Consider the following 184,317-nt stretch of genomic DNA (forward strand, 5'->3'; position numbering starts at 1 on the left):
CACGAGCAGCAATAAGCTTTCCGCACTGTTTGATAATATTAAACAAACTCTTCTTGGAGTGGGTGGCAGCCAAGCGATTAATTACCTAGTTCAAGGTGATGAAGCTTCGTCATCAGGAATTCAGAAAGGGCGAGGTGCTATTTCAACGCCTGAAATCACGAAACTTGATGGTTTCGCTCTGGATGAAATCGAAGAGGTAGGTTCCGATCTAGGAGACGGGCTAAGTGGGAGCGTGACTAACGTTGAAACGCCTGATCTCAGTAGCATGGAAAATGAACTCAACATCGAAGAGTCTTCAGATCAAGCGCAAGCACCTAACCTGATAGTTAATGGCGATTTTGAACAAGGTGACGACGGTTGGGAATCTACTCATGGCGTAGAAGCATCATATTCAAGTAGCGCTTATGGCGTAAGTGGCGAAGGCCATGGCTCACGTGTAACAGAGCTAGATACTTATACTAATACAAGTCTTTCTCAAGATTTAACGGATTTAGCGGAAGGTGAAGTCATTGCGGTTAGCTTTGATTTTGCGAAGCGTGCAGGCATTTCAAGCAATGAAGGCATAGAGGTTCTCTGGAACGGTGATGTTGTATTCTCAACCTCTGGCGATGAAGCAGCTTGGCAACAAAAAACACTTAAGTTGACTGCAAATTCTGGCAGCAACCGAATAGAATTCAAAGGCACAGGCCATAATAATGGGGTGGGCTATGTTTTAGATAATGTGGTGGCGAAATCTGAAACGTCACACCAAGCTAATGCTGTTGCCGACAATGCGGAACAAAATCAAGCTGCAAAAAATGCAATGTCTGACAAAGAACGAGCGGAAGCCGATCGCCAGCGTTTGGAGCAAGAAAAGCAGAAACAACTTGAAGCTGTATCAGGTTCTCAGGCTCAATTAGAATCAACCGATCAAGAAGCATTAGAGAGTAATGGTCAAGCGCAGCGCGACGCTGTGAACGAAGAGTCTGAAGCGGTAACTAAAGATTTAACGGCAATGGCTCAAGGCCTTGATGTACTTGACAACAAAGCTGAGTATACGGGAGTGTCTGGTGATCATTGGCGCGATCGTTTTGCTGGTGGTCTTCTAAAGGATGTACAAACCCAATTAGACAATGCCAAAGATGTGTCTGGCGAGCAGATCGCCGATGCGAAACAGGCTCATAAAGACAACCAAAAGAACGTCAACGATTCGGTGGCTAAATCAGAAGCAGGCGTTGCGAAAGGCGAAGATAATCGTTCTAGTGCAGAGCAAGATATTGCGGACGCTAAAGCCGATGCTGATGCACGTAAAGCAGAAGCGACCACGAAAACCAATGAAGCTAAACAAGCTGAATCGAATGCCAATAATTCAGCTAGAGACGCTGAAGAACGTGGTAATAGTGATGCAAGAAATGCTGAAAATAAAGCAAATCAAGCACAAGCGGACGCGAAAGGTTCTAAGCAAAATGAAAGTGACCGTCCTGATCGTCAAGGTGCCTCTGGCAGCGGCTTATCTAATGAAAGTCACTTTACTCAAAGTGAAGAGACAACCAGTAGCGATGTCGACACGGTAAATCCACAGAGTGCCGACGGTCGATTCAGTGAAGGATTAACCGATCAAGAACAAGAAGCGTTAGACGGTGCGGTACAAGCCGTAAATCGACTACAAATCAATACAGGCATTCGTTCTAAAAATACCGGAAGCTCAGTCACTTCTCTGTTCACTGAGAGCTATGCCGATAGCATTGTGCTGCCAACTACGCACTCTCAGGATGTGGCTCGAAAAGAGATCCGTATTTCAGGGGTGAACTTAGAAGGTTTAAGTGGTGGACAAGGAAATCAAGCAACGGGTCAACATAGTTCAAAAAGTGTTCCTGGGTTTCAAAGCCATTTTTCCTCGACATCAATTGGCATAGAAAACGAACTATCTGGTCTAGTTGTTGTTTTACCTAAGAATTCAGCACAGACATTTGGGTATGTGCATGATTCACAAGGTAACCCATTGTTCATGTTAACCAAAGATATGAATCAAGGCGGTTATAGCAACCCAGCTCGTATTGCGGATATCAATGGGGTGAACAACTGGCAGACGCACACAATTGAATTGGTTACGTATCCTAGTGAAACCAGTGATACGACGGCGATTGAAAGTCGTAAAGAAGCAATGCTTTGGTTAGCGAAAGAGTTTACAGGCCATATCAACCAGTCAAACCACCAAAGCTTATCTCAATTGGTGAGTGATGATGGACACTTTACGCTGGTTATCTCGAATTCGAAGCACCTCATCGCGGCTGGTAACGGCACTGCAATTGAAGCTCAAGGGCAGACAATAGGGATGACCCCTAGTGGACAACAAGCCACGATGGGCATTAGTGCGAAAGAATTTGGTTCAAGTTCTTCATTGGAAGTCAGACTTCTAGAATCGGCACCTTGGTACCAGTCGGGACTTAGAGATGAGTTTTTAGTCAACTCTAATGAGCACAAACTAGATGATCCGACGGCTGCGCAAAACGTGTATGCCTATCTCACATCGGTCTATTCAAAAACTGCAGATCTGGCCCAAGAGTACGGTATCTACATCAATGATTGGGATCCTGCATCGGAGGGTTTCTCTCCAAACGCTCAAGGGTTAACCGATCCGAAAGTAAAAAATGCTTGGGAGATTTTGCCAAGAACTAAGCCTGTCAAAATGCTGGAACTTCTTAGTGCAGATGATTCACGATACGTGAGACAACAAATCATTGGCAAGCTGAAAGGTTCATATTCAGAAAGCCTTGCTAAGAGTGTATTTGAATACTTCCAGTATGGTGGCGAAGTGGCAGGACATGGCATCAACAACGCTACAACAGGAAATGTGCAGCAGCCAGAGCCCGCTATCTTGTTTGAGTTCCGAAGCGTGCCGAACGTGTTAAGTGAATTTGTGCCTAAAACAGAATCCACGGCAAAAGTTGATGTGAAGGCACTCGATCATTTTGATTCTGCAAGCCGTAAAGTCATTATTGCTGAAGTGAACGCTTTGGTTAATGGTAGTGATGATTTCGATACTTGGTATCAGGAGTACCGCGCAAGCAAAGGCCAACCACCAGTTAAAAAGCCTAAATCCAGTGCTTCTGCGAATCACAAAGCCGAATGGTTAATGACGCAGCATGTTGATAAATGGGCAAAAATCACCGCGCCTTATATCGAAAGCAATGAGACGAGCACGTCAATACAAGCGAAGGTTGGTACGGGCGAAGTGCTTAAAGGACTACAGGAAGACTTTAAACGTTATGGCGACGCGCTGAAACCGGATACTAGCGTGCCAGGAAAATCGAAAGACATTCGTATTACCACAGATTTCCTAAATGGTTACAAAAACGACCATGCCAAGGATATCGTTGACGGCTTCCACTCAGACATGAGCATCAAGCAACTGGTGGATCTGTTTGTTAAGGGTAGCTGGAGTGCAGAGCAAAAAGGTGCGCTTGCTTGGGAAATCGAAAGTCGTGCACTGAAAGTGACGTTTCAGAACAAGTCTGAGAAGTACAACCGACTGTTCCGTGAGATTGCCTCTGCTGGAGTGGTGGATGCGAAAGCCACCGAGCAACTTGCACCACAGTTAATGCTGATGAACCTATCGAACGACGGTTTTGGTGGACGTTGTGATCCACTTTCTAAACTTGTTCTGGTCGCAAAGCAGCTAGAAAACGATGGTCAAGCCGGCGTTGCAAGACAACTGCTGGAAAAGATGTACTCTGCGGCGGCGGTGCTGAGTAATCCAACGCTTTACTCAGACAGTGAAAAAGCCAATGCAAGCAAGTTGCTCAGCAGCTTGGCAGCTATCCATGCGAAGAATCCAATGCATGATACGTCGATGAAAGTATGGCAGGAAAAGCTGGAAGGGAAGCAAGCGCTCACTGTAAACGGTGTGGTTGAAAAGATCACCGATGTATCGGCTAACGGTAAACCTGTGTTGTTGGAGCTTAATGCGCCGGGGCATGCGATGGCGGCTTGGGCAAAAGGCTCAGGTGACGACCGTGTTTTCGGCTTCTATGATCCAAATGCTGGCATTGTTGAGTTCTCGTCAGCAGAGAAATTTGGTGCTTACCTAACGCGTTTCTTTGGCAAGTCCGATCTGAACATGGCTCAAAGCTACAAGCTGGGTAAAAACGACGTAGGTGAAACGATCTTCAACCGCGTGGTGGTGATGGATGGCGACACGTTAGCGAGTTATAAGCCGACAATTGGTGATAAGACGACTATGCAGGGAATCCTTGATTTACCTGTGTTTGATGCAACGCTAATCAGTAAACCGGAAGTTAGTGATGTCTTATCAGGCAATGAGAAGCACAAAGAAAACGTAGCGATTGAAAATGATGGTACGCCACCGCGCGACAAAGAGTCTCTTAGCCCGTTAACTCGATTCCTAAACAATGAGTTGTTCGGAACTAAAGATGCTCGTCGTAAGGTTGGTGATATCACCGAAACATTGCTAAGGTTTGCTGTCGAAAAAGGCGAGTCTCAAAAAGTGACTCTGAAAGGTGAAGCTGGTCGTTTGTCAGGATACTTCCATAAGGGGGCTAAAGCATCTGAAGGCGAAGAGAGTGTTGGGAACGGTAAAGTAGTGCTGTTCCTACACGGTTCTGGTTCATCCTCAGAAGAACAAGCGAGCGCAATTCGCAGTCATTATCACAAGCAAAATATTGATATGTTGGCTGTTAACATGCGTGGTTATGGCGAAAGCGACGGTGGGCCGAGTGAAAAAGGTCTCTATCAAGATGCCCGTACTATGTTCAAGTATCTCGTGAATGATAAGGGTATAGACCCAAGTAACATTATTATTCACGGGTACTCTATGGGCGGTCCGATTGCGGCTGATCTCACGCGTTTCGCTGCTCAAAATGGTCAAGCTGTTTCGGGCTTGTTATTGGATAGACCAATGCCGAGCATGACCAAAGCGATCACTGCGCATGAAGTGGCGAATCCGGCAGGAATTGTTGGAGCTTTGTCTAAAGCGGTCAATGGCCAGTTTTCCGTAGAGAAAAACTTGAAAGGTTTACCGAAAGATACGCCGATCATACTGTTAACTGATAATGAAGGTTTAGGCGGTGAAGGTGAGAAGCTTCGTGCCAAGCTAGCGGTATCTGGCTTTAATGTGACCGGTGAGCAAACCTTCTATGGCCACGAGGCGAGTAATCGCTTGATGAGCCAATACGCTGAGCAAATCGTATCTGGTTTGTTTGACGCAGACCGCGTATCAGCGGATGCCAGCGACGTATTAAAAGGCATCAAAAACGACCTTTCTCGCTACGGTGACGCACTAAAACCAGACACAACGGTGCCAGGTAAATCAAAAGACATTCGCACTACCAAAGATTTCTTGAATGGTTACAAAATTGACCATGCGAAAGATATTGTGGAAGGTTTTAGACCTGATATGAATATCAAGCAGTTAGTGGACCTATTGGTCGAAGGTAACTGGAGTGCAGAACAGAAAGGTGCGCTTGCTTGGGAAGTCGAAAGCCGAGGTTTGAAGGCAACGTTCCAAGCTAAATCGGAGAAGCATAATCGCTTATTCCGTGACGTGGCGTCTTCAGGAGTCACTGACGCTAAAGCCAGTGAACAACTTGCTCCTCAATTGTTGTTATTGAATTTATCAAACGATGGATTTGGTGGCCGTTGTGACCCGCTATCTAAGCTGATACTTGTCGCTAAACAGCTAGAAAGCGATGGTCAGGTTGGCGTGGCGAGAAAGCTGTTAGAAAAGATGTATTCAACAGCTGCAGTCTTAAGTAACCCTACGCTCTATTCGGAAACGGAGAGGGCAAACGCCAGTAAGCTAATGGATAGCCTTGCAGCGATCCATACTAAAAACCCAATGCATGATACTTCTATGAAAGTATGGCAAGAGAAGCTTGAGGGTAAGAAAGCTCTAACGGTTACGGGTGTAATTGAAAAGATCACAGACGTTTCAGTTGACAACAAGCCTGTCTTATTAGAGTTAGATGCTCCTGGTCATGCAATGGCTGCTTGGGCAAAAGGTGATGGAGAAAATCGTGTTTACGGTTTCTATGATCCGAATGCAGGTGTTGTAGAGTTTTCATCAAAAGACAAGTTTAGCACTTATTTAACTCGCTTCTTTGGTAAGTCTGATTTGGATATGGCTCAACGTTACAGACTACCAAAAAATGATGTTGGAGAAGCTATTTTCAACCGTGTTGTGGTGATGGACGGCAATACGTTAGCTACTTACAAGCCTACATTAGGTGACAAGACGACATTGCAGGGAATTCTTGATTTACCTGTCTTTGACGCAACACCAATTAAGAAGTCAACAGAAGTAAAAGTAACGGACCTTGAATCGTTAGGAAACAAGACAAAATTAGTCGTTGATTTGTCTACCATTATGACGAAGCAAGAGTTGAAAGATGGCGGTAAAGTCTTTGCTAAACCGATTGGTGCTTCTTATCAAGCCATCTTGGATCAAGTTGAATTAGTGCATAGTTCTATTGGTCGAGATCAGGTGGGGGCGAGTTTTGAACTGAACAAGCAGATCAATAATTATTTGGCCGAACATCCAACCTCTGGACGTAACCTTGCGTTGACGACATTGAAAGAGCAAGTAAACACGGCGCTGTTCAGTGGCAAGATGAAAGTAACCCAAGAGAGCATTGATGCTATTGCACAGACGCGAACTGATTTGGCCGCTCGTATTTATGTTGTTGCTATGGAAGAAGCAAATGGCGAGCATGTTGGCCTAACGGACATGATGGTGCGCTGGGCTAATGAAGACCCATACTTATCGCCAAAACAAGGTTATGCAGGAGAAACTCCGAGTGACTTGGGCTTTGACGCGAAGTATCACATCGAGCTTGGTGAACAGTATTCTGACTTTAAACTATGGTTAGAAAAGTCACAGTCTGCTGACTTGCTTAGCAAAGCTGTTTTGGATGAGGCAACAAAAACCGTTCACCTTGGCTATAGCTATCAGGAGCTGCAGGATTTGACGGGGGTTGAGTCGGTACAAATGGCTTTCTACTTCTTGAAAGAAGCCGCTAAAAAGTCTGACTCAACGACCAGTGATTCCGCTGAAATGATATTGCTGAAAAAATTCGCTGATCAAGGCTATATATCTCAGCTTGAGACAGATCGTATGGATCACATTGAGGGTATATATCGCAGCAGTCATGAGACCGACGTTGACAATTGGGATCGCCGTTATTCTGGTGCTGGTTATGATGAGTTAAGCGACAAGCTTGCGGGTGCGAACGGCGGTGTTGAAGAACAATTGTCAGTACTTCTCAAAGAGCGCAAAGGCCTCTTAATTGGAGAAGTTCATGGAAGCGATGTGAATGGTCTGCGCTTTGTTAATGAACAAATGGACGCGCTCAAAAAGCAAGGTGTGACAGTCATCGGCTTAGAGCATCTTCGTTCCGACCTTGCCCAACCACTGATCGACAACTATTTGTCCACAGGCATCATGTCTAGTGAGTTGAGTGCAATGATCAAAACTAAGCATTTAGATATTACGTTGTTTGAAAACGCCCGAGCTAACGGGATGCGTATTCTTGCTCTAGATGCAAATAGTACAGCGCGGCCTACAGTTCAAGGTACAGAGCATGGCTTGATGTACCGTGCTGGTGCTGCGAACAACGTTGCCGTCGATGCATTGCAAGCTCTTCCTGATGGCAAAAAGTTTGTCGCTATCTACGGGAAAGCGCACTTGCAGTCACATAAAGGCATCGAAAGCTTTGTTCCAGGTATTACCCATCGTTTAGGGTTGCCTGCACTTAAAGTGAGTGCCTCGGATCAGTTTGTCATCGAGCAAGATGATAAGACTTTACGCACTGTCTACGATGATGTGGCGAACAAACCTAAGATTGAATTCCGAGCAAGCTTAAATGGCTCAGATGACACAGTTAAAAACAAAGACGTTAACAGTTGGGAACGCCTCATAGTATCCCCTCAATCTGACGGCGGTGAAACGCGTTTTGACGGTCAAATCATTATCCAAATGGAGAATGATTCTGCGGTTTCCAAAGCTGCTGAAAATCTAGCTGGCAAACATCCAGATAGCACTGTGGTTGTACAGCTTGATTCAGACGGCAATTATCGTGTGATTTACGGTGACCCATCTAAGTTACCTAAAGATAAGTTAGCTGGACAATTACGTTGGCAACTTGTTGGTCATGGTCGAGATGAATCTGAAAACAATAATACTCATCTAAGCGGTTACAGCGCAGATGAGTTAGCCGTGAAACTAGCAGCGTTCAATCAAGCGTTTAGTGAAGCTGAAAATGTCAAGGCTAGCCCTGATCATATTAGTGTAGTCGGTTGTTCGTTAATCAGTGATGACAAACAAAATGGCTTCGGAAGACTTCTTATTCAATCGATGGGTGACAACGATATCCGTAGCGATGTTTCTGTCCGTAGCTCAGAAGTTGCTGTTGACTCGAATGGTCGTAAACATACCCATGACGAAAATGGTCATTGGGTACAAAAAGAGAAAAGCAACAAAGTGACACTTAGCTGGGATGAACAAGGCGAAGTGACCGAAAAACATGAACGTATAAGAAATGGTATCGCAGAAGGAGACATCGATCTTTCTCGCGTAGGTACCAGCGACGTTGATGAGACCGCTCGCGGCGCAATTGCTGAAAACAGTGATGTGTTCAATGCACCAGAAAAACGCAAGAATGATACAGAGTCCTCATCATCTGGTAGCAGTAAGAGCAAGCTCAGTTATTCTGGCAATATCCAAGTTAATGTCGGTGATGGTGAGTTTACTGCAGTTAACTGGGGCACTTCAAACGTTAGCATTAAAGTCGGCACTGGTGGCTTTAAATCTCTCGCTTTTGGTGACAACAACGTGATGGTTCACGTTGGTGACGGGGAAAGTAAACACAGCTTTGATATTGGCGGATATCAAGCTCTAGAAGGCGCACAGATGTTCATCGGTAATCGTAATGTGAGCTTCAATTTGGGGCAAAGCAACGACCTTATTGTGATGATGGATAAATCAATTCCTACGCCTCCTCTGGTTAATCCGTTTGACGGCGCCTCTCGAATCTCTGGTGTGTTAAAAAGCATAGCGAGTTCAGGTGAAGGTCAAGATTGGTTGGCTGCTCAAGAGCAGCAGTGGACATTATCTGGGGCTAAAAAGTTCGTTAAAGATATGTCTGGCTTAGATCAGAGTAGCAGTGTTGATTACACAAGCTTGGTTGACTTAGATTCTCAAAACGAACGCAGTAGCCGCGGCTTGAAAAATGACGCTGAAGCGACGTTAAACAAGCAATACAACCAGTGGTTAGGCGGAAGTGATAACTCTGACTCAAGCAAAATGAGCCGTGCAGATAAGTTCCGACAAGCGAATGAGAAGCTAGCGTTTAACTTTGCTGTTGGTGGCCAAGGCGCTGATATTCAAGTGACGACGGGTAACTGGAACTTTATGTTCGGTGATAATATTCAGTCGATTCTTGATACCAATTTGGGTTCGTTGTTTGGTCTTATGACTCAACAATTTTCCACAACGGGGCAAGCTAAAACAACGTTTACTTACAGCCCCGAGGATCTTCCTCGTCAGTTAAAAAACAAGCTTCTAGGCCAACTTGCCGGTGTAGGTGCAGAGACGACGCTAGGTGATATCTTCGGTGTGGATTACACAGCTGCAGGGCATATTGTGTCTCGTACTGGCGAATCAGTAGATGGTGTCGCAATCCTAAAAGAAATGCTGGAAGTTGTTGGTGAGTTTAGTGGCGATCAATTACAAGCCTTCGTTGACCCAGCTAAGTTGCTAGACAGCCTAGAGTCGGGCATCAATATGGGTGCTGACGGCATTAAGACGTTCGCAGAAACACACGGCTTGAAAGAAAAAGCACCGGAAGAGGAAGAAGATAATTCATCCGTTTCTGTCAATGGCACTAATGTCGCTGGAGCTCAAGATAACGGCGATGCAATAACGGCAGATAGCTCCGCTAAAGAAGATCGTGCATTTGGTTTTAATTCGCTAAATCTACCTAATTTGTTTGCGACTATTTTCAGTGAAAATAAGCAAACAGAAATGAAGTCGCTGGTGGAAAACTTAAAAGAAAACCTGACGGCTGATCTACTGAATATGAAGGAGAAAACATTTGATTTCCTTCGTAATAGCGGTCACTTGCAAGGTGATGGAGACATCAACGTTTCTTTAGGCAATTACAACTTCAACTGGGGTGGTGATGGTAAAGATCTCGGCGCGTACCTAGGAGATAACAATAACTTCTGGGGTGGTCGAGGTGATGATGTCTACTATGCGACAGGAACATCTAATATCTTTACCGGCGGTGAAGGCAATGATATGGGTGTGCTAATGGGACGTGAAAATATGATGTTCGGTGGCGAAGGCAATGATACAGCCGTCGTTGCTGGACGAATCAATCACGTGTTCTTGGGCGCGGGTGATGATGAGTCGTTTGTCTTTGGTGAAGGCGGCGAAATTGACACTGGAACTGGCCGTGATTATGTCGTCACATCTGGTAACTATAACCGTGTTGATACAGGCGGCGACCAAGACTACTCAGTTACGATTGGTAATAATAACCAAGTTGAGTTGGGGGCTGGTAATGACTTCGCCAATGTCTTTGGCAATTACAACCGTATCAATGCTAGTGGCGGCAATGATGTTGTTAAGTTAATGGGTTATAACGCGGTGCTCAACGGTGGCGAAGGTGATGATCACCTAATTGCTGCTGCGCTTTCTAAGTTCAGCCAGCTCAATGGTGGCGAAGGAAGTGACGTGATGGTACTTGGTGGATTCCAAAATACCTTCAAGGGCGGCACTGGCGTAGATAGCTTTGTTGTAAGTGGTGACGTCATTGACAACCTCGTTGAAGACATTCGCAGCGAAGACAACATTGTTTTCAATGGGATTGACTGGCAGAAATTGTGGTTAGAACGCAGTGGCTATGATCTTAAATTGTCGATACTGCGCGATCCTGAAAGTGATACTGACCAAGCCAAGTTTGAACACATTGGTTCTGTTACTTTCAATGATTACTTCAATGGTAACCGTGCGCAAGTTGTTGTGGCGATGGGAGATCAAGGCACATCCCAAGATCATACTGTGTTGTCCAATAATGCGGTTGATGCATTAGTTCAAGCTATGAGCGCTTTTGAGCCTCAGGCTGGTGATAATGGCTTTATCGATAACCTTGATAGTAAATCTCGCGTTGCGATTACAACAGCATGGTCCGATGTATCTAAAGGGAACAGTGTTATTTCGTAGCAAATAACCTCTACTTTAGTTAAATAATATGAGCCGTCTTCTTTTGAAGACGGCTTTATTAATTCAGCACACTTACTTTTCCTTTCGCTACCAATTGATCTCGAACCGAGTCGTATGCCCAGTTGAACGCAATCGCGTAAAGTACGAAGAAAATAACTAGGCCGATGTCCATGATCAGTACGGTTAGGAAATCGAGTTGTAGAACCCACATCAAGACAGGTAGAGTCACTGTCATTAAGCCAAGCTCAAAACCTAATCCGTGCAGAACACGTGTTTTCTTGGTTCTTTTGCTTCGGTCAGCTCCGTAAATTTTGTCGTAGCCATAGTTGTAAACGTAGTTCCAAGCCATCGCTATCAATGATATTGCGAGCGCTAAGCCTGCCATTTCACCTGCGCCGTTTCCTGTAATATAGGTTGCAAGCCCTGCCATCAAAACCAAAGCAACCAATTCAAATAGCACCATGTGCAACATGCGTTCTTTATGTGACATTTTTCTAACTCTCTTTACGATTAAATAGCCGCCGATGGGCTAATGACTTGGCTAGATAATATCTACTTAGGTGATAATATAAAGATATTTAGTATCACATATAGTGATAGTAAGTTTTGGGAGACACCGAATGTACAACATTGAACAACTGAAAATGTTTGTGTATGCCGTTGAATTAGGTTCATTTTCTGCCAGTGCTCGTCATTTGGGTAAGGTGCAGTCGGCGGTGAGCCAAGGCATCAGTAATCTTGAAATAGATTTTAATGTTGAGCTTTTTGATCGTTCGACTCGAAAGCCTTCATTAACCAAAGCGGGCGAGCAGTTATTTAAACAGGTGAAAGCGATCGTGCTGCAGGTTGAAGATCTGAATGTGACGGTTAGTGCGATGGGTAGCGGTGAAGAGGGGCTCATCAAAATTGCTTTAGATGATTCATTACTGGTTCCGAACTTATCTAAGATCCTTAGTCAGTTCAGTCAACAATTCCCTGCTACTGAAGTTGAACTGGTTGCGTGTACCACAACAGAGGTCAATCCGTTAATTATCGAAGAGAGGTCCGACATTGGATTGATGTTTACCAACTTGGCTTTTGATGTCGGTTCTGAGCCATGCTTTATCGGTCACTTACCGTTTATTGCTGTGTGCCATCCAAGTCATGCGCTCGCAAAAACAGGTGTGGCGAAACTCACTGACTTACTCCCGCATCGTCAGTTAATGTTGAGAGGAGACAAAGGCAAGGTGATGGACCAGTTTCCACTGATTGCCGGTAAGGTATGGTGGTCAAACAGCTTTATTGTGATCAAAGAGATGGTACTCGGCAGCGATATTGGCTGGGCCTACTTACCTAGGCACCTTGTCGAAGAGGAGCTGAATAAGCAGCGTTTAGTGGAGATTAATGTCTCATTCGATCACAAAACATGGTCGCCGCCCGTTGATCTTGTTCTGTCTAAAACACGCTCTAAAGGCCCTGCGTTACTTTGGCTTGAACAAGCTTTGAAAGGCTTATTAGACGAAACGTAAACTGGATGAGACTTAAATTGGATCAAACTGAATAAAGAAAAGGCTCACCGTTTAACGTGTGAGCCTTTCTGTTTGACGTGATGCTGCTTTTTATCAGCTCTAGATGTAGACGCTAGACGCTAGGTTTAACCGTCTGACCGTTGTAGTACTTGTCTTTCATCTTAAGCGCCACGTTCACTAGGTAAATCAACACAGGTACTTCAATCAGTGGACCGATAACACCGGCAAACGCTTGGTCTGAGTTGATACCGAATACTGAGATAGCAACGGCAATCGCTAGCTCGAAGTTGTTACCTGTCGCTGTGAATGCAATTGATGCGTTCTTGTCGTATTCAATACCCATCTTCTTACCAATGAAGAAGCTGATGAAGAACATCGCTGTGAAGTAGATAGTCAGTGGAACAGCAATCAACAATACGTCCATTGGCAGTTCTACAATCATCTCGCCTTTTAGGCTGAACATCAGAACGATAGTCGCCAGTAGTGCAATCAGTGTGATTGGAGAGATGCGTGGAATAAACACATCGTTGTACCACTGCTCGCCTTTCATCGACACAAGGATCTTACGGCTTAGGAAGCCCGCTAAGAATGGGATACCTAGGTAAATAAGTACACTGTGTGCAATGTCGATCATCGAGATATCAACCAACATGCCTTCGTAACCAAATACTGGCGGAAGAACGCTGATGAACAACCACGCCATAAAGCTGTAGCTCACCACTTGGAACGCACTGTTTAGAGCAACTAATGCCGCACCGTATTCTTTGTTACCGCCGCCGATGTCGTTCCAAACCAGAACCATCGCCACACAGCGAGCAAGACCAATCAGAATGACACCGACCATGTAACCTGGGTGGTCGCCTAAGAATGTTAGCGCCAACACAAACATCAGAATTGGGCCAACAAGCCAGTTCATGATCAGAGACAGCTTGATCGCTTTCTTATCTTTTACCACGGTGCCTAGCAGGTTGTAGTTAACCTTAGCCAGAGGTGGGTACATCATTAAGATAAGGCCAATCGCAAGTGGAATGTTGGTGGTACCAACCGACATAGATTCGTTCCACTGTTCGATCTGTGGGAATAGGGTACCAAGCAATACACCAAGGCCCATGGCAATAAAAATCCACAGTGTTAAGTAGCGATCTAGAAAACCTAACTTTGGTTTCATGATAATCTCTCTTTTGTTGATATCGTTAATCGTCGAAAAACGATATTTAAAGGCAAAAAATACGCTTAGTTTATTGTGTTCGACAAACTAAGCGTGGTTAATCTATTTCAAAATGGTGTCGATTAGCGTCTCAAATTGCTGAATATTATCTCGATTAATGCGGTAGCACATCTTCGGTGGTATCGATTCAGCAGTGATGAACCCAGAGGTTTTCAAGATTCTTAGGTGCTCTGATACTGTCGATTGCGCTAAACCTAATTCGCTAACCAAGTCACTGTTCAAACAGCCGCCCGATTTTTCTAGCGTTGAAAGGATACTCAATATACGAACTCTTGCCGGGTGAGCGAGCGCTTTCGCTAGAGTTGCCATTTGCTTTTCAGCTTCGGCATCACCATGTCCGATTGGCAGAGCACAGCCACCAGTTGTAGAGCAAGTTTCGTTCATATTGATGTTTCGCTTTCCATAATCGTTAAATGACGATTAATAGTAAGCCCATTTTATATAAGGGTCAATGTGATCTTTCAATTTGCTTCTAAATTGGATGTCAAAATCCATATTTATCATTGAAATTCAATAGACTAAGACTTGGATGAACCAAACCAGTATAACGGCCACTTTTGTTGTGAATAGCTGTTATTCAATAGCGTACTGATACCAACCAAAGCGATGCTGCCTACTAATACGGGAGTGAATAAGAACGTCCAATCCACATGTGCGGTACCTGCCAAAGCTATCACAATCGGATTAGCGCCAGCGGGTGGGTGAACCGCTCGACAGTATTGCATTAGCATGATGGATGAGCCGACAGCGATTGCCATGGCCAAATAAGAATCCCCAAAGCCATATAACACGACTAAACCCACTGCAGCCGAAATAAAGTGACCCGCGATGACGTTTCTAGGTTGAGCTAACGGCGATGTAGGTACAGCAAATAGAAGCACGCAAGTGGCGCCAAATGGAGCCATTAGCCACGCAACCCCAGAACTTTCTGCTAATAAGCACAAGATTAAGATACCCAGCGTACCGCCAATAAAACCTCTAATCAGTTGGCTTATGCTTGCTTTCGGAGGAAGAGCTCCACCACCAGATAGTTTACCGATCATAATCATTTCCTCTTGTTATCTCTTTTTATTGCAAGTGTACAGGTCTGTACTGTTTGATTTGAATGATACAGATCTGTACACTTCTTGCAACGAGAAAGTGAGCTCAGCTATTTCAGAGCGATTTTAAGGTTGATTAACGATGAGTAAAAAAGATCTGATTTTGGATGTAGCGGAGTCGCTATTTAATCAGTATGGCTATACCGCTGTTGGGGTAGATATGATTCGTGATGAGGCGGCGGTTTCCAAAACCTCCATGTACCGCCATTTTGGATCGAAGACCAAGCTGATTGAAGCCGTGTTGGAAAGGCGTCACCAGCGTTTCGAGTCGAGTTTAGAAGCGGCGCTATCATCAACTTCTGGGATACAAAAACAACTCGATGCGCTGTTAGATTGGCATCTTGCGTGGTTTGAACAACCTGACTTCAAAGGCTGCATGTTCATGCACGCCTTGGCGGAATTCAAAGAGTCCGAAGATGACATTGCGATGCTCTCGCGACAGCACAAGGCTTGGCTCAAGAGTACTATTTACAAAGTAGTCAGTGGTGGCGAAGAGGTAGACGTTGCAATATTAGAATTACGCAGTGAATCAGTCATGACCTTCATTGAAGGACTTATCGTGAGAAGTGAGTTTGGTGAGTTAGACGCGAGTGTGCATTCAAATAAAGAAGCTTGTCGAAAAGCACTGTATGCATTGGCAGCTTTAGACTTAACTTAGAATTAACTGATGAGGGTAGGTTGTGCCTACCCTCGCTGCACCGTTTCAGCAGCGTCGTGTTGGGTAATCAACTTCATTAAAGTGACTGATAGTTCTTGATGTAATCAAGTGTACGATCAGCGTATGCATGTGAACCCAACATCTCAGACAAACCACGAAGTGTCTTGTAAGGTTGAGATACCGCAACCATATTAATTAACCAAGATGGAATAGACCCTCCTGGGTCACTCAATACTTGATAAGAAATATGAGTTGTATTGTTGTTCAGGGGTGTGAGAACCCATCGTGATTCTAAATGAGCCACTCTGACCACACTTTTATCTTCATTTGGAAGGTAATTAGGCCTACCGTTTTGGTTAATTATGACGATTAATGTGTCGGGATCTTGCTCGATAAAGTTCTCGACAATGGCTTCGCGATCCGAGACGGGCCAAGGCGCTTTTGTATAAGTTTTAGTGACAGTGTGTACTTCACTAAAGTGGTCTATCTCTTCCATTTCATCAATGTTCTCTACCCATTGAGTGCCTACTGAAGTATCAGTAAACAAAGCGATGATTGAAGTAAGATTGGCTTTGATATCAGCTTCTGCACGAAACTCCTTAAAGTCGTTACCTTCAATTTTTCGATTGTAGACTTCGATGCCTTGCTTATTACGTACGAGCTTCCACTCATTGCCATCCAACGCTAACACTGAAAAAGACGTCGCAACCATAATGAAAGTTAGAATCTTACTGATCACGACAGTGCTCGTCCTTTCCAAGAGATTGTATTGTTCTTTGATAAGCGATAACTGTTGAGAATCAACAAGCTTTGCAACGAAATCCCCAAAGGCACGGTTAGCGCATAACGAGCTGGTATAAAGAGCTCTTTGACCAAAATAAGATAAGTGACAATGGAAGCGAACAACATCAGAGCATTGATCGCTAAGGAATAGGTGTTGAATGATGAAGGGTCGCCGATGAAATAGTGAGTTGATACAAGCAGCATCACCGGGGCAGCCCATGCAATGATATTCGTTTTGATGAATGCACCAAGTACTTGGAATCTTGATTGGCAATTTACAATAAGATTTATGTTTTTGGAGAAACCCGCCCAAATCGAACCAAAGTCGGAATACATATGAGTACTCATGAGTTCGTCCGCAAAAGCCCAAAATGCTTTTAAACCGCATATCTTCATGAGCTTTGCAAAAGCGATGTCTTCGGATATCTCGCTGGCTACCGCAGTATGTCCACCTACCGCATCGTATGACTTTCGTGTAAACAACATGGCTTGGCCGTTAGCAATGGCGTCTGCTTTTGACTTGTCGTTTGCGTTCTTGAAGTTCATGTAAGACGCGATTGAAAGAAATATGCCGGGTAAGGTGATTTTCTCAACGGTTGATGTGAATGCTTGCCTAGGGTTGAACGACAGCAAATCCGTTTTGTGTCTTGAGGCGAAATGGATAACGCTCTGTAGCATCAAGGGTTCAGACTTTGTATCAGCATCGATGAAATACAAATACTCACCCGTTGCCTGCTGTGAGCCCACCATGCAAGCGTTGCTTTTCCCTAGCCAATTGGGTGGTAACTTCCTTCCCGATATGCAGCGAACGTTAACACTCGATGCGTCGATTAGCGTATCAACAATAGCCCTTGTCGAATCAGTAGAAAAATCATCAACCACGATGATTTCAAACCTGTCTTTTGGGTAGTTTTGCTTCATTAGCGAACTGAGGCTGGTCTCAATATTATCTTCTTCATTTCTCGCAGGGATAATAATGGACACGGTTGGCCACTTGGTTCGGTTCAACGAAATTTTAGGCGTAATGTGAACGCGATGGCGCGCTAAATTGGCAAGTGTGATTAAAAACTTGATGGTAACGATGCAAAACAAAGTCGAAGTGATAGCTAGAATCATGATTACAGTGGTCAACAAATAAAGTGATAGAGATCTAAGGAGCGTATAGCCTGGAGGGGTTTCGTTCACCTCTGGTATGTAGGACTCAATCATTCAAAGTGACATTTCGGTTAGCTCAGTTTTGCGTTTGAATCACATTTGAAGCGATTTATTAGAGCTCAGAAATAAGCATTGCATTCACTGGCTACTCTAGCGATATAATCGAACGTAGAACCGTTACGAAAGATAACAAAAAATCATAATTTACACTTTAATTTTTACTAATAGGTAAGCCCTGAAATGCCACAACAGAACATCAAATTTATCGCTGCTGATATGGACGGCACTCTGCTTAATGAACACGGAAAGTTAGACCCAGAATTTTTCAACCTTTACGAGCGCTTAGAAGCTCAAGACATTATTTTTGCTGCGGCATCGGGTCGTCAGTACTACAGCTTGATGGAAACCTTTGCCCCGCTAAAAGATCGCATGATGTTCGTTGCTGAAAACGGCACATTGGTGATGCATAAAGGCCAAGAGCTTTACAGCTGCTTACTTGATACTGATGCCATCAAAGAGATCATTAAAGAAGCTCGCGCGATTGAAGGTGCTCATGTGGTGCTATGTGGTAAGAAGTCTGCATACATCGAAACCAAAGATGAGCGTGCTCTAGCGGAGATCTCTAAGTACTACCACCGCCGTGAGCAAGTAGAAGATTTACTGGCGGTAGAAGACGATTTCATCAAGGTGGCTATCTGCCACTTCGACGGTTCACAAGAGAAAGTGAACCCAACTATTGATGCCAAATTCGGTGAGAACTACCAAGTGGTTGTGAGTGCGAAAATTTGGCTAGATGTGATGAACGCTGAAGCGTCAAAAGGTGCGGCGATTAAACATCTACAAAACACATTAGGTTTCACTTACGAGCAGACCATGAGTTTTGGTGATTATCTAAATGACTTGGAAATGCTTAAAGAGAGCTACCACTCTTACGCTATGGAAAATGCACATCCAAAGCTGAAAGAGATTGCTCGTTTTGGCGCGCCAAGTAACGTTGATGCCGGTGTGTTCCAAGTGCTAGAGAAGCTGCTAGCGCAACGCTCTTAAGCTCCAACAGATTTTTATTAAAGCCAACTCGTGAACATGAGTTGGCTTTTTTGTTGGCTACAGATCCAGTTAGTTAAATTTGAACGATTGTTCAGGTTGTTGTAGTCTGAAGATAAATTGGATGCCTGCTTATACAGCGGACATGCCTTATCAATGATCATTTGGAATGACGATGAGCAAGAAACTTCAACTTGATATTATTTCTGACGTGATGTGCCCTTGGTGCGTGGTCGGCTACAAAAACCTAGAGCAAGCCGTTTCAGAGCTTGGCTTAGAACAACAGATTGAACTTGAATGGCAGCCGTTTGAGCTTAACCCTGATATGCCGGAAGAGGGCGAAAACCTGCGTGACCATATCATGAGAAAATACGGTTCTAGCGCAGAAGAGAGTCAACGTTCACGTGAACAGCTTGCGGCTCGTGGCAAAGCGGTTGGTTTCGATTTTAACTTCTATGACAACATGAGAATGGTGAATTCACGCCACCTGCATGTGCTACTGGATTTTGCACTAGCGCACGGTAAACAGACTGAGTTAAAGCTACGCTTCTTTGCTGCTCACTTCACAGAGCAGAAAGACCTGTCTGATCTTGAGGTCATCGCGCAAGAACTTGAAGCGGTTGGGCTAAACTCAACGAAGGCACTGAAGCGCCTAAAGAACATCGATAACTTGAAGCAAATTGAAGCGCAAGAGTTTGAATGGCAACGCATGGGAATCTCAGCGGTTCCTACCGTGGTATTCAACCGAAAGAGTGCAGTCACTGGTGCGCAGACGGTCGAAACGTACAAGCAAATTCTTCAAGAACTTATTGCTGAATCATAAGCCGATTATTGGTATCAATTAGAGTCTGAATTACATGGAATCACTGTCACTCGCTCAAGCGCAAAAACTGGTATTGCTTTCGCAAAAGCTGCCGCCTAAGAAGTTACCACCTAAAAAGCAACGCAATGGGGGCACTTTGGCGAACACGCTGTTTGCGATTGAAAACCTTGGATATGTGCAAATTGATACCATCTCTGTGATTCAGCGAGCTCACCATCATACGCTGTGGAATCGTAATCAAGACTACAAGCTTGATCATCTGGATAAGCTGTTAGAGCGTCGAGAAGTGTTTGAGTATTGGTCGCACGCTGCCGCTTTTCTACCTATGCGTGATTACCGTTTCAGCTTGCATCGAAAGAATGGGTTTGCGAGCGGTAAGCTTAAGCATTGGTATAAAAAGGATGATGCACTGATGGCGCATGTTCTCAAACGCATTGAGAGCGAAGGGCCATTAATGGCGAAAGACTTTGAAGGGGATAGACCAAACCCTGGCGGATGGGGTGGCAAACCTGCCAAGCAGGCGCTAGAGATTTTGTTTATGCAAGGTGACTTAATGGTGCCGAGCCGAGTGAACTTCCATAAGGTGTATGACCTAACCGAGCGAGTTTTGCCGAGTGGCATTGATACCTCAGAACCAACGGAACAAGAGTACATCGAGCATCTAATTACGCGTTATTTAGAAGCTAATGGTGTGGGAATAGCGTCGGAAATGAGCTATCTACTCAAGAACACGAAACCACTGATTCAGAAAACACTCCAGCATATGCTTGAAGACAAACAAGTGTTGAAAGTGGATATTCAAGGCTCGGATTATTATGTGTTGCCGGATGCTTTTGAACTGTTGAATCAACCTCTTTCTAGAACCAAGTTAAAGATACTGTCTCCGTTTGATAACCTGTTGATTCAACGAAAGCGAATGCAATCACTGTTTAATTTTGATTATCTTCTTGAGTGCTATGTGCCAGAAGCCAAGCGTCAGTTTGGTTATTTTAGCTTACCGATTCTCTGGCAAGGTGAGCTGGTGGCACGAATGGATTGCAAGGTCGACAGGAAGAGTGGTTTGCTCAATATCCGTAACTTGGTTGTGGAAGAGCGAATTAAAAACCATGAGTCGTTGGTTCATGCTTTATGCGATGAACTAAAACACTTCATGGTGTTCAACCAATGTGATGAGATGATCGTCCATAACACCACGCCTTCTGATCTTGGCAAGTGCTTGATGAGCCATTGGCAAACAGTCTAGCGGTTTTGTTGTTAAAAAAACTCTTCGTTACTTAGAAGCCTCTTTGCTAATTCGTCAGCGCTTAGTTACTCAGAAAGAGTGGCTAACAAGAATTCGACAAAGGTTCGGTTCTTCAACGACAGTTGCTTGGTTTTGTAGAGCAAGTGAATCGGCTTAGGGAAAGGTGCCATGCCGGGCAAGATCTCCAATAGCATTCCACGCTCAATTTCTTCGGCAACTAAGATAGTCGGCTGTAACAATACGCCTACGCCTTGAAGGGCAGCATATCGCAACACATCACCATTATTCGACATCAAGCGCACACGCTCTTTATTCGGTGTGGTGTGAGGGGCTTGGCTGCTGTAACTGAATCCAAGCGATGGGTGCTGCGCCAAGTCTTCTAGTACTCTGATTTCAGCATGTTGGTTTAGGTAAGCGGGCGCGGCGCAATAACACATCTCATAATCCCCTAAATACCTTGCGACCAAGCTTGAATCGGACAGGTCGCCAATTCGCACAATCAGGTCAATGTCGGATGAATAAGGGTCGACAAGGTCATTATTCAACATCAGCTCAACGTTGATGGTTGGGTGATGTGCGAGAAATTTGGCCACGATAGGGGCGAGCACCTTGTTTCCATAGGTAACTGGGCAGTTAATTTTTACCGTGCCTTGTGGTTGGTTTTCCAAGGTTTGAATGAGGTTTTCAGCATTGCTGATGTCTTCGAGAATTCGCTTACATTCTCGGTAATAAAGCTGCCCTGAATCGGTTAACGATTGCTTACGCGTGGTGCGGTGGATCAGCTGAGAATTCAAACTGGTTTCTAAGGAATGGACATGTTTACTGATCATGGTCGCCGACAAGTTGAAGTGGTTTGCGGCACTGCGAAAGCTGCCTTGTTCCACAACATAGACGAAGACTTTCATGCTGGTTAACTTATCCATTAAACACTCTTGGTTGATAAACAATAAACAAAAGGTGAGTTTATCAATTATTAGGGGTTAATTATATTAATGGCAAACCGATAATTAACTAAAATAAGAGCGTGAAATGCCTCAAATGAATGAAATCATCTTTGTTACTGCCGAACTTAAGATCAAAACCAACATAGAGCGAGCTGCTGCGATCGAAGCCATCGAACAGTTTTGTTTAGACATGCAAAGCGAACCGGGCTGCCTACAAGCGATTGCAACCTATGATCAAAGCCAAAGCGATCGTGTGATCTTGCTTGAACAATACGCAAACCGCGAGGCGATCAATCAGCACTTTGTGATGCCTCATACCCAAGCGTTTATTGAGCGTGGCATTACCGAGTTGGTTCAAGCATTCGAAACGCAACGTGGACCTATCAAAGCACAAGAGCAGGAGATCTAAGACATGAAATGGGGAATCCTAGGAACTAGCTTTATCTCAGGCGTAATGGCGGATGCGATCAAAGGCGATGCTCAAAGCGAGCTGTATGCCGTTGCTGGTCGTACTGAAAAAACACTAAACGAGTTTGCTGCCCAATACCAACCAACACGAACCTTCAACAGCTATGACGCCTTGATTGAAGATGAGTCAGTCGACATCATCTACATTGCTCTGCCAAACCATGTTCATCATGAGTATGTGATTAAAGCGGCTCAAAAATGCAAAGCGATCTTGTGTGAAAAGTCTCTGTCGGTTGATATGGAAAAAACCGAGCAAGCTTTGCAAGCGGTGAAAGAAGCGGACGTATTCTTTGCTGAAGGTCTGATGTACTTAAACCATCCACTCATCGCCAAGCTTCATCAAGAACTAGCAACCGGTGAGATTGGCGAAGTGCGATCAATTCAAGGTTCATACGTTGCGGCGATTGATCAGTTCGTTAATCCTGCAAGTAAAGGCGCGTTGTACAACCTGGGTTGTTACCCAATGTCTTTGATTCACTCTGTCGCACAACACCAGTTTGGTGAGAGTGTGTTTGATGATGTGCAGATCTCAGCAATCGGCCGCCGAGGCGAAGATGGCAATATCTGTGAGTCGTCGGCGATGATGCGTTTCAACGGCAGTTTTACCGCGCAAATCCACACTGCTGAAGATCACGGCTTAAAGCATGGTTTTACGATCCTAGGTAGCAAAGGCTGTATCACGCTAGATACTAATCCATGGCTACCGACGGCAGAAAACACGTTTACGGTAGAGATCTATGAGACGTCGACACGTGAAGTGAAAGTCGAAGCGCAAGGCGATGGTTTCCATTATCAAGTGCGCAATATCCGCCAAGCCGTTGAGCAAGGTGATACACAACTTGCTGCACCGATGGCGACTCATCAAGACTCTCGTGTGATCATGAAGTTACTGACTGATTGGGAACAAGCGGCGAGCTAAGATCTTCGTAAATTCGTATTCGCCTCATGTTTGATTGCCTCGTAAGCTATCAAACATGAGGCGTTTCCTCTATTTTTCCAGTCGACCCTCCCCAATAAATACTTTGCATTTAAAACCGCCACAGTGTCCAATATCAGGTAGTACGAAACTGACCGAAAAACCTTATTTTTTAAGGTGTTAAATAGGACCTTTACCGCATGCGTAAATCAGATAAGAAAATCGAGAATCAAATCAGAGACGTGTTAACTGACGTTTGTGAAGACACGCTGAAAGGCTTCGATGGTTTTTTGTGGGTGACTCACTCGGTCAACTTCTCTTCATTCCCGCAAAGTTTGAAAATCGTCTGCGTATTCGATACCAATCAAGATAGAACGAACTTCTTAGAGGGAGGAGGTCAGCAGAGTGTCTCTAGCGCAATCCAGGAAGCGTTCAATCAGGTTGGAATTCAACTGAAGAACATCGATAAGCACGTTAGCTTCGATACACAAGAAAATTGTGACCGTGACCATCAAGGGAAGTGGAACAAAAGGCTTTAATAAGCGGTAGCGCTAGGTGTAAAGCGATCTAAAGAGACGAAAGCCTACGCGAAGTAGGCTTTGTTATTGTATTTACTCTTGTTACTTAATTGCAGTACAGAAGCTGACGTCTGAATGCTGAGTTTGCGGATCGTAGCTGTGGTAGAGCTCAAAACAAGGTCGGTCTTCGGTTTCAATGCCGGATTCAATGACGTTACTCATTAAATCATCCCATGCTTTTGCATATTGACCGACTTCGGTGATCGTTTGTCTCATCACCGCATATTGCCCACCGGGAAAATCTTTTAATTCGATCCCACTTGGCACTTCAGTGTCGTCTGAAACCATCAAGCAGATGTCTGTTCGGCACTTATCTGTTGGAGTGATTTCTGGATTGTCATGATAGATAAAGATGCAACTATTACTCGCTAGTCCTTTCATTTCTGCCCATTGATAAAGACGACCGCTTGGCTCTTCATAGCCTTGTCCATAGGGGCCTGTCACTCGTACATACGCCAGTTTTGATGCTTCAAATTGTTGTGTTTTCATTGTCATACTCCATGTTGAAAGTTCGGAGTTAGTATATGAATTGCCGTCAGTTGCATCGTTTCCATTCTTGCGCAATGAATGTCCAATCTTGCTATTTCGAGTTAGCTCGCTGAACGCTTGGTAATCTTCGCAATCGCGAAATGCACTCGGTGTTACACCGAAATGTTGTTTGAATGCCTTGGCAAAGCTCTGAGACGATGAAAAGCCATAATCCAATGCGACGTTAATAATAGGTTGTTTGGATTTGAAGAGATCATTGGCTGCCGCTTCGAGTCTCAATCGTCTGATGAAATCAGCAAGCGTCTCGCCTTGAACGGCCTTAAAAGTACGATGAAAATGGTAGGGTGAAAAGTTGGCTAACGCCGCGACTTCTGGCAGGTTTAATGGCTCATTAAAGCGTTTTTCTAGATAACGGATAACGGGAATCAGCCGTTTGTGATAGTCAACTTTCATTGTTTTTCTCGCCTGTCTGGCCTTGTTTTGATGTTAGACAGAGAGCCTAACCTATCCAAACAGAGTTGCAATATTCACAGTGTAAAGGTGAGATGGACAAAGGGGATCATGTGATGAACTGGGGGGACAGAAGGCTCTAGAGGTTTTGCATATCGACTGATTGATGATTGAAGCCAATTGATCTTGCAGCATTAAGCAGAGCTTGTTGGGTTTTGAACACTCTTGGTTTCAGCTTTCTGTCAGACTCTAAGAAACTATTTACTCCCCATTTATTGCTTCGAACCATTAGATAATAACCATCATTATTTGGAGAGTTAACGGCGACGGCTGATTCTAGATCACCACGCTTGAAGTGATGTTTAAATTCGCGCAACAACATAAAAATTCCATTTTAGTAGATAAAGAAAAGGGAGCTCATGCTCCCTCTTTGGTTGATTTTCTAATTACAAGAATGCGCGGTATGGCAGTTCTGGGTCATTCTTAAAGATATCTGCAAAACCACGGAAGTGTTGGTAGTGCATGCGACCTTTATCTGTAGGGTAAGTGTATCGGCCACCGACTTGCCAGAAGAAAGGTGCGAAGCCGTATTGCAGACGTTCTTTCTTCATGTTCCACAGCATTTCAATTTCACGTGGGTCATTTTGGAAGTTAGCCCAGATATCGTGGTGGAAAGGAACAACGACTTCACAATCCAAAGATTCAGCGGCACGTAAAATGTCTGAAGATGTCATTTTGTCAGTCACGCCACGTGGGTTTTCACCGTAAGAAAGCAGTGCAACGTCGATCTTGTGGTCATTACCGTGCTTTGCGTAGTAGTTTGAGTAGTGAGAGTCACCAGAGTGGTAAACTGAACCGCCTGTCGTTTCTACTAGGTAGTTCACTGCACGATCGTCCATGCCACCTAAGATATCAGTGTCTAAAGAAGAAGTGCCTTCAGGAAGTGTCACTAGAGCAGTACGGTCGAATGCATCAAGAACCTTAATATTGACGTCTTTGATCTTAATCTCGTCGCCAACTTTCGCGATAACACAACGATCTTCTGGCACACCCCATTTCATCCATAAATCAACACACGCTTTAGGACCAATGAATTTAACGTGCTCGCCACAGTTTTGTAGAACGGCTGCAGCAACGTTGATGTCAATGTGGTCGCCATGGTCATGAGATGCCATAACCGCATCGATCTCTTTAATAGCGAAAGGGTCCAGTGGGAAGATTGCAGTACGTAGGTTTGGTTGAAGTGCTTCAACACCACCCATACGCATCATTTGGTGCTGGTTTTTCATTTTTTGAACAGCTTGTGTTTTTTTACCAGTACCACACCAGAAGTCCATTGATAGGTTTGCACCACCTTCTGATTTTAGCCAAATACCTGTACAGCCAAGCCACCACATAGAAAATGTATTCGGTTGCACGACAGTTTGCTCGATCTCTTCATTTAACCATGTGCCCCACTCAGGGAATGTATTTAGGATCCAAGACTCGCGAGTAATTTCGTTTACGTTGCTCATGATAATACCTTTTATTTCAATAATTTGATTAATTTTGGATGTAGGGAACCGAGCGCCCTAATTTTGATTAAGGCACTGAGCTAAATTTATTATTATTTGGTGGGCTTGCTCGCCCTGGATTTAAACTAGGATGACTTGCGTCCCTTGTGCTTCAATCCGCTTAACGACGTCTGGGTTGGCTTCTTTACCGGTGATGACTATGTCAATTTGCTTAGCGCTGCAAAATAGCATTCCAGTACGTTGCCCAACTTTTGAGCTGTCGACTACAACGACAAGCTTGTCGACTTGTTCAAGCATTTGCTGCTCTGCGACAGCGGTCAACATATCTGCTTTATAGAGGCCAGCATCGGTTAAGCCTTTACCAGAGGTAAACATCCAGTTTCCGGCATAGCCTCCCAGTGAATTGGGCGCGGGATTTAAAAAGATGTTCTGCGCTTTGTTGTATTGACCACCAATGATGATGACATCGTCATGATCTTCGTTGATCAAGTAGCTTGCGAGTGGGAAGTAGTTCGTTACGATCTGAACATCTTCCCCACATAACTGTTGCCCAAGTAGGAACGCAGTAGAACCACAGTTGATCACGACTGTATCGCCAGCCTCGCAAAGTCCAGCTGCTGCTTGCGCAATCTCAGCTTTCTCTTCATAGAAATCAGTGCTGTTTATATTGAGTGGTGACCACTTTCTCTTCTGAGTCTCTACTCGTTCTGCACCGTTTCGAATTTTTCTAAGCCTACCAACTTCATCCAGTTTAGCGATGTCGCGTCTTGCTGTAGCTGGTGAAACGCTAAATTTATCAATGATATGTGAGACGTTTATTGTCTGCATATCTTCTAACAGCGACACAATGCCGTTATGTCTTTGTACTTCATTCATATTTATCACTCTTTATGTCGTTGTGACAATTTGATGATTACTTTTGATTTGTTTTGATTCTAATAATCACCGTCATGATTGTCAAACCACATCGATATAAAAACCAGATCTTAATCACAATAATTTTTAAGTTATTGATTTTGTTCTTTTTGTTATTTTTCGGTGTGATCCGAAGCTCAATTAGGCACATTCTGGGTGTGGTTAATTGATATAAATCAAAGTAGTCACAAGTGAGCATTGAATGATTACTTTTGATTGGTAAAGTTTAGTTCGTGAGCAAAACTAGACATCATCACATCCTACAAACCATTAAAATTAAAAATTAATCAGGGGTAAAGATATGGAATTCTTATACGATATTTTCTATATTTTTTACAGTCAGGTAATGACCAAAGCACCATTGCTACTCGGTCTTGTTACTTGTCTGGGTTACATTCTACTCAAGCGTGACGCAACAACTATTATCTCCGGCTCTATTAAAACCATCGTTGGTTTCATGATAGTTCAGGTAGGTGCAGGAACATTGGTAGCGGGTTTCAAACCGGTGATTTTGAAAATGAGTGAGATTCATGGATTGACGGGGTCAGTGATAGACCCTTACACAACCATGATGTCTACCATGGAAACCATGGGCGACAATTACTCTTGGGTCGGGTATGCAGTATTGTTGGCACTGGGACTGAACATTCTTCTTGTTGCCTTCCGCCGCATTACTGGTATCAGAACCATCATGCTGACGGGACATATTATGTTCCAACAAGCTGGTCTCATTGCTGTTTTCTACTTCGTGCTTGGCGCAGGTATGTGGGAAACCATCATCTATTCAGCAATATTGATGGCGTTGTACTGGGGTATCTCGTCAAATATCATGTTCAAGCCGACTCAAGAAGTGACTGGCGGGGCGGGTTTCTCTATTGGTCACCAACAACAGTTTGCGTCATGGGTAGCGACAAAGGTTGCTCCTAAGCTTGGCGACAAAAATGACAGTGTTGACCACATCAAACTGCCTAAATGGTTACACATTTTCCACGATAGCATCGCAGCGACAACGTTAGTCATGACTGCTTTCTTCGGCATTATTCTTCTTTCATTTGGTCTTGATAACCTTCAAGACATGGCAGGAAAAACACACTGGTTTATCTATATTTTCGAAACTGGTCTGAAATTCGCAGTCGCTATTCAAGTTATTGTAACGGGCGTCCGTATGTTCGTAGCGGAGTTATCAGAAGCCTTTAACGGTATTTCTCAACGTCTTATTCCTAATGCTGTTTTAGCAATCGATTGTGCAGCTATCTACGCATATTCTCCAAATGCAATGGTATTCGGTTTCATGTGGGGCGCTGTTGGCCAATTCACAGCCGTTCTTGCAATGTTAGCCTTTGATTCTCCTATCATGATTATTCCTGGCTTTATCCCTATGTTCTTCTCGAACGCAACTATCGGTGTGTTTGCTAACCACTTTGGTGGTTGGAAAGCGGTAATGAAGATCTGTTTCGTGATGGGCATCATCGAAGTGGTTGGTTCTGCTTGGGCAATTCATATCTTTGCTCAATCGGGTGCAGAGTTTAATGGCTGGATGGGTATGGCTGACTGGGCGCTTGTCTTCCCACCTATCATGCAAGGTCTCTCGAGCTCTAATATGTTCTTCTTCGGGATTCTGGCTTTAGCTGGTGTCTACATGTACTTCGCTTCTAAGCAACTACGAGCTGAAGAAGACGCAGAAGCTGCTGCTGAAACAATGACCGCAGTAACGCCTGAAGGCATCGAGGTTGAAATCGCAGTACCACAACAATCGACAGCAACCGCTGAAGCGCCATCAGCTTCTACGACGTCAGCTTCTGCAACGTCAGAAATTCGCGTCTCACCAGCAGCTGACCAGAAACCGGTTCGTGTCTTAGTGTGCTGTGGCTCAGGTCAAGGCTCTTCAATGATGTGTTCTAAGAAAATCAAAGAGTACTTGGACAAGAAAGGCATCCCAAGCTCGACCTTTAACAGCGCCATTACTGATTACAAATCGCACCTTGGTTCATTCGACATCATCGTTACTTCGGTTGCTCTTGCAGCGAAGATCACGGGGCTTCCTGAAGGCAAGCAACAGTTAGCGGTGAAGAACATGATTATGGTGAAAACTTTCGGCGACGAGCTTGTTTCCATCATCGAGAACAACTTCCACAAATAATGATAAACGGCTCAGTGGTCTCGCACTGCTGAGCCAATAAAAACAATTATATAAGTGAGCAATAACATGAACTTAAAAGAATCTCTTATCAGGAATAACTCTATCCTACTGAACGCAAAAGCATCTGACTGGAAAGCCGCAATTAAGCTTGGTACTGATGCATTGGTTAAAGCTGGCATTACTGAAGAGCGTTACTACGATGCGATTACTAAAGCGATTGGTGAAGAAGGCCCTTATATCTGTATTCACGATGCGTTCGCTCTGCCGCATTGCCGCCCTGAAGATGGTGTGATTCGTACCGGGTTTGCGTTAACCGTGCTGGAAACCCCGATTACTTTTGAAGGTGTTGATGAGCCTGTTGACGTACTGATCACGCTAGCGGGTAAAGATTCAGAAGAACACATCGAAGGCACGATGCAAGTGGCGAACTTAATTGAATTCGATGAAGACTTCTCAAAACTTCGCGCATGCAAAAGCCCGGAAGAAGTGGCGCGTTTAATTGATGCTGCGTTACTGCAAGCGGAAGCAGCGTAAGGAGACAACTATGTCTAAATATAGCCAACTGAAACAACGTGTCTTAGAAGCGAATTTGCAACTTCCTAAATACGGCTTAGTGACATTTACTTGGGGCAATGTCTCTGAGTTTGACCGTACTAATGGCGTGATAGCGATTAAACCATCGGGTGTTGAATACAGTGATATGACGGCTGAAGACATGGTGGTCGTCGATCTAGAAGGCAACATTGTTGAAGGGAAACTTAATCCTTCAAGTGATACCGCAACTCACTTAGAGCTTTACAAAGCTTTCCCTGAGGTCAGTGGCATTGTTCACACACATTCACGCAGTGCCACAATTTGGGCGCAAGCGGGTATCGATATTCCAGCATTGGGCACTACTCATGCGGACTATTTCTACGGTGACATCCCATGTACACGTCGATTGTCTCACTCTGAAATTGCTGAAGAGTACGAGAAAAATACTGGCTTGGTGATCATTGAAGAGTTCAAGCAACGCCGAATTGATCCAATGGCCGTTCCCAGCGTGATTGTTGCAGGACATGCGCCTTTCTCTTGGGGCAAAGACGCCAACGATGCGGTTCACAACGCGGTGGTATTAGAAGAAGTTTCTGCAATGGCGTTGGCAACGCGCACCTTGAACAGCGGCATCAAAATTCAGCCAGAACTATCCGACAAACACTACTTACGTAAGCACGGTGAAAATGCTTATTACGGCCAACAGTAAATCGACTGTTCGTTTAAGTAGGCTGTTTAAGTAAGCCGTTTAACGAGCTTCGACTCTAAGTAGTTTCAATATTGACTAGGCCCGACTTCAGGGAATAAGTGAGAGGACTCTATGTATAAAGTGCTGGCGTTAGATCTCGATGGAACCGTGTTAAAGGATGATCACACGATTCATCCAGAAGTGAAAAAGGCGATCCAAGAAGCCAAACAAAGTTGTCATGTCGTGATTGTGACTGGTCGACACCACACAGCAGCACGACCTTATCACTACGAATTGGGTTTAGATACGCCAATCATTTGCTGTAACGGCACTTATGTTTATGACTATCAAACTGAAACGGTACTGACTCAAAATTCCATAGGTAAAGACAAAGCGCTGACCTTCATCGATATGGCAGACGAGTTTCAGCTCAAAATGGTCATGTACATCACGCATGCCATGACGTACTCACACTACAACCCATTTGCCTACATGTTGGCATTGGAAAGTTGGGCAGAAACGGCACCAGAGCAGCATCGCCCTCAAATTTACCAAGTGGAATCATTCATTGAAACGGCTCAGCAAGCCGAACACGTTTGGAAGTTTGTGGTGGAAGGTAGTCAAGATTCAGTCGACCGTTTAATGCAACACCCATGGATAGAAGAGAACTTCAACGGTGAGCGTTCTTGGTCAAACCGAATCGATTTTGCAGCGAAAGGTAACAGTAAGGGCCTACGCCTTGCTGAATACATTGCAGAGCTCGGTTATCACGCCGATGACGTTATTGCCGTCGGTGATAACCATAACGATATATCCATGCTCAAGTACGCCGGATTAGGTGTAGCGATGCTCAATGCTGATGACATCGTCAAGTCACACGTTCAACGCGTGTGCTCAACAGATAACAACCATGATGGCTTAGCCCGTCTAATACGTGAACAAATTAAAGGATAACAACATGACTAAACCAATGATTCAGATCGCCCTAGATCAAACAAACCTTCCTGCAGCAATTGAAGTGGCAAATAACGTTGAAAGCTTTGTTGATGTGATTGAGGTGGGTACTATTTTGGCGTTTGCAGAGGGAATGACGGCGGTTTCTACGCTTCGTAAAAATCACCCAGACCATATCCTAGTGTGCGACATGAAAACCACAGATGGCGGCGCAATTCTAGCGCGTATGGCATTTGAAGCAGGCTCCGACTGGATTACCGTTTCTGCAGCCGCACACATTGCGACTATTGGTGCATGTAAGAAAGTCGCAGATGAATTTAACGGTGAAATCCAAATCGAAATTTATGGTAACTGGACAATGGACGATGCTCAATCTTGGGTCGACTTAGGTATTTCACAAGCGATTTACCACCGTTCTCGTGACGCTGAATTAGCCGGTGTGGGTTGGACAGAAGAAGATCTCGTGAAGATGCGTGCCTTGTCTGAAATGGGCATCGAGCTTTCTATCACGGGCGGTATCGTGCCTGAAGACCTTTACCTATTTGAAGGCATTAAAGCGAAAACCTTTATCGCAGGTCGAGCACTTGCGGGTGACAAAGGTAAAGAAACAGCAGAAGCGCTAAAAGCTCAGATCGATCGCTACTGGAACTAGGAGGCGTTATGTATCAAAACCTGTTACGCCACCGTGTAGGGCTTTATGAAAAGGCCCTACCTAACGAACTCAGTTGGGAAGATAAACTTAAGCAAACCAAAGAACTCGGCTTTGATTTTCTTGAGATATCGGTCGATGAATCAGACGAGCGTCGCAGTCGACTAGATTGGAATGACGAAGAAGTGTATGCCTTGCGTCGCCTGTGCGAAAAGCACGGCGTACCGCTGCAATCCATGTGTTTAAGCGCGCATCGTAAGTTCCCATTTGGATCTGCAGACCCTGCGATTCGAGAACAAGCGGTTATCCATATGGAAAAAGCTATCTCACTCGCTTACAAATTGGGTATTCGTACCATCCAATTGGCTGGGTATGACGTTTACTACGAGCCCGCCGATAAAGTGACTCACCAGAGGTTCATTGAAGGCATGAAGCTTTCGGCGCAGTTGGCGGAAAGATCTGGGGTAATGCTTGCTGTGGAAATCATGGATACCGATTACTTGAATTCTTTGAGTAAGTTCGAAGTGCTGAGTCGCGAAGTTAATTCACCGTATTTCACGGCGTATCCGGATGTGGGCAATATCTCTGGTTGGAATTACGACATAGTGACTGAGCTAAAACTGAGTAAGCCTCATATTACTCAGATCCACCTCAAAGACACTTATAAAGTGACTGACGAGTACAAAGGGCAGTTTCGAGACTTAGTGATTGGTGATGGCGAAGTTGACTTCAATGCTATTTTTGAAACGTTGAAAGAGACTGAGTGCGTTGTACCACTCGTGATCGAGATGTGGGCTCAAGATGAACGTTGGAAAGAGAACATTCTCACGGCACAAAAACGTTTGAATGATGTTTGTGTGCAAACGGGTGTTCCGAGATTGTTTGACCACTAACTCTACTTAGAATGATTAACGGGTTTCTCTTTGCGTTCTCGATGCTCCTAACGAAAAGAGAAAATGCAGCATATTGCCCCCAATATGCTGCATTTTTATATCAACTTGGCACTTTAAGCTATTTAAAGCAGCAGAAGTTATGTCAATTTCGAAATAGTGGCGGTGCTTAAACAGCGATCGTCACATGATCACGGCCCACTTCAGCCATCTGAATCAGGTAGTCCGTGTGGTACTTCTTCTTGATGACTATTTGGCTACCGATTTCAGCAACAATCTTTACCACTTCCAACGCATCAGAAGGATGCAATGAAGAGTCTTTTGAAATTTCGATATTAACGCCTAAATTTGCCAATTTGATGATGTCGCTAGAATGCATGGTCGTGTCCAAGGTATTTGATTTTCGTGGACTATATCATCTTCAATTTATGCAACTCTACTTGGTTTAAGTAAAAATGGGTGAGATGTGCTCAAAATATGATTTCAATAGTAAAACAACGGCTTTTATTGCATCAATTCGTTTAATTGTCGGATTGTTGAATAAGATCATATTAAGACGATCATGAATAGGTTTTATGTATGGTGATTAGTAGTATGAGTCTCAAAACAATATGAGAGATTGACAATGCCAAAGTTAGATAAATATAAAGGAATTATTTTTGATCTCGATGGGACTCTGGTCAATTCTATGGTGGCACACGCTCATGCATGGGAACAAACTTGTCAGAAGTTTGGTATTCCCTATGACAAAGAGTGGCTCGATCAACTTGGTGGGATGCCATCGCGAAAAGTGACTCAAGAGATCCTTAAGCGTTACGATCTAACTCTTGATGCTCAACAAATTACTTCGGACAAAATCGCTAACTTTGAGGCTATTGAGCACAAAGGGGATGTTATTCCAGAGACATACGCACTCTTACAGCAACAGTATCAGTTGAAAAAGATAGGCATCGGCACTGGTGCTCAAGCCAAGCATGCAAGGGCGATTTTAAAGACGACCGATATCCCATCAATGATACGTACGATTGTGACTTCCGATGACGTAGAAAATCACAAACCTAACCCGGATACTTTTCTGAAAGTCGCTAGCCAGTTAGAGCTTGAACCGAGCGATTGTGTGGTGTTTGAAGATACGATTATAGGCCAGCACGCAGCGACATCGGCAGGCATGGATTGCTACATGGTTGAAAATGGACAGATAACTAAGTTTGTTCCAGCGAATGGTTTGGAAGTGGGTAGCGGGCCTGAGCTCTGAAACTAAGCTGCGTTCAATCAGAACGCGCATTAATGAATCAGGCCGAAATATTCGTTTAGAAGTCGACGGTGGTGTGAAAGTTAACAACATAAAAGAGATTGCTGAAGCGGGTGCCGATATGTTCGTTGCGGGCTCTGCTATTTTTGATAGTGAAGATTATCAACAAGCTATCGATTCAATGCGAGCGGAGTTAGCTCAATTGAATTAAGTAGTGTATCGACTGCTGTATAAAGGCTCGAAGTGTTCTGTGTATCAGGCTTCGGGCTTTTTTGTATCTAATAGATGTTGATTTAATGGAAAACTATGTGGAGTCAGGGGAGGTTGCGTTGTTGGAGTTCTCTTCAGTTATAGATTTTTCATTGTGTAATAAAACTACAGTTATTATTGACTTTGGTCACATAACGGCGCAAAATTGACCTTAGATCACACAACGATGAGAACACAGTATGAACGCTACAGTAATCACAAATGAAAACAACGCATCACTAGCAAAACCTTCAGTAATGAATGAAGTTCTATTTTTTGCTAAGTCTACCGTTATCATGGGTGCAATTATCCTACTTGTTGCTTCTGCTTGGGTATAATTTCTTAAATAACCCGCGTTAAGTGTGATCAGTGGTGGTGATTAGCCACTCACTGATTCAAACTAACGTCAGAAGCACTAAATTTATTTACCTTCCCCATTCCACCTTCCCTTTCTCCACCCTGACTTTTAGGCCAATCAGGCCGACTTTCTAGTCATCGACTTAGTTACTGAATCAAGTGATTGACTAAACCAAGTTACCTATCTAAACCAACAGTTTAAACACGATGCTTTAAACTAGACCAGTACAAAACCATCATTAATACATACGCTAATGCGGGCGCAATATAACTCGTACTCAGCGAAAGCTCATCAATCAAACTCGCCTGTACGAATGGTAAAACAACCCCTCCAATTGAACACATAATGAGAATTGCTGCCCCTTGTGAGTTTTGCTTACCTGATGCATGTAGCGCTTGTGCGTAAATGATAGGGTAGAGTGCTGAATTACATAACCCTACGACAAGCATCAAATAGCCAATCCAAACATAATTTTGATAGACCGCAACGGCACTAATCAAAGCTGCAATAACGCAAGACAGTGAGAAGAGATAGTGCTTGTTTACAGTGTTTCCAAACTTGGCGAATAACACTCTTCCAACAAACATTAATACCCAATAAAGAGCGATGATCTGTGTTGCGAAGACCAAACCAAGGTCGCCATATTGCTGGTCGGCAAGATACGCAATAGTAAAAGTACCAAAACTGACCTCTACACCGATGTACAGCAACAGTACCAACGCTAATTTCATAAACTGCTGATTTTTAATTAGAAGCCTTAAGCCTCGCCAAAAGCCAGTCATCTGTTTTGGTTTGATATCTGGAAGCGTCATTTTACTAAAAAATACCAGTAAGCCGAAAAAGAACAGGGCGATGAATAAGAACAGATACGAAACTTGATGGGCGGTGTTGTCGACGTTAAAACTTGTAGCCACGAGAATGACAGCGGTAAGCACTAGTGGACCAAGCACAGTGCCAACGGAGTTAGATGCTGTTGCCACACTTTGACGTATAACACTCTTATCGGGTGTCGAGAGAAGTGATACGTAAGGTGAACTCACTACTTGAATTGCCGACACACCTGAGGCCATCAATAAGATCCCAATGAGTGTTGGAACAAGCTCTTCTCCTCGTACTAAATATGCCATCGCTAGACAGCCCAGAAGGCACCAGATCAAGCAGAACTTCAGCGTAGTTCTATAGCCAATTTTTGCCATGACAAATGACGTTGGAAGAGACACCGTAATTCGGGTGATAAAAAAGGCCATGGGAAATAGCATCGCCATTTTATAATCGAGAGAGAAAGCTTCTTTGTAATGTGGAATTAGCGAGTTACTTGAAACGGTAATTAAACCCCAGATAAAAAATATCAGAGACAGTAAGACCAGTGGGGCATCTTTTAACGGGAATACTCTCATAGTGATTCCTTATTGATAGCGATAAAAAAAGCAGAAGATGATCTTCTGCTTTTCGATTGAGATTTTACGGTGTATTGCCTATTAAGCTGTTAATCACGAACAAAATTGATGTGATGAACATGAATTTTGTATTTCTCAATAATCACTTTGGTCGCATGCATACTTTTGATTCGTTGCTCAGAATCTAAAGCCGCTGCCATTGCTGACTCGTTCTCGTAACTGTGTTGCATCATAAGCAGTAGGTTTTTATGGCTTTCAGCTTCAATCGCTTCAGGCTTATTCAGCGTTAACCCTTGGTTATTCGGGAATGTGCGAATAATAGGCGCGACTTCATTTTCCATGTATTGGTAGAAATCTTGTTTTTGTTCTTCAGTTAAATCAGCTTCAAAAAAAGCGGTGCGAAAAATAGTCATGGTCGTTTCCTTACAGTTCAAAGCCAGATTGGTTTGCGATAGATTTCAATGTTGCTTTCGCTTGTTTGATATCTTCGAACCAGTTGTCATTTTGAGCCCACATTTCAATCACTAATGGTGCGCTGTAATCAATTTCAGCGAGTGTTTTGAAAATAGCAGGGAAGTCGACTTGGCCTTCACCAATCACCAGATCTCTGAACTGACCTTTACAGGTCTCTGAAACTCGTAGCGTGTCTTTAAGGTGAACTTGTACTAGGTGATCGCGGCTCAATTTTAGCTCGGTACACACGTCGTAGTTCCAACCAGAAATATTGCCTACGTCTGGGTAAGCCATGAAGTAAGGTGATGGGATCTCGCGCTTAAGCACTTCAAACTTACTTAATGAGTTGAGGTACGGAGTGTCCATGATCTCTACACCTAACATGATGCCTGCACGCTCCGCCATTTTGGTGGCTTGTTGCATGCCTTCAATGAAGCGAGCGTGAGTTTCAGCCGATTGCGGTTCGTAATACACATCGTAGCCCGCCATTTGAATACAGCGAATACCAAGCTTGTAAGCCAATGAAATCGCTTTTTCCATGATGATCAGCGATTCAGTGCGAATAGCATCATCCATTGAGCCAAACGGAAACTTACGGTGTGCGCTTAGGCACATTGATTGGAAAGGCATTTGGTGCTTTTCACATAGACGGCGAAGCTCATAAATTTCTTCGTCTGACCAATCTAAACGAGCACGTCGCTCGTCGGTCTCATCGACTGAAATTTCTACAAAGTCGAAGCCAGCTTCTTTGGCGTGAATCAAACGCTCTTCCCATGTAAGGGTGGTTGGCATCGCTTTTTCGTAAATACCTAATCTGAATTTGTTTTTAGAATCAAACATTCTTTTTCCTTAAAAGAGTTGTTGTTCTATACGCGTTGTTATGTCTTGAATTCTGCTAGCAATTTCTTCGTAGCCGAGAGCTTTCATTTTTGGCGTAAGCGAAGAGACGCTAACCGCGTATACAGGAGAATTGTTCTTGTCAAAAATAGGGACAGCAACACAAGAAATACCTGCTTCGTTCTCTTCATCATCGAGCGCATAACCACGGCTCTTAATTTTATCGAGAACACCAAAAAATTGAGACTTGTCGAGAATCGTGTTTTCAGTTAACGGCTTCATTGTGCTGACATTGCGTTTCCAATAGGTTTCTCGAACGCTGTCAGAGCTAAATGCTAAGTAACATTTTCCTGCCGCTGAGCAGTACATTGGAGAATGCAGCCCTACGTAGGTTCGAGTTCTAAAGGAAGAATTAACGGGTTCAAACTTGTCTTTAAAAATGATGTTGTCAGCATCAAAAGAGAGGAAGTTAACCGTTTCATTCACATCGTCGAGTAGCTCAGATAGGTATGGCTTAACGGTGCCAGTGACATCAGAGTTGATAGCAGCGTGTCCAAGCTGAACCAACTTCATTGTTAAGCGATATTCTTTACCTGAACACATTTGAGCAACATAACCAGAGGCTTCAAACGTTGCTAAAATACGATGGACAGATGACTTGTTGAAGCCAGTCCCTTCAGACACTTTTTGTAGCGAAACGCCATTAGGATAATTCCCAAGGAATTCCAATACGGTCAGTGCTTTAGACAACGATTTAATTTGCTCGCTCATATATGTGCTACCAGTGTTTACCTATTTCAGTATGGAAGTTTTCTGCGATGTCACGTCCATTGCTACCAGCTAACGCTCGGCCAGCAATAAATGACTTTGCAGACAGATTCTTAAACAAATGCAGATCGTCAGGAACAATACCACCAGTAATGGATAGTTCAATTCCAATATCCGATAATTTCTGCATTTTTATCAAATCTTCTTCGGTCCAGCTCACACCAGCAAGCTCCGCATCACGTGAACGGTGATAAATTGCTTGTTTAATGCCCATGTCGACCCAAGCTTGCGCATCTTCCATTGTCCAGTGTCCATACAGCTCAATTTGCACTTCGCCGTCGAATTCATCCGTTACTTTCTTCGCTGAACGAATAGTTTCGATGTGTGCGGCTGCACTTACTGTTACCCAGTTAGCGCCGGCATCCATCGCCAGGCGCGTTAAAATGGCGCTGGCATCGGTGATTTTCATGTCACAGACAATGATGTGATTTGGGTATTTTTCTCGTAGGATTCTTACGCTATCTACGCCGTGGGCGAAGGCTAAAATCGTCCCGATTTCAATCACATCTAACTTATCTGCAACATGCTCTATTGAGGCTAACGCTGTGTCGATATCAGTGGCATCCAGTGCCATTTGTAGCAACGGCTTAGATGATTTGAACAAGGGTTTAGATGCTTTTAATACAGTGTTAGGCATGCATTTCATCCTCAAATTGTTTAAACAACAGCACCAGTCTTTGATAGTGCTTATATTTCTTTTGGTATATGTCGTAGTGTTTAGGATTCGGCTCGACACGTGACGTAGAATTAGTGATCGCTTGAGTACATTCTGCTAATGAAGCGAACTCACCTGCGCCGACCATTGCCATCATTGCGGCACCTAATGAGCCGGTTTCATCCACGTCTGATATTTCAACGGTCATGCCGGTAAGGTCAGCCAGCATTTGCATCCATACAGGGCTAGATGCAGGGCCGCCTGTCACTTTTAGTATGTTGGCTTTTGGAAAACGCTGACGCATACGTTCTAGGTGAATGTTGTGGCAGAATAAGATACCTTCCCAAATGGCTTGAATTAGGTGCCCTTTAGTATGGTGCGATTGCAGGCCATAGAAGCCTGACTTTAGGCCAAGCCCTTGGTTAGAACCGTAAAGGAATGGCACAAAGTAGATACTGCTTGATGCCGGATCTAATGCTTCCACTAACGCTTGATTTTGCTGGTGGTTAATCTGGCCATTTTCACCAAGGTAGTCGGCGAACCATTCATAATTACCCGCAGAGGTTGGGCTCGCTTCGTGAATGATGTATTCGTTATCGACGGCGTAATGGCCGTAAACAAAGTTGTGGCTTTCTTGCGTTACTTGCTTTGATATGCCAGACGTTACCGCCCATGTTCCCATTACGTAATTCAGGGTATCTTCTGAAGAGTTGATTCCAGAACAGATCGCGGTAGACACAACATCAAACAAACCGCCGAACACAGGTGTACTTATTGCTAGTCCGGTTTCATTCGCAACGGCCGCCGTGATTTTCCCTGCTTGCTGTTGTGGTTTTACAACGGGTGGTAGCGCATCCCAAATTTCTTCGATGCCAAAGGTTTCCAGAAGTGCTTTGTCATACTCACCAGTGATGGAGTTGAAAAAATTACTTTCTGAAATATTGGTCAGTTCTGCTGCGACTTCGCCCGTTAAGCGATAACGAAGGTAGTCGTGAGACATCATCACTGCGCCAATGTTGTTGTATCGTTCAGGATCGTTCTCTTTGATCCAGCGAATAATCGATACAGGGTGACCTGTCCACAGTGTTTGCAGTGTGGTTGGATAGATCTCTTGTGCTTTACCCTGTTCTAGCCACTCTTTAACGATAGGCAGTGAACGCGAGTCAGAAGACATAATGCCGTGGCCAAGGTTTTTTCCCTCTTTATCAAGAAGGTAAACGCCTTTGCCTTGGGCTGAAATGCTCAAGCCTTTGATAGAGGTCGGTTCTACTTTTGTGGTCTCTAAAAGCTGCTTAATGACATCGACAGCGTTACCCCATAGTGCGTTTAGGTCGCGTTCTACCCAACCTTGTTTTTCGTTGATGATGCTCGCCGATACGCGGGCAAGACCTTGTTGTTCACCTTTTGCGTTAAACAACGCGGCTTTCATAAAAGTCCCGCCAGAATCAATTCCAATGTAGTAATTCATTATTTGGCTTCCAGTAAATCGTTGTGAATCTTCACCACCAGTTTTCTTACCGGTTGGCTGTCATCATTTTCAATATTGGTGATGTGCACGATATTTGGCGTGAATAAATAAAATTGATTGCGTTTTGCATGAATGAAGCTGAGCTCAATCCCTGGGTATTCGTAAAACTGAAGGTCACGTTCTTGGTTGTAAGGCTGTGCGTTGCTGTGTTCGCCAGTGTCGATCGCCCATGCCATCACTTCAGAACCTTCGAGAATGATCTGCAAGTCAGAATGGTATTTATGGACTTCAGGTTGGAAGTTTCCTAGAGGCTCTTTGTCATATTCCAATACAACAAACCATGCCTGTTTTGAATCAAAACCAGGGAGTTCATGGTGACCTAATGCGAGTTTTTCTTGGTCGAGACTGTTCAAGTACTCAAGCACGTTTTGAATAACGACAGGGTACGACTTACTGATCTGCGTAGGTTGAGTATTTCCGACTAACATAAAAATTCTCTTTAAATATAAACAGCTTAATAAAGCCGATGCTTTAAATTAATGGGCACTAAATAGGTCTTGTAAAAGCGTCGCTAACCCTGTCTTATCGTCATTGTTTTTAGGCGTGATCAGGTTGGCTGAGCTTTTTACGGTGTCATCTGCATTTTGCATTGCGATGCCAAGTCCTGCTGCTTTAAGCATCGAAATGTCGTTGTGGTTATCACCAATCGCGACACACTGCTCTAGGCTGATACCGAGCGGCTCAATGTGGCGAGTCAATGCATTACCTTTGCTATTACCTGTTGCTGCGAAATCGACACGATCAATCCAAGATCGTTCGCCGTTGAAGTTCTCTTTCACAAAAGGAATCTCTGCGAATGTGTTTACTTCACCTTCAACGACAAACTTCCACACATACTCTGAAATTTGTGCTTCATGCTGGAAGTCGTCGACCTTTTGAATGTTTGGTCGCTGGCTTTCTGGAAAGGTTTGAGACCACGTCAGTAGCGCTTCCATGTATTCAATAGGGCGTGCTCTCGAGTAGAGCATTGCATCACGCACATACATCACTATCTTTAGATCATGAGCTTGAGATAGGGTGATAAACTCAGCCGCAATTTCTTTGTCGATTGCGTTTTCTTGAATGACCGTATCGTTCTGGTAATCAAAGATGTAAGTGCCATTGCAACAAATTATTGGAGTCGATAAACCAAGCTGATCGTAATAAGGTTTTGCCGCGACATGATGGCGACCCGTAACGATAACCACATGAGTGTGTTGAGCGACTTGCTTGATGGCTTCGACTAACTCTTGGCTAATCGTGTGCTGCGAGTTGAGCACCGTCCCATCGAGATCCAACGCCAATAGCTTGTGCTTATCCAATTTATGTTTATAGGACTTATGCGGTGATGACTTATGCATGTGCGAGGCCTTACTTCTGTCCGTAGTATGAGTTCTTGCCGTGTTTACGGTTGTAGTGTTTATCTAGTAGCTCTGGTTGAATTGCTGCTTCTGGACTGATGGCACGAGTAGCTGTTGCCATGGCTGCAATCTCTTCCATTACCACTGCATTGTGCACGGCGTCTGAACCATCCTTGCCCCATGTAAATGGTGCGTGGCCTGCGATGATGACACCTGGCATTGCCTGTGGATCGATATCGCGTTGGTTGAATTCTTCGATAATCACTAAGCCAGTGTTTTTCTCGTAATCAGATTCGATTTCAGATTTCGTTAGTAGGCGAGTACAAGGCACGTCACCGTAGAAGTAATCGGCGTGTGTGGTTCCAAGCGCTGGAATGTCTCGGCCGGCTTGCGCCCAGATTGTTGCATTGCGAGAGTGTGTGTGAACAATGCCGCCAATGGTTGGGAAGGCTTTATAAAGCTCAACGTGCGTTGCTGTGTCGCTCGAAGGATTCAGCTTGCCTTCAATGCGGTTGCCTTCTAAATCGAGAATAACGATGTCATCTGCCGTCATTACATCGTATTCAACACCTGACGGTTTGATTGCAATCACGCCACGTTCACGATCGATTTCAGAGACATTGCCCCAAGTGAAAGTCACTAAGCCATATTTAGGAAGTTGCAAGTTTGCTGCGAACACGCGTTCTTTTAGTTCTTGGTATTTTTTTTGTTCTTGAGACATTGTGTTTGCCCATGTTGTATTGAGTGAATGACGAGCGGATTGCCTAGCTAAATTTCCTAGCTAAAAAGAGGACTAGGCAATCGCACTCAATCGCGTTACTTAGCTGCTAGCTTGATCTTGTTGATCATCACATCGCCATTTTTCTCGATGTATGCGCTCCAAACAGGCTGGATAGCTTGTTGGAAAGCAGCACCATCAACGTCACGGTTTACTTGCATTCCGTTCGCTTCTAGTTGAGCAATCATCTTGTCTTCTTTTTCAATGCTTAGCTTACGTTGCATTGCAACCGCTTCAGCAGAGACTTCTTCAATGATTTTTTGCTCGTCTTCCGTTAGCTTGTCGAACTTACGTAGGTTCATTGTTAAAACTAGTGGTGAGTAAGCGTGTTGTGTAAGGCTTAGGTATTTTTGTACTTCGTCAAACTTGAAAGATAGCGTTACAGAAATTGGGTGGTCTTGAGAGTCAACAACGCCTGTTTCAAGTGCAGTATAAAGCTCAGATACTGGAAGCTGCTGCGGGTTAGCACCTAGCTCGTTGAACATGTCGTTTAGAGCTTTCGAGCCATTAACACGCATTTGTAGGCCTTCAACATCAGAAGGAACACGAATAGGTTTTTCGTTGTTGGTCATGTTGCGGTAACCATTTTCAGGGAAACCAAGACCTTTAAGACCGAATTTTTCAAAGTTCGCTAACACTTCTTTACCCGGCTCGCCGTCCAGTACTTTGTATGCTGTTTGACGATCTGGGAACATGAACGGCAGAGTGAAGGCCGCTGATTCAGGCATTAGGCCGTTGTAGTTGTTCAAACCAACCATCGCTAAATCAACGATGCCAGCACGTGAACCATCGATCATTTGCTTATCACTGCCCAATTGACCTTGTGGGTAGATGTTTACTTTGATTTCGCCGTTTGAACGAGCTTCTACTTCTTTCTTAAAGAACAAAGATAGGTCTTGTTGCAAATCCGACTCTGGTGCAGCGTGCGCCAGTTTTAGAGTCGTAGCGGCAAAAGCGCTAGAGCTCATTGCGATAGTCGAAGCGAGTAGAGTAAGTTTTAGTAGGGTTTTCATTATTATTTTCTCCGTCGAGGATTAACCAATGACAAACGACATTGGCACAGTGATAATGCTTGGGAAGATGACAAACAGTGTGAGCAGAGCCATGTAAGCTGCGATGAAGGGCAATACACCTTTCACTGCGGTCGACATTGGTACTCTCGCTACACCACACACTACGTTTAGTACGGTGCCTACAGGAGGCGTAATCAAGCCAATTGAACAGTTAATAACGAACAGTAGGCCGAAGTACGTTGGGTCAATTCCAGCCATCTTGATGACAGGCATTAAAAGGGGTACAAGGATTAGAATCGTTGGGCTCAAGTCCATAACCATGCCGACACAAAGTACGAGCAACATAATTACTGCCATTAATAGGCGTGGGCTATCCACCAGTGGACCTAACATTTCTGCGAGTTGTTGAGGAAGCTGAGCAACAGTAATTAGCCAAGCTGCAACCATTGCACAACCCACCAAGAACATAACCATTGCTGTCGAGCGACCTGCGTTCAATACGATGTGGTAGAACTTCTTAATCGAGAGCTCTTTGTACACAAACGTAGAGATGAAGATTGCGTAAGTTGCGGCTACTACAGCGGCTTCTGTTGGCGTAAAGATGCCGAAACGAATACCCACAATAATGATGACTGGCAGCATTAAGGCCCATACACCTTCTCTAAGTGCTGCGCGTTTTTCTGCTTTTGTCGCTTTTTCTGATGTCGCTAGGTTTTCTTTGCGAACTGTCCAGCGCCACACAAACATCAATGTCATACCCATTAGCAAGCCAGGAACGATGCCGCCTAGGAATAGGTTTTTGATCGAGATACCGCCAGCAACACCTACAAGGATCAGAGGGATTGAAGGTGGAATAACGGGTGCGATGATACCGCCTGAAGCAAGTAAGCCCATTGAAGGTGCTTCTGGGTATTTCGCTGCTTTCATCATTGGGTAAAGAATACTGACCAAGGCTGCTGCATCTGCTACAGCTGAACCAGAAAGGCCAGCAAGCAGTACCGAAGTCATGATAGCAACGTAACCTAAGCCACCTTGACGGTGTCCCACGTAAGTGGTTGCTAGGCGAACAATACGCTGCGACAAACCACCCGACGCCATTACTTCACCCGCAATGAGGAAGAATGGAATGGCAAGCAGAGTGAAGCTGTCGACACCATTAATTAAAGACTGCGCAAGAATGTCTGCACTAAAGAAGTCCATGTGAAGCATCAGCGCCATTGAAGATAATAACAGTGCAAACGCAACAGGAAGACCAAGTAAGATTGAGACAATCAATACCGATAAGAAAATGGCTAACGTCATTATTCTTTCTCCTCATCTAAGCTATCTAGCTGCCAGTCGGGCTTGAAGATTCGCATAAAGGCAATCACGCCCATTAACAAACCTGACACCACACCGGCTAAGTAAAACAATGCTGAAGGAAGCCCTGTAAGCTGAGAAATATCTGACCAGTTAGACATCATTTGACGGTATGAACCGACGTAAAGCATGCCTACAGAAATCAGTACTATTACCCAGCAGATGCGTCTTAATACGGGTACTGCTTTTGGGAAAAGTTGTTCAGAAAATTCCGCAACAGCGAGGTGTTCACCTCGGCGCAGCACAACGGCAGCACCGAGCATGACAACCCATACAAGACCAAGGCGAGATAGTTCTACAGAGGGACGAAGACCAGAGGAAAAGCCATAACGTAAAACTACGTTAGTAAATACGAGCGCAACCATACAGGTCAGAATGACCGCCATGATGACATCGATACTTTTCCAAATACTCTTTAATACACTTTGCATAACGCTTTCCCTACCTTTGGCTAATTACAGAGACGTAATTTGTTCCCAAATCCCATCGTTAATTTCAATGCCGCCAGCTGCTTCGTGTTTCTTGATGAAGTTTTCAATTTCAGAACCAGCAATCATCACTGAGCCACTTTCTGCAGGCTCTGACTCAAGCACGTAATCACGGATGCGCTTCATCTCTTGTGCGTAAGTGCTTTGATCCATTGTTTTGCTTAGGTCGATAGCGATAAGGAATTGAGATACACCAAACTCACCACCCATATCTTCAGTCAGCGCTGGTACTGAGTGGCCGCCAGTGATTGCCGTTAGCATCATGTCCAGTACGATTGCCATTGATGAACCTTTCCAGAAACCCATTGGAAGTAGGCGTTTGTTTTCCCAAAGTACATGTGGGTCTTTAGTGAGTTCACCTTCGTTGTCAAAGCCACCAACAACAGGTAGTTCTTTGTCAGCAAGCACGAAGTTTTGTAGCTGGCCGTAAGAAAATTGGCTCATTGAACAGTCAACAACTACGGGTGGATCGCCCGCAACTGCCATGATGAGAGGGTTTGAACCAATACGGTGATCTTTACCACCCCAAGCAGGCATTACTGCGATTGAGTTTGTTGACGCAATTCCTGCAAAACCTTCACGTGCCATTTTTAATACGTAAGCACCGCCACGCATCCAGTGGTTTGAGTTACGCATACCGACCATGCCAATGCCGTAATCACGAGCCAATTCCATTGCACGTTCTGCACAGATAAGGCCGTTAAGAACGCCAGGACCGTAGTTACAATCCCATTGCTCTAGAGCACCCATGCTGTTAACGCATTCAGGTTCAGCATTTAATTTGATCTGACCTTTATCTACTTGGTCAATGAACACTGGAAAACGGTTGATGCCATGTGAGTAAGTACCCTCGTTTGCCATTTCAACAAAGCCGGCTGCAAGCTTGGTTGCCATCTCTGGTTTCATGTCGCGAGCCAAAAGGATTCGTTCGTATTCTTGTTGTAGTTTTTCTGTTGATACTAAAGGCATCTGTGTTCTCCGATAAGTTGAATTCCATAATACGGAATGAATTATTATTGTTATTCCGAAAATATTCTGTGAGCAAAGTTACGAAATATTTCCTTATTAAGTTTTTCTCTAATAACTGTTGGTAGGTTAAAAAATGGAACAAAAAGATTCCACAATTCCGCAATACGAAACAAAAAGCGTGTTCAGGATCTGGTTTCTACGACTAATTAAGTCGGAATTCGATAATTTGGCGGGATCAAACTTGTCAAAATATGGGTTATGAGCAAACAGTAACTTTACTGAATATAAAATAGTGGCGTTGAAATCTGAGGTTTTGGTCAAATTCGGAAAGGGAAATACGCACAATTGCCCCCTCTTCTATATAGTGGTTTTGTTGTTTTTAGACTATTTCTTGGTAGATATTTGTGAAGTATTGGAGCCAGCTTCTATGAAAATTGTTATTGCACCAGACTCGTTTAAAGAATCTTTATCGGCTGTATCGGTGGCGGCGTGTATTGAAAAGGGCTTTCGTGAAATCTTCCCAGACGCTGACTATGTGACCTTACCTCTGGCCGATGGTGGCGAAGGTACGGTAGATGTATTGCTACAAGGTTTAGCAGGACAAAAGCGAACAAATAAAGCCCAAGGGCCATTGGGTGAGTTGGTTAGTGCAGAATGGGCGATGTTAGAACCGTCAGTTCAGAGCTCCAAGAGAACGGCTTTGATAGAGATAGCTGCTGCGTCTGGTTTGGACTTGCTGATGCCAGAACAGCGCGATCCTTTGGTTGCTTCGTCTTTTGGGACAGGGCAACTTATTTTAGAAGCGATAGAGCAGGGTGCTCAAACCATCATTCTTGGATTGGGTGGCAGTGCGACCAACGACGGTGGTGCAGGTATTGTTCAAGCGTTAGGTGGAGCACTATTAGATAGCACAGGGCAAGAGCTCAGCCGAGGTGGCGCTGCGTTAGCGCAATTAGCATCTATTGACCTAACAGCTCTAGATCCACGCTGTGCTGATATAGAGTTAATCGTGGCGTGTGATGTTGATAATCCATTGTGTGGTGATAACGGTGCCAGCCATATATTCGGCCCACAAAAAGGCGCAAGCCCAGAACAAGTTGTGACGCTGGATAAGGCGCTTGCGAACTTTGCTAAAGTTGCCGAAGCGCAAGGTTGTGTAGGAGGTGATGATCCTGTTCACAAGCGCGTGGGTTATGGCGCAGCTGGTGGAACACCGATGGGACTTGGTTTGCTATTTAACATGCAAATTAAACCTGGTATCGAGATGGTACTGGATGTTTTACAAGCCGATGACGTGTTGAAAGGTGCCGACCTTGTGATCACTGGCGAAGGGCAAATGGACAACCAAACTCTGCAAGGCAAAACACCTTACGGAATTGCTAAGCGAGCAAGTCTCCAAGGTATTCCAACCATAGGTATTGCTGGCTCATTGGGAACTGAGGTAGAAGCACTTTATGGAGAAATGAGCAGCTTGTTCGGGACGGTTCGTTCTCCTCAGTCACTTGACCAAGTCTTGATGGAGGCGGAAAACAATCTGACAAGAACGGCTCGGAATATTGCAGCGACGCTTAAACTAGGAAGGAAAATACTCGATTAGTCAGTGCCTTAGAATATGATTCCTAAATCAGGCGTTTAATAGGTTTTATAGATTATAACGATAAATAGAAACGATTATATTTTATGCCATTAGAGGTCTATTCTATATCCATAGTATTTTAGGGGCTTTTGAAAGGAAGCCAGTATAAATATCAAGGTGCACTCACTATTGCTGCACCTTTGGACCTTAAGGAATAGATCATGAGTAAAAAACTAACTACAGCTGCGGGTTGTCCTGTTGCTCATAACCAGAATGTTCAAACTGCGGGTAAGCGCGGTCCTCAACTTCTTCAAGATGTTTGGTTTTTAGAAAAGATGGCGCATTTTGACCGCGAAGTCATTCCAGAGCGTCGTATGCACGCGAAAGGTTCAGGCGCTTACGGTACATTTACTGTTACGCACGACATTACCAAATACACCAAGGCAAAACTGTTTTCTGAAATAGGCAAAAAGACCGACCTGTTTGCACGTTTTACTACGGTTGCCGGTGAGCGCGGCGCCGCCGATGCTGAGCGTGATATCCGTGGCTTTGCATTGAAGTTTTATACTGAAGAAGGCAACTGGGATATGGTGGGTAACAACACCCCAGTATTCTTCCTTCGTGATCCTCTTAAGTTCCCAGATCTAAACCATGCGGTTAAGCGTGACCCTCGCACCAATATGCGCAGCGCGAAGAACAACTGGGATTTCTGGACCTCTCTACCTGAAGCGCTTCACCAAGTCACCATCGTAATGAGTGACCGTGGTATTCCTGCTACTTACCGTCACATGCACGGTTTTGGTAGCCACACGTTCAGCTTTATTAACGCAGACAACGAGCGTTTCTGGGTGAAATTCCACTTCAAATCTCAGCAAGGTATTAAGAATTTATCTGATGCAGAAGCAGGACAATTGATCGGTAATGATCGCGAGAGCCACCAACGTGATTTACTAGACAGCATCGACAACCAAGACTTCCCGAAATGGACGTTGAAAGTACAAGTGATGCCAGAAGCGGATGCAGCGAAAGTGTCTTATAACCCGTTCGATTTGACTAAGATCTGGCCACACGCAGATTACCCGTTGATTGAAGTGGGTGAGTTTGAATTGAACCGTAACCCACAAAACTTCTTCGCTGAAGTTGAGCAGTCGGCATTCAACCCGGCGAACGTAGTTCCAGGTATCAGCTTCTCACCAGACAAAATGCTGCAAGGTCGCTTGTTTGCTTACGGTGATGCGCAGCGCTACCGTTTGGGTGTTAACCATCAGCATATCCCAGTGAACGCACCTCGTTGTCCTGTACACAGCTACCACCGTGATGGTGCGATGCGTGTTGATGGTAACTTTGGTAGCACATTGGGTTATGAGCCAAACAACGAAGGTCAATGGGCTGAGCAACCAGATTTCGCTGAACCAGCATTGAACCTCGATGGTGCTGCAGCGCACTGGGATCACCGTGAAGATGAAGATTACTTCTCGCAACCGGGTGACTTGTTCCGCCTAATGACACCAGAGAAGCAAACGATTCTGTTTGATAACACTGCTCGTAACCTAGGCGGCGTACCAAAAGAGATTCAATTGCGTCACCTAAGACACTGTTACAAAGCAGACCCTGCATACGGTGAAGGCATTGGTAAATTGCTTGAAATCGACGTGAGCGAATTTAAGTCGTAATTAATCATCTTGATTCGTTAATCGAAAGGCCGTTGAGTGAATCACTCGATGGCCTTTTTTGATCTCGCTGATCATCAAGCAACCCTAAATCATTGAAAAGTTGAACTATTCACATTGATAGTTTTTACCTATCGAATTGATAAATTTATCCCATTATCTTTGTAAGAACGATCGGATTATTCTACGACTATCAGTTTATAAAGTAGAAGAATTTGAGATGAATAAGAGCGCATTAATCGTTGAAGGTGGGGCAATGAGAGGCATTTTTGCTGCCGGAGTTTTAGACGCCTTTATGCAAGACGATTTCCGTCCTTATGACTTTGCCATCGGCGTATCTGCAGGTGTGTCGAATCTGGTTGGTTACTTATCTCATGCACCAAAACGCAGTTATGATGTGATCACCACGATGGCGACCGACAAAACTTTCTTTAATCCAACTCGCTTTGCTAAGGGCGGTAACTTGGTGGACGTGAAGTGGTTGTGGGATGAGTCTAACCAACGTTATCCACTCGATTGTGGTGAGCTGTTTTCAAGTATCCCACTCATTGCTGCTGTAACAAACGTCGATACAGGCAGTGCAGACTACTACCATATCAAGCCAGAAAACCTCTCTAACGTGGTGGAAGCGACAACCGCTTTACCTATCGCTTATCGTGAAACGCCGTGCTTCTCTGGTGGTTGTTATACCGATGGTGGCGTAGCCGATTCAATTCCGGTGCGTGAAGCATACCGACGTGGTGCGCGAGACATTACCGTGATTCTTTCTCATCCTTTGAGTTACCGAATGAAGCCTCAAAAGCACCAATGGATGCTGAAAAAACTATTAAAGAAATTCCCTAACATTGCAGAATCGATGGCAGTGCGTGCTGAAAACTATAACCAGTCTTTGGAGTTCATTCGTAACCCTCCAAAAGATGCGACCATCAAGGTGATTGCGCCGCCAGAAGCGTTTGCGGTTAAGCGACTCACTATGGATCAAACTGTTTTGGATACAGGTTATCAAATGGGTGTGAAGGCTGGCGCAGAGCATCTGGCCATTCGTAAAGGCATTTATGGTTTGGATACCGAGGATTGTCATTTCTGCGTCTAGGAACGGTTTTAGAATACTGGATAAACGAAAAAGCCACGCTGTTCACTTCAGAATAGCGTGGCTTTGTATTTGCAGAGCTAGTTTGTTTTTAACTCAGTCTGCTATTAAACGAGTTCGTTGCCGCTGGTGTTGCCAGTAAAGAAGGCATCGACGCTGGTGAGCGTTGTATTGGCGATGTTGAACAGAGCATCTTTAGTCAAGAAGGCTTGGTGACCAGTGAACAATACGTTGTGACAAGCGGATAGGCGACGGAATACGTCATCGACAATCACGTCGTTAGATTTGTCTTGGAAGAACAACTCTTTCTCATTGTCGTAAACATCAAGACCAAGCGCGCCGATTTTGCTTTGTTTGAGTGCTTCAATTGCAGCAGTTGAATCCAGCAGTTCACCACGACTGGTGTTGACGATCATCACGCCATCTTTCATTTTGCCAAATGCCGTTGCATCCAACAGGTGGTAGTTCTCTTTACTCATTGGGCAATGCAAAGAAATCACGTCAGATTCTTGGTAAAGCTCGTCGAGTTCGACGTATTTAGCACCCAGCTCTTTTGCCAATGGGTTCGGGTACGGGTCGTAGCACAAGATGTTCATGCCTAAACCTTTCAGAATACGCATCGTCGCTAAGCCAATCTTTCCTGAACCAATTACACCAACGGTTTTACCGTGGAAGTTGAAGCCAACTAGTCCCTCAAGAGAGAAGTTCGCATCACGAGTGCGTTGGTATGCCTTGTGTAGTTTACGGTTCAAACACATCATCATGCCGACCGTGTGTTCTGCTACCGATTCTGGTGAATAAGCAGGAACGCGAACCACTTGCAGACCAAACTCTTTGGCTGCGTCTAAGTCGACTTTATCAAAGCCTGCGCAGCGCATCGCAATCAGCTTAGTGCCGCCTTTTGCTAGAATCTCTAGCACATCTCGCGATAGGTCATCGTTTACAAACGCGCAAACGACTTCGTTGTCGTGCGCCATTTTTGCTGTTGTTGTAGTGAGTCGAAAATCGTGAAAATGGAACTCGGCGTTGAGTTCGCCTTTTGCAAGTTCAAATGATTTTTCGTCGTATGATTTTGAGCTAAAAAAAGCAATGTTGAGCATGGCTTCCTCTCTTACCTAAAATATAAATAACCCACTGATTCATTCTCTGAAACGGGATTAAAACTAATAACTCTGTTCAGTGTGCTAGAGTTTTTTTCTCTTGTCTATCAACATTAGTCATTGTAATTACTATGGTTATTTGGTCTTTTTCTTTACTTCTTGAACATTGAAAATCACAGTACGAGGCAGCTTGCTTATAAGTTCATCAATATTGAATAGATCTTACTTTCGGGTGTTGAACATCTTCTTGGTCTCTTTTTCTGACCAGAAGTTAATGTTGAATTGCGCGTCGTCACTCAGCTCTACTCGATGCCAATATTGAGGTGGACTTGTGGCAAATTGCCCAGCTTGGATTGTGGTAACACTTTCTGGTTCTGTCGCGTCTGCATCGGCAAAACCGTAGAAAGTGACGGTGCCTTCCATTACACAGATCTGGCCGAATACGCCTTCAGCGGTATTGTGATGATTGAGAAGCGCAGCCGGTATGTTGTCTTTGGTGAAAAATGGCGTTGAACGTTGAATTTTCCAGTGTGACGGAATACGTAAATGACTCATATAAAACCTCTTATCTGTCTGTATTTTAAATACAAGCTTTAGCTTTGATGGAATTGGTGACCGTGATTACCAGTAGTTTTCACTGCTGAATTGGCCGGGTTTTCTGCGTAAGTGCTTCTCGAAATCTAAGCTGGTTAGTGCTTCACTTGTGTCGCGAACCATTTGCGGATTGCCACAAAGGTAGAAAAAACTGCGGGTTTGATTGAAAGCGACAGACGTGGTTTGCTCAAGGTCGCCTCCAAGTAACAAGCTTGGGATTCGTCCGCGCAAAGTTCCGGTGACTGATTCTCTAGAAATAATTGGCACATATTGTAGTTTCCCTTGGAAGTGATTAACGAGTTGAGCGATACGGTCTCGATAAGTCAGGTCTTGTTCTGTTCTTACGGCATGAACCAGTACAAGGTTTTTGAACGAGGAGACTTTTTCAGATTGAGAGCCGTTTTGCTGCTGTATCTGCATGCTTTCGAGCATTGAGATAAAAGGTCCAACGGCAGTCCCGGTTGAAAGCATCCATAGATCGTCGGCGATCTCTGGGATCTCATCTAAGGTCATAAAGCCGCTTGGGTCTTTGCCGACAAAGATGTCATCGCCTACCTTCAACTTATGAAGTTGAGGTGAAAGCTGACCGTTCTGATCCTTAATAATCAAAAACTCCAGATGTTGATGACCTTGTTCGTGCTCTGGTGCGTTTACCATCGAATAGGCGCGTCTTACGAACTCATCCTCACTGTTAAGCAAGCCAAGTTTCGTGAACTGACCCGCCTGATAGGGAGAGACAGGAGCACTGACTTGCAGCGAGAACAGTTGATCTGTCCATTGTGTTTTATGTAAGACTTTGCCAGTTACCAAACCATGAGGAATATCTGTCATATCATCACCTTTACTTAGATAAGTTATCTCATTAAGGATACTCAACTATTTACACTTTGGAGTTGCATGTACCATGCCATTAATGAGAATGCTTATCAATACTGGTAATTCGGTGAGAATGAATTTGAATGATGTCAAATAGACCTTGCATTTACCGTGTCTAAATGACATCTTTATTGTTTTTTGATGTGATTCCTTGCGATTAAGAACGATGAATTGCTCTATGGACACAGACCGAAATTGATACAGTGGTTTGACCCCAAGGGTATTCAACCAATTACTAAAGAGAATATTTTACAGATGAGTATAATGTCGGCTTTCGATCTCAATATAGCCGTGTTTTATGCTTGATAATCTTCGTATGGTCTTGAACGTATTGTTCGTGACTATCAATACCGCAATGACTGCGTTTACCGTGAGCTTCTTTGGCCTCATCAAACTGATTCTTCCAATCTCTATTGTTCAAAAGTCATGTACTCGTTTAGCGAACTTCACGTTTTGGTGTTGGGCTTCGCTTAACCTTTGGATGTTGAATGTGAATAACGATATCGAGTGGCAAGTCGAAGGAGGGAAAGATATCTCGACTAAGCAGTGGTACCTGATGATGTCGAATCACCTGAGCTGGGCGGATATCGTGATTTTGTCTTCAATCTTGAAAGACAAGATGCCGATGACTAAGTTCTTCCTCAAGCACGAACTGTTGTATGTTCCTTTTGTTGGATTGGCCTGTTGGGGTTTGGATATGCCGTTCATGAGACGTCACTCGCGTGAGTTTTTGATTCGTAACCCTGAGCGTCGTAATGATGACTTCGACGCAATCAACAAGGCATGCACTAAGTTCAAATAGGCACCAACAACATTGGTCAATTTTGTCGAAGGGACACGTGCAAATCACGAGAAACTGGCGACAGCGAAAACACCGTATCGACACCTACTCAAGCCAAAAACCGGCGGTGTGGCGTTTGCTCTGTCTGCAATGGGCCCAATCTTAGATGGTATCGTCGACGTTACTTTGGCTTACCCAGAGAATCAGACTTCTCCGTTTGAAGACATGCTGAAAGGTAAGATGAAGAAGGTGGTCGTACGTATTAAATTGCATCCAATGGATGAGAACGTCAACGGTAACTATTTTGAAGATAAAGCGTTTAAGCGACGTTTCCACAGTTGGTTGAATTACACGTGGAAAGAGAAAGACGAGTATCTCGATACGGTTTATGCTCTTGATACACTCTATGAGGTTGAAACGATTGATGGGCTTGATACGGTTCATAAGAAGCAAGAGCAGTAAGATCAAACCAAACAAATAGCATCAAAAAAGCCGATAGTTCATTGAACTGTCGGCTTTTTTATTGAATCGGTTTCATCGGCTTGAACAGTGAAGTTAGTGCTTACTATGTTCTTAATTCTTTAGAATGAAGATACTCAAAGAGAATGCAAAGCTAAATCGCTTGGTAAGCATCGATGATGTGCTTCACAGCACTAGGCTTACCTTGCTTCTCTTGTCCTTGATGGATACGTAAGTAGTGCTGCAATGTTTTGGCTTTGTATTGCTGAGATATCTGTAACTGTTGTTCGCAACTCGGCGCCCAGATCTTGTCACCCACGTTTGATATATCACTAACAGCTTGGTTCTTTTCAGCTTCGCCTTTGTTATTGCTGACCAATAAAATTTCGTAATAACGACGGTTTTCTTCGATCAGCACTTCATCAATAAGACCGAACTTGAGCGCTTTTAAACGGCTTCTTAGCTCGAACTGCTGATGGACTGGGCAAAGCAAAAAATCTATATCTTTGTCTGGATATTGGCGATGAATGTCGTCGACGAGCTTTTGAGTGAGATCGCCACCGACGCCCGCAATAATAACCAGGTGTTTACCAGTATGTTTCTGGAGCGGAATAGCGGCGACATCCATGCAGTAAACTTGCCATTGGCTGGTAACCGTTTGTTGGTCTGAATTATCTTGGGGAAAGTAACGAGTTAGCTTGTCTTCTAGTTCATTCATCAGAGACGGGACAATATCGACAAAGTGAATCTGAGGCGCTTTATTATCCGACAACAGTTGAACTCCCAAAAATCCATGATCGCAGCAGCAGTCCCAAATATGTTGGTAGTCATTGCTGACAAGGGAGTGGAGAGTTTGCAGTCGGTTACTTAGCTTCATAAGGTTCGTGTCGTTAGAAAGGGAATATTGTCGTGTCGAAGGCGCATTGTAATGACTTTCCATAAAAACAAAAGCACCTAGGGTGTGAATCCTAGGTGCTTTGTGTGCACATACGAATCTATGGCGTGTTATGAAGCTTGCGCGACAGCCTTTATATGCCCTTCCACTCGGTTCTTTCCGAGCTGTTGAGCGATGAGTTTCGCCTGTTCTGCAAGCGCTAAAGCCGAATCTGTTTCACCTTCTATTTGCGAGAATCCGACGCTGACACCTAATGATAACGTGATATTTGGCGTGGCAACGACTTGCTCACTAACTCCAATTCGACATTGGTCCAGCTGGAATTTTGCATCCTTCACATCATTTGCTTTGAACAATACAGCGAACTCCTTGCCTCCAATACGTGCAAGACAAAGCCCTTTAGGCTTAGGGAAGTATGAGTGTATCGCTTCTGCAGTCAGCTTGATCATCTTGTCACCGACCGCTTCACCATAGGCGCGATTAACGTGGTCAAAGTTATCGATGTCGAGCAGAGCAACATAGGTATCTGGCTCGTCGGCGTAGTTTTCCAATGCGATATTGAAACTGCTTTTGTTGTCCAACTGAGTCATCAGGTCTTTACTGCTCAATTGATGGTGGAGCAGTAAATTAGACAGCGAGACCTCGGTGTAATCTCTGATCATACGCAGAATACTCTGGCTGATCGGTAAGTTCGCGTTCACATAAAGTACTGCGACCAACTGTTTGCGAGAGTACAAAGGAATGCAGTAGTGACGTTGGTATATTTTGAGTTTACATGCCAGAGGATCGGAGTACTTACCACTTCGATAAGCCATGGTGTCTGGTGTAAATCGTTCTGCAAGGGCTTTGTCACAATGTACCGTTGATTTGTTTCCGTGATAGTCGATGGTACTGAATGCGTGGTTTTCAGGCTGATAGAGACAGAATTGAATGCCTTTTTGGTAAGTAAAGCTAGCCAGTATGGATTTCAACTCTCGTTTAAAGCTTACGAGATCATCGACCTTATTCAGTTGAGACAAAGATACGTTCAAGCGATAAGACAAATAGTTTGCCCCAACCCACAACAGAATCAGCGAACCAAGTACGACACCAGTTAATGTGAATTGATATGAGCTGGTTAGGATATCGTGACGGTCGGTACCCGCGATGAACACCCAGTTCAAGCTGTTGTCAGCGTCGAATACCGATATTTTGAAGTTATCTTGATAGTAGTATTCGTGTTTACCGACGGTTTCTCCTTGCGAGAGTTGGTGGCTTATTCCAGCGTGGTAGCTGATAGATTTAGAGCCGATACGTTTCGGATTAGGGTGAAAGACAAGTCGTTCTGTTGCTCGATCAACCACAAACACATAGCCGTGATTAAGCGTTTTTAAGTCTCTTAACCCTTGGGTTGTGTGCAATAGATCAAACTCAATCCATATCTCTTCCTTCAATCTTTCCGCTGTATGTTTTACCGCGAATACCCAACGACCATCGGGCTTTTGATAAATAGAAGAGATATAAAAATCGTCAACAACACTGTCTATTGGATTCCATTTGATGGAGCCAACTTGTTCATTGGAAAGAGGTAAGCCACGACTTGATATATATTGTTGGGTTTGAGGTTGGTATCGAACGATATCGGAGAAGTTAGGGGTTCTTTTTAGAATGTTATCACTCAGTTCTCTGAATTTTCGATCACCGATTGGGGCCGCTTGAGGTAAGCCTAGACTGGTTTCTAAAAAATAGAGCTTGCCAAATGTGGCTTCGATGTTGGAACGAATCGTGGAGCTTGCGATTCGAATATTTGATGATGATTGTTCGGTTGCTGCTGTTTCTACTTTTTCAAGCTGAGCCACAGCAAGATAGAGCATCCCTCCAGTTAATAAAATAATGTATGGTTTAAAAAGCCGAATTAATGTTTTAGGTAAAGCCATGATATCCAAAGACGTTATAGATTCATTTTTATAGTACGGCCATACTAAACAGTTTTCGTAATCACATCAATGCAAATGATTCCATATAAATGAATGATTTTTGTGATATTCGGCTAACAAAAAAGCCAGTCATAAATATAACTGGCTTCTATGGTTTTTGATGTTTTATTAAGCTGGCTTAGCTTTTAACTCAACTCAACTCAACTCAACTTAAATCAGTCTTGTCTGGCGAATAGTGCAGAATCGCCATTGAAGCTGGAGATAGCAGCATTTCACCTTCAGCATGACCTGGTTTTACATTTCGTAGGTTAGTATCGCAAATAGTCACCCAGTTTTGTTCGCGGTCACTAGGCAAAGAAAAGCGCGCTGGTGCGTTGGTTTGGTTGATCAGATAAATCAACTCATCACCATCTTTACCAATACCTAAATGCAACGCAACCGAGCTTAAACGGTTCCAATCATCATGTTCCATGAGAGTGCCATCGACACGGCTCCAGAAGATGCGGTTAGAGTTACGCTTTTCGCCACTGAATGCCTTAATAAAAGGCACCATGTATTGCTGACGTGCGGAGATCATCTCAGACAGCCAAGTCTTGAAGTAAGTCTTACGCTCTGAATCTTCCCAGTTCAGCCAGCTGGTTACGCCGTCTTGGCAGTAAGCATTGTTGTTACCCTTTTGAGTATGAGATAACACATCAGCCGTCAGAATATGCGGAATACCAAAGGCGAACAGCAGGCTTGCCATGAAGTTACGCTTCTGTTTTTCACGTGTTGCGACGACCAAGAGGTTTTCGGTTTCGCCTTCAACGCCATAGTTTTCAGAGCGATTGTCGCCGTGCCCATCGCGATTGTTTTCACCATTTTCTTCGTTGTGCTTATGCTTGTAAGAAACAAGATCCTGCATGGTGAAGCCGTCATGGTAAGTGATGTAGTTGACGGTCAATTTGTACGGCCAATGAGCAGCACTGTAGATGTCGCGCGATCCCATCAAGCGAGTTGCAAACTCTTTCAGATAGCCTTGATCACCGCGCCAGAAGCTGCGCGTAATGTCTCTGAGCTTGTCGTTACACTCATTCCAACCTAACGGAAAATTACCGACTTGGTAGCCGTTCGGGCCGATGTCCCAAGGTTCTGCAATTAGCTTGGTTTCTTTAAGTACCGGATCTTGAGCAACGGCTTTGAAGAAAGCGGCCTCAGGATTGTAATTATCGCCTTCACGGCCTAGCGTTGCTGCTAAATCAAAGCGGAAGCCATCAACTTTAAACTCATTAACCCAATAGCGAAGCGTATCCATCACTAAGTTGAGTGCTGGCTGGTGGGTTAGGTCGACTGTATTACCGCAACCAGTAAAGTTCGCGTAATGACAACCATGTTTAATGTAGTAGCGACTATCCAGTGCTTTTAGGTTGAAGGTAGTTCCACCTTCACCGCCTTCAGCCGTGTGGTTGTACACGACGTCTAGAATGACCTCGATGCCATTGCGGTGCAGTTCGCGAATCGCAGTTTTGAGCTCATTCACGGCGTCCTTTTCTGCGTAGCGTGGGTCCGGCACCATCAATAAGTATGGGTTGTAACCCCAATAGTTCACTTTCCCCATATCTAATAGGTGAGGCTCATGCATGCATGCAGCAATAGGTAAAAGTTGTAGAGAGTTGATATTTTGTTGTTTGTAGAACGCGAGCATTTCAGGGCTAACTAGCCCTAAGTAACGGCCTTTAGTATGGGGCGCGACTTCAGGGTGAAGCTTAGATAGGCCTTTTACATGGGTTTCGAAAAGAACGGTCTCTTCTCGGCTAATACGCGGCTTGTCTACATCTTGCCAGTCGAAAGTGTCATCAATAACGACACATTTCGCCATCGAAAAGCTTTTTTCATTGGTATATGGCGTGGCGTAATCGAGCGGTTCGCTGATTGCTTTAGCGTAAGGGTCTGAAAGTAAGATTGGACCATTTTCAGTTTCAGCAATGAAGCCGTATTTTTGTCCTGCTTTTATTCCGTCGATGAACACATATCGAATATCAGCGTATTCATTTTCCAATTTATAAGTGGTGAACTCATCGTTCTCGTCAAAGAGAGCGAGGGAAAGGGATTTACAGTCAGGAGAATAAATTGAGAAGTTGCAGCCAGTGTTACCTAGCGTTGCGCCTAGTGGATAAGGGCGAGCGAGCGTTCTAGTCATTGCTTGATTTCTTGTTCGTTTATCGACATCAGTGAACTATAAGTAAAAAGCTTTGTCACAGTAAGGTCAAGCAACTTCACATAATAATTATTGTTAAAAAAATAATTTACCGATTAGGTTCAAATTATATATTTGAAGTAGATCTCACTTAAGGTGAATAATTAGATCTGTGTGCTGTCTACTCCTCCTAGATTAAGTGATCTAACTCCTGTAAACACCGTTCTGTATAGTTTCTACTCCCTTCTCATCCCCCTTAATTTAGTTCAGGGCGGAGGAAGTCAAACTTGTCATCCCCTCTTAATATTGGCTCCGTTGAAACGAATCAGGGGAAACCCTAAACCTCTCTATCTTACGCCCACCATTACTGCCTTTGGTTGTCGCAAGAGAGCAAAAATATAAAACCTAAAATAAATCGTCCTTAATGGAGTTAAGAATGAAAAAAGTAAGTTTGATTGCTGCTGCAGTGGCTTCTGCACTTGTCGCTGGTTCAGCGTTCGCAGAAAATGACGTTGCACTTGATGTAACAAGTGGCGACTCTTCAATGGAAGTAGAGGTGAAAAACCCTACTGACGTTATCACTGACGGCTGGGAAGTTCACGGTTACATGTCTTCTAACGTTCGTGTTGTAGACGGTAAAACAGTCGACACTGAATTCGGCAAGCCAGATTACAAAACAGCGGGTACTCACGGTAAGAGTACTAACCAAGTTGAATTTGTAATTAAGAAGCACTCTGAGTACCAAAATGGTGTGTGGGCGGACTACGTTCTTCGTACTGAATATGGTAACGGTAACTCATACGCTTATTCTTCTGAAGGCGGACAAAAGAAGAATGATGATTCTCAGTTCGAAGTAAAAGAAGCTTTCGTTGAGCTCGGCGGTATTTTAGGTGAAGACACTTCTATTTGGGGTGGTCAACGTTACCTAAACCGTGCAGCAGGTCTTTTATCTGGTGAGTTTTGGAAACAATCATCTGGTATTGGTGCAGGTATTCAAACTAAGCTTGCAGGACATACAGCTGGTATCGCTTATGTAATGGCTGATCCTGATGCAGGTTCTGCAGATTCTTACGCGATTGACTGTAAACAAGATGATGGCACTACATCGACAGATCCTAGTAAATGTAAAGTCAAGAAAGATGGTGCAAAAGAAAGAGAGACACTCTCTTCTATTGACTTGTACTACTACGGCGTGGATGCGGGCATCGGCAGCCTAGACTTTGACTTTAAATATGGTCAGCAAAACATCAATGGCAGCGAGAACGAAGACGGTATCGGTGCAGCTGTAACGCTTAATACAAGTTACTATGGCCTAGACGGTTGGACTCAAAACGTAATTGCTTACGGCTCTGGCGTAATGAAAAACCGTGGTGTTAACTTCGGTGGTTGGTCTGGTGGCGGTGATAAAGAAGAATCACTATTCTTGACTTCTTACGGTGTGCTTAACATCTCTGAAAAATGGCAGTTAGGTACGGAAGCAGTGTACTTTACAGCTCTTGACCAATTGTTTGGTGCTGACGGTTTGACTCGTTACATGGTTGCTGCTCGTCCTTCTTACAAACTGAACGACAACATTCGCTTAGAAGCTACGGCTTCTTATGCACATGAAGAAGGTGATGAAGGTTACTGGAATCGCACTGGTGATGCTGTAGAGAGCGATATTCTTAACCTAGAAATTGCAACTGCATTTACAGCGAACTCTGACTACTTTGGTCGTCCACAAGTTAAGCCTTACATTAGCTACATTAAAGCTGATGATGAAGCAAGTGCTAAACAAATTGGTATCGATAACGGTAAAGACGAATTTGTATTCGGTGTACACACTGAAATTTGGTTCTAAACCGTTTAAAGTATAAGGCAGCCATTGGCTGCCTTTTTCCGTTTCCCCCAACAACCAATAGTGAGAGAGATTACAATGACAAATAAAAGCTCTATGTTAGCCGTGGTACTAGGTGCCTTGCTAAGCGGTTGTGCTTCCGATGCTCAGGTTCAAACTAAACTCGATGCACCTACCAATGCAGAAGTATGCTGCAGCGACTTTTCGCAGTTCCCATACGCACAATTGAATGATAATGAAGATTTAAAGTTTGATATCGACTTGGGGTCACCTGTCGGTACATTTACAACAGGTAATAGCCACTTTGCAGCGTTCAAGTTCAGCGAACGCTCAGGAGAGATGGTCGTTAAGCTATCGAGCTTGATGATCGATGATTCAGTTTTTGCTCCAGAAGCCATGCTTCTAGATGAAAACTTTAAGCCAGTGCAAACATTGAAGTTTGAAGACTTTAAGGTTCAGGCATCCGACGCTTTTACTCGCACGAGTTACATTGAGCGCTTGCGTATTGATGCGAGTAAGACACCTTATATTGTTATCTACACGCCTGCTGATGAGCTTGGCAATAAGGTGAAAGTTGATCACCCAGCAAAGGTGAGAGCGAAAGAATTTGGTGAGGTGATGCCTATGGTCACCGATCCGGTATACACGAATCAATTAGGTGGTCGTTTAGAGTTAGAAATTAAAACTTTAAAACTTCGCCCTTACCGTGCTAAACCTGCCGTAGCGCCAGTCGTTGCTGCCCCTGCCGCTATGGGAGCGATTGCAACAGCTGTTGTACCGAAGAAAGCAGACACGCAGATACGTGTGCAGCAAGAGACAAAAGACTTCTATTTGTCTGCTATACAAAATGCGGTGAAGTCAGGTGATATACCGAAAGCTTTAGGTTTGTTAGATGAAGCGAAGGCGCTTAATGTTGAAGGTGCACAAGAAGCTTTTGTGCGAGCCGTCAACGCAAAATAGCTTGTTAGCTTGTTAGCTTGTTAGCTTATTAGCTTATTAGCTTAATAGATTAGTAGGCTTAATGGCTTAGCAGCCCAGTATCTTAGACGCTTAGAGATAGAACGCTCCTTTAAAGGGGCGTTTTTTATATCTGAATTTATAGACACTTCAAGTTTAGAGGTCGTTATGCAATCTGAATTGATTATTATCGATGAGTTCTTTATTCCACAGTTGAATCGAACTCGAACGCTCCGCATTTACCTTCCTGCGGGGTATCACCAAGAAGAGCACGCTTATCCTGTCTTATACATGCATGATGGGCAGAATGTCTTTGAGAAGTCTACAGCGACGTATGGGATATGTTGGGACGCACAAACGACACTCGATGAGATGCAAAGGATCGGTAAGTTATCAGGGGTAATTGTTGTCGCCATCGACAGCAGTCATGAGCTTAATGGCATGGAGCGTTATAATGAGTATTCGCCTTGGCGCGCTAACCAAGAGATAAAAGAGTTGGGTGTTGGTGATGAGCTACTTAAATTTGGTGGTGAAGGGGACGAGTACATGGCGTTTATCTGTCATACATCGAAGTCTTATATAGACCAAACATACAGAACAAAGCCGAACCGAGAGTTTACGTACCTTGCTGGCAGTTCAATGGGCGGGCTAATTAGCTTATATGGTGGCTCACTGTACCAGAATATCTTTGGAGTGCTTGGGGTCTTCTCTCCGGCGTTTTGGTTCAATAAACCCTCATACTTCGAGTATATGAAAGAGTTTAACTTTCTGTATCCAACAAAAATATATATGGATATGGGAACGGATGAAGCTCGCGAAGGCACAATAGTGGATTTCGCGGATGTATATCTAAGTGGTTCGCGGGAAATGAATAAGTTACTCGCTCAAAAACACAACGTGACGCTGTTTTATCAAGAAGGTAAAGATCATAAGCATAATGAAACGGCTTGGTCTCTACGATTCCCTGATTTCATCGACTTTATTTTTAGACAATAAAAGAAGGCCTAATTCCATTCTCTTTCTAGTAATAAGTGGATTAGGCTTTCTTTATATCGGCTTGCTAACAATGAAATTAGTCTTTGGCTACTGATAGCTGTTGTTTATTCCGTTTGTTCAACAAGTAGTCATTGTTAAACATGCTACGGTGTTTCCTGGAAAAATCAGGTTTAGCAAATTGTAAGTCACTTAAGATGGCATTACTTTGTTTAGGTTGAATATCAATATGCGCTTGTTTATTGCTTACAGTGACCTGTTGTTGGTGACTGTCGATCGTGATCTCCAACGATTGTGTTAATGGTGTCGAGATTACGGCAACAGACTCATGGTTTATGTCTAACGTAAGCACCAATGTGATCTCGGAACTTACCGTATCTTCTCGATTTGACTGAATCTTGTAGCGAGAAATACCGCACTCAGATTCAAATGACAGTCGTAGCTGGTTTCCTTGACCGAAAGGCAACGAAGCCACTAATTCACTCCAACAACTTGGAAAATTTGGTGTTAGGTGTATCTGATTGTCCAATAAGCGTGGGCAATATCCCAAATAGTCCTGTTGCGCGTTACGAGCGTATTCTGAAACAGACCAGGCTTGTGCAAATGTGCCTGATTCTACAAGATCGCGGTCATCGAGTTGGTAGGCGTCCAAATTTTCACTCATTGTCCCTCTACAGCCTTGTGTAAGGATCTGTTTTGCCAAGTTTTTGGATAGCTGGTAACTGAGATCTTGCTGCTTAAACTTGTTGAGAGCAGTGATGGTAAAGCCTGCATTCCACCCCCAGATCGTACCATTGTGATAAGCCGCATCTTTGTGGTACATGGCTTGATTGTCATGATATGGGTGAAAATCGACATGCTCTTGTTGTAGCGAGCAGATCCCCCATGGGAACAATAGCTTTTCGACCGCATTCTTGACGATGTATTGCTCTCTTTCGCTCTGATTAAGCTCAACTTTCTGAGGAATTGAAATCGTCATGAGTTGGTTTGGACGCACGCTATAGTCGGGAGCGTCACCTTCAGATAAATGGTCGGCTAATCGATTATGTTCATTATCCCAAAATTTGGTTGCGAAGTTTGCCTTCACTTTTCCTGCTTGGATTGTCCAGCTCTTTTCTGCTTCGGAGTCGCCCACTAAAGTTGCGAGTTGAATGGCACTGTTTAAGCTCTCAAACCATAAAGCTTGGATATCATTGGCTTTAGGTCCACGAGGAGACCAAGGTGTCATCCCATCAATTTTTGCATCCATCCATGTATCAGGGTGGCGATGTGCCATCAAGCTATCTTCACTTAAGTAGTGTTTTTCGACACCTGTGATGAAACGCTTCAGGGTTGGGTAAATAGCCTTAGCGAACGCCACATCACCAGAATAGTTGATGTATTCGAGAGCTTCTCGAATCATCCACGGTGTGCCATCAGTAGTGTTGTAAATGATGTTCGTTTTACTTGTCACGCGATTGGGGATTCGGCCAAAATTCACGGAGCTTTCGTCGAGCATCTGCATTGATGCAAAGTTTTCAATTATCTCTTTGGCTTCGCTAAATAAGCCATTAACCAAGCTTGTTCCTGATAAAGCGATAAACGTATCGCGGCCCCAGCAGTCTTTGAACCAAGGTAGCCCAGCCCAAATGCCGGTCCCAAATTCATGGCTAACAAAGGCTCTACTGGCAAGACGTGACCACATAACCGCTCGGTTGTATTCCAGGTCGTTGGTCCACAAATAATTATTGGTTAAGAACTCATAAATCCGCTGTTGGTGAAGAACGTGTTCGTTATTTTTGATCGCTTGATTAACCAATGAGCTAGCGGTTTCAAGAGTTTCAGCAAAGCCGAGGTAGACGACAAGTTCAGTTTGTTTATCTGACGTCGTGAGCATGAGCTTTGTATTGCTCTCTGAGAGCTGAACTAGGTCGCGAAGTTCAGGGTGAGCGTCTAGCGAGATCTCTCGTGCATGTACTGCATGATTGCTCACGATGGCGACAAACCTTGGGCAGCCGTCTGGGCAAACTTGAGGGTTGAGTTCTATTACGATATTTGAGTCTGAAATGTGAACTTTAGAGTGAGTCGTAGGTACGTTGAGTTCTGGAATTAGGCTTAAAGCGCTCGGTTTGTTGGACGATACCTTAAGCGATACGAGTCTGGAACCTTGAATCAGGCTCAGCGATTCTCGACTATTCTCATAATGATGTTCAATACCATAAGGCGTCAGGCTAGCACGTTCAGCCTCTAACTTATTATTGAACTTGCCGTCGATATAGCTGGCGAAGGTTCCCAGTATCCAACCTTGGTGGTGACGATATTTACCACCGTTTACATAGCTATAGGTTGCTCCATGATAGTAACCATCGACATTATCCCCGAACACAAACGGGAATGACTGTGTCTCTGAGATGGTGAGCTCTTGGAATAGTTGGTTATGTGGCATTGCAAATTCAGGGTGTTGCCAGAGAGGCAGCGTCTCCTCTGTCTCACCCTCTATCAGACGTGTGTTCATAGGCTCGCGTTGAGGTGTTGATAGATCATTGTATTCCCCCTTGGTTACGGTGATCGTTGGCGTCGAAGCGCTGAATTGCACCTTCAAGGAGTATTGACCAGCGACAGCGGGAGAGAGCAGCAGATCATTGCCAATACCTTGTGTGTTGATAAGCGGCATTGCTTGTTCTAATTCGCAGAGTGTGGCTTCACTTTCATGCCCTGAAAGCGTCCATTGCTTGGTGCCATCTGAATCCGAAATTTTGAAGCGATAAAGGTCGGTAGATAAGCATAAGTTTGCTCTGTAAGAGCCGTCTTGCTCTTTGAACAATGGGGTGTCTAACCCCCAGCCATTGAACGTACCTTTTAGGTAAAGAGTAGGGATTTGCATAGCGAGTTGATTTCCAAAACAAAAAAGGCACAGCATGCGCTGTGCCAAAGGACAATAGGATATTAATAATAAGAAAGGTTATTTGGTGATTTGTTTCGCTGCTGTGTCTAGTGCTTCTCTAACGGTTTGCTTACCCTGCATTGCGTTATCGATAGCCGCACCTTCAGCGAACCAGTAAGCCGTCATTTGCGGGATGTTTGGCATGATTTCGCCGTTTTCAGCATTCGTCATGGTTGATTTGATGCGATCATCGCTCTCAAGAATTTTTTGGAATGATTTTAGTGTCACCGCGCCAAGAGGCTTGTCATCATTCATGGTTTTCAGAGCGTCGTCTTGGAATAGGTAGTTTTCTAAGAACTCGACAGCAAGATCAGTATTTGGACTCGCAGCATTGATACCCGCACTTAGGATTCCAACAAATGGGTTACCTTTACCGCCATTTAATGTCGGTAGTTCAGCAACGCCATAATTAACCCCAAGCTTGTCTAAGTTACCCCAAGACCAAGGGCCATTAATGGTCATTGCCACATTGCCATTGGTGAATTCTGCTTCTGCTACTGAGTAATCCATATTCGGGTTAACTACCCCTTGGTTTACCATATCAACTAAGAATTGAAGGCCACGAACACCCGCAGCATTGTTAACACCTGTGCTCTTGGCGTCATACCCTGTTGCTGTTTTTTCAAACGCAAAGGCACCACCGGCAGAGATCATCGGCCACGTGAAGTACGCATTTTTCACATCCCACATGATGGCTTTTTTGTTTTGCTTAGCCATCTCTTTCTGAATGGCAGCAAGCTCTTCCCATGTTTTTGGTGGGTTTGGAAGTAGGTCTTTGTTATAGATAAGAGAAGGTGCTTCGATTGCTAAAGGGTAGCCCACAACTTTACCGTTGACTGTCACCGCATCCCAACTGAAGTCGACAAGCTTTTCTTTGAACTCTTTACTTGGATTAAGTTCGTGAAGTAGGCCTGATTCTGCGTATCCACCAAAACGGTCGTGTGCCCAGAAAATGATGTCAGGGCCGCCGCCTGTTGCTGCGTGTTGTTGGAATTTAGCTTCCAGTGAATCTGGGTACTGAACGTTAATTTTTACACCAGTATCTTCTTCGAATTGTTTACCAATTTCAGCAAGACCGGCATAACTTTTATCGCCATTGATCCAGATTGTGATTTCACCTTCTTCCATAGCAAAAGCCGGTGCATTGAAAAGAGCAGCAAGGGTACAAATAGACAGTGTTTTCAATAGAGGTTTCATAGTTTTATTCCATATTCAGAAGGTTATCCATAACGATAATCACTTCTATCAGTTCTTATTATCTGAGAGTGATTTTATCGATTTCGTCTCTTCTTGAGAAATAGGTAAACAGCTAAGAGGTATAGTAAAAATCTATATCATTATTGTGAACCTAGTGTTTAGGAGGTAGGGTGTAGCTTTTGTGATGTTGAACGTGAAAAGAAATGTGAAGACGGGCTCAAACAAATTGATGGTGATTTGGCTATCGCTCGCTAAGAAGAGCGTTGCGTATATTGGTTTATGCGATGTCGGATTCAATATACGGATATGTTGGCTAGATATACGGCTTTGACAGTTAAGTTTACGCGCTAAAGAACAACGAAAAAGGCAAGGGTTTACCTTGCCTTTATTCGGGGAGATTGGCTCTTATGGTGCTATAGCTTCATAGCTTCATAGCTTCATAGCTTCATAGCTTCATAGCTTGATGCTTTACAGCTTTAAAGTGAATGCTTCATAAGGGGCTAAGTTTAGTTGCGTGTCGAGACTCGAAACCTCACCATAATTGTTGATTAGGCAAGTTGCTGTTTGAGTGCGATATTGCTCAGGGACGTCAAGCGTTAATGAGTCACCAGAGAAATTACATACGACAAATAGCTGCTCACCATCCAACTCACGTACGTAGGCGAAAACCTTGTCGTGTTCTTCAAAAACAGGAATAAATGAACCGTAGACAATCGCTGGATGAGCTTTTCGTAACTCTATCAATGTCTTGTAGTGGTAAAATATTGAGCCTGGATCGGCCAACGCACTTTCGACGTTTATCTCTGGGTAGTTTGGATTCAGCTCAATCCACGGTGTTCCCTCAGAGAACCCTGCGTTAGTTTGGTTGTTCCAGTGCATTGGTGTTCTAGCGTTGTCACGGCTGTTCTCGTGAATGGCGTCCATCATGTGTTCATGAGTGACACCCGATTCCGTTTTTACTTTATAGAAATTGTGCGTTTCAATATCTTTATATTGGTCTAGATTGTCAAAAGCGACATTGGTCATACCAATCTCTTCACCTTGGTAGATATAGGGTGTGCCTTTCAAAAAGTGCAAACACGTCGCCAGCATTTTTGCTGATTCAACTCGGAAGTGTTTGTCATCACCGTATTTTGAAACCAAACGTGGTAAATCGTGGTTGTTCCAAAAAAGCGAATTCCAGCCACCATCGGCCAGCTCAAGCTGCCACTTGGTCAGCACATTTTTGAACTCTCGAAGATCAAGCGGAATAGGGTTCCATTTGTCACCGTTTTCCCATGTCAGGGTGATGTGCTCAAATTGGAATACCATCGAAAGTTCATTTCTATCTTGTCCGCTGTATAGCTTGGCTATTTCTGGTGTCGCGCCCCAAGTTTCTCCTACGGTTAACAAATCCTTGTTACCAAAGGTCGCCTGATTCATTTGTTGTAATAGCTTGTGCAGCCTTGGCCCGTTCCCAGTGATTCCTTTATCGATCTCTTTACCAATAAGATCAATCACATCTAATCGGAAGCCGCCGATGCCAAGGTCAATCCACCAGTTCATCATAGTATGAACTTCTTCTTGAATCTTCGGGTTTTCCCAGTTCAAATCTGGCTGACGTTTCGAAAATAGATGGAAGTAATATTGTTGTGTGAGTTCATCCCATTGCCAAGCACTTCCGCCAAAGATAGAGCCTTGGTCATCCGGTGCACTGCCATCCGGTTGTGCATCGCGCCAAATGTAATAGTCTCGATACGGATTGTCTTTTGAAGAGCGTGCTTGTTCGAACCAACGGTGCTCATCTGACGTATGGTTTACCACTAAATCCATAACAATCTTAATGTCACGTTCCTTCGCTTCATCCATCAGGTGTTTCATCTCTTCCATCGTGCCAAACTCTTCAGCAATCGCTTGGTAATCCGAGATGTCGTAACCATTATCATCCATTGGAGATTGATAAACTGGAGATAGCCAAATGACATTAATGCCAAGTTCCTTTAGGTAATCCAGTTTGCTGATGATTCCATTTAGGTCACCGATACCGTCATTATTCGAGTCTAAAAAGCTACGCGGGTAAATTTGGTAGACCACTGCGTCATGCCACCATTTCTGTTCCATCTCAATGTCCACTTAATGATTTAATTGACTTTACTATAGTGATTTCACCTTTCTGTGGGAAATAGCATTACTAATGCTCTCTATAGAAAAATCCTATATCATGAGTTCTATCCACTGCGCGCTGTGTTCAGTGGTTTAATTTGTTGAATTTCTAACCTCGCATTTTGTGATCGAATGCAAACTAAGAGAATCCTATGAACAAGCTATACCGATATTTTCTGATGGTTGCGCATACAGGCAGCATTAAAGGTGCGGCGGAAAAGCTGAATATTAGCCAGCCCTCCTTGACCGCGGCGATCAAGAAATTAGAGAGTGATGTTGGTGTTGCTATTTTTACTCGCAAGTCAAAAGGCGTTGAACTTACCGAGTATGGGTTGTTGTTTCAGGAGTTTGCACAAGAACAGCAAGAAAAGCATCTGTCGTTGATGCACCGCTTTACTGATATGCAGCAGCGACAATTAGGTAAATTGAAGCTCGGAACCGGCGAAGCTTGGTGGGAACAATTTGTTTGCAAGGCGGTTGAGGAATACAAGCAACAAGAACAAATGGGCTCGCTACATTTAGAGTTCGGTAACAACTTGTCTTTGATGCACCACTTGGTTCAAGGCGATATTGACTTGTTTGTAGGCCATGAAATCTACGGGCTGCATGAGCGATGTAAAGTGACGTTTTACCCACTTTTTCAAGACAAAGAAGCGGTGTTTGTTCGAGTCAACCATCCATTGTTAACGAAGAAACATTTAGACCCGAGCTTGTTAAGGCGTGAGATGTTGGCGTTTCCAATACTCCAAGTGACCCCCGATCACTCTAGACATAACTCTGTGCTGTCTGATCACGTAAATTCACAGCCTGGCGGGCGTGATACCGAGGTGGTTGGGCGAGATGTCTATGATGTTGACTCTCTTTTTGCGAGCTTAGATATGCTAAGAATGTCTGACGCTGTCATGCCATACAGTCATAAAATGTGTAACTGGATGAAAGACAAAGGCTTTGAAACGTTACTGATTGACGATTCTAAGCGCGGGAACGTTGGTCTTTACGCGAAGCAGGGAGCGGAAGACCTCAAGATCAAGACGTTCATTGAGATCTTACAAAAAGCCAACTTTGATTAAGCTAGAAGCCAGAAAATGCGGAGAAAGTAGGGACGCGCTGTGGTGTTAAGGCGATTAGTATCATCGAGTGCTGATCAGGGCGGCTAATCTATCGATTCTGAACGTTGTAAGCCGCACTAGCCATTTGCCTACCCTTTGGTCTGGTGACCTGTTTTCTTCGCAAACTTTTGCATAGCCTCAGCAAAGGTTGTTGCCCCACCTTTAGCTTGAACCTGTACCACCTTATACCCCAATTTTTCTAGTGCTTGGCGCTCTACTAAAACAGCGTCATCGTCTTGCTGGCTGCCCTGTGCTGGCTGATGAAGGTAACACCCTTCGAGTTGACCATCTTCGACCAGTTGGTGGTGTTTCAGTGAATTGATATCAAAATTCATAATCAGTCTTTTCGTGTAAATGGGGAATACCTGTGGCAAAGCCCGCAAGTATCTATAATTCGATTGTTTGTACCATAAGGTATTTTAACAATAAAAAGCGAATGGCAAAACCGTAAACCAGTGGAATGTAATCGGGAGCGGTTAACCTCAGAAAAGGGATGAGGTAACTGAGATCGTGCTGGCACGTTTTTGGACAGTTATTAGAAATTAATTCTGCTCATTTAGCAGTTAATGAATAACTTTTTATAAGGCAAATTCGCCAATTAATACGTCTTCATACTGTCAATCTCATTTTAAAATGTCCCCATGGTAAGTTTATCGACTTGAGGCTTTGAATGATTCGGTGAGCACTGGGTTGATGGTTCGAGGGGCTATTTGAAGGGGAATATCCTGTGACCATAGATGATTGGCACGAATTCAAAATGCACTTCAATGAATTGGGACTTCCTACAGATCCAATCAGAACTAGAAATAACTACAATTTCAAAACTGCCTAAGTTCGCGAGTGCGCTAGCAAAGTTGATGTAACACTTCGTAAATGATTGTTTTAGTAGTAACATCATTAGCTTATATGCATATGCTTGTTGCGACTTTTCTTGAGGTATACGATGTCCGTGTTCGAAGAAACAAAAGGTATTGATGTTCAGTTAGCTGACAAAAATGGTGTTCATTACCCCGCAATACTAGATATTGATAATGACGGTATTTCATTAGACATTTATGCAGAGTCAAATGAAGAGAGATACTTCCAATTAGACTACACATCATTAGAAACTTTGACGTGTGAATCATTTAATAAAGTCTTTTTCCTTTACGGATTACAGATGGAATCGCACTTCTCGTCAGCTCTAAAAGGAGATAATGGAGAGAGGGGTTTTATGAGAATCAAACTTTCAGCCGAAAGAGTAATTATTATAAAGAGCTGCACTTACCTTGATAGCAAGGTCAATTCTATTGAACTCTCTTCAGAAGCCATTGCTGATTGGATTGGAACCACTCATACTCAAGCAAAAATCCCAACTCTTTCATATGAAGAACTTACAGCAAATAGAAGTAAAGCGTTGAAAGAGTTTGAAGTAAACATACCGGAAGTAGGTAGACTTTTTCTCAAATACAAATGGTCTCAAGGTGGTATTGACAAGTTTAGTGTTGGAACATCTTTTCCACCAAGCCTTGTACTTGAATTGGAGAAAGAACATTCATTTGAAAAGGCCTTAAGCTTTCTTGACGACCTAAAGCGTCTACTTTTTTTTGTTGTAGGCGCTCAATTTGAGGTAGACGTCAGATTTAAGTTAAGCTTCGACATGGAAGGATGTCTCTTTGAATGTAAGTCAAATCCTACATACGATGATAGACACAGTATTCTCTATCCATTGTTACACAACACAATAGATTCTAGCTATACAAGACTACCTCCTTTCGATGTTAAAGCTTTTGCTGCATATTTTGCTCTAAATAGCGATACAAGAAATCACTGGTTAAAGTATCAATCTTATAAACAACTCGAAAACAACGAAGAGAGATACTTGGGCTACTTTAGAATTCTTGAGTCACTACTCTACAAGCAAGAAAATTTTTTGGCGCCTGAACTTTTCGATTCTTGCATAGACACTTTTAAAGTCGACTTAGCGAAGCATTTTGGCGTGAAAAACAAGAAAATGGAAAGCTTTCTTCGGTACATAAAAACACAAGTAAACACCAAGAAGTATAATGTGGAACGCAACTTGATTAAGCAATTCAAAGCGCTACCTAAAGAGTTCAAAGACATAATCTGTTTCAATCAGGATAACTTGAAGCCGATTGTAGATCTTAGAAACGACATTACGCATGCAAATAAGTATTCAATTAGTGAAAGACAAAAAATAGAGAACTTGACCTTTTTGGAAGCTCTTTTGTTATTTGAAATGTTTAAACAAATTGGTATTGATTATGCTCTTTCTCTTAACGCAGTTATAAGAATTCCAAGATTTGTCTATATCCGCAGTCATTCACCAAGTATATAAGTGTAGACTTTTACCCCGTATTACATCTCGGAGATTAACAGCGAACAGTCTGAGAAGAATGGATAACTTCTAGTATTGCAAAAACCCGTGAACAGGGTGTGAATGAGTAAAAAGTCTAGCCAATAATGGGGCAAAACTTTGCCAGTGCTTTTGCTAAATTAGCAAACCACGAATAATCACAGGTATGGCAAAGTTGTTGTGAAGAGCTAGTGCGATGAATAGCATAGCACTAGCAAAAGTATTGGTTTAGGTACGCACTAAGTGCGATTACGCTAAATTACCGAAGATCTTGGTGAATTTCTCAAAGTCTAAGATTGTATTATCTTCAATCCATAAAAAGTAATCACTTTGCCAGAGCTGAGTTTTCTTTGCTGAATTGGAAAACACTTTTGTTTTTAGCTCTCCACGGCTAGATGTCCATGGTGGAAACACTCTGAATGCCATTTTACCTTTAGCTTTATCTGAGGTAATGATTTTTTTATTAATCAAAACAGATAAAGGGAAGATAAACATCCCTCTTTTCGAAGATTCGTAATCATTAACCTCAACAAAAAGATAATCTAGATCATTCTTATCGTAAGGCATGGTTCTTCTAGATTCAGTGCTATTTTCATCTGGTCTCTTCCATATTGATAGAAAATTGCCGGGCCTATCTGGTGTAAGGTTCCCCTTTCGATAGATAACTTTCTTTTTATAGATAGAGAATTCAAGAGCCTCATATTTACTATTCTGAGGGTATTGGTCTAACACTACGGGATGGGTTAATTCATACCCTTTAGATGTCAAATTATGACGTAAGAAAAAATCCACATCAATGAGGTATTTACACTGAGTCAAAATATTTCCTTTTAATAAAAAACGATGCAGCATCCTAACTCTTCGAAGGTTCGTAATAAACCATTGGATTACTCTCTAAAACCACCTTGTAAGTTTATGACGCCTTCAAATCGATTGATAGAGCAAGAATTATCGAGTTGCTTTGAGCTAAAAACAGCACTCTAACACCCATTTTTCAATCTTTGTGAGTTCTGGGTGCCAGATTAGTTCTATTTGGTCAAACACTGCTCACCTGTGAATGTAGACTTTTTGGCGAAACCAATTTAGGGGCAAAAACAAGTTACAGCTACCCGCCATAGCTGCTTAGAGCGTGCTTTGAAAACCAACGACCGTCTGAATTTTACTTATCCGAAGACGACGTTAAGTACCTTTTATTGTATTTTAACGCCGTCATTGCTAGTTGCTTTTAGAACGGTTGATTAAAGGGTTAACACCCAAGCGAAAGCGGCTAGGGGCTTTAATTCTGCACTGAAATAACCGACACCATTTTCCACATACAGAGTCTGTTGTTGGACGCCTTCAATATGTTCTTTGAGCGTATAGCTTCCGTCAGCGATGCCTAGTTTTTGAATAACCTCTGCCGTCACCTTCAGCTGAATGTGGTCTGTTTTGCTTTGGCTGAAGTTAGCCGCGGCGATAACCAGTTCTTGATTATCGAAACGCAAGAAAGCATAAACTGAATCACTTAGCTGATTGGATTTGTGTAAATCTTGGTACGCTCCGGTCATCGATGAATGGTTCAATGAAAAGGTCATCACTTGTTGATAGAAGAGTCTGAGTTGCTTTTCGTCATCGTTGAGCTGCCCACCATCGAACTTTCCTCCGTTCATCCATTTTTGATGTTGAGGAACACCGATGTAGTCAAATATAGACGTGCGAGAAGGTTGCCCAAAGCCTGCGTTCTCCGCGCCCGATTCGCCGACTTCTTGCCCGAAGTAAATCATGGTGGGAGAGCTACTTAATAGCGCACTGACTAACATGGCTGGTTTGGCAATGTGTGGGTTACCAACAAACTCAGGAGACGCGACACGCTGCTCATCGTGGTTGTCCAAGAAGTGCATCATGTGGTGTTCGATGTCCATCATTTGATGCTGGATCTCAGGAATGATTGCCGTTGAAGCCTTACCTTGCATAATTGCTTTTAGGCCGTCGTAAAGATCGACTTTGTCATACAGGTAGTCCATTTTACCCAAGCGAATGTAATCACGATAAAGGTCCGGTTGGTACACTTCCGCCATCAAAAAGGCGTCTTGATTCTTTACTTTGATTGATGAATTGAGATAGCTCCAGAATTCGACCGGTACCATTTCTGCCATATCGTAGCGAAATCCATCGACGCCTTTTTCTAACCAATATAATGCGATGTCTCGAAACTTAACCCATGAATCCGGCACATCAACTTGCTGCCAGAAATGGTAGTGGGCGAGGTGATCACGCATCGCGTAATCGTCCGGAAGCTCAGGAAAGTCTTTTGAACCGTCTGGTCGCACGCCATAGTTAATCTTTACGGTTTCATACCAATCATCGAAGTTTGGTTTGCTCAAGCGCGATCCGTTTCCTGTCCATTTGGCTGGGGATTCAAGAAACGGTGAGGCTAAATTCGGGTGTTGTTCGCCACCAAGAGGAATGAACGCAGGTTCGATCTCGGGCAGTTCAAATGTGCTGTCAGGAATGTAATAGAAGTTATTGTTGCGATGATACTCAACCGTCGTGTCATCTTGATCACCAAAGTCACGTACGCCCTCTGGGTTATTCAAGCCTTGGTAATTACGGGCAATGTGGTTAGGGACGATATCAATGATGACTTTCAAACCATTGTCATGGCTTCTTTTGATCAAGGCTTCGAATTCCTGTAAACGCTGCGCTGGGTTGTCAGCAAGATCTGGGTTTACGGAGTAGTAATCTTTGACGGCATAAGGTGAGCCAGCCCGTCCTTTCACAACGCTTGGATGGTCGTCTGAGATGTCGATGTGCTTGTAGTCGTTGATCACAGCATGATGTGGTACTCCGGTGTACCAAATATGAGTGATGCCGAGTTCTCTAATTTCTGTCAGCGCTTTATTGGTGAAGTCACTGAACTTGCCCACGCCATTTTGTTCAATGGTTCCCCAAGGTGTGTTCTGTGTATTCTGATTGCCGAACAAACGGGTAAAAACTTGATAGATTGAATGTTTCTTGTTGTACATACTTATATTCCATCTCGAGAAGTGGAGCTGTAGGGCTTGTCGTTGAAGCTGTGTTAGACGTTATATTTGATATAGACGTTATCGTTAGGAGGCTAGCTTAATCAGAATGCGGCTTTATCCTCCTTGGATAAGAAATTCGGGGCGTAGTTGCTGTGGTATGTGAGCGGCTGCTCAAAACAGGATGGTATGAGGCTTATTTCACTTTAATCTTATGAGAGTTAATATAGAAAAAGGGAGGCTTAATGCCTCCCTTTAAACCTAGTTTTTTGTTCTATAAAGCTTACTGTTTGGTCACAGAAACCACGGCCTTACCCACACTGCTGTTTAGCTCATGAATCGCATTCAGAGTGAAGGTATAGCTGCCAGCTTCAGTTACGCTCAATTGGCAGTTACCATCAGTACCAAGGTTGATAGAGCCACCTGCAAGTTCAACAGAGTCACAACCCAAGTTAGGTGTTCCCCAATCTGCATCCGCAAACTTGAAGCCATAGTTACCAGCCTCTAAGTTGCCTGTTACAGAATAAACTCCATTAGCAACAAAGTTCATCGCCCAATTATCAGCTGCGCCCCATCCATTCATGTCACCACGAACGTAAACCGTTGTTTGGCCGTATGGAGGAATGCTAGATACATCCTTGTCTGAGTTATCAACTGGCAAACCAACACCTTGTGCATCGCTTTGAGCTTGTACAAATACAGCGGTGGTTAATGCAGGTATGGTGAAAGTTTCAGCGGCAAAGGTTGCGCCTTTCACCGTGTCGTCAGCCGAGTTTTGTTGAACATCGTGAAGTGTAAAGCCAGTTGCTCCTGTGATCTTGAACGATTGAGATTTATCCGTTGAGTTCACTACAGCGACAATCGCATCGTTCGCTGGGTCAAGGCTTTTGCCTGCGGACACACCATCATCAATAGACATCACGATCAGTCCTTCGATTTGATCTTTGCCCACATTGCGGAAGTCGACACGCTTCATGACTTCGTCAGCTGTGTCTAAGCGGAACAGTTCACTTGAGCTACGGATTTTTAATAGATCTAGGAATTGTTGCTTAGCTAGCTCAATATCCTTAGTGTCTGGTTCTGTTGTCTTGTCAGCAATAATGGTTTTGATCAGATCCCAGTTAGCACCATCTTTATCTTCACGTGGTAAGCCAACATTCCAGTTGTTGTCAGTACCATCAAACATGACGCGGTTGTACCAATCACCAGAATCGTAAGAATCACGCTGCATAGACTTAGATCGTAGCAGTTCAGAACCCATATGGATGAATGGTATACCTTGGCCTAACATTACAGTAGAGAGCGATACTGACTGCATGCGAGCACGCTTTGCAGAGCTAGTACCTGCAGCGATCTTGTAAGCGTTGTTATCCCAAAGCGTTTGGTTATCGTGTTTGGAAACGTAAGAGATGTTCTCTGAAGGCATCTTGGTGTAGCCAGCGGGCGCACCGTTATAGTCAACGTTTTTGCCCAGTTTGGTATCGCCTTTGTAATCAATCAACACATATTCTGCGAGGTTACCTGCCATCCCTAAACGAACAAGGTCTTGGTTGTGTAAACGACCGTTGATAGAGTCTTGGTCGGACTTTGTTTCTTCGTTGGCAATCGCTGCGTTACCAAAGCCTTGGTTAAAGCGGAGTGGGTGACTACCTTCTGAGTCGACACCACCATCAAATGGGCTACCGCCACGTACGGCGTCACGCAGACGGTCCGAGAAGGTGCCAATTTCGGTGCCTGCCATATTGATCTGGTTGGCTTGTTCGAAGCGAGCGTTGTTTGCTACTTCGCCAAAGTCCCAACCTTCGCCATAGAACAGGGTATTTGGGTCGATCTTGCGCACTTCTTTCAATGCTTCAACCATTACGCTTTTTGGCTGGTGGCCCATTAAGTCAAAACGAAAACCATCAACCTTATAGTCGTCAGCCCATACCTTGAGTGAGTCGACCATCAACTTACCCATCATTAGGTTTTCAGTTGCGGTGTTATCACAACACGTTGAGCTTTCCACGCCACCAGTGTTTACATTAAGACGGTGGTAGTACCCAGGGACAATCTTATCCAGTACCGACTTATCGTTCACGCCAGATGCGTTGGTGTGGTTGTATACCACGTCCATGATCAGCTTAAGATCCATGTCGTGCGTGGCTTTCACCATTTGACGGAACTCTAGGATACGCTTAGAACCATTTGGATCTGTCGCATAACTTCCCTCTGGAACCGTGTAGTGGAATGGGTCGTAGCCCCAGTTGAAGCTGTCCAGCATGCGTAGGTCATTCATCAACGCTTGTGCATCGCCTGTTGAAGGATCATAACCATCGAGTACATCTTTGATGACTTTATTTTCGTCTTCGTTTCCACACAAGGAGGCAGCAGGTTTTACATCACACAGTTTGCCAACGGTGTCGGTGATATCGACACGGCTCGCTTCATTTTCATCAACGGTAGCGATATCGAATGCCGGTAAGATATGTAGCGTAGTTAAGCCTGCATCTTGCAGAGCTTGTAGGTGCTTGACCGACTCACGATCTGCTTCTGTGAGAGCGAGGTATTTTCCGTTTAGGTTCGCTGTGCCTGCCTTATCGCTGAAGCTAAAATCACGAAGGTGTGATTCGTAAAGTACGTGGTTTGTGTCTTGAACCGTTTTTTCTGTGTCGCGCTTATAGTTACTCCAGCCTTCTGGTTTCAGTGTTGAATCATTAAGGTCAATGACTTGAGAGTATGCAGAGTTCTTCGATAAGCTGAGTGAGTAAGGGTCGGTTACTAGGCGAGTTTCAATGTTGCCTGTGGTTGGGTGGTAAACCTTCACTTGGTAGCGATAGTAACTGTTGACAGCGTTAGGTACCGCGTCAGTCGCCCAGATACCCGTCTCAGTGCTTTCTGTCATTGGAAAAACTTGTGAGCTTTTCAGGTCTTCGCTGTAAAGAACTAGCTCTACATCTTGCGCTGTTGGTGCCCAAAGCTTGAAGGTAGCCGCACTGCATTCAACAATCGCGCCTAGTTCTTCAGCCATTGCATTACCAGCATCTTCGCTAGCAAATACCGCATCAAGCACACCAGGTTTTTGAACCTCAGTTGAAGAGATAACATCGCCATTGGCATTGTAGGCAACAAAAATTATCTGAGATTTTAAGATAGTGCGAAGTGTGCTGTCGTCAACATCGATAGCCAGGGCTGGTAAGCTTGCAAGGTGGCGGAAACGCTCTTTCAATTCAGAGGACAGCTCCCCGTCTTTGCTTAGTTCAATTGCAGTTCCGCCGACAATTTCTTTGTCGTCGTTCATCGTGATGCTGTTATCTAATGCATAGAAGAGTTTTACAGAATCGGCATTACTAGCTGCTTCCCAAGCGATGGTGGTTGCATCTAACCAATGTGCTTTTTGGCCATCAATATTTACTGGTCTTTCTGAAATTGGGTCGTAGTACAACTCGCTGCTGCCATGGAATCCGAATACACCTTGCGAATCACCAAGCTTGGTTAACTCGACTTTCGAATTGGTACTACCAAACGCTTTTTCGTCGTCATTGTGTAAGATGAAGTTCATGCATTTATGCGGGTCAGAAGCATCAGGATCGACTTTCAACACATAGTAGGCACCGTAGGTATCGCTGATACCATCAAATTCGTAAGGTGCTTCCCAGTTAGTGCCCGTTTCACTTAACCCCATGGCTACTAAGTCTGTGCTGGTACAGCCTTCGCCATTCCAAAGGTGCAATCCCCAGCCATCATAGGTCGAGTTAGACGTGCTAGCAGCCGCGACATCTCGTTTGTAGTAAACAACGACTTCGTTTTCGCCTGCTTTGTATAAGCCACTGTTGCCAGCATCCGTGTCGCTATCGCTACCACAGCCTGCGATAAGGGTGGCGGTGAAAAGAGGTAAAATTGCTTTGGCCAATGTAGAGCGTTTGAAGCTCTTCTTTTTGGTGTTGTTGAAGGTATTTCGTAGAGAGATAATTTTATTAATATTTATGTTGTTCACGTTTTAATATCCATATTTCACTTTTTATGAAGATGAATATCCTAGTATTAACGATGGTCAACTATTTGTGATGGCTATGTATAAAGTTATTTTTAATGCGTAAAAATAGGAAACCTAGTGTCAATATCACGCTTTGTATTTGGTTTCAGTTAAATTAATTGGATCAATAACTCATATGTCTAATATCAATAGTAGAAGGCGTAGAGGATGGGAGTAGATAATAAGGATGAGAGCTCATCCTTATTAATGTGAGATGAATATCACTTTGGAATGTTCTTATTTTTAAAGAGTAATAAAGTTTTTACGTTCTATTTAATATTAACATTAGTGAGTTTTGTATATTAGGGACGATAGCTGTACTCCGGGGGAGCATAAAGGTAGGTAGATTACATCAGTTTCATTTGCAGATATCTGCAATTCCTATAAATTCCATAGTGCACTTAAGGAGAAGGTAGATTTCTTGGGAGCGAAACCACCAGTTATCCATCCTTATCAAAATCTACAGGGCGTAATTGCCACAGTATGTGAGCTGTTGCCCAAAAGGAGTTGATGTTGTCTTCATCTATTCAAATCGTTATCACTTATCTTGTTCTGGTAGCGGTATCTGTGTTGTTTGCGGAAAGTTCTAAAGCGCTGTTGGTGTGGTATTTGGTTATCGGTGTGGTGACGTTTTTTGTGTATGCGAAGGACAAGCGAGCAGCGATCAATGGCAATTGGCGTGTGCCAGAGAAAACCCTGCATACTTTTTCTATTGCTGGTGGCTGGTTAGGGGCGTTGATAGCTCAAGAGAAGTTGCGTCATAAAACGCAGAAGCAGCCGTTCAGATCTATCTATTGGCTGACAGTGGTAATTAATGTAGCGGCGTTTGCGTGGACGTTAACCCCAAGCGGGCAGGCAACATTTGGGCGTTGGCTTAGCGAGATTATTGGATATCTTTAACGAGAATGATGGCTAGTAGTCGTGTACTAACCATCACAATATAGGACGTTATTTGGTTAGAGCATCGGAATTGTTGATGCGAGCAGTAAGCCTGCCATACCGTAGTTAAAGCTTTTGATGCGAACGGGTGTTGTTAACCAGTGCTGCAGCTGTTTACCTGCCGCCGTCCAGAATGTGACTGACGGTAAGTTCGCTAGCGTGAAGATACCTGCGATGATCGCAAGCTCCCACCATGAACTGCCGCTGCTATACACTGAGAATGCAGTCAGCGCCATTGACCAACCTTTAGGGTTTACCCATTGAAAACTTGCTGCGCCGATGAAGGTCATTGGCTTATAAGCCTCGCTGCTTTTGGCTTTGCCGCTCAATGCTATCTTAATCGCAAGGTACACGAGGTAAGCAAGGCTTAGGTATTTCAAGATTTGGTGCGTCACAGGGTATGCGTTGAAAACGCCCATCAAGCCGAAACCAACCAGCAGTAACATGGCTGCAAACCCCAGAGCAATACCAAGCATGTGCGGAATAGTGCGGGCGAAGCCAACATTTGCTCCTGATGTCATGAGCATGATGTTATTTGGACCCGGCGTGAAGGTCGAGACAAACGCAAACAAGGCAAGTGCGCTAAGTTGTTCTAAAGGCATTATGGTTCTCCAGCAAAAAAATGAACGAAGTGACTGACCGGTCATGACTTTCACGTGTTGAGAAACATAGTAGGTGGAAAGTGAGGCAATTATGTGCTTTTATTTCCTCTATTATCAATAAATGCACAATAATAAGTACTTATGGATAGATTTGACGAAAGGATATTGCAAGAGCTTAAATTGGACGGCAGAATCTCCAATATCGAGCTTTCTGAACGAATTGGTTTGTCGGCTTCAGCGACCTTAAGGCGAGTACAGGATCTTGAGCGTAAAGGGGTCATTCAAGGTTACCGTGCAGTTCTGGATAATGGCCTGATGGGCGTTGGCTTTATTGCTTACGTTTCGATTGGTTTATCAAGCCACAGCAAAGCGGCTCAACTGGAGTTTGAACAGCACGTCAGTATGGAAAAAGAGGTAGTGGAGTGCCACAACATTACCGGTGCCAACGAATACTTGCTAAGGGTAGAAACCAAAGATCTACCGGGCTATAAGAAGTTTCATGCCGATGTGCTTGGGGAATGTGCTCAGGTTCAATCCATTACCACCATGGTTGTGATGGATACACCCAAAGATGAACGTTAGTCGAGTTTTATTTCAGGAGAGGCGCAGTGCCAAATACTAATCAGTTGTTATTGTTCTTAGATGTGGTTCAACAAGGGTCGTTTACCAAAGCGGCAACCTTGCATGATATGGACAACTCATCACTCTCTAAACAGATCAAAAAGCTTGAACAAGACTTGGGTGTTCAGCTGCTTAACCGTTCTACACGCTCGTTCTCGTTGACGTCGGCAGGGGAAGATATTCTTGCGCAAACCTATGTGCTGAAAGATACTATCAATCAGATACAAGGCATTGCAGATTCATACCAGTCAGAGCCCAAAGGTGTACTGCGCATTACTTCACCGATCTATTTTGGACAGCAATATCTGCAACCTATCATCACTCAGTTCATGAGAAAGTACCCGGATGTTCAGATCGTACTTTCACTAGACGATAAGATCGCCAACATCATTGCAGGACAGTTTGATATCGCGTTTCGCTTTAGCAAGCTCGTTGAATCGAATTTGATTGCGAAGAAAATTGCCGACAGTAACTTCATGCTCGTTGCATCGAACGACTTTTTGAAAGAGCACGGTGAGCCGAAGACACCACAAGATCTGCTCGCACTACCTGCTGTGATTTATACCAATGGTGATATGACGGTTGATCATCTACGTATCAGTGAAGAGCCGCATGGCAACACTTTCCAAAGCCTAACGATTCGCGGTAACTATAAGGTGAGTGATGTTCGCACCATGGTGTCTTGCGTGAAAGATGGTCTAGGTTATGGCTTCCTTGATCAATCAAACCTGTATGCCTCAATGAAAGAGCTTGGCTTGGTTACTTTGCTTCCGGATTATCCGATCTCGACGATTGATACCGCAATCTACGCTGTGTATCCGCACCGTAAACAGACCAAACTGGTCAAAGAGTTCATTACGACGGTTCAAGACTATATCGGCTCTCCGACGATTTGGGAGAAGATGCAGCAAGGTTAGCTGGATCTCTAATCGTTCAAACATAAAAAAGGAGCCAGAACGTCGAACGATCTGGCTCCTTTTTATTCCTCGGACTATAGCTGATTTACAATGTAAAGCTTAGCTATAGCTGACGTGAACGGCTCTTGTGCACTAATGCCTATCAATGCTCATGAATCACTTCTTTACCACTTGGGTAGGCTTTGGAACCCAGCACATCACCGTCGACTTCTTTACCATAATAACCTTGGTGGTTGTGGTAACGCTTAGCATTACCTGCAACATCACCCTTGTATCGTGGGTCTTGTGGGCGTTCATGACTGTTCACAAATGCGGCTACATCCCATGCATCCTGAATTGAAAGCTGTTGGCTCTTTCCAAGCGGCATGTTTTCGTAGATGAAGTAAGCTGCTGTATTTACACGGTGCATACCTGCGCCCCAGTTGAACGAATTCTCGCCCCAAAGAGGTGGTAGGTATGAGCGGCCATCCGCCCCTTTAATGCCTTCACCATTTTGACCATGGCAGGTTTGGCAGCTGGTTTGGTAAACCTTTTCGCCACGCGCTATCGATGGCTCTTGTTCAGGGTTTGCAATCTTAGGGTAGCCACGGCCGGCCAGTTTACTGCGGTCATCGATTGGGTATTTGCTTAACAGCTCTTCAGGGAGAGGGAAGCTTTCCGCTTTACCACCGACTTGTAAGTCAGCATCGCTGATCTCAGGAACGGGTGTATCTTGCATGCCGTTCTTGTCTAAGATGCCGCCCATCGCCAGCCAGTATGAATAAGCCGTTAGTGCGACCATCTCTTTTGAACCCTCAGCCGGTGGCAGGCCATTCATTGAGTAGGTGAAGCAACCTTGGATACGTTCTGCGTAGCTGTTTACCTTGTCATTCTTGGAACGATACGCAGGGTAGGCCATATACGCACCCCAAAGAGGTGCTGCGTTAGGCTTCATGCCTGCTTGCATGTGGCAGTTTACACAGTTTTGTTCATTGCCTACGAACGTACCACGCATCTGTTGTGAATCGACAAACAGCGAATAACCCAATTTTACTTTGTCGCCAAATTCCCCAGTAGGGATATCAACCAAGTCTCGTGGCACCAGATATTTGTTATCTTGAGGCTTCTCAACGGCTGGCAGCTCGGTTTGGCGATCGGGCAACTCAGCTTCGGCATAAGCGATTCCAGAGGCAAGGGTTGCGGTAATTAAAAGTAGTGTTTTCATGCGAGCCCTTTAGTATCGGAAAGAGGCGAAGTAGTAAGACAGGTTTTTGATCTCATCGTCGGTTAACTTGCCCGCGATATTACCCATCATGTTCAAATCATCACCCTTACGAGTGCCATTTTTCCAAGCGTTGAGCTGAGTTTGAATGTAGTCGGCATGCTGGCTTGCTAGGCGCGGGAATTTGTCTACGCCCATACCGCTTGGCCCATGACAGGTTGCACAGGCTGGAATGTTTCTATCCCAATCGCCTTGGAATACAAGTTTACGATAGGGGTTATCGATATCAGCCTGTGAGCCGCGCTGCTCTAAATCGGTAAATTCGTATGAAGGTAGTGATGCAAAGTATTCTGCTACTTCACGACGAATCGCAGGATCAGAGACACCATCAGCCATGCCCTTCATGATCGCGCTTTGACGCTCACCACTTGAGAACAGAACCAGTTGATGTTCTAGATAGTCAGCATTGAGCCCTGCAAGCATAGGGGCAATGTTGGGCATGCCTTTACCGTCGGCTTGATGGCAGCCGCTACAAGTTTCTGCGGCTTCTGGCATTGGGTTGGGTGCTGCTTGTGCAAAAGCGGATAAAGAAAGGCTTCCTAGAGCAGCGATGCAAAGCGTTAGAGTTTGAGTTTTAATTGTCAGCTTAGTCATGAGGCGTCGCTATTGGTTGTAATGCACGCATTTTCGACATAATTGGTTGTTCGCGCTATTGTGGATTTCCACATTAATTCACTTGGAACTTGAGGTGAGTCTCACATTAATAACCTCAGTCACCATAATGGTATTGATGTGAACTTCTATAGGTTGATCCACTGCCGTTTATGAAATGCAAGGGAACTGCCATGTTCGCCTCGGTATAACTGCTTGTTAAGGCTCTTTTATGGCACCGATTGTATAAGCATAGCCGCTTTATGGGGGCTGGCTAAAAAAGTTACGGTGAAGAGAAGCAAAGAGAATAGAAGTGAAGAGAGTTTGCGGGTTGGATTGAATATTACGGATTGAATGCTGCCGATGTATTGGTTGTTAAAAAGCAGAGCAACTTCGAATGACGAAGTTGCTCTGCTGCGTTCCTATTCAGGAATGAATAAGTATTGGATCACTGATTAGACTTTGTAGATCTTAGCTGGAAGCGCTTGTCTTGCTGCTGCGCCTACCACCCAATCCAACATGACGCCTTTGCCTTCTCTCGTTGGGTCAATTAAACCAATATCATTGATATTAACGCCATCGTTTGACTTCATCTTCACTGGTTGTTGTGTGTCACCAATCCAGTGTGCACGTTCACCGAGCTCTTTGTGGCCAAAGCCGTGTTCAAAGCCTAATGTGCCCGGTTTAATGCCATCAATCACCATCGCCAACGCGTGTGTGGTTGAACTCGGTGTTTCAATGGCAAATACGTCACCGGTTTTGATGCCTGCAGAAGAGGCGTCTTGTGGGTGAATGTAAACCGGGTTCACGCCTTTGATAGACTCCAAGCGTGGTGACAAGTTGGACACCGCACTGTGAATGTTGGACTTAAAGTTGGTCAGGGTGAACGGCCACTCTTTTGCTGGGAATTGCTCTGCTAATGGTGTGCCGTCTGCCAGCTTTTGTGGATACCATGTCGGGCAACCCATGTACTGCTCACCACTGATGGTGTTGTGAGAGGTACCAAGCTTTTCATTCCAGATAGCCAATGGCTTGGTCCATTTGTACTTCATAGTTTCATTGGTATACGCATTGGTTGCGTCTTCAAAACGACCGCCACGCGCAAAAATGTACGCTACTTTGAGCATCTCTTCTGGTTTAAGCGTTTTGTGCATTACAGGTATAAGGCGCTCTAGACCAGACCAAACGATATCTTCGGCGTCTACATTCGGCACGCCACCTTTTACGAACGCCAAGTTAGCAGCTGAGCGCAGGTAGAAGTCTTCAGCGCTATGAATACCGTGCCAGTTACCTTGATTGTCTTTGATTACGTTGTCGCCGAAGCCACCTAAGCCCAGTGTTTTCGCTAGATCAATAAAGAAGTTCTCTAGGTTGATGGCACGTCCGTCTTGAGTGCGGGAAGTTTTAGGCTCAACAATCGGCCAGCGAGCGGTGATCGCTTTAGTCGCGACACCATGCCAAGGTGTTGCCATGCCCCAGCTTTCGTAGGTCACCGTGTCTGGCACGAGGTAATCCGATAATGCTGTGGTCTCATTGATGAATGCATCGATAGACACGATCAAGCCAAGCTGTTTTGGATCCTTAAGCTTTTCACCCAGCAAGTTGTCTAAACCCGGAACACCATAAAGTGGGTTCGCCATGTGGTTGATCCATGCCTTTGCGCGGTAAGGATAGCCATTAATCGCAGCTGATAAGTGCTCGGTTAACAGCGGTGCTGAGATTGGATACCACGGCGCGCGCGTCGGGTAAGGTGACTCACCGGCGGCAACGCGACGTTTGTATTCGCTGGTTTTTTGATACGGGAACTTGCTGCGGGACAAGAACACGCCTTGAGGCTTAGTCTTACCTTTAAACTTAGTAAAGTCGTAGCGTGGGCCTGCAACCGAAGTCGGGTAGCCACCCGCTTTCGCCATCGCACCGCCTTTCGCGTTGATGTTACCGATCAGCGCGTTCAGCATTAGGATAGAGAACGAGTTGTAGAAGCCGTTGGTGTGCATGTTGCCACCGTGAGTATCCACGACTGCTTTCGTCCCGTAACTGGTAAAGCGTTTCGCTAGTGCAATAATTTGGTCCTGCGGGATCTCACACTGCTCACTGTAGTATGCAAGGTCATATTTGAAGGCTTCTTCCTTCAATCTTTGCAGAGAAGACTTAACACGAACAGTCTGACCATCAACTTCTACGTCTTGATCGACGAACAGAGCCGCTTCATTCACCTGAATATGTGATGCCAATAGTGACGTTGTCACATCAAGTGAGATAAATCCGTCATCGTCAGACATCGGTTCGCCTGTTTCTAGCAACCCTATATCCGATGCACGAAGCATACGCCCATTTTGTGGGTGGCTTTCGTCGCTGATCACGAGGTGAGATGCATTACACCAGTGTGTGGTGCCTGCTTTTTGCATCGCTTGTGCGCTTGGGCGAGACAAGAAGTCGTGATTGTATCGTTGGTTTTCGATGATCCATTGGATCATACCCAGTACTAATGCTAAATCGGTGCCCGGTTTGATCGGTAGCCAGTTATTGCGATCGCCCGCCGCAAGGCTTGACGATCCTGCCGGAAGGCTTGGAGTGACAATGGTGTAGCTCAGCTTTCCGTTGGTACGAGCCTCAGCCAGCTGTCTCGCTTGGCGCTTAAACGGGTTACCCGCTTGAGCTGGAGACATACCGATGAAAAGAATGAACTCTGCATTGTTGAAGTCGGGTTTTAAATGCGAGAACTTGTCTAGATCGTTCATGATCGCGCCTGAACCTGCACGGAACGCGTAACCACAGTAAGATCCATGATGACCAAAGTTGCGTGTGCCGTAGCTGTTAAATGCAAAGCGCTTCAAGATGTCGTCACGGCCTTCATTACCGGCATTGGTCACAAGCAGTTGGTTGGCTTTTGGTCCGTATTCAGGGTTGTTTGGATCGAGTGGTGTTTCGATGTCACGAATCGATCGTAAGCCCTCAACTTCACCTTCACCGAATAAGTCACCACCCTCGGTGATCTCAGAGATAAGTTGTTCGTAGCTGATTGGTTCCCACTTGCCTTCACCACGCTTACCAACGCGTTTGAGCGGTTGAGTGATTCGGTATGGGCTGTTTTGAATCTCCAACATGCCGTTACCACGGGCACAGGCTGTCGAGCGGTTATTGATGCCTGACTCACCAGACAAGCCAATGTAGGCGTCTTTTACCGGTGTTTTGAACGGGATCTGCTGATCACTTGAAAGCGGGTGATATGGGTTACCTGAGATACGTAAAATCTCGTCATTGCGATTATCGATACGCACACGTAAGCCACACAGTGTCCAGCAGCCAAAACACATTGAGGGTGCAACGCGTTGGTTTGGATTCGGCGAGATCTTACCTTGTTCATCGACACTGTATTCTGTCTCTAACGAATTACCGTGATGGATGTGATTGGTTTTCTTACCTGCGGTGCCATCAATAGCACCGTGAACCATATGCTTTGTGGTTGTCGCATAACCTGCAGCAAAGGCTCCAACACCACCGGCAGCAAGGCCTGTTTTCAAAAATTGACGACGTTTGTTATCCATGATGATTCCTCAGACTACAAGCTATGTGAGCGGTTAAGTGGTGATGATGTGTTTTGGTTTGGCTTAGATGCTGTCTTTGGTGCAGAGCCAGTTGTTCTTGACGATCCAGCAGACACGATCTCAGAGGCGAACAACGCAAGTGCTAGCCAAAGGCCACACATACCAACAATGCCGAGTAATCCTGCGCTACCCATCGGCAGTTCATAAGGGAATGCACCCACATCAAAACGGGGAATGGTTTGAACTTCCATCATGGTGACCCAACGTACCGCCCATGCAGAAACTATGGTCGCAAGCGCAACACAGATAATTCCTAGCTTACTTTGCGATAGGCGTTGCAGTGGTAGAACCAAGATCATGCACAGCAAAATGCTGGTGGTCATGATGCCTAAATTGATGCCCCAAGCGTCGTTCTCATACAGGCTGAAGTGACCATGGTTAGATGCCCAAATCGACGTGAGAATGATGGCAAGGCCACCAGTTAAGGTAATGGTTCTTTGTATCAAAGCTAGGTCTGTTGGTTTTAAGCTTGGCTTGCTTGAAGGCAGTAGAGCCCAAATCAACAGCGTTAAACCCGTTGCAGCAAAGAATGCGGTCGTGAACCAAAGCAGCGGAGAAGCCGGTTGATGCCAAAGCGGTCGGCTCGCCAAAATCGCAATCTCTGCGCCTGTGTAAAGCGCGATGCTTAGGCCCGAAATAGCCGTCACAGCAGCGAGCGCAATCATCAGCTTTGACGATATTTTCCATTGACCTAGCGTCAGCCAAGCCAAACGTTTTAGAAGTGGGTTTTCACTCTCTTTCAGTTGTGCGATGTCATCACGCAGGTAAACCCATGCGGTTGCGACAGCCAGACCAGAGAACAAAGGTAGAAACAGAGAGCCCAATGACATCCATGACCAAGGTGTGATGTGAGCATAGAAATGCCACGCACGTCCGGGTTGATGCAAGTCACCAGTAAGCGCTAATGGCCCAACAATCGCACCGATTGCCATCACAAGCACAAGGGCAGAACGAAATTGGTGGCTGGTTGAGTTCTTAAATATCAGTGCAATCAAAAACAGAATAGCGGCCGCGTAAGCCGAACCTATGTAGAAGAAATATTGAACCGCCCACGGTAGCCAAGCGATCTCTTGAGCGGGGACTAACACCTCAGTGATATTCATGCTGTCTCTCCTTGTTTGCCTTGTGTCGCGATTGCCAATTCTTGTTTGCTAGAGGATGAGTTATCGATGGCGGCTGGATCATAAATCGCAGGTTGGCCTTCAATGTGGCTAACGAATCGCTCGTTCATGCCGATATAGAAAACATGGGGGTTGGTATTCTGCTCTGGCTTAAGCACCTTGATGTCGTCTTGGTTTTCATTGAGCAGACGGTTGATCTCGCTGTTTGGATCTTTAAGGTCGCCAATGACACGCGCGCCACCGACACAGGTTTCTACACAAGCAGGCAGTAAGCCGTCTTCAAGGCGGTGTGCGCAGAAGGTGCATTTGTCTGCGGTAAGGGTGTCGTTATTAATGAAACGAGCATCGTAAGGACAAGCTTGAACACAGTAAGCACAGGCTACGCAGCGTTCATTGTCGACCATGACAATGCCGTCTTCGCGTTGGAAGGTCGCTTGAACTGGACAAACCTTGATGCAGGGAGCGTTGTCACAGTGATTACAGAGGCGAGGTAACATGAAAGATTTCACGTCTTGTTGAGCCGTCGAACCATCATCAAGGGAGACTTCATACTGTTTTACGGTGGTTCTGAACTGGCCAATTGGTGCTTGGTTTTCAACGCTACAGCCAACAGTGCACGCCTGACAGCCAACGCACTTACGTAAATCAATCGCCATGGTGTAGCGTTTACCTATTTCGCCTTTGCGGTCAGGTTGGTTGTTATTGCGAATGGCTGTGCTTGCGACTGCGGTGTTGATTCCGGCAATGGGAATGAGTGCAGCACCAGCGGAAACCTTGCCGAATTGGCGGAGAAACCGTCTTTTCAATGAGTCCATAGAGGTACCTATAAATGGGTATTCGATCTGTTAGGCTCATTGTCAGTTTTTGACCGTTCACGGGGTATTGTGGATTTCCACATACCCAGATCAACGTTGATCTAGAACAAATGTGGTTTTACCAATCTAGCTGTTATGCTTTGTTTTAGAGGCTTATTTAGGGCGCTTAAGCATGAGCTAAGCGCGAAACACGCCGCTGACATAAAATGAATCGAGAATAAATTGAATAAACAGTCCGTTTGGAGAAAGAGATTTCAGTGACAGTCAGAAACCTAATGACAATCGTTGGCCTTTGTTGGTTGAGCTTAACCGCAGGAATCTGTTTAGCCGCTCAATCGGAGCAAGAGATTGCAACGACAAGCACTGTTGAGTCTGAGCAAATCATAGAGGTTGGCGTATTGGCGACTCGAGGTAAGCTTTCCGCTCAACAGCGTTGGCAGCCGACAATGGATTGGTTGTCGGAGCGCATTCCCGGAAAATACTTTGTTCTCAAGCCTTTCAACTTGGAAGAGATGGCCGAAGCGGTAAAAGATGTGACTGTTGATTTTGTTATCACCAACCCCGGTCAGACGGTTCGATTAGGACGCCAGTATGCGCTTTCTTGGATGGCAACCATGACCAGTCATAACTTTGAAGCTCAAGACACTAGTAATACACGCAGCATTGGTTCCGCCTTGGTGGTGAGAAGAATGTCGCCTTATATCTCTCTCGAACAACTCAGCGGTAAGCCGATTGCGGCAGTATCTGAAAATGCATTCGGTGGCTATCTCACTATGCGTTACCAAGTGATGCAACAAGGGCTTAATCCCAACCACTTTTTCTCTAATACTCAGTTCTTAGGTTTCCCTATTGATGCTAGCTTGTATCAACTGCGTGAAGGACACATTGAAGCTGCGGTGGTGCCTGCGTGTTTGGTCGAGAGCATGATCAGCGAAGGTTTGCTGGTGGCGGGTCAATATCGTGTTATCGAGAATTAAGCGCCAGAAGGGTTCCGATGTCAGGTGTCTACGCCGTTGTACCCTAACTGGTCGTTTGCCAAAACAGAGAGAGCGTCTTCGGCACTGGCGAAACAAATGAGTCAGGTGTTATTTGCGATGCCAAGAAGCAGTGCGCCAGCCGTTGCAGCGAATGCATCGGGCTGGACGTCACCGACAAGCCTGCTGTCGATCGATAAGCTATACCAACAACTCGACATGCATCCACTGCAACAACCTTGGTGGAAAGAAGCGTTAATCTGGCTCAAGTACAATCAACAGTGGGCATGGGCGTTCTTTATTCTTGTCGTGTCGCTGAATGCTTACCACTTCTGGTTGGAATACAAATTCAGTCGCAGCAAAAAGCAACTAGAAGCGACGCTGTACAAGCTGAAAAGTAAGAGTGAACAGCTAGAGCACTCACAGCGTATCGCGGTAGTTGGTGAACTGGGAAGTAGCTTGGCACACGAGATTAATCAGCCTTTGGCAGCTATTCGGAATTATAGCGAAGGTGGTTTACTGCGGATTTCGAATAACAAACCACTGACTGACATAGAGCCCGTATTTGAGAAGATCCAGTCTCAAGTGGACCGTGCTGATGCGATCATCCAGCGCTTAAGAAACATGATCAAAAAACGCTCATCAGATAAATCTCAAATTGATATAGAAGCGCTTCTTACAGATACCATCGAGCTACTGCAATTTAGATTAGAGAAACACAAGATAACCATTGAACGTTATGTTGTGGGTAAACCTATCACGCTATATGTTGACCCTGTCGGATTGCAGCAGGTGGTTGTAAATTTGATCAACAATGCGACTGATGCGTGTAATGCTCAGATGCATCGCGAACAAAGCGCTACGTCTGATATTGGTAACAAAAACAACGAACCCTCGACAATTAAAGTGATTACCGAGTATCAACCGGATAAAATGATGCTGTCGGTTATCGATAACGGCACCGGTTTAGATTTTACCGAGCAACAAGTCACTCAAGCCTTTGTGAGTAGCAAAGAAAACGGCTTGGGGTTGGGGCTTGCGATTTGCCAAGATGTGATTGAAGACCACAGTGGCAAAATGAGCATCACTTCACTGACTCCTCATGGTTGTCATGTCGCGGTGACACTGCCTTCCTCTATTTCAAATGACTCATAAGGAATCTTGTTATGCCTGAACTTCATCAAACGTTGCCGGTCTATGTGGTTGATGACGATGAGTCGATGCGTGACTCATTGGTGTTCTTATTGGAAGAGCACGATTTCAAGGTGACAGCCTATGAAGATGGCCCGAGCTTTTTGGATGCCGTGGATCTGAGTGTTCCAGGATGCGTGGTATTGGATAGTAGAATGCCCGAAATGAGAGGGCAGCAAGTTCATGAGTTGATGGTGAAGGCGCAGAGCCCACTGTCGGTGATCTATCTGACGGGTCACGGTGATGTACCAATGGCGGTCGAGGCATTGCAAGCCGGTGCGGTGAACTTCTTTCAAAAGCCAGTTAAAGGCAGTGAGTTAGCTGAGGCGATCAAGCAAGGGCTAGAGGCTTCTGAAAAGCACTTACATATGAATGTGTATCGCCAAGCGTATGCGTCGTTAACTGAGCGAGAAATCGATATTCTTAAGCAGATTATCGACGGCAAACGTAACCAGAAAATTGCCGATGAATTATGTATCGCGATGAGAACGGTAGAAGTACACCGAGCGAGTTTAATGAAGAAATTCTCAGCTAAAACGGTTGCTGAACTGGCTTACATATACGGCCAACTGAACTAACTACAGCGACATAAAATTGCTGATAGGTATTCATCAATTTCGTTGTCGTTTTTTAAGATTATTTTGCTCAAAGGTGGTCTTCATTATCGAACTCTATTGAAGCAAGATCACACCATTTATGGAGTGCATAACGATAGGTCTTAGTAGACTTTTTATCGCTATGTATTCCTGAGATACTGAACTAAGTTCATTTTAGGGCGGAACGTTTAAATAACGGCGCTTTTCCCTGTAATTAGAAACATTCACTATAGGTTGATAACTTCTCGACACCGAGGTTGATATCAGCCGAGTTAGGTTAAAATATTTTATGAGTACAATGGGAATCGCAATTGGTGCGACGGCTCTTTCTTTAATACTTGTCGCCGTGTGGCTGATCTCTTTATCGCTAAGAAAGCAGCGCTTGGAACAAGAACGTAAGGCTCGTGCTGTCGCTTATCGAAAAGCGATTGAAAAAGCGCGCATCCAAGAGCAAAAAGAGCGTCACTTCAAAGCCGAAACGGGGCATGTACCGTCGATACTGTATTTGGCAAAAGAAGCGGAACGTAACAATATTAAGGAAGCTCTGTATTGGTACGACAAAGCAGCGCAACTCGATAATATTAATGGCATGTATGGCATTGTGCGCCTGAGTATGAAGCGCAAAGAAGACCTGATTTTAAGAGAGAAAGCCAACTTTTGGCAGCTTGCGATATCCGCATTGGACAATGACGTGTCTGCGAAATTTGAGATGGGCAAAGCGCTCGTCTTTGGTCGCGGAACCGATAAGAACATCCCTAAGGGTTATACCTATATTGAAGAGTCGGCGGCTGGTGGTAATACTGAAGCGATGTTGTTCATCGGTGACTGGTGTCTAGATAAAGAAAACCCAGACTACTCTGCCGAAAGCTCTGTCGAGTGGTACCAAAAGGCCGCGGAAAAGAATAGCTTAGACGGCAAGATCAAACTTGGTATGAGTTATTTGAACGGTGTGGGTGTTGAGCCTAACCATGGCGAGGCTGTTTACTGGTTTGAGACGGCCGCAGAAAAGAACAGTGCAGAAGCCATGTTTAGAGCAGGTGAAGCTTGGATTGACCATGGTGAACACGGCAATGCCATTGCTTATATCTGGCTATTTCTATCGGCTCATTTTGGTTACTCAGAAGCCAAGCATTTGAGGGATAAAGTAGGCGGTGAACTCGGTGTGGATGCCGTTGTGGGCTTACAAGCTCTGACTAAACCGATAATGACTAAGCTGACACAAGAAGCAATCACTAAGCACTCAATCATTAAGGCGCTCAACAAGCTCTACAAACGCAATGTCCCTGTCCCTAAGAAGGTTAAAGAAGCGTCCGATGAAGAAGGTGAGGAGTTAAATGTCGATGGTAGTCATTTAGAGACCAAAGCGTCGAGTGAGCAAGGTTCTAACGTCGATTACAGCCAGCAGGCGACGCCAAGCGGTGCTGCGAATCAAGGGTCATCCAGCGATCAAGCAACGCATAACAAAGAAGCAAGCCCTAACTCTCTAGACTTCAGTCAGGCAACAGTGGATCCGAGCTGGAAAAGCAACCACTAAAACGTGTTGGTTAGCTTTGATGAGTTAGACAAGAATGACTGAAGCTATAAATCTATAAATCTATATAGCTTCTAGCCGTAATCTAGAAAACCAAGACAACAAAAAAGGGAAGCGAATGCTTCCCTTTTTATTTGTGTGCTATTTGCTTTTAGAGCTTAGAGCTAAAGTCTAATACCAAGAGCTGTTAAGCTTTGTTTTGCTCAGCTTTACATACAGCCGCAGTGAACACTACGTCAGTTGAGCTGTTAAGTGCTGTTTCAGCCGAATCTTGAATCACACCAATGATGAAACCAACCGCTACAACCTGCATCGCTACATCGTTTGAGATACCGAATAGGCCACAAGCTAGAGGAATCAGTAGCAGTGAACCACCGGCAACGCCTGATGCGCCACATGCTGAAATTGCAGCAACAAGGCTTAGTAGAATCGCAGTGAAGATATCAATCTCAATACCCATTGTGTGAACAGCTGCAAGCGTTAACACAGTGATGGTGATTGCAGCGCCTGCCATGTTGATGGTTGCGCCTAGAGGGATTGATACAGAGTAAGTATCTTCATCTAGCTCTAGCTTCTTACAAAGGTTCATGTTCACTGGGATGTTTGCAGCGCTTGAACGAGTGAAGAATGCCGTTACACCAGACTCACGAATACATTGCAGTACAAGTGGGTATGGGTTCTGTTTTGTCTTTACAAAGACAAGCAGTGGGTTAACGACAAGAGCAATGATCAGCATTGAGCTTAGTAGAACCGCTAGCAGTTGACCGTAGCTTGCTAGTGCATCGAAGCCCGTTGTTGCGAATGTAGTCGAAACAAGGCCGAAGATACCGAATGGCGCAAGACGAATAATGAAGCGAACAATGTGTGAAACACTGTGGCTAAGGTCTTCGAAAACCGCTTTGGTTGTTGCAGATGCGTGGTGCAGTGCAAGACCAAGACCGATAGCCCAAGCAAGAATACCGATGTAGTTAGCGTTCATTAGTGCGCTAACTGGGTTATCTACAAGCTTGAATAGAAGCGTATGAAGAACTTCTGCAATACCTTGAGGAGGGTTAGCACCTTCAGCGCCAGCAACCAGTGTCAAAGTGGTTGGGAACATGAAGCTCAGTACTACAGCAGTCAGTGCTGCAGAGAACGTACCAATCAGGTAAAGCACAATGATTGGACGCATATGAGTATGCTGACCTTTCTTTTGGTTTGCGATAGAAGCTGCAACAAGAATGAATACTAAAATTGGGGCAACAGCTTTCAGAGCACCAACAAACAGACTACCTAATAGGCCTGCATCTTGAGCTGCTGAAGGATAAACCATGGCGAGAACGACACCGAAAACAATACCAGCAAGGATCTGTAGAACGAGATTTCCACGAGCGATGCGGGCGAGCATGTTGTGATTTTGCATAAAATACCTGCAATTGTTAATTTATTATAGTGATGTATTTTTTTATAAAGTTGTACCAAATCCAACTATACACTAGTGGAATGGGCGGTCATATTAGCGGGATCTAAGAGGGTGTCTAGGAATAGTTTACTTTTAGGGTGATTGTTTGCGCTACGTGGTGTTTTTAGAGCTAAATGTTAAATTTTTGTACTCTTGTTGAGATATAAATCTGCATGATAATACTCATTCGGGTCAATGTTCTGGTTCTGGTGCCGTCAGAGTCGATTAGCAAGATCATTGTGTGCAGAAATGATCTCATCGAATTCCTATTGATATAAAGAAGACCTGTTAATACAAAGAAGCCCCCGCTGATACAATAAAGCCCCAAGCCTAATACGTTAAAGAACTCATGAATTAATGAGCTAATACGCGATAGGGACATAGGGCTTATTTACGTGTTGTAAACCTAATTCAATAATCGGCTATTTAGGTGATTTTTTGATATTACGGCTCTCTGACTGCACGGTTTTGTACATTTTAGAAAGCTGTTTACTGCTCGCTCTCTGCTCTGCCAATGAGGCTCCATTTCTTGCTTGTTCTCTGAGTAGCTTCTCATAGTTAGAGAATCGTCTTTCAGAAAGCTCACCGCTTTCAATGGCCTTGCGTATTGTGCATCCTGGTTCTGACTCATGGCTGCAATCAGAAAAACGACAATGCATCGCTAACTCTTCCACATCAGAAAAAGTTTCACTTACTCCTTCAGCACAATCGGCGAGTTGTAACTCTCGCATACCAGGAGTATCGAGCAATAAACCGCCCGACGTTAGCAAGTGGAGCGATCGTGACGTGGTTGTATGACGGCCTTTGCTGTCGTCTTCACGAATACCGCCCGTTTCTTGTTGAGTTTCCCCAAGCAGCGAGTTAACCAGCGTCGATTTTCCGACACCAGACGAACCCATCAAAGCCACCGTTTTGCCCGTTTTACACCAAGGCGACAATACTTGAGTAGAGTCTTGATCTAGGCTATTAACGGCTTCGATCATCAGCATTGGGCCTAAGCTTTGCACTTGCTGTACTTTGTCTTGGTAGTCGTCACACAAGTCTTTCTTGGTGAGTACGATAACCGCTTCAACCTGTGCTTCATTGGCGAGTGCTAGATAGCGTTCGATGCGGCTCAGATTAAAGTCATTATTTAGCGAGACCACGATAAACACGGTGTCGATATTGGCCGAAATGTACTGTTCTGCCACACGACTGCCCGCAGCTTTACGGCGGAAGAGCGATTGACGGTCTAGTAAACGGTCGAATTGTAGATCAGAGTTCAACATCACCCAGTCGCCAACCGTCATTGCCGGTTGTTTTTGGTGAATGGGTAGAACAATTTCACCTTGCTCTGACGCTAATGTATAGCCACTACGATGATGTGCGACGATACGAGCAATGACGGAATGGTCATAGTCTTCGAGTGTCAGTTGTTGTTGGAATACAGGTTGCCATCCAAGCTGTTGAAGCGACATTGGATGATAAAATGCGTTTTGTGAATTCATGTCTATTTACCCAGACGTGCGAGCTTTCTTTTCTTATGAGAGCATTAACGTCTTGTAAGACCCCAGATTGTTGATGAGATCGAAAAGCGTTAGTCAGATTAAAAAGCGTCGAGACGTCAAAAATGTTTTGAGCTTGGGTCGAATTCAAATAGATAGGACCCCGGATTGAGTCATGCGCTACAGGCATGCATATATTGATCACTTACGATCAACAGTAAACCGGGTAAAAGTGTGCGGTCGTCAATGGGTGACGATAAGTTGGTAGATCGGTGTTTAAGTTTGATTAACCAAACAAATTAACGCGTTACTTTTACTGCCAGTTTTAGTGTGTTTATTACAATCATCTTCTATTCTCCTTGGGTTATTTATGTGTTCAGGCTTTGAATAAAAAGCGAACTCAGTTTAACAAAAAGCCACGGTGGCGAGAAGTCATCGTGGCTTAAATTATTTTATCAATTGTGAATACGATTAATGATGATCGTGATTCATCTTTTTCATGCCGCTCATTACTTTCTTAACCGGCGCATCGAAGGTCTGTGTTTCACCATTGGCGAAAGTCAGTGTCATCTCGATTTGCTCACCTTCTTTTAGGCTGCTTGCTAGGTCGAACAACATGATGTGTAGGCTGCCAGGTTTAAGTACCGCTTCACCATTCGCTGGGATTATGATCTCTTGAACTTGGCGCATTTTCATAACATCGCCATCCATGATTACATCATGAAGTTCTACTTTTCCTGCTGCAGGTGTTGTTGCAGAAACAATAGCGCGATCTTTATCGCTGTGGTTCATCAGAGTCGTGAACACCGCGCTGTTCACTGCTGAAGGCGGGGTTGCACGAGCGTACGCGTCATGAACCATAATATCGCTACTAGCCTGAGCAAAAGGGGTGAGCAATAAGCCTGCTAGAGCAAGTGCTTTTAACTTCATGTTGTTGTCCTTAATTTTTATGTTTTGGTCTGGGACCTGACTTTATGTTTGAACTTTATTGGTTAAGTTCTTTGTTTTTACGTTTTACTGCGTCAGCTTGTTGATAGCCTCAACAATTGGTGCTGGCGTTAACGTATGCGGTACTTTGGTAATCAAAGTACCGTCGGGCTTTAAAAAATAAAAATATGAGCTGTGGTCTAGGGTGTATTCCAACTCTGAACCTTCAAGCTTGGTCTTTCTGAAAATAACGCCGTAGTTATGAGCCAGAGTAGTGGTGACATCCAATGGACCACTTAGTCCTTCCATCATCGGGTGGAAATATTGCGCGTATTCGTACGAGGCTTCAGCGGCATCACGTTCAGGATCGAGAGAAACAAACATTGGGCGAATCTTGGCTTTTGCTTCATCAGAGACTTGGTTAAGTGCTCCGGCCAACATAGCCAAAGAAGTGGGGCATACATCCGGGCAACGTGTGAAACCGAAGTAAACGATACGAATTCTGTCATCGGTTTGGTCAAAGATTTCCGTTGGTTGGTTGTCTTTGCCGAAAAGAGTCGTTGCGGAGAACTCTTGTTTTGCAGCGTGTTGTTCTTGAACTTCGTTTTGCCCATCAAGATAGCTTTTGACACCAAAGCCAAGTACAAAAGCGACAACCAATGCTAACGACCAATTTCTACTCATCTTGCCATCCTTATTGCAGGGTTTACAGTATCGACACCATCAGTGAGTTCACCGACCCATGTCATTTTATCTAAAGTACATACAGGTAAAATCACTTCACCTTCATAGGTATTATTGCCAATGCTCTTCAATTGAAAACGCGCTGATCCCATTTCCATTTCTAAACCTGTGAGCGATAACATCAGTGTCTCAGATGCAGCACCTTCCCAAACGACCTTTATCTTTGTAGGTAGAAGAGGTTGCGCGGTTTCGCGATCAAGCGACATTGAAATGGATTCCTGGTCACACGATGTGGTTGAAAGCATGCAGTAGTCATCCAAGTTGACTTCGGCAGTTGAGTGCTCAATGACCGACTTAAATTTTTGAAATACTTGCGGCCCATAAAAACCTGCCACGAGAGCAATGCCAAGAGCCACCACCTTTAATGCTGGGTGCATGTCGTGTTCTCATCTAATTTTATAAGAGCGGCGATGTTATCATACCCCTCAATACGTGCTTGTATCAAAAAGCAATTTTGTGCGTATGGTAGAACTAAAAAAGCGAAGCCATTGGCTTCGCTTTTGTCTGTTTAATCGAGAAGTGAGCTTAGTATTTCTAAGCATTATCCGTTCTAAACGCTTTCCAGAAGTTGGCTGAATGATTAGTCAGCGTTGCGCTCTGCAAATTTCTCTAGTCCTAAAACCAAGGCAATAGCAGCCAACATCATCACAATCGCCATTACTAACTGAGAAGGCTGAGAGGTTACGGCTTCAAAATCAAACGGTGACAGATTTTCTTGAAGTAGAGGAACTTGCTCACCTTTTGAGTTTGTGCGCCAGCTGATGGTTTCTTTCCACGGCCAAATCTTAGGCAGCGTACCGATCATCAAACCGGTTAAGAACACTAATGTGAAATCGCGGAATGAGCGCAGTAACCAAGAAAGTACGTGCGAGAAAGTCAGTAGGCCAATCACACAGCCACTAAGGAATAGCGCAAGCACATCGATTTGAAACTCTTTAACCGCACCAAGAACCGGGCCATACATACCAATCAATAGCAGAATGAAGCTACCCGAGATACCCGGCAAAATCATCGCACAGATCGCAATCGCACCCGCAATGAGGATATTGATACTGGTAGGCTCCATTTGCAGCGGCTTAAGCACGGTAATGCTATAGGCGAAAGCAACGCCAAGCAGCAAAAACACGAATCGAATCATATCGCGCTTCTCTACTTGCTTAAGAATATGGAAAACCGACACCAAGATCAGGCCAAAGAAGAAAGACCACAGTGGAACGGGGTGGGTGACTAATAACCAAGAAATCAGTTTTGCAAATGTCGCAATGCTCGTGAATACGCCTGCGAACAGTGAAATCAGGAAGAAACCATTGATGTGGTTAAACGCGGCTTTGAAGCCTTCGCGTTTCCATAAGCCAAGTACGCTAGGGTTAATCCTGCGAATGCTTTCTAGCAGCGTATCGTAGATACCAGTGATGAATGCGATGGTTCCGCCCGACACGCCAGGAACAACGTCTGCTGCGCCCATTGCCATGCCTTTGAAAAAAGTACTTAAGTAGTTCATTGCTTCATAGAGTTGAGGGTGATTTTGTGCAGTATACAAACTTTAGTGTAAAAAAAGTATGAATATGCCATTGGGGAAGGGCTTTTATTACTCTCTTAATTGTAAGGCAATAAGTTGAAGTGAACATTTGCCTTACATTTAAAATACAACCACTTAGTAATTTGTCATTAAGAACAGAGATGAAACTGATCTCTTATCAATATTGCATCTTGGTTGCATTATGCAAATGCACTTTGCAATTCGCATGACAAATTCATGGTTTTTATGCGATGCAGGGCTTATAAAACGCCGAATTAAAGTTGGCACGCTAACTGCATTATATACATTGACCCTTCTTAAGCCGAGGGTCACCTAGCCAACTGACGTTGTTAGTGAACTTATGATTTGTTCACAAATATATAGAGCCAATCGCGATTATTGCGGTTGGCTATTTTTTTGCCTGTCGTTTGGTGATTGTCTTTTTTCTTTTCCAGTTCCTACATTTTTAAGCTCTAAACTTCAGATGAAAAAAAAGCCAGCCACCATTGGTGACTAGCTTAAGCTTTTCTCGAATCAATCTCGAATCAATCTCGAATCAATCTCGAATCAATCTCGAATCAATCTCGAATCCGTTTTAGTAACCCATCAACTGCAGCAAGTTCTCTGCCGTGCTGATTGCTTCTTTGCGGTTAGCAATGTTCAGCTTTTGATAAAGGTTACGGATGTGAGTTTTGATCGTGGTCCCCGCTACATCGAGCTCTTGAGCTATCTGCTCATTACTGAACCCTGAATAGATAAGACCAAGTACCTGCCATTCACGCTGGGTGAGTGGGCTAGTGCGCACAAGCTCAGGAATATTCGGGTGATTAACCAAGTTCTCAACAAAGTCTTCATCGAAGTGAACCGAGCGGCTGCGTTGAGTGGTTGAGATATCTTTCATGATCTGTTGAGCACGATGGCGTTCTAAGTCACCCAAGCCTGGCTTGTTGCTCAATTTATCCAAGATATGCCCGATAGTTCCACCGTCGACCAAGAAGTTACCAACCATACCGGTTTGGTTGGTCATATGAAGCGCTTCTTCAAGTAGCACGCGCGCGCTGTCTTCATCGTTAATTTGTGTACGCAACACCGCTTCAACGATCAAGTTTCGGTTGGTGTCTGTAATCAGATGTGAACGCTGCGCTTCACTCTTAAGGAAAGTCAGTGCTTCTTCCGCATCTTCATACTGCTCAAGGATGATGTGAGAACGTACGATGTTTCTCCATTGAAGCTGACAGAAGTGGTTACTCGCCGATTCAGGTCGAACCGCCACGCTTAGCCAATCACGGATTGCCTCTTTATTGCCTTTTACTTGCCAAAAAAGAATCAAAGACAAAGAAGCATTTGCCGTCCAATCCACGTGGTAAGTTGATTGACGTAGCAGGTGTTGAATTTGGTCGATAAACTTCGACGCTTTATCAATCTCGCCGCGGCTCAATGAAATACGAGCCAGCATTGAGTAACTGTGTAGGTGTTTACTTGGTGAGTGGTGACCAAGGATATCTAAGCCCTTGTAGCAACACTCTTCCGCTTCATCTAGTCGGTTCCAGCACCAGAAGATCTGAGCGCGAACACGCAGCAAAAATTCATGTAGAGGCACGTATTGCAGCTGGTGCTCTTCAATTAATTTGAATGCGCTGTCTTGTAGCTCAAACGCAGCTTGAACATAACCTTGAGCAATCAAGATTTCGCTTTGTTGCAGAATCGCCCACAGCGCCTGATGGTAAACTTGATACTGGCGAGCAAGCTTCTCTGTTTGCTGCATCATCGGTAGCGCACGGCTTAGGTTGCCCATCACGTGATTTACTTCACCTACAACCGAGGTTGCCACAATGCGGCTACGATAAACGGTCGTGTTCAGCTGGCTTAACGACAGCTCAGCCAATTCCAATGCTTTCTCAGGCTCATTGCTGTTGATGGCAACTTGGGCGCGCAAGGCGTTGTATTGGCCTTGCTGCTGAGTATCGAGTTCGATGTTTCGAGCTTGATATTGAGTTTCAGCCTCTTCCAACAAAGTCCCCACTTGATCATACCGGTGCTGACTTTGTGCCAGCCAAGCGCGCAGCATTGATAGCTTCGGCTCACTGTATAGTTGATCCGAAGTCAGTTGCTTGATCGCCATCTCTAGAGATGAAAGCTCGCCCTGGTTGAACATCGGCCAACCGTGTTCCGTCAAAATTTGAATGATCAGCTCTGGATCTTCAGCGCGCTGCGCGTGTCGCAGTGCTTGATGAGGCGTTTTCTGTTTGATCCACGCTTTCGCGGCACTTCGGTGCAACTCGGCTTCTTGTTGCGGAATTCGAGCTTGACGCTCGTGCGCGAGAAATTCACCAAACAGATTATGGAAGCGGTACCAGTTCTTTTCGCCTTCAAGTGGGTAGATGAATAAGCCAAATCGGTTGAGTGATTCGATCATACCCAGTGCGTCTTCACGCTGTGTAAGCGCGCAGACTAATTCGTCATTGAAATGATCAAGTACTGAACACTGCATCAAGAACTGTCGGGTTTCTTTATCCAGTAGATCGAATACTTCTTCAACCAAGTAATCCCAAAGGTGAGCATGGTTAAAGTGAGAGAACGATTCTGCAGATTGAGCCAGCGTGCGTTTTTGATGTTGAGCTTGAAGGGCAATAAGCTGTAACGCCGAAGGCCACCCCTCAACATAAGTACAGATACTGCCAGCGGTGGTGTCATCTACGCCATCAGCGACACGTTGGTTGAAGAAGCGCGTCGTCTCTTCAGTATCGAAAGCCAGCGAATCGTTGCCAATCTCAATCATCAAATCACGAACGCGAAGGTTTGCCGTGCCAAGTGGTGGAGTGCCACGGCTAGTCACAACAAGCGTCAGGTTGTCAGGCATGTGTTTAAGGAAGAAGCGCATTGCTTCGTGGATGTCGTCATTGTTGACCAAGTGATAGTCATCCAACACAAGAAAACATTCTTGGTGGAATTCAGACATCTCAGCAAACACTTCACTTAACAAAGAATGCAACGATGAAAACTGTCGTTTTTCTGCCAGCTTTTGGGCATTAGGGCAGGCATTTTGAGTCGCTTTATTGAGTGATTGCATTAGGTAGTTGATAAAGCGAAAGGCATCGTTGTCGCTGTCATCAATGCTGTACCAACCCACATTGGGTTTATCTACCAGCCATTGTGCTGCCATTGTGGTTTTGCCGTACCCCGCTGGAGAGCGGAATAATACAAGCTTATAGCAATCTGCGTGTTGGAGCAGATCGAGAACCCTAGGTCGTAGGATTGCATTATGTAAGCGGCCGGGACGAGTCAGTTTCGAAGGGATCCACATGTCGAAGTTTTTCACCTATTCCGTGGCTTATGTTCTGGATTACCTCAATCTATCGTTGAGTGTAATCGAATGACATCAGCCTAATTACTTAAGTCTTCAAACATATTACGTGAAGCAAAACGGCACCGACTATGATCCTCCTCAGAAACCTTGCACTCCTGCATGTTTTTAAGCTTCTACGCCCTTTATTTGAGACTTTGCTCACATAGCGGGTTGGTTTGTGAATGTGACTTCCTTCATTCCAACACGTGAATCTATGCAAAAGATGAGAGGACGAAATTATTTTCGTGATCTGAATATCAAATTTGATAATGACTTTAATCCGGTTAAATAAAAGTCACATCAATTGAAGGTAAGTTATCGAACGGGAGCTTGTGATCTTAGTCACTCCAAGTTTTTGTTCGAAGTCAGAACATGAGAGTCAGATCACTAACCCTATGTCGGTACGCCCCCTACGCCCTCCCATCTACTCCTAGTTTGTCGCGTTAGCGGGAGGATGTTTAGTTAATGGTGACCATGCACGATATGTCACAGATGAATTAGAACTATTAAAAGCGAGATTTCTGAAATGAAACCAACTCAGCAAAAAACTTTCGATAAAGTGTCGTTCCAAGAAAGCGTTAAAAAGCATTTATCTGCAACCTACGCAACAACGATTGAAAACGCAGATAGCCGCGCATGGTACCTAGCAATGGGGCGTGCGCTAGCAGAACTCACAACATTTGATCTGTTAGAAACTGAAAATGACGAAAAAATTAAGAACGCGAAGAGCGTTAACTACCTTTCATTAGAGTTTTTGATTGGTCGTTTAACAGGTAATAACCTGATCAGCATGGGTCTGTACGAACAGATCACTCATGCAATGGAAGAGCTAGGTCAAAACCTAACTGATCTTCTAGAAGAAGAACGCGACCCATCACTAGGTAATGGTGGTCTTGGTCGTCTAGCCGCTTGTTTTATGGATTCTTGTGCCGCTCAAGAATACCCAACAGTAGGCTACGGTCTTCACTACGAATACGGTCTATTCAAACAGTCTTTCCAAGACGGTCGTCAACAAGAAGCACCTGACGCATGGCGTGGTGTTGAAGGTTACCCATGGGAAGTAGCTCGTCCAGAACTAGCACAACACATTGGTTTTTACGGTCATGTAGAAGTTGAATACATCGACGGTAAAGAAGTTCGTACTTGGGTTCCAGGTATGGAAGTAAAAGCAATGCCTTGGGATCTACCTATCGTAGGTTACGAGTCAAACACGGTTTACCCGCTGCGTCTTTGGGAATGTCAGGCAATCGCACCATTCTCACTAGCGAGCTTCAACAACGGTGACTACTTCGAAGCGCAACACTCGCTAATCGATGCAGGTAACATCACTAAAGTACTTTACCCGAACGACAACCACGAGAAAGGTAAGACACTGCGTCTAATGCAGCAGTACTTCCACTCAGCAGCGTCTGTTCGCGATATTCTACGTCGTCACGAAGCAGCAGGTTTCTCTCTAGAAGATCTGCCTAAGCAAGAAACGATTCAACTGAACGATACGCACCCAACGATCGCTATCCCTGAATTGATGCGCATCCTGATCGATGAAAAAGGTTTAACTTGGGACCAAGCTTGGGAAATCAGTGCTCATACGTTCGCATACACGAACCACACACTACTTCCAGAAGCATTAGAGACTTGGTCTGAATCTTTGATCAAACGTCTTCTTCCACGTCACATGGAAATCATTTTTGAAATCAACCACCGCTTCATGCAAGAAGTTCGCGAGATGTGGCCTGGTGACGGTGAGAAGCAAGCGAAGCTTTCTATCATCCAAGAAGGTTTCCACCGCATGGTTCGCATGGCAAACCTATGTGTGATTGGCTCTTACAAAGTAAACGGTGTAGCTGCGCTTCACTCTCAACTGGTTAAGAAAGACTTGTTCCCAGAGTTCAACGAAATCTTCCCTGGCAAACTGACTAACGTAACGAACGGCATCACGCCACGTCGTTGGTTGAAGTTCTGTAACCCAGGCCTATCTACGCTAATTACTGGCAAGATCGGAACTGAGTGGCCAGCAAAACTAGAGCAGCTTGAAGGCATCGCTAAGTTTGCAACAGACGCGAAATTCCAAAAAGAATTCATGGCTGTTAAGAAAGAAAACAAACAGCGCCTTGCTGATTGGGTTCAAGAGAACATGGGTATCGAGCTAGATACGAACGCTATCTTCGACGTGCAAATCAAGCGTCTACACGAATACAAGCGTCAGCACCTAGATTTGCTACACATTCTATCTCTGTACCACCGTATTCTTAACGAACCTGGTTTCGAGTGTGAGCCACGCGTATGTTTCTTCGCAGCGAAAGCAGCACCGGGTTACCACCTAGCGAAAGAGATCATCTTCGCGGTTAACAAGATTGCAGAGAAGATCAACAACGACCCTCGCATTGGCAACAAGCTGAAAGTGGTATTCATCCCTGATTACCGTGTAAGCATGGCTGAAATCATTATTCCTGCGGCAGACGTTTCTCAGCAAATCTCACTGGCTGGTAAAGAAGCATCGGGTACGGGCAACATGAAGATGGCGCTAAACGGCGCGCTAACTATCGGTACTATGGATGGTGCAAACGTTGAGATTCGTGAAGAAGTTGGCGATGAAAACATCTACATCTTTGGCCTAGACGTTGATGGTGTAGTGGCATTGCAAGCTCAGGGTTACAACCCATACGATTACTACAACGCAGACCCACTGCTGAAAGCATCTCTAGACCTACTGACTGGCGATGAGTTCTCTCCAGGTCAACCAGGCCTTCTACGTGCAACGTTTGATAGCCTACTAGACGGTGGCGACCCGTACCTATGTCTTGCTGATTTCGCATCTTATGTGAAAGCACATGAAGACATGGGCAAGCAGTACAAAGACCAAGCAGGTTGGGCTAAGAAAGCAATTCTTAACACAGCATTGGTTGGTAAGTTCACATCAGACCGCTCAATCCGCGACTACGTGAACAACATCTGGAAACTTGAAGCGGTTAACCGTTAATACTTCCAAAGTAGCCAAGGCAGTTTCTGCCTTGGCTCAATTAGCTTGTGAGCAAACGAAAGGCTTAAAGGTTTGTCGTTTATAAACAAGCTGCTTACAAACCGATTGTCACAAGCTAATTGATTAGTAAAAAATTAAATTAACAACCCTACAAAATAGAAAGCGTCAGAACGTTTTCGGAGAGAGCGATGAAAGAACAGACCGTATTAAAACAAGTCGCAGAAATGGCAAACATTGCCGACAGTTACGTTAGTGCGTGGGGCGATGAAGCACAAGTATCAGAAGAGACGATTACGTCTCTATTGGCTTCATTGGGCTACGATACAAGCAGCGATGATGCACTGCTTAAATCTGCAGAAAGAAAACACAAAAAAGATGTACTAGACCCAGTTCTTGTCTTGCGTGACGGTGAGCCAGTAGAAGTGGCGCTTAATCTAGGTGTAAGTGCTCGTGAAAGTGAGTTCAGCTGGCGCTTAGAAACCGAGCAAGGAGAGGTACTTGAAGGCTATCTTCAATCTCAAGTCGTTCGTGACGAGCGTGCCGAGGGTGGCCCTTTAGTGTTTGCATTGCCAAGTGATTTGGCATGGGGTTATCACAAGCTGATTGTGAGTCGTAAGCGCCGTAAGAAGCCTTACGAGATGACATTGATCATTACGCCAAAAGCGTGTTTCAAGCAGTCACCAATCGAGCAAGGTAAAAAGCTTTGGGGACCAAGTGTTCAACTGTACACACTAAGAACTCAGCACAACTGGGGTATTGGTGATTTTGGTGACCTTAAACAGCTTGTTGCTGATATCGCTTCTCGTGGTGGTGATTTTGTTGGTCTAAACCCAATTCACTCATTGTTCCCAGCGAACCCAGAAGGCGCGAGCCCATACAGCCCGTCGTCACGTCGTTGGTTGAACATCTTATACATTGATGTGAGCTCAGTACCTGAATTCGCATTAAGTGCTGAAGCACAACAAACGGTAGGCAGCGCTGAATTCCAACAGCGTCTACAAAAAGCTCGTGAAGCGCACTGGGTAAACTACACCGAAGTGTCTGAGCTTAAGATGAGCATCTTGCCTCTGTTATACGCAGAATTTAAGACTCGTCATCTAGACAAGAACAGCGACCGTGCACAAGCGTTCTTAGCGTTTGTAGAAGAGGGCGGTGAAAGCCTGATGCATCAAGCGGCGTTTGATGCTCTGCACGGTGAGTTACATGCTGAAGATTCAGGTATGTGGGGCTGGCCAGTATTCCCAGAGAAGTACCGTACATTCGAAAGCCCAGCGACACAGAAATACATTAAAGAGAACCTAGAGAATGTTCATCTTTACATGTACCTGCAGTGGTTAGCGGATTGCCAAATCAACGATGCACAGTCTCTTGCTGAAGAGAAAGGCATGGCCGTTGGTTTGTACCGTGACCTAGCTGTTGGTGTTGCGGATTCAGGCAGCGAAACTTGGGCCGATGAAGGCAATCTAGTGATGGATGCGAGCATCGGTGCTCCGCCGGATGTGCTTGGTCCTCTGGGTCAAAACTGGGGTTTACCACCGCTTAATCCTGAAGTGCTTCAAGAAACAAGCTACGACGCATACATCAAGCTACTCCGTGCCAATATGAAGCACTGTGGTGCACTTCGTATTGACCACGTATTAGGCCTACTGCGTTTGTGGTGGATTCCAAAAGGTGAAAACGCAACCAAGGGTGCGTACATCTACTATCCAGTACAAGACATGCTGTCAATTCTGGCGCTTGAATCTCACCGTTACCAATGTAGCGTTATCGGTGAAGACTTAGGTACGGTGCCGGATGAAATCGTCGATATCCTAGCGGATGCGGGCGTGCATTCTTACAAAGTATTCTTCTTCGAAACATCAGAAGATGACGGTGGCTTTATCTCACCGAAACATTATGCACCACAATCGATGGCGGCACTTTGTACTCATGATATGCCAACGCTTCGCGGCTTCTGGCATTGTGATGACTTGAAAATGGGTCAAGAGATTGGTTTATACCCAGATGCAGAACAGCTAGAAACCTTGTTCGACGACCGTCTGGAGTGCAAACAAGGTATCTTAGATTCAGTAGCATGGCATGGCTTCTTACCTGAAGGTGTTGGTCGTGATGCAAGCCAAGTACCGATGGACTCTTATCTTGCCGAAGCGCTTCAACTGCACGTTGCGGCTGGTGGTTCGACACTTCTTAGTGTTCAACTGGAAGATTGGTTAGAGATGGACAAGCCAGTAAACATTCCTGGCACTGTCGATGAATACCCTAACTGGCGTCGTAAACTATCAATGAACTTGGACGAAATATTTGCTCACGAAGGGGTGAATCGTATCGCTTCTAAGCTGACTGATGTTCGAGAAAAAGCAGCTAAGTAATGACGTTGAGTGGCTTGAAAATAGGTGGTTTTTTGCTTACGCCGTACGAAACTACAACCTCGGTCACTCAATAATGAATGTTCATCTGGTAGAATAAACCGTCGTTATATTGCCCGCACTAATAGCGGGCATTTTTGTATTATATTTTTTGGATGTTTGGTTAGGGAGAAGCGTTTTGGAACTAAGTTCGATTTCAAAGCAAAAACAAATATATACCCAACTATCACAGGCTTGTTTCACTGACCCATTTGCGTTTTTAGGGCCATACCTACCTTCTGAGCAAGGTGCATTACGTGTGTGGATTCCTGGGGCAAATAAAGTCGAGTTGATTGTTGGAAAGGAACCTCGTATTGAGTTAGCGCGAGAGGGTGAAAGTGGTTTCATTCTTAAGCAAGAGAGAGATTTACGTTTTACTCACTACAAGCTCGCGGTTGATTGGGCTGGAGTCGAGCAGATCATCGATGATCCATACCAGTACCACGATCTGTACGCGAGTTATGAAGATCTCCATACACCTAAAGATATGTATCATCACATGGGGGCTCAGTTTATTACGCTAGAGCGTGATGGACAGACGATTTCAGGTACGCGTTTCTTGGTGTATGCACCGCATGCAACAGCGGCAAGCTTAGTGGGTAACTTTAACGCTTGGGATGGTCGTCGTCATCCAATGCAACGCTTAGATTATGGCATGTGGGGCCTATTCATTCCTGAACTGGAAGAAGGCGCTCAATACAAGTTTGAATTAAAAGGACCTGATGGTGAAGGCTTACCACACAAAGCTGACCCATGGGGTTTTTACTCTGAGCAATACCCTTCATTTTCTTCAGTGACTTACGATCACGCTCGTTACGAGTGGCAAGATACTCAATGGCAGAATCGCCCTGTAACACAAAAGCGTAAAGAAGCACTTTCGTTCTATGAACTGCACGCTGGTTCTTGGAAGCGTAACGCTGAAGGGGAATTCTTAAACTACCGTGAACTTGCTGCTGAATTGATCCCATATTTAACGGACTTGGGTTACACGCATGTAGAGTTGATGCCGGTTTCAGAGCATCCGTTTTACGGTTCTTGGGGCTATCAGCCAATAGGCTTGTTCGCACCAACGAGTCGTTTTGGGTCTCCTGATGACTTCAAATTCTTCGTCGATCAATGTCACCAAGCTGGTTTAGGTGTTGTTCTGGATTGGGTTCCAGCGCACTTCCCTAGTGATGATCACGGCTTAGCCAACTTTGATGGAACACCTTTGTTCCATGATCCAGATCCACGTCGCGGTTGGCATCAAGATTGGAATTCGTACATTTATGATTTAGGCAAAGAGCATGTGCGTCGTTTCTTGGTTGCAAACGCACTGTACTGGTTCGAACAATTCCATATCGACGGGATTCGTGTTGATGCGGTTGCTTCGATGTTGTACCTCGATTATTCGCGTAGCCATGATCAATGGATTCCGAACGCAGACGGAGGCAACGAAAACTACGATGCCATCGCAACCCTTAAGTGGATGAACGAAGAAGTGTACAAGCACTTCCCGAATGCGATGACGATTGCTGAAGAATCGACGGCTTTCCCTGGTGTTTCAGCCCCAACCTTTATGGGTGGTTTAGGCTTCGGATTTAAGTGGAACATGGGTTGGATGCACGATAGTTTGTCTTACATCCACGAAGATCCAATCAATCGTAAATATCACCACGATACAATTACCTTCCCATTGGTTTATGCACACAGTGAGAACTATGTATTGTCTCTATCTCACGATGAGGTGGTTTATGGTAAAGGATCTATTCACGAAAAAATGCCTGGTGATGAGTGGCAGCAAACGGCAAATCTACGTGCTTACATGGGTTACATGTACGCGCAGCCGGGTAAGAAGCTGAACTTCATGGGTGCTGAATTTGGTCAGACGGCGGAATGGAACCATGATGATCAACTGCAATGGTTCTTGCTAGATTATGAACGTCATCAAGGCGTTCAGCGCTTAACGAAAGATTTGAACAACCTGTACCGTTCTGAAGCTGCAATGCATGATCTTGATTTCGACCCGAAAGGTTTTGAATGGCGTCTACAGGATTCAGCTGAAGCGAGTATCTTAGCTCATGAGCGTATCAGTGAATCAGGCGAGCGTGTATTGGTGGTTTCTAACTTTACACCCGTTCCTCATGAGCACTTCCGCTTAGGTGTTCCAGCACAAGGTCAGTACTCTTTGTTATTGAATACAGACTCTGCGGATTATGCAGGCAGTGGCTTTGAAGTGAAGCCGGTTGCTAAGGTTGAATCAGTAGAAAGCGAAGGCTTAGACACATCGATTGAGCTGCGTTTACCACCGTTATCGACCGTTTTTTACAAGCTAAATTAGGTCTATAAGTTGAAGTAAGCGATAACTAAAAAGAAAATGGGAGCCGAAAGGCTCCCATTTTTGTATTTCTAGTGCTTGGTTTAATGCTGCTTGAAGTTTGTGAGATAGAACATTGAACGTCCTACGACAGTCTCAAGGATTCGAACGGTATCAAGCCCAAAGCTATTAAACATTATCTCGCGGAATTGACCATCTGAACTGATGTTAAACTGTTCAGGGCTCTTGACCTGGGAGGCATGGAAAAACATCAATTTGATCACGAATCGAAATTGATCATTATCTAGAGCGTTTTGCCAAGATTGAATGAATACTTCTTCCGATGAGAACTCTAGATTCTCTATAACAATTGATAGCATGTGTTGGTGTAACGCTGATCGGATAGCGCGGGTCGATGGATAATAGCCCTGAAGCGTCGTCAAACTAATGCCAATTTCTTGAGCAATCCTTGCATAAGTTAGTGCTTCATGTCCTTCAGCCAGAAAAAGGTTTAGTACGATCTCATCGTAGTGCTTTTGATTTTCTAGTTTCTGTACTTGAGTAATTCGAGCCATTACAAATCTCTATTGAGTGTAACATTCTGTAAACGTGTATATTAAGAGTTTCTAAATTAGATTTCAAACCCAAGACGTAAGTAAACGGTCAGTTTATCGTCAAAAATAGTCAGTATTGAGTTATTGGTTCAATTGTTAATCAGATCTTGGCACACATAAAAACACCGCCCTATTGAGCGGTGTGTAATTTTAAGTCGTTGTTTGTATGTGGTAAATGAAAACTTAGAATGGATACCAAAACAATTCAGGTTCAAGAATGCGTTTCGCTATGGCCAACACCACAATAAAAGCAATGACACTCAAACAAACAAAGTCGATACGTTTCAAAGGCGCATAGCTATACCAAGTACGTGCCTTGTGTCGACCAAAACCTCGTAACGTCATTGCGTTAGAGATCTCGTCTGCGCGGTCCAAGCTAGAGAAAATGAGCGGACCTAGAACCTTAGCCACGTTTTTGATTCGAGTTATTAGGGGCGCTTTCTTCGAGAGTTCTACACCACGAGTTTGCTGAGCATGCATGATATTGATGAAGTCCTTCTTAACCTCTGGCAAGTAACGCAGCGTTAAGCTTACCGCATAGGCGATCTTGTACGGAACGCCGATACGGTTGAGGCTCGCTGCAAACTCAGTCGGGTGCGTAGTGAAGACGAATATTAACGCTATCGGGAACATACTCATGTACTTGAGCGTGACCGTGACTAAGTAAAACAGAGTCTCTTGGCTCAACGAGTAGTTACCCGGCAATGTTAGTAATACAGTTTCGCTACCGATGAGCTCAGTGCCTTGCTGCGGAGCAAGCAGGAACATGAATAAAGCATTTAGACTTAAGACACTCGCCGTACCTAATAACAAAGGCTTATACACGCGTATAGGCACATTGGTGAGCTTTAATAGGTATAAACCAGTCATAATAAGCAGCGTAATCAATCTCAGGTCGAACGTAGTCAATACCACGGTTACCCAAGCTAAGAAGAGTGCAAATTTCGTGATGCCATTTAATGCGTGCAGGGGGGATTTGGTATCAATGTAGTTGATGCCGAATTTTACTTTTGATGCGTTCATAGAGAACTTCTCTCGTAGTCGATGAAGTACTGCATAAACGCATTGGTATCGTCGATTTTCATCATAGTCGCGAGTTCATAAATACTAGTGGTACAGAGGTTTGCACGTTCTAGAAGCGATGGCTGACTAAACACTTCCGTCATGGCTGCATTGGCAATCAACTTGCTGTCTGCGATTACGATTGAACGTGTGGTGTACTCGAGAACGAGATGCATGTCGTGTGAGATGATCACCACAGTAATACCCAAATCACGGTTAAGCTTTTGGATAAACGCCAACATTGACGTGTAGTTTCGGTAATCTTGGCCTGCTGTTGGTTCATCCAATATGAGGAGTTCAGGTTCCAGCACTAAGATAGAAGCGATGGTTACACGTTTTTTTTGGCCGTAGCTCAGAGCTTCGATCGGCCAGTGGCGGAACTTGCTCAGCCCACATAGCTCAAGAACATGCTCTACTTTTTCTGTAATCAGCTCTTCTGCAATATTGCGGTTACGAAGACCAAAAGCAATCTCGTCAAAAATCATATGATGCGAGATCATATGATTTGGGTTCTGCATCACGACACCGACTTTCTGGCTTCTTTCAAAGATAGAAAGCTCAGATAAGTCTTCACCATTTAGATAGGAAGAGCCTGAATCGGCATCGATCACACCCATGATGAGTTTGGTGATGGTAGATTTACCCGAACCGTTCTTGCCCAGAATCGAAACAAACTCGCCTTTGCCGATCTTGAAGCTCACATCTTCGAGTGCGTTCTTCTCGCCATCGTAAGAATAAGTCAGACCATGAACTTCGAGTAAAGGCTGATACTGCTTTTCTGCAGCTGGGGCAGGGCGGTCAGCAAACCAAGCTTGAACTGCTGGGCGGAACCTTTTGTAATCCAAAGCTTTGAGGTTTGACAGCTTATCTTCGCAGGTTAGTGGGGCTTTCGCCGCTTTAAGCGCAGATAAGTAAAGAGGCTCACGAATACCGTGCGTATCAAGTAACTTAGACGCTAAAATTTCATCGGGAGTCATATCCGCGACGATTTCACCGCGCTCCATTAAGATCACACGATCGATATCACGATGTAGGACATCCTCGAGGCGATGCTCGATAATCACGATGGTTTTGTTGGTTTCTTTATGCAGTTGGTCGATGATCTCAATCGTTGCCTTACCTGTTTTAGGGTCAAGGCTTGCTAAAGGCTCATCAAACAGCAAGATATCAACGTCATCAATTAAGATACCCGCTAACGATACTCGCTGTTTTTGACCACCAGAAAGATCGTGTGGCGAGCGCTCAAGCATGTCCGCTAGGTCAACCATTTTTGCAGTCGACTTAACTAACGGGTACATGTCAATGTTCGACATCAACTGATTTTCGAGTGCGAAAGCAATATCTTCACCGATACTCAAACCCACAAACTGGCTGTCAGTATCTTGCAGTACTGTGCCGACTTGTTCGGTATAATCGTGCATCGAAAATTCAGAGATATTCTTGCCGTTGATCTCTAAAGAGCCAGTTACCTCACCTTTAATTGCATGAGGTATTAGGCCATTGAGACATTGACCTAGGGTAGATTTACCACTGCCACTTGGTCCAATAATGACGATTTTCTCTCCTTTCTCTATCCTTAGATTGATATTTTTTAGCGTCGGTTTATCCAGCGACTCATATCTAAAAGAGAAGTTCGAAAATGCTATAGTCATTATCGCTTATGCCTCAGTCAGGTTGCGGCTTTGTTTGTTGCGTTTAGCGACTGATTTTAGGATCAGGAAGCCCACAACAGCGATCAGAACGGTGTTACCCGCTGCGATGATAGACAGTTGAGTGAAGACTTTAGTAAACGGTTCTGCATATAAGATAGTATCTAGGAACGCAGAGCAGCCATAGCCTACAACGTTACCTGCAAGGGCCAGTATCACGAACAATACAAAATCTTTCATTGGCAGTTCGCCTTGTTGAAGACGGTTCTTAGTCATCATAGGGAATAAGCCGATAACCATACCTACGATACCTGAGCCTAAAACCCAGGTTAACCACACGCCCCAGCCAGCGAACAGATCCGTTACCCAGTGACCGATAAAGCCAACCAAGAAGCCAACAATTGGGCCGAACAAAACAGAAAACAGTGCTAGGACTGCCATCGCTGGTTTCAATGTCGTGTTCGCAAACACAGGGACACCAAACATAGGTAAACCACCAATGCCGTACAGTGCCGCTCCAATGGCGATAACGACCACTGTTTTAGCTGAAAAGTTCATAGATAACCTCGAATACTGAAAAATAAAGCAAAATAAAGAACAAATATTCGCCATTATTAATATGCGTCTCAATGAGAACGTTTTTTGGGCAAATATAAAAAATAAGGCGCGCATTATACAGTAGAACCCTTCCATAAGGGAAGATAAGTGTCTAGATGTCTAAAATTCCATCTGAACACCTAAATATCGTGTGAAATACGTATTTTTACGGTTAATCAAGCAACAAAAAAGCCAGAGCGAGTCTGGCTTTTCATTCGTCTTAACAATGTGTTAAGCGGGTTCGTCACATATCTACGACCGTTTAGTGGTCTAGATATAGTTAGTGGTCGAGATATAGATAGTTTTGCCAACTCTTCATGCGAATAAGGACCTTACGCATGATAGACACGTGAGTGAAGCTGTCAGAATAAACGGCAACTTCAACCGCGGTACCCATAGGTAAATGGTAGTCAGACAGATCATCAGTGATGCTCAATTTAACAAACACACGACCACTGGTACGCAACGCATCAGTACCTAGAAGCGCGCCTCTAGCTTGAAATTGGCTCTCACCAATAGCTGGAATTACTTCATCAATACGTCCTTTAAATACTTTTCCTGGCAATGCTCTAAACAAGAACTCAGCTTCGTAACCCGGTTGTAGGCGCTGTAGCGAGTTTTGTCTAAATGCAGCGGTATAGAACTGCTCCTCTGTGTGAACAAACGTCATCACGGGAGCTAAAGGAAGTGGAACTGCCATTACACCTGGGCGTAATGCTAGTTGCGTAACGTATCCGTCAGTGGGAGCTCGAACCACGGTTTGTTCTAAATCAAACTGAGCTTTACGTAATTCAGCCAATAAGCTTAAAACCGCTGTATTCTCGCCACCTATTTCAGAGTCCAAGGCGATCTTTGTTTGTTCTAGGTTTGCATCTGCAACTTTCACGGCCGCTTCCGATGCTTTGTAAGCTTGTCTGCGAGTATCCAATTGCTGCTCGGTAAAAGCGCCACTGTCGTAACCGCGCTTGTAACGAGAAAACTCACGTTGAGCTTTATCTCTTTCCGCGATGGCTTTGATTTTTGCAGCCTCTGCTTCAACCACTTCAGATTCCATTCCAAGAGCACCTTGGCTTGCTTCTTTTACCTTGGCTTCTAACCTTGCGACTTCAGCTTCGAATGGAACTGGGTCTATTTTGAAAAGAATATCCCCTTGCTTCAGAGGTTTGTTTGCTTCTACTGGCACTTCGATAACTTTACCCCTAACGCCTGAAACGACTGGCGTTGTTGAGTAAACTTGGTTACCGATTTGTGTAAATGGATGGTTGTAGTTCATTAGTAGAATTAGGGTACCTACTATGATCACACCTCCAAGTACGGCAGTAGGTACTGTCCATTTATTTAGCGGTATATTGAACACCTTGAAAATGGTGATACAAAGCGCCGCATAGGTCATTATCAGCAGTAAATCCATTACTTAGCCTCCTGATCTTGAACGTTGTTTGTCTCTTTCTCTGGACTGCTTTGCTCAGCACCTGCTTGCTTGAGCTGTGCGATTTCTTCCTGAAGAGTACTCACTTGATCGATGAGAATATCGACGCGATGATGAATATCGTGTTGTTCTTCTTCTAATTTAGCGAAGCCCCAACCACGATCTTTGCGCCATAATGTTGCCCAAATCCAAAGAAATGGCCAAATAGTATGTAAGGTGAATAGGCTAACCCAGCCTGAGACGTGAATAGCATCTTGATGAGGGTGATTGCGTTCTTTCGCAATTTCATAGGGAATATCGTGAATAACGATGATGCCGTAAAAGATTACTAATGCTACGAAAATAAGTAAGCCGAGCGCAAAGTAGTCTAAAAACATAACAGATCCTTGTAATGTTAGATATTAGTTATAAATATACTACGCTATCATCCAAGTAATTGTTATAAAAATGATTTACCGAGTTGAAAATAATGTGTTGTCGCTTCTAATGCGAATAAAAGCATTGATGAATCTTATAAAATCTCATCGCGTTTGAAGAGGCTATTTCGGCTTTCTGGTTGGTATTTCAGCTGAAATGATGACAGCTACGATTCTAAATGACGTGCATAACCACAAGGGATAAATACGGATGTATATAGGTGAATTGGCGGCCATTGGCGCTGCAATTGTGTGGGCATGTGCGACATGGATCTATGGGCAATTTGGACATCGCTTCTCTGCGATGCAATTGAACATTGTTAAGGGTGTGGTGGCGTCAGGGATGATGTTACTGGTAATGCCTCTTATCCCGATGCCGGAGTTTGAACTGAGTACCAATCATTTTCTGATATTGGCAATTTCAGGTGTGATTGGCATTGCGATTGGAGATAGCGCCTATTTTGCGGCGTTGAAAAGAATCGGTGCCAATAAGACGCTGTTACTGGAATCTTTAGCACCACCTCTTTCTGGTGTGCTGGCATTAATGTTCCTTGGCGCTGTATTGACAGTACAAAGTTGGCTCGGTGTCGTGATTACAACACTAGCGGTGACCTTCGTTGTCTTCCAGCCATCAAAATCGGTGAGCGGTGAATCGAATGATAAAGCGCAGTGGGGTGGCATTGGTTATGGGCTTGTGGCGAGTGTTTGTCAGGCATCCGGTGTGGTTATTTCTCATTACGCGTTAGTGGCGGGTGATATCCCACCAATATTAGGTGCACTGATTCGTCTCACGATAGGTGTGTTTGCCGTAATGCTGATTATCCCTTTTTTTGAAAAGAAGCCGTATTCATCGATAAAAAGAGATTTATGGGAAATGACCAAGCTCGATAAACTTTGGTTATTAGGGGCAATATTTGTCGGAACCTTTTTGGCATTGTGGCTTCAGCAAGTTGCATTGAAGAATGCGAACCCTGCGATTGCACAAACATTGATAGCGACCAGTCCGGTCTTTATTTTGGTGATTTATGCGATTAAAGGGGAGAAGGTGTCAAAGCAAAGCGTCATAGGGACGCTTGCTGCCCTTGCTGGAATATCTCTGTTCTTTTATCAATAAGATGCAGGCTTAGCTACAGAACTACAGAACTACAGAACTACAGAACTATAGAGTCACAGAGCTACATGCCACTACTCTGTACACACTTGATTACGGCCGTTGGCTTTAGCTCGGTATAGCGCTTTATCGGCACGATAGAAGGTACGCTGAGTATTCTCTCCGTCACGATGTAAAGTGATACCGATACTTACGGTCAAACCGCGCTCCCCAAGTATCTCATGCCAACCGAATTGGAAGATGCGCTCTCGATAATTTTCAGAGTGCATTTCTGCTTTAGGAAGATCAGTGTTCTCAAGAATGACGAGGAATTCTTCTCCGCCAAATCTGACACATGACGCGCCCCTAAACTTAAAGTATGAGCGCAGCTCTTGAGAAACGCTGACAATCGCTTTATCACCCACTAAGTGGCTTAGTTCATCATTGATAGACTTAAAGTGGTCGATATCAACAACCATCAAGGCGAAAGGTGCTTCGTGAAGCAACAGGTCTTTTAGTTTTACATCTAACCATCGACGGTTGTGTAACCCGGTCAGTGGGTCGGTGAAAACATCTTGTTGTAGTTGAGCAACTGTATTCTTGTGTTGTTCAGTCGTCTCTTTGAGTTCTCTATTTTCTTGTTCAGAGAGAATGAGTTTGAGTTGTAACTCAAAACGCGATAGGCGGCGTAGTTGGCTTGCACCGAGTTCGCTGATCGGGATCTGCTTCATCAGATCCGTTTCAATTCGGTAACCTTTTTTCTCATAGCTCAGAGCTTCTTGAAAACGGCCCTGATTCATACATACGTCACTCAAAGAGTCATAGAAACGCTTTGCAAGCACTGGCGATGAGTAGGCTTTTACACGTTTGTCTGTGCTCGACAAAATCATGCTCGCATAGTCTTGCTTTCCGGTTGCACTTAGGCAATGTGCTAACTCGAGACGAGTCATGGTCGCGAGCCAGCTTGCTTGAGTGCTGTTGGCTGGGTATTGAACTTTTGATAGGCAACGTAGCGCTTCTTGGTATTTCTTCTTAGCACGAAGCACTTTCGCCTGGTAAAGCAATATTTGAGCTGTGAGCAACTTGTCACTTACCAAAATACTTAGTTCTTCGCACTCATTCAGTAAATCGCTGGCCGCGGTAATGCGGTTGAGCAGAAGTAGGCTTGCTACCATATGCAGCTTGAATTTGAGGCGAAGTGAGCGACTGCTAATCGCGTGGTCTATACTGCTGATTTTTTGGTAATAGCGAAGAGCTCTGTTGTGATCACCATAGGCATCACAAAGGTTCCCCATGCCTAAGATAGCCAATACATATTCATCGATATGGCCGTGTTCAACCGCAATTGTCGATGAGCTGACGAATTCATTCAGTGCCGATGTGTAATCACCAATTTCAACTAAGCGGTCGCTTAGGCTGGTCTTTACTGTGAGAATGTCTTCGATATCTACAGGAAGGTGGAGTAGGTCGAGTGCAAGCCTGAGTTCTTCGATACTAGTTTGATTTTGTTGCAACTCGGCACGGTACTCAGAGCTGATGATATAGCAGTGCGCTTGCTCAGTTTGCGTGGTCGAAACGTGCTGGCGAATGTGGTTCCAGAATATGATCGCTTCTTCACCCGATACCGATGAAGGGTCTAAACCAGCATCTGTGATTTTGCGTAATAGGGTTTCCATTATTCTATTACCTCAGCATCGTCTTCTTCTAATTGTTCAAGAGTGAACGGGAACGTCAAAATATCATTGAGGCTGACGGTAGGTCTCGAACCTTTTAATCCTTTTCTATGCCATGGATATATTTCTAGCATGGTGCTGAGAGTTTGGAAGGTTTGTTCTGCGGCTTCGCCTTTCTCTGAAAGCATCATAGCAACACGCTCTGAACTCAGCCTAGCGATGAAGTCGTTTTGATTACACAAGGTATGAGCAATCTCGGTACAGACATCTAAATAATCGGTATCGACATGATGGAACATAATGATGCTGTGGTTCGAGCGCTTAAGTTCTGTCTTAAAGAGGACCAGCTTCTCCCACCAAAAGGTTTCAGAGACGACATAAGAGAGATGCTTTTCAGGATCGTACTCATGCTGGCCACGAATACGATTAATCAGCTTTCGTGCTCTCTGTTCAAGTTGGCGTTTTGAACTGCGCGCTTTGTCTAAACCGACACGATTAGTTTGCTCTTTAAGCATACCGATGGAATATTGACGGTACTTTTTAAAGGCGACCAATGCAGCTTTGAAATCTTGGTTTTCTTCTGCAACCAAGGATTGTTGGTAACAAATTTGGCTAAGCAACTCACCATTATCGAATTCATTTGCAGAGTGTTCAGCGAGTTTCAGCAATTCTGCCGCTTGTTCTGGTCTTTTTCTCAGGAGCTCCAATCGAGCTCGACTGATGTAAGAGTGCGCTTTCATCCAAACGAGGTTATGTTCTACGGCTAGATTGTGCGCTTTGGCTGTCGCGCGCTCTGCATCATCTAGACGTTCAAGCCCAAGCAGAGCAAGGCCTCGAAAGTCCCATACTTCGGCATGCCAAGTATTATCTTTATGCTCTTTTAACGCCTCTTCTGCACCGTCGAGTACCGACAGCATTTCAACATAGTTGTTAAGCAGGTAGTAATCCCAAGCGAGCAGTATTCTTGCTTTGCCTTCTAGCCAACCAATGCGGCTGTTGTTAGCCACTTTAACGGCAAGCTGATGGGTAGAACGTGCAAGCTTATATTCATGAGTCATTCGCCAAATGTTGCCAAGCCCAATGAGACATTCAATTTGAATCTCGACTTCATCAACCAGTGCAGATTGCTCTAAGGCATTGATCCAGAACTGTTGGGCGGAATAGTACTTGGCTTGTCCCCAGTACTGGAGCGCGTGTAAATGGAGGATTTCAGGGAGGAAAAGGTCGGTATCTAATCGGTTCTGGCGCTTATAGGCTTCCTTGATGTACTTCAAACCTTTTTGGTAATCCATCAGGTTCCAGCTACACCTTGCCATTAACATTAACGACTGGATAGCACCCTCTTCAAACAGAACTTGCTCCGATCGGACTAGGCACTGTTGAGCAATCTCTAGGATCACCGATGGCTCAGAGTCGACACGAGTTTTGAGTTGTTCTAGTTCTGTTTCAAGAAGGTACTGATTTTTGTCCAAGAGTTAGATCCATAATTATCGAACATATTGATAACACAATCATTATAAGAGTGTGATTTGAGATAAGCACCAATTATCTTTCTTAGGGCCTTAAAGGAACATGTATCTTTTCCAATTATGGGTGTTACCTCATGTTGTTGCTTTAAAATCAATGAGTTCCCGAATAATTATCTAGAGGTCTGTTTCTATGAAAGTAGTTGCTTTAGGGTCAATGGCTGCTCTGCTACACCTAAGCGCTGCGCTGCCGTGAGCCCTTGCTTATCTTGGTAGCACAGATTGTGCCAAGCTCTAAATATGTCGAGCAATGGAAGAATGCCCCCAGGACGAAGCTTACGTCTGGGCTCATTAATGAAGCTATCAAATAACAGCTGGAAGCGTTGTTGATAGAACTTGGTTTGCTGAATTGAGGCAGTGTTAAACCACTGTTTTGGTTCTGGATTGTTACCCGTTAGGTAGCAAATACCTTTCTGGTTATCACCTTGATTTGCGATAGCCCAACGATCGCGCCACCAACTCATGTGAACGATGTCGATCTTTTCGAAACTTTGATCGTCTTGCCAGCCGGGATCTTCCTCTACATACATAAGGTCAATATTTTGACTCTGAATGCGCGGCAAACATACACTTAAAGCGGCAGATCTTAGTAATGGATCTTGTGGCATATAGATAGCGACATGCTTATCTTCATTACACATATCAAGCACATGTAGGAAGTGAGCATAAGAGGTATAAGGCGGTCGAATCAGCGCGCCTTTCGAAGGGTAGCTAAATGTGGTGAGGTTACCCATAGGATCCTCAACGTTACCTCTCGCTAAAATCACTTGGTACTGCTGTTCAATACGCTCTTTCAACTTGTCAGATGGCTGAGGTTGTTCGAGGTTCGCTTCTGATGAGTGATCTTTGGATACAAAACGCGCAACGTCATCGTAAGGATTGTGATCAACATTCCCTGAAGGCTCTTCATTTTGAGAATAGTTGACGTGTTGGCAAAGGATATAGCCAGAATGCGCCTCACCCGTCGCTATCCAAACCACACCATTGTTGCTTTGCGGTTGTAGACGTTGATAGTGAGAAGCGAATTGATAATCTTTGGCATGATTAACCCATCGTGCATCGATCATCGCTAATTTACGACGGCAACGGCTCGCGATGTGGTCAACATGATCATAGAAAGTCTTTGGGTTGATCTCTAGTTTTCTGCAGATTTCACGTACGGAATAGCCCATGAACAACAAGCCCATGAGGTTCTCTTGAAACTGAAGTTTTTTATTGGACCCAGACCACTTGTCAACGAAGGTTGATTGGCAGTCTTTGCATCGATAACGCTGCCTGTCACCGCTGTAACCGAAGGCATGATAAAGATGTTTGTGGGTGTGAACCGATAGGCCAAAGTTATCGCAATCATCATTGCGGCAAGCAGGAAGGCCATCGCTGTGAAGTTGTCTTAGGCGATGAAGTTCGCTTAACACTTCACGATTGTTAAGTAAGGGGGGGAAAGCTCCACATTCACGACAAACCATCGCCGGACGCTTAGGGTTTGCGTGTTGCAAAACATACCGTTTTGCATCGCTCAAGCCAAAGTTGTCACACGCCAATGTTTTACAAAAGTTGAGTTGCAAACCATCCGCATCTTTTGGCAGCTTGTCGTTAGACACGATCTCCCCCTCGGGATTATTTGAGCAGCCAAGTAAGCTTGGCTGCGGGGTAACGCTTTTCAATGTATCTTATTCAAGTCGTTAGATGTTGATTGCAGTCTCTAGAGCAACTTTCATCATGTCGTTGAAAGATTTTTGACGATCTTCAGAGCTTAATTTCTCACCACGGATGATGTGGTCAGACACTGTTAGGATGGTTAGTGCTTTAGCACCAAGATCCGCAGCAACACCGTAGATACCAGCCGCTTCCATATCAACACCAAGGATGCCTAGCTTTTCCATTTTCTCGAAAAGGTCAGCTTCTGGAGTGTAGAAAAGGTCTGCAGAGAATACGTTACCAACTTTAACTGGAACTTCTTGTGCACGTGCTTGGTTTACAGCTTCTTCTAGAAGACCGAAATCAGCGATTGCAGCGAAGTCGTGGTTGTTGAAACGAATGCGGTTTACTTTTGAGTCTGTAGAAGCACCCATACCGATAACAACGTCCATTAGTTTAACGTCGTCACGTACCGCACCACAGCTACCTACGCGAATAACGTTTTTCACGCCGTATTCAGCGATAAGCTCGTGTACGTAGATGCAGCATGATGGGATACCCATACCGTGGCCCATTACAGAAACTTTCTTACCTTTGTAAGTGCCTGTGTAACCAAACATGTTGCGAACGTCACAAACTTGCTTCACGTCATCAAGGAATGTTTCTGCAATGTATTTTGCGCGAAGCGGGTCGCCCGGCATAAGTACTGTTTCTGCGAAATCACCAGCTTGAGCATTAATATGAGGTGTAGCCATGGTCGTTCTCCAAAGTTTAAACGGTAATGATAGGAACAGGATTTAATCAATTACCGATTCTGTTGAATTGAATTCGTTTTGTTGAGGCAATATTAGCGAGTTAAAACGAGGCTCCATGAGACTTTAGTCACAAAACCGCTTTGCCATTATAGTTTTATTAATATTGATAACCAAATATGTTGAAAGCGTAAAGGCAATCGATTTTGTATGGGTAAATTGCTCGATATTTAAAGATAAAGCTCGAAATTTAAATCTGTTGCATATTGCCTTGGAGGCAACAATACGTTGTAGAGACGTTTGATCAGCGATAATCTAAACTTTGATAAAGAGACAAACCAAGGAATTGTATGTCGTATTGCGCTAACTCGACGCCTTCGCACTCGATGAAAACACAGTTACAGACGAAAACAAGGTTACATAAGCTAGCGTTGGTCGCTGTTAAATCCACATTGATCGCTGTTAAGTCCACATTGATTACGATTAGAACGACTTTGTTTGCTGTGAGAACAGCTTTACTTGCTCGGGTAATCATTTTGCTTGCTGGCGCGATGACTTCGTCGTGGGTGTCTGCTGCAACTTTTGAGTTGCCACCAACAGAAAGCCGTATCGTGGGCAGAATACAGCAACACGAAGTTGCGGCGGGTGAAACCTTGGCGATCATTGCAAAGCAATACGATATTGGCTTTCTCTCTTTAATGGCGGCAAACAAAGGGGTCGATCCTTTTCTTCCTGCTGAAGGCTATGTGTTAAGTATTCCTAGCCGTTTGATTCTGCCGGATACTCCGAGAAAAGGCATTGTGATTAACCTTGCCGAGTTGAGGTTGTACTACTTTGAGCCTGAGAAAAATCAGGTGCATGTTTTCCCTGTCGGTATTGGTCGAGTAGGGCGTGATACTCCCGAGATGATCACTAAGATCAGCCAAAAAAGACCTAACCCGACCTGGACTCCTCCAAGCTCAATTCGCAAAGAGTACTTAGAAAAAGGGATTGAGCTACCAAGAGTGGTTCCCGCTGGGCCTGAAAATCCTTTAGGTGAATATGCATTGCGACTTGCTTATGGTGCTGGTGATTATCTGATACATGGTACTAATAAGGATTTCGGGATAGGTTTGAGAGTCAGTTCTGGGTGTATCCGTATGGAACCTAAAGATATCGAGTGGCTTTTTGAACAGGTGAGTCGTGGTGAACAAGTCACAATAATCGATGAGCCGATTAAGGTGTCTTTGGAGCCAGATAGAAGTGTATTTGTTGAAGCTCACGAACCTTTGACGCGAAGTGATGGCTCTAAGAAATTACTGCAAATCCCTGTTGAACTAAAATGGTGGCTTGAAGACGCTGATCTTCCTAATTCAAAAGCCAAAGCAGTCATCTTTGCTCAAAATGGTGTGCCTGTTGAAATTGCACCGCCTGTGATTGAGTTCTAATTTGATCGGTTGTGAGTAAAGCCCCATAGCTTTCTTTTTCTTTCCCCTCAATAAAAAACACCACCTCTAAAAGAGGTGGTGTTGTCAATTTACTGCATGTATATACGTCTTTTGAAATCTACAGCTTCATTGAGCTTCTATCTCAATTACTTAGTGTAAGACTCAGCAATGTTGTCGATACGGTCGTTAGCACGATCCGCTTCTTCTTTTGCTGCCATAGCCGCAGCTGATGCTTCTTGAGCTTTCATTTCAGCAGCCGCTTTGTCACTCTTAAGTGCTTCTACTTCGCTGCTTAGCTCAGCAACTTGGTTAGTTAGTTGGTCCATTTCTGATACTGCTGCTTCTTCAGGTTCTGAAGAACAACCAGCTAAAATAAATACTGAGGCTGCAGCTGCGATTAACGTCTTATTCATAAGAACTCCTTGCTTATTTATCATCAAAAGATGCGCTATACATTCTTTGTCATATAGTCGCTTCATTAATGATTGTAGCGACTAATTTTTTAACTGCAAAAACAATAACTAAAGAAATTGCTAAATTTTTGAGGTAATTAGCTAAGCATCACGTTCTGTCTCATTTCTGAGATGATGGGTTTCGAGGTCGTTTTGATACTACTTTGGAGAGTGGTCCCTTTGTTAGCAACGCATACAATATTCTAGTTAACATCAGATAAAAGGATAAATTTACTGTGATCTCTATCCTTATAAAGTACTTTCGCGGTATCATGTCACGTTAAATTAATTTTATTCAATACCATCATGACTGGAGAGTCCTTTGCACTTTAAAGATTTAGGCTTAGATAACCGCTTACTGAAGAACTTAAAACATTACGACTTCAAGAAAGCGACAGAGATCCAATCAAAAGCGATCCCTGTTGCTATTGCTGGTAAGGATCTATTGGCTTCATCAAAAACGGGATCAGGTAAAACATTGGCGTTTGTGTTGCCGATGATACATAAAGCATTAAAAACAAAAGCGTTTTCTGCTAAAGATCCTCGTGGTGTAATTTTGGCTCCTACTCGTGAGCTAGCAAAACAAGTTTACGGCGAGCTGCGTAGCATGCTTGGCGGTCTGTCTTACGAAGCCACACTTATCTTGGGTGGTGAAAACTTTAACGACCAAGTTAAAGCCCTGCGTAAGTACCCTCGTTTTATTGTTGCGACTCCAGGTCGTCTGGCCGATCACCTTGAGCACCGCTCACTGTTTTTAGATGGTGTTGAAACGCTAATTCTTGATGAAGCTGACCGTATGCTGGATTTAGGTTTCGCACCTGAATTGCGTCGCATTGCGAATGCAGCTAAGCACCGTCGTCGTCAAACGTTGATGTTCTCTGCGACGCTTGATCACGCGGAAGTGAATGGCATTGCAAATGAAATGTTAGACGCACCTAAGCGTATCTCTGTTGGTGTTTCTAACGAGCAGCACCTTGATATCACTCAGAAGTTCTACCTGTGTGACCATCTCGATCACAAAGAAGCGATCTTGGATCGTGTGATTGAAGAAGCTGAATACCGTCAGGTGATGATCTTCACTGCAACTCGTGCCGATACTGATCGTTTAACGGATAAGTTAAACGAGAAGAAGCTTAAAGCCGTTGCATTGAGTGGCAACCTAAACCAAACGCAACGTAACGCGATCATGAGTCAATTTGAGCGTGCGGTTTACAAGATCTTGGTAACAACCGATGTTGCTTCGCGTGGTATCGATATTCCAAACGTAAGCCACGTTATCAACTTTGATATGCCTAAGCATACAGAAGAGTACGTGCACCGTGTTGGTCGTACTGGTCGTGCGGGTAACAAAGGTGATGCAATCTCTTTGGTTGGTCCAAAAGACTGGGACAGCTTTAAGCGTGTTGAGCTTTACCTTCAACAAGATCTTACTTTCTCTGTGCTTGAAGGTCTAAAAGGTAAATTCAAAGGTATTAAGCCTCGTAAACCTGCTTTTGCTAAAGGCGGACCTGCGAAGAAGAAGACCAGCACTCAAGTTAAGAAAACGCCGAAGAAACCGGTTAAGCGCGATAAGAGCTTCCACCAAAATGTGGCTGTGGGTGATACCGTGTTTATCCCTAAGAAGAAAGTCGCACCAAAAGTGGACGACGAGTAATCAACTTGTGTGACCTAAAAGCTTAGCTTTGAAAGGTTGATGCAAATAAAAAACCGCCGATGATGGCGGTTTTTTTGTACCTGTACTTCGTGTAAGCCCTTAGCTTCTGGTACTTACAGACGGTATTTGATGATACTCGACGAGGTTTCCTCGTTAGAAATCAAAGGTAGAGAACGAGTACGCCAAAACATGATCGGCGATGTATTTGTGAGTGGCCGTAGTTGGGTGTGTCACGCCCCAGAATACATAACTGTCTGAACCATAGGTTGCGCAATCATTAGTCAAGCTATGGCTTCGTAAGTAGTCTGCTGCTGAGCTTCTATTGATATCAAGACAGGCGTCACTCGCGTTTCGAAAGCCATGTTGTTCTGGGTCATCGGTAATGCTGGCGAACAATGTACTTGCATCGAACAACACCATGTTTTTCCCCTGGCTTTGGTAATACTCGGCCTGCGCTTTGATGAATTGGTTGAACTCTAAGATCTTGCCACGTACTTTAATGATCTCTTGCTCAGTCGAGTATTTGAATTGCGGCGCTTTGGTCGCATCGGGTAATGTAAACAGTAGAATATTACTCGCACCAGATTCCGTTAATCGGATTAAAGCGCTACTGAAATCAGCTTTCACATCAGCGACTTCTCGGTCGTAATTCATAAAGTCATTGAGCCCAAACTCTAGAGTAAACAAGGATTTTTCTGGACGATAGCTTTTAGCGACTTTCATGTAGGTTAGGTAAGAGGTGACTTGATCATAGACGCCAGTCAGTGCCACGTATTGATTGGTACCTGCTGCGCCACCGACGGCCCAGTTATAAAGAGGAACGTCTTTGGCTTTTGCTAGATATTCGGTCCAAACCAAACCGTTTGAAAAGTGCCCTAGAAACCATGAGTTTGCATTTGGGAAAACCCATTGAGAGCCATTAAATAGGTTCCCAGTGTCAGAGAGGCTATCACCAAAAGTGACAATGCGATTAATGGTATTGGCTTGCACAGCGTTATCGTTGGTCCAGATGGAGTGATTGTAAGAGAAGCGGTTGTCTGCGGCAAAGTAGGTAATGTCAGCGGCGTCATGTTGGATGCCGAGAGTCTGTTCGCAACGCTCTTTGATTTCAGACTGTGGGGTATCACTGTAGAACATGTTCTTGAAAGAAACAGAAGACCACCAATATCCGTTGATCGTGTAATCGTCGCCGTTTTCTTTTTTCGCCCACTTCCAGTCGGTGGCTGCAGAGTCGTGCGATGCATCGGTTCGATACCAACATCGAACATAAGAATAGGTCTCAGAACCTTGTGTACTGAGCACTTGTGCGGATGTCATCGATTCTGGTGTCGGTATGGAGTCATCAGCAGCATAAGCCCCAAATGGTATGGTTAACGCGAGTATTAAAGCCGTATTTTTCATCACTGTATTCTCTTTTGTATTTAGTGAGCCAAACAAAACGTTGTTGCTTGTTGTCTATTTCTTGTTGCCTCTTGCCTCTTGCCTCTTGCCTCTTGCTTGTTGATAAGTGGATAAGTAAATAACTGGTACGACCTATATCTAGAATCAATAATTCTCGTCAATATATTCAGGTTGTTGGCGTTTCATAATTGGTATAAGTATCAAATTTCCAACGACTTTCTGATTGAAAAATAATCAAGTCGAAGCGAGGGATTTATCATTAATATTCGATTTTAGTGGGCTATGACTTGCCAGTTTGTCGCCGCAGATCTAAACGAGATAAATTGTTTTGTGAATGTTGGTTTTTATTTGGTCAAGATAATTGAAGTTATAGCTTCATGGTTTTTGTTAAAAATTAATTTAATCAATAGCTTATTGTGGTTCGATGTCTGGTCCGATTCTATTTTTCTAATGTTCATCACAGCTGTTTAATTCAAGTTCAACATCACAAATATCAAGTTTCTATTTTCTGTTTTATAAAATCATCAACTACGGTTCTTTCACTCATCAGAGGTCTAATCTGTTTAAGGAAAGAGCATTGAAAAAGATATTAATTTGGACGATAGCCTGTCTATCCAGTTTTGGCGCTTATGCCGGAACAAGCGCATCGGCATTAGAGGTCAGTGGATACACACAAACGAAATACCCCATTATGTTGGTACATGGTCTGTTTGGTTTCGATAAATTAGCGGGTGTCGATTACTTCTATGGCGTACCTGAATCCCTAACCAAAGATGGTGCGAGCGTCTATGTAGCGCAAGTATCAGCCACCAATAGCTCTGAAGTACGTGGCGAGCAATTGTTGGCTCAAGTTGAAACACTGTTAGCCGCGACAGGGGCAAGTAAGGTGAACCTAGTTGGTCACAGCCACGGCGGACCAACAGCGCGCTATGTGGCATCAGTACGTCCTGATTTGGTTGCTTCGGTGACGAGCATTGGTGGTGTTCATAAAGGCTCGAAAGTCGCCGACCTCGTGCGTGGAACCGTATCAGAAGGCTCAGCCGCGGAAGGTATTGCGGTTAAGTTGGCTGGTGGATTGACGACGCTTATCAACCTATTATCTGGCGGAACGGATCTTGATCAAGATGGCCTTGCTTCCCTTGAAGCGTTGACCACCGAAGGTTCGCTTGCATTCAATCAGTTTTATCCTGAAGGCGTTCCGACGTCTGAGTGTGGCGATGGTGAATGGCAAGCCAATAACGGTGTTTATTATTATTCATGGACAGGATCCTCCACTTTCACCAATCTTCTCGATCCTACCGACGGAGCGATGACAATCCTTGGCTTAGCATTCAATGAACCTAATGATGGTTTAGTGGGAGCATGCAGCGCGCATTTGGGCAAAGTGATTGGTGATGATTACAAAATGAACCACCTAGACGAGATTAATGGGTTATTGGGTATTCACCACCTCTTTGAGACCGATCCCGTGACGCTATATCGTCAACACGCCAATCGATTGAAGTTGGCTGGCCTTTAGGTTGCACTGCCCATTCATAAAGAGAACAAGGAAAGTATGATGAAAAAGACCGCCATTTTGTCGATAACCACGATAGCCCTGATGAGCACAGCGGCGGTCTTTTTGTATCTACAAAAGGAAGATCCAAATTCATATAGTGATAATGAACAAAGCGCTTCTTCATTGAAGGTGGCCTCTCAACAAGATACCGAAATCGATAACGCATCAGCCAAAGACATGATGGAATATTTCGTATCAGGTAATACCGAATTAACACTCGAAGATATTCGCGACAATGTGGCTAAACACCACGAGCAATCACAAGTTACGATTGTCGATGAAGCACTGTTTGCCAAATATCTTGAGTACAAGTCGGCACTGACATCATTAGACGTGCAATTTGACACCACATCAATATCTGCAGAGGACTTACGCGCACTCAATCAAGCGTTGCTCGATCTCCAATCTGAATTTTTCAGTGAGAGCGAGATAAGTATTCTATTTACCCATGACAACAGAATGAGGGAAATCGCTTTAGAAAAGTTACTTCTGAAACAAGAAGGGCTAGACGAATCAGAATACCAGCAAAGGCTTGAATCTTATCTATCTGAACAACCAGATTACGTTCAAACGAGCCATCAAAATCAGGTGTTATTACAGCAACTATCCAGCTCACAAGGCCTAGATGAACAAGGAAAATACTTGAAGAGAAGCGAACTGGTTGGCGAACAAGCGACGCAGAGGCTCGAAGCGCTTGATCAACAAAGGGCGGACTTTGATGGAGCTCTAGAGATTTACTTTGTTGAACGAAATGACATTTTGAATGACTCAGCACTCTCAGAAATTGAACAAAAAGAGACGATCGCCCAGCTTAGAGAAGCTCATTTTCAGCCACAGCAGCTGAGAAGGGTAGAAGCGATTGAAAGAATCAGAGCTGCTGAGAACGGTCAGTAAGGTTTGCTGATTTAGTAAAAAATCTATCGAAAATAAAAAACCAGTCACGAGGACTGGTTTTTTGTTATGAGGTGAGTTGTAACGTAAATAAAGCTAAGTGCCTAAAATTTATGCGTTAAACCTTACTCCCTCAACTTAATACCTTAAACCCTATACCTTAAAGTAATCCAACTGCTGCTTCTGTTGCTCGGCTAAGTTAGATAGCTCGTGGCTTGCTGCTGCAGCTTGGGTAATGCCGGTTACGTTTTGGCTTACTAGGCTGTAGATGTTTGAGATATTGCGGTTGATGTCTGCAGTCACTTGGCTTTGCTCTTCTGCGGCAGAGGCAACCTGAGTGTTAATCTCAGTCATGTCGGTTACCGAGTTCGCAATACCAGAAAGGGCTGCGCTTACCTCGCCCGAGAGCGTTTGGTTGTGCTCTAACATAGACAGTGAACTGCTCATGCTCTCATTGGCGTTACCCGATTGAACCTGCAAACCTTCTATAATTGCTTGGATTTCTTTGGTTGAATCTTGGGTACGTGCCGCCAGCATTCGAACTTCATCGGCAACAACTGCGAAACCACGACCGCTTTCACCTGCACGCGCGGCTTCAATTGCTGCATTAAGTGCAAGAAGGTTAGTTTGTTCAGAGATGCTTTGAATTACTTCAATTACCTTACCAATCTGCTCGGAGTGCTCTTTTAACGTGCCTACAACATTTGCCGCTTCGCTCAGCTGAATTGCCATTTGCTCATTAGCTTGGTTGCTCTCGTTAAACAAGCTCATGCTGTGTGTTGCCATTTCGTCGGCTTGCTTGGAAGCTGAGTCGGCTTGTACTGCATTCTCGTTGACGTGTGATGCTGTGCTCTCAAGTTGATTTACAGCAGAAGCAACCTGTTCAACCTCTTGCTTCTCTTGATCAGAGTTAGCACTTGATTGCGTCATTACTGCCGCCAGTTCTGTAGACGCAGACGCTACTTCAATACTGATTCGAGACAGTGAGCTTACCGTGTCACGCAATTGCTCAACAGATTTGTTTACGTCTTGGGCAAGGCGAGATATTTCGTTGTCACCATGTTCTTCGGCTTTTACTAGCAGGTTACCTTTTGCTACTTCGCGCATGGTTTCTTGGATATTGCTAAGCGGCTTAACAATGATGCCAGCAAGCGTCCAACTGATGACTAATGCGATTGAAAGAATCACTAACAGCGCAATAGTCGCGGTATTGAGTGTGCTGGTGTGCTGTTGGCCATTGGTGTCGACTTCTTGGGTGGCAAGTAAGTTGAGCTTTTTAGAAAGCGTGTTGATTGCTTGCACCATTTCATTACCCGCGTGACGGTATTGGTCGATTGCAACCTGGTAGCGGTTATCAAAATCTGAGGAGAGCGATGCATCGCCGTGTTTCGCTCTTAATAGAGGAAGCATGGTGGTGCGAGAAAAGTCAACGTAGTGATTCATCGCCTTGCTCATTGCGGCTACTTCATCTTGCATGCCTGGTACGGTATCAAGCGAGTTCAGTAGACGAGTATTTTGGTCACGTTTTTGATTTAGCGTTTCGACAAGCGTTTTGACGTCGTCAGGATTAAATAAGCTATAGATCGCCTTGATGCGCATGCCGTAGCTGTTGTCGACGATTTCGCTAAGCTCTTCTTTATGTAGAATCAGCTGATCTGTTGCTGTTGATACATCTTTAAAAGCATTTTCCAGTTTGTCACCACCGATAATGACACCCGTCAAAAGTAGTACGACGGAAAAGAGTACTGGAATCAGAATTTGTATTTTGATTGATAAGCCACTGAGAAGTTGGCGCATGTATTGTCCTTCTATGAATAAGTAAATGAGCAGAAGCAATTGTTATTATTGTTATTAATCAGTGATTCTAACTATTGAGAATGACAATTCAATCAGTAATAGATGCTATTTTTATATATGCGATAGATATTTCATAAATTCTGATTATTTATCGTACAAACAAGGCTTTAGCCATTTTTAAGATAGGGTTATTTGACGAGGAACCTTGTGCGGTATTAGGTAATGACAGGGGGCGAGATATTGAGCGGTTTGGCTTAAATAGGTTGGAATGAATATTCAGCGCCTATGAATGAGGCCAATTTATTACTTCAAGGCTATTTGGTAGGGGAAAAACAAGAAAATAAATTGTAGTTGTCATATAGGCTTCAATTAAGTGAAACACAACTGTCACATTCGGATTCTAAAGTAGGCCTCGTTCAAGCAAAACATTACGGCAATAACGCCACTAAAGGAAATTTGTGATGAAAAAGACAGTTATCGGTGCAATCGCACTACTAGGCGCTCTAACAGTGAATACAGCTTCAGCTAAAGAAACTATCTCTGTAGTTGGCTCTAACAGTGCTTCTCCACTGGTTGAAGTTTTTGCAGAAACCTACATGAATAAAGGCGAACCAGTGTTCATCGAAATTCAAGCACCAGGTTCTTCTGCAGGCATCAAAGCAGCAAAAAATGGAAGTGCTGACCTTGGTATCTCTTCTCGTGACCTAAAAGAAGAAGAGAAAACAGCTGACCTGAAAGAGCTCGTTATCGCTCGTGACGGTATCGCAGTTGTTGTTAACCCAAATAACGAAGTATCTGCTCTTACAGCTGAGCAAATCACTTCAATCTACAAAGGCGATATCACTAACTGGAAAGATGTTGGTGGTGCTGACAAGCCAATCGTAGCAATCACTCGTGATACTGCATCTGGTACACGTGGTGCATTCGAAGACATCATGAAACTTAAGAAGAAGATTGGCGACAAGAAAGTATCGGCTATCTCTCAACGTGCTCAAGTTGCAAACGGTAACGGCGCACTTAAAGTTTCTGTAGCAAGCAACCCATACGCTATCGGCTTCATCTCTCTTGGTACTGTAGATAACACAGTTCAAGCTCTAACTATCGACGGCGCAGCAGCATCAGTTGAGAACGTAAAGAACGGTTCTTACAAAGTTGCTCGTCCTTTCCTAGTTCTTTACAAAGCCGGCGCTCCAACAGCTGAAACTCAACAATTCCTAGATTGGATGGTTGCAGATGAAGCTCAAGCTATCGCTGACAAGAAAGGCTACATCACAGTTAACTAATCTTAACTGACCAACACTTAATTATTGCTCAGCCTAACTTAGGCTGAGCCTTTTCTTTCAACTTTGTCTATTTCGAGCTCTTGTTGAGCCACAAAGTTTGAGATTTTATATATGACCATCGCAAATAGTGAAAAGCTTATGAATACTGAAGCGACTCAAATCAACAAGCCAAGTCTACGAGCTAAGAAGCGCATCGACTGGAGAGAAAGAATCTTCCACGGCTTGTTCTTATCGAGTGCTGTAATCGGCATCGTATCACTAGCCGTTATCGCTTACTTTATCGTTGCAGAGAGTATCCCTGCATTCCAAGAGGCTGGTGTTTCTGGCATCGTTCTGGGTGTGGATTGGTTACCGCCAGCTCTATTCGGCGTTGCAACCATGATTGTTGCATCGATTGTCTCGACACTTGGCGCTGTAGTTGTTGGTGTACCCGTCGGTGTATTAACCGCTATTTTTATTGCTGAGATTGCTCCTAAGCGTCTTGCCGATATTATTCGACCAGCAGTAGAGCTTCTAGCGGGTATCCCGTCGGTAGTTTACGGCTTCTTCGGTCTAGTAATCATCGTTCCTATGATTCAGAACATCTTCCAAGTACCAGCGGGTAACACTATCTTCGCGGGTATCATTGTTCTGGGTATCATGATTCTTCCTACCGTTATTACGGTTTCTGAAACTTCGATCCGCGCTGTACCTCGTACGTACAAAGAAGGTTCACTTGCACTGGGTGCTTCGAAAATCTACACGATTTTTAAGTTACTCGTTCCTGCTGCACGTTCAGGCATTATGACGGGTGTGATTCTGGGTATCGGTCGTGCACTTGGCGAAACGATGGCAATCATCATGGTGATGGGTAATGCGCCAGCAATGCCAGAAGGTATTTTGGATTCGGCTCGTACGCTAACCGCAAACATTGCTATTGAAATGTCTTACGCAAGTGGTATTCACGCGAGTGCACTGTACGCAACCGGCGTTGTGCTTCTGGTATTCATCATGATGTTGAATGGTGCTCTGCTTTATCTTAATCGTGAAAAAACGAAGTAGGCGAGGATAAGTAATATGGATCGCGTAAAACTAAAACAAGCACGTCAAATGAAAGATAATGTCTTGAAAGGCTTTATCTGGGCGGCAGCAGCAGTCACCGTTGGTTTCTTATTCTGGATCATTTGGTACATCCTATCGAATGGCCTGCAATACGTAGACTGGAACTTCATCACCGACGACTACACTCGAACCGGTGAAGAACGTGGTATTTTCCCAATGATCATTGCCACGATCTACATGGTAATCGCATCGATTGCAGTGGCGGCGCCACTCGGTATTATGACGGCAATATACCTAACCGAATACGCAAAAGTGGGCAGTAAACTGGTTAAAGTGATTCGTTTCTGTACAGAATCTTTAGCGGGTATTCCATCGATTATCTTTGGTCTGTTCGGTATGACCTTCTTTGTTTCGATTCTTGGTCTTGGCTTCTCGATTCTGTCGGGTGCACTAACACTAAGTATCCTGATTCTTCCTGTAATCATTCGTACTACAGAAGAAGCATTGATGTCAGTACCACAAACTTATCGTGAAGGTTCATACGGCCTTGGCGCTTCAAAAATCTACACTATCTGGCGTTTGATCTTACCAAGCGCAATGCCAGGTATCTTAACTTCGGTCATTCTTAGTATTGGTCGTGTAATTGGCGAATCAGCACCTGTATTTTTAACAGCAGGTATGGTGGCACGTGTTCCTGAGTCGGTATTCGATTCTGGCCGTACACTAACGGTTCACCTATATAAGCTGACAACAGAGCTATTTACTATCGATGAGTGGAACCAAGCCTACGGCACGGCGACAGTCCTAATCGTATTGGTTCTCTTGATCAACATGGTTACAAAACTGATTGCGAGACGCTTCAACACGGCAACTTACTAAGCTCATTAGCTGGCTCAACAATAAAGAGAGCCACCGTGATAAAGAAAGCATCAAGTTAGACACGAATTTAAGAATTTAGAGATTACGAATATGAACAAATTTGATATTGAGAACCTAGATCTGTTTTACGGCGACAACCAAGCGCTTAAATCTATCAACCTGCCAATTCCAACGCGTCAGGTAACGGCTCTGATTGGCCCATCGGGTTGTGGCAAATCGACGCTGCTGCGTTGCTTGAACCGCATGAATGACCTAATTGAAGGCGTTACTATCAAAGGTAAGCTGGATATGGATGGCACAAACATCTACGGCAATATTGATGTGGCTGACCTACGTATTCGTGTAGGCATGGTATTCCAAAAGCCAAACCCATTCCCAATGAGCATCTACGAGAATGTCGCTTACGGCTTACGTGCTCAAGGTATCAAAGACAAGAAACACATTGATGAAGTAGTAGAAAGCTCACTACGCAGTGCGGCACTTTGGGATGAAGTGAAAGACCGTCTTAAAGCACACGCGTTTGGTTTGTCTGGTGGTCAACAACAGCGTCTATGTATCGCTCGTACGATTGCAATGGAGCCGGATGTAATCCTGATGGATGAGCCTACATCGGCACTTGATCCAATCGCGACACACAAGATTGAAGAATTGATGGAAGATCTGAAGAAAGACTTCACTATCGTTATCGTAACGCACTCAATGCAGCAAGCGCGTCGTATCTCAGACCGCACGGCTTTCTTCCTAATGGGAGAGCTAGTAGAGCACAACGAAACGAGTGTTATCTTCAGCGAACCAAAAGATGATCGTACTAAAGGTTACGTAAACGGTGACTTTGGTTAATTCGATTAACTCAGTGCTGTTTTAGTTTTTTAAAGGACAGCACGCTAACTGAAACGCAGGTTAGATAATCGAATAGATCGACAGAATTATCACTATAACTATAAGCGATGGAAGTTTTGCCCCACTCTAATGTGGGGCTTTTTTATGTCGCTAAAAAAGTCTTAATGTCGATGAAATTTTGGGCAGGAAATCCCATTTTTGTCGTCCTTCTCATGCTTGTGATAATGTAAAAAGTGAAATTGCGACCCGCTTAACATCTCATTTTTAGTTACATTGATTGCATATCAAGGCTTCGGTATTTTTGCTTCAATCTCATTAGCCAATGGACGGAAGCTGTGCCTGTTAAAGCCTTTGCAAAACAAATATCTGCTACTCGCGACCACCGTCTGTTGGCAGAATCTCTTTTTGGTTACCTTGTTGAGGTACTTGCCCCAAAAGGGATCGGAGTATTTACCGAGCCAACACCAGAAGGCGATTCGTTACCCTTGTTTTGTTGCGGTGAGCTTACCTCCCTCGACAAGTATCCCTCAACATTTTGGCCTTGGGTTTCCCAGTTTGATACCGCAGATGGTGTGCTTCCAATGTCTATCAATACTTGTAAGTGGGAACACATGGAGGTGCTGGGTGGTGAGTCGCTCATCATGATGCTAGACAACGCGCCTGCCTGCAGAACTTATTTAATTGTTCAAAATTGCAATGCTCAGCAGATCAACCAAACGTTCGACCAAGATCTTGATGTCCTTCAACTAGCCGCAGCTCGCTGGCAGTGTATTCGTGCTGAAAAGAACGCTGCGCTGGAGATAAAATACAGAGACACACGTGAAGCGCAGTACCTGGATGAAATTAAGCTGCGAGAGCTATTTGTTGAGAACATGAAACTAGTCCATCAGGTCGCGTTAGAGCTTTCTAATCCTGACTCTTTGGATGCTTTGTATAAGGCTTCTGTTGAGGCAGTGCGCGACCGTCTAGGCTTTGACCGTGCGATCTTCATGTTACTCGATATGAAAAAGCGCTGCTTTAGTGGCACTTACGGCACCGATGAGCGGGGAAAAACTAACAGCGAGTATCATACTCAGTACGATTTACATCAACTTGAAGCCGAATACATTGAGGCGTTGTCTGACAATCACATCAACCTAGTTATTATTGAGAAAGCGCCGCTATACACCGAAGGCAAGGTCGTAGGGCAAGGTTGGAATGGCATGTTGATCTTACGTGAAGGGGATAAACCCGTCGGTTGGATCGCAATGGACAATTACATTCACCGTTCACCCATCACTAATTATCAAAAGCAGATGCTTGAATCCTTTGGTTCTCTGCTTTCTCAGATCTACATCCGCAAACGGCAAGAACAGAACATCCGCATGTTGCACTCAAGCATGGTGGAGTTGTCTCGCTGCGATAGCGTCAGTGAAGTGTGTAAATCGGCGGTGAGCTTTGCGATTCAGCATTTAGGCATCGACCGACTGGCCGTTTTCCTCACCGATAAACATTGCAGTTACATGCAAGGCACGTGGGGCACGGACATAAAAGGCGACATTGTCGATGAATCTTATTATCGCTCAGAGCTGGTGGAGCGTGACATTGTAGCCGCAGCTCGCGCTTGCCCTAATCAAGTTGCCTTTGAAGAATCGGTGCCTATCTATCACGATTTCAATATTGTGGGTGTCGGTTGGACGGCCATGACAATGCTCACCACCAATACGGGCGATCCGATTGCGTTCATTGCGGCAGATAACTTACTGACCCGAAGCCCTTTAACGTCACAATTACGCGAAGTGATACGTATCTTTGCTTCTAGCCTTGCTGAAGTATTGCAAAGAACGATGGCACAAGAGGAGCTTAAAAAGCTCAATGAGACACTTGAACAGGAAGTCAGCAAACGAACTAAGGAGTTGGAGTTGGCGAACGAACAGTTGGAAGTTATTTCTAAGCTCGATCCTCTGACTCGCCTTGGTAATCGCCGTATGCTGACTCAGGTTTTAGAGGACTTGAATTGTGACGAGCAGGGTGTATTTGCCACACAACAAGATGTCACATTTGGGTTGATTCTCGTCGACCTTGATCATTTTGGTTTATACAACAGTGTTTATGGTCACACTGAAGGTGACGCTGCTCTGCGTACGATCGGTAAAATATTAAACGATCATGTATACAGCGATAAAGAAACTTTCTGCCGAATTGGAGGCGAGGAGTTTATGTTATTGATGATCGGAACCAGTCATGCGACAACCAAGCAGCGAGCTGAGTCGATTCGTCGATGTATTGAAGAGGCGAAAATCCTCCATTGTGAAAGTACTACCAGCCAATATTTAACTGCGTCTGTCGGTTATGCGTCGATCACCTCTGATCAACACCAGTTCGACTTCGATCTATTGTATGGAAAGGCAGACAAGGCCTTGTATCAAGCTAAAGATTCAGGGCGAAATAGAATTGTCTCTGCTTTAAAGCGAAGAAAGGTTGCGACGCCACTGACTTAGTGTGGTATTTATTTTTCTGCTCTTAAAAACGAATGAAGCCGTGATGATCATAATGTGGTCATCACGGCTTCGTTCTTTTTTGCTTACTTAGATTTTCTGCTTAACTAGCGTTCTGCTTACTTAGATCGCTGGTTAATTAAAGCCTTTCTAATGTGCTCTTGTGTGCTTTGCTCAACATGCGTTTTGGCTTCTTAACTGCTTTGATTGCTAAAGTCGGATCCCATGACTGACTTGGTGAACCAGCTTCAGCATAGAGGCTTTGGTTGAGCTTGCTGAGCTCGGTTTCAATTGCTTGTAACGTCTCACTACTCAAGTCTGAGTTTTCTGTTTGCCACTGCTCAAACAAGGTTCTCGTCACCACCCCATCTTTCGCTTTCAGAGCTGTGATAAGCGCTTTTTCTGCATCTGATTGACGTTCATCTTGGTGCTTTGGTTTTACTGCGGTACCGCGGTGTGACCAGAAGTACAACGCAACCGCAGAGCTGATTAACCACAAGGCAGCGAACAGCGCGGTTAGGTAAGGCCATATTCCTGGGTTATCAACGGTAACAATCGTCGGCCTAACTTGTTGAGTTGGTGTCTCCATAACAGGAGCTGGCGAGCTTGAGCTAGCGCGTTCACTTGCCTGAACCGACAACTCAAGACCAAGAGCTTTACTGGTTTCTTGTGATTGTGAGTCTGTGTTAAACCAAGCTTGAGAAACATCAGGCAGAGAGATGCTTCCTGATTCCTTAGGGATTAGTACTTGCTTATAGACAACGACAGCATCACCGGATTGGGTGGTGCCAAATTGAGGTTTCTCTTCATAAACACGTACCGATTTAGGGTAGGGAATGTTCAGCTTTGGCAATTGGTGCTGGGTCAAATTACTGGCTGTCATGGTGATGGTTCGAGTTAAAGAATCACCCGCTTCCATTTCAAGTGGCTTGCTATCACTGCCTAAACCTTGGTTACGTGTTAACTCGTTACCTTGGCTATCTGACCACTTCTGAATCAACTTGAAGTTCGATGTGGGTAACCACTCACCTCGATAGCCTTTTGGCACGTTTTTCACGGTTACATCTAGGGTTTCGACAGGTGTATCGAGTTGGAAAAGGCGTGTTTTACTTGAGTTGTTGGTTGAGTAAACAACCGCTCCTGTTAACTTCGGTCCAAGCAGTTTAAATTGCCCTGCTTGTTGTGACGATATATGGAAAGATTGCTGAACAACCGTGACTTCTTGTCCGTTGATAACATCTTGAAATTGCTTTGACTCTCCAATTGGTTCCACATCTAATTGCGCTGAACTTGGCGGCGCAATTTTAGGATCTTGCAGTCTTCTAGGATCAGCCTTAATGATGAGTTTTACATCAAGCTCCGCGACCTCTTGAGGGTACAGCGAGTCTTTACTCAGATTAAGTTGAAACTCGGCCATATCACTCTGCTTTGGAGCGGCTTTATTAACCGAAACGTTGATGGTGATCGGTTGGGTTTTTGCGCCGTCAATATCAAAGCTAGGAATCTCAAATCGGCCTAATCGAAGTGGGGCAAGGGTAATATTCCATTCGCTAGACACAGTACGGCTGCCATTTACGATTCGCATCGACGACCCAAATCTTGGGGTGCTGACGTAAAAATCCTTCTGAAGGGGGGATAGATCTAAAGCACCGGACGATACTTTTTCATCGGTCGCTACTCTAAGTAGGAAGACTTCATCTTTGGTCACTCTGTTTTGGGAAACACTGGCAACAGCGGTTGCTGCTAATACAGAATGTGACGAGAAAACACCGATTAGCAGTGTCAGTAGTATTGATAAAAATGGCTTGTTTAAAAATCGCATGGTTACCACTTTTTGTTTTGGTTGTTGGGAGCACTTTTTTGTCGTGCTTGTAGAATCATTTGCGCTTTAAGCAGTTGGCTCGGATCTCGAGCGCTTTCTACTTGCTCAAGTTTTCGCATATCAGGATCGCTCGATATAGGCTGACCTGACACTTGTGTTGCGGCTTGTTGAGCATTGCTATCACTGTCTTCCTTTGCAGCTTTTTGTGCTTGTGTAGTCTGAGATGCTGAGTCACCTTTGTCCTTTGGCTGTTTATCTGCTTGATCCGGTTTGTTTTGTTGCACAGCTTGCTTGTCGTTTTCTTCATCCGTCTTGGAATCAGAGCGGTTATCAGCTTGGCTTTGGTCAGTATTCTGAGCTTGGCTTTCACTTTGATCTTGCGACTTCCCATTGTCAGCTGAGCTTTGTTTTTGATCCTGCGAGTTTTGCGAAGAATCATTTTGCTGACCTTGCTGACCTTGCTGACCTTGCTGACCTTGCTGGTCTTGTTCATTTTGGTCTTTGGACTCAGAATCGTCTTGCTGTTGCTGTTGCTGTTGCTTCTGGGCCTGTTCGACGATTTCTAGGTTCTTCTTCGCGTAAGCATGGTCAGGGTTGCTTTCGAGAATACGTTGATACTCTTCAATCGCTTGGTCGTACTTGCCTTGCTTTGCTTGTGCGTTGGCTAGGTTGTAGCGAGCATCTTCGCCAGAAAGACCTTGTAGCGTCTGTTCGGCCGCTTCGAAATCACCGGCTTTGTATTGCGCAATGCCTTTCCATTCTTGCTGTTCGAACTGTTCTGCGGCTTGTTGAAAATCCTCATCTTGATACAACTGATAACCCACTTGGTCATCGGTTTTCCAAGGGTTCGCAAACGCAGTATTCGGTTGGCTGAACGAGACAAGCACAGCTAGGCCACACCAAATGACCCCTTTTCGAAATAGCCCAAGTGCAGGAAGTAACAGAAACGGCAATAGCCAGAAACCGTTGTTAACTCTGGTATTGAGTGAGTTATTGGTCTTGGTGACTTCTGATGTCGTAGCAATTCGGTCGAGATAATTCGCAATGTGCTCAACATCTGAGTTATCAAATTGAACCTCAGTAAAAGTGCCACCATAGCTGCGTGTAAGCTCACGCATGTTATTTAAGTTGGTTCTTGCGACCACGGTTTGTCCCGAGTCGGTTTTCAGCATCGAGCCGCTTGGTAGAGAGATCGGCGCACCGCTTTTCGTTCCTACCGCTAGAATCGACAATGTCCAATTGCCACCTGAGAGTAGGGAATCGATCTCTTGCTTCTCTTGGTCGTCGATATCATCCGCAATCAACACCAAGTCACCGTGGTAGATATGAGCACGAGTCATCATCTCAATGGCGAGTTTGACTGCTGACGCAGCATTGCCGCCTTGGAAGGGCATGATATCTGGTGATAGGTTGGGTACCAGGTTCTTGATGGTGTTGATGTCAGACGTTAGCGGACTAATGGTGTAAGCATCACCTGCGTAGGCTACCATTCCCGTTAGGCCTTCTTTCCATAACGAAAGCAGATCCAGAGCCTTGTATCGCGCCTGTGTTAAACGGTTTGGTTTAATGTCAGTGGCATACATAGACATCGACATATCCATGATCACAACTCGCGCCTGCGTTTTTTCAAAGCTCGGCTGTTCATTTTTTTCAAAGCTTGGTCCAGCCAACGCGATGACACCGACTATCCACCAAATGCCAAAGTAAGTACTACGATTTTTCGATGGCTTGCTCGATTCAGGAGCCAAGTAGCGGGCGATATGTGACGCTAATAATCCTTGCTTCGATTGTCTTTTGCTAAGCCACCAAATAGCGGGTAGCGCGGCAAGAGCCAAGAACCAATATGGGTAGATAAAAGTAAAGTTAGACATTGTTTCTCCTAATGGCTAACAGCATAAATGCGAAGAACATTGCCGCCGACAGTGGCCAGACAAACCACTCTCGTTGTGGTCGCCAGATCTTAGTGGCGTTCGTCACGGGTTCTAATTGGTTGATGGTGTCGTAAATCGTTGCCAGCTCTTTGCTGTCACGCGCACGGAAGTATTGACCGCCAGTGCGCTTGGCGATTTCCATTAGAGTACGCTCATCCAAGTCTTGAGCAGTATTGACCTTACGAGTCATGAAGAACTCTTTGACCATCATTTCACCCGCACCGACACCCACAGTGTAAATTGTGGCGTCGTATTTCTTTGCAATGTCCGCCGCTTCTAGTGGATCTAATACCCCCGCGGTATTGCTGCCGTCACTGAGTAGAATCATCACACGCTGAGGTGCGTCGCTGTCGACAAAGGTTTTGGTGGCAAGGCCAATACCATCACCGATCGCAGTTTGAGTACCAATCAGCTTTAGCACAGCCTGATTGAGTTGCTGTGACAGCGTGTCTCTATCTAACGTCAGTGGCGTCTGCAGATAGGCGTGATCAGCAAATAACACCAGTCCGACTCGGTCACCTTTGCGTCGCTCAATAAAGTCACTCAATACATGTTTTACTGCAGATAAGCGGTCGATGTACTCGCCATTGAACTGCATGTCCTCTTGGCTCATCGATCCGGAGAGGTCGACAACTAACATTAAGTCTCGGTGCTTGGGCTGAAATTCAACCGGTTCGCCGTACCAAACTGGACGTGCCATTGCCGTCAACAATAAAAGCCAGATGATGACCGACAAAGCTTTGGGTAAGCGGCTGCTCGGCGTTTTGGTCTTGCTGTCTTCTGGTAGAAATGGAAGCCTTAGGGCACTGCTTGATTCTGACCTTGGCGAGAACAAGTAAACGAGCAACGGCAGTGGCGCGATGAAGAACATCCACCACCAAACGAACTCGATGTTTAACAAGTTAGTGCTTAGAAAATCACTCATAACGACCTCGCTTTGGAGGAAGGGCTTTACGAAGCCAGGTTTCGCAGTCATTAACCAATTGCTGTTGAGCCTTTTTCTGTTCGTCGCTCATTAAGGCTGTATCTTGGTAGAGCGCTTGTTGCCATTGCGATTGTTTTGCGGCGAACAACGGCTTCGCCAATTGCGCATCTAAGAACGCCAACCAATCGTCACTAGATAAGCCTGCCACTTTGTCGCGTGGAAAATAGCTCAGTGCAGCCTGACGAACGATGTCTTGAGCTGCACTCGGAGACAAGGTATTTGAAGGCTGACTATTACGAAAGCAAGCAAGAGCTTCGTTCTTCGCGTATTGGTTCTTTTGTCTGTGTTTTACAATGAAAAATACTAAGGCGATCAGAACAATGGCCGTGATAATGATTAACCACCAACCCCATGCCAAAGGCCACCATGACGGTGCGCTTGGCGTAATAATAGGGCTCAAGTCGAGAGGTTGATTCATGACTGAACTCCTGATACTTGGCTCATTAACGATTGCGCACAAGACAATGAACTGTATGGGATCGCCAAAGAAAGGCTCATTTGCATAAGCTGTTGTTGTTTCAGATCGAATGCATGACTGAGCTTTTCCTTTTCCTTACTGGATGAAAAGTTAAACCATTGGGTTTTATTGCCGTCGGTGATCTGTTTTGAACCTTTGAAAGCAGTGACACCTTGCTCTAAAGGATCGTAAAAATGCACCAAGCGAACTCGATTATGTCGACGTATTTGATTGATAAGTGAGTAATTACTTTCGTTATAGCGGACGAAATCACTGAGCATAATGATATCGCTTCCTTTCGGGCAAAGCTGGTGAAGAGACTTCAGCCCATGCTCTAAGGTTGTGCCGCTGTGATTGTCTGGATTGGTCAGCGCTGCGTTATTGATTTCTATGACTTTTTGCAAAATACGCAACGGAGCGTGGTTGCTAGCACTGGGTTTAATCTCAATGATCTCTTGGCCAGTATCTATCACTGCGCCAATACGGTCTTTTTGAGCGACGGTTAACCAGCAAAGTTGGCTGGCAAAGTGCGCGAGTTGAACCGATTTAAGCAACAAGGTTGAGCCGAAAATCATACTGCTCGACAGATCTAAGAACAAAATCACAGGCTGTTCTCTTTCTTCAGAAAACAGTTTGGTGTGTGCTTTGCCTGTTCTCGCCGTGACGCGCCAATCAATGCTGCGGATATCGTCACCCGCCTGATATTGACGAACCTCAGAGAAATTCATGCCGCGACCTTTACGATTGCTCTCGTGTTGCCCGTTTAGTTGCGACCACAGGCTCTTGGCTGGAGGCAACCAGCGAACAGACTGCGCTTTGTATTGCAGCAGTTCGTTTAGATTCAACGTGACACCGTCACTATGGTTAGGTAATTGATTATTCATGCGCGTATCCCTATGCGCTACCAACCAACGAGATAAGGTGTGCGATCACTTGGTTTGCAGTGACCCCTTCGGCTTGTGCGTGGTAGCTACGCAGTAGACGGTGGCGTAATACAGGGAATGCCATCGCTTGAACGTCTTGTGGAGTGACGTAGTCGCGACCAGCAAGCCAAGCGTGAGCGCGGGCACAACGGTCTAACGCAATGGTGGCACGCGGGCTAACACCCATGTCTAACCATTGATCGAGTTGGTCGCTGTATTGCTTAGGTTGGCGAGTCGCCATTACCAGCCTGATTATGTACTGCTCAATGGTGTCTGCCATGTGAATGTTGAGCACTTCTTGGCGAGCTTCGAAGATAGTTTGTTGAGAAATAGGCTCTGGTTGAACAGGTTGATTGCCTTGAGCTTCGCCTCTGTTTAGGCGCAAGATCTCCAGCTCACTTTCCATGTCTGGATAAGCCACTTCTAAATGCAGCAAGAAACGGTCTAATTGAGCTTCTGGCAGCGGGTAAGTGCCTTCTTGCTCAATTGGGTTTTGCGTTGCCATCACCAAAAATAGATCAGGTAGGGCATAGGTTTTTCGACCTGCGGTCACTTGTTTCTCGGCCATCGCTTCTAACATCGCAGCTTGTACTTTCGCAGGAGCACGGTTGATCTCATCCGCTAGAATTAACGAGTTAAAAATCGGGCCAGATTGGAAGGTGAACTCTCCGGTTTCGGGACGGAAAATATCGGTACCAGTTAGGTCGGCAGGCAATAGGTCAGGGGTAAATTGAATACGGTGAAAATCTCCCTCGACACAGTCAGCCAGTGACTTTACTGCACGGGTTTTTGCCAACCCGGGAGGCCCTTCAACAAGGATATGACCATCTGCCAGTAAGGCGATCATCAGTTGCTTAACGAGCTCTTGCTGACCAATGATTTGAGACTCTAAATAGTTTTGAAGGATTTCGAAGTTATTTTTATGCATTTTTGGACTCTCTGGGGGCCATTTGATTCTTATTTTGAGTATTGGTCACTTATTAATAGGAAAAAGTTCCAGTACATTTGCGGAATTTATTTTTTCAAAATTGGAAAGATTTACAAGTGTTTAGCCAAAAACATCGTTAGGGTGTGATTATTACCATATCAATTGGTTTTTATATACAAAAGCTCGGGGGGAGGTCGTTGTTTGAGTGCGGTTAGATCTAAGGGCCGTGAGCTAAAATCGATTCTCGACAGTACGATATTTGCTCAGTTAATTCATATCTAATCTGAATGGTTTTTATTGTTACATTATATTTGCAGTTTTTTTGAGAGAAAAGTCTCTAGTTTTACTGGTTTTGGCCGATACATCACTCAGATTGTGCATTGCTTGTTGGAGTGCACTAAAAAAGTCCTGTTCAGGGTATACCAATAATGAGCGATTCTTTTAAAGGTCCAAATATGTTTAAAACTAACTCTCTGAGTATCAAACAAAAAGTTGTACTTGGAATTACCTTTGCGGTTCTTGCATCGACAGTGATTGTCGGCGCGATGGCACAACAGCAAGCAAGAGATGTATTGAGTCACCGTTTGGTTGATATTGAGCTTCCCGGTATGTTGGAGCGAATCAATGGTGAAATTGACCGTGAAGTCTCTCAGTTATTGTTAGCTGCGGAGCAAATTGCTTCAAATGAATTCATTTCTGATGCTATCGAATCGACCGAGCGCGATGCCGCGCTAGAGAATAAGCTGGTTAAACAACTGAACAATGTTCGCAACCAATATCAGTTGAACGATGCCTCGGTGGCGAACCGTCAAACAGCTTACTACTGGAACCAAGATGGTTTCTTACGCCAGCTAAACCAACAACAAGACGGTTGGTTCTTTGGCTTTACGCAATCTGGACAGCCAACCATGGTGAGCATGTTCCAAGAAGTGAATGGCGAAGTGAAGATGTTTGCTAACTATCAGCAGCCTTCTGGTTTAGCGATGTCTGGTCTATCAAAATCGATGGACGACATGGTTAACCTGCTGAACGGTTTCAAGATTGAAAATACAGGCTTTGTATTTTTGACCGATAGCCAAGGTGATGTACAAATTCACCGTGAGCGTTCTCGCAGTGATTCTTCGCTTCAACAACTTTACGGAACTCAATCAAGCCAACTATTGAACAAGTCGGGCTTCAATCTGATTACCACTGAGAGCCAAGGACAAGAACTGTTTGTGGCGAGTTTGTATGTGTCGTCAATGGACTGGTTCGTTATTGGTGTGGTACCAACAGGTGAAGTGTTTGCTGAGCTCGATGCGACTGCGCAGAAGATGCTGATCATGACTGCTATCGTGGCTTTAGTCTTTATCCTAATGGGCGTAGTTCTGGCAAACAGCATTACTCAACCAATTAAACTTCTGGCTAAGCGATTCGGTGACCTTGGCGAAGGTGATGGCGATCTGGCGCAGCGTATCGAAGTGAAGGGCAACGATGAAATTGCACAGCTTTCAAAAGGTTTTAATGGATTCATTGAAAAGATTCACGAGTCTATGAAAGAAGTATGCTCGACAAGCCAAGCGCTTCAAGTGGCGGCAGAGAGTGTTTCTAACAAAGCACACATCACCCACGATAATAGCCAAGAGCAACGTGATCAAACCCTTCAAGTAGTTGCTGCGATTAACCAAATGGGCATGACCATCAGCGAGATTGCATCGAACGCGGCAACAGCAGCAGAAACGGCAACACAAGCGTCAGGCAATACGGAAGTCGGTCGCTCTGTGGTGAACAAAGCAAAAGACGCGATCAGCCGTTTAGCGCAAGATATCGAAAGTACGGGTCAAGTGGTTGAACAACTTGCTTCAACAACACAAGATATCGGCTCCATTCTGGGTGTTATCCGCGATATTTCAGAGCAAACCAATTTACTTGCATTGAACGCAGCGATTGAAGCTGCGCGTGCCGGTGAGCAAGGTCGTGGCTTTGCCGTGGTAGCAGATGAAGTTCGTAACCTCGCAAGTCGTACAGCAGATTCAACGGAAGAGATTCAGAAGATGATCAACCAACTGCAAAGCGATGCTAAAGATGCAGTAGCAGCAATGAGTACAGGTAAAGTCATTACCCTTGAAGGTGTAGCTGCATCGGATGAAGCCGTAGATGTACTGGGTGGCATTTCAGACCGCATCGTAGACATCACCGATCGTAACACGCAAGTCGCAACGGCAACGGAAGAGCAATCAACCGTAGTTCACACCATTAACCAGAACATTGAAGAGATTAACGCAATCAATGAAGTGACAACGGGCACGGCTGAGCAGCTTGCTGAAGCGAGCCAAGAGCTTCGCGACCTTTCTTCTCGCCTAGATAAGATGGTTGGCTCGTTTAAGCTTTAATTCCTTTAAGCTGTAGCATGGCTTAGAAAGAGACATAGACGAAGAGCTGGATTCATTTAATCGTGAATCCAGCTCTTTTTATTTACGGGGTTGTTTTCTTCTAACTGGCCTTAGCTTGATCTGGTTTCGGGCTTTGCACTTAATCGCTCTAGCATCACAGAGCGTAAATGAGTAAAATCTGATTAGGTTTAATATTTAGGTAAGTATCATGAGCGATTTTGAAAAAGAACTAGAGCAGATGACTCAAGAGATGGGCGATGAGCCAGAAGTAAAACTGCCATCAATTGAAGAGCAAAAAGCGATCGTTGCTGAATTTAAGCGACTAGAAGCGGAAGGCAAACTAACACCAGAAGTGTTAGAAAAACATTTTGGCCAGTTCAACAAAACAAGTGATACGCCAATCCACTAAGTTTCTGCAGGGCAAACCTATATCGTTTAGGTAGGGTGGCTTTTTAGCTCAAATAAATAAAGGTCTAGCATCCGCTAGGCCTTTTTTATTACCGCTCGAAAAAGCTAACTGAGCGGTGCGCAAGACTAAACCATCAAAGCGAAGGTAGTTGGCGCCTTTAAACAAAAAAATCCCCCTTACTTGGTAAGAGGGATTCGATATGGGCAAGTTATATCTTAAAAAGGCGACCCGATTAGTCGGTGCCGTACTCTTTGTACAAGCGACGACATGCGCGACCATCGCTATGGAACAAGTGACAACGGTGCGCAGGAATACCAATCGCTAGTTTGTCACCAGACTCAATCGTCAACGTGTCTGGTTGGCGATAAATAACGTCAGCATCAGCACTTTCGAGGTTTAGGTACACTTGTGTTTCGTTACCTAGTTTCTCGACCATCATCACTTCAGCTTCAATCGTCGCATCACCTGTTTCAGCAGACAACAAGTGTTCAGGACGAACACCTAGAGACATACGGTCACCAGCATTGACAGTCGTACCATCAACTGGGATCCAGAAAGTCATACCGTTAGAAAGTTGAACTTGTACGCGTTCTGCTTCAGCTTGCTCGATGTGAACCGACATAAAGTTCATCTTCGGCGAGCCAATAAAGCCTGCCACGAAACGGTTTTTAGGGTAGTGGTAAAGATCAAGAGGTTTACCCACTTGAGAAACATAACCGCCATCAAGAACAACAATCTTATCGGCCATTGTCATCGCTTCCACTTGGTCGTGGGTAACGTAGATCATGGTGCAACCAAGTTGACGTTGTAGTTTAGTGATTTGCGAACGCATTTGAACACGCAACGCAGCATCTAGGTTAGATAGAGGCTCATCAAGTAAGAATACGTTTGGCTGAGAAACCAGAGTGCGACCGATAGCAACACGTTGACGTTGACCACCAGATAGGGCTTTAGGCTGACGCTCAAGAAGGTGACCAAGCTGAAGGATTTCTGCAGCATGTTCAACACGCTTATCGATTTCAGCTTTGTTAGCGTTCGCTAGTTTCAGGCCGAAAGACATGTTGTCGTAAAGGTTAAGGTGAGGGTAAAGCGCGTAAGATTGGAATACCATACCTACGCCACGCTTTGAAGGCTCAACGTCATTCATGCGTTGGTCGCCAATGTACAAATCACCAGACGTAATGTCCTCTAGACCTGCGATACAGCGTAATAGCGTCGATTTACCACAACCTGATGGTCCAACGAATACTACGAACTCACCTTCGTTGATGTCTAAGGTTACGTCCTTAGAAATCTGTACATCACCATATGATTTATAAACGTTTTTTAACGTGACACTCGCCATCTAGCTCGTCCTCGATCGATCAAATTTTAAGTTTTACTGCTTATCATTATAAGAAATTTTTGGGTCAGCAGTAACTGTAGGAATTGGTAAGTATTGAATGAGTAAGAAAAAAGTGGGTGAGACTTGGATTCTTTAACCAAGCCCACCCATCATAGCCAAACTGGTGCCTATTTCCCCCACATCCAGCTAAATCTCCCCCGTGATTCAATCACAGATTTAGCTCGATGCTTAATAAAGACAACAGCGGGCAGTGAAGCCAACTAAATGAACAGTGCGGTTACACACGACATTCGCTGGTAAAGGGTTCTTACTATCCACTCTTGGATGAATGCAGTTTCGGTGAATTGGCGCAATGGTACATCCTCCCAATGAAAATTTAACGAGGGGGAGTAGGAGGGGAGGAGTAGATAAATTGGGTTGCTCCCAATTAGCGATCCAGTTCAAATAAATTCACCCCATAACGGTGATGTGGATCACGATGAGTATGCACTTTGTGACTTCGCTCTCTAATCTGATCGGATGACGATCACGAAATTAAGCCATAATAGCTAGGGCGTAGTGGCTAGGATGATGAGTTAGGGGCTGTTTTCTCAGATCATAACCTCGAAAACTGGCTCGTCTTAATTGAATGCGCCCTACGTATAAATATAAAAAGGATATTGACATGAAAAACGCTCTAAGCGCTGTAGCTCTAGGCACAATTGTGGCTCTGGGTTCATTTGGTGCAAACGCTGCTATCGAAGAAGGTCAACTAACTATTTGGGTTGGTGGCGATAAAGCTTATGAAGGAATGGCTGAAGTAGGCAAACGCTTTGAAGAAGACACTGGTGTTAAAGTAACAGTAGCTTTCCCAGATAAACTAGAAGAGAAGTTCTCTCAAGTTGCAGCGGCTGGCGATGGCCCAGACATGATCTTCTACGCTCACGACCGTTTTGGTGGTTTTGCAGAAGCGGGTCTTCTTGCTGATATCAAACCTTCTAAAGAGACTAAAGAAGGTATCGTAGACTTCGCATGGGACGCTGTTTCTTACGAAGGTAAAACAATCGCTTACCCAGTAGCGGTTGAGTCAGTTTCTCTTATCTACAACAAAGCACTTGTTCCTAACCCGCCTAAGTCTTGGGAAGAAATCCCAGCACTTAACGCTGAGCTTCAAAAAGACGGTAAGAAAGCGATCATGTGGCCTCTACGTGGCGGCGCTTACTTCACATGGCCTCTACTAGCAGCTGACGGCGGTTATGCATTCAAACAAACAGCTGAAGGTTACGACATTAAAGATGCGGGCGTAGCGACTGATGGTGTTCAAAAGTCTCTAGGCTTCATCGAGAAGATGGTACAAGACAAAGTTATCTCTGCAGACATGGACTACTCAGTCGCTGAGTCTGAATTCGTTGCGGGTAACGTTGCAATGACAATCAATGGTCCTTGGGGCTGGGCAAACATCGAGAAAGCAGGCGTAGACTACGGCGTTGCAACACTGCCTAAGTTCAACGGTAAAGCGTCTAAGCCTTTCGTTGGTGTATGGGCAGGTGGTATCAGCACTGCTTCTCCAAACCGCGACCTAGCTGTTGAGTTCATGGAAAACTACCTACTCACTGATGAAGGTATGAAAAGCTTGAACGATGACAAACCACTAGGCGCAGTTGCTCTTAACTCTTTCCAACGTCAACTAGACAGTGACACGCGTATTGCCGCAACAATGGACAACGCGATGAACGGTGAAATCATGCCTAACATCCCTCAGTTCACTACATTCTGGTACAGCATGGAAGAAGCGATCGGCAACGTTGTTGATGGCCGCCAAACTGTTGATCAAGCGCTGAAAGGTGCTGAAGCTCGAATGACTAAGTAATACTCAAGTTCTACCTTTAAGGAGGGGGCAACCTCTCCTTACTTTTCTATTTTTTATCTATATCGTTAGCAGGTTCCTCTATGCAGTCAGTTCAAGGTTCAGATGCGATCCCGGCACCATCAAGCCTTCCAAGCAGTAAAAGCGTCTTCATCAAATGGGGGTTGCTTGGTAGTGTTGGCTTAATTAATGGCTACGCTACAATTTTAATGTATTCTCGCGGTGAGCTCGCATTTGCGCTTCTTACTGTGATCTTAACGGCTTTGGCACTTTACATTTTTGGCAGTAAGAAAACTTACGCCCACCGTTATATTTACCCAGGTATTGCCGGAATGATTTTATTCATTCTTTTCCCACTGGCATACACCGTCGGACTTGCGTTTACTAACTACAGCGCAAAAAACCAGCTCTCTCTAGAGCGTACTCAAACCGTTCTTTTAGACCGTTCATTCCAAAGCGGTGAAAGTTACCCATTTACTTTGTACAAAACAGATAACGGTCACCAGATCGTTGTGAAAGATGGCGACCAGCTGTTAGCAACTGATGTATTTTCTCTGGAAGGTATGACAGCAACAGAGATGGACCTATCTGCAATCGAATCTGTACAAGGTGAAAAAGAGAAGATCAAAGCGATCATCCAAAACCGTTCTGCGATCAGTGGTGTAGACTTCCACTTACCAGATGGTGATGATATCCGTATGAGTGGCTTGCGTAAGTTTGCTGCCGTCGCACCGCTTTACACCCTTCAAGGTGACGGTGAAACGTTAATCAACAATGAATCTGGTGAAGTATTGAAACCAAACATGGAAGTGGGTTTCTACCAACCGGTTGACGAGAAAGGAGAGTTTATTGGTAACACAATATCTCCAGGCTTTGTTGTAGACATCGGTACGGCTAACTTTGAACGTGTTTGGAAAGATGACGGCATTAAAGAACCGTTCATCAGCATCTTCATCTGGACTGTTGTATTTTCGATTTGTACGGTTGTTTTCACACTTGCCATTGGTCTGATTCTTGCGAATATTGTGCAGTGGGAAGAGCTAAAAGGTCGTTCAATCTACCGTGTTCTGCTGATTCTGCCTTACGCAGTCCCAGCATTCATCTCGATTCTTATCTTTAAGGGCCTATTTAACCAGAGCTTTGGTGAGATCAACATGGTGCTTGAGAGTATCTTTGGCTTAAGCCCGAACTGGTTCTCCGACCCGATTCTTGCGAAAACCATGGTGTTGATTGTTAACACTTGGCTAGGTTTTCCTTACATGATGATTTTATGTATGGGCCTATTAAAAGCGATTCCTGAAGATTTGTACGAAGCGTCAGCAATCGATGGTGCTAACTTTCTTGATAATTTCAAGAGAATCACATTCCCATTGATGATTAAGCCGCTTACACCGCTATTGATTGCAGCGTTTGCCTTTAATTTCAATAACTTTGTAATGATTCAACTATTGACGAACGGCGGCCCGAACATGATTGGCACTTCAGAGCCCGCGGGTTACACAGACTTACTCGTAAGCTACACCTACCGAATCGCATTCGAAGGCGGCGGCGGTCAAGACTTTGGTCTAGCAAGTGCTATCGCAACGCTTATCTTCCTATTGGTTGGTGCACTAGCGTTACTAAACCTTCGTTTCACTAAACTGACTCAAGATTAAGGAGCACGACAATGGCTATGGTACAAGGTAAAGGCCTTAAATACCGAGTGTGGGCAACGCATGCAGTGTTGTGGTGCTTCTTAGCGCTAATTATCTTCCCACTATTAATGATTATCGCTATCTCGTTCCGTGAAGGTAACTTCGCAACCGGTAGCTTGATTCCAGATAATCCATCTTTGGAACACTGGAAATTAGCTCTGGGTATGTCAGTGACCAACGCTGATGGTTCGGTAACGCCACCTCCATTCCCTGTACTTACTTGGTTGTGGAACTCGATAAAAGTAGCGGGTATTACGTCTATTTTGATTGTGGCGCTGTCTACTACATCGGCTTACGCATTTGCTCGTATGCGCTTCAAAGGTAAAGAAACTATTTTGAAAGCGATGATGGTTTTCCAAATGTTCCCAGCAGTATTGGCTTTGGTAGCGATTTACGCGCTGTTCGACAAACTTGGTCAATACATCCCGTTCCTAGGCTTAAACACGCACGGCGGTCTAATCTTCTCTTACCTAGGTGGTATCGCACTACACGTGTGGACGATTAAGGGTTATTTTGAGACGATTGATAATTCTTTGGAAGAGGCTGCAGCACTGGATGGTGCGACGCCGTGGCAAGCGTTCAGATTGGTTCTATTACCTCTGTCAGTGCCAATCCTAGCGGTTGTGTTTATTCTATCTTTCATTGGTGTTGTTGGTGAGGTACCTGTTGCTTCAATCCTATTATCGGATGTGAACTCTTACACGCTAGCAGTCGGCATGCAGCAGTACCTATATCCTCAGAACTATCTATGGGGCGACTTTGCGGCAGCGGCTGTACTATCAGCACTTCCGATTACGATCGTATTCTTACTTGCTCAACGTTGGTTAGTTGGCGGTTTGACGTCGGGTGGTGTAAAAGGATAAGCTGTACCCTATAAGAAAGACAAAGAGCGACCTTATAGGTCGCTCTGTATTGGCATTTTTATTACATCATTTGGTTTGGCCGCCGATCAGTAATAAAAATAACCCTCAGGTTACGCATAGCTGGCTACTAATCAGGTTCCTTACGCTATTAATGATTAGTGGTTTTTGTAACTCTAACCCAGGTATTTACTTGGGTTTTTTTATGCCTGCTACTTTTTACTTTTTGCTTTTTACTTTGTCCGGATGTTCGTTTTACCTGTCAGTTTTTGTGCTCATAGCTGCTTTAGCCATTAAAGTTTCGAGTCACTTCTCTCCCGAATCTCTCCTGCCTCATTCCTCTTACAGAAAGACATGAACGAGTCTCACAAATCAGACACTCAGTATAAAGGGCAGTTTCTCTATTGATATATTGCTAATATTTCAATGCGTGATACTTCAATGATTTGTATGCAACGATTAGCCTGATTGCACAGAAAATGTCTATAACGGCAGGCTACTGTTGATGCATCGCGAATAGCTATCACTCGTAGTTATTGGTTTGCTTGGAAGTATCTTTAGATTCAAAGATAAGGGGGAATCGGGTGTTGAGGTTAGAATTCTCTACTAGAAGGAGCACAGCCAAGATGCTGCAACAGCACATAGATGCTTTCTTGATCGAGTGCCACACGACGAAATAGATCCGCAAACGTCTGGTCACCACCAAAACAAGTTTGGATGTAGTGGTTAATTTCGTTGCTGTCGTAGCCTTCGACGTACAAAGTTCTAACCCATTGGTACTCAACCGCCTTTAAATTGTTGAGTGTAGATTCGCTAAGAGTGGGGCGTGTGACGCTCAAGAGTGGCTCCAGGAAATTCAAATACATCCATTATGATTGGCGGTATTTAAACAGAGCAAAATGACGACTTTATTACAGTCAAAATAAATCCGCGAACAAGTGCCGATTCATTTCAACCTTTGGCTGGGCATCACGCTCTCATAGGTCGTATTAGATCTACTGAGGCTTTGCTTGCAAAGATCGAGGGTATTAGATCAACCAATGCCAAGCAGGTGCTTGGCATTGTAATATGGTTTTGTAGCGTAGCGTGGTTGGTAAAGTTTACTTAAGGTACTTAACGTGTGCTTCCATCTCTTCACCGATCTGTTTTCGCATGTTCATTAGGCGAATAGCCGAATCTCTTAATTCGATGTCTTCTGGTGTTTCTGGCACCCACTCCGGCACCTTAGTCGGGTTACCATTTTCATCAACAGCGACCATAATAACGATACAGTGAGTCGTTAGGCGGTTGTTGAGTTCTTTAGGGTCGCTGGCTTGAACGTCGATAGCGATGTGCATAGAAGATGAACCGGTATAGATGACCTTCGCACTTACCTCTACAAGGTTGCCAACATGGATCGGAGCTACGAATCGAATCCCCCCTGCGTAAGCGGTAATACAATATTTACCACTCCACCCAGCAGAACAAGCGTAGGCTGCTAAATCGATCCACTTCATTGCTGCACCACCATGAACTTTACCACCAAAGTTCACATCCCCAGGTTCAGCTAAAAAACGCAGAGTAACGTCTCGTTTACCATCTGGTCGGTTATTGTTACTGCTCATCTATCTTCCTTCATTATTATTGTGCTGTATAACATGCTTGTTACTTGCTAATAACAATATACTTAAGATGACATAAATTAAAGCGGTGTTTCTCACGATTAAGACTATTTTTTCAAACGGGTGACGAACAGATGAATATTGATGTTTAAAGGCGGTAGAGGCGAGTGGCAAACGCGGATGAAGCAATATTGAGCAAGTGCATAGCCATATTGAGTAAGAACCAATAAATGTTGATCTGACAGCTAGAAAGGTCGATTGCAAAAAAAAAACACCTAGCGTAATGCTAGGTGTTTCTAAGCCGTTTGGTACTCATTGCGGTACCTTATTTTGTTTTAGCCAACTAACCGCTGTTTATCTGGTTTAGTTAAATTATCTTAGTCTTTTTACCACTAAAGTGGTAGTTAAAAATGTTTGTTATTCAGCTCATTTTTACTCTTGAATAAAGTATAGATCCTTCGCGTAGATATTTCCTTTCGGATTATTGTTAGGGAAGCCTTTGAGAGTATTTCGCACTAATCGGGTGTGATTGTAATGATATAAAGGCATAACTGCTGCAGATTCGTTAAGTAGCGATTCAGCCTGCTGGTATAAAGTAAAGCGTTTAGACTGATCTTCCGTTTTACTTGCTTGCTGTAAGAGCTCATCGTAATCGGAGTTGCAGTAGCCACTTTCGTTTGCCGTGTGACCACAAGTGAACGCCTCTAACAGTGCAGAAGGTTCTGGGTAGTCACCAAATGCCCATGAGCGTGCAACTTGATAGTCACCAGCGCCTTTTGCCGCAACATACGCTTTCCACTCCATGTTTTCCAATTCTACCTTCACACCCAGCGGCTTCCACATCGATGCAATCGCTATTGCTATCTTTTTGTGATTTTCACTGGTGTTATAAGTCAGTGTGAATTTGAGTGGGTTGCTCTCGTTGTATCCAGCGTCAGCAAGTAGTGTTTTGGCTTTTGTTAAACGCTGCGTGCTGTCTAAAGAATTGAATTCGGATAAAGGCGCTGTGTAGTCAGGAATATTATTCGGCGTCACGCTGTATGCTTCTGGCTCACCTTGGCCTGTAACTTTCTCGACTAGAATCTCACGATTGACGGCCATGCTCAGTGCTTGGCGTACTCTTACGTCATCAAAGGGTGCTTGACGTGTATTGAATGAATAAACGTAAGAGCCCAATAGAGCTTGCGCTTTGATTTGCTCAGGGCTTTCTTGGATTAATTTTTGGTAGTACTCAAGCTGGACACGATTGGTCATATCAATCTCACCAGCTTGGTAACGAATCAGCTCGGCATTTTGAGAAGATAGACCGAGATAGGTTACCTTATTGATGACTGTCGATGTGTCATCCCAATAGTTTGGGTTTCTCTCGACCTCAACGTATTCATTGGGTACCCATTTGCTCAAAGTGTAAGCACCGTTGGTCGCGATATTTTCTGCGCGAGTCCATTGGTCGCCTTTCTCTTGAACCAACTTAGCAGGCAGAGGGAAAAAGGTCTTGATGCTCATTAAACTCATAAAGTAGGGCGTAGGTTTTGAAAGTGAGATCTCAACCGTGTGCTCATCTAATGCTTTGATGCCAAGCTCAGAGGGAGCTTTGTCTCCTGATAGAATCTCGCTAGCGTTCACGATGTTAGCCGTCGAAAAAACAAAACCCGTGTTGTTACCTGTTTTAGGAGACACAGCTCGCTGCCAACCAAAGACAAAATCGGATGCTGTGACTGGCTCGCCATTCGACCACTTGAGATTCTCTTTCAACACAAACGTCACGGTTTTGCCGTCTTTGCTGATAGACCACTCTTTGGCTTGCCCTGGGATTATTTGCCCGTCACTGTTCTCAATCACGAAGCCTTCAAACATATCATTGACGATAATGTCACCGGGCATGCCTGAGTTTACGTAACTAGGATCTAGAGTGTTGGGCTCCGCGCCATTCCCACGCACAAAATGTTGTTCCTCAGCTAATAGTTCTTCAGCTAATGGCGTATCAGCAGGAACAGTGGCAGCAAAACTTGAAGTAGAGGACAAAGCAAGCAGGGACGATATGATCACTGGGATCCTTGGTTGAGTCATTGTAATTCCTTTTACAACTTAAACAGTACTTAATACATTAAACCTGAGTCGGTAACATGTTGCAACCACAATGAACGCGTATTAAAAGCATTTGAAAGGCTTGTGAATAAAACAACAGTGCCTACTTCGGAAGTAGGCACTGTAAGAAAAGTGAGTTTGAATATTTACCCTAATGTGAGCGTTGGGTAATGCGTTTAGCTTTGTTGAGGGAGAGGTGCCTCAAGCCTTGGTTTTCTTTTGATTTGAGCAAGGATGACACCGGAAATCACCATCACACCACCAATGATGTGGAACTGGTTAATCTCTTCGCCAAGCCATGTCGCGGCTAATACGATCGCAACAACCGGAAGCAAGTTCATGAACATCGCGCTTGAGTCAGCACCAATGGTGTCAATCGCTTTCACCCACATCCAAGGCGCTAAAATTGAAGCGGCAACCGCGGCGTAAGCTATCAATGGGATCGCTTGTTGCGGTGGTAAAAGCTGTTCGCTGGTAAGCCAAAGTGGCGTAAGCATCGCGACAGCAAACAGACCCTGAATGTAAATCACCACCCAGCTACTGATGGGCATTTTCCAGCGTTTCAATAACACACAGTAAGACGCATAAACAAAGGCCGCAATCAGCATATAACCATCGCCTTGAGTCAATTCTTGATGCATGAAGAACAAAGGGTCGCCTTTGCCTAACATCAGAGCTAAGCCTGACAGTGACAACACACCGCCAACAATACTTAAACTAGAAATGGACTTGTGCAACAAAGGAACGCTTAGAAACACGCTGATCAATGGGACTAAAGACGTGATCAAGGCCATGTTGGAAGCGGTTGTGGTTAAGCCTGCGTAGTAACCTAGAGATTGGTTCAACACCATGCCCAAAAAGCCGAGGAACGCTAATTTAGATAAGTTTGGCTTAATGACAGCCCACTGTTTCATGACTGGGCGAATACAGAAAGGCGTGAGAATTAACATCGCAAAAAACCAGCGGTAAAAACTCATCGCGCTAGGTTCTATGGTGCTTGCAGCAAGCTTGTTGACGATTGCATTGGCGCCCCAGATACAGACTGTAAAAAATGGTAAGAGATAATGCATGTGAATTCCGTCGCGAATGAGTTGATGCGGCTAGTTTGACAGGTCGTTATACTTACAAGTATCTTTAGAAAGACATCAGGCGCGATAGGAAGACAAGTTTGAAAAAACACTCCAGAAACCTTCACCCATCCTTATCAATTGATAAGGCACCATCCAACGTATTTATGAATTTTGAAGCGTTTCTTTCGAACACTGAAACCCGAGTTCATAGCCACTCATGGGGACAGGTTCAATTGATCAGTGGCGGTATATTAGAGATGGAAGCGGAAAGCACCCGATTTCTAGCGCCGCCACATTTAGCGATTTGGGTACCAGCTGGGGTGATGCATTGCAGTTATAACCGTAAGCCTTTGGACTACTGCTCGCTAAATATCGCCCCAGAACTCACGCAACATCTGCCAGATAAAACCAGCCTTATAAAGATCACGCCGATTGTGTCTTCTATCATCGATGACTTTCGCGAGCGTGGGATAAATGTTGCGGAAACAGAGCAAGATCAAAGGCTCGTTCAGGTACTGCTTGACCAACTTGCGCAGCGTGAGGTTGAACACCACTTCTTGCCTTCAACCGATAATAAGTACCTAGCACCAATATTGGCTTCTGTTGAAGAAAACCCAACCGATGAAGTGACGCTGAAAGATTGGGCTGAACGTGTCCACACCACGGAAAGAACCCTTTCTCGCCACTGCCAGACGGAGCTCGGAATGAGCTTTACAGAGTGGCGGCTACGAGTGCGCTACCTTTACTCAATGGACTTGTTGAGAAACGGCCAATCGGTTAAAGAGGTCGCTCTTACATTGGGTTACAACCAGGCAAGCCCATTTATCACTATGTTTAAACGTTACGCGAACCAAACGCCAGAACAGTATAAGAACCGTTTGTTGTAGCTCGATCTTATTCCCAAAAGAACGCATGTTTTCACTAGTTAGTGAGTAGATAGACCATAAGTGAATAAGTGAATAAGTGAATAAGTGAATAAATGAATAAGTGAATACGTGCAGTAAGAGCTAATGGAATCGCCCCTAATAGCCCATATATTTCGCTCTGTTGTTCGGTGACATCCTCATAGTGTTGGTTTAATAGAGCGCTGTTGCTGCCGACCTTGAACAGTATGTACGTTTCTCCGTCGACCTCGAACCAATTGAACGTTCCATGCTGGTTATACGTGGTCATTGTTTTGTTTATCCTCATGAAATATACATCAGCAGCGCAAAACATGTAGACGTACATAAGCCAAAGAAAGAAAAGAAAAACCACGAGCCTAATACTGTTTTTTCTTTTCCTACCTCTTCATTGCCTTGCTGCCAACCAAGTTCACGAACCTGAGCCTTTGTAAGGTTTAAGTCTAGTCTTTCTATGTATCTGTTGAGTTCGTCATTGTGTACTGAGCTAATCATGTTCTATCTCCCCTAATCATTTGATTGGTATTTTAGGGGAGCTCAGTGTTTGGTTAAATTAGATATTTTGTAACAAGCGTTTAGATAAATAGAACATGATGAATGGCAAAAAGCCTCCGTGGTAGAGGCTTTGGTTAAAAGTGGTTTAGTTGATGGTTATCGCGATGTATTTGTTGTCAGTAATACACGACTTAATACCCAGTCAACTCCATATAGCCAGATCCAGAATGCGAACCTTTAATTATGATTGGCCCCTCCCAATAGGGAACCGACAGCGGCATTTTGGCATTTGGATTGAGTGCCGAGACGGTCAGTTCGATTTGTTGAGTTGGAATCGAAACTTGCCACTCTGTTGGGTAGTCACGCCCGTCGATTTTAGTTTGCTTGATGGCGGTTAAGCTGATGTCTTGCTGCTTAATCGTTATGCCGGAGCCATCTTGATTCATCAACCTCGCATGGGAATAACTGGCTTTGCCTGTTGTTGAGTTTCGAAGCTGAAATACCACCAAACTGGTTTCATCACTCAGCCTTAGCGCAAACCAATCCCAACCTTGTTGTGAGTCGAGTAAAAACTGAGAGCTCCACTCTCTGTCTATCCAACCTTTACCAGACACCTGATGCGTGATGCCATCAATGGTTACTTCGCCCGATACATTGATGAATGGTTGGCTGTAGTAATAGGAAGCCACTCTGCCATCGCTACTTTTAGTGCTGTAGCCTTGTTCGCCTTGCTTTTGATAAGGCGCGTTGTTGGTTAACTTAAGCGAGTATCCAAATTGACCCGAGTTAGCGACCAATGTAGCTGGGAACAGGTCATCGGTCGTCGACGTCCATTGCCAGTCATCAAGATAGACACGAAATGGTGAAGCGCTTACTCCTGCCAGTTCTGCTTGGTTACGTGACCATTTTTCATCGGCGTAGTGTTTGTCTCCGGTCGTGACGGCACTATGTGCCATGTAGATCTGCTGACTTTGCCACGCGGTTTTCTTATTACCATTGCCACTGTCCTGTGGTGCAGAGGCGAAGCGGAATTGTGTCCATTGCACGCCTAACGCATTGCCTTCTTCATCAATCAAGTTTGCGGTTAAATACCACCATTCATGACGAAAATTAGGGTGTGCTTGATGGTCGGCAGGGAAGGTGATGTCGATACCTTTTACTACCGGGGTGAATTGCTCAGTCTCTTTTTGTACTTCATTCTCGGTTTGTGCTCCAGTACCGAGTATCGAACCCATATTTTGAGCTGATGGTTGTGTGGACTCCTCGCATCCTAAAAAGAATAAGGGGGTAAGCGTGAGAACAAAAACGCTTATTGCTCGATTCATCACAACACCTCGCTTTGCAAACTGGATACCACGGGTTTACTGACCAAACGCCACAGTGGAATCAAGGTCGCAATCACCGCCACTAAAATGGTGATGGCTGCGATGCTGAGTGCATCACTCCAATTCCATACATAATTTAAACTCCAACCAAAGGCGCGCAGGGTAACGATGTCCGTCAACACATAACCGACCATAGCGCCGAGTGGTAAGGCGATAACCAGAGTGAAGGCGACCAGAACAACGATTTGCCCGACCACCATCGCCATTAATTTTTTCTGACTTACACCGAGCGCATACAGCCTTGCAATGGCGGCTTTGCGTGCATCGAGCAACATGAAACAGGCGCAGAACAACCCAATCACCGCCACCATTAATGTGACGCCATTAAGCGCCCGAGTGATGGCAAAGGTTTGTGAGAAGATATCTAAAGCGAGGGATTTGATCTGCGCTTGATCGTAGAGCTGGCTTGGATGCAAATTCAGTTGTTGGCGAAGTTGCTCGTATACCACTTGTGGGTCGCCAGACACTTTAATACCTAGGCTGGTAGGCAAATCCGTAAAGCCGCTTTCGAGCCATAAATTAGGTGCAAGTAACACTTCGCCATTCGGTGAGCCGTAATCGTGGAAAATCGCCCCGACGATGAGTGTTTTGTCTTGGACCGCGTCGAGCTTGAGTTGGCTTCCAAGGGACAAGCCGAGCTTCACTGCCGTAGGTTCGCTGATCGCCACGAATTCGCCTTGGTAAAAGCGCGTCCAGAAATCATCAAGGTGGGATTGGAATACCATGGTTTGCTCAAGTGTGTCTTTGTCTTTGGTGCCGAGCAAAGTAGGTAAGCCCTGCAAGTTATCGTCGACATAATATTGCTTATAAACGGTTTCAACATTTTCAAACTGCTCTAACGCACGTTCCATATTCGCGATTTCACCTTGGGCAGGGCTAACGTAAATGTCTGCGTGTAAGCGCTGTTCAAGCCATTGCTTTAACGTGGATTCAAAGCTGCCGACTAAGGTATTCATTCCGATATTGGCGGTGACGGCGAGAAGCAACGCCATCATGGCAAGGGAGAGAGGGGAGATAAGTTCACGCAGCTCAGCGAACAGATATTGTATTAACCCCGATTGGGTGCGTTTTTCGCTCCAGTTCGCTAGCACGCTGAGTGTTTTGGGCAAATACAAAGGAATCGACACCACTAACACACCGAGCCATGCCATGGTGAAGCGATGATGTTCGCTTAGCCATAACCCTGCTAACGCGACAATGGTTAATACTGCCCCGATAACAAACAGCTGATTTTCGTTAGACGTTTCCGGCGCTTGATAGAAACCGCCATGGGAAGAGAGGGGTTGTCGCACTCGCTGTTTAAAGTGCTGCCAACACGCGACAAGCGTTGCGGCCAGCGTGAGTAGCAGTGCCTGCACTAACCATTGCCACTGCCATGTGCCGGGAAGCAGTGTTGCACCATAAAGTTGTTCAAGCGTTATCGCGACGGTTGGGTGTAGCCAATGGCTGAGTTGAATGCCGAGAATGAAACCAAGCGACGCGCCCAATGTGACTAAAACAGTCAGCTCGACTAACAGAGCTGAAAATACGATGCTTGGCGCAATCCCAGCTTGTTGAATTTGTACCAACAGCCGATTACGTTTCAGCAAACTGTACTTCACACCGTTGTAAGCGATGAACAGGCCAACTAAAAACGCCAACAAACTCATGGCGGTGAGATTGAGGTGAAAGCTATCGGTAATTGAACCGAGATCCGTGCTTTGGTTGTTGGATATCCATTGCCCTTGCTCGCCAATAAGGCTTTGCCATTTATCCTGAGCATTGCTGTTAGTGTCGCTCTTAGTGTCAAAAATAGCGATGTAGCTCAGTTGCCCTTGCTTGTTAAGCAGTTGCTGAGCGAACCCAATATCCATCAACATTCGGCTACCCAGTTGCCATTCATCTGGCAGTACCACAACCTTGGTGAGTACTTCATCCAAAGTGAGCGTGTCCACTTCGTCCAAACTCTGGTGCTGAGATTGGCTCATCATCACAATGGGTTCACCCGCTAAGAGTTGCGGCAAAGGTAAGGCATTGTCGAACAGGGAAATGTTTGGCTCTTTGGCTTGAGTATTGCTTTTTTCGTCGATGCGAGCGTGGCGAGCTCTTGAAGTGAGGGCGGCGATTAGCTCACTGCCTTGAACTGACCAGCGTCGGCCTTGTTCGTCTCTTACTCGCCCTTCAATTACAGGTAGCGCAGCGCTTAATCCACTTTGTCTTAAGCTGAAGTAGAGCGATTCCGGCAAATAGTTTTGCCCTGCTGGTGGAATGATCAGGTTCTGCGCTTGAGCGCTAAGTTGCTCGGTCGATTCTGCATAACTGCGCTTGGCATTGAGGTTGATCGCTTGCACCGCGACAAACAAGGTGACCGCAAGCACAATACCGATCAGAATCGCTGCGGCTTGCAATGGTGATTGACGATAGTGCGCCGCAAATAGATTCAGAGTCAGTTTGGTATGGGTGAGCTGACTCTGTGCGAAGCCAGTTTGCTTCATTGGATTACTCACAACGCTGCTGCTCTTGGGGTTAGATCTGCGTTCCTTAAACAACCATCATCTAACACCAATTTTGTCTGCATAAAGCTGGCACATTCTGGGCTGTGCGTAACCAAAAACACCGCAGTGTTGCCTTGTGTAGTGATTTCACTCAACAGCTTCATAACCTCAATGCCTGCTTTGTGGTCGAGGTTGCCTGTGGGTTCATCGGCAAGCAGTAGTTTGGGTTTATGGGCAAGCGCACGCGCTATTGCCACCCGTTGTTGCTGACCGCCAGAGAGTGCGGATACGTGTCTTTCGAGTAGCTCACTGATGCCCAATGCATCAACTAAATAATCGCACCAGTCGCTCCATTTCTGTTGATTTAAATGAAGAGGGAAGGCGATGTTTTGTTTTACGTTGAGTGGCGTTAACAAGTTGAACTGCTGAAAGATAACGCCTAGTTTTTGATGGCGGAATCGGCTCCACTGTGGATCTTTCCAATCTGATGTGTTCTCGCCATCGAGCCACAATTCTCCACCAGATAGTTCGCCACCGGATAGAGGTTCAAACCCCGCAATGATATTCAGCAGAGTACTTTTCCCACTGCCACTCGCCCCTGTCAAAGCCACGCTTGCCCCTGTTGCCAAAGCGAAGTCGACATTTTCCAACACGCTATGAGTGTCTTTACCATCAACAAAGCTTTTGCTGGCATGTGTGAGTGTGACAATTGGGCTTTCCATTTCCTTTCCTTATAACCAAAACTTACCATCAAAAGGTGTCGTTACTTGTGGCAATTACCGAAGCGACAAGCTCTATAAAACTGTAGACAAAAATCTCAAACAATAGAGCGATTTATATCGAATTATTAATAACTTGTACTGCGAAAAGAGGGAAATAGATCAGTGTGAGATGGAATAAGGGGGTTAGTAAGAGTTTTGAGCCGCTAATGAGGATTTTGGATTTTTCGTCAGACGGTTGGTGACCACGTTTATGAGCAAAAAATCATAGCTTAACGTGTTAAAGGTTTTCTTTAAGAAAGTGGGGTGAGTTGGTGTTGTTTCCTAGCTTGTTTTGTCCCAAAATGAGTTTAGCTAGCTCACTACGAAAGTTGTTTCAACCTTCATTTGACCAAGTTTTTGTAATGTGGTTTGCTAATCAAATCTACATTAGATATTGGGCTTAAGGTAATAAATGAGTAACTTAGCAAAACAAATTACTGACGTGTTTGAGAACTGCTCTCTTGCGCCAATTGTCCTTTTGGATGGTGCTTGGGGAGTTGGCAAAACTCATTTTATAACTCATGAATACAGCACGCACTCAGATCAAGATTGCTTACTAATATCGGTGCTAGGTATCCAATCGTTACAGCAGTTTCACGAGAAGCTAATAGGAAGATACTTGTCTTTAGCTAGCGAGTCTGAATCAGACACAGCAGCAAAAACAGTGAGCATATTTTCAAAAGCTGTTAGTGCACTTGGTGATGTTACAAAATCCAGTCAATTGATTGAGTCAGTATCTGGCTTAGTGAAACAATCCATAATTTCAAAAATTAACGATGTGACAATTATCGTTGATGATCTGGAACGTATTGAAGACGGTTCTCTAGCGTCCCTTATACTTGGGGACCTATATGATATGTGCAGTTCCGAAAGCAGCATTAAAGCAATAGTGGTTATGAATGATTCGAAGTCATTAGTCAGTAAATCTCTTATTGAAAAGGTAATTTGCTGGAAATTTAAGTATGAGATCTCTAGTGAAAATGCATTCGATATCGCTTTTGGAACTTTAGATGTTTCCCCTGACATTCAACGTTTTATGATTAAACGATTAGATGAGATACAGCCTTTGAACTTACGAGTACTTATTAGGCTATGTGACAGGATGAAACAGGTATCTAGAATGCTAGACACTATGGAGGATGAAATTGATGTCGAGCGTTCTAAGCAAACGCTTTTCCATACAATGCTATACCTCTCTTTTTTGCATCATCAACAAGATCAAGGTTTGGATGAAATAGTTAAACAAATCAATATTATATGCATGAATAATGAACAAGATGAACGCCATCCATTTTATAAGCAATACATATTTCATAATGAAAGCACTTCATTTATTGAGTTTACACTTGGCTGTTTATCGAGACCATTGCAAGATACTGACCTACATAATCTTCACCCAAAAACCAATGAATTATCAGATTTCATTCATGCGAAAGGGTTAAGTCGGTATTCTGATGAAGAGCTTGAAGTAAAAATATCAGCTTTAATTGATTATGTATCGAATGAAACTAACCCATCGCTGAGCTTATGGTATAGCGCTGTTAATTTCCTTGCCTATTTATACTCATTAGGTGCATCTAACGACCAACGATTGTCTAATATCGTCAACATGGCTCAAGAAAGGCTTGAGTACATAACACCATCAGAAGAACGACATTTTCACACTTTTTCTTGTAATTCTGGTTTACCAAAAAATATCGATGAGTTGAGATCATATTTCAAGGAAAAAGAGAGTAAAGATAATCATACTCAACTTATCGAAGAGATAGTTACATCAAAATGGATCGACGTTGACAGAAAAGCATATACGCATGCAACTAATCGTCAGGAGCCACTGACTTTAAAGGCGGATGATTGGCTTGATGCTATTGGCAAATGGGATCATCATGACCTAGAGCTATTTTGGGATTTCTGTATGGAGGTTCATCGAGTCAGTAGCCTCGACCACTTTTTTGGCAAAGACAATAGAGAGCAATTACCAATTCTACTGAAGTCACAGTTAGATTCGATGACTCCGTGCTTACGGAAGGGATTACTTACAAGAATTTATAATTTGTTGTCCGCAAGTTAAGATTTCTTAGGCTGTGTGGACTTTGATTGGTAGCTTGAATATTTTGAGTTAAAAAAGGTTATTCGAGACATTGCCCCTATTGAAGATCGTAACAAGCTTTTGTCCAATTATGAGTTAGCCTTTGTGGCTCATTCACCAATATTAACCGTTTTACTCAGTACAGATGTGGTGTTGGAAGATGGGAACGACAACGACCTAACCACGCTCTAAGCGTCGTTAAGTCGCTATTAGTTGAGGTCAGGGATTAATTGAGTGCTTCAATCAGAGTGATTTCGCGTTTGATCTGTTTGCTCTCTTGCTCAGTCGCCTGCGCCAGTTTCTTTTCGCGTGTGGTTATGGCTGTTTGTTTGGCTTCGTCAGATTTGAACATCAGTTCTTTTACGTTGATAGAAGCGATGTTTGTGTAGCGGCCATCGTCACTGGTCGGGATTGATATGGTTTCATCATTAATCAATGACTTCACTATCTCTCGTTGTTCATTGTAACGGCTCTCTAAACCAGAAAGTGCCCATCGCTGCTGAGTTTTACCTTCATACTGACCGTTCTTTTCTTCTTTGAGATACTTGATGGTCATATTACGGATTGTGCCTGCTTCTTCTCCATACTCTGCTTCCGTATCAAAGAGTACAGGGAACGATTCACCTTCTAGCACGCCGCCTTTCTTGGTTAGATGACCCATTCGATAGCTATTCATACCAAGACGGATTTCTGTTTGATCAGTAACCGGTGTGCCATCTGCAAACGCGAGGTTGGTGATGCGTGTACCTGCAGGCTGAGTGAGGTCGATGGTATAAGTCACGCCCGCGAAGAAGTCATTGGTTGAGTATTTTGATGCTCTGCGTTCAGGGTTAAAGCTGTAGGTTACATCACCGGGTTGCACTGAGTTGAAGTAGCCCGCAGACCATTCCATGTAGGTTCTTAGCTCTTTGCCTGTCATCTGGTAGACAGTGATTTCGCCACCTGCGTATTGGTAGTTGTACGCGATGTCTTTGGCTTTGATTGGGCCAACATCGAGCTCTGCATTGTCGTTGTCTATTTGAAGTGCGATGACATTGGCTTTGGGTGCATAGAAGAAGCTCGCTTCTTGGTATAGCGCACTGATGCCTGTGTCTTGAACGTGGACTTGAGGGATGCCGCGGATTTCGTTTTCTGGGACTAAATCAACGCCGGTAAGCTGAGCGACAGGTCGATTCGCCATTTCTCTGAGTTGTTTGTGATAAGGCTGGTATAACTCGTCCATATTTTCATCAGAGTCGATACCTTTAATTTTATAGGTGAAACTGTCTTTGTTGACGAGAGTGAATGTGCCATCGCGTTCTTCAAATTGAAGATCAATACGAGATAAGGCGCGGCCATATTTGTCGGGTTCAGTAATGATAACGCCATTCACAACGGCTTTATCAATGCGAGTGTGCATGTGACCAGCGACGATGGCATCAAGCTCTGGGTTTGCATTGGCAATGTCGGTGACACCGGTGTCAGCAATGTCATTCTCGTTTTCAATCCCCATATGGGCAACCAATACGATGGCATCCACTTGATCATCAATCTCTTTGACGATTTTTTTCACTTCCAAGGTTGGGTTAGTGAAAGTGACGCCTTCTAAACGGTTGGTGCCTTGCGCAAAGACCTCCGTCATTGGGGTATCCATTCCGATCACGCCGATCTTAATGCCACCGCGTTCTAGAATGGTGTAACCCGGTAAGAATGGATTTCCGTTTTTGTTCTTGATGTTGCCGCCGAGAGACTGCCCTTTAAATTGGGTAACGGCTCTGTTGAGCGTTTTAAGGCCAAAGTCGAATTCGTGGTTACCTAAAACCCATACATCGTATTTCATGTGATTAAAGCCAAGCATCATTGGATCAACAGGCTCGTCTTTGAAGGTTTCTACGAAGTTGCCTTGGATGGTGTCGCCAGCATCGACAAGGATAATGTTAGATTGCTCTTTGCGGATCTCACCAACTTTGGTCGCGATTTGACTCAAACTACCACGAGTATTGAGTTTATCTGCCGCGTAATCCCACGCCATAAAATGACCATGAATATCTGAAGTACCCAGTATCGTGACATCGTGTATGTCGCCATCAGCTGCAAAGGTGGGAAAGGCTAGAGAGAGTAGGATGGCGCTTGATAGTATGTGTCTTTTCATCAGTATGTTCGCATCGTGGTTTTAAGTATGACGCTACCATATAGAATCGAGATTACCTTATGGGTGATCAGTGTCATATTTATAGTGATATAACTTGCTGATGTTTCAAATAAATGTGATTCATGACCATCTCGTAACCACTTAAGTTATGGAGAAACGCATTACAACTCTTTACTGCGTTCTCAATACTCAATTCCTTGAATCAAACTTTCTCAGTGAATCAATTTTCGTAAGTACTTCTGTCTTTGTTCAAGGTGATTGGGTTGTCCTGCCATTTCCAATGCTTCTTAGCGCGGTCTTAATATTTCTATTATTAACTATGTCTTTAATTTATTGTTATGTTATAACATAACAATAAATGCTATTTTTGGATGTTCGGTGGGAAATTGAATAAACCTGTATTGTCTGTGCGCGGGCTCTGCGCTAATGGCTTGGCTAACTGGAGAGCCGTCTCCGACGTGACATTTGATGTGAACGACGGTGAATGCGTTGCCATCATTGGGCCTAATGGAAGTGGAAAGTCCAGTTTGCTGAAAGGCATTACAGGCGAATACAAAACCGTCGCGGGTGAGTTGATGTTGTCTGGCATTGCACTTGGAAGCCTTGAGCGGCAGCAGATAGCCAAGCAAGTCGCGGTGGTTACTCAGCATGAGCATGTTGATCCTCGTTTGAGCGTTGCTGAGTATGTTGGCTTAGGCCGCACTCCTCATACGTTTTGTTGTAGTGCAAAAGAGCACAAACGAGCGGTTCAGCAGGCGATGCAAGATGTTGGTCTTGTTCACAAAAGCCAGCGGTGCTTTGGTGAGCTATCCGGTGGTGAACAGCAACGTGCAAGTATTGCTCGCGCCTTCGCACAAGAGCCGAGGCTTTTACTCTTAGATGAGCCTACAAACCACCTTGATCCTCTCGCTCGTCTTGAACTTCTGAGCCTAATTAAACAACGTGGCATTGCGTCTGTCGTGGTGCTGCACGATTTACCTTTGGTAGCGCCATTCGCCGACAAAGTCTTGTTGATGTCACACCAAAAGATGGTGGCGTTCTCAGCCCCAGATACCGTGATGCAAGACCGATACATGATCCCTGTTTTTGGATTGCGCGTTCTCACGTTCAATCATCCTAATCTATGCAGCACCATCCATCATTTTGAAGCTGCATCAACTTACTCAACTCACTTAACTCACTCAACTCACTCTAATCACTCTTTAATAGGAGCAGTCCAATGAAGTGGCCTGTAATTTCCAGTCTTTTGTTTCTTTTACCTTTCTCTTTTGCGCATGCGACAAGCACTCAATACCCAGTGACGGTTGATAACTGTGGGAGCCCACTGACCATTGAAAAGCGGCCCTCGCGTGTGGTTGTACACGACATCAATATGACCGAGATGGCGTTTGCTCTTGGTCTTCAAAAGGAGATGGTGGGCGTTACGGGCATTACTGGGTGGTACAAGATGTCGAGTTCGTTTGAAGAACGTTTAGGTGACATTCCTGAGCTCGCACCTAAGTATCCTTCATTAGAAACATTGATTGCTGCTGATGCTGACTTCTTTTTCGCTGGCTGGAATTATGGAATGAAAGTGGGCGGTGAAGTGACGCCTCAAACACTGAAGCCATACGGGATTGATACCTTGGTACTTTCTGAAAGCTGTATTCATACCCAGAGTCAAAAGGAAGGCGCGACAATGGATCTGCTTTATGGCGACATGCAAAAGCTAGGCGTTATTTTCGACAAGCAAGCAGAAGCCGAGGCTTTGGTAAACAGCTGGAAAGAGAGAGTTGAAAAAGTAGCAGAAAAGCAGAAAGCATCAGGTAAGTCGAGTCCAAAAGTGTTCTTGTTTGATTCGGGTGAAGATAAGCCTTTCACCGCCGGTAAGTACGGAATGCCAAACGCAATGATTGAAGCTGCTGGTGGCCAAAATATCACTGGCAACATGGAAGCAAGCTGGGCAAGAACATCTTGGGAGAATGTCGCTCGTGAAAACCCAGATGTGATTATTCTTCTGGATTACCAATCGGCAAGTGGTGCCGATTCGTTGCAACGTTTCCTAGAAGCCCATCCGTTGATGAAATACACCAATGCGGTCACTTCTGGTCGTTATGTCAAACTGCGTTATGAGCAACTCACTCCTGGGCCTGACAATATCGATGCTATTGAGAAACTTGCAGAGGCGTTCGTTTCTGAGTGATCGGGAAGGTTGTTATATGAAAGCTTGTTATTGATAAGAGTAGTAGTCCTTTGATTTTATTTGATAAATATCGAGCAGCATGGCTAACAGGTATCACTGCCATGCTGCTCGCCTTCATGATGAGTTTACAATTTGGCTCAGTCCCTTTGTCTTTTAAGGAAGTGATTGTAGGGCTGAGCTCTTTCACTGATCCAACGCCGGATATGACCAGTCGAATACTGATCGATCTAAGGTTACCTAGAGCATTGTTAGCGGTTATCGCGGGTGCAGGGCTGGCGATGGTTGGAGCGTTGCTTCAAACCTCGACACGAAATGATCTGGCGGATCCGTTTCTGTTTGGCTTGTCATCTGGCGCGTCTGCTGGTGCGGTGTTGGTGATCACCAAAGTGGGAGACGCTCTGGGTGTTTGGTCACTGCCACTGGCTGCATTCTCGGGTGGTATTGTGTCGGCGACCGCTGTTCTGATTCTGTTTTCGATGCAGAAGAAAAAGGGCAATGACAACTTGATCTTGTGTGGTTTGGCGATCTCATTTCTATTCGGCGCCATCACGAGTTTTTTGATCTATTCAGGCGACCAGAGAGCGGCGAGTTCGATTTTGTTCTGGACGATGGGAGGCTTAGGGCTCGCACGTTGGGATAATTTGATTTTTGCCTTGGCGGGCGTGTTATGTCTGATTGCGTTAATTTTCAAGCGTTACCGGGAGCTCGATACTTTGTTGGTGAGTGAACAGACGACAAGCTCACTGGGGATCAACGTACACCGCCTACAAAGCGAGATTTTTCTCTGTTGTGCGTTTTGCACAGCGTCGATTGTATCGATGACCGGAGTGGTCGGCTTTATTGGCTTGATGGTACCCCACTTAGTACGACCATTTTCAGGTGTCACTCACAAGCGAGCTCTGCCTTTGGTTGCCTTATGGGGCGCGGTTCTTTTACTGTTTGGGGATGTGATTAGCCGAACCATATTAGCGCCACAAGAACTGCCAGTAGGTATTGTGACAGCAGCGCTTGGCGGGTTATTCGTTCTGTATCTTGTTTGGCGTAAATAGTGTGTGCTCAATTCCACCAAACTACACAGGCAGTAAGACGATCTTGCCCTCTAGGCGTGTGGTTTTCGATTCAATGAGATCAATCGCGGTTTGCACTTCATCGAATGGCAGATAGCGGTCAACGTCGAGCTGAATATCGTTTGTGATGAAGTGATCTAGCATAGTCGTGAACTTTTCACGGCGAACATCTTTACCTTCCGCTTCTTCCCAATAACGTAAGAAGAAGGTGCTGAAATCGATGTGTTGGCTTTTCGCGTACTCAAAGAAGCGTGGCTCGTAAAAATCCAACGACAGCGTCCCATAGTTGATAAAGCGCCCGTTGTTGCCAAGGGTGTGGATAAGATCGGTTCCGGGTGAGCCGCCAATCGCATCAAAGGCAACGGTTGGCATAGGCAAGTCTAACGCCTTAATTTGAGAAACTAGATCAGCGTTCGCATCTAATATCCAGTTGGTGGTAGTTGGGTATCGTTTCGGTTGTGATGTAACGATAATGATTTTGAAGCCGAGTGATACTGATAATTGCGAAAAGATCTTACCTATGGCTGAACTGCCAGCGTTGATGATCAACACATCTTCTTGGTTCAGCTTGGTTACCTCTGTCGTTAGCACCCATGCGGTTAGCGCATTAATGTACAACTGACAGGCGTAACCATTTTCTAGATGCTGAGGAATTTGGAACAGATCATCTGGTGATACATCGACATAGTTCTGCCATGTTCCACTGGTTGCCACAAGCACACGCTGGTTTACTGCAAACTCAGCATTGCTGGATTTTATAACCCTTCCTACCGCTTCAAATCCCGGTACTCTCGGCGGCTGGTGGCTATGTTTGTATTGGCCCACACCATAAATCGACAACAGATCACTAGGGTTGATGTTAGTGGCTTCAATGTGTACGCGAACTTTATCTTTGTCTAGTGCCCCTAAAGCGACATGTTCTAACTTGAGAGATTCTTTTGGCTGACCGAAACGGAACTGGCTAATTCGGGTATTTTGCTTAGTGTCAGTCATAGTTCGGATACCTTTATGGGTTATGAGTACTGCATTGATTTTAAGTGTAGCGTGTTCATAAACAATCTTGGGTCGGTAATATTGCTCAACATCGATGTTGTTGGCAATCGATTGTTCAAATTGAAATTAGTTAACCAAAAGTTGACCAACACCTATCTACAATGATTCCTAGTTTAATAACTAGGAGTTAATAAAGATGAACGTGCCTGAAGTAATGTCTAAGTGGAAAACATTGCTGGCTCTGACCATGGCCTTGTTTGCTCTTAAGTTTGATCTACTTCTGATTTGGGGGCTATTTTGCTGGTTTTGGGGATGGGAAAATCTTCGCGCAAAAGAAGCCTTCTTTGTTGAACGTATTGAGCTAAAAGAACATCCAGTTTTGTTTACCTTAATCATCATCAGTTGGTTTGTGATGGGAGGGGTATATTTCTATATGGACAATAGAGTCTTTGAGTTTTTTAGCTCTTTGTAGCAAAGCAAAATTTAATAATTAGGATACGTTATGAAAATCTATTTAATTAAAGCGTCTGCTGGCAGCGATTACTCAAAATACAAAGCCTCTACGGGGGGACCTCCACAAAACATCTTTGCCGCCGCTGCTGCGACACCAAAGTGGTACAAGTTAGATATGGTTGATGAGACCATAGGTGAAAAAGCCGACCTTTATAATGATGCTGATTTGGTGGTGATATTTATGTCGACTCCAGATGCTTATCGGGCTTACGAGCTAGCTTCTAAATATAAGAAAAAAGGCAAAACAGTCATACTCGGGGGGTTACATACTCAGTTTAACCCTTCAGAAGCGGCAGTATATGCGGATTGTTTGGCGATGGGAGAAGTTGAGAACTACTGGGTTCAGTTACTACGTGACGCAGAGTTTGGTTCGCTACAGCCTATTTATGAAAGCTCCGAGCCTGTCGATCTCAGTATGCTCAATCCATACCCAACAAATATCATCAATCCTGAAGCGTACAATTATACATGGTCAGTAGTTGTGACAAGAGGTTGCCCATTTAAATGTAACTTCTGTTTAGTGCCAAGGTTCTTTGATAAGTTCCAGAAAAGGCCAATCGAAAATATCGTCAGCGAGTTAGCGGATCTCAAGACATTAGGTATTGAGTGGGTTGAGTTACACTCCGACAATCTCACTCATGACCGTGAATATGCTTTGGCACTATTTAAAGCCATTGAGCCGCTTAACATGAGCTTCTATGGGGAAACGACAGTCTTGATTGCTCGTGACACCGAATTGCTTAGTGCTGCGGTGAAGTCAGGGTTCAAAGCTGTATTATTAGGCATAGAAACGCCATCTGAAGAGGCTTTAAAGGCTCAGAAAAAAGGCTTTGTGAAACCATCTAAAATGAAAGAGTACATCGCTGAGATAAGATCTCATGGTATTGAAGTATGGGGAGATTTTTTGTTCGGTTTTGATGAACATGACACTTCTATCTTCAAACAAACGCAGAAGTTCGTCGAAGATATCAAGGTTGATAAGGTGATCCCACACTACATGATTCCGTTTCCCGGTTCGGAGTCTTTTAATCAGCTAGAGCGTGAAGGGCGACTTCTTACTAAAGATTGGTCCAAGTACGATGGGAGCCATCCTGTTTATCAGCCCAGTCGTATGAGCGTTGAAGAGCTAGAGGAAGGCTTGTATTGGATTTGGAGAAAGAATGCGAGCTTGAAAGAACGAGTTTTTGCATGGTTCAATTAAAATTTGTTCTGGATACATGGAATGAAAATCGCGAAGGTTCATAAATAAGTTTTACTATTCGGAATCCCTGACTGAGTCAGTACACTTTAAAGGCTCCATGTGGAGCCTTTGCATCAAGTTTTTGACGTAGCGTTGAAACCCCGCGATCAAAAGCCATAGCTTTGTTTGATTGGATCGCAGACTAGTTTATATTTAGCGTCTGCAGCTTCTTTCCCAGCAAATTCTAACATCGCTTCTGAATAACCCATTGCAGTGCCGAACTCTTCCATTATATAAGGATCTTCTTTGACACTCATTGTGCGATTTTTCGATAGCTCGACAATAAACTTAGCGTAATCTTGGTCTTTATCTAAGCCTGCCGCCCAACCAAAACAGTGAGCCGCATCTTGCTTAGGGAATTCGTTAAAATCTTCATCATTCACTTCGGCTAAAGCAGCACCCGAAACAAGTGCTGTAAGTAGTGACATGCTAGTAATTAATTTTTTCATATTGCTTATCTCGAATATTGAATATGAAGCTATCTTATTGCGAGCGCTATGAAATAAATGTGAACATATTTGTTATTATTTTCAAGTCATGTGACTTTTGATGTAACTGTTTTAATCGTTTACGAGCATAACATCGATTTCAAATGCAGCGTGTTCATAAACAATCTTGGATCGGTAATATTGCTCAACATGGCTGGTGTTGGTAAACAGTCATCATCAACGTAGTCGACATAGTCTGCCGCCGAATCAAAGATCAAAATATCCAAAGCCAAACGATCCAAGCCATATCGGCCTCGGTGGATCATATCCGCTGAAAAAACCAATAAGTCACCGGCGGCTAATGGTATCTGCTTACCACCAGAGATGTCATCGCTGCTCACTTTGCCGTTTTCTTCTTGGCGAACATTGTACTCTTCTTCGTTGTCCCAACGCTTGTGTGTGCCAGGGATAAGTTCCATACCTGGCTCATCAAAAAGGGGCACTCGCAGATGCAATACCTGGGTTTCCATGATGACTTTCATTTGGTCATCAACGTCGTAGTCGTATTGACAGTCACGATGCCAGAAGTCTTTTTGTTGCGGATTTACCGGGTTGAAGAACAGCTGTGTATTCATGAATGCTGGTTTGTTTGGAATTACCGCATCAACCACATCCATCACTTGTTTTGAGCTGATGAAGTCAAAAAGCACACTTCGATCGTCGGCAGGCAAATACTCGCTTCCCGTAATTAAAGACGAGTTAAATGCTTCTTCTTTATAGAATTCTTCGTTGTCTGCTTTCCATGATTCATGGAATTTCAGCACGACTTTTCTAAGCGATGCAATTTGAGCTTCATCGAAATAATTTCTGATAACAAAGTAACCATGTTCGTCGTAACGGTCACTTAATTGTTGGCTGTTTTCTACCACTGATTACCTTCGTTCATTCTTTGCTGTGCAATAACCACAGGCTTCTTGGGCGCATAATGCCAGACAGTCGTCATTCAACCAAGCAACGAGTGCAGAAGCCTGTAGATTCCGTGATGCTATGGAGCCATGTGTGGGCGAGTTTTACATGCCTATTCAGATCATGGACTCATGCGACAAGAATCTCTGCATATGTGATCTATCCCTTATTTTATAAAATACAAAGATTCATATAGTGAATGTTTCTTTGGTTTGTATGATTATTAACCATGTTGTGATTTGGTTTGCGTATGGAAGATAGAAAATCATGGATGGTTTTTCGCTGGATATGAGAACACTTAATTTTATTATTATTTTGTTCTCTTTCATTTACTGTATTGGCTTATTGTTATTTCAATTCACTCAACAGCCAATTAAAGGGCTTTCAATCTTTTCCATTTCAATATTTGTTATCGGAACTGGGCCGTTGATGTTGAGCCTAAGAGGGGAGTTCCCTGATTGGGTCACCGTTATTGGTGCCAATATGGTCATTGCGCTTGGTTTTCATCTCGCCTTGTATAGCTTATGTCTGTTTCGAGAATACTCTCTCAAATGCACCTACCTCAGTAGTCTAATGATGTTGGCTCTTTTGCCATGTTTTATTTACTTCACGTTCTATGAGCCTTCCATAAAGGCTCGAATTATCCTCATTAGTTTATATCTGGCTTTTGTGACTCTTTGCACTGCCTTTGCGGTATTAAAGGGCCTGCGTGATGACTTGACTCTAGGTATTCGGATGATGGCCTTGTCATTTACGATATATGGTGGGTTTATGGTTTTCCGAGTAATGGTGACGCTATTTTCGGCTGAGCTGCAGGATTTCATGGCGGCCACGCTCATTCATCAACTTGCCTTTTTAGTGAGCATCGTTCTTATTGTGTCGATGAGCTTTACAATGCTTTGGCTGATTAATGCAAGGTTGCTTAGTTCTATTCACGAGCTGTCCTACAGCGATCCTCTAACGGTACTGGGAAACCGCAGAGCATTAGATGAGATAGTTCCAGTTATCATGAAGCAGGCGGAGACTGCGCCTGTCAGTGCCATTATGATGGATATTGATAACTTTAAGTCGATCAATGACCAACACGGACACATTGTGGGTGACCTCGTGATCAAGTCTTTTGCTGAAATGGTTCAAAGTGCGATAAAAACATCACCCAAAGCCAGTGCGTTTCGTTTTGGCGGAGACGAGATAATGATTTTATTGCCCAATGTTAATTTCCTACAAGCACAGGCTATTGCTTGTAAGCTGCGATTGTCTATTTCAGAGATCTCAGCCGTGCAAGAACATGAGATGTTTCTGACATCGAGTTTTGGTGTTGCTCAGCTTCACCCGCATGAGAGTTGGAATGGGTTTATTAGCCGAGCCGACAAAGCGTTATATCAAGCGAAAACAAACGGTCGCAATATGACTTCAATTTGTCCTAGTCATATTAACCAACTCGTCATTGCTTGATGATGACAGATCTCTAAGCGTTAGTTTGATGCGGGCACTAGTTTGATGCGGTCCACTGTTTTGACACGGCCATTATATTGTTGGCTGTGGCGCTGAGTCTGTTTTTTGGCTTTGCGTTAACTTCTGAGGAGGAGTGGCTTCAGATTCTTCTGCAGACGTAAAATGCTTATCTGTTAGCGTCACGGTCATTGCTTCATGTTTCACCGTTATGGTTGCCGTTTCTGACTTGGCTTGGTTTGTAGTTACGGGTTCAGCGAATGCCATCATTGAGGTTGTAAAAATGATTGTTGCTAGTGCGATTTGAGCGAGTGTTTTCATTGGGCTGTATCCTATTGGGTAAGAGGGAATTACTAATAGCTGATACGTGCACTATAAAAATTATCTGGAGGTCGTTCTTATCATTTTATGCCACCGTAAAAATTATACGGTGGATGAATGTTTTGCTTGGTATGATTTGCCTGTTCTTATTTGCTAACGCCCAAGCATGACGACGTTCAACTTACTGCCACATCACCAAGACCGCTGCGATAGAAAGCAAAATGAGCGCAAGAATGTCTTTGCGCGCGATGCTTTGCCCTAACCAGAAGTAGGATATTAACACCATGAAGATCACTTCGACTTGCCCAAGCGTCTTTACGTACGGCACGGCTTGAAGCGACATCGCGCTAAACCAACCCAGAGAACCGATAACACTCGCTAAGCTTGTCATGATGACCAGTTTAGATTTCTTGAATATCTGGCGCAGTGTGTCTCGCTCTCTGAAAAAGAGATACGTACAGATAATGCATGTCTGAAGAGTTATCACCAGAAACAGCACCCAAGCAGCGCTGTGAGGGAAGGGCAGCCCTATGCTCAAGCTTGCTTCACGTACCCAAAGAGACGTTAAAGCAAAAGCGGTACTACACGCCATACCTAACAAAAATACTTTCGGAGACAAGCTTCGCCAACCAGAAGAACTACTCATGATTAGTACGCCTAACGTGCCAATAAGCACGCCGACCCAACCTGTTAGTGTCAAAGCAGTACCAAAAAACAATACGGATAACACAGCAGATACGGGGGCTTCACACTTGGCTAAGCCTGCTCCTATCGCATAGTTTTCGAGCTTAAATAACATCACCATTAAACCCGTCGCGAGGATCTGCATGATGGCTGCTGCAATAATGTAGAAAACAAACTCACCCGAAAAATCAGGTGTGGATACTGGCTTCCATTGATAGAGGGCGCACAGATAAATGAAGGCGATTGGGCCTGCCCAGATAAAACGCGCCAGCGTCACACCAGCAACACTCATGGTGCCACTTAACTTGCTTTGAAAGGCATTGCGCCAAGATTGGCTGAAGGCTGCGAGAAGAGTAAAGGCTATCCAACTAAATGACATGACGCTTCCGTTTGTTATATAAAATTATGATTATATTAACAAATTTAACCAATAGAAGAAGGGGCTTGTTTGTTTATTGAGCGTCCATTTTCAGGCGGTAGTCTATTTGGGTAAATCAGAGTTTTGTGCGAGCTAACCTTTGAAGAGTTAGCTTATTGAACTTCAACACAATATAGCTAGCCGCCTCAAAAAATGGGCTCTTTTCGGTTATTGAAGTAGAACAGCGCGCTTATAGAAACAAACAGTAAGGTGAAGTAATAGAAAAACGAAGACAGTGAGGCCAAGAAGGCAAGATTCTGCTCTATCTCTTGTTCGGTGTAGCCCTGAGACACCAACTTATAGTAGTAAGCGTACAAGATACCGATCAGGACGTATCCGAGGTTAAACATCAGGCCTTTAAAGCTGAGCACAGTGGCTCTGTTGTGCGATTCGGTTTTTTTATTCAGGTGGTAGCTGATGAAAATGTTCATCGTCATGATGATAAAGATTAATACCAGTGCCGGAATGACTCCGTAAATCGACCAACCTAAACTGATCCAGTAATAAGTCGCCATGCTTGCCAATCCCATAACTACAATGAAGGTTTTAGCCTCCATACTCTCTGCTAATCTTCGGCTTTGCCCTGCCAATATAATCTTAAGCAAGCTGATACCCGCACCAATAAAACCAAAGTAGATAATTGGAATATCAATGGCCAGATAGTATTGGCTGTTCATGGTTAGGAACATGCGTGAGGTGTGTTCGAATAGGCTGTAGTAGAGCAAGATGAACAGCACGTAAGGCGTAGCAAAGACCCACTTACCCGCATCGATCGTCAATTTAAGACTTGAGATGGTGGTTGCCAATTTGGTTTGGTCGCTTGGCATCACCTTTTTCTCTTCGCGCATATTAATCGCGGCATAGATAGCGATCATCGCTACAAATAGGGTGGCGAACACAGGAATACGCATCAGATCTTTAGTGCTTTCTGGTTCGGCTAGTCCAAGGAAATGAAAGATGTTCGTCATAAAATTCACGTCGTACATCGCCGCACCAATTAGTGTGACAAAGATACCGACCGTTGAGGCGACACGAAGCTGGATTTGCAGCACTCGCGGCCACAACTCTTCATTGCCTTGTTCTTTTAAGGTGTCGTAAGCCAATGCCTCGTCGGCGCCGCTGGCCAGTGCCATTGCTAAGCCACTGAGTATCCGGTTAATCAGAAAGACAATGAACACCAAGTCGGGGTTTCCGGTTGGCACTAGCGCTATCATGGCGATCTCAACAAACATCACGATCGAAGACAGCACCACTAGTTTCTTGCGGCCTAAGGTATCAGCGAACGCGCCCGACGGCACCTCAGCAAGCACAATGGTGGCTGCCCAAACTACATTAAGCATCGCGAATTGAGAAAGAGTTAGCCCGTAATCTAAATAGAGTAGGGTGAATATAGGGTAGTAAAAACGCGCAAAGTAGCTGCTTCGAAACATTAAGAAGTAGCGGACATTGGGAATGTTAAGGATCTCTTTGAGCGTCATGATAATTTCAGTATTTTAGATAACACATCATTATGTATAACCCTTTTACTCTTTTAAATCATGGAATTGTTGCCAAATCCCTAAAATATCTGATTTACGTGATCTTCGAGTTCATGGTTCATAGTGGGTTATAGGCTTCTCTTCTTCAAATCACTTCCCCCATTCATTTAGTTTGTGGTGCTCGTTTCAACTTGCTTGACTGATTTTGGTGCAAGATCGAACTTCTACAACGTCGCCCTCGCATTTACATCTTATTGTATGATTTAATTGTTGGTGGTAATGATACGCAATGAATCCAATGTAATTGAGGAAGCGAGCATGATCTTAGAGTCATTCAGTCTGGAAGGTAAAGTAGCGATAGTGACTGGCTGCAACACGGGGCTTGGGCAAGGTATTGCATTAGGCCTAGCGGAAGCTGGTTGTAAGGTTGTCGGTGTTAACCGAACAGAACCTGAAGAGACTATTGAGAAAATGAGTGCAGCAGGTCATTCGTTCCTAAACGTGAGTGCTGATCTTCTCGATCAAGCGTGTATTCCAGAGGTTATAGAGCGCACTTTGGCTGAGTTTGGCCAAGTCGACATTCTCGTGAACAATGCAGGAATTATTCGCCGCCAAGATGCTATTGAGTTCTCAGAGCAAGATTGGGATGACGTAATGAACGTGAACACTAAGACTGTGTTCTTTATGTCTCAGGCTGTTGCAAAGCAGTTTAAGGCTCAAGGCACTGGCGGAAAGATCATTAATATTGCATCGATGCTCTCATTCCAAGGTGGCATTCGAGTTCCTTCCTATACGGCTTCAAAAAGTGCTGTGATGGGAGTGACACGTGCGATGGCGAACGAATGGGCGCGCGACAATATCAATGTGAATGCGATAGCACCCGGTTATATGGAAACGAACAATACTCAAGCTCTGCGTGAAGATGCTGTGCGCAATCAAGCGATTCTTGAGCGTATTCCGGCTGAACGTTGGGGTAAACCGCAAGATATCGCAGGTCCTTGTGTGTTCTTAGCCTCATCAGCATCGGATTACATTAATGGCTATACCATTGCTGTTGATGGTGGTTGGTTAGCTCGTTAACTGACCTTGTAACAAACACGGTTAAGAATTTTAAATTTGCAGCAATCTTGCAGGAGAACATAAATGAAAATCGCACTAATGATGGAAAACAGTCAGGCAGGTAAAAATGCCATGGTTGCAGCTGAGCTAGAGTCAGTGGCGGGTGGCATTGGTCATGATGTTTTTAATCTAGGTATGACCGACGAGAATGATCACCACTTAACGTATATCCACTTAGGTATCATGGCGAGTATTCTCATCAACTCAAAGGCTGTGGACTTTGTTGTGACGGGATGTGGAACAGGGCAAGGTGCTTTGATGTCATTGAACCTGCATCCGGGTGTGGTTTGTGGTTACTGCCTAGAGCCATCAGATGCTTTCTTGTTTAACCAAATCAATAACGGTAATGCTCTCGCTCTCGCTTTTGCTAAAGGCTTTGGCTGGGCAGGTGAACTCAACATTCGTTATATCTTTGAAAAAGCGTTCACAGGCGAGCGTGGTAATGGGTATCCACTAGAACGTGCAGAACCACAGCAACGTAACGCAGCAATTTTGAATGAAGTGAAAGCGGCGGTGGTAAAAGATAACTTTATTGATTCTCTAAGAGCAATAGACCAAGAGCTCGTGAAAACAGCGGTTGGCAGTGAGCGTTTCCAACAATGCTTGTTTGATCATTGCCAAGACCCAGACATTGCAGACTACGTTCGTTCACTTTTAGATTAAACCTATCAAGGTCTTACCCGGTTATTAGTGAAGATAGAAAAGAAAAAGAGGAGCTCTGAGGCTCCTCTTTTCTTTTACTCTATGAGCCTGTTATACCAATTCCATTAAAT

The 184,317-nt window shown here is 44.4% G+C and carries 145 protein-coding genes and 4 pseudogenes (1 of these 149 cut by a window edge); 61 read left to right on the top strand and 88 right to left on the bottom strand.

From position 1 onward, the window contains the following. A protein-coding gene (gene rtxA, locus AACT19_RS24595; protein ID WP_076649224.1) for an MARTX multifunctional-autoprocessing repeats-in-toxin holotoxin RtxA crosses the window boundary here: on the top strand, window positions 1–11,221 show its 3' portion. 4,076 nt of this gene lie to the left of the window's left edge; 11,221 of the gene's 15,297 nt are visible here — the last part of the coding sequence; its start codon lies off the left edge, out of view; the stop codon is at window positions 11,219–11,221. A gap of 58 nt (window positions 11,222–11,279) precedes the next feature. On the opposite strand, the gene AACT19_RS24600 is transcribed toward rtxA, so the two are convergent. Beyond that, entirely contained in the window at window positions 11,280–11,711 is a 432-nt protein-coding gene (locus AACT19_RS24600; protein ID WP_076649226.1) for a PACE efflux transporter, read from the bottom strand. 130 nt (window positions 11,712–11,841) lie between these two features. On the opposite strand from AACT19_RS24600, the gene AACT19_RS24605 reads away from it, so the two are divergent. Beyond that, complete coding sequence (locus AACT19_RS24605) at window positions 11,842–12,729, top strand: LysR family transcriptional regulator (RefSeq protein ID WP_076649228.1); 888 nt, start codon at window positions 11,842–11,844, stop codon at window positions 12,727–12,729. A gap of 112 nt (window positions 12,730–12,841) precedes the next feature. Here the strand turns inward: AACT19_RS24605 and arsB are convergent, their stop codons facing one another. The 3 genes from arsB to AACT19_RS24620 form a co-directional block, all read right to left on the bottom strand. Further along, complete coding sequence (gene arsB, locus AACT19_RS24610) at window positions 12,842–13,897, bottom strand: ACR3 family arsenite efflux transporter (RefSeq protein ID WP_017078537.1); 1,056 nt, start codon at window positions 13,895–13,897, stop codon at window positions 12,842–12,844. 102 nt (window positions 13,898–13,999) lie between these two features. Continuing rightward, on the bottom strand, window positions 14,000–14,341 hold the full coding sequence (locus AACT19_RS24615; protein ID WP_076649230.1) for an ArsR/SmtB family transcription factor: 342 nt from the start codon (window positions 14,339–14,341) through the stop codon (window positions 14,000–14,002). A gap of 134 nt (window positions 14,342–14,475) precedes the next feature. Then, entirely contained in the window at window positions 14,476–15,000 is a 525-nt protein-coding gene (locus AACT19_RS24620; RefSeq protein WP_065606882.1) for an HPP family protein, read from the bottom strand. 139 nt (window positions 15,001–15,139) lie between these two features. On the opposite strand from AACT19_RS24620, the gene AACT19_RS24625 reads away from it, so the two are divergent. Then, on the top strand, window positions 15,140–15,715 hold the full coding sequence (locus AACT19_RS24625; RefSeq protein WP_076649232.1) for a TetR/AcrR family transcriptional regulator: 576 nt from the start codon (window positions 15,140–15,142) through the stop codon (window positions 15,713–15,715). A 76-nt stretch (window positions 15,716–15,791) separates the two neighbouring features. Here the strand turns inward: AACT19_RS24625 and AACT19_RS24630 are convergent, their stop codons facing one another. After that, on the bottom strand, window positions 15,792–16,454 hold the full coding sequence (locus AACT19_RS24630) for an START domain-containing protein (RefSeq protein WP_076649234.1): 663 nt from the start codon (window positions 16,452–16,454) through the stop codon (window positions 15,792–15,794). After that, the gene (locus tag AACT19_RS24635) at window positions 16,451–17,614 is read right to left on the bottom strand and encodes a glycosyltransferase (protein ID WP_076649406.1); all 1,164 of its coding nucleotides are present in this window, start codon (window positions 17,612–17,614) and stop codon (window positions 16,451–16,453) included. The genes AACT19_RS24630 and AACT19_RS24635 overlap by 4 nt, the downstream gene beginning before the upstream one ends. Before the next feature lie 279 nt (window positions 17,615–17,893). Between AACT19_RS24635 and AACT19_RS24640 the strand changes: the two genes are divergently transcribed. From AACT19_RS24640 to AACT19_RS24650, 3 genes are all read left to right on the top strand, one after another. Then, window positions 17,894–18,700 (top strand): Cof-type HAD-IIB family hydrolase, encoded by an 807-nt coding sequence (locus AACT19_RS24640; RefSeq protein ID WP_076649235.1) that lies wholly within the window; start codon window positions 17,894–17,896, stop codon window positions 18,698–18,700. A gap of 172 nt (window positions 18,701–18,872) precedes the next feature. After that, the gene (locus AACT19_RS24645) at window positions 18,873–19,520 is read left to right on the top strand and encodes a DsbA family oxidoreductase (protein WP_076649237.1); all 648 of its coding nucleotides are present in this window, start codon (window positions 18,873–18,875) and stop codon (window positions 19,518–19,520) included. 34 nt (window positions 19,521–19,554) lie between these two features. Then, window positions 19,555–20,763, top strand: a complete 1,209-nt coding sequence (locus AACT19_RS24650; RefSeq protein ID WP_076649239.1) for a winged helix-turn-helix domain-containing protein — start codon at window positions 19,555–19,557, stop codon at window positions 20,761–20,763. 65 nt (window positions 20,764–20,828) lie between these two features. Here AACT19_RS24650 and AACT19_RS24655 read toward each other — a convergent pair whose 3' ends face one another. Then, window positions 20,829–21,686, bottom strand: coding sequence for a LysR substrate-binding domain-containing protein (locus tag AACT19_RS24655; RefSeq protein ID WP_076649241.1), 858 nt, complete (start codon window positions 21,684–21,686; stop codon window positions 20,829–20,831). Window positions 21,687–21,792: 106 nt separating this feature from the next. On the opposite strand from AACT19_RS24655, the gene AACT19_RS24660 reads away from it, so the two are divergent. The 3 genes from AACT19_RS24660 (at window position 21,793) to AACT19_RS24670 (ending at window position 23,630) form a co-directional block, all read left to right on the top strand. After that, window positions 21,793–22,116: a putative quinol monooxygenase gene (locus AACT19_RS24660; protein ID WP_017072302.1), complete on the top strand. Its 324-nt coding sequence runs from the start codon at window positions 21,793–21,795 to the stop codon at window positions 22,114–22,116. Window positions 22,117–22,119: 3 nt separating this feature from the next. Next, window positions 22,120–23,094 carry a Gfo/Idh/MocA family protein gene (locus AACT19_RS24665; RefSeq protein ID WP_076649243.1) on the top strand — a complete coding sequence of 325 codons (975 nt, stop codon included), beginning with the start codon at window positions 22,120–22,122 and terminating at the stop codon, window positions 23,092–23,094. Between the two features lie 197 nt (window positions 23,095–23,291). Next, window positions 23,292–23,630, top strand: coding sequence for a Fis family transcriptional regulator (locus AACT19_RS24670; protein ID WP_076649245.1), 339 nt, complete (start codon window positions 23,292–23,294; stop codon window positions 23,628–23,630). Between the two features lie 81 nt (window positions 23,631–23,711). Here AACT19_RS24670 and AACT19_RS24675 read toward each other — a convergent pair whose 3' ends face one another. The 4 genes from AACT19_RS24675 to ulaR form a co-directional block, all read right to left on the bottom strand. After that, window positions 23,712–24,611, bottom strand: a complete 900-nt coding sequence (locus tag AACT19_RS24675) for an AraC family transcriptional regulator (protein ID WP_065682623.1) — start codon at window positions 24,609–24,611, stop codon at window positions 23,712–23,714. 136 nt (window positions 24,612–24,747) lie between these two features. Continuing rightward, window positions 24,748–24,990 carry a hypothetical protein gene (locus AACT19_RS24680; protein WP_017078551.1) on the bottom strand — a complete coding sequence of 81 codons (243 nt, stop codon included), beginning with the start codon at window positions 24,988–24,990 and terminating at the stop codon, window positions 24,748–24,750. Between the two features lie 64 nt (window positions 24,991–25,054). Continuing rightward, window positions 25,055–26,122 (bottom strand): L-ascorbate 6-phosphate lactonase, encoded by a 1,068-nt coding sequence (gene ulaG / locus AACT19_RS24685; RefSeq protein WP_017089479.1) that lies wholly within the window; start codon window positions 26,120–26,122, stop codon window positions 25,055–25,057. A gap of 120 nt (window positions 26,123–26,242) precedes the next feature. Further along, window positions 26,243–26,998, bottom strand: coding sequence for an HTH-type transcriptional regulator UlaR (gene ulaR, locus AACT19_RS24690; protein ID WP_017081776.1), 756 nt, complete (start codon window positions 26,996–26,998; stop codon window positions 26,243–26,245). A 340-nt stretch (window positions 26,999–27,338) separates the two neighbouring features. Here ulaR and AACT19_RS24695 point away from each other — a divergent pair, with 340 nt between their 5' ends. The 6 genes from AACT19_RS24695 to AACT19_RS24720 all read left to right on the top strand — a co-directional run bounded on the left by AACT19_RS24695 (window position 27,339) and on the right by AACT19_RS24720 (window position 32,895). Next, window positions 27,339–29,177, top strand: a complete 1,839-nt coding sequence (locus AACT19_RS24695) for a PTS ascorbate-specific subunit IIBC (RefSeq protein WP_076649246.1) — start codon at window positions 27,339–27,341, stop codon at window positions 29,175–29,177. 66 nt (window positions 29,178–29,243) lie between these two features. Continuing rightward, window positions 29,244–29,711, top strand: coding sequence for a PTS sugar transporter subunit IIA (locus tag AACT19_RS24700; protein WP_017078554.1), 468 nt, complete (start codon window positions 29,244–29,246; stop codon window positions 29,709–29,711). A gap of 10 nt (window positions 29,712–29,721) precedes the next feature. Next, on the top strand, window positions 29,722–30,420 hold the full coding sequence (locus AACT19_RS24705) for an L-ribulose-5-phosphate 4-epimerase (RefSeq protein ID WP_017081779.1): 699 nt from the start codon (window positions 29,722–29,724) through the stop codon (window positions 30,418–30,420). Window positions 30,421–30,531: 111 nt separating this feature from the next. Continuing rightward, window positions 30,532–31,353, top strand: coding sequence for a pyridoxal phosphatase (locus tag AACT19_RS24710; protein ID WP_076649248.1), 822 nt, complete (start codon window positions 30,532–30,534; stop codon window positions 31,351–31,353). Between the two features lie 4 nt (window positions 31,354–31,357). Then, on the top strand, window positions 31,358–32,005 hold the full coding sequence (locus tag AACT19_RS24715) for a 3-keto-L-gulonate-6-phosphate decarboxylase UlaD (protein ID WP_017078555.1): 648 nt from the start codon (window positions 31,358–31,360) through the stop codon (window positions 32,003–32,005). An 8-nt stretch (window positions 32,006–32,013) separates the two neighbouring features. Next, window positions 32,014–32,895 (top strand): L-ribulose-5-phosphate 3-epimerase, encoded by an 882-nt coding sequence (locus AACT19_RS24720; protein WP_076649250.1) that lies wholly within the window; start codon window positions 32,014–32,016, stop codon window positions 32,893–32,895. 166 nt (window positions 32,896–33,061) lie between these two features. Here AACT19_RS24720 and AACT19_RS24725 read toward each other — a convergent pair whose 3' ends face one another. Beyond that, on the bottom strand, window positions 33,062–33,271 hold the full coding sequence (locus AACT19_RS24725; protein ID WP_009845895.1) for a hypothetical protein: 210 nt from the start codon (window positions 33,269–33,271) through the stop codon (window positions 33,062–33,064). A gap of 246 nt (window positions 33,272–33,517) precedes the next feature. Between AACT19_RS24725 and AACT19_RS24730 the strand changes: the two genes are divergently transcribed. From AACT19_RS24730 to AACT19_RS24740, 3 genes and pseudogenes are all read left to right on the top strand, one after another. Beyond that, window positions 33,518–34,147, top strand: coding sequence for an HAD family hydrolase (locus AACT19_RS24730; protein ID WP_009845894.1), 630 nt, complete (start codon window positions 33,518–33,520; stop codon window positions 34,145–34,147). 4 nt (window positions 34,148–34,151) lie between these two features. Continuing rightward, window positions 34,152–34,355, top strand: a pseudogene (locus AACT19_RS24735) (ribulose phosphate epimerase); the annotation flags it as partial. A gap of 238 nt (window positions 34,356–34,593) precedes the next feature. Next, complete coding sequence (locus tag AACT19_RS24740; protein WP_009845892.1) at window positions 34,594–34,731, top strand: hypothetical protein; 138 nt, start codon at window positions 34,594–34,596, stop codon at window positions 34,729–34,731. A gap of 217 nt (window positions 34,732–34,948) precedes the next feature. On the opposite strand, the gene AACT19_RS24745 is transcribed toward AACT19_RS24740, so the two are convergent. The 13 genes from AACT19_RS24745 to yiaK all read right to left on the bottom strand — a co-directional run bounded on the left by AACT19_RS24745 (window position 34,949) and on the right by yiaK (window position 46,396). After that, window positions 34,949–36,148, bottom strand: coding sequence for an MFS transporter (locus tag AACT19_RS24745; RefSeq protein ID WP_076649253.1), 1,200 nt, complete (start codon window positions 36,146–36,148; stop codon window positions 34,949–34,951). Between the two features lie 89 nt (window positions 36,149–36,237). Then, window positions 36,238–36,561: a hypothetical protein gene (locus tag AACT19_RS24750; RefSeq protein ID WP_065111528.1), complete on the bottom strand. Its 324-nt coding sequence runs from the start codon at window positions 36,559–36,561 to the stop codon at window positions 36,238–36,240. 10 nt (window positions 36,562–36,571) lie between these two features. After that, window positions 36,572–37,441: an L-ribulose-5-phosphate 3-epimerase gene (locus AACT19_RS24755; RefSeq protein WP_012600141.1), complete on the bottom strand. Its 870-nt coding sequence runs from the start codon at window positions 37,439–37,441 to the stop codon at window positions 36,572–36,574. Between the two features lie 9 nt (window positions 37,442–37,450). After that, entirely contained in the window at window positions 37,451–38,209 is a 759-nt protein-coding gene (locus tag AACT19_RS24760; RefSeq protein ID WP_017065667.1) for an IclR family transcriptional regulator, read from the bottom strand. 7 nt (window positions 38,210–38,216) lie between these two features. After that, window positions 38,217–38,903 carry a 3-keto-L-gulonate-6-phosphate decarboxylase UlaD gene (locus AACT19_RS24765; protein WP_076649255.1) on the bottom strand — a complete coding sequence of 229 codons (687 nt, stop codon included), beginning with the start codon at window positions 38,901–38,903 and terminating at the stop codon, window positions 38,217–38,219. Then, window positions 38,896–40,389 (bottom strand): FGGY-family carbohydrate kinase, encoded by a 1,494-nt coding sequence (locus AACT19_RS24770; protein WP_076649257.1) that lies wholly within the window; start codon window positions 40,387–40,389, stop codon window positions 38,896–38,898. The genes AACT19_RS24765 and AACT19_RS24770 overlap by 8 nt, the downstream gene beginning before the upstream one ends. After that, entirely contained in the window at window positions 40,389–40,877 is a 489-nt protein-coding gene (locus AACT19_RS24775) for a YhcH/YjgK/YiaL family protein (RefSeq protein ID WP_076649258.1), read from the bottom strand. The genes AACT19_RS24770 and AACT19_RS24775 overlap by 1 nt, the downstream gene beginning before the upstream one ends. A gap of 48 nt (window positions 40,878–40,925) precedes the next feature. Continuing rightward, window positions 40,926–41,789 carry a Cof-type HAD-IIB family hydrolase gene (locus AACT19_RS24780; RefSeq protein ID WP_076649259.1) on the bottom strand — a complete coding sequence of 288 codons (864 nt, stop codon included), beginning with the start codon at window positions 41,787–41,789 and terminating at the stop codon, window positions 40,926–40,928. A 10-nt stretch (window positions 41,790–41,799) separates the two neighbouring features. After that, the gene (locus AACT19_RS24785) at window positions 41,800–42,510 is read right to left on the bottom strand and encodes an L-ribulose-5-phosphate 4-epimerase (protein WP_017078565.1); all 711 of its coding nucleotides are present in this window, start codon (window positions 42,508–42,510) and stop codon (window positions 41,800–41,802) included. Window positions 42,511–42,605: 95 nt separating this feature from the next. After that, on the bottom strand, window positions 42,606–43,580 hold the full coding sequence (locus AACT19_RS24790; protein ID WP_009845882.1) for a DctP family TRAP transporter solute-binding subunit: 975 nt from the start codon (window positions 43,578–43,580) through the stop codon (window positions 42,606–42,608). A gap of 21 nt (window positions 43,581–43,601) precedes the next feature. Beyond that, on the bottom strand, window positions 43,602–44,882 hold the full coding sequence (locus AACT19_RS24795; protein ID WP_017078566.1) for a TRAP transporter large permease subunit: 1,281 nt from the start codon (window positions 44,880–44,882) through the stop codon (window positions 43,602–43,604). Beyond that, on the bottom strand, window positions 44,882–45,370 hold the full coding sequence (locus AACT19_RS24800; protein ID WP_076649260.1) for a TRAP transporter small permease: 489 nt from the start codon (window positions 45,368–45,370) through the stop codon (window positions 44,882–44,884). The genes AACT19_RS24795 and AACT19_RS24800 overlap by 1 nt, the downstream gene beginning before the upstream one ends. A 24-nt stretch (window positions 45,371–45,394) precedes the next feature. After that, on the bottom strand, window positions 45,395–46,396 hold the full coding sequence (gene yiaK, locus AACT19_RS24805; RefSeq protein ID WP_017078567.1) for a 3-dehydro-L-gulonate 2-dehydrogenase: 1,002 nt from the start codon (window positions 46,394–46,396) through the stop codon (window positions 45,395–45,397). Window positions 46,397–46,823: 427 nt separating this feature from the next. Between yiaK and AACT19_RS24810 the strand changes: the two genes are divergently transcribed. The 3 genes from AACT19_RS24810 (at window position 46,824) to AACT19_RS24820 (ending at window position 50,735) form a co-directional block, all read left to right on the top strand. Next, complete coding sequence (locus AACT19_RS24810; RefSeq protein ID WP_076649261.1) at window positions 46,824–47,993, top strand: glycerate kinase; 1,170 nt, start codon at window positions 46,824–46,826, stop codon at window positions 47,991–47,993. Window positions 47,994–48,193: 200 nt separating this feature from the next. After that, window positions 48,194–49,645 carry a catalase gene (locus AACT19_RS24815; RefSeq protein WP_076649262.1) on the top strand — a complete coding sequence of 484 codons (1,452 nt, stop codon included), beginning with the start codon at window positions 48,194–48,196 and terminating at the stop codon, window positions 49,643–49,645. A 217-nt stretch (window positions 49,646–49,862) separates the two neighbouring features. Then, the gene (locus AACT19_RS24820) at window positions 49,863–50,735 is read left to right on the top strand and encodes a patatin-like phospholipase family protein (protein WP_076649263.1); all 873 of its coding nucleotides are present in this window, start codon (window positions 49,863–49,865) and stop codon (window positions 50,733–50,735) included. 104 nt (window positions 50,736–50,839) lie between these two features. On the opposite strand, the gene AACT19_RS24825 is transcribed toward AACT19_RS24820, so the two are convergent. The 3 genes from AACT19_RS24825 to AACT19_RS24835 form a co-directional block, all read right to left on the bottom strand. Then, window positions 50,840–51,832, bottom strand: coding sequence for a 2-hydroxyacid dehydrogenase (locus tag AACT19_RS24825; protein WP_017081793.1), 993 nt, complete (start codon window positions 51,830–51,832; stop codon window positions 50,840–50,842). A 222-nt stretch (window positions 51,833–52,054) separates the two neighbouring features. Next, the gene (locus tag AACT19_RS24830) at window positions 52,055–52,387 is read right to left on the bottom strand and encodes a DUF1971 domain-containing protein (RefSeq protein WP_065682630.1); all 333 of its coding nucleotides are present in this window, start codon (window positions 52,385–52,387) and stop codon (window positions 52,055–52,057) included. A gap of 66 nt (window positions 52,388–52,453) precedes the next feature. Beyond that, on the bottom strand, window positions 52,454–53,257 hold the full coding sequence (locus tag AACT19_RS24835; RefSeq protein WP_076649264.1) for a ferredoxin--NADP reductase: 804 nt from the start codon (window positions 53,255–53,257) through the stop codon (window positions 52,454–52,456). 343 nt (window positions 53,258–53,600) lie between these two features. Between AACT19_RS24835 and AACT19_RS24840 the strand changes: the two are divergent. Next, window positions 53,601–54,545, top strand: a pseudogene (locus AACT19_RS24840) (acyltransferase). Window positions 54,546–54,696: 151 nt separating this feature from the next. On the opposite strand, the gene AACT19_RS24845 reads toward AACT19_RS24840, so the two are convergent. From AACT19_RS24845 to glgX, 3 genes are all read right to left on the bottom strand, one after another. Continuing rightward, window positions 54,697–55,419 carry a tRNA (adenine(22)-N(1))-methyltransferase gene (locus AACT19_RS24845; RefSeq protein WP_076649279.1) on the bottom strand — a complete coding sequence of 241 codons (723 nt, stop codon included), beginning with the start codon at window positions 55,417–55,419 and terminating at the stop codon, window positions 54,697–54,699. 128 nt (window positions 55,420–55,547) lie between these two features. Continuing rightward, window positions 55,548–57,290, bottom strand: a complete 1,743-nt coding sequence (locus AACT19_RS24850) for a sensor domain-containing diguanylate cyclase (RefSeq protein WP_076649281.1) — start codon at window positions 57,288–57,290, stop codon at window positions 55,548–55,550. Window positions 57,291–57,558: 268 nt separating this feature from the next. Further along, on the bottom strand, window positions 57,559–59,532 hold the full coding sequence (gene glgX / locus AACT19_RS24855; protein WP_076649287.1) for a glycogen debranching protein GlgX: 1,974 nt from the start codon (window positions 59,530–59,532) through the stop codon (window positions 57,559–57,561). A 433-nt stretch (window positions 59,533–59,965) separates the two neighbouring features. On the opposite strand from glgX, the gene AACT19_RS24860 reads away from it, so the two are divergent. The 3 genes from AACT19_RS24860 to AACT19_RS24870 all read left to right on the top strand — a co-directional run bounded on the left by AACT19_RS24860 (window position 59,966) and on the right by AACT19_RS24870 (window position 63,319). Continuing rightward, entirely contained in the window at window positions 59,966–61,369 is a 1,404-nt protein-coding gene (locus AACT19_RS24860) for a carbohydrate porin (RefSeq protein WP_017092683.1), read from the top strand. 75 nt (window positions 61,370–61,444) lie between these two features. Beyond that, a complete protein-coding gene (locus AACT19_RS24865; protein ID WP_083717907.1) occupies window positions 61,445–62,326 on the top strand; it encodes a MalM family protein in 882 nt (293 codons plus the stop codon). 165 nt (window positions 62,327–62,491) lie between these two features. Continuing rightward, window positions 62,492–63,319 carry an alpha/beta hydrolase gene (locus tag AACT19_RS24870; protein ID WP_076649288.1) on the top strand — a complete coding sequence of 276 codons (828 nt, stop codon included), beginning with the start codon at window positions 62,492–62,494 and terminating at the stop codon, window positions 63,317–63,319. 76 nt (window positions 63,320–63,395) lie between these two features. On the opposite strand, the gene AACT19_RS24875 is transcribed toward AACT19_RS24870, so the two are convergent. The 3 genes from AACT19_RS24875 to AACT19_RS24885 form a co-directional block, all read right to left on the bottom strand. Beyond that, on the bottom strand, window positions 63,396–66,227 hold the full coding sequence (locus tag AACT19_RS24875) for an amylo-alpha-1,6-glucosidase (RefSeq protein ID WP_017092686.1): 2,832 nt from the start codon (window positions 66,225–66,227) through the stop codon (window positions 63,396–63,398). A 30-nt stretch (window positions 66,228–66,257) separates the two neighbouring features. After that, entirely contained in the window at window positions 66,258–67,436 is a 1,179-nt protein-coding gene (malE, locus tag AACT19_RS24880) for a maltose/maltodextrin ABC transporter substrate-binding protein MalE (protein ID WP_004732148.1), read from the bottom strand. Between the two features lie 468 nt (window positions 67,437–67,904). Then, on the bottom strand, window positions 67,905–69,536 hold the full coding sequence (locus AACT19_RS24885) for a glycoside hydrolase family 13 protein (RefSeq protein ID WP_029405111.1): 1,632 nt from the start codon (window positions 69,534–69,536) through the stop codon (window positions 67,905–67,907). A gap of 194 nt (window positions 69,537–69,730) precedes the next feature. Between AACT19_RS24885 and AACT19_RS24890 the strand changes: the two genes are divergently transcribed. After that, the gene (locus AACT19_RS24890) at window positions 69,731–70,648 is read left to right on the top strand and encodes a LysR family transcriptional regulator (protein WP_076649294.1); all 918 of its coding nucleotides are present in this window, start codon (window positions 69,731–69,733) and stop codon (window positions 70,646–70,648) included. Window positions 70,649–70,776: 128 nt separating this feature from the next. Here AACT19_RS24890 and AACT19_RS24895 read toward each other — a convergent pair whose 3' ends face one another. Next, window positions 70,777–71,022, bottom strand: coding sequence for a hypothetical protein (locus tag AACT19_RS24895; RefSeq protein WP_076649296.1), 246 nt, complete (start codon window positions 71,020–71,022; stop codon window positions 70,777–70,779). 608 nt (window positions 71,023–71,630) lie between these two features. On the opposite strand from AACT19_RS24895, the gene AACT19_RS24900 reads away from it, so the two are divergent. After that, window positions 71,631–73,025 carry an ApeA N-terminal domain 1-containing protein gene (locus AACT19_RS24900; protein WP_076649298.1) on the top strand — a complete coding sequence of 465 codons (1,395 nt, stop codon included), beginning with the start codon at window positions 71,631–71,633 and terminating at the stop codon, window positions 73,023–73,025. Between the two features lie 267 nt (window positions 73,026–73,292). On the opposite strand, the gene AACT19_RS24905 is transcribed toward AACT19_RS24900, so the two are convergent. The 3 genes from AACT19_RS24905 to pulA all read right to left on the bottom strand — a co-directional run bounded on the left by AACT19_RS24905 (window position 73,293) and on the right by pulA (window position 80,021). Then, the gene (locus tag AACT19_RS24905; RefSeq protein ID WP_076649410.1) at window positions 73,293–73,775 is read right to left on the bottom strand and encodes a MepB family protein; all 483 of its coding nucleotides are present in this window, start codon (window positions 73,773–73,775) and stop codon (window positions 73,293–73,295) included. Window positions 73,776–74,281: 506 nt separating this feature from the next. Continuing rightward, window positions 74,282–76,048 (bottom strand): alpha-amylase family protein, encoded by a 1,767-nt coding sequence (locus AACT19_RS24910; RefSeq protein ID WP_076649300.1) that lies wholly within the window; start codon window positions 76,046–76,048, stop codon window positions 74,282–74,284. Between the two features lie 280 nt (window positions 76,049–76,328). Continuing rightward, window positions 76,329–80,021, bottom strand: coding sequence for a pullulanase-type alpha-1,6-glucosidase (gene pulA / locus AACT19_RS24915; RefSeq protein ID WP_076649305.1), 3,693 nt, complete (start codon window positions 80,019–80,021; stop codon window positions 76,329–76,331). Window positions 80,022–80,570: 549 nt separating this feature from the next. Here pulA and AACT19_RS24920 point away from each other — a divergent pair. Continuing rightward, window positions 80,571–80,960 (top strand): DUF1294 domain-containing protein, encoded by a 390-nt coding sequence (locus AACT19_RS24920; protein ID WP_076649306.1) that lies wholly within the window; start codon window positions 80,571–80,573, stop codon window positions 80,958–80,960. A 56-nt stretch (window positions 80,961–81,016) separates the two neighbouring features. Here AACT19_RS24920 and AACT19_RS24925 read toward each other — a convergent pair whose 3' ends face one another. Further along, window positions 81,017–81,601 (bottom strand): LysE family translocator, encoded by a 585-nt coding sequence (locus AACT19_RS24925; RefSeq protein ID WP_004732137.1) that lies wholly within the window; start codon window positions 81,599–81,601, stop codon window positions 81,017–81,019. A 141-nt stretch (window positions 81,602–81,742) separates the two neighbouring features. Between AACT19_RS24925 and AACT19_RS24930 the strand changes: the two genes are divergently transcribed. Further along, complete coding sequence (locus tag AACT19_RS24930; RefSeq protein WP_017090339.1) at window positions 81,743–82,183, top strand: Lrp/AsnC family transcriptional regulator; 441 nt, start codon at window positions 81,743–81,745, stop codon at window positions 82,181–82,183. Window positions 82,184–82,209: 26 nt separating this feature from the next. After that, a complete protein-coding gene (locus tag AACT19_RS24935; protein WP_065605672.1) occupies window positions 82,210–83,139 on the top strand; it encodes a LysR family transcriptional regulator in 930 nt (309 codons plus the stop codon). A 142-nt stretch (window positions 83,140–83,281) separates the two neighbouring features. Here the strand turns inward: AACT19_RS24935 and AACT19_RS24940 are convergent, their stop codons facing one another. From AACT19_RS24940 to dsrO, 5 genes are all read right to left on the bottom strand, one after another. Beyond that, a complete protein-coding gene (locus AACT19_RS24940) occupies window positions 83,282–84,343 on the bottom strand; it encodes a c-type cytochrome (protein ID WP_076649307.1) in 1,062 nt (353 codons plus the stop codon). 9 nt (window positions 84,344–84,352) lie between these two features. Continuing rightward, the gene (locus AACT19_RS24945; RefSeq protein ID WP_076649308.1) at window positions 84,353–84,994 is read right to left on the bottom strand and encodes a c-type cytochrome; all 642 of its coding nucleotides are present in this window, start codon (window positions 84,992–84,994) and stop codon (window positions 84,353–84,355) included. 452 nt (window positions 84,995–85,446) lie between these two features. Continuing rightward, on the bottom strand, window positions 85,447–88,539 hold the full coding sequence (locus tag AACT19_RS24950) for a tetrathionate reductase subunit A (RefSeq protein ID WP_076649309.1): 3,093 nt from the start codon (window positions 88,537–88,539) through the stop codon (window positions 85,447–85,449). 14 nt (window positions 88,540–88,553) lie between these two features. Next, complete coding sequence (nrfD, locus tag AACT19_RS24955; RefSeq protein WP_076649310.1) at window positions 88,554–89,702, bottom strand: NrfD/PsrC family molybdoenzyme membrane anchor subunit; 1,149 nt, start codon at window positions 89,700–89,702, stop codon at window positions 88,554–88,556. Next, window positions 89,699–90,535, bottom strand: a complete 837-nt coding sequence (gene dsrO, locus AACT19_RS24960; RefSeq protein ID WP_076649312.1) for a sulfate reduction electron transfer complex DsrMKJOP subunit DsrO — start codon at window positions 90,533–90,535, stop codon at window positions 89,699–89,701. Before dsrO ends, nrfD begins: the two co-directional genes overlap by 4 nt. Before the next feature lie 257 nt (window positions 90,536–90,792). On the opposite strand from dsrO, the pseudogene AACT19_RS24965 reads away from it, so the two are divergent. The 3 genes and pseudogenes from AACT19_RS24965 to AACT19_RS24975 all read left to right on the top strand — a co-directional run bounded on the left by AACT19_RS24965 (window position 90,793) and on the right by AACT19_RS24975 (window position 94,830). Then, window positions 90,793–92,664 (top strand): annotated as a pseudogene (locus tag AACT19_RS24965) (sensor histidine kinase). Window positions 92,665–92,675: 11 nt separating this feature from the next. After that, window positions 92,676–93,278: a response regulator transcription factor gene (locus AACT19_RS24970; RefSeq protein WP_076649314.1), complete on the top strand. Its 603-nt coding sequence runs from the start codon at window positions 92,676–92,678 to the stop codon at window positions 93,276–93,278. A 316-nt stretch (window positions 93,279–93,594) separates the two neighbouring features. Then, the gene (locus AACT19_RS24975) at window positions 93,595–94,830 is read left to right on the top strand and encodes a tetratricopeptide repeat protein (protein WP_076649316.1); all 1,236 of its coding nucleotides are present in this window, start codon (window positions 93,595–93,597) and stop codon (window positions 94,828–94,830) included. Window positions 94,831–95,014: 184 nt separating this feature from the next. On the opposite strand, the gene sstT is transcribed toward AACT19_RS24975, so the two are convergent. The 7 genes from sstT to malT form a co-directional block, all read right to left on the bottom strand. Beyond that, window positions 95,015–96,229 (bottom strand): serine/threonine transporter SstT, encoded by a 1,215-nt coding sequence (gene sstT / locus AACT19_RS24980; RefSeq protein WP_076649318.1) that lies wholly within the window; start codon window positions 96,227–96,229, stop codon window positions 95,015–95,017. Between the two features lie 461 nt (window positions 96,230–96,690). Next, a complete protein-coding gene (gene rsgA, locus AACT19_RS24985) occupies window positions 96,691–97,755 on the bottom strand; it encodes a ribosome small subunit-dependent GTPase A (RefSeq protein ID WP_076649320.1) in 1,065 nt (354 codons plus the stop codon). A 468-nt stretch (window positions 97,756–98,223) separates the two neighbouring features. Further along, on the bottom strand, window positions 98,224–98,682 hold the full coding sequence (locus tag AACT19_RS24990) for a copper chaperone PCu(A)C (RefSeq protein ID WP_076649322.1): 459 nt from the start codon (window positions 98,680–98,682) through the stop codon (window positions 98,224–98,226). 84 nt (window positions 98,683–98,766) lie between these two features. Beyond that, window positions 98,767–99,363, bottom strand: coding sequence for an SCO family protein (locus AACT19_RS24995; RefSeq protein ID WP_004732104.1), 597 nt, complete (start codon window positions 99,361–99,363; stop codon window positions 98,767–98,769). Then, window positions 99,360–99,800: a hypothetical protein gene (locus AACT19_RS25000; protein ID WP_076649324.1), complete on the bottom strand. Its 441-nt coding sequence runs from the start codon at window positions 99,798–99,800 to the stop codon at window positions 99,360–99,362. Before AACT19_RS25000 ends, AACT19_RS24995 begins: the two co-directional genes overlap by 4 nt. Before the next feature lie 203 nt (window positions 99,801–100,003). Then, entirely contained in the window at window positions 100,004–100,924 is a 921-nt protein-coding gene (locus AACT19_RS25005; RefSeq protein WP_004732100.1) for a DUF368 domain-containing protein, read from the bottom strand. 613 nt (window positions 100,925–101,537) lie between these two features. Continuing rightward, window positions 101,538–104,246 (bottom strand): HTH-type transcriptional regulator MalT, encoded by a 2,709-nt coding sequence (malT, locus tag AACT19_RS25010; protein WP_076649331.1) that lies wholly within the window; start codon window positions 104,244–104,246, stop codon window positions 101,538–101,540. A 568-nt stretch (window positions 104,247–104,814) separates the two neighbouring features. Here malT and AACT19_RS25015 point away from each other — a divergent pair. From AACT19_RS25015 to glgB, 3 genes are all read left to right on the top strand, one after another. After that, the gene (locus AACT19_RS25015; RefSeq protein ID WP_076649333.1) at window positions 104,815–107,268 is read left to right on the top strand and encodes a glycogen/starch/alpha-glucan phosphorylase; all 2,454 of its coding nucleotides are present in this window, start codon (window positions 104,815–104,817) and stop codon (window positions 107,266–107,268) included. Between the two features lie 188 nt (window positions 107,269–107,456). Further along, complete coding sequence (gene malQ, locus AACT19_RS25020; RefSeq protein WP_076649335.1) at window positions 107,457–109,637, top strand: 4-alpha-glucanotransferase; 2,181 nt, start codon at window positions 107,457–107,459, stop codon at window positions 109,635–109,637. Between the two features lie 175 nt (window positions 109,638–109,812). Then, window positions 109,813–111,993 carry a 1,4-alpha-glucan branching protein GlgB gene (glgB, locus tag AACT19_RS25025; RefSeq protein ID WP_076649337.1) on the top strand — a complete coding sequence of 727 codons (2,181 nt, stop codon included), beginning with the start codon at window positions 109,813–109,815 and terminating at the stop codon, window positions 111,991–111,993. An 80-nt stretch (window positions 111,994–112,073) separates the two neighbouring features. On the opposite strand, the gene AACT19_RS25030 is transcribed toward glgB, so the two are convergent. From AACT19_RS25030 to AACT19_RS25055, 6 genes are all read right to left on the bottom strand, one after another. After that, entirely contained in the window at window positions 112,074–112,544 is a 471-nt protein-coding gene (locus AACT19_RS25030) for a TetR/AcrR family transcriptional regulator (RefSeq protein WP_004732091.1), read from the bottom strand. Window positions 112,545–112,766: 222 nt separating this feature from the next. Continuing rightward, window positions 112,767–113,606, bottom strand: a complete 840-nt coding sequence (locus tag AACT19_RS25035; RefSeq protein WP_076649338.1) for an energy-coupling factor transporter transmembrane component T family protein — start codon at window positions 113,604–113,606, stop codon at window positions 112,767–112,769. After that, window positions 113,603–115,297: an ABC transporter ATP-binding protein gene (locus AACT19_RS25040; RefSeq protein WP_076649339.1), complete on the bottom strand. Its 1,695-nt coding sequence runs from the start codon at window positions 115,295–115,297 to the stop codon at window positions 113,603–113,605. The genes AACT19_RS25035 and AACT19_RS25040 overlap by 4 nt, the downstream gene beginning before the upstream one ends. A 6-nt stretch (window positions 115,298–115,303) precedes the next feature. Beyond that, window positions 115,304–115,852, bottom strand: coding sequence for an ECF-type riboflavin transporter substrate-binding protein (locus tag AACT19_RS25045; protein ID WP_004732085.1), 549 nt, complete (start codon window positions 115,850–115,852; stop codon window positions 115,304–115,306). A 319-nt stretch (window positions 115,853–116,171) separates the two neighbouring features. After that, entirely contained in the window at window positions 116,172–117,302 is a 1,131-nt protein-coding gene (locus AACT19_RS25050; RefSeq protein ID WP_017092875.1) for an HlyD family secretion protein, read from the bottom strand. Next, the gene (locus AACT19_RS25055; protein ID WP_017064245.1) at window positions 117,302–117,697 is read right to left on the bottom strand and encodes a DUF3302 domain-containing protein; all 396 of its coding nucleotides are present in this window, start codon (window positions 117,695–117,697) and stop codon (window positions 117,302–117,304) included. The genes AACT19_RS25050 and AACT19_RS25055 overlap by 1 nt, the downstream gene beginning before the upstream one ends. Window positions 117,698–117,947: 250 nt before the next feature. Between AACT19_RS25055 and AACT19_RS25060 the strand changes: the two genes are divergently transcribed. Continuing rightward, window positions 117,948–118,850, top strand: coding sequence for a DMT family transporter (locus AACT19_RS25060; protein WP_076649341.1), 903 nt, complete (start codon window positions 117,948–117,950; stop codon window positions 118,848–118,850). Between the two features lie 71 nt (window positions 118,851–118,921). Here AACT19_RS25060 and AACT19_RS25065 read toward each other — a convergent pair whose 3' ends face one another. From AACT19_RS25065 to deoD, 4 genes are all read right to left on the bottom strand, one after another. Further along, entirely contained in the window at window positions 118,922–120,502 is a 1,581-nt protein-coding gene (locus AACT19_RS25065) for a GGDEF domain-containing protein (protein ID WP_076649343.1), read from the bottom strand. Then, entirely contained in the window at window positions 120,502–121,971 is a 1,470-nt protein-coding gene (locus tag AACT19_RS25070) for a hypothetical protein (protein WP_017078601.1), read from the bottom strand. The genes AACT19_RS25065 and AACT19_RS25070 overlap by 1 nt, the downstream gene beginning before the upstream one ends. Before the next feature lie 185 nt (window positions 121,972–122,156). Further along, window positions 122,157–123,626 (bottom strand): lactate dehydrogenase, encoded by a 1,470-nt coding sequence (locus AACT19_RS25075; RefSeq protein ID WP_029222154.1) that lies wholly within the window; start codon window positions 123,624–123,626, stop codon window positions 122,157–122,159. An 81-nt stretch (window positions 123,627–123,707) separates the two neighbouring features. Next, window positions 123,708–124,418, bottom strand: coding sequence for a purine-nucleoside phosphorylase (deoD, locus tag AACT19_RS25080; RefSeq protein ID WP_004732072.1), 711 nt, complete (start codon window positions 124,416–124,418; stop codon window positions 123,708–123,710). A gap of 347 nt (window positions 124,419–124,765) precedes the next feature. Here deoD and AACT19_RS25085 point away from each other — a divergent pair, with 347 nt between their 5' ends. Next, window positions 124,766–125,842: a L,D-transpeptidase family protein gene (locus AACT19_RS25085; RefSeq protein ID WP_076649345.1), complete on the top strand. Its 1,077-nt coding sequence runs from the start codon at window positions 124,766–124,768 to the stop codon at window positions 125,840–125,842. Between the two features lie 146 nt (window positions 125,843–125,988). On the opposite strand, the gene AACT19_RS25090 is transcribed toward AACT19_RS25085, so the two are convergent. Beyond that, window positions 125,989–126,255: an Lpp/OprI family alanine-zipper lipoprotein gene (locus AACT19_RS25090; RefSeq protein WP_004732066.1), complete on the bottom strand. Its 267-nt coding sequence runs from the start codon at window positions 126,253–126,255 to the stop codon at window positions 125,989–125,991. Window positions 126,256–126,616: 361 nt separating this feature from the next. Here AACT19_RS25090 and AACT19_RS25095 point away from each other — a divergent pair, with 361 nt between their 5' ends. Beyond that, window positions 126,617–127,948: a DEAD/DEAH box helicase gene (locus tag AACT19_RS25095; RefSeq protein ID WP_004732064.1), complete on the top strand. Its 1,332-nt coding sequence runs from the start codon at window positions 126,617–126,619 to the stop codon at window positions 127,946–127,948. Between the two features lie 153 nt (window positions 127,949–128,101). Here the strand turns inward: AACT19_RS25095 and AACT19_RS25100 are convergent, their stop codons facing one another. Next, a complete protein-coding gene (locus tag AACT19_RS25100; RefSeq protein WP_076649347.1) occupies window positions 128,102–129,349 on the bottom strand; it encodes an SGNH/GDSL hydrolase family protein in 1,248 nt (415 codons plus the stop codon). A 577-nt stretch (window positions 129,350–129,926) separates the two neighbouring features. Between AACT19_RS25100 and AACT19_RS25105 the strand changes: the two genes are divergently transcribed. Both AACT19_RS25105 and AACT19_RS25110 read left to right on the top strand, forming a co-directional pair. Further along, entirely contained in the window at window positions 129,927–130,868 is a 942-nt protein-coding gene (locus AACT19_RS25105; protein ID WP_076649349.1) for a lipase family alpha/beta hydrolase, read from the top strand. 39 nt (window positions 130,869–130,907) lie between these two features. Continuing rightward, window positions 130,908–131,801: a lipase secretion chaperone gene (locus AACT19_RS25110; RefSeq protein WP_004732057.1), complete on the top strand. Its 894-nt coding sequence runs from the start codon at window positions 130,908–130,910 to the stop codon at window positions 131,799–131,801. A 150-nt stretch (window positions 131,802–131,951) separates the two neighbouring features. Here the strand turns inward: AACT19_RS25110 and AACT19_RS25115 are convergent, their stop codons facing one another. Then, window positions 131,952–133,595 (bottom strand): methyl-accepting chemotaxis protein, encoded by a 1,644-nt coding sequence (locus tag AACT19_RS25115; protein ID WP_076649358.1) that lies wholly within the window; start codon window positions 133,593–133,595, stop codon window positions 131,952–131,954. A 461-nt stretch (window positions 133,596–134,056) separates the two neighbouring features. Between AACT19_RS25115 and AACT19_RS25120 the strand changes: the two genes are divergently transcribed. The 5 genes from AACT19_RS25120 (at window position 134,057) to AACT19_RS25140 (ending at window position 140,118) form a co-directional block, all read left to right on the top strand. Beyond that, complete coding sequence (locus AACT19_RS25120) at window positions 134,057–134,878, top strand: phosphate ABC transporter substrate-binding protein (RefSeq protein ID WP_004732042.1); 822 nt, start codon at window positions 134,057–134,059, stop codon at window positions 134,876–134,878. 111 nt (window positions 134,879–134,989) lie between these two features. Continuing rightward, on the top strand, window positions 134,990–135,919 hold the full coding sequence (pstC, locus tag AACT19_RS25125) for a phosphate ABC transporter permease subunit PstC (protein ID WP_004732040.1): 930 nt from the start codon (window positions 134,990–134,992) through the stop codon (window positions 135,917–135,919). A 15-nt stretch (window positions 135,920–135,934) separates the two neighbouring features. After that, entirely contained in the window at window positions 135,935–136,798 is an 864-nt protein-coding gene (gene pstA / locus AACT19_RS25130; RefSeq protein ID WP_004732038.1) for a phosphate ABC transporter permease PstA, read from the top strand. Between the two features lie 90 nt (window positions 136,799–136,888). Beyond that, window positions 136,889–137,638, top strand: coding sequence for a phosphate ABC transporter ATP-binding protein PstB (pstB, locus tag AACT19_RS25135; protein ID WP_004732036.1), 750 nt, complete (start codon window positions 136,889–136,891; stop codon window positions 137,636–137,638). 335 nt (window positions 137,639–137,973) lie between these two features. Next, window positions 137,974–140,118, top strand: a complete 2,145-nt coding sequence (locus tag AACT19_RS25140) for a sensor domain-containing diguanylate cyclase (RefSeq protein ID WP_076649360.1) — start codon at window positions 137,974–137,976, stop codon at window positions 140,116–140,118. Window positions 140,119–140,254: 136 nt separating this feature from the next. Here the strand turns inward: AACT19_RS25140 and AACT19_RS25145 are convergent, their stop codons facing one another. The 6 genes from AACT19_RS25145 to AACT19_RS25170 are packed head-to-tail and all read right to left on the bottom strand — an operon-like array spanning window position 140,255 to window position 147,161. Then, window positions 140,255–141,937 carry a BatD family protein gene (locus tag AACT19_RS25145; RefSeq protein WP_076649362.1) on the bottom strand — a complete coding sequence of 561 codons (1,683 nt, stop codon included), beginning with the start codon at window positions 141,935–141,937 and terminating at the stop codon, window positions 140,255–140,257. Between the two features lie 2 nt (window positions 141,938–141,939). Then, window positions 141,940–143,808, bottom strand: coding sequence for a VWA domain-containing protein (locus AACT19_RS25150; RefSeq protein ID WP_076649364.1), 1,869 nt, complete (start codon window positions 143,806–143,808; stop codon window positions 141,940–141,942). Next, window positions 143,801–144,793: a vWA domain-containing protein gene (locus AACT19_RS25155; RefSeq protein WP_076649365.1), complete on the bottom strand. Its 993-nt coding sequence runs from the start codon at window positions 144,791–144,793 to the stop codon at window positions 143,801–143,803. The genes AACT19_RS25150 and AACT19_RS25155 overlap by 8 nt, the downstream gene beginning before the upstream one ends. Further along, window positions 144,786–145,271 carry a DUF4381 domain-containing protein gene (locus AACT19_RS25160; RefSeq protein ID WP_076649367.1) on the bottom strand — a complete coding sequence of 162 codons (486 nt, stop codon included), beginning with the start codon at window positions 145,269–145,271 and terminating at the stop codon, window positions 144,786–144,788. The genes AACT19_RS25155 and AACT19_RS25160 overlap by 8 nt, the downstream gene beginning before the upstream one ends. Then, complete coding sequence (locus AACT19_RS25165; RefSeq protein WP_076649368.1) at window positions 145,268–146,194, bottom strand: DUF58 domain-containing protein; 927 nt, start codon at window positions 146,192–146,194, stop codon at window positions 145,268–145,270. Before AACT19_RS25165 ends, AACT19_RS25160 begins: the two co-directional genes overlap by 4 nt. Window positions 146,195–146,204: 10 nt before the next feature. Next, a complete protein-coding gene (locus tag AACT19_RS25170) occupies window positions 146,205–147,161 on the bottom strand; it encodes an AAA family ATPase (RefSeq protein WP_017084836.1) in 957 nt (318 codons plus the stop codon). Between the two features lie 455 nt (window positions 147,162–147,616). On the opposite strand from AACT19_RS25170, the gene AACT19_RS25175 reads away from it, so the two are divergent. Both AACT19_RS25175 and AACT19_RS25180 read left to right on the top strand, forming a co-directional pair. Next, on the top strand, window positions 147,617–149,533 hold the full coding sequence (locus tag AACT19_RS25175; RefSeq protein ID WP_076649412.1) for a methyl-accepting chemotaxis protein: 1,917 nt from the start codon (window positions 147,617–147,619) through the stop codon (window positions 149,531–149,533). Window positions 149,534–149,741: 208 nt separating this feature from the next. Further along, entirely contained in the window at window positions 149,742–149,942 is a 201-nt protein-coding gene (locus AACT19_RS25180; protein ID WP_004732016.1) for a hypothetical protein, read from the top strand. Window positions 149,943–150,174: 232 nt separating this feature from the next. Here the strand turns inward: AACT19_RS25180 and malK are convergent, their stop codons facing one another. Beyond that, window positions 150,175–151,287 (bottom strand): maltose/maltodextrin ABC transporter ATP-binding protein MalK, encoded by a 1,113-nt coding sequence (gene malK / locus AACT19_RS25185; protein ID WP_004732014.1) that lies wholly within the window; start codon window positions 151,285–151,287, stop codon window positions 150,175–150,177. A gap of 664 nt (window positions 151,288–151,951) precedes the next feature. On the opposite strand from malK, the gene malE (AACT19_RS25190) reads away from it, so the two are divergent. From malE (AACT19_RS25190) to malG, 3 genes are all read left to right on the top strand, one after another. Then, window positions 151,952–153,136 (top strand): maltose/maltodextrin ABC transporter substrate-binding protein MalE, encoded by a 1,185-nt coding sequence (malE, locus tag AACT19_RS25190; protein ID WP_004732013.1) that lies wholly within the window; start codon window positions 151,952–151,954, stop codon window positions 153,134–153,136. A gap of 80 nt (window positions 153,137–153,216) precedes the next feature. Next, entirely contained in the window at window positions 153,217–154,788 is a 1,572-nt protein-coding gene (malF, locus tag AACT19_RS25195) for a maltose ABC transporter permease MalF (protein WP_004732011.1), read from the top strand. 11 nt (window positions 154,789–154,799) lie between these two features. Beyond that, the gene (malG, locus tag AACT19_RS25200; RefSeq protein WP_004732010.1) at window positions 154,800–155,690 is read left to right on the top strand and encodes a maltose ABC transporter permease MalG; all 891 of its coding nucleotides are present in this window, start codon (window positions 154,800–154,802) and stop codon (window positions 155,688–155,690) included. Between the two features lie 590 nt (window positions 155,691–156,280). Here the strand turns inward: malG and AACT19_RS25205 are convergent. The 4 genes from AACT19_RS25205 to AACT19_RS25220 all read right to left on the bottom strand — a co-directional run bounded on the left by AACT19_RS25205 (window position 156,281) and on the right by AACT19_RS25220 (window position 160,446). Further along, on the bottom strand, window positions 156,281–156,553 hold the full coding sequence (locus AACT19_RS25205; RefSeq protein ID WP_017079795.1) for a hypothetical protein: 273 nt from the start codon (window positions 156,551–156,553) through the stop codon (window positions 156,281–156,283). A 234-nt stretch (window positions 156,554–156,787) separates the two neighbouring features. After that, complete coding sequence (locus tag AACT19_RS25210; protein WP_004732005.1) at window positions 156,788–157,291, bottom strand: acyl-CoA thioesterase; 504 nt, start codon at window positions 157,289–157,291, stop codon at window positions 156,788–156,790. Between the two features lie 429 nt (window positions 157,292–157,720). Then, the gene (locus AACT19_RS25215) at window positions 157,721–159,358 is read right to left on the bottom strand and encodes a peptide ABC transporter substrate-binding protein (RefSeq protein WP_076649370.1); all 1,638 of its coding nucleotides are present in this window, start codon (window positions 159,356–159,358) and stop codon (window positions 157,721–157,723) included. 194 nt (window positions 159,359–159,552) lie between these two features. Then, entirely contained in the window at window positions 159,553–160,446 is an 894-nt protein-coding gene (locus AACT19_RS25220; RefSeq protein ID WP_004732002.1) for a DMT family transporter, read from the bottom strand. Between the two features lie 98 nt (window positions 160,447–160,544). Between AACT19_RS25220 and AACT19_RS25225 the strand changes: the two genes are divergently transcribed. After that, complete coding sequence (locus AACT19_RS25225; RefSeq protein WP_017101015.1) at window positions 160,545–161,333, top strand: AraC family transcriptional regulator; 789 nt, start codon at window positions 160,545–160,547, stop codon at window positions 161,331–161,333. Window positions 161,334–161,367: 34 nt separating this feature from the next. Here AACT19_RS25225 and AACT19_RS25230 read toward each other — a convergent pair whose 3' ends face one another. From AACT19_RS25230 to AACT19_RS25250, 5 genes are all read right to left on the bottom strand, one after another. Next, window positions 161,368–161,619: a hypothetical protein gene (locus tag AACT19_RS25230; protein ID WP_242658978.1), complete on the bottom strand. Its 252-nt coding sequence runs from the start codon at window positions 161,617–161,619 to the stop codon at window positions 161,368–161,370. A gap of 14 nt (window positions 161,620–161,633) precedes the next feature. Then, the gene (locus AACT19_RS25235; protein ID WP_076649374.1) at window positions 161,634–161,843 is read right to left on the bottom strand and encodes a hypothetical protein; all 210 of its coding nucleotides are present in this window, start codon (window positions 161,841–161,843) and stop codon (window positions 161,634–161,636) included. A gap of 191 nt (window positions 161,844–162,034) precedes the next feature. Beyond that, the gene (locus AACT19_RS25240) at window positions 162,035–163,168 is read right to left on the bottom strand and encodes a lipocalin-like domain-containing protein (RefSeq protein ID WP_076649376.1); all 1,134 of its coding nucleotides are present in this window, start codon (window positions 163,166–163,168) and stop codon (window positions 162,035–162,037) included. Next, on the bottom strand, window positions 163,168–165,702 hold the full coding sequence (locus AACT19_RS25245; protein ID WP_076649378.1) for an ABC transporter permease: 2,535 nt from the start codon (window positions 165,700–165,702) through the stop codon (window positions 163,168–163,170). The genes AACT19_RS25240 and AACT19_RS25245 overlap by 1 nt, the downstream gene beginning before the upstream one ends. 8 nt (window positions 165,703–165,710) lie before the next feature. Continuing rightward, a complete protein-coding gene (locus tag AACT19_RS25250; RefSeq protein WP_076649380.1) occupies window positions 165,711–166,424 on the bottom strand; it encodes an ABC transporter ATP-binding protein in 714 nt (237 codons plus the stop codon). 451 nt (window positions 166,425–166,875) lie between these two features. Here AACT19_RS25250 and AACT19_RS25255 point away from each other — a divergent pair, with 451 nt between their 5' ends. Next, the gene (locus AACT19_RS25255; RefSeq protein ID WP_076649382.1) at window positions 166,876–168,534 is read left to right on the top strand and encodes a P-loop NTPase fold protein; all 1,659 of its coding nucleotides are present in this window, start codon (window positions 166,876–166,878) and stop codon (window positions 168,532–168,534) included. Window positions 168,535–168,778: 244 nt separating this feature from the next. Here AACT19_RS25255 and AACT19_RS25260 read toward each other — a convergent pair whose 3' ends face one another. Then, a complete protein-coding gene (locus AACT19_RS25260; protein WP_076649384.1) occupies window positions 168,779–170,683 on the bottom strand; it encodes a bifunctional metallophosphatase/5'-nucleotidase in 1,905 nt (634 codons plus the stop codon). Between the two features lie 371 nt (window positions 170,684–171,054). On the opposite strand from AACT19_RS25260, the gene AACT19_RS25265 reads away from it, so the two are divergent. From AACT19_RS25265 to AACT19_RS25275, 3 genes are all read left to right on the top strand, one after another. After that, window positions 171,055–171,906, top strand: coding sequence for an ABC transporter ATP-binding protein (locus AACT19_RS25265; protein WP_083717908.1), 852 nt, complete (start codon window positions 171,055–171,057; stop codon window positions 171,904–171,906). Continuing rightward, window positions 171,903–172,865, top strand: a complete 963-nt coding sequence (locus tag AACT19_RS25270; RefSeq protein ID WP_076649386.1) for an ABC transporter substrate-binding protein — start codon at window positions 171,903–171,905, stop codon at window positions 172,863–172,865. Before AACT19_RS25265 ends, AACT19_RS25270 begins: the two co-directional genes overlap by 4 nt. A 101-nt stretch (window positions 172,866–172,966) precedes the next feature. Then, window positions 172,967–173,914, top strand: a complete 948-nt coding sequence (locus AACT19_RS25275; RefSeq protein WP_017081412.1) for a FecCD family ABC transporter permease — start codon at window positions 172,967–172,969, stop codon at window positions 173,912–173,914. Window positions 173,915–173,935: 21 nt separating this feature from the next. On the opposite strand, the gene AACT19_RS25280 is transcribed toward AACT19_RS25275, so the two are convergent. Then, entirely contained in the window at window positions 173,936–174,925 is a 990-nt protein-coding gene (locus tag AACT19_RS25280; protein ID WP_076649388.1) for a zinc-dependent alcohol dehydrogenase family protein, read from the bottom strand. A gap of 20 nt (window positions 174,926–174,945) precedes the next feature. Further along, window positions 174,946–175,032: pseudogene (locus AACT19_RS25555) on the bottom strand (phytanoyl-CoA dioxygenase family protein); the annotation flags it as partial. 89 nt (window positions 175,033–175,121) lie between these two features. Here AACT19_RS25555 and AACT19_RS25285 point away from each other — a divergent pair. Together AACT19_RS25285 and AACT19_RS25290 are read left to right on the top strand one after the other, a co-directional pair. Further along, the gene (locus AACT19_RS25285) at window positions 175,122–175,397 is read left to right on the top strand and encodes a hypothetical protein (RefSeq protein WP_076649390.1); all 276 of its coding nucleotides are present in this window, start codon (window positions 175,122–175,124) and stop codon (window positions 175,395–175,397) included. Between the two features lie 30 nt (window positions 175,398–175,427). Further along, entirely contained in the window at window positions 175,428–176,639 is a 1,212-nt protein-coding gene (locus AACT19_RS25290) for a B12-binding domain-containing radical SAM protein (protein WP_076649392.1), read from the top strand. Between the two features lie 146 nt (window positions 176,640–176,785). Here the strand turns inward: AACT19_RS25290 and AACT19_RS25295 are convergent, their stop codons facing one another. Together AACT19_RS25295 and AACT19_RS25300 are read right to left on the bottom strand one after the other, a co-directional pair. Beyond that, entirely contained in the window at window positions 176,786–177,127 is a 342-nt protein-coding gene (locus AACT19_RS25295) for a hypothetical protein (RefSeq protein WP_076649394.1), read from the bottom strand. Between the two features lie 119 nt (window positions 177,128–177,246). Next, window positions 177,247–178,035: a phytanoyl-CoA dioxygenase family protein gene (locus AACT19_RS25300; RefSeq protein WP_012600234.1), complete on the bottom strand. Its 789-nt coding sequence runs from the start codon at window positions 178,033–178,035 to the stop codon at window positions 177,247–177,249. Window positions 178,036–178,339: 304 nt separating this feature from the next. Here AACT19_RS25300 and AACT19_RS25305 point away from each other — a divergent pair, with 304 nt between their 5' ends. Beyond that, window positions 178,340–179,527 carry a GGDEF domain-containing protein gene (locus AACT19_RS25305; protein ID WP_076649396.1) on the top strand — a complete coding sequence of 396 codons (1,188 nt, stop codon included), beginning with the start codon at window positions 178,340–178,342 and terminating at the stop codon, window positions 179,525–179,527. A gap of 72 nt (window positions 179,528–179,599) precedes the next feature. Here the strand turns inward: AACT19_RS25305 and AACT19_RS25310 are convergent, their stop codons facing one another. From AACT19_RS25310 to AACT19_RS25320, 3 genes are all read right to left on the bottom strand, one after another. Next, window positions 179,600–179,845 (bottom strand): hypothetical protein, encoded by a 246-nt coding sequence (locus AACT19_RS25310; protein ID WP_004731965.1) that lies wholly within the window; start codon window positions 179,843–179,845, stop codon window positions 179,600–179,602. Between the two features lie 181 nt (window positions 179,846–180,026). Beyond that, complete coding sequence (locus AACT19_RS25315) at window positions 180,027–180,908, bottom strand: DMT family transporter (protein WP_076649398.1); 882 nt, start codon at window positions 180,906–180,908, stop codon at window positions 180,027–180,029. Between the two features lie 185 nt (window positions 180,909–181,093). Then, window positions 181,094–182,425 (bottom strand): MFS transporter, encoded by a 1,332-nt coding sequence (locus AACT19_RS25320; RefSeq protein WP_076649400.1) that lies wholly within the window; start codon window positions 182,423–182,425, stop codon window positions 181,094–181,096. Window positions 182,426–182,743: 318 nt separating this feature from the next. Between AACT19_RS25320 and kduD the strand changes: the two genes are divergently transcribed. Both kduD and AACT19_RS25330 read left to right on the top strand, forming a co-directional pair. After that, entirely contained in the window at window positions 182,744–183,505 is a 762-nt protein-coding gene (kduD, locus tag AACT19_RS25325; RefSeq protein WP_017077347.1) for a 2-dehydro-3-deoxy-D-gluconate 5-dehydrogenase KduD, read from the top strand. A 63-nt stretch (window positions 183,506–183,568) separates the two neighbouring features. Further along, window positions 183,569–184,207 (top strand): RpiB/LacA/LacB family sugar-phosphate isomerase, encoded by a 639-nt coding sequence (locus AACT19_RS25330; RefSeq protein ID WP_017085378.1) that lies wholly within the window; start codon window positions 183,569–183,571, stop codon window positions 184,205–184,207. The last annotated feature ends 110 nt before the right edge of the window (window positions 184,208–184,317 follow it).

This window comes from Vibrio sp. 10N.222.47.A9 (genome assembly GCF_963872585.1).
GTDB lineage: Bacteria > Pseudomonadota > Gammaproteobacteria > Enterobacterales > Vibrionaceae > Vibrio > Vibrio splendidus.

Excerpts from the sequence above, each read along its gene's own strand:
- AACT19_RS24600 (WP_076649226.1), bottom strand. The coding sequence starts at position 11,711 with ATGTCACATAAAGAACGCATGTTGCACATGGTGCTATTTGAATTGGTT.
- AACT19_RS24605 (WP_076649228.1), top strand. The coding sequence starts at position 11,842 with ATGTACAACATTGAACAACTGAAAATGTTTGTGTATGCCGTTGAATTA.
- arsB (WP_017078537.1), bottom strand. The coding sequence starts at position 13,897 with ATGAAACCAAAGTTAGGTTTTCTAGATCGCTACTTAACACTGTGGATT.
- AACT19_RS24615 (WP_076649230.1), bottom strand. The coding sequence starts at position 14,341 with ATGAACGAAACTTGCTCTACAACTGGTGGCTGTGCTCTGCCAATCGGA.
- AACT19_RS24620 (WP_065606882.1), bottom strand. The coding sequence starts at position 15,000 with ATGATCGGTAAACTATCTGGTGGTGGAGCTCTTCCTCCGAAAGCAAGC.
- AACT19_RS24625 (WP_076649232.1), top strand. The coding sequence starts at position 15,140 with ATGAGTAAAAAAGATCTGATTTTGGATGTAGCGGAGTCGCTATTTAAT.
- AACT19_RS24635 (WP_076649406.1), bottom strand. The coding sequence starts at position 17,614 with ATGATTCTAGCTATCACTTCGACTTTGTTTTGCATCGTTACCATCAAG.
- AACT19_RS24640 (WP_076649235.1), top strand. The coding sequence starts at position 17,894 with ATGCCACAACAGAACATCAAATTTATCGCTGCTGATATGGACGGCACT.
- AACT19_RS24645 (WP_076649237.1), top strand. The coding sequence starts at position 18,873 with ATGAGCAAGAAACTTCAACTTGATATTATTTCTGACGTGATGTGCCCT.
- AACT19_RS24650 (WP_076649239.1), top strand. The coding sequence starts at position 19,555 with ATGGAATCACTGTCACTCGCTCAAGCGCAAAAACTGGTATTGCTTTCG.
- AACT19_RS24655 (WP_076649241.1), bottom strand. The coding sequence starts at position 21,686 with ATGGATAAGTTAACCAGCATGAAAGTCTTCGTCTATGTTGTGGAACAA.
- AACT19_RS24660 (WP_017072302.1), top strand. The coding sequence starts at position 21,793 with ATGCCTCAAATGAATGAAATCATCTTTGTTACTGCCGAACTTAAGATC.
- AACT19_RS24665 (WP_076649243.1), top strand. The coding sequence starts at position 22,120 with ATGAAATGGGGAATCCTAGGAACTAGCTTTATCTCAGGCGTAATGGCG.
- AACT19_RS24670 (WP_076649245.1), top strand. The coding sequence starts at position 23,292 with ATGCGTAAATCAGATAAGAAAATCGAGAATCAAATCAGAGACGTGTTA.
- AACT19_RS24675 (WP_065682623.1), bottom strand. The coding sequence starts at position 24,611 with ATGAAAGTTGACTATCACAAACGGCTGATTCCCGTTATCCGTTATCTA.
- AACT19_RS24680 (WP_017078551.1), bottom strand. The coding sequence starts at position 24,990 with ATGTTGTTGCGCGAATTTAAACATCACTTCAAGCGTGGTGATCTAGAA.
- ulaG (WP_017089479.1), bottom strand. The coding sequence starts at position 26,122 with ATGAGCAACGTAAACGAAATTACTCGCGAGTCTTGGATCCTAAATACA.
- ulaR (WP_017081776.1), bottom strand. The coding sequence starts at position 26,998 with ATGAATGAAGTACAAAGACATAACGGCATTGTGTCGCTGTTAGAAGAT.
- AACT19_RS24695 (WP_076649246.1), top strand. The coding sequence starts at position 27,339 with ATGGAATTCTTATACGATATTTTCTATATTTTTTACAGTCAGGTAATG.
- AACT19_RS24700 (WP_017078554.1), top strand. The coding sequence starts at position 29,244 with ATGAACTTAAAAGAATCTCTTATCAGGAATAACTCTATCCTACTGAAC.
- AACT19_RS24705 (WP_017081779.1), top strand. The coding sequence starts at position 29,722 with ATGTCTAAATATAGCCAACTGAAACAACGTGTCTTAGAAGCGAATTTG.
- AACT19_RS24710 (WP_076649248.1), top strand. The coding sequence starts at position 30,532 with ATGTATAAAGTGCTGGCGTTAGATCTCGATGGAACCGTGTTAAAGGAT.
- AACT19_RS24715 (WP_017078555.1), top strand. The coding sequence starts at position 31,358 with ATGACTAAACCAATGATTCAGATCGCCCTAGATCAAACAAACCTTCCT.
- AACT19_RS24720 (WP_076649250.1), top strand. The coding sequence starts at position 32,014 with ATGTATCAAAACCTGTTACGCCACCGTGTAGGGCTTTATGAAAAGGCC.
- AACT19_RS24725 (WP_009845895.1), bottom strand. The coding sequence starts at position 33,271 with ATGCATTCTAGCGACATCATCAAATTGGCAAATTTAGGCGTTAATATC.
- AACT19_RS24730 (WP_009845894.1), top strand. The coding sequence starts at position 33,518 with ATGCCAAAGTTAGATAAATATAAAGGAATTATTTTTGATCTCGATGGG.
- AACT19_RS24740 (WP_009845892.1), top strand. The coding sequence starts at position 34,594 with ATGAACGCTACAGTAATCACAAATGAAAACAACGCATCACTAGCAAAA.
- AACT19_RS24745 (WP_076649253.1), bottom strand. The coding sequence starts at position 36,148 with ATGAGAGTATTCCCGTTAAAAGATGCCCCACTGGTCTTACTGTCTCTG.
- AACT19_RS24750 (WP_065111528.1), bottom strand. The coding sequence starts at position 36,561 with ATGACTATTTTTCGCACCGCTTTTTTTGAAGCTGATTTAACTGAAGAA.
- AACT19_RS24755 (WP_012600141.1), bottom strand. The coding sequence starts at position 37,441 with ATGTTTGATTCTAAAAACAAATTCAGATTAGGTATTTACGAAAAAGCG.
- AACT19_RS24760 (WP_017065667.1), bottom strand. The coding sequence starts at position 38,209 with ATGAGCGAGCAAATTAAATCGTTGTCTAAAGCACTGACCGTATTGGAA.
- AACT19_RS24765 (WP_076649255.1), bottom strand. The coding sequence starts at position 38,903 with ATGCCTAACACTGTATTAAAAGCATCTAAACCCTTGTTCAAATCATCT.
- AACT19_RS24770 (WP_076649257.1), bottom strand. The coding sequence starts at position 40,389 with ATGAATTACTACATTGGAATTGATTCTGGCGGGACTTTTATGAAAGCC.
- AACT19_RS24775 (WP_076649258.1), bottom strand. The coding sequence starts at position 40,877 with ATGTTAGTCGGAAATACTCAACCTACGCAGATCAGTAAGTCGTACCCT.
- AACT19_RS24780 (WP_076649259.1), bottom strand. The coding sequence starts at position 41,789 with ATGCATAAGTCATCACCGCATAAGTCCTATAAACATAAATTGGATAAG.
- AACT19_RS24785 (WP_017078565.1), bottom strand. The coding sequence starts at position 42,510 with ATGTCTCAAGAACAAAAAAAATACCAAGAACTAAAAGAACGCGTGTTC.
- AACT19_RS24790 (WP_009845882.1), bottom strand. The coding sequence starts at position 43,580 with ATGAAAACCCTACTAAAACTTACTCTACTCGCTTCGACTATCGCAATG.
- AACT19_RS24795 (WP_017078566.1), bottom strand. The coding sequence starts at position 44,882 with ATGACGTTAGCCATTTTCTTATCGGTATTGATTGTCTCAATCTTACTT.
- AACT19_RS24800 (WP_076649260.1), bottom strand. The coding sequence starts at position 45,370 with ATGCAAAGTGTATTAAAGAGTATTTGGAAAAGTATCGATGTCATCATG.
- yiaK (WP_017078567.1), bottom strand. The coding sequence starts at position 46,396 with ATGCCTTTAGTATCAACAGAAAAACTACAACAAGAATACGAACGAATC.
- AACT19_RS24810 (WP_076649261.1), top strand. The coding sequence starts at position 46,824 with ATGAAAATTGTTATTGCACCAGACTCGTTTAAAGAATCTTTATCGGCT.
- AACT19_RS24815 (WP_076649262.1), top strand. The coding sequence starts at position 48,194 with ATGAGTAAAAAACTAACTACAGCTGCGGGTTGTCCTGTTGCTCATAAC.
- AACT19_RS24820 (WP_076649263.1), top strand. The coding sequence starts at position 49,863 with ATGAATAAGAGCGCATTAATCGTTGAAGGTGGGGCAATGAGAGGCATT.
- AACT19_RS24825 (WP_017081793.1), bottom strand. The coding sequence starts at position 51,832 with ATGCTCAACATTGCTTTTTTTAGCTCAAAATCATACGACGAAAAATCA.
- AACT19_RS24830 (WP_065682630.1), bottom strand. The coding sequence starts at position 52,387 with ATGAGTCATTTACGTATTCCGTCACACTGGAAAATTCAACGTTCAACG.
- AACT19_RS24835 (WP_076649264.1), bottom strand. The coding sequence starts at position 53,257 with ATGACAGATATTCCTCATGGTTTGGTAACTGGCAAAGTCTTACATAAA.
- AACT19_RS24845 (WP_076649279.1), bottom strand. The coding sequence starts at position 55,419 with ATGAAGCTAAGTAACCGACTGCAAACTCTCCACTCCCTTGTCAGCAAT.
- AACT19_RS24850 (WP_076649281.1), bottom strand. The coding sequence starts at position 57,290 with ATGCTCTATCTTGCTGTGGCTCAGCTTGAAAAAGTAGAAACAGCAGCA.
- glgX (WP_076649287.1), bottom strand. The coding sequence starts at position 59,532 with ATGACTAGAACGCTCGCTCGCCCTTATCCACTAGGCGCAACGCTAGGT.
- AACT19_RS24860 (WP_017092683.1), top strand. The coding sequence starts at position 59,966 with ATGAAAAAAGTAAGTTTGATTGCTGCTGCAGTGGCTTCTGCACTTGTC.
- AACT19_RS24865 (WP_083717907.1), top strand. The coding sequence starts at position 61,445 with ATGACAAATAAAAGCTCTATGTTAGCCGTGGTACTAGGTGCCTTGCTA.
- AACT19_RS24870 (WP_076649288.1), top strand. The coding sequence starts at position 62,492 with ATGCAATCTGAATTGATTATTATCGATGAGTTCTTTATTCCACAGTTG.
- malE (WP_004732148.1), bottom strand. The coding sequence starts at position 67,436 with ATGAAACCTCTATTGAAAACACTGTCTATTTGTACCCTTGCTGCTCTT.
- AACT19_RS24885 (WP_029405111.1), bottom strand. The coding sequence starts at position 69,536 with ATGGAACAGAAATGGTGGCATGACGCAGTGGTCTACCAAATTTACCCG.
- AACT19_RS24890 (WP_076649294.1), top strand. The coding sequence starts at position 69,731 with ATGAACAAGCTATACCGATATTTTCTGATGGTTGCGCATACAGGCAGC.
- AACT19_RS24895 (WP_076649296.1), bottom strand. The coding sequence starts at position 71,022 with ATGAATTTTGATATCAATTCACTGAAACACCACCAACTGGTCGAAGAT.
- AACT19_RS24900 (WP_076649298.1), top strand. The coding sequence starts at position 71,631 with ATGTCCGTGTTCGAAGAAACAAAAGGTATTGATGTTCAGTTAGCTGAC.
- AACT19_RS24910 (WP_076649300.1), bottom strand. The coding sequence starts at position 76,048 with ATGTACAACAAGAAACATTCAATCTATCAAGTTTTTACCCGTTTGTTC.
- AACT19_RS24920 (WP_076649306.1), top strand. The coding sequence starts at position 80,571 with ATGTTGTCTTCATCTATTCAAATCGTTATCACTTATCTTGTTCTGGTA.
- AACT19_RS24925 (WP_004732137.1), bottom strand. The coding sequence starts at position 81,601 with ATGCCTTTAGAACAACTTAGCGCACTTGCCTTGTTTGCGTTTGTCTCG.
- AACT19_RS24930 (WP_017090339.1), top strand. The coding sequence starts at position 81,743 with ATGGATAGATTTGACGAAAGGATATTGCAAGAGCTTAAATTGGACGGC.
- AACT19_RS24940 (WP_076649307.1), bottom strand. The coding sequence starts at position 84,343 with ATGAAAACACTACTTTTAATTACCGCAACCCTTGCCTCTGGAATCGCT.
- AACT19_RS24945 (WP_076649308.1), bottom strand. The coding sequence starts at position 84,994 with ATGACTAAGCTGACAATTAAAACTCAAACTCTAACGCTTTGCATCGCT.
- AACT19_RS24950 (WP_076649309.1), bottom strand. The coding sequence starts at position 88,539 with ATGGATAACAAACGTCGTCAATTTTTGAAAACAGGCCTTGCTGCCGGT.
- nrfD (WP_076649310.1), bottom strand. The coding sequence starts at position 89,702 with ATGAATATCACTGAGGTGTTAGTCCCCGCTCAAGAGATCGCTTGGCTA.
- dsrO (WP_076649312.1), bottom strand. The coding sequence starts at position 90,535 with ATGGACTCATTGAAAAGACGGTTTCTCCGCCAATTCGGCAAGGTTTCC.
- AACT19_RS24970 (WP_076649314.1), top strand. The coding sequence starts at position 92,676 with ATGCCTGAACTTCATCAAACGTTGCCGGTCTATGTGGTTGATGACGAT.
- AACT19_RS24975 (WP_076649316.1), top strand. The coding sequence starts at position 93,595 with ATGGGAATCGCAATTGGTGCGACGGCTCTTTCTTTAATACTTGTCGCC.
- sstT (WP_076649318.1), bottom strand. The coding sequence starts at position 96,229 with ATGCAAAATCACAACATGCTCGCCCGCATCGCTCGTGGAAATCTCGTT.
- rsgA (WP_076649320.1), bottom strand. The coding sequence starts at position 97,755 with ATGAATTCACAAAACGCATTTTATCATCCAATGTCGCTTCAACAGCTT.
- AACT19_RS24990 (WP_076649322.1), bottom strand. The coding sequence starts at position 98,682 with ATGAAGTTAAAAGCACTTGCTCTAGCAGGCTTATTGCTCACCCCTTTT.
- AACT19_RS24995 (WP_004732104.1), bottom strand. The coding sequence starts at position 99,363 with ATGAGTAGAAATTGGTCGTTAGCATTGGTTGTCGCTTTTGTACTTGGC.
- AACT19_RS25000 (WP_076649324.1), bottom strand. The coding sequence starts at position 99,800 with ATGCACCCAGCATTAAAGGTGGTGGCTCTTGGCATTGCTCTCGTGGCA.
- AACT19_RS25005 (WP_004732100.1), bottom strand. The coding sequence starts at position 100,924 with ATGAACTACTTAAGTACTTTTTTCAAAGGCATGGCAATGGGCGCAGCA.
- malT (WP_076649331.1), bottom strand. The coding sequence starts at position 104,246 with ATGTGGATCCCTTCGAAACTGACTCGTCCCGGCCGCTTACATAATGCA.
- AACT19_RS25015 (WP_076649333.1), top strand. The coding sequence starts at position 104,815 with ATGAAACCAACTCAGCAAAAAACTTTCGATAAAGTGTCGTTCCAAGAA.
- malQ (WP_076649335.1), top strand. The coding sequence starts at position 107,457 with ATGAAAGAACAGACCGTATTAAAACAAGTCGCAGAAATGGCAAACATT.
- AACT19_RS25030 (WP_004732091.1), bottom strand. The coding sequence starts at position 112,544 with ATGGCTCGAATTACTCAAGTACAGAAACTAGAAAATCAAAAGCACTAC.
- AACT19_RS25035 (WP_076649338.1), bottom strand. The coding sequence starts at position 113,606 with ATGAACGCATCAAAAGTAAAATTCGGCATCAACTACATTGATACCAAA.
- AACT19_RS25040 (WP_076649339.1), bottom strand. The coding sequence starts at position 115,297 with ATGACTATAGCATTTTCGAACTTCTCTTTTAGATATGAGTCGCTGGAT.
- AACT19_RS25045 (WP_004732085.1), bottom strand. The coding sequence starts at position 115,852 with ATGAACTTTTCAGCTAAAACAGTGGTCGTTATCGCCATTGGAGCGGCA.
- AACT19_RS25050 (WP_017092875.1), bottom strand. The coding sequence starts at position 117,302 with ATGGATTTACTGCTGATAATGACCTATGCGGCGCTTTGTATCACCATT.
- AACT19_RS25055 (WP_017064245.1), bottom strand. The coding sequence starts at position 117,697 with ATGTTTTTAGACTACTTTGCGCTCGGCTTACTTATTTTCGTAGCATTA.
- AACT19_RS25060 (WP_076649341.1), top strand. The coding sequence starts at position 117,948 with ATGTATATAGGTGAATTGGCGGCCATTGGCGCTGCAATTGTGTGGGCA.
- AACT19_RS25065 (WP_076649343.1), bottom strand. The coding sequence starts at position 120,502 with ATGGAAACCCTATTACGCAAAATCACAGATGCTGGTTTAGACCCTTCA.
- deoD (WP_004732072.1), bottom strand. The coding sequence starts at position 124,418 with ATGGCTACACCTCATATTAATGCTCAAGCTGGTGATTTCGCAGAAACA.
- AACT19_RS25085 (WP_076649345.1), top strand. The coding sequence starts at position 124,766 with ATGTCGTATTGCGCTAACTCGACGCCTTCGCACTCGATGAAAACACAG.
- AACT19_RS25090 (WP_004732066.1), bottom strand. The coding sequence starts at position 126,255 with ATGAATAAGACGTTAATCGCAGCTGCAGCCTCAGTATTTATTTTAGCT.
- AACT19_RS25100 (WP_076649347.1), bottom strand. The coding sequence starts at position 129,349 with ATGAAAAATACGGCTTTAATACTCGCGTTAACCATACCATTTGGGGCT.
- AACT19_RS25110 (WP_004732057.1), top strand. The coding sequence starts at position 130,908 with ATGAAAAAGACCGCCATTTTGTCGATAACCACGATAGCCCTGATGAGC.
- AACT19_RS25115 (WP_076649358.1), bottom strand. The coding sequence starts at position 133,595 with ATGCGCCAACTTCTCAGTGGCTTATCAATCAAAATACAAATTCTGATT.
- AACT19_RS25120 (WP_004732042.1), top strand. The coding sequence starts at position 134,057 with ATGAAAAAGACAGTTATCGGTGCAATCGCACTACTAGGCGCTCTAACA.
- pstC (WP_004732040.1), top strand. The coding sequence starts at position 134,990 with ATGACCATCGCAAATAGTGAAAAGCTTATGAATACTGAAGCGACTCAA.
- pstA (WP_004732038.1), top strand. The coding sequence starts at position 135,935 with ATGGATCGCGTAAAACTAAAACAAGCACGTCAAATGAAAGATAATGTC.
- pstB (WP_004732036.1), top strand. The coding sequence starts at position 136,889 with ATGAACAAATTTGATATTGAGAACCTAGATCTGTTTTACGGCGACAAC.
- AACT19_RS25145 (WP_076649362.1), bottom strand. The coding sequence starts at position 141,937 with ATGCGATTTTTAAACAAGCCATTTTTATCAATACTACTGACACTGCTA.
- AACT19_RS25150 (WP_076649364.1), bottom strand. The coding sequence starts at position 143,808 with ATGTCTAACTTTACTTTTATCTACCCATATTGGTTCTTGGCTCTTGCC.
- AACT19_RS25155 (WP_076649365.1), bottom strand. The coding sequence starts at position 144,793 with ATGAGTGATTTTCTAAGCACTAACTTGTTAAACATCGAGTTCGTTTGG.
- AACT19_RS25160 (WP_076649367.1), bottom strand. The coding sequence starts at position 145,271 with ATGAATCAACCTCTCGACTTGAGCCCTATTATTACGCCAAGCGCACCG.
- AACT19_RS25165 (WP_076649368.1), bottom strand. The coding sequence starts at position 146,194 with ATGAATAATCAATTACCTAACCATAGTGACGGTGTCACGTTGAATCTA.
- AACT19_RS25170 (WP_017084836.1), bottom strand. The coding sequence starts at position 147,161 with ATGCATAAAAATAACTTCGAAATCCTTCAAAACTATTTAGAGTCTCAA.
- AACT19_RS25175 (WP_076649412.1), top strand. The coding sequence starts at position 147,617 with ATGTTTAAAACTAACTCTCTGAGTATCAAACAAAAAGTTGTACTTGGA.
- AACT19_RS25180 (WP_004732016.1), top strand. The coding sequence starts at position 149,742 with ATGAGCGATTTTGAAAAAGAACTAGAGCAGATGACTCAAGAGATGGGC.
- malK (WP_004732014.1), bottom strand. The coding sequence starts at position 151,287 with ATGGCGAGTGTCACGTTAAAAAACGTTTATAAATCATATGGTGATGTA.
- malE (WP_004732013.1), top strand. The coding sequence starts at position 151,952 with ATGAAAAACGCTCTAAGCGCTGTAGCTCTAGGCACAATTGTGGCTCTG.
- malF (WP_004732011.1), top strand. The coding sequence starts at position 153,217 with ATGCAGTCAGTTCAAGGTTCAGATGCGATCCCGGCACCATCAAGCCTT.
- malG (WP_004732010.1), top strand. The coding sequence starts at position 154,800 with ATGGCTATGGTACAAGGTAAAGGCCTTAAATACCGAGTGTGGGCAACG.
- AACT19_RS25205 (WP_017079795.1), bottom strand. The coding sequence starts at position 156,553 with ATGTATTTGAATTTCCTGGAGCCACTCTTGAGCGTCACACGCCCCACT.
- AACT19_RS25210 (WP_004732005.1), bottom strand. The coding sequence starts at position 157,291 with ATGAGCAGTAACAATAACCGACCAGATGGTAAACGAGACGTTACTCTG.
- AACT19_RS25215 (WP_076649370.1), bottom strand. The coding sequence starts at position 159,358 with ATGACTCAACCAAGGATCCCAGTGATCATATCGTCCCTGCTTGCTTTG.
- AACT19_RS25220 (WP_004732002.1), bottom strand. The coding sequence starts at position 160,446 with ATGCATTATCTCTTACCATTTTTTACAGTCTGTATCTGGGGCGCCAAT.
- AACT19_RS25230 (WP_242658978.1), bottom strand. The coding sequence starts at position 161,619 with ATGACCACGTATAACCAGCATGGAACGTTCAATTGGTTCGAGGTCGAC.
- AACT19_RS25235 (WP_076649374.1), bottom strand. The coding sequence starts at position 161,843 with ATGATTAGCTCAGTACACAATGACGAACTCAACAGATACATAGAAAGA.
- AACT19_RS25240 (WP_076649376.1), bottom strand. The coding sequence starts at position 163,168 with ATGAATCGAGCAATAAGCGTTTTTGTTCTCACGCTTACCCCCTTATTC.
- AACT19_RS25245 (WP_076649378.1), bottom strand. The coding sequence starts at position 165,702 with ATGAAGCAAACTGGCTTCGCACAGAGTCAGCTCACCCATACCAAACTG.
- AACT19_RS25250 (WP_076649380.1), bottom strand. The coding sequence starts at position 166,424 with ATGGAAAGCCCAATTGTCACACTCACACATGCCAGCAAAAGCTTTGTT.
- AACT19_RS25255 (WP_076649382.1), top strand. The coding sequence starts at position 166,876 with ATGAGTAACTTAGCAAAACAAATTACTGACGTGTTTGAGAACTGCTCT.
- AACT19_RS25260 (WP_076649384.1), bottom strand. The coding sequence starts at position 170,683 with ATGAAAAGACACATACTATCAAGCGCCATCCTACTCTCTCTAGCCTTT.
- AACT19_RS25265 (WP_083717908.1), top strand. The coding sequence starts at position 171,055 with ATGTTCGGTGGGAAATTGAATAAACCTGTATTGTCTGTGCGCGGGCTC.
- AACT19_RS25270 (WP_076649386.1), top strand. The coding sequence starts at position 171,903 with ATGAAGTGGCCTGTAATTTCCAGTCTTTTGTTTCTTTTACCTTTCTCT.
- AACT19_RS25275 (WP_017081412.1), top strand. The coding sequence starts at position 172,967 with ATGCTGCTCGCCTTCATGATGAGTTTACAATTTGGCTCAGTCCCTTTG.
- AACT19_RS25280 (WP_076649388.1), bottom strand. The coding sequence starts at position 174,925 with ATGACTGACACTAAGCAAAATACCCGAATTAGCCAGTTCCGTTTCGGT.
- AACT19_RS25285 (WP_076649390.1), top strand. The coding sequence starts at position 175,122 with ATGAACGTGCCTGAAGTAATGTCTAAGTGGAAAACATTGCTGGCTCTG.
- AACT19_RS25290 (WP_076649392.1), top strand. The coding sequence starts at position 175,428 with ATGAAAATCTATTTAATTAAAGCGTCTGCTGGCAGCGATTACTCAAAA.
- AACT19_RS25295 (WP_076649394.1), bottom strand. The coding sequence starts at position 177,127 with ATGAAAAAATTAATTACTAGCATGTCACTACTTACAGCACTTGTTTCG.
- AACT19_RS25305 (WP_076649396.1), top strand. The coding sequence starts at position 178,340 with ATGGATGGTTTTTCGCTGGATATGAGAACACTTAATTTTATTATTATT.
- AACT19_RS25310 (WP_004731965.1), bottom strand. The coding sequence starts at position 179,845 with ATGAAAACACTCGCTCAAATCGCACTAGCAACAATCATTTTTACAACC.
- AACT19_RS25315 (WP_076649398.1), bottom strand. The coding sequence starts at position 180,908 with ATGTCATTTAGTTGGATAGCCTTTACTCTTCTCGCAGCCTTCAGCCAA.
- AACT19_RS25320 (WP_076649400.1), bottom strand. The coding sequence starts at position 182,425 with ATGACGCTCAAAGAGATCCTTAACATTCCCAATGTCCGCTACTTCTTA.
- kduD (WP_017077347.1), top strand. The coding sequence starts at position 182,744 with ATGATCTTAGAGTCATTCAGTCTGGAAGGTAAAGTAGCGATAGTGACT.
- AACT19_RS25330 (WP_017085378.1), top strand. The coding sequence starts at position 183,569 with ATGAAAATCGCACTAATGATGGAAAACAGTCAGGCAGGTAAAAATGCC.